Source organism: Streptomyces sp. NPDC001070 (assembly GCF_053598835.1).
This window is the reverse complement of sequence record NZ_JBSFLB010000013.1, coordinates 1-220,555: the sequence shown is the minus strand read 5'-3', so window position 1 is coordinate 220,555 and position 220,555 is coordinate 1. Positions and strand designations below refer to the sequence as shown.

Below are 220,555 nucleotides of genomic sequence, written 5' to 3'. Positions count from 1 at the left end.
TGGATGTCCGCGATCACCGGGATCTGCGACTTCCTCGCGATGGTGGCGAGGGCGTCGGCGTCGTCCTGCGAGGGGCAGGCCACCCGGACGATCTGACAACCCGCCGCCGTCAGTTCCGCGATCTGCTGGAGGGTCGCGTTGACGTCGGCGGTGAGCGTGGTCGTCATGGACTGGACGGAGACCGGGGCGTCGCCGCCCACCGCCACCGACCCGACCTGGATGCGCCGCGAGCGGCGGCGCTCCGCGAGTGGCCGGGCCGGTACGGGGGGCAGGCCGAGCGACACAGGCTCGACAGCTGTCATCGCGACGTCACTTCCCGCGGTTGCCCGTGACGGTCTCGCGGGTGGCCCTGATGGACTCCTTGAGGGAGGTCATCGTGGCCAGGACGGCGGTCGGCTCGTAGCCGCAGTGCGCCATGCAGTTGGCGCAGCGCGGGTCCTTGCCGCGGCCGTACTTGCTCCAGTCGGTCTCCTCGATCAGCTCCTTGTACGTGGTCACGTAGCCGTCGCTCATCAGGTAGCAGGGCCGCTGCCAGCCGAAGAGGGAGTAGTTGGGGATGGCCCAGGCCGTGCAGGGGAAATCGACCTTGCCCTCCAGGAAGTCCAGGAAGAGCGGGCTGTGGTTGAGCCGCCACTTCTGCCGGTTGCCGCCGGAGAACGCCTTCTTGAACAGCTCGCGGGTCTGCTCCACGCCCAGGAAGTGCTCCTGGTCGGGGGCCTTCTCGTAGGCGTAGGCGGGCGAGATCATCATCTCGTCGACCTGCAGGTCGTCATTGAGGAAATTGAGCACCTCGATGATGGTCTGCGGGGTGTCGGTGTTGAAGAAGGTCGAATTGGTGGTGACCCGGAAACCGCGCCGCTTGGCCTCCTTGATCGCCTCGACCGCCTCGTCGAAGACGCCTTCCTTGGCGACCGACTCGTCGTGCCGCTCGCGCAGTCCGTCGATGTGCACGGCGAAGGCGAAGTAGGGCGAGGGGGTGAACTTCTCCATCTTCTTGCGCATCAGCAGGGCGTTGGTGCAGAGGAAGACGTACTTCTTCCTTGCCACCAACTGCCGTACGATCTCGTCGATCTGCGGGTGCATCAGCGGTTCGCCACCGGCGATCGACACCATCGGCGCACCCGATTCCAGGACGGCGCCGACTGCCTGCGCCACGGGCATGCGCTGCTTGAGCACGCCCGCCGGATGCTGGATCTTTCCGCAGCCCTCGCATTTCAGGTTGCAGGCGAAAAGCGGCTCCAGTTCGACGATGAGCGGGAACTTCTCTCGCCTGCGGAGCATTTTCTGTTCGAAGAGGTAGGTGCCGACCCTGATGGACTGTCGGAGCGGCATGGCCATCTAGCTCACCTCCAGGGGAGCGCGGTAGAGCGGTGCCAATCGAGAAAAGCAGGAAGAAGATCCCTCAGCACGCGGAACGCGGTGATTCCGGTGCGGAGTGTGCCGACCCGCACAAGCTCGTACTCGGGCGTGTCGACGACCACGCGGGCCGCGGCGACCGGGCGTGGACCCCGGGCGAGCGCGGCCCGCATCATCGCCGCCGACTCCATGTCGACGGCGACCGCACCGGTGGTCCGGAGCGCGGCCCGCTCCGGACCCCGTACGACATGGTCCGACTCGGCGAGCCGGCCGATGTGCACGGTATGCCCCGCCGCCTTGAGCACGGCGGCGAGTGATTCCCCGTCAGGCGGCTCGTCGGCGACGACCACGTCGCCGGGCCGCATGCCGGTGGCCAGTCCGGCGCAGAAGCCGGTGGTGAGGACCGCGGCCCCGTCAAGGGCGGGGTCGCGCAGCGCCTGGGTGACGGCGCGCTCCGCTGCCTGCGGCCCCATGCCCGTGCGCACGAAGCTGACGGGGCCGGCGGCGTGCGTGCGGTCGCCGCCGCGCAGTGCGAACCGCTCCACCCGTAGGGCGCAGACGATGAGCAGCGGTGGGCCGGACGGCCCCATCAGGCCCCCTTCCGTAGCTCGCCGAACGGCTCGCCGCGCACATAGCGCCCGAGGGCGGTGAGCGGGAAGACCATCCGGTAGAGGTGGTAGTTGATGGAGAAGTCCCGGGGGAAACCGGTGCCGGTGAAGTACGGCTCGTCCCAGGAGCCGTCCTCCTGCTGGGTCTCCGCCAGCCAGCGCACGCCGCGCGCCACGGCCTCGCCGTCGCGTTCGCCCGCCGCCAGCAGGGCCAGCAGGGCCCAGGCGGTCTGGGAGGCGGTGGACTCGCCGCGGCCGATCCACTCGGCGGAGGAGTACGAGCGCAGGTCCTCGCCCCAGCCGCCGTCCTCGTTCTGCACGGACTCCAGCCAGGTGACCGCCCGCCGGATCGCCGGATGGCTCGCCGGCAGGCCCGCCACCACCAGGGCGGGGACCACGGACCCGGTGCCGTAGATGTAGTTGACGCCCCAGCGGCCGAACCAGGCCCCGTTCTCCTCCTGTTCGGCCAGCAGCCAGTCGATCCCGCGCCGGGTGTGGGGATCGTGCTCCAGACCGAGCGCGGCCAGCATCTCGACGACGTGGGCGGTGACGTCGGCCGACGGCGGGTCGATGACCTCCCCGAAGTCGCAGAAGGGCAGCCGGTTGGGGAAGGCGCTGGTGTTGTCAGCGTCGAAGGCGCCCCAGGCCCCGTTCTTCGACTGCATCCCGATGTTCCAGCGCACCCCGCGTTCCACCGAGGTCTTCACCCGGACCGGGTCCGGGTGGTCGACCCTGAGCAGGGCGAGGACGACCTCCGCGGTGTCGTCGATGTCGGGGTAGGTGTCGTTGTGGAACTCGAAGGCCCAGCCGCCGGAGGGCAGGTCGGGCCGCTGGACAGCCCAGTCGCCGCGCTTGGTGATCTGTTCCCCGAGCATCCAGTCCACCGCCTTCACCAGCGCCGGGTGGTCGGCGGGGACGCCGGCGTCGGCCAGCGCGATGGTCGCCAGGCAGGTGTCCCAGACCGGGGACTGGCACGCCTCGATCATCCGCGTGTCCTTGTCCGGCCAGACCGCGAAGTCGTCCAGTGCCTTCAGTCCCGCGCGCAGCACGGGGTGGTCGAGATCGTAGCCGAGCAGGTGCAGCGCGATGACGGAGTAGACGGCGGGCGGCTGGATTCCGCCGAAGCAGCCGTCGTTCTCCTGGCGTTCGATGATCCAGCGCGCCGCCGAGCGCATCGCGGCCCGGCGCAGCGGGCGCACGCTGACCTTGCGGTAGGCGTGCAGCGCCCGGTCGAGTCGCTGGAAGAAGCCCTCCCAGCTGGACAGCGGGGCGCGCGCGGCGGGCGGGTTGGGCCGGGCGGGATCGGTGTGCAGCTCGTCGAGAGTGAAGGGAGCGGGCCGTACGGGCCGGTGGGCGCCGACGACGGTCAGCGGCACGATGGTCTGCCGGGCCCAGCTGGCGAAGGAGTAGATGTTGAGCGGGACCCACTTGGGCAGGTAGATGAGCTCGGGGGGCAGCTCGGGGAGGTCCTCCCAGCGCCACCAGCCGAACAGCGCGAGCCAGATCCGGGTGAACACCCGGGCCCGGGCGATGCCGCCCTGCTCGCGGACGAAGGCCGAGGCCGCGGCCATCCAGGGCGCGTCCGGGGCGTCACCGGCCAGCCGCAGGGCGACGTAGGCCTCGACGGTGGCGGAGATGTCGCCGGGCCCCCCGTGGAAGGTGGGCCAGGCGCCGTCGTCGCGCTGCTGGGACCTGATCCAGCGGGCGGCGGCCGCGGTGACGCGATCGTCCTGGATGCCGAGGAACTGACGGAGCAGCAGGTCCTCGGCGTCCATCGTCACATTGGTCTCGAGGTCGCCCTTCCACCAGCCGTCTGGATGCTGACGCTCCAGCAGGTGGCCGATGGCTCGGCGCGCGGCGCGCGCCGCGAGTTCCTCGGTCGTGCGTGCCGCGCCGTCGAGGACGGACCCGGGCGTCGGCTCCGGGATCGTGCCCGAGGCCTTCGGTCTGGCCGAGGGTGTCCCGCGGGCCGCCTCGCCCCCGGGACCGCCGTCGGTCGTCGCTGTCATGGCTTCCCCTTTGCACAGTCGTTCTGTCTGCGGTGTTGGGGCTGCCGTCGGCCGTCACGCGCGCCCGGCCGGCGACGTACTGCGCTCCAGTTGTGTCGTCTACTTCTCGCGAACCACCACGAAATCCGCCAGGCCCACGAGCTTACGGCGAACTTCTCCCGGCATGTCCATTTTGTCGAGTGCGGCGATCGCGGTGGCGTACTGCCGGCGGGCTTCCCGGGAGGTCCACTCCCGGCCACCGGCCTCCTCGATCAACGCCGCCCTCGTCGCGAACTCTTCCTCATCGAATGACTCAATATCATTACGGTCCGACGAATCCGCGGCCTTCGCATCCGCTGCGAGCAGCTCGGCAAGCCGCTCCGAGGCCGGTCCGCCCGCGGCGAGCGCCGCCACCACCGGCAGGGACTTCTTGCGCTGGCGCAGGTCGCTCCAGGTCTGCTTGCCGGTGGCCGCCGGGTCGCCCCAGATGCCGAGCAGGTCGTCGACGGCCTGGAAGGCCAGGCCCAGGTGGTAGCCGTACTCCTCCAGGGCGTCGGCGTCGGCCTCGGAGGCGCCGCCGAGCACCGCGCCGATGGAGCAGGCGCAGGCGAGCAGGGCACCGGTCTTGTTGCCCTCCATCTCCAGGCACTCCTCGACGGTGACCCGCTCGCGGTGCTCGAAGGAGATGTCCTGGGCCTGACCGTCGATCAGCTTGCGGGTGGCGGTGGTGAGCCGGCGGGTGGCCCGGCCGGCCTCGACGGTGCCCTGCTCCAGCAGGATCTCGTTGGCGAGGGCGAAGAGCGCGTCGCCGACCAGGATGGCCTGGGCGGGTCCGTGGACCTTCCACACGGTGTCGCGGTGGCGGCGCTGCTCGTCACCGTCCATCAGGTCGTCGTGCAGCAGGGAGAAGTTGTGGACCAGCTCCACGGCGACCGCGCCGGGGACGCCGACCTCGGGGGCGGCGCCCGCCGCCTCGGCGGACAGCACTGCGAGTGCGGGGCGTACGGCCTTGCCGCTGTCGCCGTGGGACGGGTTGCCCGCGGCGTCGATCCAGCCGAAGTGGTAAGCGGCGACGGTGTCCATCGGGGGTGCGAGGCGGTCCACGGCGGCGCGCAGCACCGGCGTGGACAGCTCGCGGCCGCGCTCCAGCATCGCGGTCACGGTCGCTCTGTCGACGCCCGCGGTCATCTGCTCGTTGCCAGCGGTCACATTCTCTCCTCTGATTGCACTGGTGATGCTCATACCGGCTCCAAGCCTTCGATTGCGAAGGGTCGTGGGTCGAAGGGATGGCGGAGTGCGGTCAAAGCTGCTCGGGAGGCTTGCAAACCGCTGCGGACCGCGCTTTCCATCGTCGCGGGCCAGCCGGTGGCGGTCCACGCACCGGCGAGCCAGACGCCCGGTGCCCGGGTGCGGGAACCCGGGCGCAGGGCGCCGACACCGGGGGCAGGCGCGAAGGTCGCGGTCCGTTCCCTGGTGACGAAGAAGTCCAGGACGGCGGCGTCGCGCGCTGCCGGGAGCAGCCGCTCCAGCTCCGGGAGGTAGCGCTCGCGCAGCTCGGCCACGGGGAGGTCGATCTCCTCCTGGGCCGCCGACTGGGAGAGGGCGACGTACTGGCCGCCGCCGGTGAGCCCGGAGTGCTCCGTACGGTCGAAGACCCACTGCACGGGGCTGCCGAGGGCGGCGAGGAACGGCTGCCGGAGGACCTTGCGGTCGTAGACGACGTGCACGTTGAGGATGGGCGCGGTGCCGATGCGCAGCAGCGCCTCCGGGTCCTCCAGGGCGCCGGCGGGGAGCAGCCCGTGGGCCTCGTGCTGCGGCACGGCCAGGACGACGGTGTCGGCCGTGAACCGTTCGCCGCGGCCTGGGCCGGTCTCGGCCTCGACCTCCCAGACCGGGCCGGCGTCCTCGGACCCGGCCGCCGCGGACCGTACCGGCTCGGGCGCGTCCGTGCGGGTGAGAGAGGTGGCGCGGGCGCGCAGCAGGGTGCGGACGCCCGCCTTGTCGAGGGCGGTGCGGGCGCGGTCGTCGTGCAGTTCGCCGAGCGGACGGGCGGCCCAGCCGATGTCGGCCGCGCCGGGGGCGGAGAGCAGCCCGGTCTTGAAGACCATGGCGGCCAGGCCCAGTGACGCCTCGTCGGCGGTGGCGTTGAGCGTCGCGACGCCGACCAGGTCCCACAACGCCTCGACGGTGCGGGCCGACTGACCGTGCTTCCGCAGCCAGTCGCCGAAGTCGGCCGCGTCCAGCGCGGGGTCGGCGGGGTCGAGCGAGCGCAGCGCGAGGGCGGCCCGGCCGACGGAGGCCCGCTCGGCCAGGGACAGGTGCGGATAGGTGGCCAGGCTGGCGGCCAGGTGCAGCGGTACGGGCAGCGCGGTGCGGCGCAGCCGGCCGAGCCGCGGCCGGGAGGCACCCACGTCGAGCACCGGGACGTCGAGCCGGTCCTGGAGCGTGACGAGGTCGGCCGCGTCGATGCGGTCCAGGAACCGCAGGTAGGCGACGCAGCAGCGCAGGAAGACGTGCTGGCCGTTGTCGACGGTCAGGTCGCCGCGCCGGAAGGAGAAGGCGAGCCCGCCGAGCCGGGGCCGGGCCTCGAGCAGGGTGACGCGCAGCCCGGCGTCGGCCAGTGCCAGTGCCGCCGTCGTACCCGCGAGGCCGCCGCCGATCACGACGGCCGTGCGCTCAGTCATGCGTCCTCCCCCGGGTGCCGCCGCGCGAGGCACGGCGCACCGTTGCCGACAGTGACGCCTTCGGCACGGCGGCGGTTGCCTCAGGGCGGCGGAAAACAGCGGTTTCCCGCGACGCCGCCGCTCCCGTGCCGATTGCGGCGCTTTTGCCGATGCGGGGGAAGGGGCCCGCGGGCGGTGGGGCGGGGGTCACGCGCGCCTCCTGGCGGCGCGGCGGGCGTCGAGACCGGCGAGGCCGCGTGCCGCGACGTACGCCTTCTGGTGGCCGGGCAGCGAGACGCGGCCGCGGAGCACGGCCTCGGGGTCGGCGGCGATGCGCTCCAGGAGCCGGCGGTAGATGCCGGCCATGGCGGAGACGCAGGCGCCGCTGCGTCGGTCGAGCATGGGCAGCAGCCGGTATCCCTCGGTGAACAGGGCGCGGGCCCGCTTCACCTCGAACTCGATCAGGCCGGCGAAGTCGGAACCGGGCGGCGGCGTGTCGGTGTGGAACCCGGCCGAACAGCCGAACTTCGCGAGGTCGTCGGCCGGCAGGTAGGTACGGCCGTTGGAGGCGTCCTCGCGCAGGTCACGCAGGATGTTGGTGAGTTGCAGGGCGAGACCGAGGGTGTCCGCGTACTCCGCGGCGCGCTCCCGGCCGGGCGCGCCCGGCAGCGTGCCGAAGACGCCCAGCGAGAGCCGGCCGATGGCGCCGGCGACGCAACGGCAGTAGGACGCGAGGTCGTCCCAGGTCTCGTAGGTGTCGCCGCGCAGGTCCATCTGGACGCCGTCGATGAGCTCGTCGAGCCCGCCGAGCGGGATCGGGAAGCGGCGCGCGGCGTCGGCGAGCGCGACGGCCACCGGGTCGGTGTCGTCCTCGGCGACGGCGCCCTCCGTGATCCGGGTGAGCAGGGCGCGGGTGTCGTCCAGCCGGATCTGCTTGTCGGCGAGGTCGAGGTCGCCGTCGCCGATGTCGTCCACCCGCCGCGAGAGGGCGTAGAGGGCGGACATGGCCTGCCGCTTGGGGGTGGGCAGCAGGCGGATGCCGTAGGCGAAGTTGCGGGCTTCGTGGCCGGTGACGACCTCGCAGTAGCGATACGCCGCGAGCACCGGTCCGGACATGCGATCGGAGCCGTTCACAGTCCGGCTCACCCCTCTCTTCGCAATGTCGACCCCACCTCGCGCAGCAGGCTGAACGTGCCCGCCTTCGGCGGCCCCGGCAGCACGTCGTACCCCGCGTCCGCGATCGCCCGCAGGGCGGCGCGGCCTCCTCCGGCGAACCCGGCGAGCAACAGCCTGAGCCTGCCGTGGACGCTACCCACCAAGGGGGTGCCTTCATTCAGGAGGTCTCGGGCGCGTTCCGCTTCGTACGCAACCAGTGCGCGCACCTGTGCGCCCGCGGTCGCGGCGGTGAGATCGGTTTCGGTGACGCCGAAGCGCTTCATGTCCTCGGCGGGCAGGTAGATGCGGTCGCGGCCGAGGTCCTCGGCCACGTCCTGGAGGTGCTCGATGATCTGCAATGCGGTGCAGATCGCGTCCGAACGGCGGATCCGCTCGGGCGTGGCGGTGCCGGTGATGCCGAGGACGAGCCTGCCGACCGGGTTCGCCGACAGCTCGCAGTAGGCGAGGAGGTCGTCGTACGTGACGTAGCGGCGGACGACCTGGTCCTGCCGGTTGGCCTCGATCAGGCCGAGGAAGGGCGCGGGGGTGAGCCCGTGCCGGCGGACGGTGGGGTGCAGGGCGCGGAGCAGGGGATGCCGGATGTCGTCCGGGCCGGCGTCGAAGACCCGGCGCAGGTCGGCCTCGAAGGCGTCCAGCATCGCGAGGCGGTCGCCGGCCGCCTCGGCGGGCAGGCCCAGCCGTACGGCGTCGGTGCGGCCTCCGTCGGTCAGGTCCCCGTCGCCGATGTCGTCGACGAGCCGGGCGAAGCCGTAGACCGCCATGAGGTCGGCACGCCAGGAGCGGGGGACGAAGAAGGGCGCGACGGGGAAGTTCTCGCGGGCCGCCTTGTCGAGGACGGCACGTGAATGGGGGTCCGGCGCCGTGCTCGCCCGCGCCTCGGGCTTGAGACCGGTCACCGTGGACGTCCCGGCGTGCGGGCGGTGGGCGCTTTCTCCCCAGGGGTCCACAGAGCCATTGCCGTCACATCCCCCGTTCTACACCGATAGCCCATTACACCCAATTTCGGACACGCCGCTCCTATAATTCCTGCTCCGGGCCGTCCGAGCACCCGAACCGACTCTCCGGACGTATCGCCTGAGATCCGGCGATTGAGCACCGCTACAGCTTACGGCGCGGACCCGCTCCGGCGTGCGCCGGGGGGCGGACCGATGTCGATCCGAAAGCAGGAACGCACAAACGGAGGGTCCTCATCCCCGGTGTCTCGCAAAATCCCGGGAAAATCATCAGCCCCATCCGCCCCGGAATCGGCGCGCCGCGGATGCGCCGGGTCGCCGCTCACCCACTCGGCGTAGCCGTGCCCGGGCGCGGCGGACGTAGCGGTCTGCGGGAGTCACACGAGAAAGGGCGACGGCCGTGGCGGCACGGGCGGGAACGGGGGTCAACACCGCCTGGGGCAAGGAAGTTCCGCGGGCAACTCGGCCTGCCCGCGCTCGGGGCGCCGGGACGTCCCGGACGGCGCCCGCGGGCCGGGCCGCATCGCGATCAGGGGCGCGGACCGCGCGGCGTCACTTCGCCGTGAACTCCTCGTACGCCTTCAGCACGACGTCGGTGGGACCGTCCATGCGCAGCTCGCCCTTCTCCAGCCACAGCACACGGTCGCAGGTGTCGCGGATCGACTTGTTGTTGTGGCTGACCAGGAAGACCGTGCCGGCCTCCTTGCGCAGCTCGCGGATCCGCGCCTCCGAGCGCTTCTGGAACGAGCGGTCACCGGTGGCGAGCGCCTCGTCGATCATCAGCACGTCGTGGCTCTTGGCCGCCGCGATCGAGAAGCGCAGGCGGGCGGCCATGCCGGAGGAGTACGTGCGCATCGGCAGGGAGATGAAGTCGCCCTTCTCGTTGATGCCCGAGAAGTCGACGATCTCCTGGTATCGCTCCCGGACCTCGTCCTGGGACATGCCCATGGCGAGGCCGCCGAGGATGACGTTGCGCTCGCCGGTCAGGTCGTTCATCAGGGCGGCGTTCACGCCCAGCAGCGAGGGCTGGCCCTCGGTGAAGACCTTGCCGCTCTCCGCGGGCAGCAGCCCGGCGATCGCGCGCAGCATCGTGGACTTGCCCGAGCCGTTGGAGCCGATCAGGCCGATCGCCTCGCCGCGGTAGGCCGTGAAGCTCACACCGCGCACGGCGTGCACCTTGCGTACGTTCGGATTGCCCTTGCGGGTGACCAGGCGGGACAGGGCACCGACGGCGCTGCCCTTGCCGGTGCCGGCGCCGTGCACCCGGTACACGATGTGCAGGTCGTCCACGATCACCGTGGGGACGCGCTCACCGCCCGTCGCGGCGTCGTAGTGCTCAGCCACGGCCGTACTGCTCCTCAGCCTTCCAGAAGTACACAAAGCCCCCGACGCCCATCACCAGGGCCCACCCCAGCGCCGTCGCCCACACGTGCGGCGGCAGTTGCGCGGAGGTGAAGCTGTCGATCAGCGCGAAGCGCATCAGGTCGATGTAGACGGCCGCCGGGTTGAGGTCGAGGGCGATCTTCACCACGGCCGGCGCGCCCGCCGCGAAATGGCTGATGCTGTACATGACACCCGAGGTGTACATCCAGGTGCGCAGGATGAACGGCATCAGCTGGGCGAGGTCGGTCATCTTGCTGCCCAGCCGCGCCATCACCAGCGCCAGGCCCGCGTTGAAGACCGACTGCAGCACCAGCGCCGGGATCGCCAGCAGCCACGACAGACCCGGCACCTCGCCGGTCATCAGCACGATCGCCAGCAGCACGAACATCGACATCAGCAACTGCTGCAGCTGGACGAGGGTGAACGCGATCGGCAGGCTGGCGCGCGGGAAGTGCAGCGCGCGGATCAGGCCGAGGTTGCTCGAGACCGCGCGCACCCCGGCGAGCGCCGAGGACTGGGTGAAGGTGAAGATGAAGACACCCGTGACCAGGAACGCGATGAAGTTGTCCACACCGCGGTCGGTGCCCAGCAGCAGGCCGAAGATGAAGTAGTAGACGGCCGCGTTGAGCAGCGGTGTCAGCACCTGCCACAGCTGGCCCAGCCGCGCCTGGGTGTACTGCGCCGACACACGGGCCCGGGCGAACGCCGAGATGAAGTGACGGCGGCTCCACAGCTGCCGCACGTACTCGGCGAGGCCCGGCCGGGCACCACTGACGGACAGGCCGTACTTCGCCGCCATCTGGGACGGCGTGAGACCGCCGTCCCCCGAGTGCGCCGAGCCCACGGCGACCGCACCGTCGTGCGTTGTCTCGCTCACAGTTGACACTTTCGTCCTCTAGTTGCGCCACGGGACCGGGTCCCGGTGCGCAGAGTGCACTCTCGTCCGAGCTTGTCAGATGATCGGGGGCCGGCCCAGTCGGGCGAGTCGCCACACAGTCCGCCACCGCATGGGCCGGCGCGGGCCGCTCGGGGTCGTCCAGCCCTCCTTGAAACCGCCGAACCACGCTCTCAGCGCGGGCCCCGAGGGCCGGCGCAGCAGGGTCAGCAGCATCCACACGCCCAGGTACACGGGCACCAGGGACCAGGGCAGGTTGCGGCGGGCCAGCCACACGCGGTTGCGGGCCACCATGCGGTGGTAGACCGCGTGCCGGCTGGGGGCGGTCAGCGGGTGGAAGAGCACCATGTCCGCGCGGTAGTCGATCATCCAGCCCGCGTCGAGGGCCCGCCAGGCGAGATCGGTCTCCTCATGGGCGTAGAAGAACTCGTCGGGCAGGCCGCCGACCTCCTGGAAGACCGCCGTGCGCACGGCGTTGGCGCCGCCCAGGAAGGTGGTGACGCGCGAGGAGCGCATCGGGTCGGAGGCACGCAGCCGGGGGACGTGGCGGCGCTGGGTGGTCCCGGACTCCGGGTCGGCGATGCGGAAGCTGACGATGCCGAGCCGGGGGTCCGCCGCGAAGGCCTCGCGGACCAGCTCGGCGGTGTCCTCGTTCGGCAGCAGTCCGTCGTCGTCCAGGAAGAGGAGGACGTCGACCTCCCGGCCGCCGGGGCCGAAGGCCTCGATGCCGACGTTGCGGCCGCCGGGAATGCCCAGGTTCTCGGGCAGCTCGACGGCACGCACGCCGGGAGGCAGCTCGGGCAGCGGCGAGCCGTTGCCGACCACGGCGATCTCGATCGCCGGGCCGCGCTGCTTGGCGACCGAGTCCAGCAGGTCGCGCAGCTCCTCGGGGCGGTTGCCCATGGTGATGATCACCGCTCCGAGGCGGAGCGTTCCGGCCGACGTCCCCACGGCGGTCACCTCAGCCTGCTCGACGCGAGGATCGACACCAGGTGCAGCAGCGTCTGCAGCACGGCGATGGCGGCCAGGACGCAGACGGCGATGCGCGTGAAGAGCAGGTCGCCGTGGACGAAGTCCGCGACACCGGCGACGAGGATCAGCAACGACGCCTCGACGCCACCCACCAGCCGGTGGAACTTCAGCGCGGAGGCGGCCTTGCGGGCCAGCGCCAGGCCTGAGGAACGGGGCGCGGAGGCCTCGTCCTGGACGGCGGGCAGGCCGCTGCGGGAGCGGGCCACGTCCACCAGGTCGGTCTCGGCCTTGATCAGGATCGCGCCGAGCGCGGCCAGCGTGCCGAGGAAGGCCCAGCCCCACTGGGTGGTGGCACCGTCGCGGTGGAAGAGGTCGGCGGCGCGCAGCCCGAAGCCGACCAGCAGCGCCGCCTCGGACAGGTAGTGCCCCACCCGGTCGAGGTAGACGCCGGTGATCGAGGTCTGCTTGCGCCAGCGGGCGACCTCCCCGTCCACGCAGTCCAGCAGCAGGTACAGCTGGATGAGCAGCGCGCCCGCCACCGCACCGGCGAGGCCGGGCACGAGCAGCGCCGCACCGGCCGCGATGCCCGCGACAATCATGAGATAGGTGAGCTGGTTGGGGGTCACCCGGCTGTTGACGAGGTGCCGGGTCCAGCGCAGCGAGATTTCCCGCATGTAGATGCGTCCGGCCCAATGTTCACCGCTGCGCCGGTCCTTCAGCCCCGCGGGGTGAACGACCGGTCGCAGCTCAGCTACCGATGGTTTTGGCATAGTCGGCGTATGCGTCCCTGATCTGGTCGGTGGAGAGCTCCAGGTGCTCCAGGATCGTGTAGCGCCCGGGGCGGGTCTGCGGAGCGTATTCGATGGCCTTGACGAACTCGGCCTCGGTGAAGCCGATTTCGCCCGGTGTGGTGGGCAGTCCGTGGCGGTGCAGGACCTCGGCGAACAGGCCTGCCTCCTCCGTGGCACCGCGCAGGAACATCGCGAAGGCGGCGCCGATGCCGACCTGCTCTCCGTGGGCGGCGGCCCGCTTGGGGTACAGCAGGTCGATCGCGTGACTGATCTCGTGGCACGCACCGGAGGCGGGGCGGCTGTCGCCGCTGATCGACATAGCGATCCCGGTGAGGACGAGGGCCTCGGACAGGACGGTCAGGAACTCGTCATCGCCCGTGCCCCCGGGGTGCCGGAGCACCGACTCGCCGGCGGTGCGCGCCATGGCGGCTGCCAGCCCGTCGATCGGCTCGCCGGTCTCCCGGTGGGACAGCTCCCAGTCCGCGATCGCCGAGATGTTGGACAGGGCGTCCCCGATGCCGGAACGGACGTAGCGGACCGGGGCCTCGCGGATCACGTCGAGGTCGATGACCAGCCCGATCGGGGTCGGAACGCCGTACGAGCCACGGCCGTTGTCGTTGTCGAGGGTGGACACCGGGGAGCAGATGCCGTCGTGCGAGAGGTTGGTCGCCACCGCCACCAGCGGCAGGCCGACCCGCGCGGCGGCGTACTTCGCGGCGTCGATGATCTTGCCGCCGCCGAGGCCGACCACCGCGTCGTAGCGGTTGCCGCGCATGGCGTCGGCGAGCTTCACGGCACCGTCGATGGAGCCGCCGGCCACCTCGTACCAGTCGGCCCCCGGCAGCGCCGGGGCGAGCCGCTCGCGCAGCACGGCCCCGGAGCCGCCGCTTACCGCGATGGCCAGCCTGCCGGAACTGGAGATGCGCTGGTCGGCCAGGACAGCCGCCAGGTCGTCCAGCGCTCCGGCACGGATGTCGACCACGAGCGGCGAGGGGACGAGCCTCGTCAGTACTGGCACGCGATCTCCCGGGCCCGGTTGAGGTCGTCGTGGTTGTCGATCTCGACCCAGGAGACCTCGCCGATGGGGGCGACGTCGACCTGGAAGCCGCGGTTGACCAGCTCCTGGTAGCCGTCCTCGTAGTACAGCTGCGGGTCGCGCTCGTACGTGGCCTTCAGCGCGTCGGCGAGGTCGGCGGCGGCCGCGCCCTCGATGAGGGTGACGCCGATGTACTCGCCGGTGGCGGAGGCCGGGTCCATGAGCTTGGTGATCCGCTGGACGCCCTTGCCGTCGGCGGTGATCACCTTCATCTCCTCGTCGGCGAGCTGCTTCACCGTGTCGAGGGCGAGGATGATCCGCTGCCCGTCGCCGCGGGCGGCGAGCAGGGTCTTCTCGACGGAGACCGGGTGCACGGTGTCGCCGTTGGCGAGGATGACGCCTTCCTTGATGACGTCACGGGCGCACCACAGGGAGTAGGCGTTGTTCCACTCCTCCGCCTTGTCGTTCTCGACGAGGTGGATCTTCAGTCCGTACTTGGCCTCCAGCGCGGCCTGCCGCTCGTACACGGCCTCCTTGCGGTAGCCCACGACGACGGCGGCCTCGGTCAGGCCGACCTCGGCGAAGTTGCCCAGCGTGAGGTCCAGGACCGTCGTGGTCCCCTCACCCGCCGGGTCCACCGGAACCAGGGCCTTCGGCAGAGTGTCGGTGTAGGGGCGCAGTCGCCGTCCGGCGCCGGCAGCCAGCACGAGGCCGATCATGCAGGTCCTCCAGTTTCGTCGTGTACAGCGGGTGCTTTCGGGGACACCCAGAAGCCGATGCTCTCGGTGAGCTCCACCACCGCCAGCGCGACGGCGAGGACCGTCAGCGCGACCGTGAAACCCGTGTTGTGCGCCAGGGCCGCGGCTGCCGCGGTGACCAGCAGTACCCGGCCCTCGTGACCACCGGTCGCACGTACCAGGGCCCGAGGGGGCGCCCCGGTCCCGCCGCGGATGCGGTACACCGTGTCGTAGTGATGGTAGGCGACCGCGGCCACCAGGCCGAAAGCCGCAGGCAATGCTCCGTTGACATCGGAAACCGCCGCGAGTACCAGGATGGTTCCGTATTCCGCCGCCCGGAAGACCGGCGGCACGAGCCAGTCCAGGGCCCCCTTGAGCGGGCCGGCGACGGCGAGGGCCGACGTCACGGCGTAGCAGCCGGCGGCGACGAGCGGCCAGGGACTGCCCACCGGGGCGAACAGCGACGTGGCGATCATCACGGCCGCGCCGGCCAGTGCGGCGGCCGGGAGGCCGCGGCCCCGGAAGAGGCGGGCGAGGCCCTCGGCGACCGGGCCGGTGTCGGCGAGGTCGGCCAGCGCCCGGGCGGCGCGGTCGCTGCCGGCGGCCTTGCGGGTCACCGAGCGCAGCACGCGGCCCGCCGTGGTGTAGCAGGCGGCCAGCCCGCAGCCGATGAGGAGCACCGTGAAGGTGATGCGCGGCGTGGTCGCCGCTGTGAGCACTGCGATCAGCGCCCAGCGTTCGCCGATGGGCAGCACGATCATGCGGCGCAGCCAGACCGTCCAGCCGACGCGGTCGAGCCGCTGGGACAGGACCGTGGCCCCGGCCCGGGCCTCGCCCTCCGCGCCCTGGACGGTCTCCGCGAAGGCGAAGTCCACGACGTGGCGGCAGGTCTGCAGCACCATGGCGCCGAGGGCCAGCGCCCACACGTCGTCGCCGCCGCGCGACGCACCGATCGCGAGGCCCGCGTAGTACGCGTACTCCTTGGCCCGGTCGAAGGTGGCGTCGAGCCAGGCCCCGAGTGTGGAGTACTGCAGCGAGTAGCGGGCCAGCTGGCCGTCGGTGCAGTCCAGCACGAAGGACGCCAGCAGGAGCACGCCCGCGGCGACGAACCCGGGGCGGGTGCCGGTGGCCGCGCAGCCGGCCGCGATCAGCGCGACCAGCAGGGAGGCGGTCGTGACCTGGTTCGGGGTGAGCCCGCGGCGGGCGCACCAGCGCGCGATGTAGCGGGAGTACGGGCTGATGAAGAAGGTGGTGAAGAAGCCGTCGCGGGACTTCACGGCGCTGCGCAGCCGCACCGCCTCGTCGTCGACGGCGGCGACGGCGGCCGCGGCGCGCTCGCGACCGGCCGCGTCGGCGGGGGCGGCCGCGACCAGGACGCCGAGATCCGGCCGGTGCACGGGGACGCCGTCCTTGTCCAGGCGCCCGGCGAGCCGGTCGACGAGGGTCTCCTCGTCGTTCCGCTCCTCCCCGGTCTCCCCGAGGGCCCGCAGCAGGGCGGTGCGGGCGGGGGGCCGTACCGAGACGGCGCCGGGGACGGCGGAGGCGTCGAAGCGGGGGTCGGTCAGCCCGAGCCGGAGGGCGTGGACGTGCCCGACGAAGCGCGGGTCGACCACGGCGACGCGTTCGGCGGCCGGAACGGCGTCGAGGAGTACGGCGAGCGAACCGGCGTCCTCCGCGGTGACGACGTCGAAGCCCAGGTCACGGAGGTCGCCCTCGATCGGCGACATCGCGACCGGCGTGCCGGTGAGAATGGCGGTCGGCAGAAGGACTCATCTCCCTGGACGTGCGTATGTGCTCGGGGACGCCACGGCCTCGTGGGCGCGGCGCCGCGCCGGGGGGCCGTGTCGGCAGAGGCTATCGGATTCCCGGAAGGCCCCGTTCACCGGCCGTTTCCCCTGCTGTGGGCCGCGGGGCGTGATCATCATGATGGATCGCGGGCTCGCCGACAACCGCCGGGTACGCGCCGCCCGGCAGGCCTCACGGAGAGTGCCCGGAGGCGTCTCGGGGGACTGGCACGGGGAGCGCCCGGTCCCACCGGGTGCGGCTTCCGGCGGGGTGGGCACACGGACCGCCCGGGGGCCCCGGGCCTTCGCCGAACAAATAGGGTGACGCCATGACATGGTTGATCACCGGCGGAGCGGGCTTCATCGGATCTCATGTGGTGCGGGCGATGATCCGCGCCGGCGAGCGCGTGGTCGTGCTCGACGACGGCTCGGCCGGTGTGCCGGCCCGGGTCCCCGCGGAGGTTCCCGTGGTGACGGGGTCCGTCCTGGACCGCGCGCTGCTGGACCGCGCGATCGCGGAGCACGGCGTCACGGGTGTGGTGCACCTGGCCGCCAGGAAGCAGGTCGGGGAGTCGGTCGAGCAGCCGCTGCGCTACTACCGGGAGAACCTCGGCGGCCTCGGCGCGCTGCTGGAGGCGGTGGCGGAGGCGGGGATCGGCCGCTTCGTCTTCTCCTCCTCGGCGGCCGTCTACGGTCTGCCCGAGGTTCCCCTGGTGACCGAGTCGACCCCGTGCCTGCCGCTGAGCCCGTACGGCGAGACGAAACTGGCCGGTGAGTGGCTGGTCCGCGCCGCCGGGCGGGCGCACGGGATCTCCACCGCCTGTCTGCGCTACTTCAACGTCGCGGGGGCGGCCGAGCCCCGGCTCGCCGACACCGGGGTGTTCAACATCGTCCCGATGGTCTTCGAGAAGCTGACCCGCGGTGAGGCCCCGCTGATCTTCGGCGACGACTACCCGACCCCGGACGGCACCTGCGTCCGCGACTACATCCACGTCGAGGACCTCGCCGACGCCCATCTCGCCGCGGCCCGCTGGGTCGGCGAGCGGGACGGCGCCGCCGACCTGACCGTGAACATCGGGCGGGGCGAGGGCGTCTCCGTGCGGGAGCTGATCGCGATCATCCTCGAGGTCACCGGCCGCAAGGACGTCGAGCCGGTGGTCGTACCCCGGCGCGCCGGCGACCCGGCGAGCGTGGTCGCCTCGGCCGAGCTGATCCGCCAGGAGCTGGGCTGGACCGCGGCACGCGGGGTCCGGGAGATGGTGGAGTCCGCCTGGGAGGGCTGGTGCCTGAACCACCCCGAGGCGCGCCCGGCCTGACCACGGGCGGCCCGCTACGCCCTGTGCGCGCGCCATCGCCGCAGGTCACCGCAGATGGCAACGGTCTTCGGCGGCGAGTTGCCCACGGACGGTGACCGTTGTTCACTGGGCTCGCCGGTCTCCGCGCACGGACACGCCGCGGCGCGGAGGGCGACGGACGGGAGTATCGGGCGATGGGGGCAGGGCACGGGCACGCGCACGGGCACGGCCACTCGCACGGGCCGGGCTCCGCACCCACCGGCACGGCGGCCGCGGCGTACCGCGGGCGGCTGCGCATCGCGCTCGGCATCACGCTGCTGATCCTGGTGGCGGAGGTCCTCGGCAGCGCCCTCACCGGTTCGCTCGCCCTGCTCGCCGACGCCGGGCACATGGCGACGGACGCGGCGGGCCTCGCGATGTCGCTGGTGGCCATCCACTTCGCGAACCGCCCGCCGAGCGAGCGCCGCACCTTCGGGCTGGCCCGGGCCGAGATCCTCTCGGCGGTGGCCAACGCGGTGCTGCTGTTCGGCGTGGGCGCGTACATCTTCTACGAGGCGATCCGCCGGCTGGTCACGCCCACCGAGGTCGAGGGCGGGCTGACCATCGTCTTCGGCGTGATCGGCCTGCTGGCCAACACGGTGTCCCTGCTGCTGCTGATGCGCGGGCAGCGCGAGAGCCTGAACGTCCGGGGCGCCTTCCTGGAGGTCATGGCGGACGCGCTGGGCTCGCTCGCCGTGGTCGTGGCGGCGGTGGTGATCCTGGCGACCGGCTGGCAGCAGGCGGACCCGGTGGCGTCGATCCTGATCGGCCTGATGATCGTGCCGCGGACGTGGCGGCTGCTGCGGGAGGCGATCGACGTCCTGCTGGAGGCCGCGCCCAAGGACGTGGACATGGCCGACGTGCGCGCGCACATCCTGGCGCTGCCCGGGGTGGACGGGCTGCACGACCTGCATGTGTGGACGATCACGTCGGGGATGCCGGTGCTCTCGGCCCACGTCGTGGTGAGCCGGGACGTCCTGGACGCGGTCGGCCACGAGAAGATGCTGCACGACCTGCAGGGCTGTCTCGGCACCCACTTCGACGTGGAGCACTGCACGTTCCAGCTGGAACCGGTGGGGCACGCGGAGCACGAGGCACGGTTGTGCCACTGACGGCGTGGCGCCCGGTTCGACGCAGTGTCACGGAACCGGAGCGCGCTGCAACCACGCCCCGTGTCCCCGCGTGAGGCAGACTGAGGTCTTGTCGTCGATGCAAAGGATGGCCATGCCCACAAGCCCCCCCGCCGACCGGCCCCGCACCCCCGCCGCGGACCCCTCATCCAACGGCGCCACGGCGCCGATCCTCCTCGAGCTGGTCGACGAGGACGGCCTGACGATCGGCACCGCGGAGAAGCTGTCGGCCCACCTGCCGCCGGGGCAGCTCCATCGGGCGTTCTCGGTCTTCCTCTTCGACGGCGAGGGCAGGCTGCTGCTGCAGCGCCGGGCGGCCGGGAAGTACCACTCCCCCGGCGTGTGGTCGAACACCTGCTGCGGCCACCCCTACCCGGGCGAGCCGCCCTTCGTCGCCGCCGCGCGCCGCACCGCCGAGGAGCTCGGCGTGGCGCCCGCGCTGATGCGGGAGGCCGGCACGGTCCGCTACAACCATCCGGACCCGGCGTCGGGCCTGGTGGAGCAGGAGTACAACCACCTCTTCGTCGGCCTGGTGACCGCGCCCCTGGACCCGGATCCGCTGGAGATCGGCGAGACCGCGTTCGTGACGCCCGCCGAGCTCGCCGCGCTCCGCGCCACCGGGCCGTTCTCGGCCTGGTTCCCGACCGTGCTCGATGCCGCCCTTCCCGCGGTGCGCGAGCTGACCGGCGACGCGGGCTGGTAGCCGCCGGTCGCCCCGTTCAGTGCACCAGGCCGGGCGGCAGCGGGAGCGCGGCCCAGATGACCTTGCCGCCGGTGGTGGTCTGCTGGACGTCGCACATCCCGCCCGCCTCGGCGGTGACCGTCTTGACCAGCAGAAGACCGCGTCCGCCGGTGTCGGCGTCGTCGACCTGGAGGGCCTTGGGGCGGTACGGGTGGTTGTCCTCCACGGCCACCCGTACCCAGTCCACGCCGACGGCGAACTCGACCGCGATCTCCGGCGACAGCAGCGCGGCGTGCCGGACCGCGTTGGTGACCAGCTCGGAGACGATGAGGAGCAGGCCGTGCAGCAGCTCCTCGCTGACCGGTACGCCCTGCCGGACGATCAGATCGCGCACCGCGTGCCGGGCCTGGGGCACGGAGGAGTCCAGCGCGGGAGCGGTGAAGCGCCACACACCTTCGTAGGGGCGCGGGACAGCCGGCGCCATCGGGGGCACCGGGTCGGGGGGCGGGACGCTCCCGCGTACGTCCATGGCGGTCTTCACCCTCGCATTCACGCGATGCTCCCCGCAGTCCCCGGGGCCGTCCACGACGGGCGGCGGGGTCCGCCTCACGGATCGAGTGTCGGCAGCCGACGGGCCCGGCCCGAGCCGCTGACCGTAAATCCGCATCTTTCGACCGTCTCCGACTCAAGGCGATCGGACATGCCAGGCAGGTGAGCCCAACTGATCCGGTGGTTCCAATTTCACTGACGGGTCAGGGGGGCGTCCCGGGCATCGGCGACCATTCCGACGATGCGCCGGCCGCCGAGCCCGGCGCCGAGCAGTCCCAGCCCGTCGAAGAGCAGCGCCAGTGAGAAGAAGGCACCGATGACGTAGAGGCTGCTCTCCGGCCAGTTCGCCAGGACCAGGACGGCGAGCAGGATGCCGATCGCGCCCTGGATGATCGTCCACACCATCTGCGGTCCGCGCACGACCAGCCCGCCGAACAGCCGGAAGATCCCGCCGGTCAGGAAGAGCAGCGCCGCGAACATGGTGAGCGCGGCCGCGGTCTGTTCGGGGTTGCGGATGACGACGACCCCGGCGGCGATGTAGAGGGCCGCGACGACCAGGGCGAGCCAGAAGAAGTTGGTATTGCGGTTCTGCACCGCCTGGACCAGGCCGACCACGCCGCCGATCAGCAGCAGCCAGCCGAACAGCAGCATCGAGGTGATGGTCGCGAATCCCACGTAGAACAGCCCGACCAGGCCGCCCACGACGAGGATCGCGCCCAGGGCGGCGACCCAGCCGAAGCTGCGCTTGATCCCGGCCTCCGGGGGCTCCGGATGCTTCTTGCGTCCCTTGAACGGGGCCATGGCCGCCGCCTCCTTGCGCTCGTCGGGAGCCAGTCGGGAGCTACTGGTTCATATACCCGATTTGGCGGCGGACGGACCGGGATAGGATCCCGCTCCGGCGGCCTCCGGCAGCCGCGAGGACGACGAGATGAGGGATGCGGGCATGTCCGAGCCGTCCGGGCCCGGCCTGCTGGTCGACACGACGGGCGCCACCGCCACCGTGACCATCAGCAATCCGGCCAAGCGGAACGCGATGACCGTGGCGATGTGGCGGGAACTGCCCGGCCTGCTCGACGGGCTCGCCGCCGACCCGGCCGTACGCGTCCTGGTGCTCACCGGCGCGGGCGGGACCTTCTGCGCCGGCGCGGACATCTCCGACCTGCGTGACCCGGCGAGCGGTTCCGGCGCCGCGCAGAGCGCGGCCGTGGAGGCGGAGGAGGCGCTCGCCGCCTTCCCCAAGCCGACGCTCGCCGCGATCCGCGGCTACTGCGTGGGCGGCGGCTGCCAGCTGGCGGCGGCGTGCGATCTGCGCTTCGCCGCGGAGGGCTCGCGCTTCGGGGTCACTCCCGCGCGGCTGGGCATCGTCTACCCGGCGTCCTCGACGCGGCGGCTGACCGGCCTGGTCGGCCCGTCTGCCGCCAAGTACCTGCTGTTCTCGGCGGAGCTGATCGGCCACGAGCGGGCGCTGCGGACCGGGCTGGTCGACGAGGTGCTGGCGGAGGACGGGCTGGACAAGCGGGTCGAGGAGTTCGGCGGTGTGCTGGCCTCCCGTTCACTGCTGACCCAGGCGGCGGCCAAGGAGTTCGCCGCGCCCGATCCGGATCCGGGGCGGATCGAGCACTGGGCCCGGCAGGCGGAGGGCAGCGACGACACCGCGGAGGGCGTCGCCGCGTTCCTGGAGCGCCGCGAGCCGCGCTTCACATGGACGGTGGCGCGGTAGCGCGGCCCGCCAGGTGCGGCGGCAGCGGCACGCCGTCGCGCAGCGCCGGGTCGGGAACGGGCGCGCCCCACGCGGTCGTGAGCGGCAGGACACCGGCCCAGACGGGCAGTGCGGCGTCGGGGCCGTCGCCGTCCTCGGGCGGACCGGTGCGGATCTTCACCGATGCCTCGTCGGTGGCCAGGGCGAGCAGCGTCGTCGCGGCGAGCTCCCGGCGGTCCGGGCGGCGGGCGTGATCCCACTGCCCGGGGGCGCACTGCTCGGTGAGCACGCGCAGGCCGTGCAGCTTCTCCTCGGGGTCGGTGACGGTGCGGGGGGTGCCGAGGACCATCGCGCTGCGGTAGTTGACGCCGTGCTCGAAGACCGACCGGGCCAGGACCAGGCCGTCGACATGGGTCACCGTGACGCACACAGGGGCCTGCGGGGCGGGGCGCAGGCTGCGGCTCGCCACGGAGCCGTGGAGGTACACGGTGCCCGCGGCGTCGTCGTATCCGTACACGGTGGGCACGGCCAGGGGCGTGCCGTCGACGACGACGGCGAGGTGGCACACGAACCCCGCGCCCAGCACGGCGTCCAGGTCGTCGCGGGAGACGCTGCCCTGCTCACGGAGGCGGCGGTGGCGGGTGCGCTCGGTGACGGGGAGGGTGCGTCCTGGGGCTGGCATGGGCGGGGCCTCCGAGGGGGTTGCGTGGCTTCTGGGCGCCGAGGCTAGTCATATGAGCGGCACGACGCCATGTCCTCCACGGAATCGGTGGCGACCGCCGCCCGGACGACGGAATCGGTGTTTCGGCGATCCGGGTCTCGGCGACATGCCGACCGGTCGGTAACCTGCTGGTATGACCGCCACCGTCCCCGCCCCCGCACTCGAACCGCGCGCCGGCCGGCGCTGCCACAACGCGCTCAACCCGCTGCACTCGGTCGTGTACTTCTCCCCCGAGTACGACGACGGCCTCGCGGCGCTCGGCCTGGAGCGCGGCGCCATGGCCTACTTCGCCGGACGGGCCGCGCCGCTGGGCGCCGTGTCGGCCGGGACGGTCACCGCCACGTTCTACAACTTCAACCACGCGATCATCACTCCGGTCATCCCGCGCGCCTGGGAGCTGGCCGCCCCGGGAGCGGTCGTCGAGGCCCGGCTGCGCGTCGCCGACACCGTCCTGAACAGGCTGCTCGGACCCGAGGTCCTCGCTTCCGCCGATCTCGCCGACGCCGCCCGCCTCGCAGTGCGCGCCGCCGAGGCGTGCACCCGCGAGGCCCGGCCCCTCTACGCCGCCAACGCGGAGCTCCCCACGCCGGAGCGGCCGCACCTCGCGCTGTGGCACGCCGCCACCTTGCTGCGCGAACACCGCGGCGACGGGCACCTCGCGGCGCTCGCCGCCGCCGGACTCGACGGGCTGGAGGCGCTGGTCACCCACACCGCCACCGGCAAGGGATTCACCCCGCGCTTCGTGCGGCGCAGCCGCGGCTGGTCCGCGGAGCAGTGGGACGCCGCGCAGGACCGGCTCCGCGAGCGCGGCCTCCTCGACACGGCGGGCGACCTCACGGACCGCGGCGTCGAACTGCGCCGCGAGATCGAGGGCGTGACCGACCGCCTCGACCGCGCCCCGTACGAACACCTCGGCGCCGCCGGCGTCGACCGCCTCACCTCGCTCGCGGGCGCGCTCGCCCATCGCCTTCTGAGCAACGGCGGCTTCCCCCTGGAGCACTTCGGCAAGGGGTGAGGCGGCGGCGCGTGCCCGGTACGGCAAGGCACGCGCGGGAGTTGACGCGACCGTCGGCAGCGCCGCCTCCCGCTGCGGCAGGATGGGGCGGGTGGGGACGAGGCTCAGCGCTGACGAAGTGAGGGCGTGGCGGGCCCGGTCGCAGGGGCTCGCGGCGGGGCCGCGCGACGGGGCCGTGGCCGACGCGGTGCGCGGCGCCGCGGCGCTGCAGGCGCAGGACGTGAAGGCGTTCCGGCTGCAGGTGCGGGCCCGGGGCGCCGGGCCGCTGGCCGGGGACGTGGACGGCGCGTGCGGCGGCGAGCGGCGGGAAGTCGTGCGGACCTGGCTGATGCGAGGCACGCTGCACGCGGTGCCCGCGGAGGACGTGCGCTGGATGAACGCGCTGCTCGGCCCGCGGTACACCGCCGCCGCCCGCGGCCGCCGCGCGCAACTCGGCCTGGACGGAGCCACGTTGGCCCGCGCCCTGCCCGCGCTGGAGACCGTGCTGGCCGGGCGTCCGCCCATGCCGCGGGACGAACTCGTCGCGCGTCTGGGCGAGCACGGGGTACGCCTCGACCCGCGCAGCCAGGCACCCGCGCATCTGCTGCTGTACGCGGCCGGAGCGGGCCTGGTCTGCCGGGGCCCGGAGGCGGCGGGCGACACATCGACATATGTACTGCGCGAGGAATGGCTGGCGGGCGTCGAGGGTCCGGACCTCGACGGGGACGACGCCCTGGCCGAACTCGCCGTGCGCCACGCCCGCGCGTACGGCCCGGTGACCGAGGCCGACCTCGCCCGCTGGTCGGGGCTGCCGCTCGGGCAGGCCCGGCGCGGGGTAACCGCCGCGGGCAGCCGGCTGACCACCGTGGCCGGGCCCGGCGGCCCGATGCTGGTGGCCGCCGGGACGGCTCCTCCCCCGCCCGCCGGACCATTCGTACGCCTCACCGGGCACTTCGACCCGTACCTCCTGGGCTATCGCGACCGGGATCTGCTCCTGCCGCCCGCCGCGGCCCCGCGCATCGCCACGGGGGGCGGCCTGCTGATGCCCTGCGTGCTGGCCGACGGCCTGGTCGTGGGGACGTGGCGGCACGCGTGGCACGGAGGGTGCCTGGAGTTGCGGGTGGAGGCGTTCGGCGACGCGCCGGACGACGCCGTGCGGGAGGGCATCGCCGCGGAGGTGGCCGACATCGGCCGGTTCCTGGGCGCGCAGACCCGGTGGCGGCTCGTGGACCGGATCTGAGCGCCACCCGGCGACGGGGGCAGGGCGCCGGAGCTTTTCCGCGTTCGTGATCCTGCCCCTCGCACCGGGCGACATGATGTGGGCATGGCTTTGTCGACGGCGTTCACGGAGATGTTCGGCGTGCGGTACCCGATCGCACTGGCGCCGATGGGCGGGTCGGCCGGCGGCGCGCTGGCCGCGGCCGTCTCGCGCGGCGGCGGGTTCGGGATCCTGGGCGGCGCGTACGGCGACCCGGAGTGGCTGGCACGTGAGGCGCCGATCGTCGCGGGCACCGAACGGCCGTGGGGCGTCGGTTTCCTCACCTGGGGGATCGAACTCGCCGCGGTGGAGCTGGCGCTGAGCTACGGCCCCAGCGCCGTGATGCTGTCCTTCGGTGATCCGAGCCGGTACGCGGAGCATGTCCGCCGGGCGGGGGCTCTGCTGATCCTCCAGGTCACGGATCTGGAGGAGGCGGAGCGGGCCGTGGACCTGGGCGCCGACGTGATCGTGGCCCAGGGCACCGAGAGCGGTGGGCACGGGGCCTTGCGCGGGCGGTCCACCTTGCCGTTCGTGCCCGCCGTGGTGGATCTCGTGGCCCCGGTGCCGGTGCTGGCAGCGGGCGGGATCGCCGATGGACGCGGTGTGGCGGCGGCCCTCGTGCTCGGCGCCGCCGGAGCGCTCATCGGCACCCGCTTCCAGGCCACCACCGAGGCCCTGGCCGATCCCTCGATCACCAAGGCGATCCTCGAGGGGCGGGCGCAGGACACCGAGCGCAGCACCGTGCTGGACATCGCGCGCGGCTCGGCTTGGCCGTCGAAGTACTCCGCCCGCACTCTCGGCCACCCCTACCTCGACCGCTGGCGTGGCCGGGAGGCCGAGCTCACCGCCGACGCCGAGGCCCTTCAGGGGTACCAGGACGACGTGGCACGAGGCGCCGTGCCCCCGCTGCCGGTCTGGGCGGGCGAGGGGGTCGACCTCGTCAACGACCTGCCCTCGGCGGAGCACCTGGTCACCGCCATGGCCACCCAGGCCCAGGACGCCCTGGTCCGGGCCGGAGGCCGCTGACCCGGGCCCGAGGCCGCCGACCCGGCAGCCGTGCAGGCTCCGGACCCGGGCGCCGGATCAGGGCGTCGGCGCGGCCGGGGAGCGCGTGCTCGGCCGGTTGCGGGTGACCTCGCGGCTGTCGCTGCCCGCCGAGCGCTTCTCACCTCGGGCGGCGCCGATGCCGGCGACCACCACCAGCGCGGTCCCCGCCGCCTGCAGGACGGTCGGGATCTGGGAGACCAGCACCATCGCGGCGAGCAGGCTGACCGCGGGCTCCATGCCCGCGAGCGTGCCGTAGGCGGTCTTGCCGATGCGCTGCAGGGCCTTCATCTCCAGCAGGAAGGGCACCAGGGGCATCAGGACGGCGATGCCCGCCACCGCCGCGACGACCGTCCAGCTGCCGCCCGAGACGACACCCGGGGCGCCGAAGGGCGCCGTGAAGACGGTGGCGACGCCGAGGGAGACGGCGAGGCCGTGCTGCGCGGAGAAGCGGCTGCCCACGTGCTGGGTGCCGATCACGTACAGCGCCCAGCACGCGCCGGACGCGACCCCGAACAGCACCCCGGTGAGGTCCGCGCCGCCCTGCCACGGCGAGGTGAGGCACAGGACGCCCGCCGCCGCGAGCAGCAGCCAGGCCAGCTCGCGGCGCTGCCGCAGGGAGGCGACGGCGACGGCGAGCGGGCCGAGGAACTCCAGCGCGGTCGCGGTGCCCAGCGGGATGCGGTAGGCGGCCTCGGAGAAGAGCAGCATCATGCCGCCGCTGACCGCCCCGAGCAGCACCACGGCCACCAGGTCCCGGCGCGGGGCGGCGCGCAGAGCGGGCCACAGTGAGCGGCCGGTGAAGGCGAGCAGCAGCAGCGCCGCGAAGCCGACGCGCAGCCAGGTCGTGCCGGCCGGACCGATGTCGTCGAAGAGCTCCGTCGTCAGCGCGCTGCCGGTGTGCAGCACCGTCATGGCGGCAAGGATCAGCACGGCGCCAGGTATGCGGCGGGACGTAAAAGTATGCGGCTCGGACACGGGACCCATTGGACACGGCGCCCGTTGTTTCTGTCCACGAGTCATTGGCGGACGCATTGTTTACGATCAGTGGATGATCGATGGGTCCGACCAGCTTCCCGACCTCGGCCGGCTGCGCCTGCTGGTCGAGCTGAGCCGCCTGGGCACGATGGCCGCCGTCGCCGAGCGCACGGGCTACGGCACCTCGGCGGTCTCCAAGCACCTCGCCGTTCTGGAGCAGGAGGTCGGCACCCGGCTGCTCACCCCCGTCGGCCGCAGGGTGCGGCTCACCCCGGCGGGCGAGCGCCTGGTCGGGCACGCCGTGGGCATCCTCGCGGCGGTCGAGGAGGCCCGCGCCGAACTGCGCGGTGAGTCCGCCCCGGCCGGCCGGGTGCGGCTGGCCAGCTTCGTCAGCGCCGTCGAGCCGACCGTCGTGCCCGCGCTCGGCCGGCTGCGGGACGAGCACCCGGGCATCGAGGTGCAGCTGTACGAGCACGAGCCCGAGCAGACCCTCGCGCTGCTGCTGTCCGGGGACATCGACCTCGGCGTCGTCTACGACTACAGCCTCGTGCCGCGCACCGTCCCGGACGGCCTCAGCGCCCGGTGGTTCGCCACCCAGCCCATGCTGCTCCTGCTGCCCGCGGACCACCCCCACGACCCCGGCCCGGACGGGCCGGTGCCGCTGTCCGGGCTGAGCCGGCTGTCCGGGGCCGGGTGGATCACCAACTCGCGCGGCAGCGACGACGACGAGCTGGTGCAGCGCGTGTGCGCGCTGGCCGGGTTCACCCCGCGCATCGTCCACCGCGTCGACAGCCTCCACCTGGTGAACCTGCTCACCGGGGCCGGGCTCGGTGTCGCGCTGCTCGCCGAGTCGGGGGTGGAGCGGCAGCGCGCGGACGTACTGGCCCGCCCGCTGGACCCGCTGGTGGGCACGCGACGGCACTTCCTGGTGGCGCGCGCCGGGCAGTGGTCCTGGCCGCCGATCGCGACGGTCGCCCGGCTGCTCACGGGGTGAGCGCGTGCCGGGCGACCGCGGATCTCGGGGAAAAGAGCGTCCCGGGGATCAGCGGACGATTCTGACGGGTTCCTCGCCGGATCCGCCGGCCCCGGCGACGCCGGCCGCGTCCTGCCGGGACACGCCGTACGCGCACGGCATCGCCGGATGCCGGCCCAGCAGCACGACGCCCGCGGCGATCGCGGCGAGCCCGGCCGCCTCCCAGGCCAGAGCGCCCGGTGTGACCCGTACCCGGTCGCCGAGGAAGCCGACGCCGCAGGCGATCCCGGCCAGCGGCTGGGCGGCGGTCAGCGCGGGCAGCGACAGGCGCAGCGGGGCCGTCTCGAAGGCGCTCTGCACGAGCATCAGCCCGGTCAGCCCTATCGCGGCGACGGCGTACGGCTGCCAGTGCACCAGGAGCGCCGCGACACCCTCGACCTCGGCCACCTGACCGGAGATGCGGGTAAGAGCGTCCTGGAGGCCGTAGAGCAGCCCTGCGGCCAGCGCGAGCACGGTGGCCTCGGGCGACGGGCGCAGCCGTCGTGCGCAGGCGACCAGCAGCAGCGCCAGGCCGACGACGACGCCCACGACCAGCCAGTGCCGCAGCGCCCCCGCGGGCGGCCCGCCGCCCGAGGGCCGTCCGGCCACGATGAACGCCGTGACGCCGAGCGCCAGCAGCGCCACGCCCGACCAGCCGTGCCATCCGAGTCTCTGGCCGGTGACGCGGCGCGAGAGCGCCATCGCGAAGATCAGATTCGTCGCGGTCAGCGGCTCGACGAGGGACACCTCGCCCTGGGTGAGCGCGAGGGCGCTCAGCACCATGCCGCAGATCATCAGGAAGACGCCGAGCAGCCACTGCGGCATGCGCATGAGATCCAGCAGGAGCCGGAAGGAGAGGAAGTCGGACAGCGGAGCGCGTTGGGCCGCGAGCTGCTGGAGGACGAAACCGAGCCCCAGGCAGCACGCAGCCCCCACCCCGAGCAGGAATACGGCCACCTCGTCAACCTCCCGGTGTCGCCGACTGGCCCGACCTTAGCCCCTCACCCGTCTTGATCGCGACGATTGTCCGCCCGCGACAGCCGGCCTCCCGACGGGAGCGACGCGACGGGGTGCCGCGTGGTACGCCTGCCCCGTACCCGCACGGGCAGGCCCGCCACGATGCCGCGGATGAAGTGCAGCTCGGCGACGACGTCCGCGAGCGTCCCGCACTCCGGGGCGGTGGGGAGCTCCGGCGGGCCGGCCGCCGGGGGCCGCCCGTCCAGGGTGTCGGCGACCGCCGTGAGCGCCGCGACCACCTGGGCGCCCTCGGGGTCCGAGGGACGTGGCGCCCCTTGCTCCATTCGGACGACGCAGGCGGTGGTCGCGTCCACGATCCGCTCGGAGGCGGCCACCACGCGGAACCAGTCGCCGTTGCCGCCGCGGCGCGAGGGCAGTTCCGCGGCGAGGGTCTCGGCGGCGACGCGGGCCTCGCCCAGGGCGCTGTAGGCGGCCCGGCGCAGCACCCTGCGGTCCTCGGGGCGCTCGTCGGCGGGCGCGCTCAGGACGTGGTCCAGGTAGACCCCGGTGCGCCGCTGCGCCAGGGCCAGCAGATGGCCGACCCTTGCGGTGGGGTCGGTCAGCGGTGGCAGGTGGCCGACGACGAGGACGATCGCGCAGGCGATCGAGGTGTCCAGCAGCCTGGACAGGGCCGCCTGGGTGTCGCCGCCGGCCCAGACGAACGCCAGCACCATGATCGTGACGGCCACGGTCTGCAGCGCGAAGTGCCGCGCCGCGAAGGGGAGGAGCGCGCCCGCCACGGAGGCGCAGACCGCGGTCCACCAGATCCCGCCGCCCAGGACGGAGGCCACCGCGGCGAAGATCAGCACCCCGAGCGCCGTGCCGAAGAAGCGGTTGACGACACGGGAGAACAGCGGTCCGATGTCCGGCTTCACCAGGAACGCGGCCGTCAGCGGCAGCCAGTACCAGTGGTCGGCGCGCAGGGCCAGGGCCACGGCGGCACTGGCCGTGACGCAGACGGCGACCTTCAGCCCGTACTCCCGGCCCACGGGCCCGAGGACGCGGCGGCGCAGCATCGGCGCCGCCCGGCGGGCAGGGAGCGGCGCGGCGTCCTCGGGGCGGTCCGTCTCCGGAGCCGTGCGGGCGAAGACGAGGGCCGCGCGCAGCATCATGGCGTCGAAGGCGGTGCGGGCCGCAGTGGTCGCCCCGGGCGCCGGAAGGGGACCGGGCGGCGTTCCCGTCCGCAGGGCCTTGGCGAGCCGCCGCGGGCCGTCTCCCGTCCCGGGCGGCAGGGGACGGGCCTCCCAGAGCAGGGCCGTGGCGGCGTCGGTCAGCTCGGTGGCCACGCCGAAGCGCTCGGCGAGCAGCAGTTCCTCGTCGCGCACGGGGATACGCAGCAGACGGCGGCTGAGCCGGCGCAGCCTCACCGCCTCGTCGCCGCGGTCGAGGGCGGCGCTGAGCCGCCGCCGCGCCGCCTCCGCGCCGGGCCCGCCGACGGCGTCGAGGGCGTCGGCGAGGGCGTCGAAGACCCGGGCCAGCGAGGCGCGCTCGCCCTCCAGCGCGCCGCCGGCCGGGCGCAGTGGGCGCAGCACGAGCCGCAGCAGGAGCAGCCAGCCCGCTCCGGCGAGGAAGCACAGCGCCCTGTACCAGGGCCCGCCGGGCAGCGGCAGGCCCATCCCGATCACCGTGGCGGCCAGCCCCTGCATACCGGCCCGCGAGCAGACCGGGCCGACCACGCTGGCCGCGCCTGACAGCGCGCCCGTCGCGAACAGCACCGGCAGCGCCCACCAGCCGCTCACCGCGTCCTGCGTCACGGCGCCCGCCAGCAGGCCGAGCGAGGCGATGAGCGCGGGCAGCCCGATGTTGACGACGCCCGTCCGGCGCGTCCCCGGCAGGTCGTTGAATCCGGCGAACAGCGCCCCGAGCCCGGCCAGCACCCCGATCTCGACCCGCCCGAGCGCGATCCCCAGCGCGAGCAGCGGCCCCGCCGCCAGCGCGCCGCGCAGCACCGCCGGCCAGGGCACGGGACCCCGCTGCCAGCGCAGCGGATGGGCCAGCCAGGACGGCAGGGCGAGGGAACGGCGGCCGGGGCCACGGAGCAGCACGGGCATCCTCACGGGACAAAGACGATCTCGGCGTCGGGAAAGACGCAGGCCAGGGCGCGTCAGGCCGCGGCCTCCCGCTTGTCAGCCTATCGGCCGCCGGTGTCCCCGCCGCTGCGCGGCCGTTGCGGCGCGATGTCGCGGCCGCCCGCGCCGCTGCGGGAACGCCGCCCGCACCGGCCGCCGCGCGGGCCCTGAGCCCCTCGTGCGGACGACATCCCCCTCCGCCCCGCGACGCGGACGACGTCAGTAGCGCGTGATCGCCGTCTCGCCCGACTCGGTTCCGATCGCGATGTGGGGGTGGCGGTCGGGGTCGGCCCAGGCCAGGACGCGGCGCATGGCGCGGGCGGGGACCGAGACGCAACCTGCCGTGGCGCCGCGGCCGTTCACGTGGAGGAAGATCCCGGCGCCGCGCTCCCGCACCGGGTGGCGGTAGTTGAAGCCGATGACGAGGGCGTGCGCGTACCGCTCGGCGTAGTCGGCCAGGTGCTCGGACCCGCCGGGGGCGCAGTCCTCGGGCAGGGGCTCGACCCAGCGGTTGCAGGAGGCGGAGGCGTTGTCCTGGCACCACCAGGACTCGTCGGTGACCGGCAGGTACTGCTTCGTCGTGCCGGGCGGCGCCGGCTCGGTGCCGAAGGCGAACGGCAGGTCGTACAGCCCGGTCGGGGTGGTCGAGGTGTCCTGTAAGCGGGTCCCGCCGTCGGTCAGGCCCCCCGCGCCGAAGCGGGCACCTGTGGAGCCCGCCAGGACCCAGCGGCCATCGCGCCGGTCCCACCAGCTCAGCGTCCCCGTCGTGGCGTCCGGGGCCGCGGCGACCGCGGTGATCAGCTGGGTGCCGACCCCGGTGTCCGCCATGCGGTCCGGGAGGGACGGCGGCGGCCACGGGCCGGCCGCCGCCGTGCCGGCCACGACGGCCGGCACGGCGAGGCGGGTCAGGGCCGCGCGGAGGCTCAACCCGGGAGCTGCGCCTCGATCGCGGCGACGATCTCGTCGGCCTCCGGCTCGGTGCGCGGACGGAAGCGGCCCACGACCTGGCCGTCGGTGCCGATGAGGAACTTCTCGAAGTTCCACTGGACGTCGCCGGCCTGGCCCTCGTCGTCGGCGGTCTCGGTCAGCACGGCGTACAGCGGGTGCCGGTCCTCACCGTTGACGTCGGACTTCTCGAAGAGCGGGAAGCTGACCCCGTAGGTGGCGGAGCAGAAGGTCGCGATCTCCTCGGCCGTGCCCGGCTCCTGGCCCGCGAACTGGTTGCTGGGGAAGCCCAGCACGCTGAACCCGCGGTCGGCATACCGCTTCTGCAGCCGCTCCAGGCCCTCGTACTGCGGGGTCAGACCGCACTTGGAGGCCACGTTGACGATCAGCAGGGCCTTGCCCCGGTGGTCGGCGAGGGAGGCGGGCTCACCGGTGAGGGTGCGCAGCGGGATGTCGTAGATGCTCACGTTTGAACTCCTCGTTACAGGGCGCGGACGGACCACAGGTCGTCCATTCAACCCCGGTCACGGTGCCGATCTTCCCATGGGAGGGGGTCGGGGGCGCGGCCCCGGCGCGGCGTCAGTGCTCGGTGACCCGCCCGGAGTCCACGCCGATGCGGCGGGTGGTGTGGACGGCCTCGAGCATGCGGCGGTCGTGGGTGACCAGCAGCAGGGTGCCGTTGTAGGAGGCGAGGGCCGACTCGAGCTGCTCGATGGCGGGCAGGTCGAGGTGGTTGGTGGGCTCGTCGAGGACGAGGAGGTTCACACCGCGGCCCTGGAGGAGGGCCAGGGCCGCGCGGGTGCGTTCGCCCGGGGAGAGGGTGGCGGCGGGGCGCAGGACATGCGCGGCCTTGAGGCCGAACTTGGCGAGCAGGGTACGGACGTCGGCGGGGCTCACGTCGGGGACCTCGGCGCCGAAGGCGTCCAGCAGCGACTCTCCGCCGAGGAAGAGCTTGCGGGCCTGGTCCACCTCGCCGACGACGACACCGGGACCGAGGTGGGACACGCCCGCGTCCAGGGCGACGCGGCCGAGGAGGGCGGCCAGGAGGGTCGACTTCCCGGAGCCGTTGGCGCCGGTGATGGCCACCCGGTCGGCCCAGTCGATCTGCAGGTCGACCGGCCCCAGGGTGAAGCCGGAACCGCGTCGCACCTCCGCGCCGCGCAGGGTGGCGACGACCGCGCCGGAACGGGGCGCGGCGGCGATCTCCATGCGCAGCTCCCACTCCTTGCGGGGCTCCTCGACGACGTCCAGGCGTTCGATCATGCGCTGCGTCTGGCGGGCCTTGGCCGCCTGCTTCTCGGTGGACTCGGCGCGCAGCTTGCGGCCGATCTTGTCGTTGTCGCTCGCCTTGCGGCGGGCGTTGCGGACGCCGTGCTCCATCCAGTTGCGCTGCGTGCGGGCACGGGCCTCGAGGCCGGCCTTGGTGTCGGCGTACTCCTCGTACTCCTCGCGGGCGTGGCGGCGGGCGGTCTCGCGCTCCTCCAGGTAGGAGGTGTAGCCGCCGCCGTAGGTGTTGACCTGCTGCTGGGCGAGGTCGAGTTCGACGACCCGGTTGACGGTGCGGGTGAGGAACTCGCGGTCGTGGCTGACCACGACGGTGCCCGCCTTCAGGCCCTTGACGAAGGCCTCCAGGCGCTCCAGGCCGTCCAGGTCGAGGTCGTTGGTGGGCTCGTCCAGGAGGAAGACGTCGTAACGGCTCAGCAGCAGGGAGGCGAGGCCGGCGCGGGCGGCCTGCCCGCCGGACAGCGCGGTCATCGGGAGGTCGAGACCGACGGTGAGCCCGAGCGAGTCGGTGATCTCCTCGGACCGCTCGTCGAGATCCGCGCCTCCGAGGGCGAGCCAGCGCTCCAGCCCGTCGTTGTACGCGTCGTCCGCGCCCGGAGCCCCGTCGACCAGTGCCTGCGTCGCGGCGTCGAGCGCGGCCTGGGCGGCGGCGACCCCGGTGCGCCGGGCCAGGAAGGCCCGTACGGTCTCGTCCGCGCGGCGTTCGGGCTCCTGCGGCAGATGGCCGACGGTCGCGGTGGGCGGGCTGAGCCGCAGCTGCCCCTGTTCGGGCGCGCTCAGGCCGGCGAGCATGCGCAGCAGCGTCGACTTGCCGGCGCCGTTGGCGCCGACGAGGCCGATGACGTCGCCCGGGGCGACGACGAGGTCGAGGCCGGAGAAGAGGACGCGGTCCCCGTGGCCGGCGGCGAGATCCTTGACGACAAGAGTGGCACTCATCAGGGTGCCGATGCTATCGCCCCGCCAGGCCGGTCCCCGCGGCCCGGCAGGGCGCCCCGGAACGGCCGCCGGCCGTCCGCGATCCAGGGAGGGAACGTCCCATGCCCAGCAAGAAGGCCCTCGTCCGCCGTCCGGGTCCCCGCCTCGCCGAGGGGCTGGTGACCCACATCGAGCGTTCGCCCGTCGACGCCGCGCTCGCCTCACGGCAGTGGGAGGGATACGTGGCGGCCCTGCGTGCGCACGGCTGGGAGACGGTGGAGGTGCCGCCGGCCGACGACTGCCCGGACGGCGTCTTCGTGGAGGACACCATGGCCGTCTTCCGCAACGTCGCGCTGCTCTCCCGGCCCGGTGCCGCCTCCCGGCGCCCGGAGACGGCCGGGGCCGAGGAGGCGGTCACCGCGCTGGGACTGTCGGTCAACCGGGTCCGCGAGCCGGGCACGCTGGAGGGCGGCGACGTCCTGAAGGTCGGGGACACCGTCTACGTGGGCCGGGGCGGGCGCACCGACGCCGACGGCATCAGGCAGTTGCGGGCCGCGTTCGAGCCGCTCGGGGCACGTGTGGTCGCGGTACCCGTCACCAAGGTGCTCCATCTGAAGTCCGCGGTGACGGCGCTGCCCGACGGCACGGTCATCGGGTATCCGCCGCTGGTTGACGACCCGTCGGCCTTCCCCCGCTTCCTTCCGGTACCGGAGGAGCCGGGGGCACACGTGGTGCTGCTCGGCGGCGGCCGGCTGCTGATGGCGGCGAGCGCGCCACGGAGTGCGGCGGTCCTGGACGACTTGGGATATGAGCCTGTATTGGTGGACATCAGCGAGTTCGAGAAACTCGAGGGCTGTGTGACCTGTCTGTCCGTCCGCTTGCGGGAGCTGTACATCTGACGGCGGGTTGCCTTTTGCCTGGCACCTAACCTACGGTTTCGTAACTTACGATTCCGTAGGCACTCTCAGCGAGCCCTCAGGAGCCCAGCGTGACCATTGCCCCGTCCCAGAGCACCGGATCGGAAGCATGGAACGACACCAGGCTGCTGTACGCCCTGGAGGAGGTCGTCGAGACCGAGATCAACCGTCACCTGAAGGCGGCCAAGGAGTGGATGCCCCACGAGTACGTCCCGTGGAGCCAAGGCCGTGACTTCGACGGGGTGATGGGCGGGGAGGCCTGGGCGCCCGAGCAGTCCAAGGTCACCGAGATCGGCCGGATATCGCTGGTGGTCAACCTGCTCACGGAGGACAACCTCCCCAGCTACCACCACGAGATCGCCACCCTCTTCGGCCGGGACGGCGCCTGGGGCACCTGGGTACACCGCTGGACCGCGGAGGAGGGCCGGCACGCCATAGTCATGCGCGACTACCTGCTCACCACGCGGGCCGTGGACCCGGTGGAGCTGGAGCGGCTGCGCATGCACCACATGTCGGAGGGCTTCGAGTCCGACAACGCGCACAGCATGCTGCACTCGGTGGCGTACGTGGCGTTCCAGGAACTGGCCACCCGCATCTCGCACCGCAACACGGGCCGCGAGTCGGGCGACCCGCTGTGCGAGCGCATGCTGGCGCGCATCGCGACCGACGAGAACCTGCACATGGTCTTCTACCGCAACCTGCTGGGGGCCTCCCTCCAGCTCGCTCCGGACCAGACCATGCGGGCGATCCGGGACGTGGTGGTCGGCTTCCGCATGCCGGGGCACGGCATGCCCGGCTTCGAGCGTTCCGCGGCGCGGATCGCCATCGGCGGCATCTACAACCTCCGCATCCACCACGACGACGTCCTGCAGCCCGTACTGCGGCACCTGAAGGTGCTGGAGGTGTCCGGGCTGGGGCCGGAGGGCCTCAAGGCCCAGGAGGAACTGGGCTTCTTCATGGGCGAGCTGGACTGCCAGGCCCGCAAGTTCGAGGAGCGCAGGGACGCCCTGCTGGCGCGGCGCGCCGCCCGCGCCTGACGGAGCCGCACGCGGCGGGGCGCCTCTCCGGGGGCGCCCCGCCGCGACGGCCGGGCGCCGCCCGGAAACGCCCGGAGATGCCCGGAGACGCCCGGAGACGGCAATCAGGCGTGCGCGGGCCCCAGGGCCCATGCCGCGGCGGAGAGCGTGGCCATCGACAGCAGCGTGGAGAGCATGACCGCGTCGCGGGCGAGCGCGGTGCTCAGCTGGTACTGGCGCGCGTAGATGAAGACGTTCTGCGCGCTGGGCAGTGCGGAGAGGATCACCACCGCGAAGAGCTGGTGGGCCGGCAGATGCAGGACGAGACTGCCGACGGCGAACGCGGCCAGGGGCTGGACAAGGGTCTTGATGACGACGGCGGCCCCGACCTCCGCCCGGATCGCGACGCCGGTGGCGGGCGGGCGGCCGTGCAGCGACATGCCCAGGGTGATCAGCGCGGTCGGCACGCCCGCGTTGCCCAGCAACCCGACCGAGTGGCCGAGGGCGACGGGAAGCCGCCAGCCGGCCGCGGAGACCGCGCACCCGAGCGCCGTCCCCAGGATGACGGGGGTGCGCAGCGGCAACAGCAGCATGCGGGCGGCGCCGTTGTCCCCCCGCCACCCGCGGGCACCGGCGGTGCCCGCGTCGAGGACGGCCAGGATCACCGGGGTGACCAGCAGCACCTGGAACAGCAGCACGGGGGCGACGAACGACGCGTCGCCGAGGATCTGCACCGCCACCGGGATGCCCAGGTTGGCGGAGTTGACGTATCCGGCGGCCATGCCGCCGATCGCCTGGTCGGGCAGGCGCCGGCCGAAGATCCACCGGCTGGCGGCGAACCCGAGCAGGCAGGCCAGGGCCGTTCCCGCCGCGAACGCGATCATGGACGCGTTCGCGAAGGTGCCCAGGGGTGTCCTGGCGACCATGGTGAACAGGGCGGCCGGCATGGCGACGTTGAACACGAAGCCGCCGAGCACGGACTCCGCCTGCGGGCCCAGCAACCCGGCGCGGCCGACCGCGTAACCCGCCGCACTGAGCACCCATATGGGGGCGAAGCCGGACATCAGCGGTGACAGGGCGTGCATGGAACCTCGGGTTGTCCGGTGGGCCGTCGGGCCGGGCCCGGGATCGCCGGGCGGCCCGGTGCAGTCAATCAGGCGGTCCCCGGGCCGCCGCGCGGGGGCCGGTGCGAAAAATCATGCAAGCACGCTTGATTGTTTCCGGCCGCGGTGCCAGCCTGTGACGCGCACGGCTTCGCTGACGCTGCGTCATTCAGGGGGACCTTTGTCCGACCCCACACCCGTACTGGACGATCTGCGGGACGAGAGCGAGGGCCTGGACGCCCTGGTCGCCCCGCTCCCGGAGAGCACGTGGGCGACGCCGACGCCCGCCCCGGGCTGGACGATCGCCCACCAGATCGCCCATCTGGCCTGGACCGACCGGCAGTCCGTGCTGGCGGTGACCGACCCGGAGGGCTTCGGCTCCGTGGTGGAGAAGGCCGCCGCCGCGATCGACACCTTCGTCGACGAGGGGGCCGAGGAGGGCGCGGCCCTGCCGCCCGCCGCACTGCTGGCACGCTGGCGCTCGGGGCGGGCGGAGCTGCAGGCCGCGCTGCGGGCGCAGCCGCCCGGGACGCGCTTCCCCTGGTTCGGGCCGCCGATGAGCGCCGCGTCCATGGCCTCGGCGCGGCTGATGGAGAGCTGGGCGCACGGCGAGGACGTCGCGGACGCCCTCGGCGTGCGGCGCGCGCCCACCGCACGGCTGCGGCACGTGGCGCGGATCGCCGTGCGCGCCCGGGACTACGCCTACTTCGTGAACGGGCTGACCCCGCCCGGCGAGGAGTTCCGGGTCGAGCTGACCGCCCCCGACGGCTCGCTGTGGACGTACGGGCCGCAGGACGCCGCGCAGCGCGTCACCGGCCCCGCGCTCGACCTCTGCCTGCTGGCGACCCGCCGCCGGCACCGCGCCGACCTGGCCGTGCGCGCCGAGGGCGAGGACGCCGAGCGCTGGCTGGACATCGCGCAGGCCTTCGCGGGACCGCCCGGACCGGGGCGCGAACCGGGTGAGGGAGGTACGGCATGAACGCCGAGAACCGTACGAGCATGCTGGAACGCCTCGCGGAGCTGGAGGCCGAGCACGAGAAGGCGCTCGCGGGCGGCGGCCCCAAGTACGTGGAGCGGCACCGGTCGCGGGGCAAGCTGACCGCCCGGGAACGGGTGGAGCTGCTGCTGGACCCGGACACCCCGTTCCTGGAGCTGTCGCCGCTGGCCGCCTGGGGCAGCGAGTACCCGGTCGGCGCCTCGCTGGTGACGGGCATCGGCGTCATCGAGGGCACCGAGTGCGTGATCACCGCCAACGACCCGACCGTGCGCGGCGGGGCGAGCAACCCCTGGACGCTGAAGAAGGCGCTGCGGGCCAACGAGATCGCCCTCGCCAACCGCCTCCCGCTGGTCAACCTCGTGGAGTCGGGCGGAGCGGACCTGCCCAGCCAGAAGGAGATCTTCATCCCGGGCGGCGCGCTCTTCCGGGACCTGACCCGGCTGTCGGCGGCCGGGATCCCCACCGTCGCCGTCGTGTTCGGCAACTCGACGGCCGGAGGCGCGTACATCCCCGGGATGTCCGACCACGTGATCATGGTCAAGGAGCGCTCCAAGGTGTTCCTCGGCGGCCCGCCGCTGGTGAAGATGGCCACCGGCGAGGAGAGCGACGACGAGTCGCTGGGCGGGGCGGACATGCACGCCCGTACCTCCGGCCTCGCGGACTACTTCGCGCTGGACGAGCCCGACGCGCTGCGCACGGCCCGCCGGGTGGTGGCGCGGCTCAACTGGCGCAAGCAGGGCCCCGCCCCGGCCGCCGCGTACGACCCGCCGCTGTACGACGAGGACGAGCTGCTGGACCTCGTCCCCGCCGACCTGAAGACCCCCTTCGACCCGCGCGAGGTCGTCGCGCGGGTCGTGGACGGCTCGGAGTTCGACGAGTTCAAGCCGCTGTACGGGCCGAGCCTGGCGACGGGGTGGGCACGCGTGCACGGCTATCCCGTCGGCGTCCTCGCCAACGCGCAGGGGGTGCTGTTCAGCGCCGAGTCGCAGAAGGCCGCGCAGTTCATCCAGCTCGCCAACCAGCGCGACATCCCGCTGCTGTTCCTGCACAACACCACCGGCTACATGGTGGGGCGCGAGTACGAGCAGGGCGGCATCATCAAGCACGGCGCGATGATGATCAACGCCGTGTCCAACTCGCGCGTCCCGCACATCTCCGTCCTCATGGGCGCCAGTTACGGCGCGGGGCACTACGGCATGTGCGGCCGCGCCTACGACCCGCGCTTCCTGTTCGCCTGGCCCAGCGCCAAGTCGGCCGTCATGGGGCCCGCGCAGCTCGCGGGCGTGCTGTCCATCGTCGCGCGGCAGTCGGCCGCCGCCCGGGGGCTGCCCTTCGACGAGGAGGCCGACGCCGGGCTGCGCGCGATGGTGGAGCAGCAGATCGAGTCCGAATCCCTGCCGATGTTCCTGTCGGGCCGGCTGTACGACGACGGGGTGATCGACCCGCGCGACACCCGCACGGTGCTCGGCGTGTGCCTGTCGGCGATCCACAGCGCACCCGTCGAGGGCGCCCGCGGCGGCTTCGGCGTCTTCCGGATGTGAGGAGCACGTGACCGTGATCGCATCAGTGCTGGTGGCCAACCGCGGCGAGATCGCCCGCCGGGTCTTCCGCACCTGCCGCGACCTGGGCATCGCCACGGTCGCCGTCCACTCGGACGCGGACGCGACCGCACCGCACGTACGGGAGGCGGACGCCGCCGTGCGGCTGCCGGGCAACGCGCCCGCCGACACCTATCTGCGCGGCGACCTGATCGTGAAGGCCGCCCTCGCGGCGGGTGCCGACGCCGTCCACCCGGGCTACGGGTTCCTCTCGGAGAACGCCGAGTTCGCCCGGACCGTCATCGCGGCGGGCCTGACCTGGATCGGGCCCGCGCCGGAGGCCATCGAGGCGATGGGTTCCAAGACCCGCGCCAAGCGCCTGATGGCCGAGGCGGGCGTGCCGGTGCTGGAGGCCGGGCCGGGCGACCTGCCCGTACTGGTCAAGGCGGCGGCGGGGGGCGGCGGGCGCGGTATGCGCGTCGTCCGTGAGGCGGCCGTCCTGGAGCAGGAGCTGGCCGCAGCCCGCGCCGAGGCGCTGTCCGCCTTCGGCGACGGCGAGGTCTTCCTGGAGCCGTACATCGAGGACGGCCGCCACATCGAGGTGCAGGTGCTGGCGGACACCCACGGAACGGTGTGGACGCTGGGCGAGCGCGACTGCTCGGTGCAGCGCCGCCACCAGAAGGTGATCGAGGAGACCCCGGCGCCCGGTGTCACCGACGAGCTGCGCCGGACGCTGCACGAGGCGGCCGAGGCGGCTGCCCGCGCCATCGGCTACGTCGGCGCGGGGACGGTGGAGTTCCTGGTGTCGGCGGACGGCAGCCCGTACTTCCTGGAGATGAACACCCGCCTCCAGGTCGAGCACCCGGTGACCGAGTGCGTCTTCGGCGTGGACCTCGTCGCCCTGCAACTGGACGTCGCCGAGGGCCGTGAACTGCCCGCCGCGCCCCCGGCGCCCTCCGGGCACGCCGTGGAGGCCCGGCTGTACGCGGAGGACCCCGGCCGCGACTGGCAGCCGCAGGCCGGCACCCTGCACCGCTTCCGCCTGCCGGAGGCGCCAGGGCTGCGGGTCGACGCGGGCTTCGGCGACGGCGACCGGATCGGCGTGCACTACGACGCGATGCTCGCCAAGGTCGTCGCCCACGCCCCCACCCGCCCCCAGGCGCTGCGGCTGCTCGCCGGCGCCCTCGAACGGGCCCGCGTGCACGGTCTGGTGACCAACCGCGACCTGCTCGTACGGGTGCTGCGCGACCCTGACTTCGCCGGGGGACGGCTGTCCACGGCCTTCCTGGACCGCCTCGGCCCGGCACCCGCCGAGGACGAGGGCGCGGCGCGGCTGGCGGCCCTGGCCGCCGCGCTCGCCGACGCCTCGGGCCGCCATCGGCTCGGCGGCTGGCGCAACGTACCGTCGGCGCCGCAGAGCAAGACCTACCGCGCCGAGCCCTCCGGCACGGAGTACGAGGTCCGCTACCGCCTCGGCCGCGGCGGCCTCGCGGCCGAGGGCCACCCGGACGTACGCCTGCTGGAGCACGGGCCGGCACACGTGGTGCTGGAGGTCGCGGGGGTGCGCCGCGCCTTCGGCGTGGCCGTCTACGGGGACGAGGTGTGCGTCGACGGCCCGTCGGGCGCCCACCGCTTCACCGCGCTGCCGCGCTTCCCGGACCCGGTCGCGCAGCTCGCGCCCGGCTCGCTGCTGGCCCCGATGCCGGGCACGGTCGTCCGGGTCGCGGACGTCGCCGTCGGCGACAAGGTGGCGGCCGGACAGCCGCTGCTGTGGCTCGAGGCCATGAAGATGGAGCACCGCGTCGCCGCCCCGGCGGACGGTGTGCTCACCGCACTGCACGCCGAGGCCGGCCGCCAGGTCGACGTCGGAGCCGTACTCGCCGTCGTTCAGGAAGAGGATTCCCCATGAGCGGTACGCCCGCTGCGAACGGACCGACCGGCACCTTCGACAACGTCCTGCTGGAGAACGAGGAGCGGCGCGCGCTGCGCAAGGCCGTCTCCGACCTGGGCCGCCGCTACGGGCGCGCCTACTTCCTCGACGCCGTGCGCGAGGGCAGGCACACCGACAAGCTGTGGCAGGAGGCCGGTGCCCTCGGCTACCTCGGCGTCAACCTGCCCGAGGAGTACGGCGGCGGGGGCGGCGGCCTGGCCGAACTCTCCATCGTGCTGGAGGAACTGGGCGCGGCGGGCTGCCCGTTGCTGCTGCTCATCGTCTCCCCCGCGATCTGCGGGACGGTCATCGCGCGCTTCGGCACGGAGGAGCAGAAGCGCCGGTGGCTGCCGGGTCTCTCGGACGGCTCGACGCGGATGGCGTTCGGCATCACCGAGCCCGACGCCGGGTCCAACTCCCACCGGCTGACCACCACGGCCCGCCGCGACGGCTCTGACTGGCTGCTCACGGGGCGCAAGGTCTTCGTCTCCGGCGTCGACATCGCCGACGCGACCCTCATCGTGGGGCGGACCGAGGACGCGCGGACGGGCAAGCTGAAACCGTGCCTGTTCGTCGTCCCGCGTAGGACGCCGGGCTTCGAGTTCCGGGCCATCGACATGGAACTGTCCGCGCCGGAGAAGCAGTTCCACATCTACATGGACGACGTGCGGCTGCCCGCCGACGCCCTGGTGGGCGACGAGGACGCGGGGCTGCTGCAGCTGTTCGCCGGTCTCAACCCCGAACGCGTCATGACGGCCGCCTTCTCGATCGGCATGGGCCGCTTCGCGATCGCGGCGGCCGTGGACTACGCCCGCACCCGGCAGGTGTGGAAGGCACCCATCGGCTCGCACCAGGCCATCGCCCACCCGCTGGCGCAGGCCCACATCGAGCTGGAACTGGCCCGGCTGATGATGCAGAAGGCCGCGTTCCTGTACGACAGCGGCGACGACATGGCGGCCGGCGAGGCCGCCAACATGGCGAAGTACGCGGCGGCCGAGGCGGGCGCGAAGGCCGTCGACCAGGCGGTGCACACCCTCGGCGGCAACGGCCTGACGGCCGAGTACGGCCTGGCCTCCCTCCTCACGGCCTCGCGCGTGGGTCGCATCGCACCGGTCAGCCGGGAGATGATTCTCAACTACGTCTCGCACCACACGCTGGGTCTGCCCAAGTCCTACTGAGCACGTCCTACCGAGGAGGGGGAACGGTCATGGCACAGCCGGCCGTGTTCCACAGCGAGTACCCCGCGGTTCCCGCCATCGACCTGCCGATCCACGAGGCGGTCCTGGGCCACGCCGCCGAGTTCGGCGACCGGCCCGCGCTGATCGACGGCGTGGAGGGGACGACCCTCACCTACGCGCAGCTCGACTCCTTCACCCGCCGTATCGCGGCGGCGCTGGCGGAGTCGGGCCTGCGCAAGGGCGACGTCCTCGCCCTGCACAGCCCCAACACCATCGCCTATCCCGCGGTCTTCTACGGCGCCACGCGCGCCGGTGCGGCCGTCACCACGGTGCACCCGCTCGCCACGGCGGAGGAGTTCGCGCGGCAGCTTCGCGACAGCGGCGCGTCGTGGATCGTCACCGTCTCGCCCCTGCTGGAGACCGCCCGCAAGGCCGCCGAACAGGCGGGCGGTGTACGGGAGATCCTGGTCTGCGACAGTGCCGAGGGCCACCGCTCGGTCCTCGATCTGCTCGGCTCCACCGCGCCGGAGCCGGAGATCGCCTTCGACCCGGCGGAGGACCTGGCCGCGCTGCCGTACTCCTCGGGCACCACCGGTGTGCCCAAGGGCGTGATGCTGACCCACCGCAACATCGCCACCAACCTGGCCCAGCTGGACCCGACGCTTTCCATGGGTCCCGGTCACCGCATCCTGGCCGTGCTCCCGTTCTTCCACATCTACGGGCTCACGGCGCTCATGAACGCCCCGTTGCGCAAGGGCGCGACGGTCGTGGTGCTGCCTCGCTTCGACCTGGAGCAGTTCCTCAAGGCGGTGGAGACTCACCGGGTGCAGGGCCTGTTCGTGGCCCCCCCGATCGTGCTGGCGCTCGCCAAGCACCCGGCGGTCGCCACGCACGACCTGAGCTCCCTGGAGTACGTGCTGTGCTCGGCGGCACCGCTCGACGCGGAGCTGGCCCAGGCCTGCTCGAAGCGGCTCGGCCTGCCGCCCATCCTGCAGGCGTACGGGATGACGGAGCTGTCGCCGGGCACCCATGTGGTGCCGCTGGACGCGCGCGACGCGCCGCCCGGCGCGGTCGGCAAGCTACTGCCCAGCACGGAGATGCGCATCGTCCCGCTCGACGAGGACACGGCCAGCGACGGCACCGGGGAGATCCACATCCGCGGCCCGCAGGTCATGAAGGGCTATCTGGGGCGGCCCGAGGAGACCTCCGCCATGATCGACGACGAGGGCTGGCTGCACACCGGCGACGTCGGACGGGTGGACGCCGACGGCTGGCTCCACGTCGTCGACCGGGTCAAGGAGCTGATCAAGTACAAGGGCTACCAGGTGCCGCCCGCCGAGCTGGAGGCCGTGCTGCTCACCGATCCGCGCGTGGCGGACGCCGCCGTGATCGGCGTCGTGGACGACGACGGCAACGAGATCCCCAAGGCGTACGTCGTGCCGCAGCAGGGCTCCGCCCTCACCCCGGACGAAGTGATCGCGCACGTGGCCGGGCAGGTCGCCCCGTACAAGAAGGTGCGGCGGGTCGAGTTCACCGACGCGATACCGAGGGCCGCGAGCGGCAAGATCCTGCGGCGTGAACTGCGCGCCCGCGAAAGGGGAACCACCTGATGACCGACGACGCCGCGGCACCCTTCGTGCGGAGCGCGCACGACCGGGGGATCACCACGCTGACGCTGGACTCCCCGCACAATCGCAACGCGCTCTCCGCACGCATGGTCGACGAGCTCTCCGACGCGCTGGCCCGGGCCGGCAAGGACCCGGCCACGCGGGCGGTGCTGCTCACGCACACCGGCGGCACCTTCTGCGCGGGCGCGGACCTGAAGGAGGCGGCCTCGCCGGAGGGGCCCCGGCGGCTCGTGGCGCTGCTGCGGGCGATCGTCGAACTGCCCAAGCCGGTCGTGGCGCACGTGACGGGGCACGTGCGCGCGGGCGGGCTCGGGCTGCTGGCTGCCTGCGACGTCCCGGTGGCGGGGCCGGGCGCGAGCTTCGCCTTCACCGAGGCGCGGCTCGGCCTCGCCCCGGCCGTGATCTCGCTGACGGTGCTGCCGCGCATGGACCCCCGGACCGCCGGACGTTACTACCTGACGGGGGAGGTGTTCGGCGCCGCGGAGGCCGTCCGTGCCGGGCTGGTCACCGCCGGGGAGGAGGCCCTGGACGGCATCCTCGCGGGGCTGCGCGCGGCGTCGCCGCAGGGGCTCGCCGAGTCCAAGGCGCTGACCACGGCGGCGGTGCTGCGCGTCTTCGACCGGGACGCGGCCGCCCTGACCGAGCAGTCGGCACGGCTGTTCGGCTCGCCCGAGGCGGCGGAGGGGATGCGGTCGTTCCTCGAACGCCGGGCGGCGCCGTGGGCCTTGTGAGCACCACCCGTACGCCCAAGCAGGACCGCAGCCGCGCCACGCGGCAGCGGCTGCTGGAGGCCGCCGTCGCCTGCCTGGCCGAACGCGGCTGGGCGGGCAGCACGGTGGCGGTGGTCGCCGAGCGCGCCGGGGTGTCGCGGGGGGCGGCGCAGCACCATTTCCCCACCCGGGAGGACCTGTTCACCGGAGCGATCGGGTTCGTCGCCGAGCAGTGGCTGGTCGCCCTGCGGGAGCACGCGCACGCCCTCCCCCGCGAGGGCGTGCCGCGCACGCACGCCGTCGTCGGCATGGTCGTCGACCTCTACACGGGGCCGATCTTCCGTGCGGCCCTGCATCTGTGGGTCGCCGCCGCGAACGAGGAGCAGCTGCGGCCCCGCGTCACGGCGCTGGAGGCCCGCATCGGGCGGGAGGCGCACCGGCTGGCCGTCGAGATGCTCGGCGCGGACGAGTCGGTGCCCGGGGTCCGGGAGACCGTACAGGCCACCCTCGACATGGCGCGGGGGCTGGGGCTGGCGAACCTGCTGAGCGACGACGGCGCGCGGCGCGCGGGCATCGTGCGCGAGTGGGCGGCCGTCCTGGACGGGGTGTTGCGCCGCGGTTTCTGAGTCGCCCGCTGTCGGCGACGGGTGAGAGGATCACCGTATGCGGAACGAGGCGGTATCCGCCGGTGAACTGGGCTTCCTGCTCGGGCTGGTGGACCCGGAGCAGGCCGTGCGGGCGCGGCGTCGTACGGGCGTCCCGGAGGAGGATCCGGCGAGGGTCGCGCAGCCGCCGGAGCGCATTCCGTGGAGCCCGCGGTGGCACGATCTGCCGGCCTCGGTGATCCTGTGGATGCTGCAGGAGGACGATCCCCGCGTCAACGCGCTGGTGTACTACCACGCGAACATCGACGACCGCGTGCGGTACGACATCCTCAACGGCCTTCCGTACGGCCCGGATCCGTCGCGCAGCGTGGAGGTGGCCGCGGAACTCTCCCGTTTTCACCCGCCGGAGCTGCGGCGGGCCTCCGGCCCGGAGGAGCTGACGGCCGCGTTGCGCGCCGTGACGACCATGAGTACGGGGCGTGCCACCGCGCTGATGGTGGGTCGCGCGGAGTGGTCGGTCGTGGCGGCGGCGGACCGCGAGGAGCCGCTGCCCGGCTACGCCCGCTGGGCGCCGGCGGTCCGGCCCGACTGCCCACCGGCGCTGCGGGCGCAGTTCGGCACGCACCGGAAGTTCTCGCACCGGCTCCGCATGGCGGGGGTCGTGGACGGCCCCGCGACGTACGCGACGGCGACGCGTCCGGCGCGTGACGCGCTGCGCGTCCTGGCCATGGGGCGCTGGGCGCCCGACCCGTGTGGCGGAGGCGCAGGCGGCGTTGCGGCCCCTCGTCCGCTCGGAGCTGGGCGGCGACACGGAGGCGTGGGCGGTGCTGGCGCAGCTGCTGCCGACGTTCGTCGGCACGTTGCCGGATCTGGTCACGACGGCGGGGGCGATCGCGGGCGGTGCCGGGGAGGAGCCGGTCGGGGACGAACCGGCCCGGGACGAGCCGACCGGGGAGGCGCCGGTCGCCGCGGAACCCGATGGCCCGTTGTCAGTGGCCTCTGGTAACACAGAGTCACAGGGGGATCGGGAGGATCCGGGGCGGGTACACGGGGGGCGGTCATGGGATTCGACGAGCGGCGAGGGCGGCGGCCCGTCGTCGGCCTCGCCGACCGGCGGGCGCTGGAGCGCCGGCGTCCGGCGGATCCGGCGGTCGTGGCGGAGGCACGGCGGCTGAAGGAGGCCGCGCTGCCCGACTTCGGGCTGACCGAGTCGGCGGTGGCGTCCTGGCTCTGTGCCGAGTGCCCGCATCAGATCGCCACGCGCCGTCGGCACAGCGGCCGTCGTCGCCAGCCACACCCCGTTGACGGCCTGCGGAGAGGCCCGCAGGTTCCAACCGGCGTATCCGCCTTGCCAAGGCGGCGGCGCCTGCCTCTGCGCTACGGACCCGTGTGCCCCCGGCTGCCCGGACGGCCGGCTTCGAACCGGCGTGATGCGTCCGGGCAAGACGGTGCGCCTGCCTCTGCGCTTCGTCCGGTCATTGAGCCGATGTGACCCCGGCCTGACGGGCCTGATCCGTCCCCGGCCCCGCGGCGCCCCGCGCGCCGCGGGGCCGGCCTGTCCGGGATCGGCGCCGTTCCCGGCCTACGATCGGGGCGCGCGTGTGCGTGTGCCCGCCGCTCGCCGTCCGCGTCCGACCCCGGGAGGTCCCGTGACCGTCGCCCACGATCCGCTCGCCCTCCGCGCGAAGGTGCGCGCCTTCGCGCTCACGCTGCCCGGCGCGGCAGAGGAGTTCCCCTGGGGCGAGAGCGTCGTCAAGGTCAACAAGAAGGTCTTCGTCTTCCTCGGCGTCGGCGACGGCAGTCACCCGCCCGGCATCAACGTCAAGCTCAAGGACCCCGAGGTCCATGAGCACGCCCTGTCCGTCCCCGGCGCCGAGCCCTCCGGCTACGGCCTCGGCAGGGCCGGCTGGGTCACCGTCCCCCTGACCGAGGAGACGCCCACCGCCGAGGTGCTGTGCGACTGGGTGGAGGAGAGCTACCGTGTGGTCGCCCCCAAGCGGCTCATCGCGGAGCTGGACGGACGCTGAGCTCCGTCGTCGCGCCGATGACGGCGGCGGTCTCCGCGTCGAGCGGGTAGGGCCGCTCCTGCGGCAGCAGCGCCGCGGCGGCCTCGCGGTCGCCGGAGCGCACGAGGTCGTGGACGCGGTGCGCGAGGCCGGTGACGTCCCGGACCTGGACGATCCAGTGGTCGGCGTAGTCGCGCGTCGCCCGGCCGGTGAGCCCGAGCTGCAGCGAGCGGTACGCCAGCGGGCGCAGGTCCAGGTCGCGCTCGGGGTCCCACTGGACGCGGACCTGCGTGGCGCGCACGCGCTCGGCCCAGGTCTCGCGGTCGGGGTACACGGAGCGGTCGAAGTGCGACAGACAGGCCTGCCGCAGCGCCGACTCGAAGCCCTCACGGCGGATGTCGAGGGCCAGCACGCGCTCCTGTCCCTCCTTCCGGCCCCAGCCGCTGCGGTACATCATCCACAGGAACGAGGGCTTGATCCACGTCATCCGCGACCGGCTCCAGCTCGCGGGGAAGCGGCCGTGCAGCGCGGCGTGATCACCGATCTCGGGGCGGTACGCCTGATAGACCGTCACGGTGTCGGGGGTGTGGGCGGCTCTGATCCGGCGGTAGGGGATCTCGGTGTTCTCCATGATGCGGGCATCCTGCCCACCGCGGGCCGCCCGCCGCCAGGCATTTTCCGGGGCGGCTCCCGTGCGGTCCGCGGCGCGCTCCCTCCGCGGCCCGCTCTCCGTACCGCGAGCTGTGCCATGCGGCACCCGGGCACCTCGCCTAGCCTGGAATCCCGACGCGACATCGGCTAGCAGGGCCCGGTGAACCGCACCGCACCCGGGTGGGAGGTCCGCGGTGGGTACCGTCTCGTTTCTCCTCGTGATCGTCATCGTCACGGCTCTCGCCTTCGACTTCACCAACGGCTTCCACGACACGGCCAACTCCATGGCGACCTCGATCGCCACGGGCGCGCTCGCGCCGCGGGTGGCCGTCGCGGTGGCCGGGGTGCTGAACCTGCTGGGGGCCTTCCTGTCCACGGAGGTCGCCAAGACCATTTCCAACGGCATCGTCAACGAGGCCAAGGTGTCCGCGGTGATGATCTTCGCCGGGCTGGTGGGGGCCATCCTGTGGAACCTCGTCACCTGGCTGCTCGGCCTGCCGTCCAGTTCCTCGCACGCGCTGTTCGGCGGTCTGATCGGCGCGGTGTGGGTGGGCGCGGGCGCGTCCGCCGTCAACACCGCCGAAGTCCTGGAGAAGATCGTGATCCCGGCGGTCGCCTCACCGGTCGTGGCCTGCGTGGTGGCGATGCTGGCGACCTACCTGGCCTACGTGATCACCAGACGTACCGCGGGCAACGAGGCGAAGCGGGGCTTCCGCGCCGGTCAGATCGGCTCCGCCTCGCTCGTGGCGCTGGCCCACGGCACCAACGACGCGCAGAAGACGATGGGGGTCATCACGCTGACGCTCATCTCCGGCGGGCTGCTCGCGCCCGGTTCGGCTCCGCCGTGGTGGGTCGTGCTGAGCGCCGGACTGGCGATCGCGCTCGGCACGTACGTGGGCGGCTGGCGGATCATCCGCACCATGGGGAAGGGGCTGACCGACATCGAGGCGCCGCAGGGCTTCGCCGCCGAGACGAGCGCGGCGGCGGTGATACTCGCCTCCTCGCACCTGGGCTTCGCGCTGTCCACCACCCAGGTCTGCACCGGCAGCATCCTGGGCGCCGGGCTGGGCCGCAAACTGGCCGAGGTGCGGTGGGGGGTCGCGGGGCGGATCGCGGTGTCCTGGGTGCTGACCCTGCCCGCGGCGGCGGCGGTGGGCGGGGTGGCGGCCTGGATCGCGGGCCACGGCGACCTGGGGGTGGCGCTCGTCGCGGGTGTCGCGCTCGCCGCCGCCGCGGGCTTCTACGTCCTGTCCCGCCGTCGCCCGGTGAACGCGCACAACGTCAACGACACGCGCCCCGGGGTGCCGGAGCCGGCAGGCCAGTCGGCCGGGTGAGCGGTGAGGAGCGGATCCGGATGGACATCAAGTGGAGCAACCTCGGCGGTGTGTTCGCGGCGAGCCTCGGCATCACGATCGCGGTCGTCGTGATGTTCTCGCTGGGCGTCGCCGCCTGGGGACGCGCCGGTGGCGGAGGGTTGCGCGCCCAGCAGCCGCGCGGCGGCCAGGAGAAGGCCGCCCTGGCCACGGCGGGCCTGTGCTTCGCGGCCTGCCTGGCGGTGGCGGCCTACGGGATCGACCTGATCGTCCCCGGCTGACATGGACGCCCCGTCGAGGCCGCGCTCGGCGGCCCCGGCCGCGCCCCCGCCGGCGGCGAACGGCTGCGGCGACCGCCGCCCGGTCCTGATGGTCCCGTACGGTCGGCCCGCCACCGGCGCCCGGCCTGCGGACGGATCAACGGCGCGGTCAGGGCGCCCGCGTAGTGCCCGCCCGCGTAGGCCGGCCCGCCGGCGCCGAAGCGGTGACGGCCCTCAGCGCGGATACAGCTGGAACGAGACCGCCGGGCGGTCCCCGAAGCGCCGCGCCGCGATCTCCATCGCCCGGCCGAGGAAGTCCCGCGCGTACTCGGCCGGTTCCCGGTCGCTGAGAGCACGGATGTACGCCCGGTGCTCGGCGAGGGAGGCGATGGCCCGCTCGACGTCGGACTCGCCGACCTCGACCGCGTGCGTCGGGTACGGCGATCCCGCGACCGCCGCCCAGCGGACCCCGCCCCAGGGCTCCAGGCGCTCGTCCCTGGCGAGTTCGGGGAAGATCCACCGGTTGCCCGCGTCACCCGCGGCGTCGAGCGCGGCACGGCCGACGACCCGGTGGTCCGGGCTGTTCCAGACCGTACCGCCCCAGGTGTCGTGGTGGTTGAGAGTGATCAGCAGCTCGGGGCGGTGCCGGCGGATCGCTGTGGCGAGGTCGCGGCGCAGCGCGGGTCCCTCCTCGATGACACCGTCCCGGTGCTCGAGGAACTCCACGGTCCGCACGCCGACCACCGCCGCGCTCGCGCGCTGCTCCGCCTCGCGTATCCGCGCCGCGTCCTTCGGGCGTATGTCGTCGATGCCCGCCTCGCCGCGCGTCACCAGCAGGTAGGCGATCTCGCGGCCGGCGTCCGTCCAGCGGGCGATGGCCGCCGCGGCACCGTACTCCAGATCGTCGGGGTGGGCGACGACGGCGAGCGCCCGCCGCCAGTCCTCGGGCATGGGGTCGAGGTGCTGCTCGGACACGGGCCGCCTCCTGAGGGCCGGGATGGACGCCGACGGCCCGAGCATGGCACGGAGGGCACCGGCGGCGAGGGCCGCCGGCTCGAAGAGAGGTTCCCGGCAGGGCGCGGCGGACTCACCAGAGCCGGTCGGTCGTCCCAGGGTGCAGCGCGACGCGGGTGCCGCTGAAGCCGGCGCGGTGGCGGCGGGCGCGGGGGGGGTGAAGAAGTCCCCCATGCTGCTCCAGCCGCCGAAGGACTCTGGGCAGAAGCCCAAGGCAGTCGGAGCCGGCTCAATGGCCTCACCGAAAGAGCTTATTCGGTGATTTCCACCCAGATCAGGTCACAAACCCTGATCTGCCGCTCATCCGGGTAGATGCTGTAATTGAAGAAGATGGGATCGTCGGCCACTGAGAGGCTGTACCACGTGACGCCGCGAATAGCCATGGGCAGGCCTGGGGGCGGATGACCGGATTCGACGGCGCTTCCGACCTCCAACGCCAGGGCGCGAAGAAACCGGACCAATTTGTCGTGCAGTTCCTTGTTACCGGTGGAGCGCATATCGCTCAGCACCTTTGCGGCCGTGACCTGAGTGACGGCCGTCCAACCGCTCGAAAACGGCGCCATCACTCCGTCACCTCGGGCTCGAGTTCGACAAGTCCTATACCAGCGACGGTGTCATCGAGACGTTGATCTCGGCCGGGTACGGCCTCGAACATCGCTTCCATCCACCAGACGGTCATCACCTCGTTCAGCTCCTCGCCCTGCCGGGCAGCAGTGACAGCAGCCCGAAAGTCATCACGGCGGGCGGCAGGAAGAGCGTCGTCGATGGCACCGATGGTGGGTGGTAATGCCCGGATGCGTGGATCACCGGATGATGGTGAAGATTTGCTCTCTTCGCGCATCTCTCCTCTTTCGCAACGCCTGTGGGTCAACCAATCTAACGCAGCCCAGTACCTCAGCGCGGTGTATCAGGCGGGTTGCCCATGGGTGATCTCTTGACATCCTCCCCGTCCTAAAGGGCGGGGATTCCTGGCTCACGTGGGCTGAGGACCAGCGGTCCACCAGCGCTTACACGATCGGCACCAGCCGGGTTGAGACCAGCCCGGACCAGCATCACGCGGGCGGAGTTCTTGTCCCTGGGAGAGACGACTGCGCACGCGGTGCAGGTGTAGGTACGTTCCGAAAGAGGAAGTGCGTGCTTGGTTCTCGCTCCGCACGACGCGCAGTCCATGGTGGTGTGCGCGGGATGCACCAGGCGGACGTCCCGCCCGTGCTTGCGGCCCATCTCGATCAGAGCCGTCTTCGTGGCGCCGATCGCGGCGTCCGCCGCCTTGCGCGCCATGGTGGTCTTCGCGAGGAACTTCGGCCGGAAGTCCTCGACCGCGATCGCGTCGTGGTCGGTCACCACGCGCTTGGCCCACTTGCGGGCGGACCCATTCCTCCGCGGCCTGAAGGCCCGGGCATCCTGGGGGGCGCCGGCCTCCGGGAAGGTCAGGATCTGCACCCGGCGATTGTGCTGGTCAGGCCGGGCTGCCGTCCACCGGCACCGCGGGCGCGGGCAGCTGCGTGACGGTGCCCCCGTCGTCCTTGACGGGCTCCGGCGGCGGAGCGGCGGCCGAGGTCTGCCCGGCGGCGTGCTTCTTCTCGACGACCTTCTCCGCGGTCTTGCCGCCGAAGTAGAAGCCCACCATCACGATCATGAAGGTGTTGAAGCTGCCGTAGACGTCGTCGAGGAAGCCCGACTTGTCGGCCATCGCCCGCGCGACCTCGCTGTTGAACGAGGCCGCGACGAAGCCGAAGTAGAGGACCGTGAAGGCGGACATCACGGCGGTGCGCACGTCGCGGGAGTCGGTGAAGAGCACCAGGAAGGTGCACAGGCTCATCGCCGGCAGCGCCACGGACAGCCCGGCGATTCCGATGTCCTGCCCGAAGAACCAGAACGTGGAGCCCACGCCCAGCGCGAGCAGCACCACGTTAACGACGACAAGCAGTAAGCCCACTTGCCAGTTGATCTGGCCGTCGCCGATGCGGCCGGAGAACTTGTCCGGCGGCCTCTCCCCGTTCACGGCGCTCAGGTTACACCGGGGTCGCGGGAAGTGGGCTCCTCCGCAAGGCGCTTGATGGCCGACAGTCGCGCGTCCCAGCGGGCGGCGACGCGGTCCATCCACCGCGCCGCCGCGACCAGCCGCTCCGGGCGCACCGCGTACCGCATCTCCCGGCCCGAGCGCCGCCCGGCGACCAGCCCGGCGCGGTCCAGCACGGTCAGGTGCTTGACGATCGCCTGGCGGGAGACCGGGAGTTCGGCCGCGAGCACGGTGGCGGTGGCGTCACCGTGCTCGGCGATGGCGTCCAGGATCCGGCGGCGCATCGGATCGGCCAGCGCGGCGAAGACGTCCTCCTCGCCGGGGGTGCGGGCTTCCGTCATGCGGGCAGCTTCTCCACGTACGTCGCGAGTCCGGCCGTGACGTCCTTCCACCCCTGCGAGTGGCTCTCGTACCCGGCGTACGGGATCCGGTCCTCGGGGATGTCGAGCGCCGCGAAGCCGCTCTCGACCACCCGCAGCAAAGTGCCCTCCCCCTCGGCGCTGAGGGTGAACTCGACCAGGGTGGAGTTGTCCTCCGTCGCCTCCGCGCCGGGGAAGGCGGTGGCCCAGCGGTACGCGAAGTAGCGCGGCGGCTCGACGCCCACGATCCGGCTCGGGTAGATGCCGAAGCCGTGGTCGATCTCGAAGGCGCCGCCCGGTCGCAGGTCCACCTGCGCGGGCGCGCCACCGCCGCCCAGGTCCTCGCCGAACCAGCGGCCGATGTGCTCGGGCCGGGTCAGCACGTCCCACACGCGCTCGACCGGGGCGGCGATGCTGATCTCCCGCTCGATCCGGTCCGGGGTTTCGGTGCTCATGGTGTCTCCTCCGTCGATGGGCATCGGCGCACAGTCTTACGTGCAACTCCAGGGTTGCACGTAAGCCCCGCGACACGCAACCCATGAGTTGCACGTCGAGCGGATCAGTCGGTGAGCAGCACCTCCCGCAGCGCGGCGAGCAGGGCGTCGTCCGCACCGAGCCGCTCGCGGGCGTACCCCTGCACGGACCCGTGCTCCGCGGCCAGGCCGGCGAGGAAGATCCGCATCGCGTCGGCGGGCGCCCTTCCCCAGCCCGGCCACCGCACGGTCCGCTCCGGGTTGGCCGCGGTCCAGTCCGCGAGCAGGCGGGCGGTCGCCAGATCGCTCAGCGCGTAGTCGGCGACGATGTCCTCCTCGGCCACCCCCAGGAGCCCGAGCACCAGCGCCGCCAGCAGCCCGGTGCGGTCCTTGCCCGCCGCGCAGTGGAACACCAGCGGGCCGCTGCCGTCCGCCGCGATCACCTCCAGCGCCCGGCGCAGCTCCTTGACGCCGTCGGCCGCGACCTCCGCGTGCAGCCGGGCGTAGAAGGCGGTCGTCTCGACCTCCGGCCCGAACGCGGTCTGGTCGTGGGGCCGGTGCTCGATACTGAGGTTGTGGTACGCGACCCCGGTGGCCTCCGGGACGCGGCCCTTGGCCTCGATCTCGAACGGGTGGCGCAGGTCGATGACCGTACGTACGCCGAGGGCGGCGAACCGCTCCAGATCCGTGCCCCCGAGCTTCGAGAGCGCGTCGGAACGGTACAGCCGCCCCCAGCGCACGGCACGGCCTTCGGCCGCTCTGTAGCCGCCCAGATCACGGAAGTTGTGCAGTCGCTCGAACGCGATGTGTCTCCCCATGCGGGGACCCTACGGTGCGACCGCCCCGCTTCAGAAGATCCCCTGGCCCGGAACCAGGATGCGGCGCGGGTCGTACCGCCGCTTCGCGGCCTCCAGGGCGGGCCACGCGGAGCCGAAGTGGACGCGCCAGTCGGCGCGGCTGAACGGGACGGAGCCGACCGGGTACTGGGTGCCGCCGGCCGCCCGGGTGGCCTCGAAGGCTGCCCGGTTGGCGGCCAGGAGGCGGTTGACCGTGGCGGTGTCCTGCGGCGGCGTGGTGCGCAGCACCGCGAGCAGATACGGCACCGGGTCCTTGGGGGCGCGCAGCAGGGGACGGTGCAGGCGATCGCGCAGCAGCGGGTAGAGCAGGACGACGCCGGGGCCGAGGTCGGCGGGCGTGAGCGCGTCGAGGATGCCGCCGGCCACGGCGGCCGCCTTGCCGCCGGGGATGAGCAGGTTGAGCCAGGGGTGGGCGAAGTCCCACAGGCCGGCGGCCTTGAGCGCCTCCACCGCGGCGGCGAGCCGGTTGAGGAAGTCGAAGTAGGCCATGTTCTCGATCTGCACGCCCGTGGTGTCGTGGTGCAGCCCCGCCAGCAGCGCGGCGTCGTCCGGCGCGGCGTCGTAGGAGACGGCCTCCAGGACGTAGCTGTGGAACGCGCCGCCCGCGTCGGGGACGACCTGGCCCTCGACGTAGGCGAACCGCCCGTCGGTGACCAGGAGTCGCTGGTCGGCGAGGAAGGTGCCGAGGTCGTGGTAGGGCAGCAGGTAGTGCCGGACCGTCGTGGGCGCCTTCACCAGGCGGAGGGTGGCCGAGACGATGACGGCACACTGGCCGAGGCCCGCCAGCACCGCCTCGAAGAGGTCGCGGTGCCGGTCCGGCGAGCAGCGCAGCAGTTCGCCCGCGCCGGTGACGACGCGCAGCTCGGTGACGTTGTCGACCTGGGCGCCGAAGTGATGGCTCTGGCCGCCGAGCCCGCCCACGGACAGGGTGCCGCCGACGGAGAGTTCGAGGTAGTCGGTGAAGACGGGCGGCGTGAGGCCGTGCGCCAGGGTGGCCCTGGTGACATCACTCCACTTGGCGCCGGCGCCGACGGTGACGGTGCGGCTGCGCGGTCCGACCGGGCCGATCTGCGCCAGGGGCGAGGTCTCGACGACCAGCCCGCCGGCGACCTGGGCCTGGCCGAAGGTGGCGTGGCCCTGGCCGCGCGGCGCGACCTGGATCCCGTGCCGGTTGCAGAAGCGCACCATGGCGACGATGTCGTCGACCGACCCCGGGCGCAGGACGGCCACCGGCCGCCGGTGGACGATGTGGCCGAAGTCGTCCGCGGCGGCGCCGAGCGAGGCGTCGTCGGTCAGCAGCGTCCCGTCCAGGTGGGGCAGACCGACCAGCGTGCCGTTCGCCCGGTCCGCGGCGGTCGCCGCCACGGCCCAGCTCCTGCCGATCGGGTCGAATCCGACGACCACGGCGCCCACGGCCGTCGCCGCGGTACGCAATATCGCACGCCTGGACGGGAGTTGGGACATGAGCGCTCCCCCTGAACTGGTCGGTGGACAGTGCAACAGTTCGGGATTCTAGGCCTGCTGCTCCCCCGTCAACAGCGACTCGTGGAATCCCGTGCGGCCACCGGCGACGCTAACCGACCCACTGCCGGGCGGCCCGCCGGGCGGGCCGCCCGAGTGATCATCCGATCTTGACCCAGCGGGGATCGGTGGCAGCCGCGACGAGTTCGTCCATGCTGACGGCGGGCTCCTTGCGGGTGATGGGACGGTGGTAGCCGTCGGAGTTGAACGCCGTCACCACGACCCGCAGCCCGTCGGGGCGGATGGTGTCCGCGATCCACCGCACGATGCCGACGCCGCCCTTGTCGCCCGCGTCGCTGCGCTTGACCAGCTTCGTCCCGTCGGGGAGGACGGTCGCGCCGTCGTAGATCTGGTTGTCGACCTCGTCGGGCGCCCACCGCTGGAAGTCGACCTCGACGAAGGTGGCCCCGTTGCCGTCGTCCACGGTGAGGTGGACGTACCCGCCGCTCTGTCCCGGCGGCACGGTCGCCTTGAGCCCCTTGGGCAGGACCTCCTGGAGCAGGTTCAGGATCCTCTTCGCGCGCTGCGGCCCGGCGTCGGAGCCGGGCTCCTCGGTCGCTACCGGGAGCTTGGGGACGGCGGCCAGGAAGGGCTCCCACTCCGGGGACCGCACGAGGGTGCCGAGCTGGGAGGCGGTCAGAGGCGGGTCCTGCCGGCTCTGCTTCTTCGCCTTCTCCTGCGCCGCGTTCGATTCGGTGACCATGACCTGCCGGCCGTCGGCGTCCGTGACGGTGGCGCGCCAGGTCTTGGGCCCCTTGCGGCTGTCCTGGTACTCCCAGCCCTTGACGACCAGCAGGGTCGCCTTGCCGGGGAGTCGGGTGCGCTCGCACGTCGTGCCCGGCTTCATCAACGCGAGGTCGGGACAGGTCACGCCCTCACCGGGCTGGACGCGGCTCAGGCCGACGGAGATCGTCGAGGCGCCGTGACCGTCGTCCCAGACGACCTCGGCGTAGGGAGAGCTCTCCACGTCCGAGGCCCGCCTGCTGAGGATCCGGCCCTTGGGGAGCAGGTGCTCGAGGGCGCCGAGCAAGGTGCCGTCGTCGCCGCTCGTGTCCTGGTTCTCGGCCGGACGCGTCGGGTCGGGGCTGCTCGTCGTCGCCGGGCCCACTTCCTGGGGGCTGCCGCCGGGTACGGCCAGGGCGGCGGTCACGCCCGCGGCCGCCACCGCGGCGACGGTGCCCACCACGGCGGCCGTACGGCGGCGGCGGACGCTGCGGCCCTGCGCGAGGCCGGCCGCCACGAGGGCGCGGTTGTCGGTGCTGAAGCTGTCGCCGGTGCTCCGCAGTGCGGCGCCGAGGTCGTCTTCGAAGGGCATGGTGAACCACCGTCCGGAGGAGAGGTCGAAAGGGAAAGGGGAAGCCGGTGGGGGGTGAGGTCAGTGGGAGGACGCGAGTTCCGCCAGGCTGTCGCCGAGCAGTTCGCGGAGCCTGGCGAGGGCACGGACCGACCGGGTGCGCACGGCGCTGGAGCTGACCCGCATCGCGTCGGCGGTCTCCTCGATGCTCCGGTCCTCCCAGTAGCGCAGGACCACGACCGCGCGGTCCTTCGGCGCCAGCCGGGCGAGCGCGTCGAGGAGGGTCAGCCGCAGCAGTGCCGTGTCGCTGTCGGAGTCGCGGGAGCCCGTGGGGACGTCGGGCAGCTCACCGATGGGGGACTCGCCGCTGCTGCGCCGCCGCTTGTGGGTGAGGAAGGTGCGGACGAGCACGGTCTGGGCGTAGCCGGCGGGGTTGCCGACACGGGACACCCGCCGCCAGGTGACGTACATCTTGCCGAGGGTCTCCTGCACCAGGTCCTCGGCGAGATGGGTGTCGCCTCCGGTGAGCAGGCAGGCCGACCGGAAGAGGTGCGCCGCGCGGGTCGCCGCGAAGTCCAGGTAGTCCTTCGTACGGTCCTCGTGCATGCCCCACCCCATCGTCGATCAGCGCTGCCTTCACCTCACTGACGTCGTGGGCGCACGGAAATGTTGCACCGCCACAGCAAGAGCGCGGCGCCCAGGAACGGCAGACCCGCCAGGGCGAACAGCGGCCCCGGCCCGGACCACCGCGACCCCAGCGCCCAGCAGCCGAACAGCAGCAGCGCCGCGGCCTCGGAGCCCAGGCCCGCCAGGGAGGTGACCGTCGCGCGGGTGCGGTCGGTCAGCCGCTCCTGCAGGCCCGCGTCGGCGGCCGCCGTCGCCCAGTCGAAGACGCCGAAGGCCACGGCCACCGGCACCAGCCCCGCCGGGTGCGTGCCAACGGCGCCCGCGGCCAGGCACACCGCGGCGACCGCCGGTGCCAGTGGTGCCCAGCGCGCGCCGCGCCCGGCGAGCCAGCCGCCCGCCGTGGAGCCCGCGGTCACCAGCAGGACGAGCAGCGGGACGAGGGACGGCCCGACACCGGTGGCCCGGGCGAGCAGCGGTACGTACTCGTCCAGCGCGGTCGCCCCGGCCAGCAGGGAGACGACGGCCACCGTGCGACCCACTCCGGGCGTGTGCCGGGCCTCGGCGAGGGCCTCGCGCAGCAAGCCGGTGTACGTGATGGTGTCGCCGCCCGCCGCGGCCCGGTCCCGAGGGCCCCGGGGCTCCGGCAGCGCGAGGGCCGCCAGCGCGGTCAGCACGGTCACCCCGACGCTGACCAGCCCGACGGCGCGGCCGCCTCCGGCCGCGAGGAGCGGCCCCGCCAGCGCGGTGGCCGCCAGTGCCGCCGTGGTGCCGAGCGCCTGGGCCCGGCCGGTCAGGCGCGCGTACGCCCGGGGCGCGCCGACCCGGGTCAGTTCCTCGTGGACCAGGGCCTGCAGCGCCCCCGACCGCAGCGCGGAACCGGCACCCCACAGGACGAATCCGGCGGCGAAGGATGCGTAGCAGGGCCACAGCGTCCACAGCGTGAAACCCGCCCCGGCCAGCAGTGGCGCGAGGATGAGCAGGGCACGCCGGGAGAAGCGGTCGGCCCACACGCCCGAGGGCAGCTCGAGCAGGAACGCCGTGAGCGACCACACGGCGAACAGCGAGGAGATCCCCGCCTCGGACAGCCCGGCGTCGGCGAAGAGCACCGCGTACACCGGATAGAGCGGGATCAGGTCCTCGAGGAAGGCGTAGGCGTAGAGCCTGCGCGCCAGACCGGACTCGGGTGAGGATCAATGTCGCCATGTCATGGGACGAGCGTAGCCGGGTACGAACCGGTTGAGGAGGCGTTTTCCATGCACATGGGACGTACCGGGAACGAGCCCCTGCGGGCTCGCAGCGCATTGCGGATGCGGCTCGGACTGGCCGCCTTCGGGCTGGTCTGGGCGATCGCGGGAACGGTGGTCTTCGCCGACCTGGGGCGGACCGGCTGGGCGGTCTTCTTCGGCCTCCTGGCACTCGTCGCGGGCGGCGACCTCGTCATGATCGTCCGGCACATCCGCCAGGGCCCGCACTGGCAGCCCGGACGCGATGTCCCGCCGTACGAACCGCTCCGCAAACGCTGAGCGCACGGACCGGCAGGGAAGCGGCAGGGAAGCGGCAGGGAAGCGGCGCGGGAGAGACCCGAAAACGCCGAGGGCCCGGTGCTGATGCACCGGGCCCTCGGCTTCAGTAGCGGGGACAGGATTTGAACCTGCGACCTCTGGGTTATGAGCCCAGCGAGCTACCGAGCTGCTCCACCCCGCGTCGGTGAACACAACCCTACGGGGTGTCGGCGCCAGAACCAAATCCATTTCCGGTGAGCCACCGCCAGCGCGGGACCTCGGTCACGACCGTGGCGGCCGCGAGGGTGCTGACCAGGGCGGCGAACGGGGCCGGCCAGACGGCCCAGGAGGAGACGACGGCCGCGGCCAGCTGCAGCAGCACCAGCGCGACGGTCACCGCGCCGGGCACGGGGACGATCACCTGCGCCTTGTCGCCGGGCGTGGAGAAGACCGTCGGCAGGCCGATCAGGACGATCACCGAGAGGACGGCGAGCAGCCAGGAGTGCCCGGCCAGGGCCCACGGGGTCGCGATCCAGGCCACGAGCTCGGTGGTGAAGCGGAGCACGGACGCGGCGCGGCTGTCGGGCGCGGTGGTCTGGGTCGGCACGGCCGTCACACTCTCACGCGCCCGGCGCCGCGTAAATGCGTTGCCGGGCATGCGGCCCCGGCGTAGTTTCTGCCCCGGCCCTGCCACCACCCCGATCGGAGAAGGCCGTTGTCCGTCTGAGGTCCGGGACACCGTGTCCGCGACGCCCCTCCTGGGCGATCGCGCGGGCCGTGTGCGACCTCGGCCGTGAGCAGCCGCCCCTGCGCAGCGCCCGCCTTCCGGTGTCCCCGTGTGCCGTCCTGCCGTCATCACGAGCACCCCGGAGGCCCTCATGGGACATCCCCGTCCGATTTCCATCACCTGCACCGACCTCTCCTTCGCCTGGCCGGACGGCACTGCCGTCCTCGACGGGTTCCAGCTCTCCGCCGGCCCCGGCCGTACGGGCCTGATCGGGCCCAACGGGTCCGGCAAGTCGACCCTGTTGAGACTCCTCGCCGGCCGGCTCACGCCCGGCGGCGGCACGGTGCGCGTCGCGGGCGAGATCGGGTACCTGCCGCAGGACGCCGTACTCGACACCGCGCTGCGGGTGGACGAGGCCCTGGGCATCGCACAGGCCCGGGCCGCGCTGCACGCCATCGAGGCCGGCCACGCGACGGAGGAGAACTACGCCGCGGTCGGCGACGACTGGGACGTGGAGGAGCGGGCCCGGGCCGGACTCGACGGCCTCGGGCTGGGCCACGTCGGTCTCGACCGTGTCGTCGGCGAGCTCTCCGGCGGAGAGTGCGTGCTGCTGCGGCTGGCGTCCCTGCTGCTGCGCCGCCCGGACGTGCTGCTGCTCGACGAACCGACCAACAACCTGGACCTGGCGGCCAGGCGGCGGCTCCACGAGGCGGTCGCGGCCTGGAACGGCGTCCTGGTGGTCGTCTCCCACGACCGCGAACTGCTGCGCCACGTCGACCGGATCGCCGAGCTGCGCGACGGCGGGGTCCGCTGGTACGGGGGCGACATCGCCGCCTACGAGGAGGCCCTGGCCGTCGAACAGGACGCGGCCGAGCGCCTGCTGCGCGTCGCCGAGTCCGATGTGCGGCGGCAGAAGAGGGAGTTGGCGGACGCCCACGTCAAGCTGGCCCGGCGGGTCCGGTACGGGCAGAAGATGTACGACGCCAAGCGTGAGCCGCGCGCAGTCATGAAGCAGCGCAAGCGCCAGGCCCAGGTGTCCGCGGGCAAGCACCGCATCCTGCACGCGGAGCGGCTTGCGGAGGCGAAGGAGCGGCTGGACGAGGCCGTCGAGGCGGTGCGGGACGACGACGTGATCCGCGTCGACCTGCCCCACACGGCGGTCCCCGCGGGCCGTACCGTGCTCACGCTGCGCACCCTGCGCACGGCGTACGGGGCGCCGGCCGGGGACCTGGAACTGCGGGGACCGGAGCGGATCGCCCTGGTCGGCCGCAACGGCGCCGGGAAGACGACACTGCTGCGTACGGTCACCGGGGAACTGCCCCCGGCGGCGGGCGAGGCGCTGGCGCATGTGCCGTTGCGCTTCCTGCCGCAGCGGCTCGACATCCTGGACGACGAACTGTCGGTCGCGGCCAACGTGGCCCGGTTCGCGCCGCAGGCGACGGTCAACCGGATCCGGGCGTCGCTGGCCCGCTTCCTGTTCCGGGGCGCCCGGGCCGACCAGCCGGCCGGTTCGCTGTCAGGCGGGGAGCGGTTCCGGGCCTCGCTCGCGGCGCTGATGCTCGCGGAACCGGCGCCGCAGCTGCTCCTGCTGGACGAGCCGACGAACAACCTGGACATGGCGAGCGTGCGGCAGTTGACGACGGCGCTCGCCTCCTACGAGGGTGCGCTGATCGTGGCGAGCCATGACCTGCCGTTCCTGCGCGGCATCGGCGTCACGTGCTGGCTGCGGCTCGACGCCGACGGGCTCACCCGCGTCGAGCCGCTGTGACGGGTGCGGTGCCGCTCCGGCGGCGGGGCTCCCCCCGGGGCCCCGCCGCCGGTGTCCGCGGGCCGCGTGGCGGCGTCAGCGGTACAGCTTGTTCACGGCGGTCCGCGTGGTCCTCCTGAAGGCCTTCAGCGGGATCTGTTCGAGGGTTCCCATCTGGCCCCACTCGACGACGGTGACGGTGCGGCCGTCGCGGCCGATGCCGTAGAGCCGGACGCTGTGCTCGGACTCCGGCGGCGCGACGTGCACGCCGTAGACGTGCGCGCCCTCCTCCACGTCGAGGGAGCCGAAGTCCTTCCAGTCGGCCTCCGCTCCCGGGTTCTGGTCCAGGAAACGGCCCGCGCAGCCCCGTACGGACTTGTGGAGCTTCGCGGCGAGGTCACGCGCCGCCTTGGTGTTCTCGGCCGTGAAGGTGACCTGCTGGGCGTTGGTGTCCAGTTCGGTCCAGAACGAGCGGTGGGAGACGCCCTTGCGGGGCAGGCCGCTCAGGGCGCAGGCGGTGCCGCCCTCGGGCAGACCGCTCCTGACCCGGTCGGCGTACCAGGGCGAGTAGGGGTACGGCGGCAGTTCCTTCGGCGCGAGGAACCTCGGCGCGGCGGGCGGCGCGGCGGCCCCGGCGTCGGCGGTGCCGACGGCGATCAGCGTGGTGGCGGCGACCGCGGACAGCGCGGTCGCGGCGGCGCGGCGGGCGAGTGTGCGGTTCAAGGCGGTTCCCCCGTGGTCGGACGTGAACGACGGCCGCCGCGGAGGCGGCGGTGATGTCGTCAGCGTGCGCGGCGCCGTCACGGCCCCGCAACAGTCGCCGCCGCTTCCGGGACGCCGGAACGGTGGCGCGTACCCTGGCCTGGGGAGACGTGAGCGCCCTGGAACGGGTGGCCGGGACACGGGAGACGTCGGGGGCGCGGGACATGGCTGGGACGGCGGCGGGCAGCGAGCACTTCGCCCGGCATTTACGCGAGCTGAAGGATCGTTCGGGGCTGAGCTACGGGCAGCTCGCGACCCGGCTGCACGTCGGTACGTCGACGCTGCACCGCTATTGCAACGGCGACGCCGTCCCGGCGGACTACGCGGTGGTGGAACGCCTGGCCCGGCTGTGCGGCGCGGGGCCGGAGGAACTGGTCGAGCTGCACCGCCGGTGGGTGCTCGCGGACGCCGTACGGCGCGTGGGCAACCGGGGCGGTGGCGCGGTGCCGGAGCGGGACGGCGGGGGAAACGGGAACGGGAGCGGGAGCGATGACGCCGCCCCGGCAGGGAGCGCCGCATCCGGGCCTGTTCCGGAACCCGAGCCTGCGTCCGTGCCTGCGACGGCCGCCGTGGACCCGGCACCCGAACTCGCGCCGATCGGACCCGCCCCCGGCGGGCCGCGTCCGTCGCGTCCCTGGCGGCGCCGGCTGTCCCGGCCCGCCGTCGCCGGGTCGGTGGCCGCCCTGGTGCTCACCGGCGCGGTACTGGCCATGACCGACGGCGCCACCGGCGAGCGTCCTCCGGCGCACGCGGCGTCCCCGCGGTCCGCGCAGCCGGGCGACGCCGGGGGTCCGCCGACCCCGGCGGACGGAACGGGCCCGCGCTCGCCCACCGCGTCCGCGTCCGGTCCACCCTCCGGGAAGCCGTCGGCGACCGGCACGGACGGCACACCGCGTTCACCCGGTGGCGGTGCCACGGCCTCCGGGGCCCCGGTCCCGGCCCGGCCACTGGTCTGGAGCGTCCGCTCCCACGTGTGGCAGAGCGGCTGCGACCACCGCTATCTGATCGCCCGGCCCCCCTCCGACGTCCCTCCCCCGCCGGTCGCGCAGGACGCGCCCGCCTGGGCCGGCGCCCTCGGTGCCGTGCACGGCGGCACCACGATCGTCGAGGCCACCGTCCAGGGACGCGGTTCCACCCCGGTGGTCGTGCAGGCCCTGCACATCCGGGTCGTGGAGCGCCGCAGCCCGCTGCGCTGGTCGTCCTACGCCATGTCGAACGGCTGCGGCGGTGCGCTGACCCCCGCGGAGTACGCGGTGGACCTCGACGCCGCCCGTCCGGAGCCCCATTCGCAGGACGGGTTCGACGGCGAGAACGTCCTGCCGGCGGTCCGCCTCCCGTATCAGGTCTCCGAACGGGATCCTCTGGTGCTGCGGGTCACCGCCCGCACGGTGCGGTGCGACTGCGACTGGTACCTGGAGCTGGAGTGGACGGCGGGCAACCGGACGAAGACGGTCCGCATCGGCGACGACGGGCGGCCGTTCCGCACCAGCGGCGTCAAGGGCCGCCCGGAGTACGGCTACTTGCCGGAAACCGGCTGGACCCGCGACTGAGTCCCCGGATCCCCCGGTCCCGGAAGTACGGGACGGCCCCCACCCCCCCGTGCAGGGTGGGGACCGTCTCCCCCCGTTTCCCTTCGGCCGCGTTCCTCGCGGTCAGAGGCCGAACGGCCAGATGAAGCCCTTGTTCATGGTGATGAGCACGACCAGCACCATCAGGTCGGCCGCGCCCAGGACCAGCCCGAGCATCGCCCGGACCGGGCGCCGGGTGCCCCGTACGAGCGCGACGCCACCGAGGATCAGGGCGAAGGGGCCGAGCACGATGTTGAAGGCCAGCAGGCCCACCAGGCCCAGCACGAACGAGGCGACGGCCATGCCGTCGGAGCCGTCCGAGCCCGACCGGGCTTCCCGGGCGCGCAGTTCGCGCTCGCGGGCAGGTACGTAGGAGTCCATGGGTGGTTTCCCCCGGGAGACGTGGGTCAGCGGTTGCGGTGTTGCCCGATGCGCTCGCGTACGTAGAACGTGAGCAGCCAGGCACCGATCACGCCCGCGGCGACGAGGAAGACGGGGAACGAGGTGTACGAGACGGTGCCCAGGAGGATCCCCATGGCGACCAGGACGACGAGGAGGGTCACGGATCTGTGCCTTTCTCGGTTGCCGGATGGCACTGCGGGCTGCGGACGTTACAGCTCAGTGAACAGTTGGAATAACAACTGTTCACTGAATCGGTAGTCTACTGTCGCGAAACTCGGCGAACAGCTGTTTACTGGATGACATGAGTCACACCCTCGGGGTCCGTGAGGCCCAGAAGCAGCAGACCCGGCGGGCCCTCCTCGACGCCGGCCTGCGCCTGCTGGAGAACCAGAGCCTGAGCAGCCTGGGGCTGCGCGAGGTCACGCGCGAGGTGGGCGTCGCACCCGCCGGCTTCTACCGGCACTTCCGCGACATGAGCGACCTCGGGGTGGCCCTGGTCGCCGAGTCACTGGGCAGCCTGCACGCCATGATCCGGGCGATCCTGGCCGAACAGGACGACGCGGAGGAGGTCATCGCCCGCTCCATCCGGGTCATCGTCCTGCATGTGCGCGACCACCGCCCGCACATCCGCTTCATCGCCCGGGAACGCCACGGCGGGGTCCAGGCCGTCCGCGAGGCCATCGCCGCCGAACTCTCGCTCTTCGCCGACGAGGTGGCCGCGGCGCTCGGCGCGCAGCCCGTCTCCCGCGGCTGGGATCCCGAGGACGTGCGCATGCTGGCCGAACTGTACGTGGACCGCATGCTGATGACGGCGATCGCGTTCATGGAGGCGCCGGCCGGGGATGCCGGGGCCGAGGAACGGATCGAGCAGCGGGCCCGCAAGGAGCTCTACCTCATCCACCTGGGACGGCGGCACTGGCTCGGCGCCTGAGGGGCGATTCGCACTTGCGTGGATCCACCATCTAAGGTGATCACATGGCTTTCGCACTCTTTCGGCGTAATCGGACGGCCAACGGCAGCGCGGATCCGGGGCTGTTGCCCCCGGTCGCCAAAGGCGCGGGGCTGATGAGCTGTCAGGTGCTCGACCCCATGGGCCAGCCGATGGGCGGAGCCGAGATCACCGTGTCCGACGCGCTCACCCATGACACGCGCGTGAAGGCGATCAGCGATCCTTACGGGACGTTCCTCGCGACCCTGCCGCCCGGGCACTACACGGTGGTGATCACCTCGGACGGCCTGCAGCCCTACCGCGGGACCGTGGAGATCGCGGAGGGGCTGCAGTCCCCGATGGGGAAGGTGCAGTTGGCGCCGTCACCGGGCGCCGAACTGCCGCCCCCGGGGACCTGGCTCTTCGACCCGCCGCACACGGCCATCCGCTTCATCGCCAAGCACGTCGGCATGGCCCATGTGCACGGCCGCTTCGACCGCTTCGAGGGCGGCATACGCGTCGCGGAGCGCATGGAGGACTCCCACGTCGAGATCTCCATCGACGCCGCGAGCATCAACACCGGGAACAGGACCCGCGACAACCACCTGCGCTCGGCGGACTTCCTGGACGTGGCGGGCTACCCCTGGCTCCACTTCGCGAGCGACCGCTTCGTGCACCACGGCGGCTCCCGCTGGGGCGTCCAGGGACACCTCACCATGCACGGCATCAGCCGCTCGGTGACCCTGGACACCCACTACCTGGGGATGGCGACCGGCGGCTACGGCGAGGAGTTGCGGTGCGCCGCTCTCGCCACCGCCGAACTGCACCGCGACGACTACACCCTCAACTGGCAGAACATGCTGGCGCGGGGCATCGCGGTGGTGGGCCCGACCATCAAGCTGGAGCTCGATGTGCAGGCCATGTTCTCCAGCCACGACACCCCGACGCCGCCGGAGTAGCCGCCGGGAGCGCCCTCAGGCCGCGGGGCCCGCGGGAGTGATCACCGCGAAGGCCGCGCCGTGCGGATCGACGACCTGGCCGAAGCGGCCGACCTGCGGCATGTCCATCGCGGGCAGCCGGACCGTGCCGCCGGCCTGCTCGGCCCCGGCCAGCGTGGCGTCGCAGTCGGACACCGCGAAGTACGGCAGCCAGTGCGAGCCGGCGCCCGCGGCCAGCATCTCCTCGTCGAGCTGCATGACGCCGCCGTGGGCGTCGCTCTCCCCGCCGCCGGCCGGCGAGACCATGGTGTAGACGCCGCCGGGGATCTGCGCGTCCTCGGTCTTCCAGCCGAAGACCGAGCGGTAGAAGGCCAGCGCCGCGGGCGCGTCGGTGGTGTAGAGCTCGGTCCAGTACAGGGAACCCGGCTCGTCGACGACGTCCAGGCCCTTGTTGGCGCCCGGCTGCCACACGCAGAAGTTCGCGCCGCTCGGGTCGGTGTAGGCCGCCATGCGGCCGAGGTCGAAGACGTCCATGGGGGCGAAGCGCACGCGGCCGCCCGCCTGCTCGACGGCCTTGGTGGTGGCGTCGGCGTCGGCCGTCTGGAAGTACGGCTCCCAGGCACCGGTCGTGACACCCGGCTGGTTCTGCGGGCCGATACCGGCGACGGTCCGGTCGCCGATCCGGAACATGCCGTATCCGCCCGCCTCCGGTCCGGCCGACTGGAAGTCCCAGCCGAACACCCGGCGGTAGTAGGCAACCGAGGCGTCGATGTCCGGACTTCCCAGGTCGAGCCAGTTGGGGGCGCCGGCGACGTAGTTGGTGCTGAGCATGGCGTGCTCCTTCGACGGGGTGCTGTGCCCTGGTCGCGCCCAGTCTTGCACCGGGCACTGACAGTGCCCCTGTGCCGCTCCGTCAGCCCTGCTGCGGCTGGCTGGCGATGACCGCGAACAGCGCGCCGAAGGGATCCGCCAGGTGCGCGAAGCGGCCGACACCCTCGGCGTGCCGGGGTGCCGTGACGACGGTGCCGCCGAACTGCCCGGCCTTGGCGACCACCGCGTCGGCGTCCTCGACCTCGAAGTAGGGCAGCCACCGCGGGGACGCCCCCGCGTCCCTCATCGCGCCGGTGATCTCCACGATTCCGCCGAGGGACGCCTCGCGTCCGCCGCCCGAGGTCGACAGCACGGTGTAGCTGGTGATGCCGAGGGGCACCTCCTGTGCCTGCCAGTCGAAGACCGCACCGTAGAAGGCGCGGGCCGCGGCGGCGTCGGGCGCGTACAGCTCCGCCCAGCCGAGGCTGCCCGGCTCGGTGACCACGTCGAGGCCCTTGGTGTCGCGGGGCTGCCACACGGCGAACTCCGCTCCCCCTGGGTCGGTGAAGCCGGCCATGCGGCCGTTGGTGAACACGTCGAAGGGCGCGAGGCGGACCGTGCCGCCGGCCTGCTCCACCGCCTTGGCGGTGGCGTCGGCGTCGGCTGTCTGGAAGTACAGCGTCCAGGACGGCCGCATGCCCTCCTCGGTGAGCGGTCCGAAGGCGGCGACGGTCTTCCCGCCGAGGCGGAAGAAGCCGTAGCCGCCGGCCTCGGGTCCGAGGGACTGGGCGTCCCAGCCGAAGAGCCCGCTGTAGAAGGAGACCGCCGCCGCGGGGTCGGTGCTGCCGAGGTCGATCCAGTTCGGGGCGCCGTTGACGTACTGGGTGGTGAGCATGGCGGTCTCCTTCGCCTGGCGTGCTTCCCTGGGTCCGTCGTCACATGCCCTCCCCCAGCTGCCGCCGGGTGGCACTGCCACCGGCCGTGGGCCGGGGAGCGCCACCCCACACCGATGTGACGGCAGACCCTTGTCCCGTGAGCCCGGTGTCCGTCCTCAGTCTGGCACCGGTGCCGGGCTCCCGCCGGGCGGTGTCACTTCCCCTGGGTGAACTCGTCGTACGCCTTGAGCACCTCGTCGGTCGAGCCGTCCATGCGCAGCGTGCCGTGCTCCAGCCAGATGGCGCGGTCGCAGGTGTCGCGGATCGACTTGTTGTTGTGGCTGACCAGGAAGACCGTGCCGGCCTCCTGGCGCAGCTCGCGGATCCGCGCCTCGGAGCGCTTGCGGAACCGGTTGTCGCCCGTCGCCAGCGCCTCGTCGATCATGAGGACGTCGTGGCTCCTGGACGCCGCGATCGAGAACCGCAGGCGGGCGGCCATGCCGGAGGAGTACGTGCGCATCGGAAGGGAGATGAAGTCGCCCTTCTCGTTGATGCCCGAGAACTCGACGATGTCGTCGTAGCGTGCCCGGACCTCGTCCTGGGACATGCCCATCGCGAGCCCGCCGAGCATCACGTTGCGCTCACCGGTCAGGTCGTTCATCAGGGCGGCGTTCACGCCCAGCAGTGACGGCTGACCCTTGGTGTAGACCCTGCCGCTCTCCGCGGGCAGCAGCCCGGCGACGGCCTTGAGCAGGGTCGACTTGCCCGAGCCGTTGGAGCCGATCAGGCCGATGGACTCGCCCCGGTAGGCGGTGAAGCTCACACCGCGCACGGCGTGGACCGTACGGACGTTCGGGTTGCCCTTGCGGCGCGCCAGTCGCGACAGGGCGTTGACGGCGGTGCCGCGGCCGGTGCCGGCGCCGTGCACCCGGTACATGATGTGCAGGTCGTCCACGATCACGGTGGGAATGCGCTCAGCCACGGCCGTACTGCTCCTCAGCCTTCCAGAAGTACACAAAGCCCCCGACACCCATGACCAGGGCCCAGCCCAGGGCCACCGCCCACACGTGCGGCGGCAGCTGCGCGGAGGTGAAGCTGTCGATCAGCGCGAAGCGCATCAGGTCGATGTAGACCGCGGCCGGGTTCAGGCCCAGCAGGATCCGCACCGGCTCCGGCACGTGCGCCGCCACGCGACTGATGCTGTACATGACACCCGAGGTGTACATCCAGGTGCGCAGGATGAACGGCATCAACTGGGCGAGGTCGGTCATCTTGCTGCCCAGCCGCGCCATCACCAGCGCCAGGCCCGCGTTGAAGACCGACTGCAGCACCAGCGCCGGGATCGCCAGCAGCCACGACGGACCCGGCACCTCGCCGGTCATCAGCACGATCGCCAGCAGCACCAGCATCGACATCAGCAACTGCTGCAGCTGCATCAGCGTCTGCGCGATCGGCAGGCTGGCGCGCGGGAAGTGCAGGGCCCGCACCAGGCCGAGGCTGCCCGAGATGGCGCGCACGCCCGCCATCACCGAGGACTGGGTGAAGGTGAAGATGAAGATGCCGGTGACCAGGAACCCGATGTAGTTGTCCACACCACGGTCGGTGCCCAGCAGCAGGCCGAAGATCAGATAGTAGACGGCCGCGTTGAGCAGCGGTGTCAGCACCTGCCACAGCTGACCCAGCCGGGCCTGGGTGTACTGCGCCGACACGCGGGCGGTCGCGTACGAGGTGATGAAGTGCCGGCGTCCCCACAGCTGCCGCACGTAGGCGCCCAGGCCGGGCCGGGCGCCGCTGACCGTGAGGCCGTGCTCGGCTGCCAGCTCTGCGGGGGTCGGCGCCGGCGCGCCGGGCGGCGCGGGCGCCGCGGAAGAGGACTCGATGTCAAGGCTCACGAGGGAGGCGCTTCCGTTCGGGGGGTGATGCGCGAGGGGGGTGGTTGTGCGCCGACGGAACGAGACCGTGTCGTCGTTACCGAGACGTTAGACCACACGAGCGTTGGAACGCAACCGTTCCGTCCCATCGTCGCGTAGGCTGCCGGGCATGGCACCGGACACCGCACCCCCTCGACGCGCCCCCGCCGGGGCGGCAGTGCTCCGTGACGATGTTACGGAGGCGATCCGTGCGGCCGTGTTCGAGGAGCTCGCCGCGGTCGGCTACGGCCGGATGTCCATCGAGGGCATCGCGCGCCGGGCGGGCGTCGGCAAGGCCGCGGTCTACCGGCGCTGGCGCTCCAAGCTGCCGCTCGTCCTGGACGTCGTCTCCGCGGTAGCTGCGCTCGGTGTGCCCGCGCCCGCCACGGGGAGCCTGCTGGGCGACATCCGGATGCTGCTGGAGGTGACGGCGCGGGCCCTGCGGCACCCCGTCGCCTCGCAGATCATCCCCGACCTGCTGGCGGAGGCCTCCCGCAACCCGGACATCGCCGAGACCCTGCAGATCGCGCTGCGCGACACCCAGCGCGGCATCGCCACCGCCATCGTCGACGCGGCGGTCGAACGCGGGGAGCTGCCCGCCGGCACGGACTGCGACCTCGCCCTCGACCTCATCGCCGGGCCCCTCTACTGGCGCCTCGCGGTGCTCCGCTCCCCCCTCTCGCCGCGCTACCTCGACCACCTCGCCGCCGCCACGACGGCGGCGCTCGCCGCGTCGGCCGGGTAGCGGCTGCCGCCGCGGGGCTCGTCGACGGCAGCGGCCCCGACACCGGAGCCGCGCGCGAGCGCGTCGCGGCGGTCCCGGCCGCCGCACCCCCGTGAGATCCGTCACCCGGTGCCGGGCGGCGCGGCGCCGCAGAGGTCCGGAAGGCGGGCGCCCCCCGCCGCGTACCGGAGCCTTCCGCCACATCGGCTCCCCCAGCGGAGCCGGGGGAGCCCCGGGGCGCTGGGGGTGCCCCCGGGTACGGTGCGTCGCAAGGCGGCGGGTCGTCCTCGCAGTGGGCCACTCGGGCGACTGGACCGGTCGTGCAGGCCCGCCCGTCCCTCGCTGTGGAACCGACCGGCCCAGCGGTGAGCGCACTGCCGCGAGACACCCGGCCTCCTTGGCCACATGAGCCACCGGACCGCCGTCGAAGACGACACGGCGCACCAGCAGGCGTCTGCCGTCAAAGGTCAGCCGGGCATCGACGTGGGCCACCAAGCCCTCCGAGGTCAGTGAAGACGGCAGTCTCCACCACGCCCGGAGGCCCTCCATGATCAACAACCGACACGGACGTGTCACCGACGTGTCGGCCGAGTACGTCTAGCCGCGCGGGACCGCGAAGTCGTCCAGGCGGGCGCGCTCCGGGGCGAGTGACGACCAGGGCCCCGGCCAGGTGAGGACAGCGACGGCGGAGGTCGGGAACTTGTCCGACGCGCGGAACAGGGCGTCGGCGCGGGCCTCGCCCGTCAGCCGGAGCACGAGGTCCTGCACCCCGGGGTTGTGGCCGACCAGCAGGACCACCGCCGCGTCGCCGGGGGTCTCGCGCACGACGTCGAGCAGGGCGCGCGCGGTGGCCGCGTACACCCGCTCGTCGAAGCGCACCGGCGGAGGCGGCGCGGCGCCCAGCGCCTCGGCGGCCAGCTCCCAGGTCTCCCGGGTGCGGCGGGCGGTCGAGCAGATCACCAGGTCCGGGGTGTGCTTGCCCTCGCGCAGCCAGCGGCCGACGGCGGGGGCGTCGCGCCGGCCGCGGGTGCCGAGCGGGCGGTCGTGGTCGGGGACGTCCGGCGGCCAGGCGGACTTGGCGTGCCGCAGCACGATGAGCCGTCGCGGCCCCTCCGCGTGGTCCCTCACGGCCGCACCCCGCCGACCTCGCGCGTCAGCTCCAGGGCGAGCACGCGGTCCGCGTGGGCGAACGTCTCGAAGCGGGAGCCCGCCGGGAGCACCGTCTCCGCCTCCAGCCGGTCCAGGGTGGCCAGGTAGGCCGCGGTGTCCAGATCCGCCGTCAGCGACGCCTGGAGGTGCTCGACGTACTCGGCGCACATCGGCTTGGACGGCGAGTCGGCCCAGCCGGCGACGGCACGGCGCCAGTGCCGGAGCCGCGCCTCCGCCGCATCCAGCGCCGGCGGGGTCAGCTCGGCCGGGGCCCGGCGGTCGAGGCCGAGCAGCGCGAGCCGTACGGCGGGCCCGGCGGGTACCTCGTACGGGTGAACCTGTCCGACGTCCATGCGGGGGGCGCCGGTCTCGCCGCCCGCCGCCGTGACGTGGACCCGGGCGCGGCCGGCCAGCGCCTCCTCGGCCTCGGGCGTGCTGTCGCCCCGCGCCGCGGCGGGCAGGATGCCGAGCGCCGAGGCGGCCGCGGCCAGGGCGGGGTCGGCCGGGCCCACCACCGCGACCAGCACCTGTCCGCCGTAGGTCTCCGCCGTACGCGCCAGCACGTCCGCCACCAGAAGCACCCTCAGCGCCGTCGTCCCGCCCGCGGGACCGGTGTGAGCGAGCACCCGAAGGGGGACCCGGCGTCCCGGGTCCAGATCCACGGGCTCGCCGCTCCTGCCGTCCACGATGCGCAGCACGCCTCCGAATCTACGCCGTACGGCCCACCACCGCAGACCCCCTTCCGGGGTGACGGGGCCTCGCGTGGTGTCCGGAACGCCGCGGAACCGGGCGCCCCGGCCGGGGCCCCGGCTCGCCGGCGTCCGCGAAGTGCCCTGCGGGCCCGAGGACTTCCCGCCGGCCGGCGCCCTGCCCCCCGACGCCGCCCCGGCGCGGGAGCGCCTGCGCGCGGCCGCTCGCCCCGGACCGGCCGGAAGTGCCTGCCGCGCCGGGCGACAGGTGCTCCGGTTGCCGCCGGGGGCCGGGCGGACCGCGGCCGCGCGCGACCTCGTCACCCCCAGCGGACGCTCTCGCGGCTCGCGTGGAGCCGCGGGGCCGGAAGAGGTACCTCCCCCGATCCGGGGGATCCGCTCGTCGCGGGCCGTCTCACCGCCACCGCCCTGATCGGGACGATGCCGCCGCACCTGCCGCCGCACCCCGCCAGTGGGAACCGATGCACACCTGCCCGGAGTTGTTCCCGGACACGGCCGAGGAGGCGGTCCACCACGCGTCCGCTGCCCCGTCCGGCGCCGAACTGGACGCCGGTGCGCCGCTCTTCGCCGTATGCATTCCCGCCGGCCGGGGCGAGCCGCCTTCGTACGGGCCGGCGACGCCGGCCAGGTGGCGATGCCCTCGCGCCCGCCCCCGTCCACCGATCGCCGCGAGCGCTGCACCGTGGCCCGGGCCCCGCACCGGCGGCCTGAGGGAACGGATTCGGCGTGCTCCGGGGCCCGTCCGCTGCCGGCGCGTTCCCCTGCCCGGGGCGAGGTGCTCGGCACGGGGCACCGGCGGCCCGCGCCCTGGCACATGTGAGACGTGGCGCTTTGCCGCCAGTCACCGATCGTTCCCCCGGTCGCGGAGGGGCCGGTAGGACCGGGCCATGACCTCCCTCATACCCCGCCGCCCACGAGGCAGACGGTTCCTCTCCACGGCCGCCGCGGTCGTCGTCGTCCTCACGACCCTCACCGGGCGGGCAGGACCGGCGACCGCGGACAGCACGCCGCCGGCATCGGCCGCACCCCGTCACGCCGGCGCCACCCGCACGGTCACGCTGATCACCGGCGACGTCGTCCGGGTGACGGACGTCGGCGGCGGCAAGAAGTCCGTCGACGTACGGCGCCCGCACGGCGCCACAGGAGGCATACGGACCGAGACCGCCGGCGGCGACCTCTACGTCTACCCGGACGAGGCCCTGCCCTACCTCGCCGCGAACCGCCTGGACCGGAGGCTGTTCGATGTCACCGCCCTGATCGAGCAGGGCTACGACGACCAGCACAGCACCGGCATCCCGCTGATCCTCGGCTACCGCGACAAGGCCGCCGCCGCGACGCCGGCAGGCACGACCAGGGTGCGGTCGCTCAAGAGCGTCAACGGAGCCTCCGTCAGGGCGGCCAAGAAGCAGGCCAGGAAGGTATGGACCTCGGTGGCCGATGTCGCCCCCGCGGACCGGCCCGCCCTGCGCGGCGGTCTGTCCAGGATCTGGCTGGACGGCCGGGTCCGCGCCGCACTCCACGACAGCACCGCGCAGATCGGCGCGCCGGCCGCCTGGAGCTCCGGCCTCGACGGTACGGGCGTCAAGGTCGCCGTGCTGGACACCGGGGCCGACACCCACCACCCCGACCTGGCCGGCCGGGTGAGCAGCGCGGTCAGCTTCGTGCCCGGCGAGTCCGCCGAGGACGGGAACGGCCACGGCACCCACACCGCCTCCACCGTGGGCGGCAGCGGCGCCGCCTCCGACGGCGCCGAGAAGGGCGTGGCGCCCGGCGCCGACCTGCTGATCGGCAAGGTGCTCGGCGACGAGGGGTACGGCGAGGACTCCTGGGTCATCGCCGGCATGGAGTGGGCGGTGAACCAGGGCGCCAAGGTGGTCAGCATGAGCCTCGGTGGCTCCGAGCCCACCGACGGCACCGACCCGATGAGCCAGGCCCTGGACCGGCTCAGCGAGAGCAGCGGCGCGCTGTTCGTCGTCGCCGCCGGCAACACCGGCTACGAGGCGTCCATGAGCGCCCCGGGCACCGCCGACGCGGCGCTGACCGTGGCCGCGGTGGACTCCGGGGACAGGCTCGCGTACTTCTCGACCACGGGCCCGCGGTACGGCGACTACGCGCTCAAGCCGGACATCGCCGCCCCGGGCGTGGACATCCTGGCCGCGAAGGCCGGGGGCAGCGCCGACGGCGGCTGGTACCAGACGATGAGCGGCACCTCGATGGCCACGCCGCACGTCGCGGGCGCCGCCGCGATCCTCGCCCAGGAGCACCCGGGCTGGAGCGGTCCGCAGCTCAAGGACGCGCTGATGAGCACGTCCAAGCCGCTTCCAGACCTGACGGCCTATCAGGTCGGTGCGGGCCGGGTCGACCTGGCCGCCTCCACCACCGCCCCCCTCAGCGCCACCGGTTCGGCCTACTTCGGCTTCGACGCCTGGCCCCACAACGGCCCGGCCGCGGTCGAGCGCACGGTGACCTACCGCAACAGCGGCGACTCCCCCGTCGCCCTCTCCCTCGGCCTGACCGCCTCGGTGGCCGGCGGCCCGTACGACGTCGACCCGGGCGCCGACGCCGGAACCCCCGCGCCCGGCGGGATGTTCGCCCTGTCCGCGGACTCCGTGACCGTCCCGGCGCACGGCACGGCCTCCGTCACGGCCACCGCGCGGCCGGGACTCGGCGCCGACGGCCGCCGCTACCTCGGGCAGATCGCCGCGAGCGACGCCTCCGGAGCCGTGCGGGCGCGCACCCAGGTCGGCCTGTACCGGGAGGAGGAGCGCCACGCGCTGGGCGTCACCCTCAAGGACCGCTCCGGCAAGCCCGCCTCGGGCTTCGTCCAGCTGCAGCGCTTCGGGACCGACGCGGACCCGCAGATCGTCCCCGTAGACGACAGCGGCCGTGCGACGGTGCGGTTGAGGGCCGGCACCTACAGCGCGCTGAGCTACCTCGACGTCGCCGGCAGCCACGGCCCGGACTCGCTCGGCATGGCCCTGATGGGCGACCCGGAACTCGTCATGGACCGGGACCGCACGCTCGTCCTGGACGCGAGCAGGACCCGCGAGGTCACCGCCGAGGTGCCGCGCAGGACCGAGGACCGGATGCTCGGCATGCACTGGTACCGCTCGGACGGCGGCATCAGCACCGTGGACTCGCAGTACCTCCTGCCGTCGACGTACGACAGCATGTTCGTGCTGCCCACCCGGAAGGTCACCCAGGGCGCCTTCGAGTACGAGACCCGCTGGCGCAAGGCCTACCCGCTGTTGTCCCTGTCCCGTGACGGCAAGCCCGTCACGGTCCTCGGCCAGGCCGGAACCGCGCTCTACAAGGGCAGGAAGCGCGTGGACGCGGTGTACGCCGGTTCCGGCGCGCCCGCCGACTACGCCGGGCTGCGCGCCAAGGGCAAGGCCGTGCTGGTGACCCGTTCGGACGCGCTCACCGGCTCGCAGCGGGCCGAGGCGGCGGCCGGCGCCGGCGCCGCGCTGCTGATCGTGGTCAACGACGCCCCCGGCAAGCTCCTGGAGTACGTCGGCACCGACGAGGGCGGCTACAGCACCGTCCCGGTGGCCTCGGTGACCGCCCGCGAGGGCGCGCCACTGATCGAGCGGGCCCGGCGCGGCTCGCTGCGCCTGGACACCGAGGGTGTGCCGAACTCGCCGTACGTCTACGACCTGGTCGACCCGCATCCCGGCCGGATCCCGGCGACGGGCCTGACCTACCGGCCGCGGGCCTCCGAACTGGCCGTCGTGGACATGCGCTTCCACGGCACCACCGGGTACCCCAGCGGCGAGTACCGCTGGGACTACCGGCCGTACCGCAGCTACACGGTCGGGTTCCCCCTGCGGATGGACATGCCCGGGACGCGCACCGACTACCTCTCGGCACAGCCCGGCACCTCGTGGGCCGAGGACGCGATCACCGGACCCGGTCTGGCCCTGGAGTCGAACGGCGCCGTCACCACGTACCGGGCGGGCACCCGGGTGACCAGCGACTGGTTCGGCCCCGTGGTCCATCCGCGCAACGGCGGCGGCTACTGGTGGTCCGAACGGCAGCAGGGCTTCCTGTCCTTCAACATCCAGCCCTGGACGGACGGCGGCCGCGGCCACGGCGGCACCATGCAGGACGGCACCGCCGGCCTGGACTTCAAGGTGTACCAGGACGGTGAGCTGGTGAAGACCTCGGCCTACGCGTCGGCGACGCTCTGGCCGATCCCGACCGTGCCCTCCACCTACACCCTCGACCTGCGCGCGAAGCGCGACGCGGCCGCCTATCGGCTCTCGCCCCGGACGCACAGCGTGTGGCAGGTGAGGTCCGAGCCGGTGACCGATCCGCTGGGGATCGACCGGATGGCGCTGATGCAGCTCGACTACGACGTCGCCACCGACCTCGCGGGCGACGCCCGCGGCGGCCGGCAGACCCTGCGCCTGACCGGCAGCCATCTGCCGGACGCGGCGGGGGCCGGCCGGGTCGCGGGCGCGACGCTTGCGGTGTCGTACGACGACGGGCGCCACTGGCGTCGGGTCCGTCTGGACCGCACGGCATCAGGTCACTGGACCGCCCGCTTCGACGCCCCGCACCGCGGATTCGTGTCACTGAAGGCCCGGACCTGGGACGACGCGGGCAACAGCGTCACACAGGAGGTGACGCGGGCCTACGGACTGAAGTAGTTTTCCGCATCCGTGTCACGAGCGGGCCCCGGGCATCCACGCCCGGGGCCCCGGCACCCCCACCCGCTCCGAGGAGTACCCATGCTCGCCGCGCTCGGTCTCGGCCCGGCGGAGGAGGAGATCTACCGACTCCTCGTGGCCCGCGGCCGTGCCGCCGTCCACGAACTGGCCGCCGACAGCGGCCGCGCCGCAACCGAGGTGCGGGAACTGCTCACCGGCCTGACCGGACGCGGCCTCGCGGTGCACGAGGCCGTGACCGGTACGGCCTCCCGCTTCACGGCGGCGCCCCCGGCGGTCGCGCTCGGCGGCGAACTGCGGCGCCGGCGCGACGAGCTGGGCGCGGCCGAGCACGCGCTGCTCGCGCTGGCCGAACAGCACAGGACGTCCGCCGCGAGCGGCGTCGTCGAGGTGATCAGCGAGGTGGAGGCGGTACGGCACCGGTTCCGGCAGCTCCAGGAGTCCGCCCGGCACGAGGTGCGGTCGATGATGGTGCCCGAGCTCTCCGTGGTGCGACCCGGCGACAACGCGGCCGAGAGCGCGGGCGTCCGCCGTGGCGTGCTGTACCGCACGATCGTGCAGCGGGACGCGCTCAACGAACCCGGCATGGTCACGCGGGCCCTCGCGGACCTCGCGGCCGGGCAGCGGATCGGGGTCGCCGACGTCGTACCGGTGAAGTTCATGATCGCCGACCGGGAGCTGGCGATGCTGCCTCTGCTCAGCGGCCGCAACACCGCCGCGGCCTCGGTGCTGGTGCACGCGGGCGGGCTGCTGGACGCGCTGATCGCCTACTTCGAACTGGCCTGGGAGCATGCCTACCCGCTGTCGCCGGGCGCGGCGGGCGACAGCGTCACAGAGGAGCGCCCGGACGGCATCGAGGAGTTCGACGCCCGCCTGCTGGCACTGATCCTCGCCGGGCTCACGGACGAGGCGGCCGCGAGCCGCCTCGGGGTGTCGCGGCGTACCGTGCAGCGCCGCATCGCCGAACTCATGGCGAAGGCCGGCGTGGACAGCCGCATCCAGCTCGGCTGGCACGCCGCCCGCCGGGGCTGGGCCTGACCCAGGGCCTGCCACCGGAGCGCCCCTTCTCCCCGGCGTTCCCGACCGCCGGCTGCTCCCCGAGCGGGGAGCCGTGTGGCCGCCCCCTCCTCCGAGACGGCCGCACGGACACACCGCACGAGCCACCAGGGCCACCGGACCGCGGCGGAGGGACCGTTGTCAGGCGTCCCCGGAAGGGGCGGCGTCGCGGTCGGGGCCCTTCGCGCGGACGCGCTGGACGTGTTCCAGCGAATCGCGCAGGTCGCCCAGCCAGGTGTCGGTGTTGCGCTGGACGAGGCGGACGCACCAGGCGAGGGCGTCGCTGCGGCTGCGCGCGACGCCGCCGGCGACGAGGGTGTCGAGGACCTGGCGCTCGGGCTGGCGGAGACGGGTCATGACGGGGGCGGAGACGGTCGTGTACATGGCCCTGCGGCCGCCGCACTCCACGCCCCAGGAGACCTTGCGCCCGAAGCGGCGTTCCGCCTCGCGGGCGACGGCGACGCGATCCTCGCGGGTGCGTTCCCGGAACTCGGCGATCCGCCCGTCCAGCGCGGCATCGCGTTCGACCCGGGACGCGTCCGCGCCGATGTCGGGCTCGGGGATGCGGCCGACCACCGTGATCTCCTCGCGGTCGACCGTGACGTCCACGAGCGCGTCGAACAGTCCTTCGGGGAGCCGCCCGGCCAGCCAGCCGCGCAGCGCCTCCTTCTGCTCGCTTGTAATCATGTAATCAACATTACGCCTCGGATATCCGAGCGCAAGAGGCCCGTGGAACTCGCGTCCGAGCCATCGCGTTGTCCCCCGCCGCGCCTTAGAGTTGCGCGTATCAGAGCAGAACGGGGTATTCGCCACGCGCGCGCCTCTGGGAGGGCATATGACCCGCATCTCGGTGAAGGTGGACGGCACGGTCTACGAGGACGAGGTGGAGCCCCGCCTCCTGCTCGTCCATTACCTGCGGGACCGGCTCGGTCTGACCGGCACCCCCGTCGGCTGCGACACCACGAACTGCGGTGCCTGCACGGTGGACCTCGACGGACAGAGCGTGAAGAGCTGCTCGGTGCTCGCCGTGCAGGCCGACGGCGGCGAGGTGACGACGATCCAGGGGCTCGCCTCCGCCGACGGCACATGGCATCCGCTGCAGAAGGCGTTCCACGAGCAGCACGCCCTGCAGTGCGGCTTCTGCACCCCGGGCATGATCATGGCCGCCCGCGACCTGCTGCGGGAGAACCCCGACCCCACGCCTGAGGAGGTCCGCGAGGCCCTGGAGGGCAACCTCTGCCGCTGCACGGGTTACATGAACATCGTGCGCGCCGTGCTCGCGGCCGCCGCCGAGGAACGCCGGCACCGCGCGCCCGAACCCGGCGCCGTCGCGGAGCACGCCGCGCCGAGCACGGCCGGAAGGAGGGCGCCGGTATGACCGAGCAGCTCACCCGGCGCGAGCCCGAGGTCGGCCGCCCGCGGGTACGCAAGGAGGACGCCCGCCTGGTGACCGGGCGGACCAACTGGACCGACAACATCACCGTTCCGGGCCTGCTGCACATGGCGATCCTGCGCAGCCCCATGGCGCACGCCCGCATCGAGCGGATCGACGTCGCCCCGGCGCTGGAGCGGCCCGGTGTCGTCGCCGCGTTCAGCGGCCGCGACCTGGCCGAGGGGCTGGGCTCGCTGCCCTGCGCCTGGCCGGTCACCGAGGACATCGTGCTCCCCGAACACCCGCCGGTCGCCGTGGACGAGGTCCGCCACACCGGCGACCCGGTCGCCGTCGTCGTCGCCCGCGACCGCTACGCGGCCGCCGACGCGCTGGAGGCGATCGACGTCGACTACGAGCCGCTGCCGCCGGTGCTCGACATGGAGGCCGCGCTCGCCGGGGACGCCCCGCTGGTCCACGCCGACAAGGGCACCAACCGCTGCTACACCTGGCCGCTCGCCACGGGCGAGGACTACGCGACCGTGCGCGACCGCGCCGACGTGGTGGTGCGCCGGCGCTTCCGCCAGCAGCGGCTCATCCCCAACGCCATGGAACCGCGGGCCGTCGTGGCGGTCCCGCCCGGCACCTCGGACGAGTACACCCTCTACTCCGCGACGCAGATCCCGCACATCGTCCGCGTGATGATGGCGGTCGTCACCGGCATCCCCGAGCACCGGATCCGGGTGGTCGCGCCGGACGTGGGCGGCGGATTCGGCTCCAAGCTCCAGGTGTACGGCGAGGAGGCCATCGGACTGGCCGTCGCCCGGAAGCTGGGCCGCCCCGTGAAGTGGACGGAGTCGCGGTCCGAGGGCTATCTGGCCACCCATCACGGTCGCGACCAGATCCAGGACCTCGAGCTCGCCGCGACCCGCGAGGGAAAGCTGCTGGGCCTGAAGGTCGACCTCCTCGCGGACATGGGCGCGTACCTGATGATCGTGACGCCGGGCATCCCGCTGCTGGGCGCGTTCATGTTCCCCGGCATCTACAAGATGGACGCCTACGACTTCACCTGCACGGGCGTCTTCACCACCAAGACCCCCACCGACGCCTACCGCGGTGCGGGCCGTCCCGAGGCGACCTTCGCGATCGAGCGCATGATGGACGAACTCGCCGCCGAGCTGGGCATGGACCCGGTGGAGGTGCGCCGCCGCAACTGGATCGGCCACGACGAGTTCCCGTACACCACCATCGGCGGGCTGACCTACGACAGCGGGGACTACGAGTCCGCCACGGACAAGGCGCTCGCCCTCTTCGGCTACGACGACCTGCGCTCCGAGCAGCGCGGGCGGGAGGAGCGCGACGACCCGGTGCGGCTGGGCATCGGCGTGTCGACGTACACCGAGATGTGCGGGCTGGCGCCCAGCCGGATCCTGCGCGACCTGCGCTACGGGGCGGGCGGCTGGGAGGCCGCGTCCATCCGGATGCTGCCCACCGGCAAGGTCGAGGTGCTGACCGGCACCAGCCCGCACGGGCAGGGGCATGTGACGAGCTGGAGCCAGATCGCGGCCGACGTGCTCGGGGTGCCCTTCGAGGACGTCGAGGTGCTGCACGGCGACACGCGCACAGTGCCGCAGGGCATGGACACCTACGGCTCGCGCTCGCTGGTCGTCGGCGGCGTGGCGGTGCACCGGGCCGCGCGCAAGGTGGTGGACAAGGCCCGCAGGGTCGCCGCGCACCTGCTGGAGGCGAGCGAGGACGACCTGGACTTCGCGGACGGCGTCTTCTCGGTGAAGGGGTCCCCGGAGGCCCGGAAGACCATCCAGGAGATCGCCTTCGCGACGTTCACCTCCCACGACCTGCCCGACGGCCTGGAACCGACGATCAACGCCGAGCACGTGGAGGACCCGGAGGCCTTCTCCTATCCGCACGGCACGCACCTGTGCGCGGTGGAGGTGGACACCGAGACCGGCCGGGTCCGGATCCGCAGTTACGTGTGCGTGGACGACGTCGGAAAGGTCGTCAACCCGATGATCGTGGAGGGCCAGGTGCACGGCGGGCTCGCGCAGGGAATCGCCCAGGCCCTGTTCGAGGAGGCGGTGTACGACGAGGAGGGCAACCTGGTCTCCGGCACCATGGCCGACTACCTGGTGCCCTGCGCGGCCGACCTGCCCGACTTCCTCACCGACCGCACCGAGACGCCGGCGACCACCAATCCGCTGGGCGTCAAGGGCGTCGGCGAGGCCGGGACGATCGCCTCGACCCCCGCGGTGGTCAACGCCGTGGTCGACGCCCTGCGGCCGCTGGGCGTCGCGGACGTCCCGATGCCGTGCACGCCGGAGCGGGTCTGGCGGGCCCTGCGGAACGCGCGCTCCGCCCGGCCGGAGGAGGGCAGCTCATGATCCCCGCGTCGTTCGACTACGCCAGGCCCCGCACCGTGGAGGAGGCCGTGGGGCAGCTCGCCCTCGCCGGGGACGAGGCGAAGGTGCTCGCCGGCGGCCAGAGCCTGCTGCCGATTCTGCGGTTGCGGCTCGCCTTCCCCGAACTCGTCGTGGACGTGGGCCGCATCCCCGGTCTGCGCGGGGTGCGGGTCGACGGGGACGCCCTCGTCATCGGCGCCCTGACCTCGCACCACGACGTCGTGCACGACCCGCTGGTGCGCCGGCACGCCGGGCTGCTGGCCGCCGCCACGGCCACGGTCGCCGATCCGGCGGTGCGTCACCGCGGCACGATCGGCGGCGCCCTCGCCCACGCCGACCCGGCCGGGGACGTGCCCGCGGCGGTCCTCGCCCTGGACGCCGGACTGGTCGCCCAGGGCCCGGACGGGCGGCGCGTGATCCCGGCCCGGGAGTTCTTCACCGACTACCTGGAGACGGCGCTGCGGCCCGACGAACTGCTGGTGGAGGTACGGGTGCCCAAGTCGGACGCCTGGGGCTTCCACTACGAGAAGTTCCAGCTCAGCGCCCAGGCCTGGGCCGTGGTGGGAGTGGCCGCGCTCGTCCGGCGCGACGACGGCCGCATCGTCGAGTCCCGCGTCGGCCTGTCGAACATGGGACCCACCCCGCTGCGCGCCGCCGCCTGCGAGGCGGCCCTGGCGGGTGCGGACGCGGCACCGGAGGCGGTGACCGCGGCCGCCGACGGCGCGGCGGAGGGCACCCGTCCCGCGTCCGACCTGTCGGCGTCCGCCGAGTACCGGGAGCATCTGGCCAGGGTCCTGACCCGCAGGGCCGTCCTCGCCGCGGCGGACCTGACATGAGGAGCGGGCGCAGCACATGACCGGGCCGGCGCGCGGGATCCCGCCGGGGTGGGCCGCCCCGGCGGGCCCCTCCCACGGGCCCCTTCCGGTGACGACGGCACGCGCCGGGGCGGTGGGACCGTACGGCCCCGGCGCCCCGGCATCCGCCGCCGCGCCCCACGGCACCGCGCCGCCGCACACCACGCCGGCCGTCGCACCGGCCGCCTCCGTGGACGGCGCCGCCGCCGCGCTCGCGAGCCCGCCCCGCACCACCGGGGCGGCGCCGGACGTCGCCGGCCCGGAGCAGATGCGGACGCGCCTGGAGGAGACCGGATACCTGGTCGACGACGGCCTCGCCGTCGCCTGCTACCTCGCGCTGACGCTGCACCGCCCGATCTTCTGCGAGGGCGACGCGGGCGTGGGCAAGACCGCGCTGGCGCACGCGCTCGCGAAGGCGCTGGGCGCGCCGCTGATCCGGCTCCAGTGCTACGAGGGCATCGACGCGTCGCAGGCGCTGTACGACTGGGACTTCCCGCGGCAGCTGCTGCATCTGCGGGCGGCCGAGGCGGCGGGCGTCAGCGACGCGGAGGCACTGGAGGGCGAGCTCTACAGCCGGCGGTTCCTGCTCGCGCGGCCGCTGCTGCAGGCCCTGGAGACCTCTCCCTCGGTGCTGCTCGTCGACGAGATCGACCGCGCGGACGACGAGTTCGAGGCCTTCCTGCTGGAGCTGCTGTCGGAGTACACGGTCACCGTCCCCGAACTGGGCACGCTGCGGGCGCAGTCGCCACCCGTGGTGGTGCTGACGTCCAACCGGACGCGCGAGGTGCACGACGCGCTCAAGCGGCGCTGCCTGTACCACTGGTTCGAGCATCCCTCCTTCGAGCGGGAGCTGGCGATCGTACGGCGCAGGCAGCCGCGGGTGGCGGCACGGCTCGCGGAGCAGGTGACCGCCGTGGTGCAGAGTCTGCGGGACCAGGACCTGGTGCGGCCGCCGGGGGTGGCGGAGACCATCGACTGGGCGGAGGCGCTGGCCGCGCTGGGGGCGACGGAACTCGACGCGGAGCTGGCGATGGCCACCCTCGGGTCGGTGCTGAAGTACCGCGAGGACGCGGAGCGCGCGCGCTCGCTCGACCTGTCGGAGATCCTCGCCGCGCGAGCCGGTGGGTCGCGGTGAGCGCGATACGCACGCAGGACACGGTGGGCGCGGTGGCGGCGGACGGCACAGCGGGGGTGGTGGGTTTCGCCCGCGCGCTGCGGGCCGCCGGCGTGCCGGCCGGACCCGACCGGGTGGCGGCGTTCCTGGCGGCGCTCGGGCGGCTCGATCCGGCGCGGCGCCGTGACGTGTACTGGGCCGGGCGGCTGACGCTGTGCGGCGACCCGGAGGACCTGGAGCGCTACGACCGGGTCTTCGCGGCGTTCTTCGAGGGTGACCGGCCGCCGCCCCGCCGGGTGCGCCCTGCGGTCCGCCCGGTGCGCCCGCTCGCGGTCCCGCGGGCCGTCCCCGGGGAGCGGGCGGGGGACCACGAGGAGGGCGCCGGACCGGCGGTGACCGCGCTCGCCAGCGCGACGGAGGTGCTGCGGCACCGCGACGTGGCCGCCCTGACCGCCGCGGAGCGGGCCCAACTGCACAAGCTGCTGGCCGTGTTCGCGCTCGACGGCGAACCGCGCCGCACGTCCCGGAGGCGGCCCGCGCGTCGGGGCGGCGTGGATCCGCGGCGTACCGTAAGGGAGTTGCTGCGACGGGGCGGCGAGCCCGCCGCGCTGCTGCGGCGGGCACCGGCCCGCAAGCCGCGCCGGGTGGTGCTGCTGCTGGACGTCAGCGGGTCGATGGCCCCGTACGCGGACGCGCTGCTGCGCTTCGCGCACGCCGCCGCGCACGGCTCCCGGGGCCGTACCCCCACCGAGGTGTTCACCCTGGGCACCCGGCTGACCCGGGTCACCCGCGAGATGGCGCGCCGTGACCCCGACGCGGCACTGGCCGCGGTCGGGGCCGCGGTGCCCGACTGGAGCGGCGGGACCCGGCTCGGGGAGACGCTGCGGGCGTACCTGGACCGGTGGGGGGCGCGGGGGATGGCGCGCGGCGCGGTGGTCGTGCTGCTGTCGGACGGCTGGGAGCGCGGTGACCCCGCCCTGCTGGCCGCGCAGATGCGGCGGTTGTCCCGGCTGGCGTACCGCGTGGTGTGGGCCAATCCGCGCAAGGCCAGGCAGGGTTACGCCCCGCTGGCGGCGGGGATGGCGGCGGCGCTGCCGAGCGTGGACGCCTTCGTGGAGGGGCACAGTCTGGGCGCGCTGGAACGTCTGGCCGCCGTGGTGAGAGGAGCCGACGGTGCGTGAGATCCTTCCGGCGCTGAGTCGCTGGTACGCCTCGGGGACCCCCTTCGGGCTGGCCACGGTCGTGGCGGTCAGCCGCAGCGCGCCGCGCGGGCCGGGCGCGGCGATGGCGGTCGGGCCGGACGACGAGGTCGTCGGCAGTGTCTCCGGTGGCTGCGTGGAGGGCGCGGTCTTCGAACTGGCCAAGGAGGTCGTCGAGTCGGGCGAGGCCCGGCTGCACACCTTCGGCTACAGCGACGCCGACGCCTTCGAGGTCGGCCTGACCTGCGGCGGTGAGATCACCCTGCTGGTCCGGCCGGTGTCCCCCGCCACCGACGCCGGATTCGGCGGGATCGCGGCCTCCGTCGCGGAGCACCGCCCGGTGGTCTCCGCGACGGTACTCGACGGTCCCGCGCCGCGCGGGGCCTCGCTCACCGTGTGGCCGGACCGCGTCGCGGGCACGCTCGGCTCCGAGGGCCTGGACGCGGCGGTCACCGACGACGCGCGCGGTGAGCTGGCCCAGGGCGCCACCGGGCAGAGGCACTACGGCCGGCACGGCGAACGGCGCGAGGACGACGTGACGGTGTTCCTGCAGTCGTTCGCCCCGCCGCCGCGGATGCTGGTGTTCGGCGCGATCGACTTCGCGGCGGCCGTGGCGCGGATCGGGCTGTTCCTGGGCTACCAGGTGACGGTCTGCGACGCGCGTCCGGTCTTCGCGACGCCCAAGCGCTTCCCGGAGGGCGTGGAGGTCGTCGTCGACTGGCCGCACCGCTATCTGAGCGGCACGGAGACCGACGACCGCACGGTGGTGTGCGTCCTCACCCACGACCCCAAGTTCGACGTGCCGCTGCTGGAGGTCGCGCTGCGCCGCCCCGCCGCGTACATCGGCGTCATGGGCAGCCGGCGCACTCACGAGGACCGGCTGAAGAGGCTGCGCGACACGATGGTGGGACCTGCCGAACTGGCCCGTCTGCGCTCGCCGATCGGGCTGGACCTCGGCGCGCGCACGCCCGAGGAGGTCGCGGTGTCGATCGCCGCCGAGATCATCGCGCTGCGCTGGGGCGGCAGCGGCACCCCGCTGTCGGGCACGGCCGGCGCGATCCACCCTCCGGTGCTCAGGCCGGTGTGAGGAGGAGATCATGGAGCTGCACCACGAGTTCGGCGTCCCCGTCCCGGTGGAGGACGCCTGGCGGGCGCTGCTGGACATCGAGCGCGTCGCGCCGTGCATGCCGGGCGCGACCGTGGAGGAGTACGACGGCGAGACCGTGACCGGCGCGGTGAAGGTGAAGGTCGGCCCGGTGACGGTGACGTACCGCGGCACGGCGGTGTTCGAGGAGCGGGACGGCACCGCGCACCGCGTCGTGCTGGCCGCCCGCGGCAAGGAGGTCCGGGGCCAGGGCACGGCGCGCGCGACGGTGACCGGCACCCTGTCGGAGAAGGACGGCGCCACGGTGGTGTCGGTGACGACCGACCTGGCGGTGACCGGGCGGCCCGCGCAGTTCGGGCGCGGCGTGATGGGCGAGGTCGGCGACCGCATCATCGGGCAGTTCGCCGACTGCCTGGCCGGCCGGCTGGCCGCGCCCCGGGAGACGGCGAAGTCCCCCTCGGCGGGCGCCGGCGAGGGCCTCGCCCCGGTCGCGCAGAGCGCGCCTCCCGCGCCCACGGGTCACGAGGACGAGCCGATCGACCTGCTCCGCGTGGCCGGCGCCCCGGTCGCCAAGCGCGCGGCGGTGGCGGCGGCGGTTTCGGCCGCGGTCGCCGCGGTGGTGGTGTTCGTGCTGCGGCGCCGCCGCTGAGCGGCGGTGCGCCGCCCTGCGCCACCGTTGCCCGGGGCACGGCACCGCGAGGGGAAGGCCCCGTCGCCCTCGCCCGTCGACCGTCCCGGGCGACGACCGGTGCGCGGCGCTCTCAGAAGTTGATCATGTGGCCCGCGAGGCCGTGGACCGCCTCCTGGACGGCCTCGCCCAGCGTGGGGTGGCCGTGGACGTTGCGGGCCAGTTCGGTGGCCGTCAGATCCCACTTCTGGGCCAGCGTCAGCTCCGGCAGCAGTTCGGTGGCCTCGGGGCCGATGAGGTGGCCGCCCAGGAGTTCGCCGTGCCTGGCGTCGCTGATGAGCTTCACGAAGCCGACCGCGTCGCCGAGGCCGTGCGCCTTCCCGTTCGCGGTGAAGGGGAACTTGGCCACGCGTACGTCGAAGCCGAGCTCGCGCGCCTGCACCTCGGTCCAGCCGAAGCTGGCGATCTGCGGCTGGCAGAAGGTGACCCGCGGGATCATCACGTACTCCAGCGACATGGTCTCGGCGCCGGCGATGCTCTCGGCGGCGACCACTCCCATCGCCTCGGCGGCGTGCGCGAGCATCAGCTTCGCGGTGACGTCGCCGATGGCGAAGATGTGCGGCACGCTGGTGCGGCAGTGGTCGTCGATGTCGATGGCGCCGCGCTCGGTGAGCCGGACCCCGGTCTGCTCCAGGCCGTAGCCGGAGATCCGCGGCTGGAAGCCGATCGCCTGGAGCACCTTGTCGGCCTGCAGCGTCTGCCGCTGGCCGCCGGTGGTCACCATGACCTTGACCGAGTCGCCGGAGTCGTTGATCGCCTCCACCCGGGTCGAGGTGAGCACGTCGATGCCCAGCTTTCGGTACTGGCGGGCGAGTTCGGCCGAGACCTCCTCGTCCTCCAGCGGCACGACCCGGTCGAGGAACTCCACGAGGGTCACCTTCACCCCGTAGTTGCGCAGGACGTACGCGAACTCGACGCCGATCGCGCCCGCACCGGCGATGAGGATGCTCTCGGGGAGGGTGTCCGACATGATCTGCTCCTCGTACGTCACGACCCGCTCGCTGAGCGAGGTGCCGGGGAGGAGCCTGGTGGTGGCGCCGGTGGCGATGATGCAGTGACCGAAGGTGACGGTCTCGCTGCCGCCGGAGCCCAGCGCGACGTGCAGGGTGTGGTCGTCGGTGAAGGTGCCGTGGCCCTCGAACTTCGTGATGTCGTTCTTCTTCATCAGGAAGTGGACGCCCTTGACCCGGCCGTCCGCGACCTTCCGGCTGCGGGCGAAGGCCTCGCGGTAGTCGAAGCTGACCTCGCCGTTCACCCGGATGCCGAAGGTCCTGGCCTCCTGGGTGAAGATGTGGGCGAGTTCGGCGTTGCGCAGCAGGGCCTTGGAGGGGATGCAGCCGACGTTGAGGCACACCCCGCCCCAGTAGCGCTCCTCGACGATCGCCGTGCGCAGGCCCAGCTGGGCGGCCCTGATGGCGGCCACGTACCCCCCGGGCCCCGCGCCCAGGACGACGACGTCAAAGTGTGTGCTCATGCGGCGACCCCTGTGTGGACCACGGTGCGGAAGCTCGTGCAGGCGGACTGCCTCGCCAGCCACGATCACGCCCCACGGGCGGCCGCGCAACACGGACGCGGCGTCTGCCGTGTCACATCGGCCGCCCGGCGTACGCCGCGCCCGGGCCGGTCAGTTGTTCGCGACGAACTGGCGGGCGAGTCCGTCGCCGACGGAGACGGCCGTGGTGTGGCTCTCGATCGGCGAGACGGAGGAGTTCTTGAAGAGGATGTACGTCACGCCGGAGTCGGTCCCGCCGGTCTCGGGATCGGGGTCGATGCCGAGGGCCTGGGCGGTGGCGTAGGACGCCTCCCCGATGATCGCCGTGGGGCCGGTGTCGCCGACGACCGCGTACTCGACCTTGCTGCCGTAGATCACGGCCACCACGCCGCCGCCCTGGATTCCGGCGCCGCGGTGGTCCCAGGTGCCGCTGGGACTGGGGACGACGACGTACGGGAGCTTCTCGGCGTTGAGCGGCCGGCCGTCGGACTGGTGGAAGGCCGTGTCGTCCTGGAACCAGGGGTCGGTGTCCCAGCTGCACCGGGCGGTGACCTGGCCGTCGCAGTCGACGTCCATGTCGGCCTTCCAGAACACCGCGCCGTTGGCGCCGCAGACCGGGACGGTCGCCGGGGTCTCCTCGTCGGTCCGGTACCTGCCGCTGGAGATCTGCGTGCAGCCGCTGACCTTGGCCAGCAGCTGTGCGGCGGTGACCGAGCCCTCCTGCGGACTGCGCGGGGCGGCGCCGGCGGCGTCCGCGGCGGGGGTGAGGAGGGCCGCGAGGAGCGTGGCGCCGGCTCCGGCGGCGGCTAACGCGAGGCGCTTGCGCATGGACGTCCTTCCATTAGGAAACTTTCCTAACTCACATTGCAGCTTGTCGCGTGCATGCCAATAGGACGAAGGTCCCGCAGGCAAAGGACCTGAAGATGACCGAAAGACCGAGGGCGCGCCCCCGCGCGCCGCCTACGGTGGGGGGCTGTTCCGCATGTCCGCATGGAGCGACCGGCCCCTGGAGGTAACACCGTGGCACTGACGACCCGCGCGACCCGAGCCCTCGGAGCAGTCGCGGCGGCGACCCTCGCCGGAGCCACGCTCGCCGCCTGCGGCGCGCAGCACACCATGCAGAGCGCCGCCGCCAACGCCTCGGTCCCGTCCGCCACCGCGTCCTCCGCGCCCGCGTCCGCCCACCCCTCGGCCCCCGCGGCGGCGTCCTCCCCGGCGGCCGCCGCCCCGGCCGGCACGCCGAGCACGGCTCCCACCGCCCCGGCCCCCGCGCACACCGCGGCCGCGCACCGCGGCGCCCATACGACGGCCACGCACACCCCGGCCCCCGCGCGCACCGCGGCCGCGCCCCACGGCACCGCCGCCTACGCCCCCGCCCACCGCGCGGCCGTGACCGACCGGTCGATCCAGCACGGTGTGGAGGCCCCGGGCAGGTCCGTGGCCCTCACCTTCGACGACGGCCCGGACCCGGTGTGGACCCCGAAGGTCCTCGACGTGCTCGCCCGGCACCACGCCAAGGCCACGTTCTGCGAGATAGGCCCCAACGCGCAGGCCCACCCCGACCTGGTACGGAAGATCACCGCCGCCGGTCACCGGCTGTGCGACCACTCCGTCCACCACGACGAGGCGCAGAGCCACAAGTCCGAGGAGTACAACCGGCACGAGATACTCGACGCCCGGAGCGAGATCTCCCGCGCCGCCGGCGCAGGCGACTCGCCGGTCTGGTACTACCGGGCGCCCGGCGGCGACTTCTCCCCCGCGATCCGCGCCATCGCCGCCGACCACGGCCTGCGCCCGCTCGGCTGGACCGTCGACTCCGACGACTGGCGCCGCCCCGGCGCGGACGCCATCCTCGCGACCGTGAACTCCGAGCTCAGGCCCGGGGCCATCGTGCTCATGCACGACGGCGGCGGTGACCGGGGCCAGACCGTGCAGGCCCTGGAGAAGCTCCTCGACCAGCTCGACGCGGATGGGTACGCGTACACCTTCCCCCAGCGCTGAGGACCGTCCTCGTCCTCGCGGCCGATCCGGGCCGAATCGCGCCGCCCGCGCGCCCGTCGCACCATGAGCACATGGCAACCGGCACCGCCATCGACGCCGGGACCGTGGTGAACCTCCGGGACCTGGGCGGCATCCCGCTGGCCGGGGCCGGGCCGGGCCGCGTGGTCCGGGCCGGGGCGGTACTGCGATCGGGGCAGCTCGACCGCTACGACCCCGCGACCGATCCCGGCGTGGCGGACCTGGGCGTCCGGACCGTGGTCGACCTGCGCACCGACGAGGAGCGCACCGCCGCACCGGACGTCCTGCCCGCCGGCGCCCGGCTCTTCGTCGCCGACGTCTTCGGCGACAACCCGCGCATGGCCCCGGCCCGGCTGAAGGCACTGCTCGCCGACCCCGCCCGGGCCGACCGGGAGCTGGGCGGGGGGCGCGCGGAGGGCTTGATGGCGGAGGCGTACCGCCGCATGGTCCGCTCCCCGCACGCCTGCTCGGCGTACTGCGCGCTGCTGGAGACCGCGGCGGACCCGGCGGCCCGGCCGGTGCTCTTCCACTGCACGGCGGGCAAGGACCGGACGGGCTGGGCGAGCACGCTGCTGCTGATGCTGCTGGGGGCCGACCCGGCCGTGGTCCGCGGGGAGTTCCTGTCGGTGAACGCCGCAGTGCAGGCCGCCTACAGCCCCCACCTGCGGCGCTTCGTCGAGTCGGGCGGCGATCCGGTCGTCGCCGCCGCGGTCGTCGAGGTGCGGCCGTGCTATCTGGAGGCGGCGCTGGAGGCGCTCGCGGAGGGTTGGGGCGACATCGACGGCTACGCGCGGCACGCGCTGCGCCTGCCCGATTCCGCGGTGGCCCGGCTGCGCGAGGGACTGGTCGAGGTCGCCTGAAGCGGAGGGCGCGACACGCGTTCTTCTCACACCGCGTGACGATTCCCCGCACACGGGCTGCGCTGGGGCCCCGGAGGCGGTGTAATGACCACGTGGTCAGCGACGGCGCGAAAGGACGCAGAGTTCGGGCGCTGTCCGCCGAGCTCGCGCTCAAGACGCTCCGATCCGACCTGGGCCACTCCGCGCGCCTGAGGTCCGTCATCGAGCAGGCGCTGGTCTTCACCGGTGCGACCCATGTCGCCGTGTACGCACCCGCGGAGGCCGGCGGGGCGTTGTGCCTGGTCGCCTCGGCCGGGGTGCCGCGCGCCCTGCACGGGCTGCGCCAGAGCTATCCGGCGGACGGCGACTCGCCCATGGCCGTCGCCGTGCGCCAGGACCGGCCGGTGTACGCCGGGCCCGCGGAGGTCGCCCGGCTGGCCGGGAACGGGATCTCGGTGCCGCTGGAGGTATCGCTGACCGCCCTGCCGCTGCGGGCTGACCACGTCTGCGTCGGCTGCCTGGTGGCGGTCACCGACCAGCCCGACGGCTTCGACGCCGAGGACCGGCAGAGCCTGGAGCTGTTCGCCACGACGATCGGCCATCCCGGCCCCACGCCCGGAGAGGAGTGCGGCGACACCGATCCGGTGGCCGGGGCGGATTCCCGGGGCACCGGCTTCACGCTCGACATGGACACCGGCTGGATCAACGTGGGCGACGAGGTGCTGGCGCTGTTCGGCCTGGAGCCCGCGCGGTTCGACGGCCGCGTGGAGACCCTGCTCGCGCTGACCGTCCCCGAGGACCTGCCCGCGCTGATGTCGGTGGTCGAGGCCGGGCACATGGCCACCGGCGACCGCGAACTGGAGTTCCGGATCCGCAAGCCCTCCGGGGAGCTGCGCTGGCTGCGGCTGCGCGGCCGGGTGCTGTTCGCCCCCGACGGCCGCCCGGTACGGCTGCTGGGCACGGTCGGGGACGCCTCGCGGATGCGGGCCGGGGTCAACGACGTGGGCCGGGTGCAGCAGCTGGCCGCCGACCTGGCGAACGCGTCGACCGTGCAGGACGTCAGCACGGTCGTGGTCCAGGCCCTGCGCGGTCCGCTGAACGCCGATCGGATCGCGCTGGCCGAATTGGAGAACGACCGGTTGGTGGTCACCGTTCTCGATCCGGCGGAGCCCTCGGCCTGGCCCGAGGTGTGGCGCACCGAGTGGCGTTCGGAGTGGCCGGACGCGTCGACCCGGTCCATGCCCACGCTGGCGACCGCGCTGCGCGAGGGCCGGATCGGGTTCTGGCCGGCCGGGGCGCCGCTGGAATCCGCGCTGGCCGGGGTGGGTCCCGGCGGACTCGCGGTGCTGCCGCTGCCCGCGGCCGGACGGGTCGTCGGATGCTGCCTGATCGGCTGGGACAGGCCCCACGAGTTCGGCTCGGACGAGCGGGCCGTGCTGACCGCCGCCGCCGGCCTGGTCGGCCAGGCGATGGTCCGCGTACGGGCCTTCGACGCCGAGCACGAGCTGGTCGGCACCCTCCAGCGCACGCTGCTGCCGCGCCGGCTCCCGGTGCTGCCGGGCGGGGTGGCGGTGGCCCGGTACCTGCCGACGACCGGCGGCCTGGAGGTCGGAGGCGACTGGTACGACGTCATACCCCTGCACAACCACCACGTCGCCCTGGTCATCGGTGACGTCCAGGGGCACAACGCAGGGGCCGCCACGCTCATGGGGCAGATGCGCACCGCGATCCGCGCCTACGCCGTGGAGGGCCACTCCCCCGACGTCGTCGTGTCGCACGCCAACCGCCTGCTCATGGGCATGGAGACCGATCTCTTCGCGACCTGCTGCTACGTCAGCGTCGACATGGAGGAGGGCAGCGGCTGGTGCGTGCGCGCCGGGCATCTGCCCCCGGTGCTCCGGCTGCCCGACGGCACCACGCAGACCGTGGAGGGCGACGGCGGGCCGCCGCTGGGGGTGGTCGACGACGCGGACTTCCCGCTGATCCCCCTGCGGTTGCAGAACGGCACCGTCCTGGCGCTGACCACGGACGGCCTGGTGGAGTCCTCCGAGCTGCACATGGACGACGGCATACGGCGGATGTCGCAGGAGCTGTCCGCGGCCGACCCCTCCCACCTGGGGCGGATGGCCGACGCCCTGCTGGACAGCGCGACCCGCAGCGACGACGTGGCGTTGCTGCTCATGCGCTACGACGGCATGGCCGTCAAGCCCGTGCGCGAGAGCTGGACGGTGTGGCGGCTGCCGGACGCCGCCTCGCACGCCCGCCGGTTCACCGCGCGCACGCTGCGTGCGTGGGGGCTGAGCGAGGAGGCCGACACCGTGCTGCTGGTCGTCTCGGAACTGGTCACCAACGCCCTGGTGCACACCGACGGCCAGGTGCGGCTGGACATCACGCTCACCGGCGACCGGCTGCGGATCGCGGTCGGCGACGGCTCGCCGAGGACGCCGGTCAAGCCGGCCATCATCAACTGGCACGACACCGGCGGCCGCGGGATCCTGCTCGTCGAGGCGATGTCGGCGGCCTGGGGGACGATGCCGCTCAGCGGCGGCAAGCAGGTGTGGTGCGAGATCCCGGTGCACCCGCCGCACGCGGAGTCGCCTTCCTGACGGAACCCCGTGGGGCTGCCGGTCACGGCGGGTGCCGTGCGCCGGTGGCGCGCGGGGCCCGGTCCGCCGGACGCGCGCAGGGGACCGGGCCATGGCCTCCGGCGCGGCCAACGCGGCCGCGCCGCACGGCAACCAGACCCCGTCCCGCCGGGGGCCGAGGAGCCCCCGGCGGCTTCCGCCCGGTCGGGGCCGCCGGCCCGGACGTAACCGTCGCCCGCCGAGCAGGTACCGGTCCGGCCGGATGAGCCGGCCGTGGGCGATCCGCCCGTCGCCGCGGCCGCCGCGGAGCACGCGCCGGGCTGACGGCCGCCATCGCCGCGGTCCCCGGCGAGGCCCCGTCCCGGCAGGACACCGGCCGGCGGCAGCTCGTGGCGCCGTGCGTCCTTGCGGTCCGGCTGCGGCGCTCGGCGGTCGTCGCCGCCGGCCGGGCGGCCGTGTCCGGACTCGCGGGCCCGGGACCCGACAACTCCGTTGCGCAGTCGGCCGGTCAGGCACGACTGCCGGCCGCCCGTGCGGACTTCCTGCGCCCACCTCGGCCGCATCGGGGCCGGAACCGCCCACGAGGAGGCCCCTTTGCCCCTTTGCCGCACGGCGGCGCCGTCGAGCGCGAGTTCCCGGCGGCGGGCGCACTACGGCTGCCCGGCTGACGGCGGGCCCGTGCCACCGGTGCTCCAACCGTGACCTGCAGCACCTCTTCCCGACATGCCGACCAGTCGGTATCGTGCGGCCACTCCCGGGGCGCACGGCGCCCCGGCGCGTACCGGTCGAACCCGCCCGTCCCCCCACCGCGCCCGCACATCCTTCGCAACGCAATCCGCCTGGAGACCGCGCGATGACGTACTACGGCGACACCTGGCACCACCGGCAACCACCGCCACCGGCACCACCACCGCGACCACCCGCGCCGTCCGCCGGGCCGCCCGCCCGCAGCGCCGAACTCAGGAGGCTGCGTTCGGCCTACCGGCTGCTGCGGCGGGTCTCCGCGCTCACCGCGCTCGGCTACTTCGTGGTCTTCCTCCTGCTCTCGGTCCTCGCACGGGACACGATGGGCACGCGGGTCGCCGGACAGCTCACGCTGGGAACACTGATGGGGCTGTCGCAGCTCGTGGTCACCTTCGCGGCGATCCGCCGGTACGAGCGCAGCGCCCGGCGGTCGGTGGACCCGCTCGCACGGCGCGTCCGGCAGTGGGCGGCGACCAACGGGGCCGCCCGGTGAACGAGTTCGCCGCCGGCTACGACTCCGGGACGCAGACCGTCGTCCTGCTCTTCTTCACGTTCCTGGTGACCTGCACACTGCTGCTGAGCGTCTTCGCCGGGCCGGAACGGGACGACCTCGTCGAGTTCTACACCGGGTACCGCACCCTGACCCCGTTCAAGAACGGCCTGGCCATCGCGGGCGACTACATCTCCGCGGCCACCGTGCTCAGCACGACCGGCATCGTCGCGCTCTTCGGCTACGACGGCTTCGTCCTGGCCACCAGCACCGGCATGTCGCTGGTGGTGCTGATGTTCCTGCTCGCCGAACCCCTGCGCAACGCGGGGCGGTTCACCATGGGCGACGTCCTGGCGCGCACCATGGGCGGCCGCTCCGTGCGGATCGCCTCCGCGGTGGTCACCCTGGCCGCGTGCCTGCCGTTCCTCATCGTCCAGCTGTCGGGGGCGGGTTCACTGATCACCGCCATCCTGGACATCCATCTCGACGGCGCGCGGACGGTGTCCATCGCCATGATCGGCACCCTGATGGTCGTCTACGCGGCGATGGGCGGCATGCGGGGCACGGCGCTCATCCAGATCATCAAGATCGTGATGCTGCTGGGCAGCAGCGCCGTGGTCGCCGCGCTCGTCATGAACCGCTTCGGCTGGAGCGCGGACGCCCTGCTGCGGGCCGCGCAGGCGGGCAGCGGGGCCGGCGAGGCGTATCTGCGGCAGGGGCTGGAGCTGGGGCGGACCACCACGGGGAAGCTGGACTTCATCGGGCTGCAGCTCACGGTCGTCCTCGGGGTGGCGTGCCTGCCGCATGTGACGATGCGTCTGTACTCGGCGCCCGACGCGCCCGCGGTGCGCCGCTCGATGTCCTGGGCGGTCGGCGCGGTCACCACCTTCTGCCTGCTGGGAACGGTCATGGGAGCGGGCGCGGCGGCCATGGTCGGCTCGCGGCTGATCACGGCCGCGGACCCCGAGGGCCGCACCTCGGTGCTGATGCTGGCCCGGGCGTTCGGGGACGCGGCGCCGTCGATCGGCGAGACGCTGCTGTACGCCGCCGTGTGCGGGACGGTGTTCGTGACGCTGCTGTCGTCGGTCTCGGGTCTGACACTGGCCGCGGCGTCGTCGCTGGCGCACGACCTGTTCGGGCACGCGATGCGCGGCGGACGGGCCGCCCCCCGCACCGAGATGGCGGTGTCGCGGTGGGCGGCGGCGGCCGTCGGCGCGGGGGCGGTGACCCTGGCCGCGCTGGTGCAGGACTGGAACGTCGCCGTCATGACGACGACCGCGCTGGCGATCGGGGCCTCGGCGGTGGCGCCCGCCCTCACGTACTCGCTGTTCTGGCGGGGCTTCGGCCGCACCGGGCTGCTGGCCGCGCTGTACGGCGGGACGGCCTGCGTGCTGCTGCTGACGGTCTTCTCCACCGCGGTCTCCGGAGGCCCCACGGCGCTCTTCCCCGGCCGTGACTTCCACTGGTTCCCGCTGCAGACCGCCGGCCTGGTCTCCATCCCCTTCGGCTTCCTCGCCGGCTGGCTCGGCAGCCGCTACGACCGCCGGCGCCGGGACGGGACGGCCGCGGAGAGCAGACGGCGCTACGAGGCGGACGAGGCCCGGCTGCTCGCGGGCGCCGGTTAGGGCCCGAACTCCTCCTCACCCAGGGCTTGTCAGGGATTCGGGCACGGGTCACCCTCAGTCGGAACCGAATCCGATTCGGATTCGGTCCGGCTGAGACAGCCCCTCCGACCGGCAGGCCACCACGCGCGAACGGTCCGGTACCCCGTCCCGCACCACGCGGCAGCCGGGCCGCCGCGGACCCGATCCCCGCCCATCGTCCCGTACCACCCCGCCGAACTCCCCAAGGAAGGGTGACTGGTGGAAAGCCTCCTGCGCATCGACGGACTCGGGGTCTCCTTCGGAGGCCTGTCCGCACTCGATGCCGTGTCCCTGTCGGTCCGGCCGGGCGAAGTGCTCGGCGTCATCGGGCCCAACGGGGCCGGAAAGACGACCCTGTTCAACGCGGTGTGCGGGTTCGTGCGCCCGGCCGCCGGGACGCTGCGCTGGCAGGACCGGGCGCTGCCCTGGCCCCGCCCGCACCAGCTGGCCCGGCTCGGCATCGCCAGGACCACCCAGGGCCTTGGGCTGTTCCCGCGGCTGACCGTGCTGGAGAACGTCATGGTGGGGGCGACCCGGCACGCACGGGCGGGCTTCACCTCCGCGCTGCTCGGCCTGCCCCGCTCGGACCGCGACGAGCGGCTGCTGCGCCACCGCTCGCTGGCGCTCCTCCGGGAACTCGGCGCGGCGGAGACCGCGGGCAGGCTCCCCGGCGAACTCCCCTACGGAGTCCAGAAGCAGGTGGCGCTCGCCCGGGCGCTGGCCGGCGAGCCGCGGCTGCTGCTGCTCGACGAGCCGGCCTCGGGCCTGTCCGAGGACGGGATGCGCGAGCTGGGCGAGGTCATCTCCGGGCTGCGCGAGCGGATGGCGGTGATCCTCGTGGAGCACCACATGGACCTCGTCATGCGGGTCTGCGACCGGGTCCTCGTCCTCGACTTCGGCAAGGTCATCGCCTACGGGACCCCGGACGAGGTGCGCGACGACCCGCTGGTGACGGAGGCGTACCTCGGTGACGAGGTCACCGGCGCGGCTCCGGCCGACGCCGGGGCGCCCGGGGCCCGAGAGGAGTCCTCCCGTGCTTGAGGTCCGCGAACTCACCGTCTCCTACGGCATGGTGAGGGCCCTGGACGAGGTGTCCCTGACGGTGGACGAGGGCGGCATCACCGCCGTGCTCGGTGCCAACGGCGCCGGCAAGACGACCCTGCTGCGCGCCGTCAACGGACTCGTCAGGCCCCGATCCGGGAGCGTCCTCCTCGACGGCACCGACATCACCCGCCTGCCGGTCGAGGAGGTCGTACGGCTGGGCCTGGCCCATGTGCCGGAGGGGCGCGGGGTCATCACCGAGCTGACCGTCCACGACAACCTGCGGCTCGGCGGGCTGTGGCGGGACCGCCGCGAGCGGCGGGCGGGGCAGTCCGCCGGCCTGGAGGAGGTGTACGCCCTCTTCCCCGCCCTGGCCGAACGGCGCGGCCGGCCCGCGGAGACGCTCTCCGGCGGCGAACGGCAGATGCTCGCCATCGGCCGGGCCCTGATGACCAGGCCGCGGCTGCTGCTGCTCGACGAGCCGTCGCTGGGGCTCGCGCCCCGGGTCACCGCCCAGATCCTCGCCGTGCTGCGGGAGTTGCGCGACCGGCAGGGACTCACCGTGCTCCTGGTGGAGCAGAACGCGCGCAGCGCCCTGTCCCTCGCGGACCACGGCGTCGTGCTGAACCTGGGGCGGGTGGTCGCGGCCGACGCGGCCGCGCGCCTCGCCACCGCGGACGACCTCCGCCACGCCTATCTGGGGTTCTGAATGTATTTCATCAATCTGACACTGGGCGGGGTGAGCAGCGGCATCGTCTACGCGGCGGTCGCGCTGGCCCTGGTGCTCATCTGGCGGGCGACCCGGATCGTGAACTTCGCCCAGGGCGGCATGCTGATGGTCACCACCTTCGTCGCCCTCGGGGTGATCCACGCGACCGGCTCGTACTGGCTCGGGCTGCTGGCCGCGCTCGTCTCGGGCTTCGTACTGGGGGCGGTGGTGGAACGGCTGCTGGTCCGCCCCGTGGAGAACGGGCCGCCGATGAACGCGGTCATCGTCACCCTCGGGCTGCTGCTGTTCCTGCAGGCCGCGGCCGGGATGGTCTGGGGCGGCTCGCCGCGCTCCTTCCCGCCGCTGCTGGGCATCAAGGGCTTCACGGTGGGCGGGGCCCGGCTGCTGCTGTCACCCTCGGACCTGTTCGTCATCGGCGCGGTGCTCGTGGTGATGGCACTGCTGGTGGTGCTCTTCCGGGTCACCCCGGTGGGGCTGCGCATGCGGGCCGCGGCGTTCTCCCCGGAGGTGGCACGGATGTTCGGCGTGCGCGTCGGGCGGGTGCTCACCCTCGGCTGGGCGCTGGCCGGGGCGGTGGGGGCGCTCGCCGGGGTCCTGGTGGCGCCGGCGACCTTCGTCGGGCCCAACCAGTTCGACGCGGTGCTGGTGTTCGGCTTCGCGGCCGCCGTCGTCGGGGGGCTCGACAGCCCGCCGGGGGCGGTGGTCGGCGGGCTCGTGGTCGGGCTCACCCTCTCGTACGTCTCGGGGTACCTGGGGTCCGAGGTCGCCCTGCTGGGCGCGCTGGCGGTGCTGATGACGGTGCTCATGATCAGGCCCAACGGCCTGTTCTCGCGCACCTCCGTGCGACGGGTGTGAGGGGCTGTCCATGACCGACACGACCGACTCGACCGACAGGACGACCCCGCTCGCCGCCTCCGCCCGGGCAGGCCTCGCGGCACGGCTGCGCGGGCCCATGGACCGCACCGCCGTACGGCACCTGGCGCCCGGGCTGCTCGGGCTGCTCGTGGTCTGCGCCGTCAGCGCCCTGCTGTCGCCGTACCAGAACCTGGAGGTCGCCACCGTCGCCACCTATGTGTGCGCGGTCGCCGGGCTCACCGTCCTGACCGGGATCAACGGGCAGATCTCGCTGGGCCATGGCGCGCTGATGGCGGTCGGTGCCTACGGAACCGGGCTCTTCCTCACCGAACCGGGCTGGTCCCTGACCGTCTCGCTGGCGGCCGGCACGGCGGTCACGGCCGCCGTCGGGGCGCTGGTGGGGGCCGCTGCGGCACGGCTGCAGGGCCCGTATCTGGCGGGCGCGACGCTGACCCTGGCCGTGGGGCTGCCCGCGCTGGCGAACTACCGCCATCTGACCGACCTGCTCGGCGGCGAGAACGGGCTCGTGGTGGCCGCTCCCCCGCCCCCGGAGGCGCTCGGCCCGTACTTCCCGCCGGAGCGCTGGCAGGCGTGGGTCTGCGTGCTGTGCGCCGTGGTCGTGCTGGTGTTCCTCGCCGACCTGGGGCGCAGCCGTGTGGGCCGGTCCTGGCGGGCGATCCGGGACGACGAGGTGTCCGCGGCGCTGGCCGGCATCCACGTGGCGCGGCTGCGCGTGCTCGCCTTCGTGGTCAGCGCGGCGTGCGCGGGCCTGGGCGGCGGGCTGCTCGCGGTGGTCAGCTCGCTGGCCGCGCCCGGGGCGTTCCCGCTGGCGCTGTCGCTGTCCCTGCTGACCGCGGCGGTGCTCGGCGGGCTCGGCAGCCTGGCGGGTGCCGTCTACGGCTCGGTGCTCCTCGTCCTGCTGCCGAACTGGACCGGCGACGTGGCGGACGCCCTGCACCTGTCCCGGGGCTTCTACGCGAACCTGCCGCTCGCCCTGTACGGCCTCGCGCTCGTCCTGTCGATGCTCCTGTTCCCCCAGGGGATCCAGGGGGCCCTCACCCGTCTGGTCCGGCGGCTCGGCAACCGGGGCTCCGGTACCTGACCGTCCGTATCCCGCTCCCCCGACCATCCACCGGCATCACACCGGAAATCCGTCCATCACCCACCGAATCCGATTCGGTTCCAGGAGGGGTCATGAGAAGAAGTCACCGATACGGCCTGCGCGTGCGCGGCGGTGCCGCGCTGGCCGTGCTGGCGCTGGCCCTCAGCGCCTGCTCGGGCGCGTCAGGCAGCGGTTCCGCCATGCCGGGCGTCACCAAGGACAGCATCGTCATCGGCAGCCACCAGCCGCTCACCGGTCCCGCGGCGCCCGGCTACAGCAACGTCTCGGCGGGCGCGAAGGCGTACTTCGACCACGTCAACGCCAACGGCGGGGTCAACGGCCGGAAGATCGACTTCCGGTACAAGGACGACGGGTACAACCCGACCCAGACGGTGAAGGTCACCAAGGAACTCGTCCTGGAGGACAAGATCTTCGCCATGCTGGGCGGCCTCGGCACGCCGACCCACACCAAGGTGGTCGACTTCCTCAACAGCCGACGCGTGCCCGACCTGTTCGTCTCCTCCGGCTGCCGCTGCTGGGACGAGCCCGACAAGCACCCGCAGACCTTCGGCTGGCAGCCGGACTACGTCGTCGAGGGCAAGATCCTCGGCCAGTACGTCAAGGAGAACTTCGCGGGCAAGAAGGTCGCCTACTTCTACCAGGGCGACGACTTCGGCAAGGACGGCGTCGAGGGCCTGGACCAGTACATCCCCAAGGAGTCGGTCGTCAGCCGGCAGAGCTACCAGCCGGGCGGCACCGACATCTCCCCGCAGGTCTCGGCGATCGCCCAGTCCAAGGCCGACGTCGTGGTGCTGTTCACGATCCCGGCGTACACCGCGCTGTTCAAGCTCACCTCGCTCAAGCTCCAGTACAGCCCGGCGATGGCGGTGACCAACGTCGGCTCCGACCCGACCACCCTGGCGGCCCTGCTGGAGTCGTACGCGAAGCAGGCCGGCGGCAAGGCGGACGCCGCCGCCCTCATGAACGGCATCGTCACCGACACCTACATGCCGCCGACCACCGACACCTCCAACAGCTGGATCAAGCTCTTCCGCCAGATCCACGACAAGTACATCCCGAAGGTGCCCTTCGACGGCAACGTCGAGTTCGGGATGTCCATGGCCTACACCTTCGTCCAGGCGCTGAAGGCCGCCGGAAAGGACCCGACGCGGGAGTCGCTGGTGAAGGCCGTGGAGAAGGGCGGCTTCTCCGGGCCCGGGCTCGTGCCGTTCCGCTACGGCGAGGGCTCGCACGCGGGCTACACCGGCGTCCAGATCGGCATCCTGAAGGGCACCGAGGTGGCCCTGCAGGGCACGCCGCTGGTCACCGACGACGAGAAGGGCGCCATCACCCCGTACACCGAGGCACAGCCCGAGGCCCCGGCCGGCGGCATCCCGGCGTCGTAACGGACGAGGGGTAGTGTGCTGCCACTCCAGGCAGTGGGTTCACGGCGCGACGCGGCCGTGACGGACGGAAGGTCCCGGGATGGGCGACACACGCGGTGACGAGCTGCTCATCGGCGATCCCGCGGGCCTCCCCACGACCGGGCGGGCGTCCGGGCCGGCACCGGACCGGACGCCCAGCCGGGCGGAGACCACCCGGCAGGCGCTGCTCAAGGCTGCCCGGGAGGTCTTCGGGGAGTCGGGGTACGCGGCGGCGGGCGTCGCCGAGGTGGTCCGCCGCGCGGACGCCAGCGTCGGCGGGCTCTACCACCACTTCGACGGCAAGGTCGACCTCTTCCTGGCCCTGTGGGAGGAGTTCCGCACCGCGCAGGCGCAGACCACGGCCCGCGCGGTGGCGCGGCTCCGCGAAAGCGGGGAGAGCCGCCCCCGCGCCCTCTTCCTCACCGGCACCCGCGCCTACCTGGGGCACACCTGGGCGCGGCGGGAGATGGCCCGGCTCTTCTACACCGGGGACACCCCGCCGGGTTTCGACCTGCTGGGCCGCCAGAACCTCAGGACCTGGATCCAGCACAACGCGACACTGCTCGGCATCACCCAGGAGCGGCCTGGCGACCGCGCCCTGCTCATCGCCCTGACCACGACGATCGCCGAGATCGGACGGGAGCTCGTCGCCTGCGACGACGCGTGCGAGGCGGCCGGCCTCACGGACACCGCCCTCGAACTGATCGGCAGGCTGTGCGACTTCGGCCTGTCCGCACCGGAGGCCGGCGCCGCCGGCTGAGACCGGGGACGGGGGCGGCGCGCGACGCGCCGCCTTCTCCCCGCACCGGGACGCGTACGCGGCCTGGCCGGAGCATCCGGGCCTGTCCGGGTCCCTGTCCCGGGTGGGCGACTGGCTGACGGCACCGGTGGCGCTGAATCCGTACGCCATGGGGGGCGGTGCTCGTCCCGGCCATGCAGGCCCCGATGGTCGCCTGGCTCCACTCGGGTCCGCGGGCCGGCGGCGGCGCGGCGGTGCCGGGCCGGTCGCGGCTCCTCGGGGCCGTGCCGGGCGCGGTGTTCGGGGCGGCGCCGGGCACGGCGGTGGCGGCGGGCGTGCTGGTCCACCTGCTGGACCGGTGGCTCGGCGTCCCGGTGGCGGTCGCGGCCGCGGACTGCTGGACGTACGACGCGGAACCGGCGCGGCGCACCGCCTCTTCCGGCTGCTCGCGCTCGAGCAGCCCGCACCGGGCGCAGGGCTGAACATTACCTCCGGTAAATCTGCACACCGCACACCTGGGCGACATACGTCCGCACGTGCGCAGCGCACCACCCCCGCCGGTGCGCGCGGTTTGATCCGGAGTGCCCGGTTCCGCCGGGCCCGCGCGCCCCGCGCATGTGAAGGAATTGCCACCGGGGCGTGGGAATTACGGCACACCGGTGAAGCCATGAATCCGAACCATATTCGAACGCACGGTTCGTCAATTGGCCGTCCCAGCTGCTCCCATGCTTGTATCCCGTCCCGTGGCGAAGAGGTTGCCCCCTGATGATTCGCCACTTGTTATGTGTTCACACCCGAAGGGAAGCCCCCCATGAACTTCACCTCCCAGGTTGAGACCCGCGAGATTTCCGACGCCGACCTGGACAACGTCTCCGGCGGCCTCGTGGGCGGCCTCGTGGCCAACGCCACGGGCACCCTCGAGTCGATCGCCCCGGTCGCCGGCACCGTGTCCGGCGTCGTCGGCACCGTCGAGGGCATCTCCGGCGTCAACACCGGCGCTGTGACCGGCCTGGCCACCGGCCTGGCCGCGGGTCTCTGAGACCAACGGATCCGCGGGTCCCGGAGGCCTCCCCTCCGGGACCCGCGGGCGCCATTGCGGCATTGCGTCCCAATGGCGAGGGATGCGGCTGAGGGAAGAGTTCCGTGCAGTTTCGCAAAAAGGCCCTTGCCAAGCTCCAATCACCGGAAGAACTCGATCTCCCGGTGCGTTTCGCGCGCCCGCAGGGCCGCCTCGTGCTGTCCGTCACCATTCTCGTGATGGCCGCCGCGAGTTTCTGGGCGGTCACCGGTTCCGTGTCCTCGAAATTGAGCGCCCCCGGAATTATCGGCTATGGGCAGGGCAGTTACGTCCTGCAGAGCCCGGTCGCCGGACAGGTCAGCCGGGTCCTCGCCGAGGAAGGGGAACGCTTGCCCGCCGACGCGCCCTTGCTCAGCGTCCGCACGGAGCGCGGCGACACCGTCGTGCGCACCGTCGCCGCCGGCCGGGTGAGCGCTCTGGTGGCCACCATCGGCACCGTCGTCACCGTCGGCGCGGACGTGGCGACCGTCGAACGCGTCGCCCACGCCGGCGACCCGCTCATGGCGACCCTCTACGTCCCGGCCGCGAGCGCCTCCTCGGTGCCGGTGGGCGCCGCGGTGGACCTCTCGGTCGAATCCGCGCCCCAGGCGCGGTACGGCGTGCTGCGCGGGCATGTGCAGGCCGTCGGCCGCACCTCGCGCACCGCCCGGCAGATCGCCGCCTACCTCGGCGACCCGCAGCTCGCCGCGCAACTCACCCGCGCGGGACGCCCCGTGGCCGTCGTCGTACGGCTCGACGCGTCGTCCCGCACTCCCACCGGGTACCGCTGGTCCAAGGGCGACGGCCCCTCGTACGACCTGGACTCCATGACCCTGGCCGCCGGCGCCGTCCACCTGAGGGCACAGCGCCCCGTCGATTGGCTGCTCCCGTGACCGCGCCCGCCCGGCCCGAGCAGCGGCCGCTGCCGCCCGCAGGCCGCCGCAGACACCGCCCCGAGCCCGCCCGGCGCCCCTGCGGGCAACGGCAGGGCCGCAGGCCGCGCACCGTCCGCACGCCGACCGTGCTCCAGATGGAGGCCGTCGAGTGCGGCGCGGCCTCGCTGGCGATGGTGCTCGCCCACTACGGCCGGCACGTGCCGCTGGAGGAACTGCGCATCGCCTGCGGCGTCTCCCGCGACGGCTCCCGCGCCAGCAACCTGCTGAAGGCGGCCCGCGGCTACGGGCTGCAGGCCAAGGGCATGCAGATGGAGACCGCGGCCCTGGCCGAGGTGCGCGCACCGGCCATCCTGTTCTGGGAGTTCAACCACTACGTCGTCCACGACGGCATGGGCCGTCGCCTCGGCCGCCGCGGCGTCCACATCAACGACCCCGACAAGGGGCGCCGCTTCGTGCCCCTGGAGGACTTCGACACCAGCTTCACCGGCGTCGTGCTGACCTTCGAGCCGGGACCGGACTTCCACCGCGGCGGCCGCAGGCCCGGCATCCTCGGCGCGCTGCCCGCCCGGCTGCGCGGCACCAGCGGCACCATGCTCGCCGCGCTCGTGGCCAGCCTCCTGCTGGTCGCGGTCGGGGCGGCACTGCCCGCGCTCAGCCGGACGTACATCGACCTGTTCCTGATCGGCGACCAGACCTCCCTGCTGGGCGTGCTGTTCGCGTCGATGGCCACCCTGGTGGCGCTCACCGCCGCGCTCACCGCCGTCCAGCAGACCAACCTGCTGCGCGGGCGCATCATCTCCTCCACCCTCGGCAGCGCCCGCTTCCTGCGCCACCTGCTGCGGCTGCCGGTCACCTTCTTCACCCAGCGCAACCCGGCCGACCTCGTGCAGCGCCTGCAGTCCAACGACGCGGTCGCCGAGACCCTCGCCCGCGACCTGGCCGCCGCGGCCGTCGACGGCGTCGTCGTCGTGCTCTACGCGCTGCTGATGTGGACGTACGACCCGCAACTGACCGTTCTCGGGGTCGGGATCGCCCTGCTCAACGCGGTCGCCATGCGCGTGGTGACCCGGCTGCGGGCCACCCGGACGCAGAAGCTGCGCGCCGACAGCGCCCGGCTCACCAACACCTCGTACACCGGCCTGCAGCTGATCGAGACGATGAAGGCCACCGGCGGTGAGAACGGCTACTTCCGCCGCTGGGCCGGACAGCACGCCGCCACCCTGGAGGAGCAGCAGCGGCTCGGCGTGCCCAGCGCCTGGCTGTCGGTGGTCGCGCCGGCCCTCGCGACGCTCAACAGCGCGCTGATCCTGTGGATCGGCGGGCTGCGGGCGGTGGAGGGGCACATCTCGATCGGTCTGCTCGTCGCCTTCCAGGCCCTGGTCACCCGGTTCACCGCGCCCATCACCCGGCTCAACGGGGTCGCCGGGCGCATCCAGGACTTCGCGGCCGACGTGGTCCGTCTCAAGGACGTCGAGAACTTCCCCGTCGACTCGCTCTACGCGCGCCCCGAGCCCGAGGCGAGCACCCGGCGGCTGAAGGGCCACGTCACGCTGGAGGACGTCACCTTCGGCTACAGCCCCCTCGACAAGCCGCTGCTGTCCGGCTTCTCGCTGTCCGTCGCGCCCGGCCGCCAGGTCGCGCTCGTCGGCGGATCCGGCAGCGGCAAGTCCACCGTCTCCCGGCTCATCGCGGGGCTCTACAGCCCCTGGGAGGGCACGATCCGCATCGACGGGCAGCGCCTGGAGGACATCCCGCGCAGCGCCCTGGCCGCCTCCGTCTCCTTCGTCGACCAGGACGTCTTCCTCTTCGAGGGCACCGTGCGCGACAACGTGGCGCTGTGGGACCCCTCCATCCCCGACGAGGACGTGGCGACCGCGCTGCGCGACGCCTGCCTGTACGAGGTCGTCGCCCGCCGCCCCGGCGGCATCCACAGCCGCGTCGAGCAGGACGGCCGCAACTTCTCCGGCGGGCAGCGTCAGCGGCTGGAGATCGCCCGGGCGCTGGTCAGGCGGCCCAGCGTGCTGGTGCTCGACGAGGTGACCAGCGCCCTGGACGCGGAGACCGAGCAGGTCATCATCGACAACCTGCGGCGCCGCGGCTGCGCCTGCGTGGTGATCGCCCACCGGCTCAGCACGGTCCGCGACAGCGACGAGATCCTGGTCCTCGACCACGGCACGGTCGTCGAGCGCGGGCGGCACGAGGAGCTGATCGCGGCGGGCGGCGCGTACGCCGCCCTGGTCAAGGAGCACTGACGTGATCCCCGTACAGCCCGGCACCGCCACCGACGACCCGGTCCTGACCGCGCTCGGCGGGCTCGGCACCCCCGTCGACTGCGCCGGCCTGCGCAGCCTCTCGCTGGAGGGGCCGCACGTGCTGTGGCTCGTGGTGGCCGGCGCGCTCGACCTGTTCGCGGTCGACGCTGCGCAGCAGGGGCACTGGCACTACCTCGGCCGCCTGGAGCCGGGCACCCTCCTCCTCGGCCCGGTCGAGGGGCCGCGGCACACCCTCGTCGGCCGTCCGCTGCAGGGCTGCTTCCTGCGCCGCGTCCCGCTGCGCGAGCTGTACCGGCCGCCCAACCCGCAGCAGGCGGCGTACGGCGACGGCTGGGCGCAGCAGGGCCCGTACGGCGCCGGGTACGACACCCAGGAGCTGGCCCTCAGCCTGCTCGAGCACGCCTTCGCTCTCGGCGTCGGGCGCGGCCAGCGCGTGCTGTTCGAGGCCCCGCTGGACGGCCGCACGACGGCGGAGGAGCACGTCGCCGACGACGACATCCTGTGGCTGCCGGTCTCCCCGGGCAGCGTGCAGTACGGCGCCGCGTACTCCGCCGAGGCGGCGGGCGATCTGCTCGTCGACGGCGCGATGTGGCAGGGCATGGTCAACCAGCAGTACCGGCTGCTGTCCACCCTGGACCGCTGGATCGAGGGGCTCGAACGCGCCCACGAGGACCGTACGGCCGCGGGCATCAAGGCGGGAGAGGCCGTCCGCGAGCAGGCCGACCGCGATCTGCTGGCCTCCATCACCACAACCCGCAGGACGGCCTCCCGTACCGCCCAGGCCTCCGACGACACCACGTACGCGGTGTGCCGGCAGGTCGCCGAGGCCGCCGGGATCAACCTGACCCCGCCGTCGCGCAGCGGCGCCGTCAGCGACCGGATGGACCCGGTCGAGCGCGTGGCCGTCACCTCCGGCATCCGCACCCGGGCGGTGCGGCTCGACGGCCCCTGGTGGCGGGAGAACATCGGGCCCCTCGTCGGCCGGCGCGCCGCCTCCGGCACCCCGGTCGCCCTGCTGTGGCGGCGCGGCGGCTACGAGGCGGTCGGGCCCGGCGGCAGCAGCCGCGGCCGCGTCTCCGAGTACAACGCGGAGGACTTCGAGCAGCGCGCCGTCATGCTCTACCGACCGCTCCCCGAACGGCACGCCGGGCTGCTGCGGCTGCTCCGTTTCAGCCTCCGGGGCTCCGGGAGCGATCTGCGCAACCTGGTGCTCAGCAGCCTCGTCACGGTCGGGCTCGGCGCCCTGGTGCCCATCGCCACCGGCCAGGTCCTGGGCACGTACGTGCCCGGCGCGGAGACCGGGCTCATCGTGCAGGCCGCCCTGGCCGTCGTCGTCACGGGCATCGTGTGCGCCGCCTTCATGCTGATGCAGAACCTCACCGTGCTGCGCATCGAGGGCCGTATCGAGGCCACCTTGCAACCCGCCGTGTGGGACCGGCTGCTGCGCCTGCCGACCGGGTTCTTCGCCGGCCGCTCCACCGGCGAACTCGCCAGTGCCGCCATGGGCATCAGCGCCATCCGCCGGGTGCTCGCCGGGGTCGGCCCGGTCGCCGTCCAGGCGACGACGGTCGGCGGCATGAACCTGGTGCTGCTGCTCCTCTACAGCGTCCCGCTGGCGCTGGCCGCCCTCGGCATGCTCGTCGTCATCGGCGCCGTGCTCCTGAGCCTCGGCCTGTGGGAACTGCGCTGGCAGCGACGGCTGGTCGAACTCGGCAACAAGCTCAACAACGAGGCCTTCCAGACACTGCGCGGTCTTCCCAAGCTGCGCGTCGCCGCCGCCGAGAGCTTCGCGTACGCCGCCTGGGCGCGCCGGTTCGCCCGCAGCCGGGAGCTCCAGCGGCGCGCCGGCCGCATCAAGAACATCACCACCGTCCTCAACGCGGTCTACCTGCCGCTCTGCTCGCTCATCATGTTCATGCTGCTGGCGGGCCCGGCCCGGGGCTCCCTGTCCGCCTCCGGCTTCCTCACCTTCAGCACCGCGATGACCATGCTGCTGACCTCGGTCACCCAGCTCACCGGCGGGCTGCTGTCGGCCGCGGCGGTACTGCCGATGTACGAGCAGGTCAAGCCGATCCTGGAGGAGTCCCCCGAAGTGCGGGGCGGCAGCACGCAGCCCGGCACCCTCTCCGGCGCGATCGAGGCCCGCAACCTCTCCTTCCGCTACTCCGACGACGGCCCCCTCGTCCTCGACGACGTCTCCCTGCGGGTCGGCCCCGGCGAGTTCGTGGCGATCGTCGGTCCCAGCGGCTGCGGCAAGTCCACCCTGCTGCGGCTCCTCATCGGCTTCGACCGGCCCGACTCGGGCAGCGTCCTGTACGACGGCCAGGACCTGGCCGCCCTCGACCAGGGCGCGGTCCGCCGCCAGTGCGGCGTCGTCCTGCAGAACGCCCAGCCGTTCACCGGCTCGATCCTCGACTGCATCTGCGGTGCCGAGGTCTACACGCAGGAGGAGGCGATGGAGGCCGCGGCCATGGCCGGTCTCGCCGAGGACATCAAGCGCATGCCCATGGGCCTGCACACGATGATCGCCGGCGGCAGCACCGTCTCCGGCGGGCAGCGCCAGCGACTGATGATCGCCCAGGCCCTCATCCGGCGGCCGCGCATCCTCTTCCTCGACGAGGCCACCAGCGCCCTGGACAACGACACCCAGCGCATCGTCATCGACAGCACCCGGGGCCTGCGGGCAAGCCGGATCGTCATCGCCCACCGGCTCTCCACCGTCATGGACGCCGACCGCGTCATCGTCATGTCGGACGGCCGCGTCGTCGAGGAGGGCCGCCCCGCCGATCTGCTGGCGAACCCCGGCGGCCGGCTGCACGAACTGGTGCGCCGCCAGATGAGCTAGTCCTCCAGCCTTCGGCGGGGGGTGCCCCCACGCCGCGTTGACGATCCTCCGCCTTGCGACGCACCGCACCTGGGGGCGACTCCGGGCACGGTCAGGGGACGACGATGACCGGCCGCTGGGCGCTGCGCGCCAGCCGGTCGGAGATCGAGCGGAAGAGCCGGATGCCTGCCCCGCGCCTGCGCCCGACGATGATGGCGTTCGCCCGGTACTTGCGGCCGGCCTTCTCCAGTTCCTCCGCGACGGCGCCCCTGCGGTGGATGAGGGTCCAGTGCAGCCCCGACAGATGGTCCTCGCAGGCGAGCTGCCGTAGCAGCCTGTGCGTGCCGCCGCCGTGCGGCCCGCACCCGCCGCCCGGGTCCTCGTAGCCGAGCAGCGACGCGACGGGGTTCTCCTTCGCGACGTGGACGATGAGGAGCGCCGCGCCGGTGCGCCGCGCCATTCCGGCCGCGTACGACAGCGCCCGCCTGCTGGGGGCGGAGCCGCTGTACCCGACGAGCACCCCGTACTTGTCGACGCTCGTGCGACCGGCGCCCGTCGCGGGAGCCGGTTCCCCGGCGGTGGACGACCGCGCCAGGGGATCGTCGCCGACAGGTTCGGGAACGCCATGGCCTGCCATGAGAAACCTTTCGGGGGTGAACGGGAGACGGCCTCGGGAACCGGAGGCGGTCACACGAGGACGACCGGGCATGCACCGCTACCGACCGGCGCCGCCCGCGAAGTGTGACAACCCCGGCACCGCGGGACGGGGCGGCGCGCCCGGCGGCGCCCCGTTCCACGGGGTGTGTCACACGCGCGCGGGACGTCCGGTCTCAGTGGAGGAAGCAGAGTTCTGTCCCCGGGAACGTGAGGAGGCGTGCCGTGAGCGAGGAAGCGGCTCCCGGACGGCGCGGCGCGGCGTGCGCCGCGGGGACGGGAGCGGCGTGAGCACACCGCAGACCGCCACCCCGGCATGGCGGCGGCGGATGGTCGCCCGCGTCTCCGACGAGAAGCACCGCACCGCCACCGCGCTGGAACTCTTCTTCGACCTCTGCTTCGTCGTGGCCGTCGCCCAGACGTCCGCCGCGTTCGAGGAGGAACTGGCCGGAGGGCACGTCGGGCGCGGTGTCCTCGGCTACGCGCTGGTGTTCTTCGCGATCTGGTGGGCGTGGATGAACTTCACCTGGTTCGCCTCCGCCTACGACACGGACGACATCCCGTACCGCCTGCTCACCGTCGTCCAGATCAGCGGCGCCCTCGTCATGTCCGCGGGCACGGCGGCCGCCCTGCAGCACGGCGACTACACCGTCATCACCTGGGGCTACGTCGTCATGCGGCTCGCCATGGTCAGCCAGTGGCTGCGGGCCGCCGGCTCCGACCCCGAGCGGCGCCGGTGCTGTCTGCGGTACGCCGCCGGGATCCTGGTGGTGCAGACCGGCTGGCTGGCGCACCTCGTGGTGCCGGGCGGCGTCCGCCTCCCGGCGCACATCGTCCTCGCCCTGGCCGAGCTCGCGGTCCCCGTGTGGGCCGAGCGGGTGGCCCACACCACCTGGCATCCGCGCCACATCGCCGAGCGCTTCGGCCTGTTCACCCTCATCGTGCTGGGCGAGTCCATCACGGCCGCCGCCGGGGCGGTGCGTACCGCTCTCGACACCGACGCCACCTTCGGCGACATCGCCACGCTGGTGCTGGGCGGCACCCTCACCGTCTGCGCCCTGTGGTGGCTGTACTTCGCCCAGAACGCGTCCCGCCGCCTCAACAGCTTCACCACGGCCACGCTGTGGGGCTACGGCCACTACGCGGTCTTCGGCTGCGCCGCGGCGGTGGGTGCCGGACTCGCCGTCAACGTCGCGCAGGCGACCGGGCACGGCCACCTCACCGCCCACGGCGCGGCGGCCGCCTACACGGTGCCCGTCGCCGGGTTCGTCCTGTCCGTGTGGCTCCTGCACCGCCGGGCCGCCGGGCACCCCACCGCGCCCGACGTGGTGCACGCGCTCGCCGCGGTGGCGATCCTCGCCGCGACGTTCGCCCCTGCCCCGGTCCTCGTGACGGGCGTCGCCGCCGCGCTCCTGGTCGCCGCGACCTGCGTCCCGGGCGGGCGCGGCGGCGCGCGGGCAGCCGCCCCCTGAACGGACGGCGCCGGTCGAAGCCGCCCCGCGGCGGCCGCGTCCAGCCGCCATGACCAGCAGGCACTTCGTCCCCGCCGCCGGCCTCGGGGCCTACCGCGACTGCCGGTACACCTGTGAGTGCTATCCCTACGACAGCCTGCCGCCCCTGGACTCGACCCGGTACACGGGCGCCTTCGAATGGCTCGGCGGCACCGGGGAGCCCGTTCCCGAGCAGGTCGCGCACATCGAGGGTTTGGCCGCGCGACCGGCCGCCGAAGGCATCGCGCTGCCCGCGGACTTCGCGGCCTTCCACACGAGCGGGAAAGTGCGATACGCGCCCGACGAGGTCTCGGTGACCTGCTGCTGGACAGACATCTCGGATCCGCTGCCGAGCCCGGTCGAGCCCGGCGCCTTCCTCGTCCGCTTCCTGCGGGATCAGCAGGACTGCGTCATCTGGTACCTCTACCTCCGGCCCTCGGGCGAAGCGTTCGTCGTGCACTCCTACGTGGACTACGAGTTCGCCGTACGAGGCACGGCGCGACGGCGAGGTATCCGACTGCGACCTCGACGACTTGGCGGAACAGCGGGCCGATCCTGTGGTGCGCGCCGTCGTTCGAGGAGTTCGCGCATCGCTTCTGGATGGAGAACCGCGTCTGGTTCGCGATCCGCGATGACGAACTGCCGGGCCTCGATGCCGAGCTGAGCCGCTGCGTGGACCACTACGCCCGTATATGACGGGCCCTGGGGCGTCGATCCCGCAGCCGGGGTGCTCCGGGGTGGGTCCCCAGCCCCTCACCGGCTGCGATCAGCAGTACCGGTTCCAGCCGGCCCGGTAGCCGTCGCGGTAACCGCGCCGGTATTCGGAGTTCCAGCTCGAGGGACGGTACGAGTCCCATTGGTTCCGGCAGCGGGGGCGCGAGCGGGCGTCGTAGCGCCCGTCGTCCCTGCCGTCCCTGTAACCGCGCCAGTACCGATCGCTCGACTGCGGGGTGAGGGTGCCCGCGGCCTGCGCCTGGACCGTGCCCGCCGTCACGTGGTCGGCAGTCGTGGCCTGCGCGGGCGCCGCCGGCAGGAACGCCAGCGCTCCCACGGCGACCGGGCCTGCGAGCAGTGCGAGAAATCGCTGTGCGCGCATGGCTGTTTCCTCTCTCGGAAGCATGCGGGGTGGCGGTGCCTGGTCCCACGCCCCTGGTCAGGCCCAATTCCATGCTTTACGTGCCCGATTGGGGAGCGGCAGGGCACCGGCTCGAAGGGCGGATAGCGCCCTCCATCGACCGTATCGAGCCATGTTCACCATGTCCAGTTATGAACCATTACACCCGCTTTTTTCCGACCTCGAACACCACCTGTGCCCTGCCGGTCACGCTCAGCCTCGCCGATGGGGTCGGATCCCCCGCCACCTGCCGGAACCCGAGCGAAGGGTACGCCGCCTTGACCGAAGCGAACGAGCTCCAGGAGAAGACCGATCGCGCGCGCACCACATCCCGGGTGCGCGGGACGCTGATCGGGCTGGCACTGGGCGAGACGATGGGAGCGGCGTCCGCACCCAGCTGGTCCGGGCGCTGCGGTTCGCGGCTGCCGCACCGGACGGCGCGTCCGTCGCGGCGGTCACCGGAGCCTTCCACGGCGCCGCCCACGGCTTCGAGGCCTTCCCCGTCGATGTGGTGAGCCGCCACGAACCGCTCTGGGTCATCGACACCCTGGCCCGCGACTGGATCACCGAGATCTCCCCGAGCCGCGGCGAGTACGTCCCGGGCTGGGCCCCCCTGGCGGGACCGCTACCCCGGCTGGTGATCAGCGGGTGTCGCCGTCCGGGCACCGGCCCTGGGGCGCACACCGGCCGTCCTTCGCCCCGGCCGGGTCAGGGGAACGCGAACCGTGGTTCGCGTTCCCCTGGACGGACGGGTCCGCCGTCAGCTGCTGCGGGTTCGGTCGGGCGCCTGGGCCGAGCGCTGGTGGGGCAGCGTTATCGCGTCGGACTGCTCCTGACGCAGCACCACGTTCCGGGTCGGGAAGGCGATCTCGATGCCCTCCTCCTGGTAGCGGCGGTGCAGGCGCTTGATGAACTCGTGCTTGATCCGGTACTGCTCGCCGTACTCCGAGGTCCGCAGAATGACGGAGAAGTCGATCCGCGACTCGCCGAAGGTGTGGAAGCGGACAACCGAATCGTGCTCGGGGACGCCGCCCTCGACGTGGGCCATGACCTCGCCGGCGACCTCGATGGTCACCCGCTCCACGTGCTCGAGGTCGTTGTCGTAGCCCACGCCCGCCTGGACGATGAGGGACATCTGCTGCCCGGGCTGGTGGAAGTTGGTGGCGATCGCGCTCGCGAGCTTTGCGTTGGGGACGATCACCAGGTTGTCCGACAGCTGGCGCACCACGGTGTTGCGCCAGTTGATGTCGACGACGTAGCCCTCCTCGCCGCTGCTGAGGCGTATGTAGTCACCGGGCTGCACGGTCTTGGACGCGAGGATGTGGACACCCGCGAAGAGGTTGGCGAGCGTGTCCTGCAGGGCCAGCGCCACGGCGAGACCGCCGACGCCGAGGGCGGTGATCAGGGGCGTGACGGAGATGCCCAGGGTCTGCAGCAGGACCAGGAAGCCCACCGCCAGCACGGCGACACGGGTGATGTTGACGAAGATGGTCGCGGAGCCCGCCACCCCGGAGCGGGACAGCGCCAGGGAGCGCACGGTCTCGGCGACCATACGACCCGCCGCGATCGTGGCCGCCAGGATCATCACGGCGACGAGCGCCTTGTTGACCGTCCGGTCGACGCCGTGCGTCAGCGGCAGCACCGCGGCCGCCGCCCAGGCGCCCGCGGCCAGCGCCGCCCACGGCACGACCGTGCGCAGGGCGTCGACCACGATGTCGTCGCCGCCCCACTTTGTGCGACCGGCCCGCTCCCGCAGCCACTTCAGGGCCAGCCGCAGCAGCAGACCCGCCACGGCGCCGGCGGCGATCGCGGCACCCGCGACGATCAGATCGTGCAGCGTGAGGGCGCGGTTCACCGGTCGCCTCCCCGCGTGCGTACGGATTCACCCACGGGGAGCGGGGGGTGCTGTGTCGTCACTTGTCGCCTTATCGTTCTGGGGACTTTCGAGGGGGCGCGCCGAACACGCGGTGTCCAGGCGTGATCTGACACATCCTGCCGCAGCCCGCGTGCGGCGCGCATACGGCCCCCGGTGCAAGGGTGGGGTTCCCGCCAAGGTCCGGTGCGGCGTGCATCCCCTCCTGGTCGACGCGCTGATCGACGACGAGGACCTCGGCACCGCGTGCGAGGCCTCCCGCCGGGCCCGGCTCCCCCGACGGCTCCGGCTCGCCGACCGCTCGGACGGTGCCCGGCCCGCCGACGGCCCTGTCCGTTTGCCTGCGAGCGCTGAAGGCGCGTACCGCCCACACCGGGGACGCCGTCCTGCCACGAGACGCTGGTGCCCTGCAGGGAGAACCCCTCCTCTTTCAGCAGCGCTGCCACCGTGTCCGGCCCCACCGGGTGCCCCTGCCGGGTCAGCTCGGGGGCCAGGTTCCGTGTGGACTTCACTGTCCACCGCAGCGGCGACTCAGGATCCCCGCGCTGATCCGGGTCGACCGGGCCAGTAACGTTGCCACCAGGCCCGGATCACGCTCCCGCAGCCGCTTGCGACCCGCCCCCGTCGCCCGGACGCGAACCGACGGATCCGCTCCCGCCCGCACCTCTCGCTTGCCACGCGACACCGCGGATTCGATCGCGTCCCTTCTCGTGGTGCAAGCGATCAGACGGCGGTTGTGTTCGTGGTGTTGAGGTCGGTGCAGATCCGCGAGACCTCGCTTTCGAAGGTCCCGGCCCACCACGATCGCCCCTTTCTTCTCATTGTGGGCACCCATGGCGTGGGTACCCACAGCACGGTGAGCCACCCGACGGGTGAAATATGGCGATTAAAGCAAGAACGAGATGACAGGAGTGCTCCGCCTACCGTCGTTGTGCTGCATACGATTCTCAGCGCACCGACTCTCTGGAGACCTGTCAGAAGTCCGTCACCGCCCTGTTGCACGCTCGACGCAAAACCCGCTTCGAGCTCACGTACGGCTCGTCGCCCTCTCTCGCGAAACGTTCCTGCGGAACGTCGAGATTGCGTGCGGCTCATGAAGTCTTCGAAGGGAAGGGAAAATGTCAGACGAAGAGGTCGCTGCGGTCTTTGGTGCGACCGGCCAGCAAGGCGGTGGCCGGGCACGGGCGATCCCGTTCTCGCTGCGCGCGCTGACCTGGGTTGCCAACTCACCAAACACGCTGCACGGTTGGGGTGCTGCTGAACGGGGAAAGCAACGCGACGGCCGCTCCTCCCGGGCGGGAAGTCGCTGCGCGCGCCGAGAGGTTGCACTCCGCGATGGCGCCTTCCACCAGAGCCTCGCCCGCATGGCGGACAGCGGGCTCAGCCAGAACACCTTTTGAGCCGTCAGGCGTGCTGGCCACTGCATGATTCCGGCGCGCCCTCCTTCTGCTGAAGTCTCTTTCCCTTTCCCCACAACGTCCCCGATTGCCTCCGGTCGGACGTTTTCATGGGTTACTGATTACACGAGAAAGTACAGGCTGATGACAAAGAAGTATGACGTAGAAGTTCCCGTCCTGATCGTCGGTGGCGGCGGCGCGGGCTTGACTTCATCGATTCTCCTGTCCCGCCTCGGCGTCGAGTCCCTGCTGGTGACTCGGTACCCGAGCACCACGCATGTGCCGCGGGCGCACATCCTCAACCAGCGCAGTATGGAGATCTTCGCCGACATGGGCGTTGATTCTCAGATCCGGGCGAAGAGCACCCCTCAGGAGAACATGAGCCATATCGGGTACTTCTCCGGGCTCGGGGGAGGGGGGCCGGAGAACGGCCACGGGCGCCGTATCGGGTCCATCGAGGCATGGGGCGCGGGCTACACCGACCCCGATTACGTGGCTGCCAGTCCGCAGGCCGCAGCGAACGTGTCCCTGCTGCGCGCTGAGCCCATCCTGAAGCAGCACGCGGAGCAGCATTCCCACGGGCACGTCAGGTTCCACCACGAGTTGGTGGATCTGGAACAGGATGCCGACGGAGTGACCTCCACGATCCTCGACCGCGGTACCGGTGAGACCTACACCGTCCGGTCCAGCTATCTCCTGGGGGCCGATGGCGGACGGACCGTGGGCGACCTGGTCGGGATCAAGATCACCGGCACAGAGAAGATCGTGACACTGACCAGTTTGTACCTGTCCATGGACCTCTCGCCGTATCTCGGGGAGGCAGAGGATTCGGTCCTCCTCTTCGTCTTCAACCCCGAGTTCCCGCAGCACCTGGGCTTTGGTGCCACGCTAGTACCGGAGGGCCCCGAGTGGGGCCGGAACTCCAAGGAGTGGGTCCTGCACGTCAGCGGGGAGGGCATGGACGCCTCGCAGCCGGAGAAGATGGTGCAGTGGGGGCGCGAGGCGCTTGGGCTCCCCGATGTCGATATCGAGGTCCTCAACATCGCAAAGTGGGACATGGCAGGCTACCTCGCCGACGACTTCCGGGCCGGACGGGTGTTCATGCTCGGCGACGCCGCACACAAGGTTCCGCCCGCCGGCGGTCTTGGCCTGAACGCGGCCGTCCAGGACGCCTACAACCTGTGCTGGAAGCTCGCCGCCGTCCTCGAGGGTCGCGCCGGCGACGCCCTGCTTGACACCTACACCGCCGAACGCCGCCCGGTCAACCAAAGCAACTTGGACACCGCGATGCGGGCCGTCGCCAGCCATTTCGGCGCAACCGAGGCGATGGGACTCTCCCCCGACAAGAGCCCCGAGGAGAACTGGGCCGCGCTGCGGCTGTTCTGGGAGGACGTCCCCGGCACGGTAGAGCGGCGGCACACGTTCACCCAGTGGCTGGGCAACATGACCCTGGAGTTCCGCCAGCACAACACCGACTTCGGATACACCTACGATTCCCCCGCGATCGTCAGCGACGGCACCCCCGCACCGGCCCCCCTGGACGACATCCGCCTCTACCAGCCCAGCACACGGCCCGGACACCCCTTGCCCCACGCCTGGATCGAACGTGCCGGTGAACGCACGGCCCTGCGCGAGTTCGTCCACGGCGGGCACTTCGCCCTCATCGCCGGCGAAGACGGCCATGACTGGGTGGAGGCCGCCACCAAGATCGCCGCGGAGCGGAACCTCCCGCTGCGCGCGGCCCGGGTCGGCCTCGGCGAGGTGGACTTCGTCGATACACGACTTGCGTGGGTGAAGCAGCGGGAGATATCCGCCACGGGTATGGTGCTGGTCCGTCCGGACGGACACATCGCATTCCGCTCCGTCGCGTCGGTCGACGACCCGTTGACCGTGCTCTCCGCCGCCTTCGACCAGATCCTGCACACCGCCGGCGGATGACGGCGGTCGGAGTACGACTCGCGCCGACCACCTGAGTCCCGCAGCCTCGACCGCCTTGCCGGGCGGTACGCACGCGACGGCCGCACCGCCAGGCCCTCGCCGTCCGCCGCGAGCACTTCCGCACGGATCTGTCGCTCGCCGCGTACCGGGCGCTGCGCGCCGCCGCCCGCGCGCACGAGACCTGGGACGCCGAGCGCCCGCCCGCGCTGGACCTGCTGCGCGCCGACGCGGAGGCCGGGCGGCGGGGCCGCCACGGTGCGGGGCCCGTTCCGATCGACGCGCTGACCGACGACGAGGGCTTCGACGCCGCCTGGGTGGCCTCCGACCGGGGCCTGCTTCCCCAACTCCCGCGGCTCGCCGACCGGTCGGCGGAGGTACGGCCCGCCGACGCCCTGGCCGTCTATCTGCGTGCCGTGGCGGCACGCACCGCCCGCACCGGCGGCGCCGTCGACATGGAGGTCGCCGACCTGCTGGTCAAGGCGCGGGCCTGCCACGAAGTCCGCGGCACACTCGCAGACTTCGCCGCCTGCGTCGCGGAGCTCAGGACGGAGCAGAAGCGCAAGCGGAACCTGCTGCACATCCTGGACGGCAGAGGCATCTGACGCACTCGGCTCCGCCCCCACGCACATGTGGGGGGCGGAGCCGGGCGCGCCGTCTAGCGGGTCGCCGTCCCGGCCGGGGCCGGGGCGTAGCCGCCCGGCCGGGTGGTGAAGGTGCCGCGGCCCTGGGTGCGGCTGCGCAGGCGGGTCGCGTAGCCGAACAGCTCGGCCAGCGGCACCGTCGCCGTGAGGACCGCCGTGCCGGAGCGCGTCGTGGAGCCCGTGACACGGCCGCGGCGGGCGGCGAGGTCGCCGAGGACGGCACCCACGGCGTCGTCGGGGACGGTGACCGTGACCTCGACGACCGGCTCCAGCAGCGTCATGACGCCGCTGCGCAGGGCCTCCCGCAGGGCGAGTCGGCCCGCGGTGCGGAACGCCGTCTCGGAGGAGTCCCGGGAGTGCGTGGCCCCGTCGGTGAGCGTGACGCGCACGCCGGTCACGGGGTGGCCGCCGAGGGGGCCCTCGGCGAGGGCGTCCCGGCAGCCGGCCTCGACCGCCCGCACGAACTCCTTCGGCACCCGTCCGCCGACGACCGTCGAGGCGAACGCGAAACCGGATTCCCCGTTCGGCTCGACGTCGAGGACGACGTGCGCGAACTGCCCCGCGCCGCCCTCCTGTTTGACGTGCCGGTAGAGCAGCCCCGACACGCCGCCGGCGAGCGTCTCCCGGTAGGCGACCTGCGGCCGGCCGACGCGGACGTCCACCCCCTGAGCGCGGCGGATCTTCTCCACCGCGACCTCCAGGTGCAGTTCGCCCATGCCGGACAGCACCGTCTGACCGGTCTCGGGGTCCGTCCGCACGGCCAGCGAGGGGTCCTCCTCGGCCAGCCGGGCCAGGGCCGTGGCGAGACGGTCGGTGTCGGCGTTGCGGGCGGCCTCGACGGCGACGAAGACCACCGGCGCGGCCACCGACGGCGGTTCGAGCACCAGGGGCGCCCCGGGGGCGCACAGGGTCGCTCCGGCGGAGGCGGACTTGAGCCCGATCACCGCGACGATGTCCCCGGCGACCGCCTCGTCGACATCGATGTGGCGGTCGGCCTGGACCCGCAGGATCCGGCCGATCCGTTCGGTGCGCCCGGCCCGCGCGTCCAGCACGACGTCCCCCTTCCCGATCGTCCCCTCGTACACCCGCAGGTAGGTCAGCCGCCCGGTGGCGGTCGCGTTCACCTTGAACACCAGGCCGGCGAACGGCGCCGCCGGATCGGCCGCCTCCCGTACCGCCGGCACGTCCAGCGGCGACGGCAGGTAGGCCACGACGGCCTCCAGCAGCGGCTCGATGCCGCGGTTGCGGTACGCGGAGCCGCAGAGCACCACCACGGCCTCGCCGGACAGGGTCAGCTCGCGCAGCGCGGAGCGCAGCGTCGCCTCCGACAGCGCCGACCGCTCGCAGAACTCCTCCAGCGCGGCCGGATGCAGTTCCGCCACCGTCTCCTCCAGTGCCCGGCGGCGCCGGAGCGCCTCGTCCCGCAGACCGTCCGGGACCTCGCCCTCGGTGTACGTGCCGTGGCCGTCGGCCCATAGCAGGGCGCGCAGGCGCAGCAGGTCCACGACGCCGGTGAAGCCGTCCTCCCGTCCGACGGGCAGTTGGACGACGAGCGGGACGGTACGCAGACGTTCGCGGATCGATCGGGCCGCGGCGTCGAGGTCGGCGCCGGCGCGGTCCAGCTTGTTGACGAACGCGATCCGCGGCACGCCGTGCCGGTCGGCCTGCCGCCACACCGACTCGCTCTGCGGCTCGACGCCCGCGACGGCGTCGAAGACCGCGATCGCGCCGTCCAGGACGCGCAGGGAGCGCTCGACCTCGTCGGCGAAGTCGACGTGGCCCGGGGTGTCGATCAGGTTGAGCCGGTGGCCGTCCCAGTCGCAGCTCACGGCGGCGGCGAAGATGGTGATGCCGCGGTCGCGCTCCTGGGGGTCGAAGTCGGTGACGGTCGTGCCGTCGTGGACCTCGCCGCGCTTGTGGGTGGCGCCGGTGAGGTAGAGGATCCGTTCGGTGACGGTGGTCTTGCCGGCGTCGACGTGGGCGAGGACGCCGAGATTGCGGACGGCGGTCAGCGGATTGACGGTGCGCATGGCCCGTGGCCTTTCGGGTGATCCGGAAAAGGGCGCGCGATTCCCGGACGGGACGGCCCGCGGAGGGCCGTGGGAACCCCCTGGACACGGCGCGGGCGGCACGGCAGGGCGTACCCGGCCGGCGGCCTCGGCTCCGGCCGTGTGCGGGGGTCAGACGTTCGTCGCGGGCGTCCGGTGCCGGCCGCGCAGCCGGCACCGGGCCGGCGAGGACACCAGGATCACCTCGTAGCTTGACATCCTCCCCTCCCGGAAGGGGAGGGGATTCCTGGCTCAGGCTGCCTCCGGGAGCAGCGCTCCCGGGGGTCTTGCGCCTTCGGCACCAGCCGGGTTGAGACCAGCCCGGACCAGCATCACGCGGGCGGAGTTCTTGTCCCTGGGGGATACGACTGCGCACGCGGTGCAGGTGTAGGTACGTTCCGAAAGAGGAAGTGCGTGCTTGGTTCTCGCTCCGCACGACGCGCAGTCCATGGTGGTGTGCGCGGGATGCACCAGGCGGACGTCCCGCCCGTGCTTGCGGCCCATCTCAATCAGAGCCTGCTTGGTCGTGCCGATCGCGGCGTCCGCCGCCTTGCGCGCCATGGTGGTCTTCGCGAGGAACTTCGGCCGGAAGTCCTCGACCGCGATCACGTCGTGATCCCGCACCACGCGCTTGGCCCACTTACGGGCGGTGTCCTGCCGCCGGCGCGCCACCTTCTTGTGCAGCTTCGCGGTCTGCTGCTTCGCCTCGCGGTAGCCCTTGGATGCGGCCTGCCTCTTGGCAGGGCGGCGGCGAGCCATCATCCGCTGATACCGCGCGAGACGCTGCGCCGCGATTTTCCCATGCTGGGCGTGAGGGAGGTCGTGGGCGTCGGATGTAGTGGTCGCGGTCTCCTTCACGCCCCAGTCGATTCCGATCACCCGACCAGTCTGTGGCAGAGGCTGCGTCTGGGTTGCGACGACGAACGAGGCGTACCAGTGGCCAACGCTGTCCCGGTACACCCGCACCGACGACGGCGCGGACGGCAGGTCCCGCGACCACACCACCGTCAGGTCGATGCCGCCCGCGAGGTGCAGGCGGCCGTCCTTCAGCCGGAAGCCCCGGGTGGTGTAGTTCAGCGTCGGCAGCGCCTCGCGCTTCTTCTTGTGGCGCGGCATGCCCGCGCGCTGCCGCATGGGCAGCCGCTTGTCGATGTCCTTCAGCGCTTTGGAGCGGGACTTGGCGAAGTCTCGGATGATCTGCTGCTGCGGGACGCTCGCCCCGTCGCGGAGCCACGGCGTGCGGGCGCGAGCCTCGGTCAGCATCTTGTCGAGCTGAGCCGGGCCGCACGTCAGCTTGCCGTCCGGGTGCGCCCGATTGTGGGCGTGTACCTGCCGGGACTTGGCGACGCACTCGTTCCACACCCACCGGCAGCGGTCCCACTCGGCGAGCAGCGCCGTGCGCACGGTCGACGACACGCGCAGCCGGTAGGTATACCGGGCGTGCCCGGATTCCCCCGCCGCCTTCCATGATGTCGCCATTGCGTCAATTTAGCATGGGCGATGAGAAGCGGATCTCTTTTCCCCCGCCAACAGACCTACCTGGCTGCCCTGTTGAACGGGTCCGCACCGACCGGCGGCCCCTCGGCTCCGAGATCGTCCACCTGCTTGAGGTCACCATCGGCCCGGTGGGTGGAGACGATGAATCGCCCTGACGGCGATTCCTCTTCCCTTGCCCTGCTCCGCAGGGGTCCGATTCCTCCCCGGCCTGAAGGCCGGAGCATCGTCGAAGGTTTCAGATGATCGGGGCGGGGACGGAGCACCGGGTTTTTCCCGGCCCTGCCGTGCCCGCAGCCGGCCGGCGCGGCTGAGCATCCGTCAACCGGGCCTTCTGCGTCGCGCCGCCCGTGCCGTGCCGATCCGCGCGATCCCCTCCTCGGGGGCCTTCCCGCGGAACCGGGGGCGGCCGCCACGGCATCCCAGAGGGCAGGACCCGGGGACAGCGGTACGGGAGGGGGCGGGTGCCATGCGCGACTGGTGGACGCGAGGGCGGCGCCGGGGGCACGGCGGGCGTCCTCCGGCCGGGGAGGCCGCGCCGCCCCCGGCCCCCAAGCCCTGGGCCCGGGCCGAGGAGCCCGGCCGGTGTCCGGTGCCGCCCGGGGACCAGGAGTGGATCGAGCGGCGGATGCGGTGGTGCTCCCGCAGCTTCGGGCCCGAGGGGCTGTCGGCCGAAACGGCGGTGCCCGGCCCGGACTTGCTCCCCCCGGGGTTCACCGGTACGGACGCCGAGATCGACGTACTGTTCCGTCGGGTCTGCGCGGTCATGGGTGTCGACCCGGACACCGTCACCGTCCTGCTCTTCGAGAGCCCGGCGGAGGACGAGATCCCCCCGGGGCGCGGTCGCGACGGGAGCAGGACGGTCGGCTGCTACCGCGAGGTGGACGGGCGCGCGGTGATCGAGCTGGACCGTCGCGAGGCCGCCGAGCCCGCCGTCCTCGCCGCCGTCATCGCCCATGAGCTCGGCCATGTGCGGCTGCTGGGCGAGGGCCGCATCGAGGGCCACGAGGCCGACCACGAGAAGCTCACCGACCTGGTGACGGTCTTCCTCGGCATGGGCGTCTTCACCGCGAACGCCGCCTACCGGTTCGGCAAGTCCGTCCAGGGGTGGTCCGCCCTCCCGCTCGGCGACCTGACGGAACGGATGCTCACCGGCACCGCGCTCGGCCCCAGCCATCACCTCGGCTATCTCACCGAGCGGCAGTTCGGCTACGCCCTGGCGTACTACTGCCTGCTGCGCGAGGAGACCGATCCGCCCTGGGCCCGCCATCTGGACCCCGGTGTCCGGGCGGTGCTCCGGGACGGCCTGCGGTACTTCGCGCACCGGGCCACGCAGGCTCAGGTCCCGCACGCTCCCGGCCAGTCGTAGCCGGGCAGGAGCCGCCGCCGGCGCTGCCGGTCGGAGGCGCGCCGATCTCACCGCGGTGGTCAGCCGGCTGTTCGTCGCCCCGGAGGCGCGGGGGCACGGGGGCACGGGATCGGCGCGCTGCTGGTGGCGACGGCTGTCGGGGAGGCCCGGCGCCGGGGGCTGCGTCCGGTGCTCGACGTCGTGGCGTCCGACGCGACGGCGGCAGCCCTCTACAAGTGGCTGGGACGGGCACTGCTCGCCACCGTCGGGCAGCGCTGGGCTCCGGACCGGACGGTGACCGTCCGGTCCTGCGCCGCACCGCGCTGGTCCCGGCGCCCGCGCTCATCACGGCGGTGAGGGCGGGGGCGCCGTCGGTGCCCCGGCGCGTCAGCGCCCGGCGCGGACCCCGTCCAGGGCCACGGACAGGACGCGGTCGCGCTGGGCGTCGTCGAGGAAGTTCGTGGCGGTGATGCCGGAGACCATGCGGAGCAGGTCGTCGAAGGACATGTCCGGACGGGCGTCGCCCGCCTTCTGGGCGCGTTCGAAGAGCGGGCCGCCGGCCTGGAACATGGACTCGCGGCAGGCGAGGATCACGTCCGACTCGTTGTTGAGGGCCTCGCGGATGGCGCGCTTGGTGACCGTGTAGTCGGCGAAGCGGCGCAGCCAGGAGGTGAGGGCCTCCCAGGGGGCGAGGGGGGCCACTTCCCCGGCGACCCGGCACAGGTCGTTGACCTCGTCCGCGTAGACGGACTCGAAGAGGTGCCGGCGGGTGGGGAAGTTCCGGTACAGCGTGGCGATGCCCACACCCGCGCGGCGGGCGATGTCCTCCAGGGAGGCGTCGGCGCCGTTCTCGGCGAAGGCCTCGCGGGCGGCGGCCAGCAGGGCGTCGTAGTTGCGCGCCGCGTCCCTGCGGTGCGGGCGCTGGGACGCGACGATCTCGCTGACGCGGAACGACTGGGCCGCCACTGCTGCCTCCCTGGCCGGAACGATTTGAAGTGGAGGGTAGCCTCCGCTACAGTGGAGGCATACCTCCACTTTACCAGTCGGGGTGTGCTTCCCGTCGGCGCGTGCCCCGCACGCGGCGGCGAGGCGTCCACGCCCCGGTGTGACCCCTGCCGCGGGCCCGGCGACGACGCTTCGCCCGTCCCCCCTGACTTTCCCGGCGGCCGCGCCGAGCGGCCCCCGGTACCCGTGCTGCCCCGCGCGGCCCCCGTAAGCCACGGCCGGGGATCCCGGCCATGCCCTGTTCCGAATCGGAGAGGCTTTTCATGCCACGGAAGTCCACCCGCCTCACCTTCGCGGTCCTCGCGACCGGTGCGGGCGTGTTCTCCATGCTCCAGTCGCTGATCGCGCCGGCCCTGCCGACCGTCCAGCACGCCCTGCACGCCTCGCAGTCCACCGCGACCTGGGTGATGACGGCCTACCTGCTGTCCGCCTCGGTCTTCACACCGATCCTCGGCAGGGTCGGCGACCTGATCGGCAAGAAGCGCACCCTCGTCGCCGTCCTGGTGATCCTGACGTTCGGCTGCCTGCTCGCCGCGCTCGCCCCGTCCATCGGCGTGCTGATCGTCGCCCGCGTCATCCAGGGCATCGGCGGCGCGCTGTTCCCGCTCTCCTTCGGGATCATCCGGGACGAGTTCACCGCGGCCGAGGTGGGCCCCAGCATCAGCAACCTGTCCGCCGTCATCGCCGCCGGCGGCGGCGTCGGCATCGTGGCGGCCGGCCCCATCGTCTCGGCGCTCGACTACCGCTGGCTGTTCTGGCTGCCGGTCGGCGTCGTCGCGATCACCGCGCTGATCGCCTTCCGCTACGTGCCCGAGTCCCCGAGCCGGGCCGAGGGGCGGGTCAACTGGCTCGGCGCCGTCCTCCTGTCCGGCTGGCTCGTGGCCCTGCTGCTGCCGCTCAGCCAGGCCACCCGGTGGGGCTGGACCTCGGGCCGCGCGCTCGGCCTGTTCGCCGCCGCCGTCGTCCTCTTCGCCCTGTGGCTGCTCGCCGAGTCCCGCTCCCGCCACCCCCTGATCGACCTGCGCATCATGCGGCTGCGCGCGGTGTGGACCACCAACACCGCCGGCCTGCTCTTCGGCGCGGGCATGTACTCGATCTGGTCCTTCCTCCCCGGCTTCGCCCAGACCCCGGGCGCCGCGGGCTACGGCTTCGGCGCCAGCGTCACGGGGGCCGGCCTGCTGATGCTGCCGATGCTGATCGCGATGTTCCTCTCCGGCATCCTCAGCGGCCGCCTGGAGCCCGTCGTCGGAGCGAAGCACCTGCTCACGACCGGTGCCGCCCTCGGCGCCGTGGCATGCGGCTCCCTCGCGGCCTGGCACGACCAGCAGTGGCAGGTGGCCTTGGCGGCCGGCATCTTCGGCCTCGGCATCGGGCTGGCCTTCGCCTCGATGGCCAACCTGATCGTGCGCAGCGTCCCGGCCGAGCAGACCGGCGCCGCGAGCGGCATGAACGCCAACATCCGCACCATCGGCGGCTCCATCGGCGCGGCGGTCACCAGCGTCCTGGTCACCAGCCGGCTCCAGCCCTCCGGCCTCCCCTACGCCTCCGGCTACACCCACGCCTTCAGCCTGCTGGCCGTCCTGTGCCTGGCGGCGGCCCTGGCGGCACTCCTCGTCCCGGTCCACCGCGCCGCCGTCCGCCACGCGGCGGGCGGGACGGTGCCGGCCTCCGATGAGATCGCTTCGGCGAGCCCGCAGACCGTTTCGACGGGCGCCCGAGGCTGACGGGTGGCTGCGGCGGGGTCTCATAGACCCCGCCGCAGCGTTGTGTGGTTTAACCAGTCGCGAGCCGTTGGATGTATGGAGATAGCCGGGCGCGCTCCATGAGCGCCCGATATGGTTCTGACCGGCTGTCGAGGACGACGGTGGGGGCGGCACGTGACGCGGCGTTTCTTCATAGCACTGGGCAGCGGTCGTTACAGCAACCTTCCCCCTGAAGAGCAACTGCACCACGTCCCTGGCGACGTCCGTGCCATGACCCAGCTGTTTCAGGAGTTCGGCTACGAACCGGTACTCCCCGGGTTGGGCGAGTACGACGGAGCGGAGCAGATACGGCAGAAACTGCGTCACTGGTCTGCGGACATTGCACTCAGTGCGGACGACGTCGTTGTGGTGTACTTTGCGGGCCACGGCTTCGTCCATGAGCAGGACCGGCACTATCTCATGTGCTGGGACTCGTACGACGAAGATCCGGCAACGACCGCCCTGGCAACCGAGGACCTGGTCCGGATCCTGTGTCGAGGAAATCTCCGTCATCTGCTGCTGGTGCTGGACACGTGTGCGGGTGGCGCCGGTAGCGCCGAGGCAACGGCTGTAGCCCTCCAGTCGATCACCTATCGGCACGGTGCCGGCGCCTCCACTGGACTCTGGTTCCTGGCCTCCGCCCGACGGAAGGACTTCGCCGAGGACGGCGCATTCGTCTCCGCCCTGCGCACTGCCATCGAAATCACAACGGGACGGACGGGTCAGCGGCAGCAGTACCTGGATCTCACCGAACTGCTGAAGGCGGTCAACGAACTCTTCGAGGCAGACGCGCGGGGCCAACGGGCCGAGCTCGCGAGCGGGCTCGTGACCGGTCTTGCCCCCTTCCTGCCCAACTCTGGCTACCGGGAGGAACTACCGCCCCTCGGGACCGATCTGGAAGTCCAGCGCCGGGTTACCGAACGTGATTTGAGCGAGCACTTCGGACCCAGATCGCGCGGCGTCGAGTTTGAATCCGAGCAAGGGCTCTACTTCAGCGGCCGCGAACGCGTGTTGAAGGAACTGGTGAGCTGGCTGACGGCTGAGGACGACGACGGCAAGGGCCGCGTCGTCACCGGCAGTCCCGGATGCGGCAAGTCGGCCGTGCTCGGCAGGATCGTCTCCCTGTCGGACGCCGCCTACCGCGAGAGGTTCGACCTCACGGGCGTCGACCAGCAAACCGTAGTACCTGTGGACTGCGTGACGGCTGCCGTCCATGCGCGGCACAAGCGCCTGGAGGAGGTCGTCGAGCGTATCGCGGTTGCCATCGGCGTCACCGTTGACGGCACGGCTGCCCTCCTCCAGGAGTTGACCAGGCGTGGCCGTCAAGGACCGCCGATTGTTCTGGTCGTGGATGCCGTTGACGAGGCAGGATCCGACACGGCGGCGGACGCGGGTGGTCACGGGGAACCGCGGCGAATCACACGCGAACTGCTCCGTCCCATGGCCGAAATCCAAGGTGTTCGGCTTCTGGTGGGCACCCGCCACGAGCTGGTCACCCCCTTGGGGCCGACCTTCACCTGTCTGGACCTTGACGCACCCGCTTACCGGGCGGGCCATGACGACGTTCAGGGATACGTGACCAAGGTGCTCCTGGCCTCCGAGGAAGCGGACGTGCACACGCCGTACCGGGGGCGTCCAGCACTTGCCAAGACGGTCGCCGAAGCGGTCGCCACCCGGGCCGCTGGTGTTTTCCTCTATGCCAGGACGACCGCCCGCACCTTGCGGTCGGACGGTATCGCCGTCGACGTGAGCCGGGATGGCTGGGCGAATGACCTTCCCAGTGAGGTAGGCGAAGCATTCGACGACTACCTCGCTCGCTTCGGACCCGACGAACCCCGGGTGCGCCGGATGTTGCTTGCCCTGGCATTTTCGGAGGGCAAGGGGCTACCTCGCGGTCAGATCTGGACGACACTGACCTCCGAACTCTCCGGCACCAGTTGCACAGAAGAGGATGTCACGTGGGTTCTGGACGTGGCCGAGGCGTACGTCGCCGAGGTCATCGACGACGACCGGCGCTCTGTGTACCGCCTGTATCACAAGGCTCTCGCCGAACATCTTCGCAAGACCGCTGACCGACCACAGGCCGACATCCAACGATCGGTCGTGCAGGCCTTGATCAGCGTGGTACCCACCTCGGCGGAGGGCACTCAGGACTGGTTCGCAGCGCATTCATACGTCCGCCACCACCTGGCCACCCATGCCGACGCGGCTGGCCTACTCACGGGACTCGTGACTGATCCGGGCTTTCTGCTTGCCGCTGAACCTCTGGCGCTGCTGCGGGCTTTCACCTCAGTGGAGGGTGATGCATCGCGTCGTATCCGCACGGCGTTCGAACAGGTCGCACACCGGCTCACGGCCGAACGACCGTTGGGCAGCCGTGCCGCAGACTTGCAATTGTCTGCACGGCGCTGTGAGGCCAACGTTCTGGCGGACCGGATCGACGGGCTCGGCATCGTCCTCCCGTGGAGCGCACGGTGGGCGTGGTGGTCGGCCAGTGGCGCCCATCGGCTGCTCAGCGGCCACACCAAGTCAGTCAGGTGCGTCGCCATCGGCGACCTGGACGGACGGCCTATCGCCGTTACCGGGGGCGAGGACGACACTGCCCGAGTTTGGGACCTGACCACTCAACGGCAGATCGGCGACCCGCTGACGGTGGACATCGCGGTGAGCTCAGTGGCCGTCGGAGAACTGGAGGACTACACCGTCGCGCTGACAGGAAGCGTCGACGGCACGGTCAGGATCTGGGATCTGTCTGCCGGCCAGGAGTACGGCCCGCCGCTTACCGGACACACAAACAGGATCGAAGCCATCGTGATCGGCGCCCTGGGCGAACGCCCTGTCGTACTGACGGCCAGTGGTGACGGAACAGCCAGGATATGGGACCTCGGCACCCGGCGGCAGCTCGGCGGGGCCCTGGCCGCCCACAAGCGTACGGTCCGGGACGCGGCCCTTGGAACACTCGACGGCCGTCCCGTGGCAGTCACCGGTGGGGACGACAAGGCCGTCTACATCTGGGACCTCAGCGACCTGGGCACCGATGGCGATGCCCGGATCCATGGGACGCCGCTCATTGGGCCGGCCGAAGAGGTAACTGCGGTGTCGACCGGGGTGCTGGACGGCCGCACAGTGGCCCTGGTCGGCGACAGGTCCGGCATGCTCAGCCTATGGGACCTGGCAGACCGCCGGCAGTTGGGTGAGCCCGTCATGGCCCACCGATATTTTGAGCGCAGCGGAGTCGCCTCTGTTGTCATCGGGGAATTCAATGGTCGCGTCGTCGCCCTGAGCGCCGGCAGGCTGGAAGCCCGGCTGTGGGATCTGCGCACCCTCCGGCAGCTCGGTCAGCCGCTTCGTGGACATGTCGAGGACATCAGTGCGGCCGCGCTCGCCAACCGCGGCGACACTCCACTGGCGGTCACAGTGAGCGACGATCGAACGGCTCGGATCTGGGATCTCTCTTCCGACCAGCCGACTGAGGGCCATACGCACCCCGTGTATGCCGTGACCTGTGCAGAGGTTCACGGGCGGCCAATGGCTGTAACCGCCGGAGAGGACGGCACCGCCCGGGTCTGGGATCTACGGTCGCGTACACAGCTCGGCCGCGCATTGGAGGGTCACTCGGGCCCGGTGCATGCGGTGGCCTTCGGGAAGTCCAACGGTCGTTTTCTGGCAGTGACAGGCGGCGCCGACACCAAAGTCCAGCTCTGGGATCCGTTTCGGGGAACTCCCGTGAGCGCCCCCTTCCTGGGTCACACCAACGTAGTGCGCTGTGTCGCTCTGGGAACACTGCGTGGCAAGCCAATAGTGGTGAGCGGAGGCGAGGACGGGACGATCCGAATCTGGGATGTCGCCACCGGGAACCTGGCGATGCCACCGCTCGCAGGACACATCGGTGGTGTCCGGCACCTCGCGCTGCGCAGCAACGGCCATGCGCTGCAAATCTCGATTGCCACGGCACTGGATCATGCGTATCTCTGGGAAGTAGGCGCCCACGAAACGGCGCTGCCGACGGCCCCGCGCGCCCACTTCAATGTCGAAGACCTCACACTGACGGCTCGCGCGGTCGGCGTCGCCTTCCAAGACGAGCGCGCGGTAGTGGTGTCCACACGCGAAGGCAACAGCCTCCACGTGCACGACATCGAGACACACACAGCCGTCGGCAAGCCACTGCTTGGTCACACCGGCTACGTCATAGCTGCCAGCCTCGCCCGCCTGGGCAGATCGACCCTGGTGGCTTCCATCTCTTACGACGACACTACGCGCGTGTGGGACCTGGCGAGCGGCGAATCCCTGGGGCCGCCCCTCGAGGGCTTTGCCAGAATGGCCAACTCACGGGACTGTCCGGCACCGGTGTTCACACAGGTGGACGGGTGCCCCATGGCTGTCACCGCATTCTCCCGGGAGGTCCGGGTCTGGGACCTGACCGCAATGCGGCCTGTCGGAGAGCCGTTGTGCGGCGGAGGCTACCGTTTGGTCTCCGCGGACATCCTCCCGGATATCGAGGGAGGGGCCGCCGTCGTCACAGGCAGCGATGACGGAATCATCCGCACGCATGCGCTTGGGAACGGGCGGCAAATCGCCCCACACATCGCTTCGGCTGCACAGACGGTTTTTGACGTCGCGACCGCCAGACTGAACGGCAAAAACGTCCTGGTACGCAGCAGCTGGTTCGATGCCGACGTCTGGAATCTAGACTCTCATCAACGGCTGGGTAAGCGTTCCGGCACGTCATGGGGAGCGTGTCTCTGCGTCCTCCATGACAGGCCAGCCGTGATCACGGTGGGCGACGACTTCGTTCTGCACGCCTGGGACCTATATACGCAGGCACCCATATGCAAGCCGATGGCGGGGCACACCTCGCAGGTCGTGGGCCTTCGAGCAGCGGTAATTGGTACCCGCTATCTGGTGGCCAGTGCCTCGCTCGACGGCACAGTCCGCCTGTGGGACCCAGTGGCCGGCACTCCATTCGCCGATCCGATTGATGGGCACGAGATGGGCGCATCTTGTGTGGAGCTGCTCTACCTGGATCGGGACATCCTCGTCTCCGGCGCTGGTGATGGGCGATTGCGTTTGTGGGACGTGGCACGGAACTGCGATTCGGGCATCGACCTGGAGCCTTTCCCGTCAGGCGTGAGGGCACTGCGTGTCGCGGACGTCCGGGGCACCCAGGTGCTGGTAGCTGCGGACCGCTACGGACTCATGCGCGTGTGGGACACACGCTCAAGCACTTGGACTGCGGAAATTGACATAGGCAGCGGTATCAACGCCGTGGCCGTCGACGGGACGGGGGAGGTCTGCGTCGCGAGCGACATGGGGGCCGTCGCCCTGAGCATCAACATCAGCGGTCTCTCACAGGAACAGAGGGATGCATGAGTCGGATCGTGCTGGTTCACGGAATCGCCCAGCAGGTGAAGGGGCCGCAGACCCTGCTGTCCGATTGGTACCCGGCGCTCTGCGACGGACTCCACACCGCGGGCGCGGGAATCACCCTGGATGACGTTGCCATGGCCTTCTACGGTGACCTTTTCCGCCCGTCGGGACACCGCGGACTAGGGATGCCCGAACTGGACGCCTCCGACGTCGAGGACGGCCTCGAACGTGATCTGCTCATCGCCTGGTGGGAGAGGGCCGCCGCGTACGACTCGAACGTCACGGGTCCGGACGCCGCAGTGCGGACGCGTACACCGAACATCGTTCAACGGGCCCTGCACGCCCTGAGCCACTCTCGATTCTTCGCCGGTCTGAGCGAGCGCGCCCTCATCGCCGACGCCCGTCAAGTCCGCCGCTACTTCACGGAACCGGAACTCCGAGCCGAAATTCAAGGCCGTCTCGCCCAAGCAATGACCGACAGGACAGAGGTCATCGTCGCCCACTCACTCGGCACGGTGGTTGCCTACGAGACGCTGTGCGCCCACCCCGACGGCCGTGACGTCGCCCTCATTACCTTGGGCTCTCCCCTGGCCATCCCGAACTTGGTGTTCGACCGCCTCATACCTTCGCCCAGCGCCGGACGAGCCCGCTGGCCTCAACCCGTAAAGCGCTGGACAAATGTCGCCGATCAAGGTGACGTGGTCGCACTTACCAAGGCCCTGGCACCACGGTTCGGCAATCGAGTCAAAGACCTCCTGGTTCACAACGGCTCCAAGGCTCATGACGTCAGGCCCTACCTGACCTCGGCAGAAGCCGGGCGCGCCATCGCCGACGGGCTCGATGAGTCTGGATGACCCCGCCCGGGCGAGGTACACGACGCCCGCCCCGCCCGCTGTCACGATTCGCGCAGGTCCAGGTGCTCCTGCCGCCAGTGCGGGTGCCGGTCGTAGATCTCGACCCACCGGGACCAGGCCGGGTCCGCCAGCATGACGGCGAGCGCGTCCTCGGGGGTGCAGCGCCCGGGCCCGAGCACCTCCCGGGTGATGACGACGGCGACCGGCGGGCCCACCTGAGCGGCCAGCCGCCTCTGCATCCCCGCCATGCCCTCGCGCTCGTGGACGCCGCGGTACTCGGCGAGCCAGGGCGCCATCCACCACTCCCGCAGCGCGGTCCCCTGCGGCGAGCCCTCGAACGTCGAGGCCAGCGCGGCGACCAGGCGCCGGACGAGGTCGCCCGCGTCACCAGCGATCCCGGGGTACTCCCCGACGAAGTGCCGCCACTCGACGGTGTCCGTCAGCCCGGCGATCGTCTCCGCGGTGACGGGGCGCAGGGCGTGCCAGGCCTCGGCGTCCAGGAAGACGTCGCGCAGTACCTCGTGGCGCAGCCGGCAGGACTCGGCGAGCAGTACCGCGTCGTACAGGTCCTTGCCCTGCGGATGGCTGTCGCTGACCAGCCACATCAGCTTCCACGCGAGCGACAGTTCCGGGGAGACCGCGAGCACCGTGGCCTGCGGGCCGCCCTCGGAGAGGGCGGGCAGCAGAACCGGCTCCGGCGATGTGGGCAGCCGCTCGTTGAAGACGATGTCGAGCTGGACGAATCCGCCCGGCAGCCCGTCCGCCGTCCACGGCAGGACGAGGCGACGACCGGGCACGCGCTCGTACGTCCAGATGTCCTCGCCGACCGCGTCCGCGGCGGACAGCCGGACCGGACCGGAGGCGGACGCGTGCCCGGCCGCACGGGCGATGACGTCGAACATCGCCGTCGTCCGCGGCTCCTCGATCCGCCACTCCCTCGGCACGACGACGAAGTCCAGGTCGCCCGGCTCGCGCGCCGCGTCGCCGTACCACGCGCGCAGCAGCCTGCTCCCCCGCAGGACGAGATGGCCGGCCCACTCCGAATCCCCGACGGCAGCGAGGACGAGGTCCGTCGCACGGCGCCGCGCCGCCAACCAGGCCGCCTCCACCGCAGGGTCCGAGAACCGCGGATCGGCCGCCCGGTAGGCGTTGGGGAACTGCTTGAGCGCCGGGTCGAAGACCGGCCGCTGCACGGCCCGCGGATCCTGCACGGCCCGCAGCGTCAACGGCACCCCGTGCCGCAGGCGTTGCCCGTCGTCGAGCGGCGCCTGCGGCACCTCCGTGTCCTGCCACCCGAAGCCCGCCCACTCCCGGTCCACGGCGCCCTCCCCCTCTGCTCCCCGCCTGCCCCGTCTTCGTCCCAGCCTCACGACCACCGCGTCCACCCGCAACTGCGTTCCGCCGCGCTCGCCCCGTCGTCCCCGTTGTCGTACCCGCCTGCAAGAGTGCCGTCCATGACTCCTCGGACGGACCCCCTGGCGGAGCTGGACTCCGTCGCCTGGTCGGAACTGACCCACGCCTACGGCCCGGCGGACGACGTGCCCGGGCAGTTGCGCGCCTTGCGATCGCCGGAGCGGGACGAGCGGGCGAAGGCGCTCCACGAGCTGTACGGCAACGTCTTCCACCAGGGCAGCCGCTACGAGGCGTCCGCGTACGCCGTGCCGTTCCTCGTCGGGATGGCCGTGGACCCCGCGACGCCGGACCGGGCGGCGATCCTGGAGCTGGTGGGGGCCCTCGCCATCGGCTACGACGAGTCGCACCTGCCGGCCGGCGTGGACGCGGCGGCGTGGCGAAGCGAGCTGGAGGAGTTCCGGGCGCAGGATCCGGCGGAGGTGCTGGCCCGGTACGACACGTGGGTGGCGGAAGCGCCGACCGAGGGCGACCGCCGCGTCCGCGAGATGCGGCGCGCGCTCTTCGACTTCGACCGCGATGTGGCGTCCGCGGGTGCGGAACTGGCGGTCTACGACGCGGTACGCGGAGAACTCCCGCGCCTCGGCGCCCTGCTGGACGACACGGACCCGGAGGTACGGGCGATCACCGCGTACGTCCTCGCCTGGTTCCCCGAGGAGTCCGGGGGGACGGTGCCCCGGCTGGTCCGGCTGCTCGACGGGGAGGCGAACGCCTCCGTGGCGGCCTCGGCGATCGTGGCCCTGGGACTGCTCGGCGATCCGTCCCTGTCCGCACGCCTGGCCCGGTATCTCACCGACCGGGACCGGGTGCTGCGCTGGGCGGCGGCCACCGCGCTGGCCCGGCTGGGCGGTGCGGGGACCGGCCCGGACGCGGTCACCGAAGTGGTCACGGAACTCGCCCTCGCCGGGGCCGAGCCGCCCGAGCCCTGCCCGCCCGGCATCCCCTTCCACGAAGGGGACCTGCGCGGCTACGCGGCCGCGAGCCTCACGCAGCTGGCCGGCGGCGTCCCCGACACGTCCCTCGACGCCGTCGTGGACGGGATAGCCCGTACCTCGGGGCCCGCCGCCTTCGCGGTCACGCACGCCGCGCTGAGCCTGGCCTTCGGCCCCGAGCGTCCCGAGGCGCTCCCGGCCTTCGCCGATCTGCGGCCCGTGCAGCAGCGCCTCGTCCGAGTGCTCGCCGGACTGGACCAGGCCACCTGGCGCTGGGGGAACTTCCTGGGGATCGTACGGGCCTGGGGGCTGCCCGCGGAGCGTGCGGCGCTCCGCGCCTACGCCGGGCTGCCCTCCGATTGAGCCGGGCAACGATCGGTGACGCCGCGCCGAGAGGCGGGTAGCGTACGCGCAATGCGGATCCTGCATCTCTCCGACACCCATCTCGATCGCTTCGGCGCGCCACGGGCGGGCGGTGTCAACGCGAGGGAGTCGCTGCGCGGGCTGCTCAACGACCTGGAGTCCGTGCCGGACATCGACGTCATCGTCATCAGCGGCGACATCGCCGACGACGGGTCCCTGGACGCCTACATCTCGGTACGGGACATCGTGCGGGACTTCGCCCTGCGCCGCCGGGCCCCGGTGTTCTACAGCACCGGCAACCACGACGAGCGCGGCGCCTTCGCACGGGCGCTGGGCAGCGGGCACCTCCGCCCGGACGGGCGCAACCACGCCCGGGCCGTCCTCAGCTCGCCCGAGGGGGAACGGGCGGCCGTGAGCGTGGTCGACGGCTACCGCTTCGTCACCCTCGACTCGCTCGTGCCGGGCATGGGGTACGGCCTGATCGGCGCGACCCAGCTCGGCTGGCTGCGCGACGTCCTGGCCACCCCGGCCCCCAGGGGGACCGTCCTCGTCCTGCACCATCCGCCGATCGCGCTCGACGTCGAGGTGCAGCGGGCACTGGGGCTGCGCAACGCCGGGGACCTGGCGGACGCGATCCGCGGCACCGACGTGGGACTCATCCTGTGCGGCCACTTCCACCTGCAACTGTCCGGGTATCTGGAGACCGTGCCGGTGTGGGTGACCCCGGGGGTCGTCGGCCGCGTCGATCTGACCGCACCGCCCGGCACCGAGCGCGCCGTCCGCGGAGCCTCCGCCACTCTGATCCAGCTCGGCGCGCATCACGGGCCGTTGTTCCACACCCTGCACGCGCGCGACCCGAGGGTGGGCGAGACGGTGTACGAGCTCGACCAGGATCAGCTCCGTTCCGTCATCGCCGGACTGAGCCCCGACGCCTGGGCCGCGCCCGGCAGTTGATCTCCCGAGGCGCGCCGCCCTCACCACACGTCACCGGCTGGACACCCGCAGCGGCGGACGAAAGGGAGAATCCCGGGGAATTCATCCCTGTTCGAGGGCCGAGATCGCGCCATCTTTGTTCGCAACAGCAAACGGTAACTACCGTCCGCCCACGCGGCTCGCGGACGGATCCGGGGCGCCCCGGCCCACGGGCCGGGCGCGGCGTCGACCCGGAGGGCGCGCGACATCACCCGGCGGTGCGGGCGTTGACCTCGGGACACGTTCCGAGCACCTGACCGCCACGCCTCCTCCGCATCCCCGCCCGCGCGCTCGCCGTCGCGCGCCGGGGCGGCCCGCCGCGACCGGACCGCGGGTAACGCCGGGCCGGGGTGTGGCCGGAATCCGTCCGGCGCGAGCCGCCCGCCGATAGTTATTACCGGCGGGTAGTAACGTCGACTCCAGCGCGCAACACAGAGCTGGTCTGATCGACGGAACCTGCCCACGCAACGTGCACAGCCCGGCCGACCAACGGAGTTGTTGTCCGATGCCAGTCTTGGAAGCGCCGACGGACAAGCGTGTCGCCCACCGCGGCTCAGACGCCACGGTGACCTGGACCGCCAGCCTGCGGGCGGCCGAAGACGACCCCTTCTTCTTCGACCACCCCCTCGACCACCTGCCCGCGGCGCTGCTGATCGACGGCGCCGCCGAACTGGTCGAGCACGCGGCCGATCCCCGCGGCGGCGAGGCCGCCGGCCCGCGCCCCGCCGGCTGGCGGGTCCTGGCGCTGGAACTGGAGTTCGGCCGCTTCGCCGAGAAGCACCTGCCGGTGGAGCTCAGCGCCCGCCCCCTGCCCGGAGCCCCCGGCGGGTGGCGGGTCCGCGGGCTGCAGCAGGACCGTACGGTGTGCGACGGTCGGATCCACGCCGTGGCCGTACCGCCCCCGGCGTCCCGAATGCTCCCCGGGCCGCGGGCGGCGGAGGACCACGGACCGCTGCGGGCCGCCATGGTCGCCCCCGAACTGGTGCACCGGCACCGCCCCGAGAACGTCCTGCTCGCCGGCTACCGCAACCACGGCCCCGGCGGCTACAGCGCCGAACTGCTCTCCCCGCCCCGCGGCCACCATCTGCGCGCCCTCTCCGGAGGCCACGGCACGGAGCTGCGCTCGCTCACCGAACTCACCGAATCGGCACGGCAGTTCGTGACCCTGTTGGGCCACGAGTCACGCCGGGTGACCTTCGACCGCCGCTACGTCGTCGCCTCGATGCGCGCCGCCACCGCCCGCCCCGTACGGCGGGCCGAGCGCGTCCGGCTGTGGACCGACTCGCTTCCCCCGGTCTGCGGCGGCGACGTCCGCATCCGGTTCAGCGCGAGCGGCGGGCCGGTCGGGGAGGCCCGGTTCAGCGGGTACGCGCTCTCCCCGGCCGCGTACCGCAGGCTGCGCGGCACCGCCGCGGGAGGCGCACGATGAACCGGGACGCCGACGGTGCGCGGACCCGCCCCGGACCGGGCGACCGCCCCCGGCCCCGCCCGAGCTTGGAAAGCCTCTTCCCGCCCGCCCTGTTCACCGCGGGGCTGATCGCCCTCGGCTGGGCCCTGGTCCGCGAGGGCGGCCACTGGGCCGATCCCCGGCACCGCGCCCAGGCCGTCCTGATCGGCCTCTACCTCCTGTGGACCCTGCTGGAACTGCGGATCACCTTCCGCGCCGCCCCGCAGTCCAGCGGCGGTGACGACCGGGGCACCATGCAGTGGTACGGCGCCGCCCGAGGCGCCGTCGTGGCCGCCGCGCTCTTCGTGGCTCCGTGGTGGCAGGGGTGGGGCCCCGGTCAGTGGCTCGCGGCCGCCGTGTTCGTCGCCGGGGCCGCGCTGCGACTGGCGGCGGTCCACCGGCTCGGCCGCTTCTACTCGCACAAGGTGCGCACCCTCGACGACCACCAGGTCGTGCGCAGCGGCCCGTACCGGGCGGTGCGTCACCCCGCGTACAGCGGCATGGTGCTGGCGCACGCCGGCTTCGTCGGCGTCTTCGCCAGTCCGCTGAGCGTGGCCGCGCTCCTGGCGCTGCTGCTGCCGGCCGTCGTGCTGCGCATCCGCGCCGAGGAGCGGACCCTGATGGACCTGCGCGGGTACCCCGAGTACGCCCGGCACCGCAAGCGCCTGATCCCGGCGGTGTGGTGACCGTGGCCAGGAACCCCGACCGCGAGGGCGTCCTCGTCCCGCTGCTGGACGAGGCGCGGATGACCCCGGCGAACTGCGGGCACAAGTTCGCGCGGCTGGCCCGGATGCGGGCGGCCGGCCTGACCGTGCCCGCCTTCTTCGTCCTGCCCGTGGACTGGCACCGCCTCGTCACCCGGCCGCTGCGCCCGCGGATCGACGCCCTGCTGCGGGCAACGGACTTCACCGACCCCGACTCCGTACGGGCCGCGGCCGCGCGGATCCGCGAGCTGTACACCGCCGCGCCCCTGCCGCCGGACGCGGAGCGGCGCGTGCTCGCCGCTTTCGACCAGGTGATCGGCCCCGGCGCGCCGGCCGCGGTGCGCGCCTGCACGGCGGGCGTCCACGGCGAGGACTCCGCCGAGGACCCCTTCGCCGGACTCAGCGACAGCTTCCTGCAGGTCCAGCGCGGTTCGGTGGCGGACCGAGTCCGGGCCTGCTGGGCCTCCGGGTACAACGCGGAGGCCCTGATGTACCGGCACGCCCGCGGCCTGCCCGTGCACACCGGCGACACGGACGGCACGGACAACGCCGACGGCGCGGACGACGCCGACGGCATCGCGGTCGCCGTCGGCGTCCAGCGCATGGTGCCCGCGGAACGTTCCTTCGTGATGTTCACCTGCGACCCCAGGACCGGGGCCGCCGACACCCTCATCGCCGCCGGCCTGGGCCTCGGCGAGGGCGTGGTGCAGGAGCGGGTCGGCGTCGACCACTATTTCCTGCGCGGCCCGGAGCAGCGGGTGGAGCGGGTCGTGGCCGCCAAGCCCGAACGCCTCGTCCCGGACCCGGAACGCCCGGACGCCGGGCCGGTGCCGCGGCCCGTGCCGCCGGAACTGCGCGACGCCCCCGTCCTCGACGACGCGCGCGTACGGGAACTGGCCGGCCTGGGCCGTACCGTCCAGCGGCTCTTCGGCGGGCAGCCGCAGGACATCGAGGGCGCCATCAGCGCCGACGGGCGGGTCCACCTCGTCCAGTCCCGCCCGGTGGCGGTGGATCTGAGGCTGCGCCGGCTGTGGAGCAGCGCGAACATCACCGAGAGCTTCCCCGGCCCCACCACCGCGCTGACCTACTCCTTCGCGCAGAAGTTCTACCGGTCGATCTTCCACGACCTGTACCGCAGGCTGGGTGTGCCCGCCCGCACCCTCCACGACAACGAGCCGTACCTGGAGCGCATGATCGGGCTGCACCGCAACCGGATCCACTACGACCTGGACTCCTGGTACCGGCTGCACGGACAGCTGCCCGTCTTCCCGTACTTCCGGGCCTCCTGGGAGTCGATGATGGGCCTGGCCGAGGGCAGCGGCCCCGCCGCGGCGCCGGCGCCCTCCCCCGTACGGCTCGCCCGGCCGATGGCCCGGGTCGTACGGCTGATCGCCGGGCACAGCCGGGCCATGACCGCCTTCGAGGGCTGGTGGGAGGCGCTGATCGCGGGCCGCCGGGGCGCCGACTGGTCCGCCGTCGACCCGCTGGCCCGCATCCAGGACCACCGTGAGGTGTGGCGGCAGGCCGGCAACCACTGGGGCGTCACCCTCGTCAACGACTCCGTGCTCGGCACCACCACCGGGATCACGGCCAGGCTGCTGGCCCGCTGGGTGCCCCACGAGGGCCCGGGTCTCCTCAGCGATCTGCTCTGCGGCGAGGAGTCGCACCGCAGCAGCGAGGCGGTGATGTCGCTGCTGCGGCTGGCCGACGCCGTACGCCGCGACCCGCGGTTGTCCGCCGCCCTCCGCGCGGACCCGGACCCGGGCCCGGAGCTCTGGGCGGCGGTACGGGACGGCGCGTACGGCCAGGACCTCCGGGCGGCGGCGCTGGACCACCTCGACCGGTACGGCGACCGCGGCCTGCAGGAACTCAAGATGGAGCAGCCCAATCTGCGCCGCACGCCGTGGGCGGTGCTGAAGATGGCCGGAGAGTACGCGGCGACCGATCTCGACGGCCCGGCCCTGCGCGCCGCCGAACTGCGGGTGCGCGCCGCCGCCGAGGAACGCCTGGCCGCCGCGCTCGGCGACCGCTCACCCCGGCTGCGGCTGCTGCGCACGCTGCTGTCGACGGTGCGGCGCAGCATCGTCCACCGGGAGAACTCCCGTTACTTCCGCAGCGAGTTGTTCGGCTACAGCAAGGCGGTCTTCGCCTCGCTCGGCGAGGACCTGCACGCGCGTGGGGTGCTGCGCGCCCCCGGCGACGTCGTCCACCTCACCCAGGACGAGCTGTTCGGCTGGTACGACGGCAGCGGGGTCAGCGGGAACCTCCAGGCCCTGGCCGACGCGCGCCGGGCCGAGTACGAGGCCCCTGGGCCCGACCTCCCGCTGGGCTTCACCACCCTGGGTCCGGTCCGCGACCGGCTCCCCGGCGACCCGGACGCGGCCGCGGCGTCCCCGCCCGACCGGCGGGGTGACGGGGAGCTGTCCGGCCTGGGCTCCAGCAGCGGGGTGGTGCGCGGCACCGCCCGTGTCGTGCTGGACCCGCACCGGCCCGTCGAACCCTGCGAGGACATGATCCTGGTGGCCCGGGAGACCGACCCCGGCTGGCTCTTCCTGATGCTGGGGGCGAGCGGGCTGGTCGTGGAACGCGGCACCCTGCTCTCGCACACCGCGATCACCGGCCGCAAGTTCGGCATCCCGACGGTCGTCGCCGTCGCCGGCGCCACCACCGCCATCCCGGACGGCGCCCTGATCGAGTTGGACGGCTCCACCGGCCGCGTCAAAGTCCTCGCGCCGCACGCCCCGGTGGCCGCCCGTGACCACGGCAGGGGGGTGGAACGATGAGGACAGCGGCCGCACTCGCCCGGTTCACCGTCCAGGTGTTCACCCCGTACGTGTATCTCACCTACGCCGCCTTGTGGGTGCTGTCCCTGGAGGCCGCCGCCGCGGCCGCCGCCCACACCCCCTGGCACCCCGGCGCGGGCACGGCCGTGCGCTGCGCCTCGGCCGTCCTGGTGCTGTTCTACCTGCGGGTCGTGGACGAGCAGAAGGACCTCGACTACGACCGTGAGCACAACCCGGACCGCCCCCTGGTGCGGGGCACGGTCACCGTCGCCCAGCTGCGCGGCGCGATGGCAGGGGTGGCGGTGCTGCTGGTCGCGCTCAACGCGGCGCTGTCCGCGCTGTCCCTCCTCCCGCTCGCCGTCGACCTGGCGTACGCCTGGCTGCTGGTGGTGCTGGAAAGACGGTCCGCGCGGGTCCGGGACGGCCTCCTGCTCAACCTCGCCGTCACCCACCCCGTGCAGCTGCTGCTCAGCGTGTACGTGTACGTCTCCCTCACCGACTCCACCGCCGTACCGGCCCGCTGGACGGCGCTGCCGCTCCTGCTGGTCTTCGCGTGCGTCTTCCTGCACTTCGAGTTCGCCCGCAAGACCCGCTGGCGGCACGAACCCGGCTCGCGCATGTACTCCGGCGTGATCGGCCCGGTGCCGAGCGCCCTGGTGGCCCTGGGCTGGGCGGTCCTCGCCGCCGTGCTGGCCGCGGCCGTGCTGCGCGACCCCCGGGCGCTGCTGCCCTGCGCCCTGCTGGCCTTCCCCGGCGCAGCGGCGCTGCGCTTCCTGCGCCGCCGCACGGCCGCGTGGCCGGTGCCCGCGGCGATGGTCTTCGTGGTCGGCTTCCTGTCCGCCCTGCTCACCTCGGCGCTGCTGATCCAGTCCGCCGGGCCCGGAGGGATGCGATGACGACCGTCCTGCTCACCGGCGCCGCCGGTTTCGTCGGCGGCGCCGTCCACCGCCGGCTGCGGACCGAACAGCTGGAGTTGCGGCTGCTGGTCCACCGCCGGCCGCCCGGGGCGGACCGCGGCGCGCGGCTCGTCCACGGCGACCTCACCCGCCCGGACTCCCTGCGCGGCATCTGCGACGGCGTCGACACCCTGCTCCATCTCGCCGCCGCCGTCGACGAGGACGACCCCCGTGCCTGCGAACTGGTCAACGACCGGGGCACCGCGGCCCTGGTCGCCGAGGCCCGCCGCGCCGGGGTGCAGCGGATCGTCCACCTCAGCACGGCGGCCGTCTACGGCCGCGGCCCGCACCGCGGCGCGGCCGAGGACGACCTCGTGCCGGCGCCGGTCTCCGCCGTCAGCCGCTCCCGTCTGGCGGGCGAACACGCGGTCCGCGCGGCCGGAGGCGTCGTGCTGCGGCCGATGTTCGTGTACGGGCCGGGCGACCGCTGGCTGATCCCGCGGCTCGCCCGCACCCTCACCGCGCTGCCGGTCTCAGTCGACGGCGGGCGGGCCCGGCTCTCCCTGGTCGCGGTCGAGGACCTGGCGGCGGCCGTCGCCGCGCTGGCCGGGGCCGGCCGGGGGCCGGTGCCCGGCGGGGAGGTCCACCACGTCAACCACCCCGAGCCAGTCGCCGTACGGGATCTGGCCGCGGCCCTCACCGAGCACCTCGGCGTACCCGCCCCCCAGGCCGACATCGCGTACGCCGAGGCCCGCGAACTCCTCGCCGGCCGGCCCCGCGAACTGCGCCACCTCGCCCTGTTCGGCCAGGACCACCACTACGACAGCGCCCGGATCTGGCGGCGCACCGGCCATCGCCCCGGCGGCTTCGCCGCCCGCTTCGCCGCCGCCGCGCCCTGGTACCGCGCCCATCTCGCCCCGTCGGCGGCAGCGACCGCCGGCCTGTCGGAAAACGAGACGCCGTGACCCCCGCCCAGACCTCCGCCCCCGTCGCCACCGCCCGCCGCGCGCCCGCGGCCGCCGGCGCTCTGCCCCTGGTCGGGCACGGCCCGGCACTGCTGCGCCGTCCCCTGGAGTTCCTGGGCTCACTGCCCGCCGCCGGCCCGGTGGTGCGGATCCGCCTCGGCGGCCTGCCCGCGTACGTCGTCAACGACGCGGAGCTGATCCGCAGCGTGCTGGTCGGCGAGGCCGGGCGCTTCGACCAGGGCGTCCTCATCGAGAAGGTGCGCCCCCTGCTCGGCTCCGGCGTCGGCACCGCCGACGGCGCCGAGCACCGCAGGCTGCGCCGGCTGATGCAGCCCGCCTTCCACAAGGCCCGGATCGCCCGCTACGCGGCCACCATGACCGCCGTGGCCGCGGAGCGCACCGAACTGTGGGAGCCGTACGAGGTCCTGAGGGTGGACGAGGAGATGAACGAACTCGCCCTCACCACCGTGGCCAGGGCCCTGTTCTCCTCCCATCTGGGCGCGGACGCCGTCACCGAGGTGCAGCGCTCGCTGCCGCTCGTCCTCGACGAGATCCCCCGCCGCTCCATGCTCCCCGACGTCCTCCTGCGGCTGCCCACCCCCGCGAACCGGCGTTTCGACCAGGCGGTGCGCCGGCTGCGCTCCGCCACCCGGCACGTGGTGGAGGCCGCCCGCGCCGACGGCACCGACCGCGGCGACCTGCTCTCCGTCCTGTCGCTCGCGGCGGACGGGACGACCGGGGAACGGCTGACCGACGCCCAGGTCCACGACCAGCTGGTCAACATGCTCGTCGCGGGCACCGAGACCACCGGCGCCACCCTGGCCTGGATCTTCCACGAACTCGCCCGCGAGCCCGACATCGAGCGGCGCCTCCACCAGGAGACCGACCAGGTCCTCGCCGGACGCCCGGCCGTCTTCGAGGACATCCCCCGCCTCCCCTTCACCCTCCGGGTGGTCCAGGAGGCGCTGCGCCGGTACGCGCCGTGGATCATCCTTCGGCTCTCGCCGGACGAGGTGCTCCTGGGCGGGGTCCGCGTCCCGGCCGGCGCCACGGTGCTCTTCAGCCCGTACGTCCTGCACCACCAGCCGCACCTCCACGCCGACCCGCTCGCCTTCGACCCCGACCGCTGGCTCCCCGAACAGGCCGCACGGCTGCCCAAGGCCGCGTCCATCCCCTTCGGCGCGGGCAGCCGCCAGTGTCCCGGGAACGTCTTCGCCCTCACCCAGGCCGTCCTCCAGGTCGCCACCGTCGCCGCCCGCTGGCGTTTCCGCCCGGCCGACGGCACCCGTGTCCGCGAACTCGCCCGCGGCGCCGTCGTCCACCCCACCGCCATGCCGATGCGCGCCCTGCCGCGGGAGGGCACCGGGGCCCGGTGAACCGCCGGGCGCAATAATCGCCTGACCGCACGGCCCCGCGCCTGATAGCGTCGCCGTGCACGTGACCGACCGAGGAGGTGAGACCCATCAACGCTGCATCAGGCTGGGTGCTCTCCTCCCGCACGGCTGCGCGGTCCATCTGACACAGGTGGTCCCGGGAGCGCCCTCAGGCATCCCGAAAGGCACGAACCCTATGCGCTTCGTCTCGGAGACGACCTCGAACGGCGTCTCGGAACGTCTCTTCACCCTCGGCGACATCACCGGCGTGCTCTGGTCCCCCGCCGACGCCGCCGGTACCTCCGGTGACCGCCCGCTGGTGCTGCTGGCCCATGGCGGCGGGCAGCACAAGAAGGCCCCGGGCGTCGTCGCCCGCGCCCACCGTTACGTCACCGCCCTCGGCTTCTCCGCGGCCGCCATCGACGCGCCCGGACACGGCGACCGCCCGCGCACCGCGCAGGACCGCGCTGTCGCGGCACGCGTCAGGGAGGCGATCGCGGCGGGCGAGCCGGTGGCCCCACTGGTCACCGGGCACAACGCGGCACTCGCCGCGCGGGCCGTGCCCGAATGGCGGGCCGCCCTGGACGCCCTCCAGGAAGGTGACCACGTCGGCGCGGGCGGACCGGTGGGATTCTGGGGCGTGTCCCTGGGCAGCGGCATCGGCATACCGCTCGTAGCGGCCGAACCGCGAATCCGTGCCGCTGTGTTCGGACTGGTGGGCCACGAATCCCTGGCCGAAGCGGCGGCTCGGGTCACCGTCCCCGTCGAGTTCCTCCTGCAGTGGGACGACGAACTGCTGCCGCGCCCTTCGGGCCTCGCGCTCTTCGACGCCTTCGCCTCCACCGAGAAGACCCTGCACGCCAACCCGGGCGGCCACATCGGCGTGCCCGCGTTCGAGCTGGAGAGTGCGGAACGGTTCTTCGCCCGTCACCTCGTCCACGACCCCGACGCATCGCGGGCAGCCCGCTGACGCGCACGGATCGCACCGCCGCACCGAGCACGCACTCCCGACTGAGCCCCGCCGAAAGGAATCTCGCCATGCCCTTTTTCCCCGCGTACGACGGAACCAAGCTCGCCTACCACGTCCTCGGCGAGGGCCCCCCGGTGATCTGCCTGCCCGGGGGCCCGCAGGACTCCGCCTACCTCGGCGACCTCGGCGGCCTGTCCGCGCACCGGCAGCTGATCAAGCTCGATCTCCGGGGCACCGGTCTGTCCCCGATGCCGCAGGACACCGCCGCCTGCCGCTGCGACCGGCTCGTCGACGACGTGGAGGCCCTGCGCGAGCACCTCGGCCTCGAACGCGTGGACCTGCTCGCGCACTGCGCCGGGGCGAATCTGGCCGCGTTGTACGTGGGCCGCCATCCGGAACGCGTCGGCAGGCTCGCACTGATCACACCGAGCGTCAGGGCCGTCGGCCTGACGATCACCGGGGACCTCCGGCGCGAGACCGCGGTGCTCCGCCGGGACGAGTCGTGGTTCCCCGAGGCGTTCGCCGCCCTGGAGGGCATCCTCGCCGGCAGGGCCACCGCCGACAGCTGGCAGGCCGTCGCGCCGTTCTCCCACGGCCGCTGGGACGCGACGGCGCAGGCCCACCAGGCCGCCGAGGAGGCGCAGACGAACAGCGAGGTCATGGCCGCCTTCGGCGCCGACGGCGCCTTCGACCCGGACGCCACCCGCGCCGCGCTCGCCCGGTTCGCTCCGCCGGTGCTGCTGCTGGCCGGGCAGGTCGATCCCGGGGCGCCGCCCGCGACGACGGCCGAGTTCGCCGGGCTGTTCCCGGACGCCGAGCTCGTCGTCCAGCCGGGCGCCGGACACTTCCCGTGGCTCGACGACGCCGACCGGTTCGTGACAGCCGTCGCGGGTTTCCTGGGGTAGGCGGCCCTACCCTCGCCGTCGTCTCACCGGCAGGGGCAGGGGCGTCGTCTCCCTGCCCCTGCCCGGGAGGGCCGTGCCGGCCGGACACCCACTGCGGGCGCGGATATCGGTGCGCGCACGTCCCGCCGGCCGTTGCGGAACCGCCCCAGCCCCATACGTCACAGCCGTTCCGCCGGGTGGCGGGGGCGCACCAGCCATTCGATGGGGGCAGCCCGGCCACACGCCGGATGGGTTGCGGGGCCGGTCCCCGCCATGCTGGATCATGTGAGCAACGTTCCACCGGTCACAGCACCGGCGCGGCAGCCCGAGTCCCCCGCGGGGGGGGGCTCGCTCACTCGTACGTCTCCAGAACGGCTGATCGCCGTCGATGCGGCACACGCCCGCCTCATCACCTGAGCGGCGGCAGACGACTCATCACCTTTTATGACAGAACTGCTGTCGGGGGTCTCCTACCATCCGGCATCCCGCCGGGACAGGAAGTGGGTCATCCGTATGACAGTCCAATTGACGCTGCTGAGTGCCCCCGCCCGCGACGCCACCAGGGACACCGCGTTCGGTGACGGTCTCCTGAGCGCGCGCGACCGGCACGACGCAGGCGCCACGCCCGCGCGGTTCATTTCGTACTCGGTGATCTGGCGGGCCCCGTCGATCCGCTGCGCGCAGACCGCCGACGCCCTCGGGGTGAAGGCGACGCTCGAGCCCGCACTGCGCGACTTCGACTACGGGACGTGGCGCGAACGCACGGTCGGTGAGATCGCCGAAACCGACCCCGACGGACTGTCCGCCTGGCTCACGGATCCGGATGCCGCGCCGCACGGAGGCGAGTCCGTACGCCGGCTCTGCCGCCGGGCCGCGAACTGGCTGAACAGCCTGCCTCCCGGCACGGGCCCCGCGCTGGCCATCGCCGAGCCCACCTTTATCCGCGCCCTGCTCGTCCATGCCATGTCCACACCCGCGAGGGCCTTCTGGCATTTCGACGTGCCTCCCCTGTCCACCGTCTCCTTCACGTCGCGAGGTGACGGCTGGCAGGTCCGGCGCTCCCCCGCGGTGCGAGGTGCGGAAGTGGGCCGGTTCCTGCCGCCCCGGGAGCCGTCTCTCGTCCTGGACGACGCGCCGGACCTCAAGGCCGGTCGGAGTGTTCACACCCCGCCGCGCGAGGAAAGTCGCCGCTCGGCGTCGTCCCTGCACACGGCGTAGGGAAGGGCGACCGGGTCGCGGCGCTCCGCGAGGCCCTCACGGTGTCCGGCGATGGCGGGACGATCGCAGAGCACGGATCAGGATCGGCGGGCAGAGGTCCCTGGCCAGGCGGCGCGCGACGGAGGCGCGGGGTGAGAGCGCGGACGTGAGCCCCGGCGGCGGCTGGTGGCGGGAGAGCGGCGGCGCGGGGGGCTCGATGCCCGTGCCCTTGACACGGACCAGGGGCAGTCCCGCCACCTGGTCCACGGCGTGCCACAGGTCCTTGCGCGTCCTCAGCCACCGCAACAGCTCCTCACGGACCCGGTCCGGATCACCCCAGGTCCCGTAGAGCTTGGTGCCCGTGATCACGACGGGCCTGAGGCCGTCCGTCGCCACCGCCGCCCACACGGCGGCGGCGACGCCGGGGCAGTGCTCGCTGCGGAAGTCGTCGAACGCCGCGATGCCGTCCGGGAGCAGCAGCTCCCGCGTCGAGGCGATGTCGCCGGAGACGTGCTCGTACAGATGCGACGCGTCGACGTGCACGAAGCGGCAAGTGCGGGCGCCGACGTGGGAGGTGATCACCGAGGTCGGCCCCTGCACCATCGCGGGGAGCTCGTCGTGGAACGACAGATAATTGGCCTCGAATGCACGCCGCGTGAGTGTCGAATAGGCGAAGCCCATCTCGGCACTGTTGGGACCGTCCATGGCCGGGGAATCCCACAGGTCGCAGACCGTGAATCGCTCGCCTTCCAGGAGGTAGTTCCCCATGAAGATGGCGCTCTTTCCCATATAGGCGCCGAGCTCCAGCAGGTCACCCCGCTGTTCCCCATCGGTCCGCCGCCTCAGGAACCAGTCGAACAGCAACTGGTCCACCGGCCAGAACCATCCCTTGACGTCCGCGAACCGCTGCGGCCTTGGAATTCCGTCCGCGACTTCTCCCGAATGCGGCATGAACTGCTCCCCTGGAGAGATGGTCCACCGGCCTGCACGTGAGGATATCGATCGCCGGCCGGCATCGCGGGACGCCGCTTCGCGACGCCGGCTCGCCATCCGGGCGAAACATCCGCGGCGCTTTTCCGCATTTCTCGATTCCTGGCCGCCTTGGCCTCCGGGGCGGCCCGTCGTCATGAGTGCCGGGCGTCCGGCCGCGATCAGGGGACCCGCCTTGACCTCAAGGACGGTCGAGGTTCTACGGTCGTCGCATGAGCATGGAGACCACGGCCTGGACCCAGCTGCACAGCGTCATGAACGCCACGCAGGACCGCCGCCCCCTGTCCCGCCACACCCTGCGCCGCGTCGCGGCCTTCGCCCGGCCGCACCGCCGCCGCATGACCGAGTTCGTACTGCTCAGCGTGGTGACCGCGCTGCTCGCCGTGGCGACCCCGGTCCTCGCGGGCCGGGTCGTCGACGCCATCGTCTCCGGCCGCGACTCCGGACGGGTCACCACGCTGGCCGTGCTCATCGCCGTGATCGCCCTCGCCGAGGCCGGTCTCGGGCTCGTGAACCGCTGGCTGTCGGCGAACCTCGGCGAGGGCCTCATCCTCGACCTGCGCACCGCCGTGTTCGACCACGTCCAGCGCATGCCCGTCGCCTTCTTCACCCGCACCCGCACCGGGGCCCTGGTCAGCCGCCTCAACAACGACGTGATCGGCGCCCAGCGCGCCTTCAGCAACACGCTGTCCGGAGTCGTCGGCAACCTCGTCACCCTGCTGCTGACCCTCGGCGTCATGCTCACCCTGTCCTGGCAGATCACCCTGCTCGCCCTCGTCCTCCTGCCGGTCTTCGTCGTACCGGCACGCCGCACCGGCACCCGCATGGCCCGCCTCCAGCGGGAGGCCGCGGCCCACAACGCCGCCATGGGCACGCAGATGACCGAGCGGTTCTCCGCACCCGGCGCCACCCTGGTCAAGCTCTTCGGCCGGCCCGACGACGAGTCCGCCCAGTTCGCCGAGCGCGCCCGCCGGGTGCGGGACATCGGCGTACGGACCGCCATGGCGCAGTCGGCGTTCATCACGGCCCTCACCCTCGTCTCCGCCCTCGCCCTGGCGCTCGTCTACGGAGTGGGCGGCCACTTCGCCCTCACCGGCACCCTGGAGGCCGGCTCGGTCGTCACGCTCGCCCTGCTCCTCACCCGCCTCTACGCGCCCCTGACCGCGCTGGCGGGCGCCCGCGTCGACATCATGAGCGCCCTGGTCAGCTTCGAGCGGGTCTTCGAGGTCCTCGACCTGAAGCCGCTCATCGCCGACAAGCCGGACGCCGCCCAGGTGCCGGACGGCCCGGTCGCCGTCGAGTTCGACGGCGTCCGCTTCGGCTACCCGGCCGCCGACAAGGTGTCGCTCGCCTCGCTGGAGGAGGTCGCGAGCCTCGACACCCGCGCGGGCGGCGAGGTCCTCCACGGGATCTCGTTCCGGGCCGAGGCCGGCCACACGGTGGCGCTGGTGGGCTCGTCGGGCGCGGGCAAGTCGACCATCGCCCAGCTCCTGCCGCGCCTGTACGACGTCGACGAGGGCGCCGTCCGCCTCGGCGGCACGGACGTCCGCGACCTGTCGGCGGCCTCCGTCCGCGCGACCGTCGGCATGGTCACCCAGGACGGCCACCTCTTCCACGACTCGATCCGCGCCAACCTCCTGCTCGCCCGGCCGGACGCCGCGGACGACGAGCTGTGGGAGGTCCTGCGCCGCGCCCGCCTCGACGGCCTGGTCGCCGAGCTCCCCGACGGCCTCGACACCGTCGTGGGCGAACGCGGCTACCGGCTCTCCGGCGGCGAGCGCCAGCGCATGACCATCGCCCGCCTGCTCCTGGCCGGGCAGCGCGTCGTCATCCTCGACGAGGCCACCGCCCACCTGGACAGCACCTCCGAAGCCGCCGTCCAGGAAGCCCTCGCCGAGGCCCTGGAGAACCGCACCGCGGTGGTCATCGCCCACCGCCTCTCGACGGTGCGCGCCGCCGACCTGATCCTCGTCGTCGAGGACGGCCGGATCGTGGAACGCGGCACGCACACCGAACTGCTGGCCGCGGACGGCCGGTACACCGAGCTCTACCGCACCCAGTTCCGCGCGGACGACGACGCGGAGCCCGCCGGGGTCGCCTGAAACCCCTGAAGCGCCCGACCAACGCGCCGTCGTCCGCACCCGATGTCACGTCAAGGCCACAGATCTCGACGTCCCGGCCCGCCACATACATCCCGGTGGTAACTTCCAGCGGCCAGTTGACCTTGCCTTTGCGGCATCCAGGGGGATTCACGATGAGCACTCCGCCGCTGCCCGGCAACAACCCGTACTCCCAGCCGCCCGGGGCTCCCCACGGTCCGCCCCAGGGCGGCAACCCGTACAGCCACCGCACGGCCCCGGTCCCGGACCGCCGTGTGAGCGTCAGGGGCATCCTCCGCGGAATCGTCACCGTCGCCGTGATCGCGGTGGTCGCGTACGGGGGCTACGAAGTCTGGTTCGCGGGCGCGGCGACCGCCGAGGCGGGCGACTGCCTGCACGCCGGCAACCCGACGGCAACCGGCCTCGTCGCCGCCGGCGACCCGGAGTTCGAGATCGTGGACTGCGGCGCCCCCGAGGCCCAGTTCAAGGTCGTCAGCAGGGTCTCCGGCACTGACGGAACCTGCGACGACCCGTACAGGCGCTACGCCCAGGGCGGCGCCGGCCGGGACTTCACGCTCTGCCTCGATTCCCTGAATTGACGGCTCCCGCCTGCGGCCGGTCACCCGACCGGCCGCAGGCGGTGACGTCGCGTCAGAGAGCGCGTACCGTTGCCGGGATGCGGATCCTTCACATATCCGACATCCACATCGGCCCCCACGACGCGCCCGACTCCCGCGGGATCAACGCCAGGGAGTCCCTGCGCCGCATGCTCACCGACCTGGCCGCCGTCCCCGGAGTCGACGCCGTCGTCGTCAGCGGGGACGTCGCCGACGACGGCTCGCCGGAGGCGTACACCGCGGCACGCGAGATGGTGCGGGAGTTCGCCCGGCGCAAACGGGCCCCGGTGATCTTCTGCACCGGCAACCACGACGAGCGCGGCGCCTTCGCCAAGGTGCTGGGCAGCGGGCATCTCGACGCGGACGGAGACGACCTGGCCGCGGCGGTCGCCCACTCCCCGCAGGGCGAGCGGGCGGCCGCCAGCATCATCGGCGGCCACCGCTTCATCACGCTCGACTCACTCGTCCCCGGCCAGGTGTACGGCCGGGTCGGCGCCCGCCAGCTCGACTGGCTCCGCGCGGTGCTGGCCGTACCCGCGCCCCGCGGCTCCGTCGTGGTCCTCCACCACCCGCCGATCACCCTCGACGTCGAGATCCAGCAGGCCCTGGGGCTGCAGAACAGCGCGGAGCTGGCGGACGCGGTACGCGGCACGGATGTGCGGCTCATCCTGTGCGGCCACTTCCACCTCCAGCTCTTCGGCCACCTCGCGTCGATCCCGGTCTGGGTCACCGCTGGGGTGCTCAGCCGCATCGACCTCACCGCGCCACCGGGGACCGAGCGGGCCGTCCGCGGGGCCTCGGCGACCCTCGTCGACCTCGACGGTCCCCACGCCCCGCTGTTCCACGTCCTCCACGCACGCGACCCGCGGGCGGGCGAGACCGTGTACGAGCTCGACCACGAACAGCTCCGCTCGGTCATCGACCGGCTGGGACCCGGCGCCTGATCACTCGCACCGCCCTCGCACCGCGCCGACGACTCCGTACGAAGGCCGGCAAGTCGCAGGGGCTGGGTGCCATCATCTGTAGGCGGTTCGTAGCAGCAGTCGAGGGGGATCTCTGTGACACGCCTCATCAGCTTTCGTACGGCGGACGGCGGCGAAGCCGTGGTGGAGATAGACGATGACGAGCCGGGAGTGGTCGCGGTCTCACGGGCCGGGGACGCCATCGCGCAGGCAACCGGTTCGCTGGAGGCCGGGCTGGACCGGATCCGGGCAGTGGCCGAAACCACACTCAACCGGCTGATCGCGCTGCCCCAGCCACCGCAGGAGGTCAGCGTCGAATTCGGTGTGCGTTTCAATGCCAAAGCGGGGGCCGTCATCGCCCACACCGAAGGGGAAGGGCATCTCAAGGTCGCCATGGTGTGGCGGCGCGGGGCACCCTGATCGCCCTGCCCCCGCCTACACTTGGCCCAACGGGTGCAAGGGACAACGGTGACGCTCGGGGGAGACGATCGCTGTGGGGCCTGAACGAGGTCAGGTTCGCGTGCTGTCCACGGACGGCGCGTCGTGGGGGGCCGGTGTCTTGGTGGCGCCCAAGGAATCCGCGGCGGCCGGGGTCCACGTGCTGACGTGTGCCCACGTGGTCGATGCAGCCGTCGGCGGCCCTTCCGGAGGCACACTTGTCGTCGACCTGCCGGGACGCGACTGGGCCGCGTCCGCTCATCCGCTGCCCGCTGCCTGGTCTCCCGCCCCGCCGTACGGCGACATCGATCCGGGCGCCTCCCTCACAGACAGCGCGGACTTCGCGGTGCTCGCCCTGGAGGACGGCCACCCCCCACTCCCGCGCGGTTGCGGCCCCCTGCCCCTGGCCCCAGGCGCAGCCCTCCGCGGTCGACGTGTCGCAATCATCGGCTACCCGCGCGACGCCCCCGCCGGCCTCATTGCCACGGCCCGGATCACCGGGACGGGCGGGCCGTGTCCGGAGTGGGTCCAGCTCGACGGAGTGCGGACCACCGGCGCCGTGGTGCAACGCGGGTTCAGCGGGGCCGCCGTCTGGGACCCGGACGGAGCCCGTGTGATCGGGATCGTCACGGCCGCCCACACCGACCGTGGCGCGAAGGTCGCGTGGATGCTCCCCGTCGACACCGCCATCCGTCTGTGGCCACCGCTCTCGGGCGCCGCCCGGCTCCCGACATCCCGTACCTGCACGCCGCCATCGCTGACCCAGCAGTACGAACTCGCCGACGCACTTCTCGACGTACCGCAAATCGGTTACGACTCCGGTCGAACCCTGCGTGACGCCCTCCCCGCGTCGGTTCGCCGCGGCATCCGTGACCATCCATGGCCCCGCCAGCAACTCCAGGCGGTGGTCCAGGCATGCACCGACCACTCCGACGGATGTCCGGCACTGCGCGCGGCGCTGCGCACTCTGGGGGGCGATTCGGTGTCAGCGCTCGCGGCTGCGGGAATCCTTGAGCGGATCTGCTGCGCGGACAGGTCGGAAGCGGGGGGTGGTCGATGACGGTCGCGGAACGGGTGCCGCCGAGGTATCTGGTCGATGCGGTGGTGGAAGTCGGCTGCCTGCGCGACACCGAGATACTGCGTCAGATCGTCCACCGTCTGTGTCCGCAACTGGGCCCGTCCTTGGACAGCACGGCGGGAACGTCCCAACGCGGTCTCGTTTTCAGAATCATGGAAGAGCTCTCGGTCGAACCCGCGGGAATCGCCAGGCTGGTGGAATCCCTGGAGATACGCGAGGGGAACTCGCTCTCGATACGGAAGCTCAAGGTGGCCACCGCGGCCTGGGAGGTCGAGCTTCTGGACGACGAGAGCTGGGAACAGCTCTTCGAGCTGCTCGATGGCATCCGGATACCCGATCTGGACCGGCGGTATGCGACGTTCCTTCACACTCTGGGACGGTTCGCGGCACCGGTCCCCTGTACCGAACCATGGACGGTCTTCCTGCACGCGGCAACGCTCAACGCCAGGCCAGGGGATCAACTGCCCTGTTTCCAGGTGCTGCAGCAGCTGCTCGCACTGGGCGCGGACGGTGAACGGCAGCAGCGCATCATGGACTGGGCCGAGGAGCACGACCCGTACCGGCCGACCGGAGGACGGCAGGCCGAGCAGGCTTCCGTACCGGCTGAGAGTCCTCCGGTGTCCCGAGGTACCGATGCCTGGGACCCCTCCGACTATCTGATCATCCAGCTTCGCCCGCTGCTCGACCTGGACCCCGTGTCCGGACGCGATACCCTCCTGAGCCACTGGTTGCGCGTGCACCCGGGGGATCGGATCAAGGGGGAGGACTCGCGGATCAGCCTGCGCGACGCCGAGCGGGAGGTGGCCACCTTGGTCTTCGAGGCGGAGAGCGACATCGCCTACCGCAGGACCGAGTTGGCGTTGGAGTTCGTGCTCCCCAGGGATCTTCTGGACCTGAGTGTGGAACGATGGCGCAAGACTTCATTCCAAGGGGTGGGCGGGGTGCTGGGGGAGGATCACCACGTCGTCGTTCGCAGTCTCGACCGACTGGGCCGACGCGATCTCCACGGCCGCTGGGGCCGGAGGTGGGATGCCTTTGCGCACGGCCGTGCGGGCCGTGTCCACTGGTTCCCCGAGGACGGCAGGTCGCATCTCCTGTCGGAGCCTCCGCCCGCTGTGGTGGTCCTCAGCAAACCCCCCACCGGCGCACGAGACGAACCGGGGGCGCGCGGAAGCCAGGACGAGCTGGTGGAAGCGCTGAGAGCCGGGGTCCCCGTCGTCCTCTGGGACCGGAGAGGCCACGGCGACGAGGCGTTCCTGGCCGCATTGCGGTCCCTGCTGGACCGGCACGACCCCCGCGGGTTACCCGGTGTGGTGAAGGCGTTGCGCATCGCAGCCGTCGACAGCGATCCTGAGAACGATGTGTTGGTCGGCCGCCATGTCGCTCTGCTCTGGGATGATCCGAACCGGATGCCCATCGCGCCAGTGGGCACGTCGACGGTTCCTCCCACAGATGGGGAGGAGAGTTCGTGACTCGCCCGGACGATGACGCTGTGCCCGTTCACGGTCCCAATAACGGGCAACCGCCACGCTGGTGGATCTACCGCGGGACGGGCCAGCCGCTGCAGGACACCAGCCTGGCCGCGCTCCTGCCCCCTCCTCCTTCCTGGAGGACCTTCGGCGGCGGTCCGGTCCTTCCGCCACCGCCGGCCGACAACGCCGAGATCACTCGCCGGCTGGGCACGCACCATGCCCCGGTGCGGAGATTCCCAGGTTTCGCCGATCACGAAGCGGACATGGTGAACACCGCTCTCCTTCTGCGCCGCCCACTGCTGGTGTCGGGGCGCCCCGGAACGGGCAAGTCCAGCCTCGCGTATCGCATAAGCCGGGAATTGCGCCTCGGACGGGTCCTGCGCTGGCACATCACCAGCCGCACGACCCTCCAGCAGGGCCTCTACGAATACGACGCGATCGGTCGCATCCAGGACACGGCGGCGCTCAGGGCCGCCGCAGGCGACGACCCGTCCGCCGCCGAGCGCTCCGCACCGCTCGGTGTGGGCGACTACATCCAGTTGGGCCCTGTGGGCACGGCGCTGCTTCCGTACGCCGCGCCCCGGGTGCTGCTGATCGACGAGCTGGACAAAAGCGACCTGGACCTGGCGAACGACCTACTCAGCATTTTCGAAGAGGGTTCCTACGCGATTCCGGAACTGCTCCGGGCCCGCCGCAGGCATCCGTCGGTGAAGGTCCTGACCGACGACCCCGACGGCGAGGCCGAGATCACCGGGGGAACGGTCACGTGCAACGCCTTCCCCATGGTGATCATGACATCGAACAGCGAGAGGGAGTTCCCGCCCGCGTTCCTGCGCAGGTGCCTCCTGCTGGACATGCCGGAACCCGACGAGGGCGATCTCGCGGACATGCTCACCGCGCACTTCGGCGAGGTCGCCGCACAGTGGGGTGATGAACTGATCCCGCGGTTCCTCGAAAGGAGCCGTCAACGCGGCGGACTTTCCAACGATCAACTGCTGAACTCACTCCACCTGGCCATGTCGGCTCGTGCTGCGGACCCGGCGGCCCCGCTCCCTGAATTCGGCAAGACGGTATGGCACGGGCTCCACGGGCCGGACCCGGGAACGGGCACCACGTGACCGGCCGTGAGGATGGGCCGTCGCCCCGCCCGTCCCGGCAGGAGCTGCTGGACGCGCTGTATCTGGCCGCGTGGAGGGACGCTGCGGCTCCCTACCCGTACCTGGACTGGAACGCGGGGCGCTCCCCCGAGGGCCACTCTTCGCAACCGGACCAGCACACTCCCCCACAAGATCGGCCTCCCGGGGCCCCTCGGCACGCGGAAGTGCCCGATGACGCCGGAGCGTCTCCCGTCCCCGCCGATTCCCGCGACGCCGCCGTGCACGCCGTGAACGGCAGTCACCGCACTCCCCCGACCACACGGCTCGAACCGGGAGCTCATACGGCAGCCGAATGGCGCTGGGAAGCGACGGGTCCCGAGGCTCCCGTCCAGGCCGCCTCCTTCTGGGCCGCCGCACCCCGGCAGGGTCCGAAACCGGGCAGCCGGCCCACCACTCCGGCGCTGTTCGGGGATCTCGCCCTCGCGCGGTCCTTGCGTCCGCTGCGATTGTGGCGCCCCTCTGCCACTGCCTGGGCGGTGGACGAGGCCGCCACAGCGGAACGCGCCGCGGCCGACGGGCTGTGGCTGCCGGTCTGTCATCCTTCCAAGGAACGCAGGCTCGAGTTACGCCTGTTGGTGGACGACCATCCGTCGCTCGCCCTGTGGCAGGACACCGTCCGCCGGCTCCGCCAGTTGTTCGAGCAGACGGCGGCCTTCCGCACCATCACCGTGTCCCGCGTCGGCATCGCGGAACAGGGCGCACGCATACGCGGGCTGGGAGCGACCGCACGTCGCAGCGCGTCCGGCCCGGACTGCGTGGTGCTCGTCGTCACAGACGCCGTGTCCCCGTGCTGGCGCAACGGCGACGCCGCGGCGTTCCTCTACTCGGTGGCCCGCTCCTCACCGACCGCCGTCCTCAGCGTGATGCCGCAGGAAGTGTGGGATTCGACCCTCCCCACAGCCGTGCGGGTGGAGCTCTCCGTCCCGGCGGCAGTCGCCCCCAACCGGCAGATCGGGATGCGCCGCGTCGGGGCGAGTTCGTCGGCACTGGGCGATCCACCTCACCCGAATGCCACGCGCCCCGTGGCCGTGCCACTTTTGGAACTGACCCCGGGTTCCCTCGGGCGCTGGGCACGGCTGATCGCCTCGCCGGGCGGCCGTCACACCGTGGCCGCGCTACTCACCGGCATCAACGGCGACCTCGAGGCCCGGACCGATCAGCAGGTCTCGCTGCCGGAACCCCTGCCCGGCAGAGCCCGCGAGACCGTCAGCCGATTCATGGCCAAGGCATCCCCCACCGCTTTCACGCTGGCCCGCCGACTGGCCGCCGCTCCGCTCAACCTCCCCGTCATGCGAATGGTGCAGCGGATGCTGCCTGAGGCGAAGACCTGGAACCTCGCGGAAATCATGATGTTCGGCCTGCTCCGGCGCGTGCGCGAGGATTACGACGCGGAAGACGCCCAGAGGGTTTCCTTCGATTTCGCAGCGGGGGTCAGACAGGAGCTTCTCGCTCTGGGCACGCGTGCGGAGACACTCGGCGTCCTTCGGCATGTCTCCGCGCATCTGGGACCACGGCTCGCGTCGGCCATCGCCGGAGGGGAGGCCTTGGTGGCTTGGCAGAGCGACGCGCCTGACCCCCCACCACTGACGGACCAGACAAGGCCGTTCGTCAGACATCTACGCACCGCGCTCTCCGCCGTCTCCGGCCCGTATCAAGTTCGCGCAGACCGGTTGGAACATCTGCTCGGCGAGGAACGCGGTTCACCCAAACATCCCCTACCAGCAAATATGACGCCGAGTGATCCCTCGGATACGCTTGAGCAGCGCGTGCCGCGGCCCGCCGCTGTGACGCCTCCGCAGGAGTCGCCCTCGCCAGCAGTCCCAGGAGGTTCCGTGTCGTCCCCCGTGAAGCAGTCCGCAGGCCCGCTGAGCGCTCAGCCGCAGACTGCCCCGCCCAACCCGAGGCGGATCGGCGCGAATCTGCCGCTGCGCAACAGGAACTTCACGGGCCGCGAGGAACAACTCACCAAGCTCCGCCAACGGCTGGCCACCGGAATAACCACTGCGGTACTGCCCGAGGCACTGCACGGCATGGGAGGCGTCGGAAAGTCCCAGATCGCCATCGAATACGTGTACCGCTACGGCAGGGATTACGAGCTCATCTGGTGGATTCCCTCCGAGCAGACCAACCTGATTGTGCAATCCCTCATCGAACTCGGGGAACACATGGGGTTGCGGGCTGGCGCCGACCGAAGCGCCGTACCTGCCGTCCTGGAAGCACTTCGCGTGGGCCAACCCTACTCGAACTGGCTCCTGGTCTTCGACAACGCGGAAAACCCGCACGAGGTTCGGCAATTCTTCCCCCATGACGGTCCGGGGCGCGTCATGGTAACTTCCCGTAACTCCCAATGGTCGACTTTGGCCAGCTCACTAGAGGTCGATGTGTTCACACGTTCGGAAAGCGTCGCGCTGATCAAGCGACGCAGTCCGCAGATTCCCGACGAGGCCGCCGACCGGCTGGCCGATGCCCTCGGCGACCTGCCGCTCGCCGTGGAACAGGCGGCCGTGTGGCTCGCCGAGACGGGAATGCCCGCCCACCAGTACCTGGACCTCTTCGAGACCAAGTGCTCGGAGCTGCTGGAGCTGGCGCCCCCCGCCGACTACGACCTCCCCGTGGCGGCGGCGTGGAACGTGTCTCTCGACCGTCTGAGTGAAGACCATCCGGCCGCGCTGCAATTGCTCCAGATCTGCGCCTTCTTCGCCCCCGAACCGATTTCCCGAGGCTTCTTCGAGGCGGTGCGCGGCGTGGCGGCTCCCCCCGAACTGAGCAGCGCCCTGGACGACCCCATCAAGCTCTCGCACGCGGTACGGGAGATCGGCCGGTACGCCCTGGCGCGAATCGATCACCGTAATTCCACCATTCAGGTTCACCGTCTTGTGCAGCGGGTTCTCGTCGAGCAGATGAATCCCCAAGAGCGCATCCGGATGCGCCACTGCGCCCACGAGATCCTCGCCAACGCCGACCCCAGAAATCCGGGACTCCCCGAGGCCTGGCCCCGCTACTCGGCCCTGTTGCCACACGTACGGGCAACCGGGATGGTGGAATGCGAGGACGACGGCTGGGCCCGTCATCTCGTCCTCAACGAGGCACGTTTCCTCCAGGAACGCAGCGACTACGTGGAGGCGCTGAACGTCGCCGACGAGGCCGCGGCCATCTGGCGCCGCATGCTGGGAGACGACAACGAGCAAGTGATCGCGGTGGACCAGGTCCGGGCGCTTGCGCTGCGCTGGCAGAACCGCTACACCGAGGCGTACGACCTCCAGGCCGAACTGGTGGATCGATGCCGGCGTGTGCTGGGTGAGCGGAACGAGACGACACAGCGGGCGTTGAGCGTGCTGGCGATCCTGCTCCGCCTGCGGGGCGACTTCTACCGTGCCCGGGAGCTGGACCAGCAGGCGTTCGAAACGACGCACCGCGAACTCGGCGCCGACGACCCGGGCACCCTGCAGTCCGCCCACAACTACGCGGTCAGCCTCCGCCTCGCGGGAGACTTCGCGGAGGCGTACCGACTGGACGAGGACACCTACGAGCGACGGGTCGAAGTGCTCGGGGACGATCACCTCGCGACCCTCAGCAGCCGCTACCAGATGGCCCTCGACCTCCAGGAACTCGGCCGCGGTGACGAAGCGCGGACGCTGCTGGCCAACCTGAGGGAGCTGGCGCTGGCACGTCTTGGCCCGGAACACGACATGACCATCCGGGCCACTCGTGAACTCGCGGTCACCCTGCGCAAACTGGGCGACCACCAGGCAGCCCTGGACCTCTCCGGCATGGCGCTGAAAGTGCTCCGCGAAAAGGCGGGGGAAGATTCGCTGGAAACGGTGCGGGCCTCACTGAACCACGCGACCGACCTACGTCAGACCGGCAGCCTCGACAAAGCCGCGGAACTCGGCCGGGCCGCCATGGAGAGGTGCCAGGCGCTCCTCGGCGCGGAGCACCCGCACACGTACGCCACCGCCACCAACCTCGCGGTCACCCTGCGACTGCTGGGCCACGTCTCCGAAGCCCATGATCTGGACCACGCGGCGGTGGACGGCCTCAGCAGGGTTCTCAGCCCGGACCACCCGCGCACGCTCCTGGCCCGGACCAATCTGGCCAGTGACCACTTCGCTGTCGGGGAATTCGAAGAAGCGCGCGCAATGGATACCGGGCTCCTGGACCTCAGCACCGAATCACGCGGCGGGAGCCACCCCGCGACCCTGGCCATCATGGTGAACCTGTCGTACGACCTCGAGAGCCTTGGCGAGTCCCAGAAGGCGGAGGAGTTGCACGACCGGGCCCTGGCCCTCTTCCGCACCGTCCACGGGCCGGAGCACCAGGCCACCATCGACGCGGAGAACTCCAAGCGGGCCAACTGCGACATCGACCTGCTCGGCGTCTGATTCCCTAGCCCCCGAGACGGATACCGAGCCATTCCGCGAGTTCCTCCGGTCCCGGAAGCATCACTTCGCGGCGCAGCAGGGCGGCGTGGAGCGCCAGGACGAGTTCCGGGCGCTCCACCAGAAGGGTTTCGGGGACTTCCGCCGCCAGCCCGATGCCGATCCACGCGGCGGCAGTGGGAACCGCCGTGCGATAGCCGGCCGCCGCCTCTTTGTGCTCCTCCGCCACCAGGGCCGCGTCGGCGGCTGAGGCCCGTGGGATGCCCTGCGGATGCACGGCGCCCGCCTCGATGTCGGCACGGATCTTCGAGAACGCGTTGGGGTCCGCGAGCCGCAGACGCGCGAGCCAGGTTGTGGCGTTGCCGCGGGCTACGGACGGCCGAGCGGCGGCCATGCGAGCCGCCGGCAGGACGGCGGGCGGGGGCCGGCCGCTCAACCAGCGTTGCGCCAGTGCGTCGGCACTGGGCTCGTCCACGGCCAGGTTCGCCACGCGCCACGTGGCCCGCGTGTCACGGCAGCATAATTCCGCCAGCCGCGCGGGCAGTCCCCGTACGGGTTCCTCCCACCATTCGGCGACCGACTCCGTCAGAGCGGTGACGATCCGGCCACCGGCCTCCGTCAGGCCGGCCGCGTTGTGCAGAGCCACCAGGGCCGTGTGCAACTGCCACCGGTGAACGGCGAATTCGAAGTCCGCCCGCTGGTCGCCCGCTCGTCGCCGCTGACGCCAGAACGCCGTCACGCCGGCGAACGCGTGCGCCCCGTAGAGCAGTCCGCGCAACGGACGCGGGTCCTCCCGCCAGGGAGCGAAGTACAGGGGTTCAGGGCCCTCACGTGCCGGAACGAAGAGCGGCGTCAGATCCCCGAGGGCCGTCAAGAGCTGGTGCCGCGCCTCGTGGACGAGTGTGACCGCCATGGAGGGCACGTCGGAACTGAAAGACATGGTGATGGCCCCGTAGGCGTCCGGGACGGACGCGCTGATGACCTGCAGCTCGCGGGCACCTTCGACAGGGACCACGGAGCGCACCGTCGCGGCCACCGTCCGGTACACCCTCGTGTCGGTGTGCTGCAGCAGCTCGTAGGCCCGGCGGAACTGAGAGCGCCACCCCTCGACCGAAGAGGTGGAGAGGCCCGTCGCGTCGCGCAACGTTCGGAAGTCCCGAAAGGGCGAGAGATGGTCCAGAACGGCCGGTCGAGCCGATCCTGTGGCCGCGACGCCGATCTCGGGCAGGGGCGACCACCCCTCGGCGGGCGTCATGACGTCCTCGGGCATGCGTACGGAACCGCTGTCCCCGTAGACCACCGTCCCTTCCCGCCCGCACTCCACACCCACGACCGCCCAGTCCCCGCGCCCCACGGTCCCGGTCAGCCCGAGGGACGGCAGCCACAGCCGCCCGCCGCGGGCGGGCACGCGCAGCGAGCACCGCACGTCGGCCCGGATGGCGGCGGCCGCGGCAAGGGAACCCAGCATCGTCGCCCCTGCCCATGACGGCGCGTCCGAAGGGGCGGAGACCACACCGTGTGCGAGTTGCCTCAGCAGCTGGAAGGCCCAGGCGCCCACGGCCGGATCCTCGAGGACGGCCTCCACCGCGGCCGGATCGCGTCGTTGTACGGCACCGAGCACCGCCCACGCGGCGGCGGGACGAGTCGGAGGCGTCCCGTGCGGCCATCCGCCCTCAGGGTGTCCCGCGAGCTCGAGGATCGCCTTGAGCGCCAGGAGCAGCCGGCTTCGCTGAGCCGACCGCAGCAGGGCGAGGTCCGCCTCACCCAGGTCGCCGACGGCAACTCCGACGAGCGTACGCTGGTTGATCCGATAGGCCTCAGGCGTGATCAAAAGTCATGGACGGACGCGCAAGGCCCTTCATCGGGCACCGCCGCACATGGCCGCCATGCTGCCCTCGCACAGCGGGGCAGCAGTATGGGCCAACTGACCCTGCAGTACCGCGAGTGCGCGGGAAAGGCCACGCACCTCATCGAACTCGTCCAAGGATATGCCCGACAGGTCGATGAGTGCCGACTGCAGGCCCTCGACGCTTCCCTCCGTGTACGTCATGCCCCCATGGTGACCGAAGTGTGTCCTCTGGGGAAGACCCACTCCCGCGGGTGCCGGTACCATGCTCCCCGCTCTCGATCGGAAACCCCACGTTCCCCATCGCAGCGCGGCGCATCGTGGCTCTGATCGACCGACCGGTCGCCGCCGGCCCGTGGCCGGGTGTCAGGCTCGACGATTCGTCCCACCGTCGGCGTCCTCAGCCGTATCGGCCTCTCCGTCCCGCCCGGGACCGAGCCGTGGGCGGGCAAGACGTGTGCGAACTCGCCCGCCACCGGCTCAGATCAGGGGGCGGCGACGACCCTGCCGACCAGGGGGAGGTCGTCCGAGGCCGCCGGCTGGGCGTGCACCACCCGGGTGAGGAGCGGCTGGGACTCCGGCGCGGCCGGCAGGGCGTTGAGGTCCCCGACCAGGATGGCCGGCTCGGTGTCGCCCATCAGGCCGACGGTCTGCGGCGTCTGCCGGAGCCGGTCGGTCTGCGAACTGGCGGCCAGGTGGGTGCAGTCCCCTGTGAAGCGGCCATGCCGAGTGACCGACGGATGCCTGGGGGGCGCTGCCTGTCCCCGATCAGAACGGTGGGTCTTCGGAGTAGCCGCCTGTCCCGTCGGCCGCCCACCAGGAATCACGTTCCGCCTTGAGACGGGCGTAACGCTCGCGGGCTGCCCGCGCGGCCGGTCAGGCCGGGGCCCGCGCCAGTCCGGACATCGTCCGGGCGTCCCCCCGGCATTCTTGTACTCGCCGTCAAATTGTCTGCCGGCACCTGCAACCCCCCGGGCGTCCCACCGCACTGGAGTGGTGGGACGGTCCGCGCCGGGCGGGCCGGGAAAGGGGCGGGATGGTGACCGGCGATGATGCGCTGCGCGCCTTCGTCGAGGGCCGGCGCACGGCGCTCTTCCGCAGTGCCTATCTGCTCTGCGGGAACCGCGACGAGGCCGATGATCTGGTCCAGACAACCCTGGTGAAGGTGGTGCTCGGCAGCAGGCGTCTCGGCCGCCTCGACAACCTCGAGGCGTATGCGCGCAAAACCCTGGTCAACACCTTCATCGCTGCCCGGCGCCGCTTCTGGCGGCGCGAACACGCCTACGGCGAACTACCCGACCGGGCCTCACCGCCGGCCGATTCGGACACCGGCCTGGTGGTCCGTGCGGCCCTCGCCCGCCTCACCCCCAAGCAGCGCGCCGTGCTGGTGCTGCGCTACTGGGAGGACCTGAGCGTGGAGGCCACGGCGGAGGTGCTCGGCATGCGGGTGAGCACGGTCAAGAGCCATACGGCTCGGGGGTTGGCGGCGCTGCGCGCCGAGATGCAGGAGGAGTTGGTATGAACATGAACACGGCAGAGGCGCGGGCGTTGCTGGTGCGCGCCGCGGAGGAGGCGGGGCAGCCCGCCGTCACCACCGACGCGGTCTACGCGCAGGCATCCCGGATCCGGTGGCGCCGCCGGGCGGCACTGAGCGGCGCGGCACTCGCCGTCGTCGCGGCGGGAGCGGTGGTCGTTCCAGGTATGGCGGGGCAGGAGTCCGGCAAGACGTCGGTGACTGCGCCGACCGAGCTGACGGGCGGCAGCGGGCAGGCCAGGAAGCTGGGGAAGCTGCTGCCCCCGGGAGTGGGGAAGATCGAGCAGGTCTCCTGGGCGGTGATGGTCAAGGAGGCGGACATCAGGCACGCCGAGGAGAGGCACGTGGGACCGCTCGACGGCGAGTACGCGGTGCGCCGGGACGGAGGCGTCGGCTACCTGCGCATCGGGGTCATGACCCCCGAGTACATCGACGCCAAGACCGGCGGCAAGGGGATGCCGGACGACCTCTGCCAGCCGGACAACGGCCGCATGGACTGCGTACGCGAGCAGCTGCCGGACGGGCGCGTGCTCACCGTCTGGCGGGAAGGCCCCACGGCAGGCCCCGACCGCGTCTCCCCGAGTATGAGCCCCGTCGGGGCCTACCCGACCTGGGGTCCGGAGCTCGTGGGCCGGCTGACGCTCCCGGACGGCCGGGTCCTGGCGGTGCGGGACACCACCGGATTCCGGGGGAAGCACGAGCTGGGACCGCTTCTGAAGACGCCGCCGCTGGGGCGTGAGCAGCTGCGTGAGCTGATGCTGAGGCCGGAGCTGCTGCCGAAGAAGTAGCGCGGGGGACGCGAAGAAGCCGGTTCGGAACCGGGGTCCGTGTCGCCCTTTCCGCTGCTGCTACCAGTCGCTTCCGGACGTATGCCGGCAGCAGCGGACGCGAGGAGTCACCAGGGGCTTCCAGCCCCCGCAGAGTCAGGCTCGCCTTTGCCCGGGCACCGCTTGAAAGCGGGTCGCCGGCTCGACCCCGGCCCTGGCCGCCGGCCCCTGAGAAGGGAAAACGCCCACTCCGCGGGTTCTTGGAGTGGGCGTTTCGCTGTCCGAACCCCGACCCATACCCCGAGGGTTTCACTCCTCTGCCGAGAAACCCCCAGTTGGCTTGGGTGCGATCGGAAGACGACGCCGAACAGGGCACGAATGCTGAAGGCCGCCCTGGCCGGCGGCGCCCAGACCGTCAGCACCGGCCTTCCCGTCCCGGGTCTCGCCGCCCGCTGAGGCAGCGACTACCTCGCCCAGCTCCCGGGCGGCGGACCCGCCCGGTGCAACCCGGTCCACGCGCCGAAGTCCTGCCACTCCGTCAAGGGCTGACCGCGGGCGTTGGCGGAGGGGCCGGACGCCATGCGTCCGGCCCCACCAGTCGTCGTCGCCGAGTTCCCCCTGGCGGTGCGGCTCAGACCGTGCCGCTCTCCCACCACCACGAACCGGAGCCGTAGGAGGGGTACTGGACGCGGCTGTCCACGTGCTGCCAGGAGTGGGTGTAGGCCTCGAGGCCGGAGAAACCGCAGGTCTCGGCGATCCGGTACACCTGGAGGGTGGTGTGGCCGGAGACCACGATGTCCGCGGCCACGCCGTAGACGTGCATGCTGTTGGAGGCGCCGCCCACCGAGGAGTTGTGGGCGACGCTGCGGAAGCCGGAGTTGACGGTGATCGCGCTGTTGCCGGCCTTCTTGCGCAGCGCCTCGAGCTTGTACATCAGCCGGCGCACGTTCTCCTTCACCTGGGTGGCGCCGACCTTGCCGCCGCTGAATCCCGTGCCGTCGCTGGAGTAGAACTCGCTCCATTCGAAGTGCGCGGTCGAACCGTCGCCGCTCTCCAGGCTGTTGAGCACGCTCTGGGTCTGCGGACCGACGACGCCGTCCGCGGAGAGGCCGTAGGCGGACTGGAAACGCTTGACCGCGGCGGCCGTGCCCGGTCCGAAGTCGCCGTCCCAGGCCACGTAGGTCTGGCTGGCGCCGGCGGCGGCCCAGCCGCCGACGCGGATCTGCAGCTCGGTCACGTCGGCGCCGGCCGCGCCCTGCTGAAGGGTACGCGTCCACCCGTACGCCGAGGCGCGGGACGCCGATCCCAGGTTGACGGCCGCCGCCATGCCGGCCGCGGCCGTCAGTCCTGCCGCCCCGCGGAGCAGGGTGCGCCGGTCCAGGCTTCGGCCTGCGTGTTCTCCGGTGTTCATGGGCGTTCTCTCCTCGATTCTCGGACGCTGACGGTCGGAGGGTGTTCGGAGGGGGTTGGGGCGTCAGGCGACCAGCGCCTGCCAGGTGTTGGATCCGACGATGCCGTCCACGGCCAGGCCGTGCGCGGACTGGAAGGAACGCACCGCGCTGTCCGTGCCCGGCCCGAAGTCGCCGTCCACGGTGAGCGAGGCGCCGTGCGCCTTGAGCTGGCTCTGCACCGCCGAGACCGCGGGCCCGGTGGAGCCCTGCCGGACGGTGAGGATCAGCGCCTGCCAGGTGCCGGGCCCGACGATGCCGTCCACGGTCAGACCGTGCGCGGACTGGAAGGAACGCACCGCGCTGTCCGTGCCCGGCCCGAAGTCGCCGTCCACGGTGAGCGAGGCGCCGTGCGCGTTCAGCAGGTACTGCACGGTCTTGACGCGTTCGCCGGTGGCGCCCTGCCGCACGGTCGGCCAGCCGGTGGTCGGCGGCGGGGTGTATCCGCTGCCCCGGGCGAAGGCCTGCAACTCGGTGAGGCTGCCGTTGAAGGTGTCCTGGTCGCCGGGGAAGACGCCGGAGTCGGCGTACTGCCAGATCGTCTGGGCGGACCAGCCGGCGGGCAGCGTGCCCGGGCTGCTGGAGTAGCGGGCGATCCACAGCGGGTTGGTGGCGCCGAAGCCGCTGTTGTCGCCGGTGCAGGTGGTCCACCAGTCGGTGGTGGTGTAGATCGTGGGGTAGCGCCCGGTCTTGGCGTGGACCTCGTTGCTGAAGGCCCGGATCCAGGAGACCATCGCGCTCTGGCTCAGTCCGTAGCAGCTGCTCCCGTACGGGTTGTACTCGATGTCCAGCGCGGGCGGCAGGGTCTTGCCGTCGGCGGTCCAGCCGCCGCCGTGGCTGATGAACCAGTCGGCCTGTGCGACGCCGCTGGAGTTGTCCGGGAGCGCGAAGTGGTAGGCGCCGCGGATCAGCCCGGCGTTGTACGCGCCGTTGTACTGCTGGGAGTAGTCGGGGCTGGTGTACGTGGTCCCCTCGGTGGCCTTGACGTAGGCGAAGGCGGCGCCCTTGCTCTTGACGGACGCCCAGTCCACTGCTCCCTGGTGGGAGCTCACGTCGAGCCCGGCGGGCCCGGTGCTCGGGGCGGCGGCGAGCGTCGCGGAGTTCCGGCCGCCGAGGCCGAGGCGCTGCAGCCCGGATCCGGCGTGGTCGTCGTCCGGATGCGTCATGGACGTGGGGGCCGAGTGGTCCGGGGCGGTCCGCGCGGCGGCACATGGCGCGGAGAGCAGTGGGAACGTCAGGGCGGCGAGCAGGGCCGCCGCCGCGGCGAGTGTGCGGCGGAGACCGGTACCGGGTCGGAGCCCGGAGGTGGTGGCTCGGGGCATGCGTCCTCCGAAAGGTCGGGTCCGACGGGCGATGGGGCGGTGGTTGCCGTGGCGCGGGATGACGGAATGACGTGGGGATGGAGGCGAGGCGGCGAGGGAGCTCGATTCGTCGCGTACATGACACCACATTCGTCGCTACGCGAGTAGACGCTGCCGGTGAATTTTGCCGTGAACGGCCCCACCCCGACGCGCCGCCGGCCGGGCCGTCATGACGCCGGCGGTCAGCACCTGGGAGCCCCGCTGCCCGCCGATGTCGTAGTGGACGATCGCCTCCGTGCCGTGGACGAAGCTCTCGGCGTCGGGGAACAGGGCGCTGGAGATCGCGTACGGGCCGTCGGCGCCACCCGGGCAGTCGTAGGCCAGGGTGACGACGGCGAACGGCCGGGTGCCGCGGGTGTGGACGTCCGCGTCGCCGGCGGGGCGGGGCGAGCAGCGCGCGTCCCCGTGGGCGACGGCGAAGCGTCCGGTCACGTACTCGGTCACGGCCCCGGCGTTGATCTTCAGCTGGCGCAGTTGCTCGGCGCGGCCCTTCGTCTCGTACGCCTCCGCCTAGAGCCGGGCCGACTTCATGAGCAGGTCGTATTCGAGGTCGAGGGCGGCCTCGACGTGGGCCCCGGCACCCTTCACCTCGACGTAGGCCGTCGATGTCGCGTCGTGCGCGGCGGCCGGGGCCGGGTGGGCGGTGCCGGGCGGTGTGGCGGGTTGGATTACTTCGATGGGGCAAACCGCCAGCCGGGGAGATCCACGAAGTGGACGTCGTAGCGGTCCTGTTCGGGCAGAAGCGACGCGAATTCCGCCTCGCCGCGGCGGATGGCGGCCAACTGTTCGAAGTAGCCGAATCGTTCGATGCCAGGGCTGAGTAGGGCGACCACGTCGGCCACTTCGCCTTCTGCCGCTCCGAAGGCGTGCACCAGGCCCGGCGGTATGACGACGAGCCCGCCCTTTGCCACTGATGTCAGAGTGCTGCCGAGGCGGAAGAGCATCGTCCCGTCCAGCACGTAGAAAACCTCGTGGGAGAGCTTGTGGTAGTGCCCGGGTGCCCCATCGGCGCCGGTTTCAAGGCTGAGTCGGCTGGCGCTGACCGCGCCTCCGTCGGCGAGCAGTTCGAACGCGCCGTTCGGGAGCGACGCCCCGGCCGCCTCGCCGGGTTGCACGACCAGCGCGGTGGTCACGGCTTCCATGGTGTCTCCTTCGAAGGGTCTGTCACATTGACGGCTGATCTTGTTTGTTGAGTGGTCAGTTGCTGCTCGGGTCAGGCGGCCCTCGAATGCGTCCCCGAACGCGTTCAGGGGTGCCTTCCAGCGCATGGTCCACCTTGTGCGGCCCTTCCCGGTCGGGTCCAGGCTCATCAGCGCCGTGCAGATGCACTTGAGAGCGGCGGCCTCGTTGGGGAATGTCCGCGGGCGCGGACGGCCTTGCGAATGGGGGCGTTGACGCCCTCGATCACGTTCGTGCTGCAGATGCCCCGGCGTATCTCGACGTCGAACAGCAGGACGGACACGAACTCGGCCCAGGAGTACAACCGCAGCTTCACGATCGCCCGTGAAAATCGGAAATCCAGACGAGTGAGTCGAAATGCCTGCGGCTGCGCGGCGAGGGTGTTCAAGATCAGTTGTGACGACCGGCCTGAACACCCTCGTGACCGCCCTGTTCGGGGAGATCGACGACGAAGGGACCGACTTGGCCAGGCTGCCCGGTCGTCCGCCGAAGCCCAGTCAATCCGAGTTGCTGTGTCTGGCCGTCATGCAGGCACTGCCCGGCTTCCACAGCGCCCGCCGGCTGCGCTACGCACGCGCGCACCTGCGCCCGCCGTTCCCCTGCCTACCCGAGCAGTCCGGATACAGCAGGCGATCCTGCCCAACTCCCGCACCGGCCAGGCGGTCAGCCGCTCGCTGACCGCCTATGACCAATGACCGTGTTCGGACTGACTCGTCTGGCTCTCGGGAGGTCTTGCCTTTCGCCTGGAACGTGATCCGCGTGGATCGATGGTTGCGCGCCGTCGGACCGCGGTCGGTGGAGCGCGGGCGCACCGTGGTGTGCTCGCTCCCGCGCGTAGCGGAGGGCGGCTGAAGACCGGGGGAGGATCTTCAGACCTGGCGGTCGGTCATCACCGGGTAGCCCCCTCGGGCACCTTCTGGGGCTCGTCCGCGCTCGTCGCGGCCGCCGTGGCGGCCGTGCGGCGTCCGAGCATTCCGGACAGGGCGATGAGCACGCCGATGGCCGCGAATACGGTGACGGTGATCAGGGCGGGGGTGAAGCCTGCAAGCAGGGCGTCGGACCCGCTCTTGCCCTCGTTTCCGGCGGTGAGAACCGCCGTGACGACGGCGAGGCCGATCGCGCCGCCGACCTGGGTGGAGGTGTTCAGCAGGCCGCCGGCCAGGCCCTGCTCGTGGTCCGGGATTCCGGCAGTGCCCTCGATCTGGAAGGGAACGTACACCAGAGTGACGCCGATACCGATCAGGATCATGCTGGGCAGCACACCCACGGCGTAGGAGTGGTCCCGGGCGATGCTCAGGAAGAGCGCGTAGGCGATCGCATGCAGGCTCAGGCCGGCGACGATGCTGCGCGCGGTGCCGATGCGCGGGATCAGGCGCGCGACGCGCGAAGAGGCCAAGGTGACGATTCCAGCGGCGGGCAGGAAGCCGAACCCGGTCTCCAGCGCCGACCAGTGCAGCGCCTGCTGGAGGTACAGCGTCACCACGAACTGGAAGCCGACGTAGGCGCCGAAGAACACCGCCATGCCCAGGTTGGCCCGCGTGAGGGAGCCGGAGCGCAGGATGCCCAGACGGATCAGCGGGTGCGTGCCGCGGCGTTCGACCACGATGAAGGCGGCCAGCAGCACGGCGGTGATCGCGAACTGGATCAGCGTGCTCGCCGTGGCCCAGCCCTTCTGCGGTGCTTCGACCACGGTGTAGACGAGCAGCAGCATTCCGGCGACCAGGGTGGCCGCACCGGGCAGATCGTAGCGGCCGACGGTGCGCGTGCTGTCCTTGGGCAGTACGCGGATGGCCGCCACGATGGCGGCCAGCGCCACGGGCACCGGCACGAGGAACGTCCAGCGCCAGCCGATCTCGGTCAGTACACCGGAGAGCACCAGGCCGCCCGAGAAGCCGGCGGAACCGAAGGCCGCGTAGATCGAGATCGCCTTGTTGCGGGCGGGCCCCTCGGCGAACGTGGTCGTGACGATGGACAGTGCCGCAGGGGCGGTGAACGCCGCTGACATGCCCTTCACGAGCCGGGTGGCGATCAGCAGGCTCCCGTCGTCGACCAGGCCGCCGACCAGCGAGGCCAGACCGAAGACGGCGACGGCCGCCAGGAGTACGCGGCGGCGTCCGAGGAGGTCGGCGGCGCGTCCGCCCAGCAGCAGGAAGCCGCCGTAGCCGAGGATGTAACCGCTGACGATCCATTGCAGCGAGCTCGTCGACAGGCCGAGGTCGGCCTGGATCGAGGGCAGGGCGACACCCACCATCGACACGTCAAGCGCGTCGAGGAAAAGGACGGTGGAGGCAGTGAGCAGGATTGCCCACAGTCGCGCATCCCACTTCGAGGAGGCTGTGGACACCGATGATGGTGCGGAAGAACTCATGACCCCACACTTGCATGCACCTGCATTGAATGCAAATGCATTTAAGGTTCCAGCATCAAATGCGGGTGCATACTGAACCGCTCGCCCGGCATACCGGCGTGCACCCGGCGCTCGAGCGTGAGCTGCAGGCGCATCGGCGTTCGCGGATACGGGGCCCCCTGTCCGGGGCAGGACCAGTCGCCGGTTGACCGCCGCGGAAGCGTGGTGGGAGGCGAGGTGAAGCGAGACGCCGACCAGGCAATTGGTGACCTCGCCGGCGGTGCCGGTGTACTGCCGCGACACACACGCCGAGGCGTCCCGTCCTTCAGGAACCCGGCGTCCGGTCGAAGACCAGAGCCTCCGGCCCGATCACCCCCTCCATCCGCAAGGCCCGTTTCGACCGGATGCGGGCCGGATCCCATGGACTGGTGATGACGAAATGGGCCGGCGTCTGGCGGTTCCCGTCGTCACCGAGTCGCACGACCATCGGCTCGACCGACTTTGCGCTGTCCGTCGATAAGGAGCCCTCGCAGACGGGCCTTCCCCCAACGGTGCTGGCGATTACGGGCAAACGGCTCTAAAACCTCCGCCGCGGACGCCTCCAACTCACCACGCACCACAGCAATCTCACCCGGAGTCACACACACTCAACACCACGCCAGGAAGACACACACCACCCCGGCCGACCTGACCAAGCCCCACTGACACCTGGACAGCGGTCAGCCTGTTCCTCGAAGTGTTCTGGCGAGCACGGAGCGGTGTGTGGGTTGGGCCTCCAGATGACGCTCGCGGCCCTCGTCGGTGAGGACGACGATGATGCCGCGGCGGTCGGCTTCGCATATGGTGCGCGCGAGGTAGCCGTCGCGTTCCATGCGGGCGATCAGCCGGCTTGCGGCGCTCTGGCTCAGGTGCACGACGTCGGTGAGGTCCTGGGCGCGGCACTGGGTGTTCTCGGCGCAGGCGAGGGCTTCGAGCGCCTCGAACTCGCTGACGCCGATGCCGTGCCGTGCCTGCAACTCACGCTCGAGGGTCTGGAACACGACAGCATGCCGAACCAGGAGATCGCGCCACTCCTCGACCAGTCGCCGCTCGTCACCAGCATCCATGCGGCAAGCATAGCATGCTCCAACATTTAATGCTCACACATTAGATGCACTTGCATTTTATTTACGAGCATGTAAGCGTATCGGCATGAGCCCTTCCGCACCATCACCCTCGTCCAGGTCCTCGGCCGCATGGAACGCACGGCTGTGGGCAATCCTGCTCACCGTCTCGATCGTCGGGTTCCTCGACGCGCTGGACGTGAACATGGTGGGTGTCGCCCTGCCCTCGATCCAGGCCGACCTGGGCCTGTCCACCAGCGCACTGCAGTGGATCGTCAGCGGTTACGTCCTCGGCTACGGCGGCTTCCTGCTGCTGGGCGGACGCGCCGCCGACATGCTCGGCCGCCGCCGCGTCTTCCTGGCCGCGGTCGCCGTCTTCGCCGTGACCTCGCTGATCGGCGGCCTGGTCGACGACGGCACCCTTCTGATCGTCGCCCGTGTTCTCAAGGGCATCTCGGCGGCGTTCACCGCACCCGCGGCGTTCTCCATCATCACCACCACGTTCGCCGAGGGGCCGGCTCGCAACAAGGCGATCGGGATCTACACGCTCTTCGGTTCCAGCGGCTTCTCGGGGGGCCTGGTGCTGTCCGGTGCACTGACCGAGGTCGGCTGGCGCTGGACATTCCTCCTGCCCGTGCCCGTGGCGCTGATCGCCGTGGCAGCGGCGATCCGTGTCCTGCCCAAGGACGGCCCGCGCACCGTCGGCAACTACGACCTGCCCGGCGCACTCACCCTGGTCTCCGGAATGCTGCTGCTCGTCTACGTCGTGGTCGAAGCGCCGCAGAAGGGCTGGACCACGGCGAGCACGCTGGTGGAGTTCGCGCTCGCTGCCGCACTGCTTGCCACCTTCGTGGTGATCGAGCTGCGAGGCGCGCAGCCGCTGGTCCGTCTGGGCATCCTGCGCTCGAGCTCCCTGGTGCGTGCCAACATGGGTCTGTCGGTGTTCTTCGGCGCCTATGTCGGCTTCCAGTTCGTGGTGACGCTGTACTTCCAGCAGGTGCTCCAGTGGTCGGCACTGCAGACCGCGTTCGGCTTCCTTCCCGCCGCCGCCATCGTCACCATCGCCTCGCCGCGCATCCCGCACCTGGTCGCGCGGTTCGGCACCGCGCGCAGCATCATCGCCGGCGTCATCGCGCACGTGGCCGCCTATGCGCTCTTCCTGACCATCGCCCGGGACCACTCCTACGCCGTGGGTGTGCTGCCCAGCATGCTCCTGCTCAGCATCGGCTTCACGCTGGCGTTCGCGCCCTTCCAGATCGAGGGCACCTCGGGAATCCCTGACCACGAGCAGGGCCTGGCCGGCGGCCTGCTGAACACCTCCATGCAGATCGGCGGCGCGATCGGCCTCGCCATCGTCACCGCGGTCCTCACCGCAGGAAACGAAGGCAAGAGCGGGCCCGGCGCCCTGCTCGCCGGCTTCACCCCCGCCATGATCACCGTCACCGTGCTCGCGGGCATCGGCCTGCTCGTCGCCCTGTCCGGAGCGCTGGGACGCCGCGGGGCGACCGCGCAGACGGACAAGAGCACCGACCAGCCGGAGCTCGACAAGGTCACCTGACGTCACCGGGGTACGGCCGACCGCCGGACCCGAACCGCCACTTCCTTCCACAGACTTGAAAGGCAAGGCCACTCACATGAGCAAGATCGTCCGATTTCACGCCACCGGCGGCCCCGAGGTCCTGACCCTGGACGACGTCGAGGTCCGCGAACCCCGGCAGGGCGAGATCCGCGTCCGCACCCGGGCTCTCGGGGTGAACCGAGCCGATGAGGTGTTCCGCAACAACCACCTCGTCGAGCTCCCCTCCGGCATCGGATGGGAGGCCTCCGGTGAGGTCGACGCCATCGGCCCGGACGTCGAAGGTTTCACCGTCGGCGATGCCGTCAGCCTGATCCCCACGCCGATCAACACGCCGATCAACTACCCCATCCACGGCGAGCTGGCCATCGCGCCCGCCACCGCGGTGGTCAAGCACCCCGACACCCTGTCCTGGGAGCAGGCCGCGGCCCTGTGGGGGCAGTACCTGACCGCCTATGGCGCCCTCATCGAGACCGCGGAACTGAAGGCCGGTGACACGGTGCTCATCCCGGCCGCCTCCAGCAGCGTCGGGCTCGCCGCGATCCAGGTGGCCCGCAGCGTGGGGGCCCGGCCCGTGGCACTGACCCGCACCAGCGCCAAGCGCCAGCGGCTCCTGGACGAAGGCGCCGAGGCAGTCATCGTCACGGACGAGGAAGACGTCGTCACCCGCGTGAACGAGCTCACCGACGGCCACGGCGCCCGCGTCATCTTCGACCCCGTGGCAGGACCTGCCCTGGCGGGCTTGATCGGCGCCGCCGCACCCGGCGGGACCGTGATCATCTACGGTGCGCTGAGCAGCGAGCCCACAACAGTGCCGGTATGGGGCTTGATCTTCAAGACCCTCACCATCCGGGGATTCAAGGTCCACGAACTCACCACCGACGTCGAACGCCGCAAGGCCGCCGTCGACTGGATCCTCGACGGCCTCGCCCGCAAGACCCTGCGACCGGTCATCGACACCGTCTTCCCGCTGGAGGACATCGTCGAGGCCCACCGTCGCCTCGAGTCCGGGTCCCAGGTCGGCAAGATCATCGTGACCGTCCCCCGCTGACCCGACACACCTTAGAGGCGCCAAGAACCGCGCCCTTGCCCTCACAAACGCAAGTTGTCACTCGTCTCAGGGAGAAGTCCACCCATGCGATACACCACCTTCGGGCGCAACAACGGCCTGCGCGTGTCCGAGTACGGCCTCGGCACCGCCAATTTCGGTACCGGCTGGCGCGCCGGTGGCGGCTGGGGCCCCGGTGCCGAGCCCGCCGAGGCGCGCAAGGTCTTCGACCGGTTCGCCGAAGCCGGCGGCACGCTCATCGATACCGCCGAGAGCTACCAGGCCGGCGAATCCGAGCAGCTGCTCGGCGAGTTCCTGGGCTCCGACCGGGACCACTTCGTGCTGGCGGGCAAGTACAGCATGAACGGCGTCGGACCGCTGACCGTCTCCAACACCGGTAACAGCCGCCGGTACATGGTCCAGGCCCTCGAGGCCAGTCTGCGCCGCCTGAACACCGATCACCTGGACATGTACTGGGTGCACGCCCCTGACGGCCTGACCCCGATGGAGGAGATCCTGCGCGGCCTGGACGACCTGGTCAGCGCCGGAAAGATCCGCTATTTCGGGCTGTCGAACTTCCCGGCCTGGAGGGTGTCGCGCGCCGCCGCCATCGCCGAGCTGCGCGGCTGGTCCCCGGTCGCCGGTATCCAGGTCGAGTACAGCCTGGTCGACCGCACCGCCGAGCGGGAGCTGCTGCCCATGGCGCAGGCGCTCGGCCTGGGCGCGGCGCTGTGGAGCCCGCTCGGCGGCGGTCTGCTGACCGGCAAGTACCGCCAGGGCGCCTCCGGCCGGATCAGCGACCTCAAGGCCGTCGGGTTCTTCGAGGAGACCGAGCAGAAGACCGCGATCGTCGACGCCGTCCTCGAGGTCGCGGCCGAGCTCGGAGTGCCGGCCTCCCATGTCGCCATCGCCTGGATGCGGCAGCAGGGCGCGCAGGCGGCCACGGCGTACGTGCCGATCATCGGCCCGCGCAGCGTCGCGCAGCTCGACGACTACCTGGAGGCGCTGGACGTGACGCTGACCCCGGCGCAGTTCGCCCGGCTCGACGAGGTGAGCGCGATCAGGCTCGGCACCCCGCACGAGCTGAACGCGTGGATCGCCGGCCCCATCCGCGGCGGTGACGCAAGCGCGATCGACGAGCCCACGCCCCCGGTGGCGTGATCTCAGGCGGCGGACCAGTTGAGGGGCGTGACCCATCACGCGCAGCCTGGGGTACGTCGGCCACTGGTGGAGCATGCCGATCACGCCTGACGCCTTCGACGGCTTCACCCGCTTCAACGCGTTCGAGCGCCCCGGCATCGCCCCGAACAAGCCGACCGCCGCCTGAAGGCCCTGGCGGACGGACTCCGGCCCGCTGGAGCGCCGGCGCCACCGAAACCGGCCGGCGCGCTACGAGTACGTCCCCATGATGACCGGGCGCATCCCGCGCCCGGTCGTCATGGATCGGAGGGCCGCCTGCCGCGAATGCGCGTGCCGTGCGGGGAGCACGCTGCTCACGCGGGTTGATCGCACCTGCAATTTCCGCGGCGGCCTTGCGTGTTGCGCTGGAAAAGACATCTCGACAGCATGGAGATGGGCACAATGCCACTCAAAGGCGAGTACGAGCCGAGCACGATACAGCCGGTACGTGATCACGTGGAGCTGTACGAAAGCTCCGGCGGTACGGAAGGTACGACGCTGGGCGGCATCCGTCCGGATGCCGCGACGCTGCGGGACTTTCGCGTCGTCATCCTGACCACTCTGGGCGCGAAGAGCGGCAAGATCCGCAAGTCCCCGGTCATGCGGGTGGAGCACGACGGCGTCTACGCCGTGGTCGGCTCCTTGGGAGGAGCTCCCAAGCACCCGCTCTGGTATCACAACGTGGTGGCTGACCCTCGGGTGGAGCTTCAGGATGGCCCCGTGCGCCAGGACATGCTGGCACGCGAGGTGATGGGGGACGAGAAGGCCGTGTGGTGGGCTCGAGCTGTTGAGGCGTTCCCGGAGTTCGCCGAGCTCCAGGAGAACATGGACCGTGAGATCCCGGTGCTCGTTCTGGAGCCGGCGGCCGAGGAGCACTGACGGCACAGCCGGTCCCGTGGCGGTGGCGCCTCCGGGCCCACCGGGGCGCCGTCGCGGACCGGCCGACACACGAGGTGAACCCGGTGCCCCCGCGCGCGGCCGGGCGGAACAACCGGCAGGATCCCCACACCGGGGATCCACCCACCACACCCCACGCCGAGCCCCCCGACCGGCCATCGCGCCGCACCGCGCGTACGTCACCGGGACGGCGCAGTGCGGCAGAGGTGCTCCTCACGAGGCGGGGCCCCGGCACGCACAGGGATCGCAGGTCAACGCCGACCGTACCGGCGCGCCCCGACCAGTGGGCACCATGCCCCTCTTCGCGTTAAATATCGCGAATAGGTAGATTTCCGTGGAGTCGCCCTGGGCGTGGACGCTCGTAAGGCCTCCGAGGCCGCTGAGGAACGGGGAAACCGACCATGGCCACTGACTCACCCGTGCAGCTCGGCATGATCGGGCTCGGCCGGATGGGCGCCAATCTCGTACGTCGGCTGATGCGCGACGGCCACCCATGCGTCGTCCACGACCTCAACCGCGACGCCGTGCTGGAGCTGGAGAAGGAGGGGGCGACGGCCGCGGCCTCCCTCCGGGACTTCGTGGAGAAGCTGGCTCCGCCCCGGAACGTGTGGATGATGCTGCCCGCGGGCGTGGTGCAGACGACGCTCGACGAGCTCACCGCTCTGCTGGAACCCGATGACACCGTCATCGACGGCGGCAACTCGTACTACCGCGACGACATGGCCCGCGCCCGGCAGCTCGCCGCACAGCGGATCCACTACGTCGACTGCGGGACCTCCGGTGGCGTCTGGGGCCTCGAACGCGGCTACTGCCTGATGATCGGCGGCGAGGACGAGCCCGTGGCGCGGCTGGACCCGGTCTTCCGCACCATCGCGCCCGGCCGCGGGAACGCCGAGCCCACGCCCGGCAGGACCAGGACCGACGGGACCGCGCCGGAGGGCTACCTGCACTGCGGGCCGAGCGGCGCCGGCCACTTCGTGAAGATGGTTCACAACGGTGTGGAGTACGGGATGATGGCCGCCATCGCCGAAGGCCTCAGCATCATCCGGCACGCGGACGCGGGTCTGGGCCGCAGGGCCGTCGACGCCGAGACCGCGCCACTGCGCGAGCCCGAGGCGTACCAGTACGAGATCGACGTGGCCGAGGTCGCCGAGGTGTGGCGGCGCGGCTCGGTGGTCGGCTCCTGGCTGGTCGACCTCGTCGCCGACGCGCTGGCCCGCTCACCGCGACTGGACCAGTTCACCGGCCGGGTCTCGGACTCCGGTGAGGGCCGCTGGACGGTCCAGGCGGCGATCGACGAGAGCGTGCCCGCCCCCGTCATCAGCGCCTCGCTGGCCGAGCGGTACGCGTCGCGCGGACTGGGCGAGTTCGGCGACAAGGTGCTGTCCGCGATGCGCGGCGAGTTCGGCGGCCACGCCGAGAAGACCGGGTGAGGGCGCCATGCCCCACCGTTCCCCCTCCCCCAGCCACGGCCCGGTCCCCGACGACCACGTGGTGGTGCTGTTCGGCGCGACCGGCGACCTCGCCCGCCGCAAGCTGCTGCCCGGGCTGTTCCACCTCGCCAAGGCGGGGCTGCTGCCGTCCCGCTACCGGATCGTCGGCTCGGCGCCGGTCAAGGACGCCCTCAGCGACGAGGACTTCCGCAAGCACGCGCGGGAGGCGGTCGCCGAATTCGGCCGGTCGAAGCCCGAGGGCCGCGCGTGGCAGGAGTTCGAGGCCGCACTGTCCTTCGGCGCGTGCGATCCGGGCGCCGCCGAGCCGCTGCTCGCGGCCGTACGGGAGGCCGAGCAGGCCACCGGGGGCAGCCCACGGCGCCTGTTCCACCTCGCGGTGCCGCCGGTCGCCTTCGCCTCCGTGGTGGAGACGCTCGGGGCGACCGGCCTCGCCGACAACGCGCGAGTGATCGTGGAGAAGCCCTTCGGCACCGATCTCGCCTCGGCCCGGGCGCTCAACGCGTCGATCCACGCGGTCTTCGACGAGTCCCGGGTCTTCCGCATCGACCACTTCCTCGGCAAGGAGTCCGTCGACAACATCCTCGCCCTCCGTTTCGCCAACGGACTGTTCGAGCCGGTCTGGAACCGCGACCACATCAGCCATGTGCAGATCGACGTGCCGGAGAGCATCGGCATCGAGGGGCGCGCACAGTTCTTCGAAGGCACCGGCACCTTCCGCGACATGATCGTCACCCACCTGTTCCAGCTCCTGGGATTCGTGGCCATGGAGCCGCCCACGGCGCTCCAGGCGCGCTCCCTGCGGGACGAGAAGGAGAAGGTCTTCGAGTCGCTGCAGCCGATCGACCCGGCCCACGTCGTCCGCGGGCAGTACGAGGGATACCGAGCCGAGCCCGGCGTGGACCCCGAGTCGGACACCGAGACCTTCGTCGCACTGCGCGTCGGGATCGACAACTGGCGCTGGGCCGGGGTGCCCTTCTACCTGCGCTCGGGCAAGTCGCTCGGCCAGGCCGGGCACGTGGTGACGCTCGGTTTCCGGGAACCTGCGCTGCGCATGTTCCCGCTGGCCTCGCGGGGCCAAGCCGGGGCCCGGAGCAACGAGCTGATGATCGACTTCGACGATCCCGGCCGGATCACCGCCCGCTTCCTGGTGAAGGAACCCGGCCCCGCCATGCGCCTGAGCAGGGCGGAAATGGTCTTCGGCTACGCAGCCTCCTTCAACACGATGCACGCGCTCGAGGGCTACGAGCGCCTCATCCTGGACGCGATGCTGGGCGACCAGTCGCTGTTCACCCGCTCCGACGGCATCGAGCGCCTGTGGGAGGCGTCGGCCCCGCTGCTGGACAACCCGCCGCCGGTCCAGCCGTACGCCCCCGGCTCGTGGGGCCCGGAGAGCGTCCACCGGCTGATCGCGCCGTACCACTGGAGCCTCTCCCGGCGCACCTGACCGGCGGGCGGACCTGCCAGGCCCTACGGCCGGCCTTTCGGCAGATCCTCAGCGGGATCGCGGAGGTGTCGGCGTCCGTCCGCGACGCCTGCGGCACGCTCACGCTCTGCACCATGGGGCCGCAGGGCTGATGATCCACGGCATCGTCGAACGGTTCCAGACCCGCCGCCCGGCCGTCCGGCTCGACCACCGCGACCTGAGTCCCGTCAACCCGCTCACGCCGCTGCGGTCGGGCGAGATCGACGCGGCGCACCTGTGGCTGCCCGTGCACGAGCCCGACATCACCGTCGGCCCGATCACCCACACCTCCCAGATCGTGCCGGCCACGGCCGCCACGCACCCGTGCGCCGACCGCGGGTCGGTCTGTCTGGAGGGCTACCGCGACATGACCTTCCTGGCGCATCGGTCACCGATCCCGCCCTCCATGCAGGAGGTCTTCCAGCCCTTCCGCACCCCCTCCGGACGCCCCATTGCCCGTGGCCCGACACCGCTGTGCTGACGCAACACGCCGTGCCGCGGTGACGCGACCTCCGCCCCGGACCTCATCGCGCGACTGCTGTGGACGCCTCACGGACCGAACAATCGGCCATTCAGTATCAATTCGTATATAGCGCGATTTCGCGGCGTGAGATGGATCACGTGTCCTTGTCGGCGACTGAAGCCTGTGCGTAACGTCCTCGCAATCCGCTTGAGCGGACCACCTCGGCCGGACTCCGAGTCCTGTTCCTGCCAGGTGGGTCGTCAAGCAACGACGTGAACATCTGCGGGGAAACCCTGCCTGCCGCCACCGGCCTGTCCGCGTGGACTTGCAGGCGCACCCGGCAGGATCCGGTCGGATCACCGTGCCTCGCGCCCCATCCCCGGTCCTAACCCCGCAGCTCATCACGCCGGCGTAGCAAGGAGTTGCCCCATGCCTCTTGTCGGACGCCGCGAGACGCGAGCGAGACGGATCGTGCGGAACGTCACCGCCCCCGGTGCCGGAGATTCCAAGTCCCCGCCGGTCTGCGCCTCGGCACCATGAGCCCGTTCCCACTCCGCCCGCTCATCGGAACCGTGTGCGCGGCCGCCGTGGAGGCGGCTGCGGTCATCGCGACCCTGGCCCTGTACCCGTCCGGCATCGGCGGGAAGGGCGAAATCGACGACGTCCACACCGGCCCGCCGTGGGACGGCAGCCCGCCGGTTCGTCCGCTCCACGGGTCGGCCGTCATCGATGACACCCCCGTTCTGCTGGTGCACGGGCTGAGCAGCAACCGGGGAATCTTCCGCGTCCTGCAACGGGAGCTGCGCAGAGCGGGATTCCCCCACGTGACCACGCTGAACTACGGCTGGCTCACCACCGACGTACGCAGCGCCGCACGGACGCTGGCCGGGGAGGTGGAGCGGCTGTGCGACCGCGGTGGGTACGAGCGCGTCCACGTGATCGGCCACAGTCTCGGGGGCCTGGTCGCCCGTTACCACGTGCAACGCATGGGCGGTGACGCCCGCGTGCACACGCTCGTCACTCTGGGCACCCCACATCACGGCACACTGACGGCCATGCTGCCGCTGCCGGTGATGCGGCAACTCAGACCGGGCAGCGACGTATTGACCGAACTGGCGGAGCCCGCGCCCGGATGCGCGACCCGCTTCATCGCGTTCCACAGCGATCTCGACGAGCTGATCATCCCCACCGCCAACGCCAGGCTCACCCATCCGGACCTCCGGACCAGCAATGTCCCGGTACATGCCGTCGGCCACGCGTCGCTTCCTTTGCACCGCAGAGTCGTGCGGGAAATCTGCCGAGTGCTCCCCGAGGACACGCGATTCTCCGAGGCCCCGGCTGTGGCCTGACCGAGCGGACCAGGCGCTGCTGATCGGCCCGGTGCGCCCCTGAGGGCCTTCTCAGGGGCGCGGGCGTGGCGGCTTCCCAGCGCAGGTTGCAAGATCGCGTCCATGAGGCGCCGGAGCGGTCCGTGTTCGCGCAGCGGCCCCGGCGTAGTCGCGTGGTCAGTGTCTTCCCGTCGTAGGTATGCCGACGGCCGCGCATGGGCTGCCCTTCCCGGAACGTGGGGGTGAGCTGGACGACCTGCCGCATGGTGGTGCGGGCCGGGGGCTGCCCGGGCTGGTCGGACACGAGCAGGACCGGCGGGTGCGGGGCCTCGAAGCGCCGGCCGGCCCGCGCGGCCCGCCCGCGTCCGTCGACCGCCCTTCTCCGTCATGTGGGTCCGGGGCTTGGCGGAGCCGCCCGCCGGCCGCCATGGGCTCCGCAGGCGCCCCTTTTGGAATCGATCCCCGGCAGCAGGACACGGGCGAACCCGGGTCCGCCCCACCCTGACGGCAGTGGCCGCGAGGTGCACCATGGGGCCATGAGCGACAGCGGTCCCGTAGATCGGGCCCGGGACCGGGACACGGCCGGGCGGGCCCGCAGTGCCCGGCCGCGCGACGCCCTGGGGCGGCCGCTGCCGTATGAGGCGGAAGGTGTCGCCCGGCAGCCGGAAGGCATCCGGCGTACCCCCGATGAGTCGCTGGCCGAGGCCCAGCGGCTGCTCGACGCGGGCTTGCCCTTCCACGCGCACGAGGTCTTCGAGGACGCGTGGAAGTCCGCGTCCGATCCAGGCGAGCGGGCACTGTGGAAGGGGCTGGCGCAGTTCGCCGTGGCGCTGACCCATGCGGCTCGCGGCAACGCGCGCGGCGCCGTGGTGCTGCTGCGCAGGGCTGCGGACGCGATCGCGCCCTACCAGCGGACCCCGCCGTACGCCATCAACGTCGGTGCTCTCACCGAATGGGCCCAGTGGGCGGCTGACGACCTCGCGAGCAGGGCGTTCGCAGCCCCGGCCCGGCTCACGCCGCCCCCGCTGCGAAAACGTCACCCCTGAGGCCCGGATGTGTGCGGCAACGCTGCTGCCCCTGCGGTAGGGGCCGCCTCTCGTTTCCGCCTGGTGCCGCACAGGAGTACACCGGACAGGAGACATCCAGCCGCGAGCAAGGGAGGAGGGAACGACAATGTCTGCCGAACTGCCGGACGACATTGGGGCGTGGGCACGCGAGATCGTCAAGGCCTTCCCCCACATGTCGGATGAATCACTTCAGAAGGCCGCGGACATTTTCGACGAGGTCGATGCCCGGCTCACCGAGGAAGTCGGCCGACGCCAGACCCCCGCCTCCGCGGAGGGCCCGACTCCCGACCCGCCCAGCCCCGTCCCTCGGTAACCGCGGGCGACCACCTGGGAAGTCTGATGCGTGCCCCTCCCGGCACGCCTCCGTACGGTAGCCGGACCGGGACGCAAGGCCGGGCGCGACGCGATCGCCACGCACGTCGCCTCTCACGACCCCGCCGCCCGCCGGCTCAGGTGTCCGCAGGGGCCCATCAAGGAGTGGACGATCCTGGCCGGGCACTGTCCGTGGCCCGACCGGTACGACCGGCGTGGTGCGGGCCGTCCCCCTCCCGCCCGCGTCACGCTGCCCCAGCCGGCCGGGCGCCCCCTGGGCCCGATCCGCAACCCCTGATCCTCAGTGCGGCGGGTCGGCTCCCTCCGCCACCTCGCGAGAGCGCCGGAACGGTCTTTTCTCCCCTTCTGTCCAGGGGTGCCGTTCCGCACATGCGCGTGACACGCCACTGAACAAGCGCTTAGATAGTGCGTCCGAACGTGCGCCCACGAGCTGGAGACCCCGATGCTGTTCACATCCGTCGACGACGTCTCCGCGCGCCTCGCCGAGACCGGCTACCTGGCCTCGCCCGCAGTCGCCACGACCGTCTTCCTCGCAGACCGCCTCCGCAAGCCGCTCCTCGTGGAGGGCCCCGCCGGGGTCGGCAAGACGGAACTCGCGAAGGCCGTCGCCCAGGTTGCCGGAGCACGGCTCGTCCGGCTGCAGTGCTACGAAGGTGTCGATGAGGCACGGGCCCTGTACGAGTGGAACCACGCCAAGCAACTCCTGCGCATCAGCGCCGGCCGTCACGAGACCTGGGACGAGACGCGCACGGACATCTTCAGCGAGGAGTTCCTGCTGGCTCGTCCGCTGCTGACCGCCATCCGTGGCGACGACCCGAGGGTGCTCCTCATCGACGAGACCGACAAGGCCGACGTCGAAGTGGAGGGACTGCTGCTGGAAGTGCTCAGCGACTTCCAGATCACCATCCCGGAGCTGGGCACGATCAGCGCGGTACGCCGCCCGTTCGTCGTCCTCACCTCGAACGCCAGCCGCGAGCTGTCCGAGGCGCTGCGCCGCCGTTGCCTCTTCCTGCACATCGGCTTTCCGGACGAGGAGTTGGAGCGGCGCATCGTACGGCTGAAGGTTCCTGGGATCGGCGAGGCACTGACGGAATCCGTGGTGCGGGTGGTCGGTGCGCTTCGCGAGATGGATCTGCGGAAGTTGCCGTCGGTCGCCGAGACCATCGACTGGGCGCGCACGCTCCTCGCGCTCGGTGCGGACACCCTCGACGAGACCGTCGTGCGCGACAGTCTCGGCGTCATCCTCAAGCATCAGGAGGACATCGCGAAGGCGGCCGCCAAGCTCGATCTGGATGCTCTGTGAGTGCGCCGACGGGTGTCGAGGAGCGGTTGACGGGTCTTGTCGCGGCACTGCGCGCGCACGGCATCCGCGTCGGCACCGGGGAGACCGTGGACGCGGCGCAGGCGGTGGCGGCGCTCGGCCTGGCCGATCGCGAGCGGCTGCGCGAGGGGCTGGCCGCGACGCTGCTGCACGGCACGGGACAGCGGGCGATGTTCGACGGGGTCTTCGACCTGTACTTTCCGCGCGGCGTCGGGGCGCCGAGTACGGACACGCCCGCGAACCTGGGTGATCTGCGCGACCGTATCGCCGCCGCCCTTGCCGCGGGCGACGAGGCGATGCTCGGCCGATTGGCCGTCGAGGCGGTCGACGGATTCGGTGGATACGGCGCCTCGCCGGCGTCGGGGGGATGGTCGTCGTACCAGACGCTCGAGCGGGTCCAGCCTCAGACACTCCTGGCCCGCGTCCGCGACGGCATCCGGGCACAGACCGGCCCGGCAGGCTTCGCCGACCGGTTGCTCGAGGACGAGATCCGCCGGCGCATCGAGGTGTTCCGCGGACAGGTCGCCACAGAGGCACGACGCCGGGTCGCCGAGCGGCGCGGCATCGACGAGATCGCCCGGCGGGCGTTGGCGCCGACCGCGGACCGGGTCGACTTCCTGATCGCCGGACAGGCCCAGCTGGCGGAGCTGCGCAGGGCGGTTCGACCGCTCGCCCGCAAACTGGCCACCCGGCTGGCCGCCCGCCGCCGCCGCGCCGCGCGTGGGTCCGTCGACCTGCGGCGGACCGTGCGGGGTTCGCTGTCGACGGGCGGCGTGCCGATACGGCTCGTGCTGCGCAAGCGGCGTCCTGTCCGCCCCGAACTGGTGCTGCTGTGCGATGTGTCGGGCTCGGTGTCGGGCTTCTCGAACTTCACGCTGCTGCTGGTACAGGCGCTGCACGACCAGTTCAGCAAGGTACGGGCATTCGCCTTCGTCAACCGGATCGACGAGGTGACCCGCCTGCTGGAGCACGGCGCGGCCGCCCCCGAGGGCCTGAGCGCTCGCATCAAGTCCGAGGCGGTACTCACGGGCTGGCACGGGAGCAGCGACTACGGCACGGCGCTGGGCGAGTTCGACGAGCGGTACGGTGAAGCGGTCGGCTCGCGCACGACGGTCTTCGTACTCGGTGACGCCCGGACGAACATGAGCGACCCGAACCTTCCAGCCGTACGGCACATCGTCAGGCGGGCCCGCCGTGTCTACTGGCTGAACCCCGAGAACCGCGCCCAGTGGGGCACGGGCGATTCGGCCGCACTCGCCTACGCCGAGCTGGTCGAGATGCACGAGTGCCGCAACGCCCACCAGCTCAGCACTCTGATCGCCCGCCTGCTGCCGGTCTGATCAAGGTGCCTCGCCGCTGAGGGCATGCTTGCAGCGCTCTGCACGGCGGATGCGTATGCCGAATCGCAACCAACGGTAGGGGCGTTCTCCGCAACCATCCGCGGTGCCGCGTTGTCGTGGAAGGCGAGGGGTTTACCGGCAGAGCTGCAGGGCGGTGGAAGCCGCACGCCTCCGTCACCCCGGGCTGTGAGCACGAAGTTCGTCGACCAAGGAGGACAGTCGAGTTGTCCGGAACCAGAGGTGCCTCCATAGCGGCTGTACTGCTGGGCGGAATCCTGCTGCTTACGGGGTGCACTGCCTCCGGGTCCGACTCCGCTTCCCGTACGACCGCTTCGCCATCCTCGGCTGCCTCTTCTGCCACAGCAGACGGGTCTGGGGACGTCTCTGCGTCACCGCTGCCCTCCGGGTCCGCCACTTCGCCCTCCGCCACCGCGCCGGCGACCTCCCCCAGCACCCGACAGGCACCCACGCCCATCCCCGGGTGCCGCAATCTGCCCGTCAGCGGCGAGGTCAAGGCCGCGGTGACGCGGGCCTACCGGCGCAGTTTCCCCCGCTTCGCGCACATCGAGCCGGTGCCGCTCCGGTTCTTCTACGGTCAGTGCGGCGCCGTCCGTTACGCCGCCACCCCGTTCCAGCCCACCCGGGGCGCAACCGAAGCGGAACTCGTGAACATGCAGGACGAGGGCAGCGCCATGAAGTACTTCCACACCACCTCCGGAGGCAACTGGGTCTACATCGCCAGCGACGGCTTCCCCGCGGGCCCGCACGGCTGCGGCGACATCCCGCAGATCCCGCGGGCCCTGGCCACCGCCTGGAGGAACTGCGCCATCGACTACTGACGTACGCCGCTGTGCAGGGCGGGACGCGAACGCCGACACGGCGGTTGGGCCGCTGCTGCTCTGCGACGACTGGCCGAGGAAGACCGAGGGCCTATCGAAAGGTGTGCGGCCGCAGCCACGGGCGCGTCAAGGAGCCCGGGGCTCCCCTGGCCCGACAGCGCCTGAGCCGCGGCACGGAGGCCGTAGGGGGCGGCAGAGCGGGCACGGCCGGGCAGCGGGGTCCGTCGTTGTCCCGACGCCTGCGCTTCATGAAGATCACGCCCAACGACCACGTGATGATCACCCGCCAGCGCGACGTTACCTGGCATGTCCCCCACTTCCTTCGCTCGTCGTTCACTGACCGCTTCCGTGATCACCCTCGCGGCGCCCCTCACCGCCTCCTTCGCCGTTCTCGCCCCCGCGACGCCGGCGTTCGCCGACGCCAACGCCGTGCCGACGTACGAGGTGAAGATCAACCTCACCACCGCGGCACTCGACACGTCGCACAACCCGACCTCGGCCGTGAAGGCGGCCTTCGGGATCACCGGCTCTGCCAAGGCACGCTCCTACGAGTACTTCGACACCGATGCTCAGGCCCTCGACGCCCAGGGCTGGGACGTTCGCCTCCGGCACAAGTCCGGTGCGTCCTTCGAAGAGACCTACAAGATGCGCTTCCCGGTGGTCGGCGGCGACATCGACGCCGCGCTGGACGAGGCCAACGCGGAGGGCTTTGACAGCGGCGACACCAACTACGACGCAGAGGTGGACTGGGGCTACGCCAAGCAGACCCTGAGCTTCAGCAACGAGAAGAGCCACAGCGCCGACGGCTACTCCGGCACCTCGATGCCGTCGGGCAGCACCGGCCGCAACTGGCTGGTCAACGAGATCCCCGGCAAGCTCGACGACTGGCTCTACAACAACTGGGGCTCGGACACCCTCAACGCCTCCCGCGCCCACGGCCCGGTGGCCTCGCAGGTCTGGTCCGGTGCGTGGGAGTCGTCCGACGACGCCGGCATCGAGGTGCTGCCCGTCAAGAACGCCGCCGGGACCGGCACCGAGTACATCGTCGAGCTGTCGTTCAAGACGGACGACTACGCCGACGCGGCACGGCTGCACAGCGACGCCATCGCGGTCGCCGAGGGGCACGGCTGGCTGTACCACGGCGACATTCTCAAGACCCAGCTGATCCTCGACCGCTACTGAGCGACCGACCCCGCTCCCGGCTCGCGGAAGAGCCGGGAGCAACGCGGATTCCCCTCATGACGACGGAGTCCGGGTGCCGGTTCGCGGGCGGGCTTGCGTGCGGTCTCGCACAATGATCTTGCCGGTGTTCTCGCCGCGCAGCATTCCCAGGAACGCGTCCACGATGCGCTCGAAACCGTCGACCACCGTCTCGTCCAGGGCGAGCCGGCCGCTCTGCAGATGCGGCACCGCGAACTCGTACAACTCGTCCTGCATATCGCGGTAGTTGCTGACCAAGAAGCCCTCCATGCGGAGGCTCTTCTCCACGATGTCCGCATAGTTGAAGCGCGGCGACGGCGCGTCGGGGGCGTTGTACTGGCTGATCGTGCCGATGCGGACGATGCGCCCGAACTCGCGCAGCGCTCCCACCGCCGCGGCCAGCTGCTCGCCGCCGACGTTGTCGACGAACACGTCGATGCCGTCCGGCGCGGCCTTGCCGAGCAGCTCGGCGGCGGGCCCGTCGTGGTAGTCGAAGACGGCGTCATAGCCCACCTCCCGCGTGAGGTGGTCGGCCTTCGCCGCCGAGCCCGCGCTGCCCACGAGCCGTCCGGCGCCGAGCAGTCTGGCGAACCGCCCGGTCGCCGTGCCGACGCCGCCCGCCGCGGCCGACACGAACAGGTCCTCGCCCTCCCGGAGCCGGGCGATCCGGGTCAGGCCCACATAGGCGGTCAGGCCGGTGCCGCCGAGGGTGCTCAGGTATGCGGTCAGGGACACCCCGTCGAAGCGGGGCAGCCGCCGGATCTCGTCGGGCGTGACCACCGCGTGCGTGCGCCAGCCCTGCCGGTGGAACACGATCTCGCCCTCGGCCAGCCGAGGCGTGCGCGAGGCGATCACCCGACCGATGGTGCGGCCCTCCAGCGGTGCGTCGAGCGCGAAGCCGCCGGGCACGTCGTCCATCATCTCGCGGTGGTAGGGGTCGACGGACCAGTAGAGGTTTTCCACGAGCGCGCTGCCGGCCGCGGGCTCGGGAGGCGTGGACTCGACGATGGCGAAGTGCCCGGCGGTGGGAAAGCCGTGCGGGCGGGCGGTCTGGTGCACGGTGAGCGCGGTCTCGTTCATGACCGGACCGTAGGGCGGGAATGCGCCCCCTGGGCAGCCGGTTGGGCTCATGCGACGCACCGTTCCATGAGCAGTTCTCATACGTTGAGGTGAACGCCCCGTGGCCCGTACGAGCGACTCCGATCTCGCCCCGCACGAACTGCGCGTCCTGGTGGCGGTCGCGGACACCGGCGGCTTCTCGGCCGCGGCCGGCACGCTCGGGCTGACCCAGTCCGCGGTCTCCCACTCGGTGCGCGGCAGTGAGCGCAAGATCGGGGCGGTCCTCTTCGAACGCGGCCGCGCCGGCGCCCGCCCCACTCCTGCCGGAGAGAAGGCCGTCGCGCACGCGCGCCGCATCCTCCGCCTGCTGGACGTCCTGACCGCCGAGGCGCGCGGCGCGGGCCGGCCCGGTGCCGCGGAGGGGCCGCTGCGGATCGCGGCCTTCCGCAGCGCGGCCCTCCACCTGCTGCCGCCCGTCCTGCGGCGGCTACGCGCCCGACACCGGGATCGAGCCGCGGGTGCGGATCGTACGCGAGGTGGGGCGCGGCACTGCGGGCGAAGTGGCCGACGGGAAGGCCGACATGGCCATTGCCGCACTGGGCGGCTCGGTGCCGCTTCCCCCGGGTCTGGTCGCGAGCGGTCTCCTTGAAGAGCCGTATGCCCTGGTGCACCCGGCGGGTCACGCCGCCCCGCGCTCGCTGCCGCTGGTCGACTGGGCCGAGAACTGCGGCTCGTACACCCGCGAGTGGTGGGCCGCGCAGGACTGGATCCCGAAGGCGACCGTCGAGGCCGAGGACGACGGTGCGGTGCTCTCCCTGGTGAGCGGAGGCCATGGAATGGCGATCATGCCGGCGCTCTCCTTGGTCGGAGCCCCGGGCTCCGTCGAGATCTCCGACCTCGGCCCCGCCCGCCCGGCACGTCGGGTCGGCTACGTCACCACCTCCGAACTGGCCGGATCCGCTGTCGTGCGCGCCTTGGTGCGGGAACTGCGGGCGGCGGTCCCGCGGGGTGAGGGCCTTCTCAGCGCGGTCGCGAGCCCGGCGGTGCGCGCTGACTGAACGGGGACACCGGCGCTCCTGCCACCCGACGCAGGGGAGCGTCCGGGGCAGGAGCGTCCGGCGGGGAGTCCCGGGGTGATCAGGTGGTCCAGATCTGGAACTCCGAGACCTGTCCGGCCGGCCAGCCGGTGTTGGTGTTGGCGCCGATGTTCAGGCGGAAGTAGCGCTGGGTGGTGGCGGGGAAGGTGATGGTGACGGTGTTCTGGGTCGCCGGGTCGAAGGTGTAGGCCGTGGAGGGTTTGATGGGGGTGAGGTTCTTGCACCCAGTACCTTCAGCCGGCTGCCGATGCGGCGGGCCGGGACGGACACGGACGCCGTCGCGGCGAGCGCGGGCGCCCTGCTCCGCACGCGCCGGGGGTGCTCCGGCATCCCGCTGGAGGGGCAGCGGGCCGTCACCGGCCGGCCGGCGTGAGGGATGCCGGCGGCACAGGCCACCGGCACCCCTGTCAGTCCGCCAAGGGAGCCGTCAGGTTCCCGATCCGCGTGACCGCCCAGCGCACCATGATCACCGTCACCATGGCGCTTGCCGCGACAGCGGTGACGATCGAGGCGGCCGAGCCGGAATGCAGCGCGGTCAGGAACGGGAGGACCAGCGCGACCACCGCCGCCAGCGCCCCGGCTCCGTACCAGACCAGGAACAGCACCGGGCCCAGGCTGCCGGTAGGAGACTGAGCCGGCGACATCAGCAGATGGTGCTTGGTCGCCCCCCGGCAGGCGTTGACCAGCGAAGCGCCCACCAGCGGCGGCACCAGGGCCGGTGCCAGCAACGCGCGAGCCCCCGCACCTTCCCCGGCCAGCACCCCCGCCGCCACCAGCGCGCCCACCAGCCCCAGCACGACGGGCACCGCCGTGTGCCGCAGCATGAGGTCCCGGTAGGGATACGGCGACCACGACCCGCGCCGCGTGTCGTCGGTCTCCACCCGGGCCGGCTCCAGCAGCTGGGTCAGCGACCAGTAGCCGAAAACCAGTGAGGCCAGCGCCGCCGCCACGCCCGTCCCGCCGTGCGCCGAGGCCGCCAGCACCGCGCCCAGCACCGCGAGCACCCCCAGCACCACCGCCCGGCCCAGCCGGCCCGGAGTCCGCAGCAGCGCGAGCGTGTCCCGCCACGGCACCGCCAGTTCCGCCCGACGGGGCGCCGGCAACCTCCATCGCGCCGACCGGCCCCCGCCGGTGACCCCGGCCACCGCCTGCCGCGCGGTACGGAACTCCACCGTGCGCAGCGCGGCCATCACCCCGGTCGCGGTCCGCGAACGCCGCCGTACCGCGGACAACGCCAGCGACCCGGTGAAGCGGTGTGCGGCGGCCAACGCGCCGGCCACCACCACCGCCAGCAGGACGCCCGCGGCCCAGCCTCCCGGCAGCGCGGCCGGCGTGGGGGCCAGCGCGGCCAGCCCGGCCCAGCCCCAGGGCCCGGACCACAGCTCCACCCGTTCCAGCCCCGGCAGCCGGTCGCCGCCGGCCGCCAGCACGGTCTGCGCCACCAGCGCCAGCACCGCCATACCGACGTACGGCGTGGCCAGCCGGGCCCAGCGGGCCACCCGCTCGCTGCCTTCCACCGCGGCGCCCAGCGCGGTCGCCAGCAGCGGCAGACCGCAGCCGCCCAGCAGACACCAGCCGAACGCGGCCGGCAGCCCCACACCGACCGTCAGGCCCAGCGCGACCATGCCGATCGCCGAGACCAGCAGCCCGGCTCCGCCGGAGATCGCGGCCGACCCCCAGAACCACGGCCGCAGCACCCGGGCGACGTCCACCGGCTGGGCCAGCAGCCAGTCCACGGTCTCCCGCGGCGGCACCACCGGCCCGCGCCACTGGGCGTCCCAGGCCGCGACCAGCAGCCATCCCAGCCCCAGCGCGCAGGACCCGGCCGGCAGCGCGGCCAGGATCGCCGGTCCGTGACCGGAGTAGTCGGCGCCCATCGACTTCTCGAGGAAGAGCCCCATGCTCGGCAGCGCTCCCCACACCACAAGGAGCAGCGCCACGCAGTACAGGGTGTAGGCGATCTGGCCGGTCTTCTTGCGGCGGTGCGGGGTGCGCAGGTCACGGACCAGCCGCAGCGTCTCCCGCGTCCAGTCGTCCTCGTCGGACCAGGCCGCGGCGTGCTCCCCGGTCTCCTCGGTGAGGGTGGTCACCGGGCACCGTCCCCGTTCTCGGCCAGCCAGGTCAGTCCGTCGGTCCCGGTGGCGAGCACCTTGTCCGGGTGGCCGTCGGCCACCACCTTGCCGTCGCTGAGGACCAGCACCCTGTCGGCGACCGCCCGGGCCAGTTCTCCGTGGTGTGTCACCAGCAGCACCCCGACGCCTTCCGCGGTCTCCTTCTTGATCAGGTCCGCCAGCTGCCGCCGCGCGCCCGGGTCCAGTCGCTGTTCCGGCTCGTCCAGCAGCAGCAGGTCGCGCGGCCGGACCATCGCGGAGGCCAGCAGCAGGGACTGGAGCTGCCCGGAGGACAGTGCCCCGGGCAGCGCGTCGGCGTGGTCGGTCAGCTTCCGCTCGGCCATCACGTGGCCGATCCAGTCGCCGGCGTCCTCCACCCCGTGGGCCACCGCCACCAGCTGCAGATGCTCGCGCACGGTCAGGTCGGGGTAACAGGCCGCGGTGTCGCCGACCACCGCCACCCGGGCCCGGACCGCCGGGTCGTTCTCGTTCATCGGCTTGCCGTCGAACGTCACCGTGCCGGTGCTCGGCCTGTCCCGGCCGGCCGCTATGCGCAGCAGTGTCGACTTGCCCGAGCCGTTGTGGCCGAGCAGCGCCACACACTTCCCGGACCGGAGTCGCAGGTTCATCGTGGCCAGCGCTGTGCGCTTGCCGTAGACCCGGCTGACGCCGCTGAGTTCGAGCAATGGTGGTGCACCCATGTCGCCGGGCCTCTCGTCAACCGCGAACGCTGTCCCCGCTTCGACCTCGGGATGACGGCCCGGAGCGGCCCGGCCATTCTCCACGCTCCGCCCAACCGGGGGCCACCGGCCCTGGGTGTCCTTGGTCCACTCCGCGTGCGGGGCGCCGGCGAGTCCGTTTGTGAGGGGTCGCGGTCCATGAAGACCCGGTGGTCGGCTTGCCACAGCGCGGTCTGCCGGTCGACGGTGGCCGACGGCAGTCCGGCGGCGGAGCCGGGGTCCGCTCCGGCGCGGGCACGAAGTTCCGGGTGGACAGTCCGTGCGGGTGGAGCGGCGGCAGGGCCTCGGCGGCCTTCGGGGACTCGCGGCACCACGGCGGCAGGATCGCCGAGGGGAACCCCCGCCTGCGCTCGCCCGTGGCCTCGTCGGTGCGCTTGTCGTCGACCCTCGGCGCCTTGACCTCCACCACCCGGCCGACGTGGTGGCCTTCCGCGGCTGGGGTCACCGTTGCGCACCACCAGGCGTCGGTGCACCGCACGAGCGTCCGGCCGTCTCCGCTGACCGCGACGGCACCGGTCAGGTCCGTTCCCCACGTCGCCGCGTCCCACCGGCCGTCGGCGAGGTTCCAGCGCACCAGGCGGCCCTGGGCGCCTTCGGCCCCGCCTTCCCGGGTGATCCGGCCGATCACGGTCCTCTCCGGGCCGAACCACGCCTGGGCCGTCTCCCATCCCTTCGGTGCGCGCAGCGCTTTGCCCACGAGCCGACTCCCGCCCTTCGACAGAGCGCGGACCGGACCGGTGGGCTCCGCAATGATCTACGGAAGCGAGTCCCACCGCGGCGATTCTCGGATCTCGCGGCGCTCGGGCAGCGTGAAGGGCCCCGGCCTGTTCGGACAGCGCCAGGCCGCCGAGCACGCCGAGGTCCCACAGGCCCGGCCGGGTCGCCGGGCGCGTCTCAGCTCACGGCCTGCTTCACCAGCGCACCAATCCGCGCCTCCACCTCGGCCGTCACCTCGGTCAGGGCGAAACCGGCCGCCCACATCGTGCCGTCGTCCAGCTTCGCCTGGTCGCTGAACCCGAGCGTCGCGTAGCGCGCCTTGAACTTCTCCGCGCTCTGGAAGAAGCACACGACTTTGCCGTCCAGCGCGTAGGCGGGCATCCCGTACCAGAGCTTCGGCGCGAGGGCCGGGGCGACGGCTGTGATCACGGCATGGACTCGCTCGGCCATGATCCGGTCCGAGTCCTGCATCTCGGCGATCTTCGCGAGGACGTCCTGCTCCGCCTCCGCCGCCTTGTCCGCACGCGAACTGCGGCGGGCTGCCCGCTTCAGTTCTTGGGCGCGGTCCTTCATCGCGGCCCGCTCCTCGGCCGTGAATCCCTCGTGCGTGCTGCTTTCGGTGCTGCTCATGGCAGATCATCTCCCCTTGAGGATCGGCGATGTTGTGCAACCTGGACGCGTCGGTGGCGGCGTGCCGCCACACCCTGCATCGGCACGCGGCGTGCCGATCGAGTCGAATACTGCGCGCAACCCGCGAAATTGTCAACGGCACGATGCGTGCCGATAGGATGGCGTCATGCCCGCCACACCGAGGCGCCGAGGCGCCGCGCGCACCGAAGAACTGCTGCAGGCGACGCTCGATCTGGCTGCGGAGGTGGGTTACGCGGGCCTGAGCATCGAGGCGGTCGCCCGAAGCGCCGGGGTCGGAAAGCACACGATCTACCGGCGCTGGCCGTCCATGCCGGCACTGCTGCTCGACGCGCTCAGCCGCGTGTGGACCAGCGACCTGGACTACCGCGACACCGGGGACGTCCGCGCGGATCTGCGCGAACAGTTCCTGCGCTCAGGCCTCACCCTCTCCAGCCCGCCGATCGGCCCCGTCTACCGCGCAGTCATCGCCGAGGCGCAGGCCGACGCCACGCTGCGGGCGACCCTGCACGAACGATTCCTGGTCACCGTCGAGCAGCGCACCCTCGACCGGATCACCCGCGCCCAGCGCACCGGTGAACTGACCGCGGAAGCGAATCTGGAATTCGCCGCCGAGGTGCTGTGCGGCACGCTGTACTACCGCAGCCTGCTCTCGACCCGCCCCATCGACGAGGACGCGGTCGACGGCCTGCTGGACATGTTCATGGCCGCCTACGGAACCAGCGGATCACGGGCTGGGCTGGAGGCCGCGGAGCCGGGTGACACCGCCGCGTAAGAGGTCGTTTTCTCCCGTTGTTTTATCCTGTGATGCGGACTTGGTTGGATGCCGATGCTGGCACTGACCGGCGATGTCCGTCGGTGGGAACCCCGCCGGCTGCGACTGTTCTCCGCCGCCGCCCAACTCGTCACCACCGGCCGCCGCCGCATCCTCCACCTCGCGGGGCACTGGCCATGGACCCACGTGATCACCGAAGCCCTGCAACGACTCACGGCCCTACCGAACCCCGGCTGACCAGCAACTTCCCGTCCCCACGATCAGCACCACCCGACCGGAGCCGTGGAACCCGGCGCCCACCCGACGCGACAACCCGGCCACAACCCTGCCCACCCCACCCGCAGAAAGAGCCGCCCCCGAACGAGCCGAAAGGGCCCGCCAACAAGCTGACGGACCCTCACGCAAAATCGAGGCTGGAGCTGGTCTGGTCAGGAGCGGCCTCGACGGTTCATGATCGCGATTTCGGTGACCCTCCGTTGCCCCAGCACGGAAGTGATCCAGAACCAGTGTCCAGAGACCGCCGACATCGAGGACCCTGCCGCCGGGCCGGTCATGGGCGGCAGGCTGGCAAGATGCTGGGAGTGGACGTCAGCGTGCGGTTGCGCTCGGCTCGTTCCGCAGCGAGGACGCTTTCCAGTACAGCGGGAAATCGTCGCAGAGCCTCTTTTCTCAGAGTCACGTAGCAGCGTGTGCCCTCCATCCGTTGCCAAGTGAGTCCCGCCTCACGAAGGGTCTTCATGTGGTGACTGAACGTGGACTGAGCGATTCGAACGGTGAAGTCTGTGCGCACATGCTCGTTGCCGTCCGCGAGGACGCCCATGATGTGCAGGCGGACAGGATCACCCAGAGCCGAGAGCACCGCGGCGAGGGTGACCTCTTCGAGGTCGGGGTGGCTTACTTCCTTGGGCACAGTCGGGAAGCATACATCGATTATCGACGATTTTCGATGTAGTGTCCCTCTCGTGGACACCCGACTGTGCCGATGTTTGCCGGGCGGTCGTGTCCTGACGCAAGTCGTACGGCAAGAGGAAGACGCATGATGGAACACCAGCACGCCCGACCCCTTCATAACCGCGTCGTCATCGTCACCGGAGCCGGTACGGGGATCGGCCGGGCAACGGCGGTCGCGATGGCCGAAGCGGGGGCGCACGTCCTCGGTGTCGGACGACGCCAGGTGGCCCTGGAGGAGACTGCCGCCATGCACCCCGGCATCGCGACTCTCGCCACGGACCTGCGCTTGGAGCATGCCCCTGAGCTGATCATCGGTACGGCGATCGACCGATGGAACCAGCTTGACGTGGTGGTGAACAACGCTGGCGCCACCGCACGTGTCTCGTTCGACGAGGTGACACGCTCGCGCATCACCGACCTGTTCGACCTCAACGTCATCGCACCCACCATGCTCGCCCAGGCAGCGTTGCCTCACCTGCGCCGCAGCAACGGCTCGATCATCAACATCTCCAGCACCTACGGTCATCGCCCCCACCCGGGCGGTGCCCACTACGGGGCGACCAAGGCCGCCCTGGAACAGCTGACGCGGACCTGGGCGGTCGAGCTGGCCGAGGACGGAATCAGAGTGAATGCCATTGCCCCCGGTCCGACCGAGAGCGAGGCTCTGTCCGTCAGCGGGCTCACGGAGGAGGAGGTGATGAAGGTCAAGAAGGAGCAGGCATCCCGGATCCCTCTGGGAAGGAGGGGAGAACCGGAGGAAGTCGCGTCTTGGATCGTCCGCTTCGCAGATCCCACCGCAACGTGGCTGACGGGCCAGGTTCTAACGATCGACGGAGGCCTCGAACTGATCTGAATACGCTTTTCCGGTGATCCACCGGGCATCAGGCCCCAGCAGAAATGCGACGGCTGCGGCGACGATCTCGTCGTCCTCGCCCATCCCTCCCAGCGAGACACCCATGCTTTCGGCATGCCCTCCGCGAGTACCTGCTCGCTCCCGTGTGACGCGGAACGCGGCGACCACGCCGTCTGCCAGTCGGCCGTCGTCTGTCCAGCCCGGCGTGCGGACCGGTCCGGGCGACACCGCTTTGACCCGGACTCCACAGGGCGCGAACTCCTCCGGCAACTGGTCGACGACCATACGAACGGCGGTCGCGGTTAAAGAGTTGGTCAGCTCGGCCGTGTGGTGCTCCGCGCCGGGTCCGTACATGTCCCAGATCGCCGCCGTCACCGCCGCCTCGAGCGCAGGGTCACCGGCTGTGGGGAAGGAGCCGAAGTCCAAGACCGCCGCCGGGTCTGCGGCGTCGTCGACGTGGATGTTGGGCGGGACCAGACCACCGTGGATGGCGGTTACGGGGGTCGTCGGCAGGCCTCGCAGCGATTCAGTGGTCCACTCGACCGCCCAGGACAACCGGGGCACCGCCGCGGCGAGCACGTTCCGGTGCGGGCGAGCGGCACGCTCGGCCAGAGCGGCCAGCGCCTCGGGGAAGCGGGTGTGACCGTCCCGCAGCGGGCGGTCGTTGCCCTGGACGGTCAGCCGCCGCATCCCGGGCGATCCCGGCACAGACGCCACAGGCCAGGCAGCACAATGAGTGCTCAGTCGGTCCCACACTACGATCAGGGCCTTCAGCAGATGGTGGGCGTCGTCCAGCAGGCGGGATGGAGTCGCTCTCGGCGAGAGAGCGGCGCCCGCCCTTGCAGCCCGCGTGCCGGCGCAGCCGGCAGCACAGGCTGGCGGGCAGGCCCGGTTTGAAGCAGAGCAGCCCGGCCGCCGACAGGCGGCCGGGCTGCGGCCGGACACCTTCACGGTCGGGGCGATGCAGCGCCTGGCCCGGGTGCGGCCCTTGAGCGGACGGCCGGTCATAACAGTTTCGTCTTGAAGCGGATGAAGGCGCCGGTCGCCGGCCGGGAGGTTTTACCTCCTGCCAGGTCACCTCCCCATGCGGTGATTGCGTCCTCATCGCGTTCAACTGCGGGCCGGGCGGGCATCTGCACGCTGTAGCCCGCGCAGTGCAGCAGCCGCGTGACGCCGGAGACGCTGTACGAGAAGTGGAACTTCCGGCCGATCAGCGGCGCACCAGGAGCAAGCCGGAAACGTCGATGCCGTCCCTGCACCTGCGCCAGGCCGGCCACGTGCACGTCAAACCGCTGCTGTTCCAGCAGGTTCTGGCCGAGACAGAGTGGCGAAGAAGCTGGCGGACGAGGACCGGCGCGGTCTGACCGCCCTGTTCGGGTCCAACGTCACCCGTACGACACCTTCCGCCCGAACAAGCGGGGGCGCGACCCGCCTCCCTGGCTGTTCCCCGTGCACGGACGTACGCCGTCGGATACCTCCGCGCTTGTGTGAGCCGGGGCGGCTCGCACAAGCCGCCCGGCTGATTCCACCAGCAATTGCACGGCGGTGGAGGCTTCGGCGGCCTCCATCACCCCGGTAGCGCCGTCGAGGTCAGCTGCCCACGGGGTACCGGCTGGTGATCGCGACGCGGTTGAAGGCGTTCATCACGGTTGCCAGCCAGGCGACTGCCGAGATCTGGTCGGCGGTGAGTATGGCCGCGGCGGCGTTGAAGTCCTCGTCACTGACGTGTCCGTCCGGCACGCGTGTGATCGCCTCGGTGAGGCGGAGGGCGGCGCGGTCGGTGTCGGAGAAGTACCCGGTCTCTGCCCAGGCGGGCAGCACGGCGATCCGGTCGGGGTTCTCGCCCTTCTTGAGGGCGTCGTGGGTGTGCATGCGCAGGCAGAACGCGCAGCCGTTGATCTGGGAGGTGCGGATCCTCAGCAGCTCGACCAGAAGCGGGTCGAGGCCCGCTGCGGCGGCGGCCTTCTCCACCTGTGACGACAGGGCGATGAGGGTCTTGTAGGCGGCCGGGTGCTGCTCGCCGATGTTGACGCGCTGGGGGTCGGTCATGGTTCCTGTGCTTCCTTCGTGTGGTCCGCGCCGCGCTTGTCGGGCACGTCTTGGTGGTGGATGGGGCGTGCTCCGGCAGGGGCGGAGCACGTGAAGAGTGTTGCCGCCCCGCTGCATGCCCCGGGGTTACGACTTCGGGTCTTCGACCTTGAGCTTGGCCCCGGTGTCGGAGACGAAGACGACCAGGAGCTTTGCCGGCTTGGTCCGGCTGGCGTTCTCGGTGAGGACATGGTGGGCGCCCGGCTGCTCGACCCAGTTCTCGCCCTGGTGGTAGGTGGTCACGGGCTTGTCGTCGAGCTTGCTGCGCACGGTGCCTTCGAGGACGTAGGCGTAGACGAACGCCTGGCCGTGCCGGTGCGGAAGCGCGCTTGCGCCGGGCGGGAAGGCGACGATCGCTGAGGTGAACGTCTTGCCCTTCACATTCGTAAGCGCCTGCTGGAGCAGCGGTGTGAAGGTTTCGACGGGGCGCGTCGATGCCGCGACCGTCGCCTGCGCCTTGGCGTGTGCGGGCTGGTCGGAGGTCGAGCAGGCCGTGGCCCCAGTCAGCGTGGCGGCAGCCAGCAGGCCGCCGGCGATTCGTATTCCGATCACAATGGGTCTCTCGATTCAGTCTTCCGTGACGCGGATGATCGTCTTGCCCCGGGTGCGCTTGCCGTGGCCATCATCGCCACAGACCAGCACCCCGAAGGCAGCACCTCGCCCGAGACGACGCCCGTCGCGAGAACGACTCACACGTTTCATCACGTTGCCTTTTATGGCGTCCTGATCAGCTCGGCCAGGGAGCGCCCAGCATGCGCTCGACCGTAGTGGTGCGGCGGAAGCCGGGAATGAAGTGCTCCAGCACATCGGAATTCACGGTTCCGTTCGTGGTCTCGGGGCGGTGCTTGAGTCCGTCGACGTAGGCCTGCAGGAACTCGTTCTTGAAGTCGCCCCGCGGATGGGTGGCGGTGATCTCGTCCACCTGGCTGCGGTCCAGCTCGTCCAGACCGAAGCCGAGCACGTCGGTCAGAACCCCGAAGTACGTGATGGCGATCTCCGGGCCCATCCGGCCGGGAATTCCCGGCGTCGTGTGCAGCGCGATCGCCGTCCACACCACGTCGGCGGCCGTGGCCGGGAAACCACGGTCGAGCATGAACTTGCGTGCGTGGTCGGCTCCATCGACCTCGAAGCGCTGCTCTACGTCGGAAAACGGCGTCAAGAGGCCGGTGTCGTGGAACATGGCGGACAGGTAGAGAAGCTCCGGGTCGGGATCCAGGCCAAGCCTGCGAGCATGAATGGCGCCGAAGACGAAAACGCGCCGGGAGTGGTGGTAGATGAGGGGGCTAGTCATCTCCTGCATGAGGCGGGTGGCCTCGGCGACCACCGCCGTTTCAGGAATCTCTACCCCCGCGATGGTCTCGCTCACGACCTCTGCTCCTTCGGATATCGGTGTGTTACGAATGGACGGTGCGTCCGTCTTCCACACTGCCAGCCACCCGGCGTCCGGCGCTCCCTCGGTCCGGCCATGAGTCACCCGAATCCGGACAGGCAGGCGGCGGCATTGGAGGCTCCGCCACGCATCGGGTCGCGATCCTCGTCTACGACGGGGGCAAACTTCTGGACGTCGTCGGCCCCGCGGAGGTATTCGGGGAAGCGAACCGGCTCGGTGCCGACTACACGATCGTGCTGGTGTCACCGACCGGTGCCGATGTCACCTCGTCCATCGGGATCCGGATCGCGGTCGACGCCGCCGCCACGGAGCCTGCTCCTGACACGTTCCTGGTGGCTGGCGCAGACCTCTACCCGCGCACACCTGTGCCCCGTGATCTGATCGAGGCCACGCGAACACTGGCGGTCGGGGCCGGCCGTGTCGCTTCCGTCTGCACCGGAGCCTTCATCCTCGGCGCCGCCGGCCTCCTGGACGGCAAGCGCGCGACCACGCACTGGAAGGTCGCGCACGAGCTCGCCGCCCGCTGCCGGGCCAGCCGCGTCGAACCGACGCGATCTACGTCCGTGACGGCACCACCTACACCTCGGCAGGCGTGACCGCCGGAATCGACCTGGCACTGGCACTCGTCGAGGAGGATCACGGCCCTGATCTCACCCGCGACGTCGCCCGCGCCCTGGTGGTCTATCTGCAGCGTTCGGGCGGCCGGTCGCAGTTCTCTGCCCCACTGCAAGTACCGCCGCCCCGGGGAGTGCCCGGCCATGGCTGCGAGTGCTTGTGGGGTGATGGCCTTGATGGCGCCGGGTGGGATGGCGTGTCCGAGAGCGTCGATCGGTGCCTGTCTCCTTGACCGGGAGATGCGGCCGGTGCCGACGCCGCACAGGGTGGCCAGGGTGGTACGGGGAGTCTTCCAGCGGCGGGTCAGCAGCCAGCCGGTGCTGGTCCCGTCGGCATACCGCACAGCCGAAGACAGCAGTGCGCGAATCCCGAGCCGATCAGCCAGCCCCAGCGTGCGGGCCGCCAGGCGCAGAGAACCCGCCCCCGTCCCCAGACGACCCGAGCCACGCCACCTCCAGGCGCAGCCCAGCCCCGGCCAACTCCCGCCACGGCGCCAGCAACACCTCGGCGACATCCTCCCGGCCGGCCGACAGAGCGCGCACCGGCTCCGACGCCGGCCCCAGCAGCACCACCAGGTTTTCACCGGCGTGGGCGCGCAGCATCGGCCAGGACACGACCCGAGGCCTGCCCTCAGCAGCAGCGTGAGCAGCCGACACCAGACGGCACAGCCGCCCCCATCCCGCCAGCGACTGTGCCAGCAGCGTCACCCGGAACCGCGGCTCGACGACATGGGCGCCACCCCGCACCGGGGTGCGACGACGCGGCACCACGCCCGGGGCCCGGCACGCCCCCCGATGCCAGACTGGACGGGGCGACAGCAACATCAACGCGGAACACCGGCCGCACCCCTGCCGCCGCGCAGGCCTTCGCGAAGCGGACAGCCCAGCACCAGGGCGACGGCCGGGCGTCCGGGCCGCCCGCGGTACTCGCCGGCGGCCCGCTCCTGCACCTGCTGCGCGCTGACGCCCGTGCGCATCCACACCTGGGCGGTGAAGCCGTTGAGCAGCAGGGTGTCCCAGCCGGTGGCGGGGAAGACGTCGACCCAGGTACGCCCGTCCCCCTCGTGCACGGCTCCCGCGTCGACCGGATCCTTGCCCGCGGCGATCCGGCACAGCACGTGCAGATAGGCGCTGGCGTTCTGGGCGAGCGCCCAGGGAGCGCCCATCCAGTCCTCGGCCGCCCACGGGGAGTCGGGGCCGTAGCCCTTGGCGCAGGCTCCGGCTGCGGCCATGTCCTCGGCGCCGTCGACGATGCGCGGCAGCAACCGCTCCAGGAGCGCTATCCGCTCGGAGATCGGGGTGGCGGCCCACGATTCGGCGCCTTCGCGCAGTTCGGCAATGGCACGGTCCAGCAGTTCGGTGTCGATGGCAGGGGCGGTCGCGAGTTTTGGCTCCAGAGGTGGTCGGGGCGGGTGCGGCGGGTCAGGCGTTCTGGCGGGCGGCGTCGCGAGCCGGGTCGATCAGGGTGAAGGCCGCGACCGCTCCCAGCAGGAGGAGGGCACCTGAGACCAGGACGGCGGTCTGGTAGCCCGTCACGCCCTGGCTGTCGACCAGGCGTCCGACGACGGCCGGGGCGATCAGGCCCGCGGTGGTGACCACGGCGTTCATCGTGCCCAGGGCACCGCCGCGCCTGGCGGGCGGGGCCAGCTCGGCGATCGTGGTGACCGCGACGGTCGCGAAGGATCCGCCCAGCCCGAAGCCGACGACCAGCAGCGCGGTCTTCGCCCCGGCACCGGGCACCAGGGGAAGGGCCAAGCAGGCCGCGGCCCCGAGCAGCAGCAGACCGCCCCCGACCCTGCCACGCGCCCACCGGCTGCCGACCCCGCGACGCATCAGCCGGCCGGTGAGGGCCGCCTGGCCGAGCAGCACGACGGCTCCCAGCGCCCACGGCAGAGCGACCAGCTTTCCGGAGACGGCGGCGGAGTGGCCGAGACCGTTGCGCAGATAGGAGGGCATCCACACGAGCATCAGCGCCACGCACCAGTAGGTGGTGAAGTACGCGACGGTGGTGCCGATCCAGGTACGGCTCCCGAAGATCTGACGGTAGGGGAGCGTCGCCGCGGACTCGCCGGACTCGGCTGAAGGTATCTCCGGGGTATCGGAGTCGTACGTCCCTTCGCCCCCGAGCACCGCCCACAACAAGGCCCACACCGCTCCGGCCGCCACGACCACCCAGAGCGCGGCGCGCCAGCCGTGGTGTCCGATGACCCAGGTCAGGCTGGGGGCCGCGGTGATCACGCCCAGCGTGATGCCCAGGGTCACCAAGGCCCCGGGCAGGTTCCGGCGGTGGTTCGGGAAGAAGGACAGCGCCGTCTGCTGGGCGACCGGGAAGGCAGGGCCCTCGGCGGCCCCGAGAACGATTCGCGAGCCGATCAGCACAGCCAGACCGCCGCCCAGAGCCGCGGGCGTCTGCGCGGCCGACCAGAGCATGGCCATGATCAGCAGCAGCCACTTCGGCCGCACTCGGTCCGACAGCAGACCCACAGCTGCGGCCGCCACGGAGAACAGCAGGAAGAAGGCGCTGTTGGCGAGCCCGAACTGAGTGGCGGTGAGCCCCATGTCCGCGCGGATCTCGTCTGCCGCAAGGCCGAACACGGATTTGTCCGCGAAGTTGACCATCATGAAGACCACGAGCATGCCGGTGACGATCCAGGGACGAGCGCTGGACCTCCGATCCGCTGACGGAGCTGTGTTGAGTGGTCTGGCCGGGGTGTCGGCAGCGGTCACAGGAGTCCTCCGTAAGGAAGGTGGGCGTGGACAACGCAGGGAGGAGCGCATGCGCCGCGTCCCGGCTCCCGGTACGGCAGCCGGGATGCGGTGCTCGTTCCGTTGCCGACGGCCATGGCGTCCTGGGCCGGCAGGGAGACACCCGCGATCTCGGCCTTGGGGAAGAACGGGTTCGCCTCCAGTTCGCCCCAGACCCCGGCAAGCGCCAGGTGGTGCTCCGGTCTGAAGTCGTGCCGGTCACTGGAGAAGCCGGCGATCTCGGCACCGATGTGCGGGGTGAGCGGCGAGACACCCCGGAGCCGGCACTCGGCTTCCGGTGTGCCTGGAGCAGTGCGGTCCACGACGCGGCGCCCGAAGTGCGTCAGGGGGTTGTCCAGGATGGACTTGGGCGCGGCGGCAGACGTGGCCATGGGGTTCCTCCAGAGGGCGACCCGCTGATTCGTTACTGACAGTATCGATATCTTCGGTCGCCCCGGCAAGAGCCTGCGGACCGGCTGCTCGCCGAGTTGATCGGTGCGGCCGCGGCGGACAGCGGCGTGCGCGGGGAGTACGCCGCATACGTCGATCGGATGATGAGCGAAACCCGGAGCATCCTCGAGCGCGGGACGGCCCGCGGTGAGGTGAGGTCGGACATCGACATCCGGTCCGCAGCCACGCTCGTGGCGGCGCCACTGGTCTATCGCCTACTGGCGGAACGCGAGCCGCCGGAAACGCGCTTCGTGGACGACCTGGTCGAGCTCGTCGTCCAGGCAGTCGCCCGCCCGGCCTGAGTTGGAACGCCCGCGACCGCGCGGTGGTTTCGCGCTCGAAGTCGCCGCCCGGACCGCGTACATCAGGAACCTGGCTCTGTCGCGGATTCCGGAGGTATTGGTGATCTTCGTTCGTTGAGTGAAGTCCCGCCTGAGCCTGCCCGGCCGGTCGTTGATGGCGCTGCCCTGGGACGCCAGGGCGGCACTCGCCATCTCAACGAATTAGTATGCACGTTCGACTTCAGACCCGGTGGCCCGGTCGGCGATTCCGTCGCGCAGGCTGGACGAACCAACAGCGGCCGCGCTCACGCCCGGTGTGGGGGTCGCCGCCCTCCGCGGTGCGGGTGGTCAGGCCATGGCGGCGATGTACTCCTCGACCGCCGGGACCTTGAAGGGCCCCTTCACGCCGGTGAGGCCGCCGGGCGCGCCCTTGTCCGGCTTGAGGACGTAGCTCTCGGTGGCGCTGGGCCGCCACGAGTCGGAGAAGTCCAGTGCCGGACCGATACCGGGGTCGAATCCGGTCTGCCTGCGGTGCGCGGCGCTGATCCCCTCCCGGCTGAGGTCTTTGGCGGCACAGGCCTCCCGCAGGTCCTGGACCGTGACCGCCATGGCGTTGTGGCCGGTCTCCACGGCCTGGTCCAGCGGCTGGCCGGGGTACTTCGCCCGGTAGTCAGCGACCAGCCTCTCCACCTCGGCGTCGCCACCGTCCAGGGCGGGCAGGGGCGAGACCACCTGGAGCATGTTCAGCAGCGCCGGGGCGGCCGGGGTCTCCAGCAGCTGCGGGTGGTAGCTGGCGGCGCCGGCCAGGAACGGCACGGTCAGGCCCTGCGCGGCGGCGACGCCGACCGCCGACGCGGTCTGCCCGGGGCTGGTACTGACGACGACGGCCTTGACGCCGGCCTCGCCGAGCGCGCGCACCTGGGGGCTCATGTCCCGGTCGGTGAACTTGACCTCCTGCCCGACGAGGGTCAGCTCGTGCTCTCGGGCGGCGAACTTCGCCCCCAGGAGCGCGTTACTCCCGTAGTCGCCCTTGACGTAGATGTAACCGACCTTGTCCCCGGGCTTCAGCCCGTAGGTGCTGACCAGATGGCCGAAGCCGTTGACCATGTCGATGTCGAAGGTGCTGTCGACCAACTGCAGGGTCGGCTGGCCGAGCAGGGCCGAGGAATAGCCCAGGCCGGTGGTCATGAGGCCGTCGTCCGCGATGTCGACGATCAGGGCGTTGTTGATGATGGACGAGCCCAGGAGTCCCGGCATCGCCGCGATCGAGGGCTGGATCTCCCTGTACTGGCTGAAGGCCTTGCCCGCGTCGTAGCCGTGGTCGCGGATGACCAGCTTGAGCTTGCGGCCGCAGATTCCGCCGTCGGCGTTCACCTTCTCCATGTACAGCCGCTCCGCGCGCAGCATGGACCGGCCGGGCGGGCCGTACGGACCGGAGAGGTCGATGAGGACGCCGAGCTTGATGGTGGTGTCGGTGACCCCGGGTCCGGTCCGCACGGAGTGGGGGCCGCCCGTCGTGCCACAGCCGGCCAGCACGGTCAGGAGGGTGGCGGCCAGTGCGACGGGCGATCGGAAAGGCGGTGTCCGGGTCACGGCGGTGCTCCCTTGTTGAGGCTGGGCGTCGGCGCCATGGGACGGGATCGCCCGAGGTTCGGCGAGAGGACGGACGGCTTCTGGTGTTCGGTCCCAACGGAACACGCGCCGGACTGTGGTGCGGCACCGCCGTGATATGCCCGGGTCGACCGTGGGTACGGCGACGAGCGGGACCCCTTCCCGTTTCGGTCACGTTTGCGTCACCAGCCTTCCGGGCCCGGCGAACTGCAGGTAGAAACGCCGGTGCAGAGCGTGACGGCCTCGGACTGGCGCTCCCGGACACCTGAGAGGAACCTCGGATGGCCATCCCCGTGCCGGCGCAGCAGACACCTTCCGCGGACGCCGCCGGGAGCGAGCATGCCGAGTTGCTCAGAGCGGCAGCGCGGCAGGTCCGTCAGCGGGTCGGACCGCTCGCGGCGCACATGGTCGAGCGGATCCGCGACCGGCATCCGGACTACCGGAACCCGGCACTGGTGCCGCCCGGGCTCCTGGGGGAAGCGCAGGGGGCCGTCGCCGCCTCGCTCGAATCACTCGCCGACCCCGGGCGTTCCACCGTGTCAGCCGAGTACCAGTCGTGGATGGCGGAACGCAAGGCGTGGCAGGGAATCCCGCTGGAGTCGATGAGGGGCGCCTACCGCACGGGCGCGAATATGCTGTGGCTGTCCCTGGTCCGTGCCGGGGAGAGCCGGTCGCCCGGGGGGACGCAGTTGATGGCCCGCGCCGCCGCCGAGGTCTGGGACCTGTTCGAGCGGGACGACCGGCTCATGGTGGGCGCCTACCGGCGTGCCCGCGGCGAGGTGACGTTCCACCAGCAGCGCGGCAGGAGGGCACTGGAGGCGCTCCTCGGCGGACGGGTGGAACCGGCAGGGGTCGCAGAGGCGGCAGCGGCGCTGGGCCTTCCCTGCACTGGCCGCTACGCGGTCGTTGTCGTCCGGGACAGCTCCGGATTCCACCGCCGGCCCCCCGCGCGGACCGGGGTGCCCGACGGGCCCAAGGTGCACAGGGCCTTTCCCCTGGGCGTCGAGGTGCTCCTCGCCGAGCTGGGCGACCTTCCGCCCGGCGACTTCGCGGCGGCGCTGGTGCTGCCGACCGGGGCGCAGGCGGGGCTGAGTCCGGTGGTGGAGCAGCTTTCGTCGGTCGGCCGCGCCCGGGAGCTCGCCGAACTCGCGCTGCGCACCTGCACGCGGGGCGGCGAAGTGGCGCTCCTCGACCGACGCTACCCGGCCGGACTGCTGGCCCGTCGCCCGGAGGTGGCGGGGGAGGTCGCCTCCGGACTGCTGGGTGGGTTGCCGGCCGTGGACCCCGTCGAGCGGACGCTTCTCCTGGAGACCCTGGAGGCCTGGCTGGACGCGGACGGCTCCGTCGAGCGGGCGGCAGCCACGCTGTTCTGCCACGCCAACACCGTGTGGAGGCGGCTGCGGCGGCTGGAGGAGGTCACCGGCCGCTCGCCGTCCCGGCCCCGCGACATGGTGCACCTGGCGCTCGCGCTGGACGCCCAGCGGATCGCCGCGCTCCACGGTCGCCCGGGGGCACAGTGACAGAGCATCACGAGGACGCGGGCCCGCAGCAGGACGCCACCAGTGCACTCCTGCGGGAGGCGGCGCGGCACATGCTGGAGCGGTCGGACGAGCTGGCCGACCGGGTCACAGCCCGTCTGCACACCGAAGCGCCCGGGTTCGTCGACCACGGCGGCGACCCGGACCGCTCCCCCGGGGAAATCGCGACGATCATCAGACTGCACCTGGACCGGCTCGTGGAGCCGGAGTGCGACGCGGTCACCATCCGGCACATGCGGGCGGTCGGACGCCGGCAGGCCGAGCAGGGGATGCCGCTCGAGCTGCTGATGCACGCCCTCGCCGTGGGCGGCGCCGTGATGTGGCAGGAGCTCGTCGACACCGTCGCCGCCCATCACCCCGACCGGATCCACCTCATGGTGCACATCGCACCCCGTATGTGGGGATTCCGCGAGCGCAGCGCCGCGATCCTGACCGACGCCTACCGCGAAGCGCTGGGCGCCTGCGCGGCCGACGACAGCGAACTGGCCGCAACGCTCCTCGGCGTACTCCTCGACGGCCGTACGAACAGCCTGGACGTCCGCGCCGCCGCCCAGGTGCTGGGCGTGCCCGCACAAGGCCGCTTCGTGGTCGCCGTGACCAGTGTCCGGACCTCTGCCTCCGGGACGCCGGGCGACGACGCCTTCCCGGTGGGCTCGGGCAACCGGATACTGCGGGCGCCCCGGGGCGCGGGTGAAGTCCTGGTCGTCCTGCTGGGCGACCGGCCGCCGGCCGTACTCGCCCGGCTCCTGAGGGCGGTTCCCAGGCTGCGGGCCGGCGTCAGTCCCGTCGTGGAGGGGCTGTCCGAGCTTCACCAGGCCCTGACCCTGGCAGGGCTGGCGCTGTCCACCTGCTCCGCCGACGACGAGGTGGCCCTGTGGGAGGACCGGGTGCCGGCCGCTCTGATCGCCTTGGACCGGCCGCTCGCCGGTGAACTGGCCGACCGGGTCCTCGGCCCGCTGCGGGAGCTGCCGGACGGCGAACGGGATTCCCTGCTGGGGACGTTCGCAGCCTGGATGGACTGTGACGGGTGTCTCCGGACGGCCGCCGAACGGCTGGACTGCCACCGCAACACCGTACTCAACCGCCTGCGCCGCCTGGAACTGCTCACCGGGCGGCGGCTCGGCCGCCCCCGGGACCTGGTGGACCTGACGCTGGCCGTGGACGTGTTCCGTATTGGGAATCAGTAGCCAGCGCAACGACGGGGTACCAGTGATCACTCAGTGGGATAGCGCACCCCGGAAAGGTGTAAACGCCGCGTCTGGCCCGGGTCGTTGACCGGCAACACCACTGCGCATACGACTGCTTCGGATGTGGGGTGGCGGCGGGCCGCGGCATGGACGCGGTCGCCCTCCTTGAGGTGTTGGCGAGCGGGAACCACACCGCACATGCCCTTGCCCGCACTGACGCCGACCCGAAGCCGGGCGCCGCCCCGGCCTACGACGACGCGGGACGCCTCGACAGCGACCTCCATCAGTGGCGGCCCGCGTCCTGATCTGTGCGGATGTCAGCTTGCGCAAGGGCAGGACGGCTCGCGCACCTTCGGGATCTCGCCGAAGAAGCGCGGAGGTACTTTCTTCACGACTTTATTCATGTCTTGACAGAACATCGACAGGCTGTTTCGATCTGCTCGCGCCCTGAGGAAGGAGGAGGGGGAGAAGTCCCCCGTACGCCGCCCAGCCCCAACAGCACGCGCGAAGGCGGACAGCTGTCACTCGCGATGCGCGCCAGGTCGGGCGCCCTTCCACCGCCCGGTGCGTCGCACTCCTGCATCGCCGAAGGAGTTCCCCGATCTTTCACACCGACGCACCGCGCGGCAGTGCCGCTTGCACCGTTCACACCGCGGCACCCGCACCCGATCAGGTCGGGCACCGCCCGACCTGATGGTCCTCATGCCCATCGACGTGAACACGCCCTTGAGCCGGACCGGGAACTCGGGACATCTCCGAGCAGGCAGTGGCATCACGACAACGTCCAAGGCACAGCGCTCAATTGCGAGGAGCGGAGCCGTCCCGGGCGAACCCTCATCAGCAGCCGGGCTGCGCGGAATCCCAAGTGGCAAGCATCCCTGAGCTGCCATCAGCGCCCAGGCGACAGCAACCCACGGGATCGGTACCGCGCATGACCCGGGTATCCCATCAGAAAGGAAGGACATCGTGAGACGTTCCCTCATCGGGGCAGCCGCAGCTCTCACCTTGGTCGTTCTCGCCGGCACCGAGTCAGCGGCCCCGGCCGCCGTACCGCACCACGGCCGCTCGGTTACGGGCACTTACTCCACGGGGGCCGGCCACGCGTGGCAGCCGTTGCCGAGCGTGAGCTCGGACAGCAACGGCACGGGCGCCCCCACAGATGCGACCGTCGTCGTCGACCCGAGCACCACCCGTCAGAAGTACTCGGGCATCGGGTTCTCCCTGGACGAGACGAGCGTCTCCAATCTGTGGAAGCTCACCCCCGCCAAGCGCGAGCAAGCCGTCCGGCTGCTCGTCGACCCGAAGACCGGTGCGGGCCTGAACCGTTTCCGCCTCACGATCGGCAGCCCCGACCTCATCGAGCACCTGCCCTTCTGGTCGGAGGACGACCTGCCCGCCGGAGTCACCGACGACTTCCAGCTGAAGCACTTCTCCATCCAGCGCGACATCGACCTGCACATCGTCGACACCATCAAGCTGATCCAGCGCTACAACCCGAAGGCCACGTTCTTCGCGTCCGCGTGGAGCGCTCCGGCGTGGATGAAGACCAACAACCAGTTCACGGGCGAGGTCGCGCTCAAGCCCGGAAGCACGACGGACTACTACCAGGTCGGCAAGCTCCGGGACGACTGCATCGACGTCTTCGCCCGCTACTACGTCAAGTTCGTCCAGGCATACGCCCGCCACGGCATCAGCGTCGACGCCCTGACGCTGCTGAACGAGCCCGGCATGGACGTGGTCTACCCGGCCATGGACATCAGCGTCGCCCAGCAGCAGAAGCTCGCCCTCGCGATCAAGAAGGCCCTCCACAAGTCCGGACTGAACACGGGACTCTACGTCCACGACTTCAACTTCTGGGACTGGCGCGACCCGAACAGCACCGCGACGAAGAACTACTACCGCATCTTCAACGACGCCCCGGACGGGTCCGTGACCGGTCGGCAGGTCCTGAACGCGACCGACGCCGTCGCCTTCCACCCCTACTGGGGCGACCCGAAGGTCATGCGCGACGCGTTCGAGCAGACCGGCAAGCCGGTCCACATGACCGAGACCAGCGACCTGTCCGCGGCCACCATCCTGAACGACTTCCGCCTCGACGCGAGCTCCTACATCCTGTGGGCGCAGACCACCGACCAGGACGGTGGCACGCTCCACTGGACGCCCGCACGGGACAACAACGTCGACTGGCAGAAGGTCGCCGAGACCACCAAGTGGCCCGACCGCCTGGTCAAGGTGAACACCACGACCAGGGACTTCACCGTCCGCGACGAGCTCTACACCATGGGGCAGTTCGCCAAGTACCTCACGCCCGGCGACGTACGCATGGAGTCGAGCACGACGGAGGGCGGCGTGAGCAACGTCGTCTACCGGCACGGCGCCGACGGGTTCGTCGCGGTCCTCGGCAACGGCAACAGCACCGACACCACGGTGCGGGTCGTGCTCGCCGGCAGGTCGTTCGTGGTGAAGGTCCCGGCGAACTCCTACGCCACCTACCGGTGGAAGCAGCACATACCCCGGCACAGGCACAACACGGCGCCCGTGGTGGACCCCGTGCCCGACGTGGTGGCGGACCAGTACGGCACGGTGCAGGTGCCGCTCAAGGCCACCGACCGCGACGGCGACCGGCTCGCCTTCTACGCGACCGACCTCCCGGACGGCGTCACCGTCGACTCCGCCACAGGAGTCGTGACGCTCAAGCCGACCGTCGCCGGCGAGAACGACGTGACGGTCGTCGTCACCGACGGCGCCGCACACGCACAGGTGACCCTGCACGTGACGGTACGGCCGCACAGCGCGCCGGTCGGGGTGAGGGTCGAAGCGGAGTCGTACGCCGACCAGCACGGCTGGACGGCGGGCGGGGCCAACTACATCGAGAGCAATCCCGCCGCCAGCGGCGGTGCGAACGTGGGATGGACCGCCGGCGGCAACTGGCTGGACTACGCCGTCGACGTGCCGAAGGACGGCACGTACGACCTGGAGCTGCGCGTCGCCACCGGCACCGGCGCGGCCGTCCCGGGCGCACTGTCCTTCCGTGACGCCGGCGGCACCACGCTGGCCACGGTGTCCGTGCCGGACACGGGCGGCTGGGGCTCCTACCAGTCGGTGCACGTGCCGGTCAGCCTCACCGCGGGAGACCAGACGGTCAGGCTCTTCTGCGAGACCGGCGGCTTCAACATCGACTACTTCCGCTTGTCGTAGCGCTCCCGGCGGCCCGCCGTCACTCCCCCGGCGACCGGCGGGGAATGACGGCGGGCCGCCACCGGACCAAGCGGCGCCGGGACCGCCGCGCCGGGGCGGTTCACTGTCCGTGGTGGCCTTTCCCTGGCTTCACCGTTGCTGCTGGTCAGCGGGGTGCATTCATCCGGCCCTGTTTGATCGTTCCCCGTCTTTACATGGCCTCCGTTCCCATGACGTTCCCATGAGGGGCCCTCGAAGGTCCCTGGGAACGGGGGCGGAGGGTCGGCTGAGGCTGGCTCGGGTGGTCCAAACCGTAAGCACCGCAGACCCCTTGGGGGCGACGAAGACCCGGCGCCCGTCAGGGGGTCGGGGCCCTCGGCAGTCCGCGCGCGCCCTGTCCGGGCCGCTGAGGACAGGCCGGCGGCTCGGACAGGTCCGCGGGGCCGGTCCGCCTCACCTCATCCACCGTCTGGCCCGCCGCCACGCCGTCTGAAGAGGCGCCCGCCCGATTCCCGGGTTCCGTGCGACGGACCTGCCCTCCGGCCGCGTAGAGCAGACGACGGATTCACCCACGGAGGGGAGTGCACGATGACAGCGCGCGCGCTCAAGGGGTCGCTGAGGGGTGCCAGGGGTACGGCGATCGCCGCGGCGGCGATGGCCGTGCTGACCGCGTCGCAAGCGCCGAGGGCGGCCTCGGCCGAAGCCGCGGAACCCGCACGGAAGGCGGCACCCGCCGAGCACGGCCTCAGCGTGTCCGGCGACACCCCGTACCGCACCGGGCTTCCCCCGCTGCGGACGCGGAAGAAGGGCACGGCACAGGAAGTGACGGGCGGCGGCGTCGTGCCTGCGAGTGTGTTCGCCGCGTACCGGCGTGCCGAGGAGGAGCTGGCGCGCAGCGCGCCGCGCTGCCGGCTGCGTTGGCAGCTGTTGGCCGCGATCGGCCAGGTGGAGTCCGGGCAGGCACGGGGCGGCTGGGTGACTCGGGACGGAACCACCGTGACGCCCATCTTCGGCCCGCGGCTGACCGGCGGCGCCTTCGCTGTCGTGGCGGATACCGACGGCGGGGCGTACGACGGGGACGCGGTGTACGACCGCGCGGTCGGTCCGATGCAGTTCATCCCGTCCACCTGGGCCCGCTGGGGAGCGGACGGCAACGGCGACGGACGGACGGATCCGAACAATGTCTACGACGCGGCGCTCGCCGCCGGCCGCTACCTGTGCGCGGGCGGTCGGGACCTGTCGAACCCGGCCGACCTGGACCGGGCGATACTGGGCTACAACCACTCGGACGCCTATCTGCGTGCCGTCAAGGCGTGGTATGCGTACTACCTGACCGGACACCGCGTGGTACCGGACGCGTCCGACGGATCCCGGTCGGTCCAGCCGAAGCCGTCCCGCCCGAAGAGGCAGAAGCCTTCGCCGCCGGAGCCGTCGGACGATCGGAAGCCGGGCACTGGTCCTTCGCGCATGCCGTCGACGTCGCCCACCTCACCCTCCCCCCGCCCGTCCCTCGGGGCCGGGGTCCCGGAGGAGTCCGCGACGCCGCTGCTTCCCCTCCCCGTACCGACCCTCACGCTGCCCGGAGGCGGTGTGCTGCCCGGGGCCGGCCGCTGACCACCGGCTACGGCCGGAACGCGATGGAACCGGATGGGTGTCGAGATCTGTGTGGAAGGGCTGACCAAGTCCTTCGGCACCGTGTCGTCTGGCAGGACGTCTCGCTGACGCTGCCCGCCGGGGAGGTCTCGGTGATGCTCGGCCCCCCAGGGGCGCATGACGCTCACCCGCACCACCGACGGCTGGAAGGTGAGCGGCGTCGACGCCCCCTGACCAGGCCCGCGTAGGTGCCCTCGCGCAGTCGCGCGGGGGGCACCTTTTCGTGGGGAACGGGGCGCGGCCGGGCTGGGATGGCGGGCTTCACTGCGGTCGAGCTGTGGTGGCCCGGGGGCGGCACCCTCGCCCCCGGGCGATCTGCCTCACCCATTCCTGCTGACCCCCCTCAGCACCCGTCCGGCCCGTTTCGAAAAGAGTTCGGCTTATCGCGACGGACGCCTCCTGCCTCCCCGTAGAGCAGACGAAGGCTTCACCCGTACCGCCACACACCACCACCCTTCGTCCGACTCGCGAACCCACGAGGTACCTGTGGCTCTCCTCTCCGCACGTCGTCCTCACCACCACCTGCGGTCGCGGGGGCGTCTCGCCGTCGGGTTGCTGGCGCTCGTCGCCGGAACCCTGCCGAGTACGTCGGCCGACGCCGCCACCCCGTCCTCCGGATCGGTCAGCGACACCGCGCCCATGACCACGTGGAGCGGCGGGCCCTTCGCCCTCCCGAATGTCTCCGGCACTTCCGGGACCGTGAGCTGCGGGAATGGGCAACCCTGCGACGACTACGCCCTGCAGGTGTCGGCGCCCGCGGGCTACGACGCCGGTCACAGCCTGCGCATCGACGTCAGATGGCCTGACTCCGCCGCCGACTTCGACCTGTACGTCCTCGATGCGGACGGCCGGGAGGTGGCCACCTCGGCCTCTTCCAGCGACCCCGAGACCGTGCTGCTTCCGGCGGTGTCGGCGTCGTACGCCGTGCGCGTGGTGCCGTACGCGCCGCTCGGCGACAGCTTCACCGGCACCGCGAGCCTGATCGCCGCTCCGGCCGATCCGCCGCCGAGTACGGCCACGCCGCCGACGTACGCGAACTCCTGGGCACCCGACGCCATCGCGGATGCGCACAACGCCGGTGAACCCTCGATCGGCGTCGACCGTGCGAGTGGCGCCGCGATGTACCAGGCGTACACGTCAACGCTCAAGGTCAGCTACGACAGTGCCGGTGCCGCCACATGGCAGGACAAAAGCGCGAGCGCGGCCAACGGCTGCCCTCAGGGCAGCACCACCAGCCTCGACCCGATCCTGTTCACCGACCCGGTCACCCACCGCACCTTCGAGTCGCAGCTCGCCGGCAAGACCGCCCTGACCTGCTACACCGACGACGACGGTGACATGTGGACGCCGACGGGCGGCTCGGGCATCAACTCCGGTGTGGACCACCAGACCATCGGTGGCGGCCCCTTCGCCACGGGCGGTCCGGGCACCGTCACGTCGTACCCGAACGCCGTCTACTACTGTTCCCAGGACATCGCCGACGCCTCTTGCGCGGTCAGTCGGGACGGCGGTCTGACGTACGGGCCCGCCGTTCCGATGTACTCGCTGCTGGACTGCGGTGGCCTGCACGGGCATGTGAAGGTCGCCCCGGACGGCACGGTGTACGTGCCCAACAAGGGCTGCGGTGGCAATCAGGCCGTGGCCGTCTCCGAGGACGACGGGCTGACGTGGACCGTCCGCAAGAACCCGTCCAGCACCCCCGGTGACTCGGACCCGAGCGTGGGAGTCGGCGCCGGCGGGACCGTCTACATGGGCTACCAGAACAGCGACGGCACGCCGCGTATCGCCGTCAGCCACGACAAGGGCAGGACGTGGCTGTACGACCAGAACGTCGGCGCGGCCCTCGGCATCAAGAACGTCGTCTTTCCGGCCGTGACCGCGGGCGACGACAACCGCGCCGCCTTCGCCTTCCTGGGCACCACCACTGGCGGCAACTACCAGGACGCGGCCAACTTCACGGGCGTCTGGCATCTGTACGTGGCCACCACCTACGACGGCGGCCAGTCCTGGGTGACCGTCGACGCCACCCCCACCGACCCGGTTCAGAAGGGGTCGATCTGCACGGGCGGCACCACGTGCGGCAACGACCGCAATCTCCTGGACTTCATCGACGTCACCACCGACGCCCAGGGTCGCGTGCTCGCCGCCTACGCCGACGGCTGCACCGGCACCTGCGCGACCGGAGGTGCCCAGAACTACGACGCGCTGGCGTCCATCGCCCGCCAGTCCTCCGGCAACACGCTGTACGGCGCGTACGACGCCTTGATCCTCGGCCGCACAAGAAGCCCTAAGGAAGCCACCAGATGAAGCCGTTGCTCCCGGCTGCCGTACTGGCAGGAGCCGTCCTCAGCCTGGCCGCGGTCACCGGATGCTCAGCGGCGAACAAGCACGCCGAGCCCCCGGGGGCGACACCGTACGCGGCGGAGGCCGCAACCGATCCGCCGGCCGGGAATGCGGTCGGCGTCGCGCCCGGCGGCTGTCCCACTGCCGCGTCACTGCCGCTCCCCAACGACTTCCCGGAGAACCTGCCGGTGCCCGACGGCGCGGTCGTGACCTCGGTGGAGCACCGCACCGGCGGCCGGCTCGTCGTCGCCACCGTCGTACGGGGCGGCTTCGACACCACCCTGGCGTTCCTGCACAAGCGGCTCCCAAAGGCCGGCTACATCCCCAAGGAAGGCGAAGTGGAGGAGGACGACGCCGAGTCGAACTTCTCCTCCACGAGCGTCCGGGGCCGCTGGACCCTGCGGAAGATGTCCGACTGCGAGGGAGGGGTGTACCTGACGTACCTGACGTCTGCTGTCTCCTGAAGCCGGCCCCGGCCGAGCCCTCTTCCTGGCCGGTGAAACTGCAAGGGGCCACCTTTCGCGGCGAGCGGTACCACGTGCGCCGTAGACCGAAGGGTGGCCGCCCGCGCCTGCCGATAGCCCGTGGACGCGGCCTGCCCACGAAATCGCCGAGATGTGCACGATCAAGGCCGCAGAAGGCAGGATGGGACAAGGCCGCACGGGTGGTCATTCGCGTCACAACGAACCCAACCCGTGCGGCCGTAGTCACGTCACGGCGTCGTTGTCACTGCCTTTGGATCATTCACGCTCGCCCGGTTTCGGGTGAGGCTGGGCGGGCGCTGCGGTCAACCTGCCTCTCCGGCGGGTGGAGCGAATGCCAGCGGGAAGTATGCGCGCAGGTAGGCGCCGTACCACTGGGGTGACATCGGGCCGCCCCAGCGCGGAGGATCCAAGAGCGCGCCGGGGCGCTCGATCGCCGCCAGTGAGTCCACTGCGGTGCGAAGCCGATCGGCCCACGACGCGTCATCCGGCTGAGGGCTGGTAAGGAGGCCCTCGATCGTGGTGATGTGCAGCGCCTTTTCGGCGATCGACTCCGGTGTGGCCTGCTTGAGGCAGACCCCGTAGCCACCGGAGAGGTACTGGGTCCACTGCTCGTCCGCCTCGGCGGGCCCGTCAGCCAGCCCGAGCTGGTGCGCGGCGCTGAGATAGCGGCTGCGGAACCACTCCGGCAGTGCCTCGGTGTCGCCCGCGGCATCCAGCAGGGCGAAGAAGTCGCGGGCGACCATGTCGGTGCCGTCGTCGAGCCGGTAAGCGGGCTGGGGCAGTCGGCCCTCGGCCATCAGCTTCTGCGCGGCTTGAGCCCCGCCGTCCCGGGATACGGCCAGGTCATTGAGCGCGACGAACTGGGAACGGATGTAGTGCTCGTCCAACTCGGCCAATCGGCGAGCGAGTTCGCGCGGACCGGTCAGCCGTGGGCAGGGCCGTCCGGCGAGGTCGACAGCATCCTGATCGGCAGCAGCAGCCGGATACGTCGGGGGATAGGGCATGCCGACCAGGTTCCCATACAGCACTGACAGCGGCGATCTACAGTCCAACCTCGCTATCGCGCACCAAGTCGTTAGATCAGGCTGAGCACCTTTCACTGTCTGCTGCCCGCGGCCGGGATGCTTGCCTCCAGCGCCTCCATCAGGTCCACGGCCGGCACCGGACCTTCAGCCCGCCCTCGGTCGTGCTTACCAGGAGGACGCCGGGGAGGCGGTGAGCGCACGACGCAGATCCCTTCCGGGTGCCACCGGTACGCGCGCCAGTACACGACGTGGAAGCCGTCGCCCTCGAGGAACGTCCCCTTCGCCTGGACGGCGTCTCGCTCCTTGGCCTGCAAGACACGCGCATGATGTGCCGGTGGAGGGCGGGGGTGGGGGTGGTGAGGTGCGCGAAGGGGCCGTATACGGGGGCGGGTTGTCGCTGGTGCGGTGGCGAATGGGTCTTCGCAGGTCATCGTGTCCGATGCAGGCCGGGGAGCGGAAGCAGTGACCAGGAACTCGGGACCCTGTCCCGCCTTGCCCATCCCGGTGTCCACCTCGCGTGTCCGCCCCCATGGCCCTGGGACGGGGGGCGTTCCCAGCCGAGGAGATCGGGAGCGCTTCCCCTCGTCCATCGGTCCCGAGGGGTGGCGACGGATCGCGGGTGCGGTGGATCCCGGGGGTAGCCGGATCAGGACCGGGGGATGCCCAGGGCGTCGAAGCGGCGCATGAGGGCGGGCTTGGCCAGGTGGGCGGCCCGCAGTTCACCGGCCCGCCGGTCGAAGTCCGAGGTGCCGCCGGTGCGGGCCTCCAGGGCGCGCAGGTCGGCCAGGAGTGCGACGGCGGCATCGTACGCACCGGCGTTCTTCCGGGCGATCAGGTCGTCGACCTCACGCCACGCCTGTTCGGTTCTCTGGGCAAGCGTGTCCAAGCGTGCTTCCCGTGCCTCGGCGGCGGCGCGTGCCCGATCCCGCTCGGCCGCGGCCTGCGCGTTTCGCTCTCGCTGCCTGCGGTCGGTACGGCGGCGGTAGGCCGTGTCGAGGAGTTCGGCCGCGGTGCGCCTGCCGGTTGCGTCACGAGGGCCGGGGACGGTGGTGGCCGCCCGATACCGGGCCAGGAGTCGGGGCCCTGGGGACGCGGTGCTCAGCGCGGCCTCGACCAGCAGGGCGTCCTTGTCGGCGGCGGGGAGACCGGCAATGAAGGCCGCCAGGGCCGTGCGGTCCACGACGTCCGCGGTGTCGGGCCGGCTGCCCTCGGCGGCGGCCGCCAGCAGGTCTGCGTCGACGCGCAGGAAGTCCGCGAGGGCCTGCTGTGGGCCGGTGAGCGAGGCCAGTCCCGCGGGGACGGGCGGCTCGACCTCGCGGGCGTAGTTCTCCTCGTCGTCCTCCGCGAGCTCCCAGGCGGTGAGCCCGGCAAGCCATGCCAGGTACAGCGGCCGCAGGTCTCCCGCCGCGAGTTCGGCACGCAGGCCCACGAACGCCGAGAGCGTGTAGGACGTCTCGAATTCCCACTCGTCGCCGTCCTCCGAGGACACGGAGAAGTCCAGCAGCGTGTGTCCGGACCGGTCCCAGACGGTGAGCGCGTCCTCCATGGCATACGCGTCGGCATGCTCGGCCGGGAGCGACCCGGCGGGCAGGCGCAGGAGGAGGCGACGGCTGCCCCAGTTCGCGTAGTACAGATGGGCGTCGTAGAGCTGCTCGACCAGCTTCGTCGTATCGCCGCGGAAGTCGCCCCAGTGGTACTCGTTGACGAAGCGGGTCGGGGTGATGTCGGCGCGAGTGGACAGCGCGCGCACCTGCCTGACCTGGTCCTCGTCCAGCGGGCGGTCAAGCGCGAGGAACTCGTAGTACTGGTACTCGCTCACGTCCCGGCAGCCTACCCATCCTGGTCCTGCCCTGTTCCCGCGCGCAGAGCGTGGAGCCAGCCGAACGGCCCATTGCTGCGGCGCTCGCGCTCCCACTCGGCCTGCGCTTCGGCTCGTTCGGCCGCGACGCGCTCGCGCTGCGTGCGACAGTGCGGGCATTCATCGCCGCGGGCCAGGCCCGGGGCATCGTCGGGGTCGACGTCGCCGCCGCAGGTCGGGCAGGGCCATAGTGAGGCCTGCCATTGCAGGTACTCGTCCTCATGCCGATGCTCTTCCTCCTCATCAGCTGCCCGCTGGGCGACGCGACGTTGTTCGTCTCGACGGCCGTAGGCATGCAGGTCGTCGGGGTTGCGCAGGGCATCGGTGAGGGTCTGGGCTGAGTCATGTCCGAAGCGCCACCAGATCGCCCCGCAAGGGCCGTGCTGCTGCAGCCGGTCCAGCGCGGTCGCCAGCACAGGCACTGTGCCCTCGTAGTCGCGGTAGCCGTCCCACTCTCCGGTGTTCCCTGCCGGGCGGCCAGGACGCCACATGCCCTGCCAGTGCTCCTCGGATAAGCGTGCGACCTCATGTATCCGTGCTTGCAGTGCCTTGGGACCGACCTGCTTGGTGAACACGAACGCCACTGGTGGGAACCCGTCGCGACCGGGGGCCTGCCAGAGGGTCGACCACAGGGGGACCTGCTGCCCACCCTGGTCCTTCTCGGTGCGCTGGAAGAACCGGCGGTAGCGAACGATCTTGTCTGCCACCTTGGCCGGTGGTTCGGTGCCGTTGTCCACCTCCACGAACAGCACCGGCAGCCCGGCCTCCGGCGCGGTCAGAACCGCGTCGGCGCGCAGGCTGCCCTTGCCCGGAGCGGTGAACGTGCCGGTGACGGGGAGAGCGACCTCGGTGTGCCAGCCGTGCAGTGTGCCAAGCCCTGGGGGCCTGGCAGGCAGCGGCTTCGTCTGCCCGGCGGCGGGCGGTGTGCCTCGACCCACCCCAGGGCGCTGCGGGACGAAGGCGACAGCCGCCGCCGGCCCCCCCCCCCCCGCCCGCGGGCGGGCGCCCCCCCCCGACGGTGGGGCGCGCCCCGGGCGCCCCCCG

At 72.1% G+C, this 220,555-nt stretch carries 186 protein-coding genes, 2 tRNA genes and 17 pseudogenes; 111 read left to right on the top strand and 94 right to left on the bottom strand.

The window, feature by feature from the left end; all coding sequences use genetic code 11:
* The 15 genes from ACWDAS_RS18380 to ACWDAS_RS18310 form a co-directional block, all read right to left on the bottom strand.
* The coding region (locus tag ACWDAS_RS18380; protein ID WP_450391632.1) for a flavodoxin-dependent (E)-4-hydroxy-3-methylbut-2-enyl-diphosphate synthase at positions 1 to 302 on the bottom strand (302 nt) is incomplete at its 3' end.
* Between the two features lie 7 nt (positions 303 to 309).
* On the bottom strand, positions 310 to 1,338 hold the full coding sequence (gene hpnH / locus ACWDAS_RS18375; RefSeq protein WP_450391629.1) for an adenosyl-hopene transferase HpnH: 1,029 nt from the start codon (positions 1,336 to 1,338) through the stop codon (positions 310 to 312).
* Between the two features lie 5 nt (positions 1,339 to 1,343).
* Positions 1,344 to 1,946 carry a phosphorylase family protein gene (locus ACWDAS_RS18370; RefSeq protein WP_450391626.1) on the bottom strand — a complete coding sequence of 201 codons (603 nt, stop codon included), beginning with the start codon at positions 1,944 to 1,946 and terminating at the stop codon, positions 1,344 to 1,346.
* Positions 1,946 to 3,973: a squalene--hopene cyclase gene (gene shc / locus ACWDAS_RS18365; RefSeq protein ID WP_450391623.1), complete on the bottom strand. Its 2,028-nt coding sequence runs from the start codon at positions 3,971 to 3,973 to the stop codon at positions 1,946 to 1,948. Before shc ends, ACWDAS_RS18370 begins: the two co-directional genes overlap by 1 nt.
* A 99-nt stretch (positions 3,974 to 4,072) precedes the next feature.
* A complete protein-coding gene (locus tag ACWDAS_RS18360; RefSeq protein ID WP_450391620.1) occupies positions 4,073 to 5,194 on the bottom strand; it encodes a polyprenyl synthetase family protein in 1,122 nt (373 codons plus the stop codon).
* Positions 5,191 to 6,636, bottom strand: a complete 1,446-nt coding sequence (hpnE, locus tag ACWDAS_RS18355; RefSeq protein ID WP_450391617.1) for a hydroxysqualene dehydroxylase HpnE — start codon at positions 6,634 to 6,636, stop codon at positions 5,191 to 5,193. The genes ACWDAS_RS18360 and hpnE overlap by 4 nt, the downstream gene beginning before the upstream one ends.
* 186 nt (positions 6,637 to 6,822) lie before the next feature.
* On the bottom strand, positions 6,823 to 7,731 hold the full coding sequence (gene hpnD, locus ACWDAS_RS18350; protein ID WP_450391665.1) for a presqualene diphosphate synthase HpnD: 909 nt from the start codon (positions 7,729 to 7,731) through the stop codon (positions 6,823 to 6,825).
* 26 nt (positions 7,732 to 7,757) lie between these two features.
* Positions 7,758 to 8,687, bottom strand: a complete 930-nt coding sequence (hpnC, locus tag ACWDAS_RS18345; RefSeq protein WP_450391614.1) for a squalene synthase HpnC — start codon at positions 8,685 to 8,687, stop codon at positions 7,758 to 7,760.
* 609 nt (positions 8,688 to 9,296) lie between these two features.
* Positions 9,297 to 10,088 (bottom strand): ABC transporter ATP-binding protein, encoded by a 792-nt coding sequence (locus tag ACWDAS_RS18340; protein ID WP_450391611.1) that lies wholly within the window; start codon positions 10,086 to 10,088, stop codon positions 9,297 to 9,299.
* Positions 10,081 to 11,004, bottom strand: coding sequence for an ABC transporter permease (locus ACWDAS_RS18335; RefSeq protein WP_450391608.1), 924 nt, complete (start codon positions 11,002 to 11,004; stop codon positions 10,081 to 10,083). Before ACWDAS_RS18335 ends, ACWDAS_RS18340 begins: the two co-directional genes overlap by 8 nt.
* Positions 11,005 to 11,079: 75 nt before the next feature.
* Entirely contained in the window at positions 11,080 to 11,925 is an 846-nt protein-coding gene (locus ACWDAS_RS18330) for a glycosyltransferase family 2 protein (RefSeq protein ID WP_450391663.1), read from the bottom strand.
* A gap of 53 nt (positions 11,926 to 11,978) precedes the next feature.
* Positions 11,979 to 12,764 carry a CDP-alcohol phosphatidyltransferase family protein gene (locus ACWDAS_RS18325; RefSeq protein WP_450391605.1) on the bottom strand — a complete coding sequence of 262 codons (786 nt, stop codon included), beginning with the start codon at positions 12,762 to 12,764 and terminating at the stop codon, positions 11,979 to 11,981.
* Positions 12,742 to 13,803 carry an iron-containing alcohol dehydrogenase family protein gene (locus ACWDAS_RS18320; protein WP_450391602.1) on the bottom strand — a complete coding sequence of 354 codons (1,062 nt, stop codon included), beginning with the start codon at positions 13,801 to 13,803 and terminating at the stop codon, positions 12,742 to 12,744. The genes ACWDAS_RS18325 and ACWDAS_RS18320 overlap by 23 nt, the downstream gene beginning before the upstream one ends.
* Complete coding sequence (locus tag ACWDAS_RS18315; RefSeq protein ID WP_450391600.1) at positions 13,791 to 14,540, bottom strand: phosphocholine cytidylyltransferase family protein; 750 nt, start codon at positions 14,538 to 14,540, stop codon at positions 13,791 to 13,793. The genes ACWDAS_RS18320 and ACWDAS_RS18315 overlap by 13 nt, the downstream gene beginning before the upstream one ends.
* A complete protein-coding gene (locus tag ACWDAS_RS18310) occupies positions 14,537 to 16,321 on the bottom strand; it encodes a DUF5941 domain-containing protein (protein ID WP_450391660.1) in 1,785 nt (594 codons plus the stop codon). The genes ACWDAS_RS18315 and ACWDAS_RS18310 overlap by 4 nt, the downstream gene beginning before the upstream one ends.
* Before the next feature lie 350 nt (positions 16,322 to 16,671).
* Here ACWDAS_RS18310 and galE point away from each other — a divergent pair, with 350 nt between their 5' ends.
* The 3 genes from galE to idi all read left to right on the top strand — a co-directional run bounded on the left by galE (position 16,672) and on the right by idi (position 19,509).
* Positions 16,672 to 17,658 (top strand): UDP-glucose 4-epimerase GalE, encoded by a 987-nt coding sequence (gene galE / locus ACWDAS_RS18305; protein WP_450391597.1) that lies wholly within the window; start codon positions 16,672 to 16,674, stop codon positions 17,656 to 17,658.
* A gap of 173 nt (positions 17,659 to 17,831) precedes the next feature.
* On the top strand, positions 17,832 to 18,788 hold the full coding sequence (locus tag ACWDAS_RS18300) for a cation diffusion facilitator family transporter (RefSeq protein WP_450391594.1): 957 nt from the start codon (positions 17,832 to 17,834) through the stop codon (positions 18,786 to 18,788).
* Between the two features lie 112 nt (positions 18,789 to 18,900).
* The gene (gene idi, locus ACWDAS_RS18295) at positions 18,901 to 19,509 is read left to right on the top strand and encodes an isopentenyl-diphosphate Delta-isomerase (RefSeq protein ID WP_450391591.1); all 609 of its coding nucleotides are present in this window, start codon (positions 18,901 to 18,903) and stop codon (positions 19,507 to 19,509) included.
* Positions 19,510 to 19,525: 16 nt separating this feature from the next.
* Here the strand turns inward: idi and ACWDAS_RS18290 are convergent, their stop codons facing one another.
* Positions 19,526 to 20,017: an ATP-binding protein gene (locus ACWDAS_RS18290; protein ID WP_450391658.1), complete on the bottom strand. Its 492-nt coding sequence runs from the start codon at positions 20,015 to 20,017 to the stop codon at positions 19,526 to 19,528.
* Between the two features lie 212 nt (positions 20,018 to 20,229).
* On the bottom strand, positions 20,230 to 20,838 hold the full coding sequence (locus tag ACWDAS_RS18285) for an HdeD family acid-resistance protein (protein WP_450391588.1): 609 nt from the start codon (positions 20,836 to 20,838) through the stop codon (positions 20,230 to 20,232).
* Between the two features lie 142 nt (positions 20,839 to 20,980).
* On the opposite strand from ACWDAS_RS18285, the gene ACWDAS_RS18280 reads away from it, so the two are divergent.
* Positions 20,981 to 21,757, top strand: a complete 777-nt coding sequence (locus tag ACWDAS_RS18280; protein WP_450391585.1) for an enoyl-CoA hydratase/isomerase family protein — start codon at positions 20,981 to 20,983, stop codon at positions 21,755 to 21,757.
* On the opposite strand, the gene ACWDAS_RS18275 is transcribed toward ACWDAS_RS18280, so the two are convergent.
* Positions 21,735 to 22,418 (bottom strand): pyridoxamine 5'-phosphate oxidase family protein, encoded by a 684-nt coding sequence (locus tag ACWDAS_RS18275; protein WP_450391581.1) that lies wholly within the window; start codon positions 22,416 to 22,418, stop codon positions 21,735 to 21,737. The genes ACWDAS_RS18280 and ACWDAS_RS18275 overlap by 23 nt on opposite strands.
* A 172-nt stretch (positions 22,419 to 22,590) precedes the next feature.
* Here ACWDAS_RS18275 and ACWDAS_RS18270 point away from each other — a divergent pair, with 172 nt between their 5' ends.
* The 3 genes from ACWDAS_RS18270 (at position 22,591) to ACWDAS_RS18260 (ending at position 25,735) form a co-directional block, all read left to right on the top strand.
* The gene (locus ACWDAS_RS18270) at positions 22,591 to 23,472 is read left to right on the top strand and encodes an SCO6745 family protein (RefSeq protein ID WP_450391578.1); all 882 of its coding nucleotides are present in this window, start codon (positions 22,591 to 22,593) and stop codon (positions 23,470 to 23,472) included.
* A gap of 91 nt (positions 23,473 to 23,563) precedes the next feature.
* Positions 23,564 to 24,691: a winged helix DNA-binding domain-containing protein gene (locus ACWDAS_RS18265; RefSeq protein WP_450391576.1), complete on the top strand. Its 1,128-nt coding sequence runs from the start codon at positions 23,564 to 23,566 to the stop codon at positions 24,689 to 24,691.
* 84 nt (positions 24,692 to 24,775) lie between these two features.
* Positions 24,776 to 25,735 (top strand): NAD(P)H-dependent flavin oxidoreductase, encoded by a 960-nt coding sequence (locus ACWDAS_RS18260; protein WP_450391574.1) that lies wholly within the window; start codon positions 24,776 to 24,778, stop codon positions 25,733 to 25,735.
* Between the two features lie 57 nt (positions 25,736 to 25,792).
* Here ACWDAS_RS18260 and ACWDAS_RS18255 read toward each other — a convergent pair whose 3' ends face one another.
* Positions 25,793 to 26,686, bottom strand: a complete 894-nt coding sequence (locus ACWDAS_RS18255) for an EamA family transporter (protein ID WP_450391571.1) — start codon at positions 26,684 to 26,686, stop codon at positions 25,793 to 25,795.
* Positions 26,687 to 26,804: 118 nt separating this feature from the next.
* Between ACWDAS_RS18255 and ACWDAS_RS18250 the strand changes: the two genes are divergently transcribed.
* Positions 26,805 to 27,725: a LysR family transcriptional regulator gene (locus tag ACWDAS_RS18250; protein WP_450391568.1), complete on the top strand. Its 921-nt coding sequence runs from the start codon at positions 26,805 to 26,807 to the stop codon at positions 27,723 to 27,725.
* Positions 27,726 to 27,773: 48 nt separating this feature from the next.
* Here the strand turns inward: ACWDAS_RS18250 and ACWDAS_RS18245 are convergent, their stop codons facing one another.
* The 5 genes from ACWDAS_RS18245 to ACWDAS_RS18225 form a co-directional block, all read right to left on the bottom strand.
* A complete protein-coding gene (locus tag ACWDAS_RS18245) occupies positions 27,774 to 28,700 on the bottom strand; it encodes a DMT family transporter (RefSeq protein WP_450391565.1) in 927 nt (308 codons plus the stop codon).
* A gap of 44 nt (positions 28,701 to 28,744) precedes the next feature.
* Positions 28,745 to 30,811 carry an FUSC family protein gene (locus ACWDAS_RS18240; RefSeq protein ID WP_450391655.1) on the bottom strand — a complete coding sequence of 689 codons (2,067 nt, stop codon included), beginning with the start codon at positions 30,809 to 30,811 and terminating at the stop codon, positions 28,745 to 28,747.
* Between the two features lie 237 nt (positions 30,812 to 31,048).
* A complete protein-coding gene (locus ACWDAS_RS18235; RefSeq protein ID WP_450391562.1) occupies positions 31,049 to 31,756 on the bottom strand; it encodes a L,D-transpeptidase family protein in 708 nt (235 codons plus the stop codon).
* Entirely contained in the window at positions 31,753 to 32,241 is a 489-nt protein-coding gene (locus ACWDAS_RS18230) for a glutathione peroxidase (RefSeq protein WP_450391559.1), read from the bottom strand. The genes ACWDAS_RS18235 and ACWDAS_RS18230 overlap by 4 nt, the downstream gene beginning before the upstream one ends.
* Positions 32,242 to 32,353: 112 nt before the next feature.
* Positions 32,354 to 33,994, bottom strand: coding sequence for an ABC-F family ATP-binding cassette domain-containing protein (locus ACWDAS_RS18225; RefSeq protein ID WP_450391557.1), 1,641 nt, complete (start codon positions 33,992 to 33,994; stop codon positions 32,354 to 32,356).
* 101 nt (positions 33,995 to 34,095) lie between these two features.
* Between ACWDAS_RS18225 and ddaH the strand changes: the two genes are divergently transcribed.
* Both ddaH and ACWDAS_RS18215 read left to right on the top strand, forming a co-directional pair.
* Positions 34,096 to 34,872, top strand: coding sequence for a dimethylargininase (gene ddaH / locus ACWDAS_RS18220; RefSeq protein WP_450391554.1), 777 nt, complete (start codon positions 34,096 to 34,098; stop codon positions 34,870 to 34,872).
* A gap of 89 nt (positions 34,873 to 34,961) precedes the next feature.
* Positions 34,962 to 35,927, top strand: coding sequence for an acyl-ACP desaturase (locus tag ACWDAS_RS18215; RefSeq protein WP_450391552.1), 966 nt, complete (start codon positions 34,962 to 34,964; stop codon positions 35,925 to 35,927).
* Positions 35,928 to 36,031: 104 nt separating this feature from the next.
* Here the strand turns inward: ACWDAS_RS18215 and ACWDAS_RS18210 are convergent, their stop codons facing one another.
* Positions 36,032 to 36,991 (bottom strand): AEC family transporter, encoded by a 960-nt coding sequence (locus tag ACWDAS_RS18210; protein ID WP_450391549.1) that lies wholly within the window; start codon positions 36,989 to 36,991, stop codon positions 36,032 to 36,034.
* Between the two features lie 199 nt (positions 36,992 to 37,190).
* On the opposite strand from ACWDAS_RS18210, the gene ACWDAS_RS18205 reads away from it, so the two are divergent.
* Genes ACWDAS_RS18205 through ACWDAS_RS18170 form a run of 8 tightly spaced genes read left to right on the top strand, consistent with a single transcriptional unit; the run spans position 37,191 to position 46,601 of the window.
* A complete protein-coding gene (locus tag ACWDAS_RS18205; RefSeq protein WP_450391547.1) occupies positions 37,191 to 37,988 on the top strand; it encodes a TIGR03084 family metal-binding protein in 798 nt (265 codons plus the stop codon).
* The gene (locus ACWDAS_RS18200; protein ID WP_450391545.1) at positions 37,985 to 39,547 is read left to right on the top strand and encodes an acyl-CoA carboxylase subunit beta; all 1,563 of its coding nucleotides are present in this window, start codon (positions 37,985 to 37,987) and stop codon (positions 39,545 to 39,547) included. Before ACWDAS_RS18205 ends, ACWDAS_RS18200 begins: the two co-directional genes overlap by 4 nt.
* A gap of 13 nt (positions 39,548 to 39,560) precedes the next feature.
* Positions 39,561 to 41,453: an acetyl/propionyl/methylcrotonyl-CoA carboxylase subunit alpha gene (locus ACWDAS_RS18195; RefSeq protein ID WP_450391540.1), complete on the top strand. Its 1,893-nt coding sequence runs from the start codon at positions 39,561 to 39,563 to the stop codon at positions 41,451 to 41,453.
* The gene (locus ACWDAS_RS18190) at positions 41,450 to 42,652 is read left to right on the top strand and encodes an acyl-CoA dehydrogenase family protein (protein WP_450391539.1); all 1,203 of its coding nucleotides are present in this window, start codon (positions 41,450 to 41,452) and stop codon (positions 42,650 to 42,652) included. Before ACWDAS_RS18195 ends, ACWDAS_RS18190 begins: the two co-directional genes overlap by 4 nt.
* A 29-nt stretch (positions 42,653 to 42,681) precedes the next feature.
* On the top strand, positions 42,682 to 44,262 hold the full coding sequence (locus ACWDAS_RS18185; RefSeq protein ID WP_450391536.1) for a 4-coumarate--CoA ligase family protein: 1,581 nt from the start codon (positions 42,682 to 42,684) through the stop codon (positions 44,260 to 44,262).
* Positions 44,262 to 45,011 (top strand): enoyl-CoA hydratase family protein, encoded by a 750-nt coding sequence (locus ACWDAS_RS18180; RefSeq protein WP_450391533.1) that lies wholly within the window; start codon positions 44,262 to 44,264, stop codon positions 45,009 to 45,011. The genes ACWDAS_RS18185 and ACWDAS_RS18180 overlap by 1 nt, the downstream gene beginning before the upstream one ends.
* The gene (locus tag ACWDAS_RS18175; RefSeq protein WP_450391531.1) at positions 44,999 to 45,616 is read left to right on the top strand and encodes a TetR/AcrR family transcriptional regulator; all 618 of its coding nucleotides are present in this window, start codon (positions 44,999 to 45,001) and stop codon (positions 45,614 to 45,616) included. The genes ACWDAS_RS18180 and ACWDAS_RS18175 overlap by 13 nt, the downstream gene beginning before the upstream one ends.
* A gap of 37 nt (positions 45,617 to 45,653) precedes the next feature.
* On the top strand, positions 45,654 to 46,601 hold the full coding sequence (locus ACWDAS_RS18170; protein WP_450391528.1) for a hypothetical protein: 948 nt from the start codon (positions 45,654 to 45,656) through the stop codon (positions 46,599 to 46,601).
* A 396-nt stretch (positions 46,602 to 46,997) separates the two neighbouring features.
* On the opposite strand, the gene ACWDAS_RS18165 is transcribed toward ACWDAS_RS18170, so the two are convergent.
* Positions 46,998 to 47,070 (bottom strand) — tRNA-Gly (locus tag ACWDAS_RS18165).
* 174 nt (positions 47,071 to 47,244) lie between these two features.
* Here ACWDAS_RS18165 and ACWDAS_RS18160 point away from each other — a divergent pair.
* The gene (locus ACWDAS_RS18160; protein WP_450391526.1) at positions 47,245 to 47,622 is read left to right on the top strand and encodes an MmcQ/YjbR family DNA-binding protein; all 378 of its coding nucleotides are present in this window, start codon (positions 47,245 to 47,247) and stop codon (positions 47,620 to 47,622) included.
* On the opposite strand, the gene ACWDAS_RS18155 is transcribed toward ACWDAS_RS18160, so the two are convergent.
* Entirely contained in the window at positions 47,597 to 48,232 is a 636-nt protein-coding gene (locus ACWDAS_RS18155) for a DUF4291 domain-containing protein (protein WP_450391525.1), read from the bottom strand. The genes ACWDAS_RS18160 and ACWDAS_RS18155 overlap by 26 nt on opposite strands.
* A gap of 214 nt (positions 48,233 to 48,446) precedes the next feature.
* Here ACWDAS_RS18155 and ACWDAS_RS18150 point away from each other — a divergent pair, with 214 nt between their 5' ends.
* Positions 48,447 to 49,586, top strand: coding sequence for an anion permease (locus tag ACWDAS_RS18150; protein WP_450391523.1), 1,140 nt, complete (start codon positions 48,447 to 48,449; stop codon positions 49,584 to 49,586).
* A 20-nt stretch (positions 49,587 to 49,606) separates the two neighbouring features.
* On the top strand, positions 49,607 to 49,846 hold the full coding sequence (locus ACWDAS_RS18145) for a hypothetical protein (RefSeq protein ID WP_450391521.1): 240 nt from the start codon (positions 49,607 to 49,609) through the stop codon (positions 49,844 to 49,846).
* A 213-nt stretch (positions 49,847 to 50,059) separates the two neighbouring features.
* Here the strand turns inward: ACWDAS_RS18145 and ACWDAS_RS18140 are convergent, their stop codons facing one another.
* The 12 genes and pseudogenes from ACWDAS_RS18140 to ACWDAS_RS18085 form a co-directional block, all read right to left on the bottom strand.
* Positions 50,060 to 50,845, bottom strand: coding sequence for a PIG-L deacetylase family protein (locus ACWDAS_RS18140; RefSeq protein ID WP_450391519.1), 786 nt, complete (start codon positions 50,843 to 50,845; stop codon positions 50,060 to 50,062).
* A gap of 245 nt (positions 50,846 to 51,090) precedes the next feature.
* Positions 51,091 to 51,402: a hypothetical protein gene (locus ACWDAS_RS18135; RefSeq protein WP_450391517.1), complete on the bottom strand. Its 312-nt coding sequence runs from the start codon at positions 51,400 to 51,402 to the stop codon at positions 51,091 to 51,093.
* A complete protein-coding gene (locus ACWDAS_RS18130; protein WP_450391514.1) occupies positions 51,402 to 51,680 on the bottom strand; it encodes a hypothetical protein in 279 nt (92 codons plus the stop codon). Before ACWDAS_RS18130 ends, ACWDAS_RS18135 begins: the two co-directional genes overlap by 1 nt.
* A gap of 110 nt (positions 51,681 to 51,790) precedes the next feature.
* A pseudogene (locus tag ACWDAS_RS18125) lies at positions 51,791 to 52,222 on the bottom strand (zinc ribbon domain-containing protein); the annotation flags it as partial.
* Between the two features lie 76 nt (positions 52,223 to 52,298).
* Entirely contained in the window at positions 52,299 to 52,844 is a 546-nt protein-coding gene (locus ACWDAS_RS18120) for a hypothetical protein (protein ID WP_450391511.1), read from the bottom strand.
* Positions 52,845 to 52,849: 5 nt separating this feature from the next.
* Positions 52,850 to 53,203, bottom strand: a complete 354-nt coding sequence (locus tag ACWDAS_RS18115) for an ArsR/SmtB family transcription factor (RefSeq protein WP_450391508.1) — start codon at positions 53,201 to 53,203, stop codon at positions 52,850 to 52,852.
* On the bottom strand, positions 53,200 to 53,676 hold the full coding sequence (locus tag ACWDAS_RS18110; protein ID WP_450391506.1) for an SRPBCC family protein: 477 nt from the start codon (positions 53,674 to 53,676) through the stop codon (positions 53,200 to 53,202). The genes ACWDAS_RS18115 and ACWDAS_RS18110 overlap by 4 nt, the downstream gene beginning before the upstream one ends.
* A gap of 104 nt (positions 53,677 to 53,780) precedes the next feature.
* Positions 53,781 to 54,512 carry a tyrosine-protein phosphatase gene (locus ACWDAS_RS18105; RefSeq protein WP_450391505.1) on the bottom strand — a complete coding sequence of 244 codons (732 nt, stop codon included), beginning with the start codon at positions 54,510 to 54,512 and terminating at the stop codon, positions 53,781 to 53,783.
* A 30-nt stretch (positions 54,513 to 54,542) separates the two neighbouring features.
* Positions 54,543 to 56,015 carry an FAD-binding protein gene (locus tag ACWDAS_RS18100; protein ID WP_450391502.1) on the bottom strand — a complete coding sequence of 491 codons (1,473 nt, stop codon included), beginning with the start codon at positions 56,013 to 56,015 and terminating at the stop codon, positions 54,543 to 54,545.
* Positions 56,016 to 56,172: 157 nt separating this feature from the next.
* The gene (locus tag ACWDAS_RS18095) at positions 56,173 to 57,387 is read right to left on the bottom strand and encodes a hypothetical protein (protein WP_450391499.1); all 1,215 of its coding nucleotides are present in this window, start codon (positions 57,385 to 57,387) and stop codon (positions 56,173 to 56,175) included.
* Between the two features lie 60 nt (positions 57,388 to 57,447).
* The gene (locus tag ACWDAS_RS18090; RefSeq protein ID WP_450391496.1) at positions 57,448 to 57,972 is read right to left on the bottom strand and encodes a SigE family RNA polymerase sigma factor; all 525 of its coding nucleotides are present in this window, start codon (positions 57,970 to 57,972) and stop codon (positions 57,448 to 57,450) included.
* A gap of 35 nt (positions 57,973 to 58,007) precedes the next feature.
* Positions 58,008 to 59,108: an MFS transporter gene (locus ACWDAS_RS18085; RefSeq protein ID WP_450391493.1), complete on the bottom strand. Its 1,101-nt coding sequence runs from the start codon at positions 59,106 to 59,108 to the stop codon at positions 58,008 to 58,010.
* A gap of 138 nt (positions 59,109 to 59,246) precedes the next feature.
* On the opposite strand from ACWDAS_RS18085, the gene ACWDAS_RS18080 reads away from it, so the two are divergent.
* A complete protein-coding gene (locus ACWDAS_RS18080) occupies positions 59,247 to 59,516 on the top strand; it encodes a DUF6343 family protein (protein ID WP_450391490.1) in 270 nt (89 codons plus the stop codon).
* A gap of 107 nt (positions 59,517 to 59,623) precedes the next feature.
* Here the strand turns inward: ACWDAS_RS18080 and ACWDAS_RS18075 are convergent.
* Positions 59,624 to 59,697: transfer RNA gene (locus ACWDAS_RS18075), tRNA-Met, on the bottom strand.
* Positions 59,698 to 59,712: 15 nt separating this feature from the next.
* The gene (locus ACWDAS_RS18070; protein ID WP_450391487.1) at positions 59,713 to 60,102 is read right to left on the bottom strand and encodes a hypothetical protein; all 390 of its coding nucleotides are present in this window, start codon (positions 60,100 to 60,102) and stop codon (positions 59,713 to 59,715) included.
* A gap of 271 nt (positions 60,103 to 60,373) precedes the next feature.
* Between ACWDAS_RS18070 and ACWDAS_RS18065 the strand changes: the two genes are divergently transcribed.
* Positions 60,374 to 61,990, top strand: a complete 1,617-nt coding sequence (locus ACWDAS_RS18065; protein WP_450391484.1) for an ABC-F family ATP-binding cassette domain-containing protein — start codon at positions 60,374 to 60,376, stop codon at positions 61,988 to 61,990.
* A gap of 75 nt (positions 61,991 to 62,065) precedes the next feature.
* On the opposite strand, the gene ACWDAS_RS18060 is transcribed toward ACWDAS_RS18065, so the two are convergent.
* Positions 62,066 to 62,692 carry a hypothetical protein gene (locus ACWDAS_RS18060; protein ID WP_450391481.1) on the bottom strand — a complete coding sequence of 209 codons (627 nt, stop codon included), beginning with the start codon at positions 62,690 to 62,692 and terminating at the stop codon, positions 62,066 to 62,068.
* Between the two features lie 149 nt (positions 62,693 to 62,841).
* Between ACWDAS_RS18060 and ACWDAS_RS18055 the strand changes: the two genes are divergently transcribed.
* The gene (locus ACWDAS_RS18055; RefSeq protein WP_450391478.1) at positions 62,842 to 64,281 is read left to right on the top strand and encodes a helix-turn-helix domain-containing protein; all 1,440 of its coding nucleotides are present in this window, start codon (positions 62,842 to 62,844) and stop codon (positions 64,279 to 64,281) included.
* Between the two features lie 102 nt (positions 64,282 to 64,383).
* Here ACWDAS_RS18055 and ACWDAS_RS18050 read toward each other — a convergent pair whose 3' ends face one another.
* Both ACWDAS_RS18050 and ACWDAS_RS18045 read right to left on the bottom strand, forming a co-directional pair.
* Positions 64,384 to 64,680 carry a DUF4190 domain-containing protein gene (locus tag ACWDAS_RS18050; protein ID WP_450391476.1) on the bottom strand — a complete coding sequence of 99 codons (297 nt, stop codon included), beginning with the start codon at positions 64,678 to 64,680 and terminating at the stop codon, positions 64,384 to 64,386.
* Positions 64,681 to 64,706: 26 nt separating this feature from the next.
* Entirely contained in the window at positions 64,707 to 64,862 is a 156-nt protein-coding gene (locus ACWDAS_RS18045) for a hypothetical protein (protein WP_450391473.1), read from the bottom strand.
* Between the two features lie 140 nt (positions 64,863 to 65,002).
* On the opposite strand from ACWDAS_RS18045, the gene ACWDAS_RS18040 reads away from it, so the two are divergent.
* Positions 65,003 to 65,632 (top strand): TetR family transcriptional regulator, encoded by a 630-nt coding sequence (locus ACWDAS_RS18040; protein WP_450391471.1) that lies wholly within the window; start codon positions 65,003 to 65,005, stop codon positions 65,630 to 65,632.
* Positions 65,633 to 65,676: 44 nt separating this feature from the next.
* On the top strand, positions 65,677 to 66,588 hold the full coding sequence (locus ACWDAS_RS18035) for a YceI family protein (protein WP_450391468.1): 912 nt from the start codon (positions 65,677 to 65,679) through the stop codon (positions 66,586 to 66,588).
* Positions 66,589 to 66,603: 15 nt separating this feature from the next.
* On the opposite strand, the gene ACWDAS_RS18030 is transcribed toward ACWDAS_RS18035, so the two are convergent.
* The 4 genes from ACWDAS_RS18030 to ACWDAS_RS18015 all read right to left on the bottom strand — a co-directional run bounded on the left by ACWDAS_RS18030 (position 66,604) and on the right by ACWDAS_RS18015 (position 70,144).
* Positions 66,604 to 67,398 (bottom strand): VOC family protein, encoded by a 795-nt coding sequence (locus tag ACWDAS_RS18030; RefSeq protein ID WP_450391466.1) that lies wholly within the window; start codon positions 67,396 to 67,398, stop codon positions 66,604 to 66,606.
* Between the two features lie 82 nt (positions 67,399 to 67,480).
* A complete protein-coding gene (locus ACWDAS_RS18025) occupies positions 67,481 to 68,272 on the bottom strand; it encodes a VOC family protein (RefSeq protein ID WP_450391463.1) in 792 nt (263 codons plus the stop codon).
* 194 nt (positions 68,273 to 68,466) lie between these two features.
* The gene (locus ACWDAS_RS18020; RefSeq protein WP_450391653.1) at positions 68,467 to 69,189 is read right to left on the bottom strand and encodes an ABC transporter ATP-binding protein; all 723 of its coding nucleotides are present in this window, start codon (positions 69,187 to 69,189) and stop codon (positions 68,467 to 68,469) included.
* 37 nt (positions 69,190 to 69,226) lie between these two features.
* The gene (locus ACWDAS_RS18015; RefSeq protein WP_450391461.1) at positions 69,227 to 70,144 is read right to left on the bottom strand and encodes an ABC transporter permease; all 918 of its coding nucleotides are present in this window, start codon (positions 70,142 to 70,144) and stop codon (positions 69,227 to 69,229) included.
* Positions 70,145 to 70,292: 148 nt separating this feature from the next.
* On the opposite strand from ACWDAS_RS18015, the gene ACWDAS_RS18010 reads away from it, so the two are divergent.
* Entirely contained in the window at positions 70,293 to 70,907 is a 615-nt protein-coding gene (locus ACWDAS_RS18010) for a TetR/AcrR family transcriptional regulator (protein ID WP_450391458.1), read from the top strand.
* 281 nt (positions 70,908 to 71,188) lie between these two features.
* Here the strand turns inward: ACWDAS_RS18010 and ACWDAS_RS18005 are convergent.
* From ACWDAS_RS18005 to ACWDAS_RS17995, 3 genes and pseudogenes are all read right to left on the bottom strand, one after another.
* Positions 71,189 to 71,378, bottom strand: a pseudogene (locus ACWDAS_RS18005) (leucine zipper domain-containing protein); the annotation flags it as partial.
* A gap of 105 nt (positions 71,379 to 71,483) precedes the next feature.
* Complete coding sequence (locus ACWDAS_RS18000) at positions 71,484 to 72,014, bottom strand: SixA phosphatase family protein (RefSeq protein WP_450391456.1); 531 nt, start codon at positions 72,012 to 72,014, stop codon at positions 71,484 to 71,486.
* Positions 72,011 to 72,733 carry a hypothetical protein gene (locus ACWDAS_RS17995; RefSeq protein WP_450391453.1) on the bottom strand — a complete coding sequence of 241 codons (723 nt, stop codon included), beginning with the start codon at positions 72,731 to 72,733 and terminating at the stop codon, positions 72,011 to 72,013. Before ACWDAS_RS17995 ends, ACWDAS_RS18000 begins: the two co-directional genes overlap by 4 nt.
* Positions 72,734 to 73,632: 899 nt before the next feature.
* On the opposite strand from ACWDAS_RS17995, the gene ACWDAS_RS17990 reads away from it, so the two are divergent.
* Complete coding sequence (locus tag ACWDAS_RS17990) at positions 73,633 to 77,397, top strand: S8 family serine peptidase (protein WP_450391451.1); 3,765 nt, start codon at positions 73,633 to 73,635, stop codon at positions 77,395 to 77,397.
* An 81-nt stretch (positions 77,398 to 77,478) separates the two neighbouring features.
* Entirely contained in the window at positions 77,479 to 78,453 is a 975-nt protein-coding gene (locus ACWDAS_RS17985; RefSeq protein ID WP_450391448.1) for a helix-turn-helix domain-containing protein, read from the top strand.
* A gap of 159 nt (positions 78,454 to 78,612) precedes the next feature.
* Here the strand turns inward: ACWDAS_RS17985 and ACWDAS_RS17980 are convergent, their stop codons facing one another.
* The gene (locus ACWDAS_RS17980; protein WP_450391446.1) at positions 78,613 to 79,158 is read right to left on the bottom strand and encodes a hypothetical protein; all 546 of its coding nucleotides are present in this window, start codon (positions 79,156 to 79,158) and stop codon (positions 78,613 to 78,615) included.
* A gap of 148 nt (positions 79,159 to 79,306) precedes the next feature.
* Here ACWDAS_RS17980 and ACWDAS_RS17975 point away from each other — a divergent pair, with 148 nt between their 5' ends.
* The 7 genes from ACWDAS_RS17975 (at position 79,307) to ACWDAS_RS17945 (ending at position 87,178) form a co-directional block, all read left to right on the top strand.
* Entirely contained in the window at positions 79,307 to 79,849 is a 543-nt protein-coding gene (locus ACWDAS_RS17975; protein ID WP_450391443.1) for a (2Fe-2S)-binding protein, read from the top strand.
* Positions 79,846 to 82,239 carry a xanthine dehydrogenase family protein molybdopterin-binding subunit gene (locus tag ACWDAS_RS17970; protein ID WP_450391441.1) on the top strand — a complete coding sequence of 798 codons (2,394 nt, stop codon included), beginning with the start codon at positions 79,846 to 79,848 and terminating at the stop codon, positions 82,237 to 82,239. Before ACWDAS_RS17975 ends, ACWDAS_RS17970 begins: the two co-directional genes overlap by 4 nt.
* Positions 82,236 to 83,093: an FAD binding domain-containing protein gene (locus tag ACWDAS_RS17965; protein WP_450391438.1), complete on the top strand. Its 858-nt coding sequence runs from the start codon at positions 82,236 to 82,238 to the stop codon at positions 83,091 to 83,093. Before ACWDAS_RS17970 ends, ACWDAS_RS17965 begins: the two co-directional genes overlap by 4 nt.
* Before the next feature lie 286 nt (positions 83,094 to 83,379).
* Positions 83,380 to 84,246 (top strand): AAA family ATPase, encoded by an 867-nt coding sequence (locus ACWDAS_RS17960; protein ID WP_450391650.1) that lies wholly within the window; start codon positions 83,380 to 83,382, stop codon positions 84,244 to 84,246.
* Positions 84,243 to 85,406 (top strand): vWA domain-containing protein, encoded by a 1,164-nt coding sequence (locus ACWDAS_RS17955; protein ID WP_450391436.1) that lies wholly within the window; start codon positions 84,243 to 84,245, stop codon positions 85,404 to 85,406. The genes ACWDAS_RS17960 and ACWDAS_RS17955 overlap by 4 nt, the downstream gene beginning before the upstream one ends.
* A complete protein-coding gene (locus tag ACWDAS_RS17950; RefSeq protein WP_450391433.1) occupies positions 85,399 to 86,511 on the top strand; it encodes an XdhC family protein in 1,113 nt (370 codons plus the stop codon). The genes ACWDAS_RS17955 and ACWDAS_RS17950 overlap by 8 nt, the downstream gene beginning before the upstream one ends.
* Before the next feature lie 10 nt (positions 86,512 to 86,521).
* On the top strand, positions 86,522 to 87,178 hold the full coding sequence (locus ACWDAS_RS17945) for an SRPBCC family protein (protein ID WP_450391432.1): 657 nt from the start codon (positions 86,522 to 86,524) through the stop codon (positions 87,176 to 87,178).
* Positions 87,179 to 87,290: 112 nt separating this feature from the next.
* Here the strand turns inward: ACWDAS_RS17945 and lpdA are convergent, their stop codons facing one another.
* Together lpdA and ACWDAS_RS17935 are read right to left on the bottom strand one after the other, a co-directional pair.
* Positions 87,291 to 88,691 (bottom strand): dihydrolipoyl dehydrogenase, encoded by a 1,401-nt coding sequence (gene lpdA, locus ACWDAS_RS17940; protein ID WP_450391429.1) that lies wholly within the window; start codon positions 88,689 to 88,691, stop codon positions 87,291 to 87,293.
* Between the two features lie 150 nt (positions 88,692 to 88,841).
* Positions 88,842 to 89,537: a glycoside hydrolase family 75 protein gene (locus ACWDAS_RS17935; RefSeq protein WP_450391426.1), complete on the bottom strand. Its 696-nt coding sequence runs from the start codon at positions 89,535 to 89,537 to the stop codon at positions 88,842 to 88,844.
* 192 nt (positions 89,538 to 89,729) lie between these two features.
* On the opposite strand from ACWDAS_RS17935, the gene ACWDAS_RS17930 reads away from it, so the two are divergent.
* From ACWDAS_RS17930 to ACWDAS_RS17855, 16 genes are all read left to right on the top strand, one after another.
* Positions 89,730 to 90,710 (top strand): polysaccharide deacetylase family protein, encoded by a 981-nt coding sequence (locus ACWDAS_RS17930; RefSeq protein WP_450391425.1) that lies wholly within the window; start codon positions 89,730 to 89,732, stop codon positions 90,708 to 90,710.
* 71 nt (positions 90,711 to 90,781) lie between these two features.
* Positions 90,782 to 91,588 carry a tyrosine-protein phosphatase gene (locus tag ACWDAS_RS17925; RefSeq protein ID WP_450391423.1) on the top strand — a complete coding sequence of 269 codons (807 nt, stop codon included), beginning with the start codon at positions 90,782 to 90,784 and terminating at the stop codon, positions 91,586 to 91,588.
* A gap of 92 nt (positions 91,589 to 91,680) precedes the next feature.
* Positions 91,681 to 94,173 carry a SpoIIE family protein phosphatase gene (locus ACWDAS_RS17920; RefSeq protein ID WP_450391421.1) on the top strand — a complete coding sequence of 831 codons (2,493 nt, stop codon included), beginning with the start codon at positions 91,681 to 91,683 and terminating at the stop codon, positions 94,171 to 94,173.
* An 832-nt stretch (positions 94,174 to 95,005) separates the two neighbouring features.
* Positions 95,006 to 95,389: a DUF485 domain-containing protein gene (locus tag ACWDAS_RS17915; RefSeq protein ID WP_450391418.1), complete on the top strand. Its 384-nt coding sequence runs from the start codon at positions 95,006 to 95,008 to the stop codon at positions 95,387 to 95,389.
* On the top strand, positions 95,386 to 97,011 hold the full coding sequence (locus ACWDAS_RS17910; RefSeq protein WP_450391416.1) for a sodium/solute symporter: 1,626 nt from the start codon (positions 95,386 to 95,388) through the stop codon (positions 97,009 to 97,011). The genes ACWDAS_RS17915 and ACWDAS_RS17910 overlap by 4 nt, the downstream gene beginning before the upstream one ends.
* A 237-nt stretch (positions 97,012 to 97,248) precedes the next feature.
* Complete coding sequence (locus ACWDAS_RS17905) at positions 97,249 to 98,070, top strand: ABC transporter ATP-binding protein (protein ID WP_450391414.1); 822 nt, start codon at positions 97,249 to 97,251, stop codon at positions 98,068 to 98,070.
* Positions 98,063 to 98,779 (top strand): ABC transporter ATP-binding protein, encoded by a 717-nt coding sequence (locus ACWDAS_RS17900; protein ID WP_450391412.1) that lies wholly within the window; start codon positions 98,063 to 98,065, stop codon positions 98,777 to 98,779. The genes ACWDAS_RS17905 and ACWDAS_RS17900 overlap by 8 nt, the downstream gene beginning before the upstream one ends.
* Positions 98,780 to 98,809: 30 nt before the next feature.
* The gene (locus tag ACWDAS_RS17895) at positions 98,810 to 99,655 is read left to right on the top strand and encodes a branched-chain amino acid ABC transporter permease (protein WP_450391410.1); all 846 of its coding nucleotides are present in this window, start codon (positions 98,810 to 98,812) and stop codon (positions 99,653 to 99,655) included.
* Positions 99,656 to 99,665: 10 nt separating this feature from the next.
* Entirely contained in the window at positions 99,666 to 100,757 is a 1,092-nt protein-coding gene (locus tag ACWDAS_RS17890; protein ID WP_450391407.1) for a branched-chain amino acid ABC transporter permease, read from the top strand.
* Positions 100,758 to 100,849: 92 nt separating this feature from the next.
* On the top strand, positions 100,850 to 102,163 hold the full coding sequence (locus ACWDAS_RS17885; RefSeq protein WP_450391405.1) for an ABC transporter substrate-binding protein: 1,314 nt from the start codon (positions 100,850 to 100,852) through the stop codon (positions 102,161 to 102,163).
* A gap of 79 nt (positions 102,164 to 102,242) precedes the next feature.
* Positions 102,243 to 102,941 (top strand): TetR family transcriptional regulator, encoded by a 699-nt coding sequence (locus ACWDAS_RS17880; RefSeq protein WP_450391402.1) that lies wholly within the window; start codon positions 102,243 to 102,245, stop codon positions 102,939 to 102,941.
* Between the two features lie 185 nt (positions 102,942 to 103,126).
* A complete protein-coding gene (locus ACWDAS_RS17875; protein WP_450391399.1) occupies positions 103,127 to 103,402 on the top strand; it encodes a hypothetical protein in 276 nt (91 codons plus the stop codon).
* 329 nt (positions 103,403 to 103,731) lie between these two features.
* Positions 103,732 to 103,959: a type A2 lantipeptide gene (locus ACWDAS_RS17870; protein ID WP_450391397.1), complete on the top strand. Its 228-nt coding sequence runs from the start codon at positions 103,732 to 103,734 to the stop codon at positions 103,957 to 103,959.
* 104 nt (positions 103,960 to 104,063) lie between these two features.
* Positions 104,064 to 104,870: an HlyD family efflux transporter periplasmic adaptor subunit gene (locus ACWDAS_RS17865; protein WP_450391394.1), complete on the top strand. Its 807-nt coding sequence runs from the start codon at positions 104,064 to 104,066 to the stop codon at positions 104,868 to 104,870.
* On the top strand, positions 104,867 to 107,125 hold the full coding sequence (locus ACWDAS_RS17860) for an NHLP family bacteriocin export ABC transporter peptidase/permease/ATPase subunit (protein ID WP_450391391.1): 2,259 nt from the start codon (positions 104,867 to 104,869) through the stop codon (positions 107,123 to 107,125). The genes ACWDAS_RS17865 and ACWDAS_RS17860 overlap by 4 nt, the downstream gene beginning before the upstream one ends.
* Before the next feature lies 1 nt (position 107,126).
* The gene (locus tag ACWDAS_RS17855) at positions 107,127 to 109,991 is read left to right on the top strand and encodes an NHLP bacteriocin export ABC transporter permease/ATPase subunit (protein ID WP_450391388.1); all 2,865 of its coding nucleotides are present in this window, start codon (positions 107,127 to 107,129) and stop codon (positions 109,989 to 109,991) included.
* Between the two features lie 91 nt (positions 109,992 to 110,082).
* Here ACWDAS_RS17855 and ACWDAS_RS17850 read toward each other — a convergent pair whose 3' ends face one another.
* Entirely contained in the window at positions 110,083 to 110,607 is a 525-nt protein-coding gene (locus tag ACWDAS_RS17850; protein ID WP_450391387.1) for a universal stress protein, read from the bottom strand.
* 304 nt (positions 110,608 to 110,911) lie between these two features.
* On the opposite strand from ACWDAS_RS17850, the gene ACWDAS_RS17845 reads away from it, so the two are divergent.
* Both ACWDAS_RS17845 and ACWDAS_RS17840 read left to right on the top strand, forming a co-directional pair.
* On the top strand, positions 110,912 to 112,096 hold the full coding sequence (locus tag ACWDAS_RS17845) for a low temperature requirement protein A (protein WP_450391384.1): 1,185 nt from the start codon (positions 110,912 to 110,914) through the stop codon (positions 112,094 to 112,096).
* 49 nt (positions 112,097 to 112,145) lie between these two features.
* On the top strand, positions 112,146 to 112,778 hold the full coding sequence (locus ACWDAS_RS17840; protein ID WP_450391382.1) for a hypothetical protein: 633 nt from the start codon (positions 112,146 to 112,148) through the stop codon (positions 112,776 to 112,778).
* A 102-nt stretch (positions 112,779 to 112,880) separates the two neighbouring features.
* Here the strand turns inward: ACWDAS_RS17840 and ACWDAS_RS17835 are convergent, their stop codons facing one another.
* The 4 genes and pseudogenes from ACWDAS_RS17835 to ACWDAS_RS17820 form a co-directional block, all read right to left on the bottom strand.
* Complete coding sequence (locus ACWDAS_RS17835) at positions 112,881 to 113,210, bottom strand: hypothetical protein (protein ID WP_450391380.1); 330 nt, start codon at positions 113,208 to 113,210, stop codon at positions 112,881 to 112,883.
* 178 nt (positions 113,211 to 113,388) lie between these two features.
* Positions 113,389 to 113,751 carry a hypothetical protein gene (locus ACWDAS_RS17830; RefSeq protein ID WP_450391378.1) on the bottom strand — a complete coding sequence of 121 codons (363 nt, stop codon included), beginning with the start codon at positions 113,749 to 113,751 and terminating at the stop codon, positions 113,389 to 113,391.
* A gap of 237 nt (positions 113,752 to 113,988) precedes the next feature.
* The gene (locus ACWDAS_RS17825; protein ID WP_450391375.1) at positions 113,989 to 115,083 is read right to left on the bottom strand and encodes a mechanosensitive ion channel family protein; all 1,095 of its coding nucleotides are present in this window, start codon (positions 115,081 to 115,083) and stop codon (positions 113,989 to 113,991) included.
* A gap of 416 nt (positions 115,084 to 115,499) precedes the next feature.
* Positions 115,500 to 115,795 (bottom strand): annotated as a pseudogene (locus ACWDAS_RS17820) (ISAzo13-like element transposase-related protein); the annotation flags it as partial.
* A gap of 424 nt (positions 115,796 to 116,219) precedes the next feature.
* On the opposite strand from ACWDAS_RS17820, the gene ACWDAS_RS17815 reads away from it, so the two are divergent.
* The 3 genes from ACWDAS_RS17815 to ACWDAS_RS17805 all read left to right on the top strand — a co-directional run bounded on the left by ACWDAS_RS17815 (position 116,220) and on the right by ACWDAS_RS17805 (position 119,038).
* Positions 116,220 to 116,501, top strand: coding sequence for a hypothetical protein (locus ACWDAS_RS17815; RefSeq protein WP_450391374.1), 282 nt, complete (start codon positions 116,220 to 116,222; stop codon positions 116,499 to 116,501).
* 141 nt (positions 116,502 to 116,642) lie between these two features.
* Positions 116,643 to 118,436, top strand: coding sequence for an FAD-dependent monooxygenase (locus tag ACWDAS_RS17810; RefSeq protein WP_450391373.1), 1,794 nt, complete (start codon positions 116,643 to 116,645; stop codon positions 118,434 to 118,436).
* Between the two features lie 314 nt (positions 118,437 to 118,750).
* Positions 118,751 to 119,038 carry a hypothetical protein gene (locus ACWDAS_RS17805; protein WP_450391371.1) on the top strand — a complete coding sequence of 96 codons (288 nt, stop codon included), beginning with the start codon at positions 118,751 to 118,753 and terminating at the stop codon, positions 119,036 to 119,038.
* Between the two features lie 53 nt (positions 119,039 to 119,091).
* On the opposite strand, the gene fusA is transcribed toward ACWDAS_RS17805, so the two are convergent.
* Both fusA and ACWDAS_RS17795 read right to left on the bottom strand, forming a co-directional pair.
* Entirely contained in the window at positions 119,092 to 121,107 is a 2,016-nt protein-coding gene (gene fusA, locus ACWDAS_RS17800) for an elongation factor G (protein ID WP_450391368.1), read from the bottom strand.
* A gap of 270 nt (positions 121,108 to 121,377) precedes the next feature.
* Positions 121,378 to 122,604 (bottom strand): RNA-guided endonuclease InsQ/TnpB family protein, encoded by a 1,227-nt coding sequence (locus ACWDAS_RS17795; RefSeq protein ID WP_450391365.1) that lies wholly within the window; start codon positions 122,602 to 122,604, stop codon positions 121,378 to 121,380.
* Between the two features lie 484 nt (positions 122,605 to 123,088).
* Between ACWDAS_RS17795 and ACWDAS_RS17790 the strand changes: the two genes are divergently transcribed.
* Together ACWDAS_RS17790 and ACWDAS_RS17785 are read left to right on the top strand one after the other, a co-directional pair.
* A complete protein-coding gene (locus tag ACWDAS_RS17790; protein WP_450391363.1) occupies positions 123,089 to 123,988 on the top strand; it encodes a hypothetical protein in 900 nt (299 codons plus the stop codon).
* 43 nt (positions 123,989 to 124,031) lie between these two features.
* Positions 124,032 to 124,324 (top strand): annotated as a pseudogene (locus tag ACWDAS_RS17785) (GNAT family N-acetyltransferase); the annotation flags it as partial.
* Between the two features lie 30 nt (positions 124,325 to 124,354).
* Here ACWDAS_RS17785 and ACWDAS_RS17780 read toward each other — a convergent pair.
* Positions 124,355 to 124,933: a TetR/AcrR family transcriptional regulator gene (locus ACWDAS_RS17780; protein ID WP_450391360.1), complete on the bottom strand. Its 579-nt coding sequence runs from the start codon at positions 124,931 to 124,933 to the stop codon at positions 124,355 to 124,357.
* 302 nt (positions 124,934 to 125,235) lie between these two features.
* Here ACWDAS_RS17780 and ACWDAS_RS17775 point away from each other — a divergent pair, with 302 nt between their 5' ends.
* The 3 genes from ACWDAS_RS17775 (at position 125,236) to ACWDAS_RS17765 (ending at position 132,935) form a co-directional block, all read left to right on the top strand.
* Positions 125,236 to 126,696 carry an MFS transporter gene (locus ACWDAS_RS17775; protein ID WP_450391358.1) on the top strand — a complete coding sequence of 487 codons (1,461 nt, stop codon included), beginning with the start codon at positions 125,236 to 125,238 and terminating at the stop codon, positions 126,694 to 126,696.
* Positions 126,697 to 126,849: 153 nt separating this feature from the next.
* On the top strand, positions 126,850 to 132,084 hold the full coding sequence (locus ACWDAS_RS17770) for a caspase family protein (protein WP_450391356.1): 5,235 nt from the start codon (positions 126,850 to 126,852) through the stop codon (positions 132,082 to 132,084).
* On the top strand, positions 132,081 to 132,935 hold the full coding sequence (locus ACWDAS_RS17765; protein WP_450391354.1) for a hypothetical protein: 855 nt from the start codon (positions 132,081 to 132,083) through the stop codon (positions 132,933 to 132,935). The genes ACWDAS_RS17770 and ACWDAS_RS17765 overlap by 4 nt, the downstream gene beginning before the upstream one ends.
* A gap of 41 nt (positions 132,936 to 132,976) precedes the next feature.
* Here the strand turns inward: ACWDAS_RS17765 and ACWDAS_RS17760 are convergent, their stop codons facing one another.
* Positions 132,977 to 134,254, bottom strand: a complete 1,278-nt coding sequence (locus ACWDAS_RS17760) for a nucleotidyl transferase AbiEii/AbiGii toxin family protein (protein ID WP_450391351.1) — start codon at positions 134,252 to 134,254, stop codon at positions 132,977 to 132,979.
* A gap of 135 nt (positions 134,255 to 134,389) precedes the next feature.
* Here ACWDAS_RS17760 and ACWDAS_RS17755 point away from each other — a divergent pair, with 135 nt between their 5' ends.
* From ACWDAS_RS17755 to ACWDAS_RS17705, 11 genes are all read left to right on the top strand, one after another.
* Positions 134,390 to 135,640 carry a HEAT repeat domain-containing protein gene (locus ACWDAS_RS17755; protein WP_450391349.1) on the top strand — a complete coding sequence of 417 codons (1,251 nt, stop codon included), beginning with the start codon at positions 134,390 to 134,392 and terminating at the stop codon, positions 135,638 to 135,640.
* Between the two features lie 51 nt (positions 135,641 to 135,691).
* On the top strand, positions 135,692 to 136,594 hold the full coding sequence (locus ACWDAS_RS17750) for a metallophosphoesterase family protein (protein ID WP_450391346.1): 903 nt from the start codon (positions 135,692 to 135,694) through the stop codon (positions 136,592 to 136,594).
* A gap of 523 nt (positions 136,595 to 137,117) precedes the next feature.
* A complete protein-coding gene (locus tag ACWDAS_RS17745) occupies positions 137,118 to 138,041 on the top strand; it encodes an AfsA-related hotdog domain-containing protein (protein ID WP_450391344.1) in 924 nt (307 codons plus the stop codon).
* Positions 138,038 to 138,745, top strand: coding sequence for a methyltransferase family protein (locus tag ACWDAS_RS17740; RefSeq protein WP_450391342.1), 708 nt, complete (start codon positions 138,038 to 138,040; stop codon positions 138,743 to 138,745). The genes ACWDAS_RS17745 and ACWDAS_RS17740 overlap by 4 nt, the downstream gene beginning before the upstream one ends.
* Before the next feature lie 2 nt (positions 138,746 to 138,747).
* Positions 138,748 to 141,546 carry a PEP/pyruvate-binding domain-containing protein gene (locus tag ACWDAS_RS17735; RefSeq protein ID WP_450391339.1) on the top strand — a complete coding sequence of 933 codons (2,799 nt, stop codon included), beginning with the start codon at positions 138,748 to 138,750 and terminating at the stop codon, positions 141,544 to 141,546.
* Positions 141,543 to 142,442 (top strand): hypothetical protein, encoded by a 900-nt coding sequence (locus tag ACWDAS_RS17730; RefSeq protein ID WP_450391336.1) that lies wholly within the window; start codon positions 141,543 to 141,545, stop codon positions 142,440 to 142,442. The genes ACWDAS_RS17735 and ACWDAS_RS17730 overlap by 4 nt, the downstream gene beginning before the upstream one ends.
* Positions 142,439 to 143,407, top strand: coding sequence for an NAD-dependent epimerase/dehydratase family protein (locus ACWDAS_RS17725; protein WP_450391334.1), 969 nt, complete (start codon positions 142,439 to 142,441; stop codon positions 143,405 to 143,407). Before ACWDAS_RS17730 ends, ACWDAS_RS17725 begins: the two co-directional genes overlap by 4 nt.
* The gene (locus ACWDAS_RS17720; protein ID WP_450391332.1) at positions 143,404 to 144,783 is read left to right on the top strand and encodes a cytochrome P450; all 1,380 of its coding nucleotides are present in this window, start codon (positions 143,404 to 143,406) and stop codon (positions 144,781 to 144,783) included. Before ACWDAS_RS17725 ends, ACWDAS_RS17720 begins: the two co-directional genes overlap by 4 nt.
* 193 nt (positions 144,784 to 144,976) lie before the next feature.
* On the top strand, positions 144,977 to 145,750 hold the full coding sequence (locus tag ACWDAS_RS17715) for an alpha/beta hydrolase (protein WP_450391329.1): 774 nt from the start codon (positions 144,977 to 144,979) through the stop codon (positions 145,748 to 145,750).
* Between the two features lie 68 nt (positions 145,751 to 145,818).
* A complete protein-coding gene (locus ACWDAS_RS17710; RefSeq protein ID WP_450391326.1) occupies positions 145,819 to 146,655 on the top strand; it encodes an alpha/beta fold hydrolase in 837 nt (278 codons plus the stop codon).
* Positions 146,656 to 147,147: 492 nt separating this feature from the next.
* Entirely contained in the window at positions 147,148 to 147,852 is a 705-nt protein-coding gene (locus ACWDAS_RS17705; RefSeq protein ID WP_450391323.1) for a histidine phosphatase family protein, read from the top strand.
* A gap of 36 nt (positions 147,853 to 147,888) precedes the next feature.
* Here the strand turns inward: ACWDAS_RS17705 and ACWDAS_RS17700 are convergent, their stop codons facing one another.
* On the bottom strand, positions 147,889 to 148,782 hold the full coding sequence (locus ACWDAS_RS17700) for a class I SAM-dependent methyltransferase (RefSeq protein WP_450391321.1): 894 nt from the start codon (positions 148,780 to 148,782) through the stop codon (positions 147,889 to 147,891).
* 251 nt (positions 148,783 to 149,033) lie between these two features.
* Here ACWDAS_RS17700 and ACWDAS_RS17695 point away from each other — a divergent pair, with 251 nt between their 5' ends.
* From ACWDAS_RS17695 to fxsT, 9 genes and pseudogenes are all read left to right on the top strand, one after another.
* Positions 149,034 to 150,923, top strand: coding sequence for an ABC transporter ATP-binding protein (locus ACWDAS_RS17695; protein WP_450391318.1), 1,890 nt, complete (start codon positions 149,034 to 149,036; stop codon positions 150,921 to 150,923).
* A gap of 152 nt (positions 150,924 to 151,075) precedes the next feature.
* Positions 151,076 to 151,519: an LppU/SCO3897 family protein gene (locus ACWDAS_RS17690; RefSeq protein ID WP_450391315.1), complete on the top strand. Its 444-nt coding sequence runs from the start codon at positions 151,076 to 151,078 to the stop codon at positions 151,517 to 151,519.
* A 77-nt stretch (positions 151,520 to 151,596) separates the two neighbouring features.
* Positions 151,597 to 152,481 carry a metallophosphoesterase family protein gene (locus tag ACWDAS_RS17685; protein WP_450391312.1) on the top strand — a complete coding sequence of 295 codons (885 nt, stop codon included), beginning with the start codon at positions 151,597 to 151,599 and terminating at the stop codon, positions 152,479 to 152,481.
* Positions 152,482 to 152,595: 114 nt separating this feature from the next.
* On the top strand, positions 152,596 to 152,919 hold the full coding sequence (locus tag ACWDAS_RS17680) for a CU044_2847 family protein (protein ID WP_450391310.1): 324 nt from the start codon (positions 152,596 to 152,598) through the stop codon (positions 152,917 to 152,919).
* A 73-nt stretch (positions 152,920 to 152,992) separates the two neighbouring features.
* Positions 152,993 to 153,550, top strand: a pseudogene (locus ACWDAS_RS17675) (S1 family peptidase); the annotation flags it as partial.
* Complete coding sequence (locus ACWDAS_RS17670) at positions 153,551 to 153,997, top strand: effector-associated domain 2-containing protein (protein ID WP_450391648.1); 447 nt, start codon at positions 153,551 to 153,553, stop codon at positions 153,995 to 153,997.
* Positions 153,994 to 155,487: a VMAP-C domain-containing protein gene (locus tag ACWDAS_RS17665; RefSeq protein WP_450391307.1), complete on the top strand. Its 1,494-nt coding sequence runs from the start codon at positions 153,994 to 153,996 to the stop codon at positions 155,485 to 155,487. The genes ACWDAS_RS17670 and ACWDAS_RS17665 overlap by 4 nt, the downstream gene beginning before the upstream one ends.
* A 263-nt stretch (positions 155,488 to 155,750) precedes the next feature.
* Positions 155,751 to 156,605 carry an AAA family ATPase gene (locus ACWDAS_RS17660; RefSeq protein WP_450391304.1) on the top strand — a complete coding sequence of 285 codons (855 nt, stop codon included), beginning with the start codon at positions 155,751 to 155,753 and terminating at the stop codon, positions 156,603 to 156,605.
* Positions 156,560 to 161,026: an FxSxx-COOH system tetratricopeptide repeat protein gene (fxsT, locus tag ACWDAS_RS17655; RefSeq protein WP_450391301.1), complete on the top strand. Its 4,467-nt coding sequence runs from the start codon at positions 156,560 to 156,562 to the stop codon at positions 161,024 to 161,026. The genes ACWDAS_RS17660 and fxsT overlap by 46 nt, the downstream gene beginning before the upstream one ends.
* Positions 161,027 to 161,030: 4 nt before the next feature.
* On the opposite strand, the gene ACWDAS_RS17650 is transcribed toward fxsT, so the two are convergent.
* The 3 genes from ACWDAS_RS17650 to ACWDAS_RS17640 form a co-directional block, all read right to left on the bottom strand.
* Complete coding sequence (locus ACWDAS_RS17650) at positions 161,031 to 162,854, bottom strand: HEXXH motif domain-containing protein (protein ID WP_450391298.1); 1,824 nt, start codon at positions 162,852 to 162,854, stop codon at positions 161,031 to 161,033.
* Positions 162,855 to 162,881: 27 nt separating this feature from the next.
* Positions 162,882 to 163,073 (bottom strand): hypothetical protein, encoded by a 192-nt coding sequence (locus ACWDAS_RS17645; protein WP_450391295.1) that lies wholly within the window; start codon positions 163,071 to 163,073, stop codon positions 162,882 to 162,884.
* Between the two features lie 281 nt (positions 163,074 to 163,354).
* Positions 163,355 to 163,507 carry a hypothetical protein gene (locus ACWDAS_RS17640; RefSeq protein ID WP_450391292.1) on the bottom strand — a complete coding sequence of 51 codons (153 nt, stop codon included), beginning with the start codon at positions 163,505 to 163,507 and terminating at the stop codon, positions 163,355 to 163,357.
* Positions 163,508 to 163,905: 398 nt separating this feature from the next.
* On the opposite strand from ACWDAS_RS17640, the gene ACWDAS_RS17635 reads away from it, so the two are divergent.
* Both ACWDAS_RS17635 and ACWDAS_RS17630 read left to right on the top strand, forming a co-directional pair.
* The gene (locus tag ACWDAS_RS17635; protein WP_450391289.1) at positions 163,906 to 164,391 is read left to right on the top strand and encodes a SigE family RNA polymerase sigma factor; all 486 of its coding nucleotides are present in this window, start codon (positions 163,906 to 163,908) and stop codon (positions 164,389 to 164,391) included.
* A gap of 2 nt (positions 164,392 to 164,393) precedes the next feature.
* Positions 164,394 to 165,191: a hypothetical protein gene (locus tag ACWDAS_RS17630; protein ID WP_450391287.1), complete on the top strand. Its 798-nt coding sequence runs from the start codon at positions 164,394 to 164,396 to the stop codon at positions 165,189 to 165,191.
* A 610-nt stretch (positions 165,192 to 165,801) separates the two neighbouring features.
* On the opposite strand, the gene ACWDAS_RS17625 is transcribed toward ACWDAS_RS17630, so the two are convergent.
* The 6 genes and pseudogenes from ACWDAS_RS17625 to ACWDAS_RS17600 form a co-directional block, all read right to left on the bottom strand.
* The gene (locus ACWDAS_RS17625) at positions 165,802 to 166,581 is read right to left on the bottom strand and encodes a D-Ala-D-Ala carboxypeptidase family metallohydrolase (RefSeq protein WP_450391284.1); all 780 of its coding nucleotides are present in this window, start codon (positions 166,579 to 166,581) and stop codon (positions 165,802 to 165,804) included.
* Between the two features lie 63 nt (positions 166,582 to 166,644).
* Positions 166,645 to 167,028 carry a peptidoglycan-binding domain-containing protein gene (locus ACWDAS_RS17620; protein ID WP_450391645.1) on the bottom strand — a complete coding sequence of 128 codons (384 nt, stop codon included), beginning with the start codon at positions 167,026 to 167,028 and terminating at the stop codon, positions 166,645 to 166,647.
* A gap of 39 nt (positions 167,029 to 167,067) precedes the next feature.
* A pseudogene (locus ACWDAS_RS17615) lies at positions 167,068 to 167,940 on the bottom strand (lysozyme); the annotation flags it as partial.
* A 135-nt stretch (positions 167,941 to 168,075) separates the two neighbouring features.
* On the bottom strand, positions 168,076 to 168,423 hold the full coding sequence (locus tag ACWDAS_RS17610) for a hypothetical protein (RefSeq protein ID WP_450391281.1): 348 nt from the start codon (positions 168,421 to 168,423) through the stop codon (positions 168,076 to 168,078).
* 224 nt (positions 168,424 to 168,647) lie between these two features.
* Positions 168,648 to 169,121 (bottom strand): cupin domain-containing protein, encoded by a 474-nt coding sequence (locus ACWDAS_RS17605; RefSeq protein WP_450391642.1) that lies wholly within the window; start codon positions 169,119 to 169,121, stop codon positions 168,648 to 168,650.
* Between the two features lie 69 nt (positions 169,122 to 169,190).
* Positions 169,191 to 169,480 (bottom strand): annotated as a pseudogene (locus ACWDAS_RS17600) (transposase); the annotation flags it as partial.
* A gap of 74 nt (positions 169,481 to 169,554) precedes the next feature.
* Here ACWDAS_RS17600 and ACWDAS_RS17595 point away from each other — a divergent pair.
* A pseudogene (locus tag ACWDAS_RS17595) lies at positions 169,555 to 169,791 on the top strand (IS982 family transposase); the annotation flags it as partial.
* A gap of 256 nt (positions 169,792 to 170,047) precedes the next feature.
* Here the strand turns inward: ACWDAS_RS17595 and ACWDAS_RS17590 are convergent.
* From ACWDAS_RS17590 to ACWDAS_RS17580, 3 genes and pseudogenes are all read right to left on the bottom strand, one after another.
* A complete protein-coding gene (locus ACWDAS_RS17590) occupies positions 170,048 to 171,526 on the bottom strand; it encodes an MFS transporter (protein WP_450391639.1) in 1,479 nt (492 codons plus the stop codon).
* A 132-nt stretch (positions 171,527 to 171,658) separates the two neighbouring features.
* A pseudogene (locus tag ACWDAS_RS17585) lies at positions 171,659 to 172,146 on the bottom strand (transposase); the annotation flags it as partial.
* 78 nt (positions 172,147 to 172,224) lie between these two features.
* Positions 172,225 to 172,611 carry a MarR family winged helix-turn-helix transcriptional regulator gene (locus tag ACWDAS_RS17580; RefSeq protein ID WP_450391279.1) on the bottom strand — a complete coding sequence of 129 codons (387 nt, stop codon included), beginning with the start codon at positions 172,609 to 172,611 and terminating at the stop codon, positions 172,225 to 172,227.
* Between the two features lie 85 nt (positions 172,612 to 172,696).
* Between ACWDAS_RS17580 and ACWDAS_RS17575 the strand changes: the two genes are divergently transcribed.
* The 13 genes from ACWDAS_RS17575 to ACWDAS_RS17515 all read left to right on the top strand — a co-directional run bounded on the left by ACWDAS_RS17575 (position 172,697) and on the right by ACWDAS_RS17515 (position 188,097).
* The gene (locus ACWDAS_RS17575; protein WP_450391276.1) at positions 172,697 to 174,166 is read left to right on the top strand and encodes an MFS transporter; all 1,470 of its coding nucleotides are present in this window, start codon (positions 172,697 to 172,699) and stop codon (positions 174,164 to 174,166) included.
* Between the two features lie 76 nt (positions 174,167 to 174,242).
* Positions 174,243 to 175,235 carry a zinc-dependent alcohol dehydrogenase family protein gene (locus ACWDAS_RS17570; protein ID WP_450391274.1) on the top strand — a complete coding sequence of 331 codons (993 nt, stop codon included), beginning with the start codon at positions 174,243 to 174,245 and terminating at the stop codon, positions 175,233 to 175,235.
* Between the two features lie 84 nt (positions 175,236 to 175,319).
* On the top strand, positions 175,320 to 176,393 hold the full coding sequence (locus ACWDAS_RS17565; protein ID WP_450391271.1) for an aldo/keto reductase: 1,074 nt from the start codon (positions 175,320 to 175,322) through the stop codon (positions 176,391 to 176,393).
* 420 nt (positions 176,394 to 176,813) lie between these two features.
* A complete protein-coding gene (locus ACWDAS_RS17560; protein ID WP_450391637.1) occupies positions 176,814 to 177,290 on the top strand; it encodes a nitroreductase family deazaflavin-dependent oxidoreductase in 477 nt (158 codons plus the stop codon).
* 419 nt (positions 177,291 to 177,709) lie between these two features.
* Positions 177,710 to 178,741: a phosphogluconate dehydrogenase (NAD(+)-dependent, decarboxylating) gene (gene gnd / locus ACWDAS_RS17555; RefSeq protein ID WP_450391268.1), complete on the top strand. Its 1,032-nt coding sequence runs from the start codon at positions 177,710 to 177,712 to the stop codon at positions 178,739 to 178,741.
* A 7-nt stretch (positions 178,742 to 178,748) separates the two neighbouring features.
* A complete protein-coding gene (gene zwf, locus ACWDAS_RS17550) occupies positions 178,749 to 180,206 on the top strand; it encodes a glucose-6-phosphate dehydrogenase (RefSeq protein WP_450391266.1) in 1,458 nt (485 codons plus the stop codon).
* 130 nt (positions 180,207 to 180,336) lie between these two features.
* A complete protein-coding gene (locus tag ACWDAS_RS17545; RefSeq protein WP_450391263.1) occupies positions 180,337 to 180,705 on the top strand; it encodes a LysR substrate-binding domain-containing protein in 369 nt (122 codons plus the stop codon).
* A gap of 518 nt (positions 180,706 to 181,223) precedes the next feature.
* On the top strand, positions 181,224 to 182,036 hold the full coding sequence (locus ACWDAS_RS17540) for an esterase/lipase family protein (protein ID WP_450391260.1): 813 nt from the start codon (positions 181,224 to 181,226) through the stop codon (positions 182,034 to 182,036).
* A 515-nt stretch (positions 182,037 to 182,551) separates the two neighbouring features.
* Positions 182,552 to 183,061 carry a DUF309 domain-containing protein gene (locus tag ACWDAS_RS17535; protein ID WP_450391257.1) on the top strand — a complete coding sequence of 170 codons (510 nt, stop codon included), beginning with the start codon at positions 182,552 to 182,554 and terminating at the stop codon, positions 183,059 to 183,061.
* Between the two features lie 799 nt (positions 183,062 to 183,860).
* Entirely contained in the window at positions 183,861 to 184,718 is an 858-nt protein-coding gene (locus tag ACWDAS_RS17530) for an AAA family ATPase (RefSeq protein ID WP_450391634.1), read from the top strand.
* On the top strand, positions 184,715 to 186,076 hold the full coding sequence (locus ACWDAS_RS17525) for a vWA domain-containing protein (RefSeq protein WP_450391254.1): 1,362 nt from the start codon (positions 184,715 to 184,717) through the stop codon (positions 186,074 to 186,076). Before ACWDAS_RS17530 ends, ACWDAS_RS17525 begins: the two co-directional genes overlap by 4 nt.
* Before the next feature lie 521 nt (positions 186,077 to 186,597).
* Complete coding sequence (locus ACWDAS_RS17520; RefSeq protein WP_450391252.1) at positions 186,598 to 186,915, top strand: hypothetical protein; 318 nt, start codon at positions 186,598 to 186,600, stop codon at positions 186,913 to 186,915.
* A 306-nt stretch (positions 186,916 to 187,221) separates the two neighbouring features.
* Positions 187,222 to 188,097 carry a hypothetical protein gene (locus ACWDAS_RS17515; protein ID WP_450391249.1) on the top strand — a complete coding sequence of 292 codons (876 nt, stop codon included), beginning with the start codon at positions 187,222 to 187,224 and terminating at the stop codon, positions 188,095 to 188,097.
* Positions 188,098 to 188,151: 54 nt separating this feature from the next.
* Here ACWDAS_RS17515 and ACWDAS_RS17510 read toward each other — a convergent pair whose 3' ends face one another.
* Positions 188,152 to 189,195, bottom strand: coding sequence for an NADP-dependent oxidoreductase (locus ACWDAS_RS17510; RefSeq protein WP_450391246.1), 1,044 nt, complete (start codon positions 189,193 to 189,195; stop codon positions 188,152 to 188,154).
* A 100-nt stretch (positions 189,196 to 189,295) separates the two neighbouring features.
* Between ACWDAS_RS17510 and ACWDAS_RS17505 the strand changes: the two are divergent.
* Positions 189,296 to 190,232: pseudogene (locus ACWDAS_RS17505) on the top strand (LysR family transcriptional regulator).
* A gap of 446 nt (positions 190,233 to 190,678) precedes the next feature.
* Here ACWDAS_RS17505 and ACWDAS_RS17500 read toward each other — a convergent pair.
* The 4 genes and pseudogenes from ACWDAS_RS17500 to ACWDAS_RS17485 all read right to left on the bottom strand — a co-directional run bounded on the left by ACWDAS_RS17500 (position 190,679) and on the right by ACWDAS_RS17485 (position 194,469).
* Entirely contained in the window at positions 190,679 to 192,361 is a 1,683-nt protein-coding gene (locus ACWDAS_RS17500; RefSeq protein ID WP_450391244.1) for a hypothetical protein, read from the bottom strand.
* Positions 192,358 to 193,083 (bottom strand): ABC transporter ATP-binding protein, encoded by a 726-nt coding sequence (locus ACWDAS_RS17495; protein WP_450391241.1) that lies wholly within the window; start codon positions 193,081 to 193,083, stop codon positions 192,358 to 192,360. Before ACWDAS_RS17495 ends, ACWDAS_RS17500 begins: the two co-directional genes overlap by 4 nt.
* A 152-nt stretch (positions 193,084 to 193,235) precedes the next feature.
* Positions 193,236 to 193,589 (bottom strand): annotated as a pseudogene (locus ACWDAS_RS17490) (IS256 family transposase); the annotation flags it as partial.
* 427 nt (positions 193,590 to 194,016) lie between these two features.
* Positions 194,017 to 194,469 (bottom strand): iron chaperone, encoded by a 453-nt coding sequence (locus ACWDAS_RS17485; RefSeq protein ID WP_450391238.1) that lies wholly within the window; start codon positions 194,467 to 194,469, stop codon positions 194,017 to 194,019.
* Between the two features lie 166 nt (positions 194,470 to 194,635).
* On the opposite strand from ACWDAS_RS17485, the gene ACWDAS_RS17480 reads away from it, so the two are divergent.
* Both ACWDAS_RS17480 and ACWDAS_RS17475 read left to right on the top strand, forming a co-directional pair.
* On the top strand, positions 194,636 to 195,262 hold the full coding sequence (locus tag ACWDAS_RS17480) for a TetR/AcrR family transcriptional regulator (RefSeq protein ID WP_450391236.1): 627 nt from the start codon (positions 194,636 to 194,638) through the stop codon (positions 195,260 to 195,262).
* A gap of 39 nt (positions 195,263 to 195,301) precedes the next feature.
* A pseudogene (locus tag ACWDAS_RS17475) lies at positions 195,302 to 195,499 on the top strand (transposase); the annotation flags it as partial.
* A 313-nt stretch (positions 195,500 to 195,812) separates the two neighbouring features.
* On the opposite strand, the gene ACWDAS_RS17470 reads toward ACWDAS_RS17475, so the two are convergent.
* Positions 195,813 to 196,172, bottom strand: a complete 360-nt coding sequence (locus tag ACWDAS_RS17470; protein WP_450391233.1) for an ArsR/SmtB family transcription factor — start codon at positions 196,170 to 196,172, stop codon at positions 195,813 to 195,815.
* Positions 196,173 to 196,298: 126 nt separating this feature from the next.
* Between ACWDAS_RS17470 and ACWDAS_RS17465 the strand changes: the two genes are divergently transcribed.
* Positions 196,299 to 197,066 (top strand): SDR family NAD(P)-dependent oxidoreductase, encoded by a 768-nt coding sequence (locus ACWDAS_RS17465; RefSeq protein WP_450391229.1) that lies wholly within the window; start codon positions 196,299 to 196,301, stop codon positions 197,064 to 197,066.
* Here ACWDAS_RS17465 and ACWDAS_RS17460 read toward each other — a convergent pair.
* From ACWDAS_RS17460 to ACWDAS_RS17445, 4 genes and pseudogenes are all read right to left on the bottom strand, one after another.
* Positions 197,034 to 198,280, bottom strand: a pseudogene (locus ACWDAS_RS17460) (winged helix-turn-helix domain-containing protein); the annotation flags it as partial. The gene ACWDAS_RS17465 and the pseudogene ACWDAS_RS17460 overlap by 33 nt on opposite strands.
* A gap of 376 nt (positions 198,281 to 198,656) precedes the next feature.
* Positions 198,657 to 199,115, bottom strand: a complete 459-nt coding sequence (locus tag ACWDAS_RS17455) for a carboxymuconolactone decarboxylase family protein (protein ID WP_450391226.1) — start codon at positions 199,113 to 199,115, stop codon at positions 198,657 to 198,659.
* Positions 199,116 to 199,241: 126 nt separating this feature from the next.
* Positions 199,242 to 199,706, bottom strand: coding sequence for a cupin domain-containing protein (locus tag ACWDAS_RS17450; protein WP_450391223.1), 465 nt, complete (start codon positions 199,704 to 199,706; stop codon positions 199,242 to 199,244).
* A 175-nt stretch (positions 199,707 to 199,881) separates the two neighbouring features.
* A complete protein-coding gene (locus tag ACWDAS_RS17445) occupies positions 199,882 to 200,520 on the bottom strand; it encodes an HD domain-containing protein (RefSeq protein ID WP_450391221.1) in 639 nt (212 codons plus the stop codon).
* Between the two features lie 134 nt (positions 200,521 to 200,654).
* Between ACWDAS_RS17445 and ACWDAS_RS17440 the strand changes: the two are divergent.
* Positions 200,655 to 201,289: pseudogene (locus ACWDAS_RS17440) on the top strand (GlxA family transcriptional regulator); the annotation flags it as partial.
* Positions 201,290 to 201,487: 198 nt separating this feature from the next.
* On the opposite strand, the pseudogene ACWDAS_RS17435 reads toward ACWDAS_RS17440, so the two are convergent.
* The 4 genes and pseudogenes from ACWDAS_RS17435 to ACWDAS_RS17420 form a co-directional block, all read right to left on the bottom strand.
* Positions 201,488 to 202,041 (bottom strand): annotated as a pseudogene (locus ACWDAS_RS17435) (PHP domain-containing protein); the annotation flags it as partial.
* A complete protein-coding gene (locus tag ACWDAS_RS17430; RefSeq protein WP_450391218.1) occupies positions 201,983 to 202,423 on the bottom strand; it encodes a hypothetical protein in 441 nt (146 codons plus the stop codon). The pseudogene ACWDAS_RS17435 and the gene ACWDAS_RS17430, both read right to left, overlap by 59 nt.
* A 157-nt stretch (positions 202,424 to 202,580) precedes the next feature.
* A complete protein-coding gene (locus tag ACWDAS_RS17425; RefSeq protein ID WP_450391215.1) occupies positions 202,581 to 203,795 on the bottom strand; it encodes an MFS transporter in 1,215 nt (404 codons plus the stop codon).
* Between the two features lie 86 nt (positions 203,796 to 203,881).
* The gene (locus tag ACWDAS_RS17420; RefSeq protein ID WP_450391212.1) at positions 203,882 to 204,295 is read right to left on the bottom strand and encodes a hypothetical protein; all 414 of its coding nucleotides are present in this window, start codon (positions 204,293 to 204,295) and stop codon (positions 203,882 to 203,884) included.
* Between the two features lie 75 nt (positions 204,296 to 204,370).
* Here ACWDAS_RS17420 and ACWDAS_RS17415 point away from each other — a divergent pair.
* Positions 204,371 to 204,655: pseudogene (locus ACWDAS_RS17415) on the top strand (TetR-like C-terminal domain-containing protein); the annotation flags it as partial.
* Positions 204,656 to 204,982: 327 nt separating this feature from the next.
* Here ACWDAS_RS17415 and ACWDAS_RS17410 read toward each other — a convergent pair.
* Positions 204,983 to 206,227, bottom strand: coding sequence for an ABC transporter substrate-binding protein (locus tag ACWDAS_RS17410; RefSeq protein ID WP_450391209.1), 1,245 nt, complete (start codon positions 206,225 to 206,227; stop codon positions 204,983 to 204,985).
* A gap of 299 nt (positions 206,228 to 206,526) precedes the next feature.
* Here ACWDAS_RS17410 and ACWDAS_RS17405 point away from each other — a divergent pair, with 299 nt between their 5' ends.
* The 7 genes and pseudogenes from ACWDAS_RS17405 (at position 206,527) to ACWDAS_RS17375 (ending at position 216,607) form a co-directional block, all read left to right on the top strand.
* Positions 206,527 to 207,765 carry a PucR family transcriptional regulator gene (locus ACWDAS_RS17405; protein WP_450391207.1) on the top strand — a complete coding sequence of 413 codons (1,239 nt, stop codon included), beginning with the start codon at positions 206,527 to 206,529 and terminating at the stop codon, positions 207,763 to 207,765.
* Complete coding sequence (locus tag ACWDAS_RS17400) at positions 207,762 to 208,970, top strand: PucR family transcriptional regulator (protein WP_450391204.1); 1,209 nt, start codon at positions 207,762 to 207,764, stop codon at positions 208,968 to 208,970. Before ACWDAS_RS17405 ends, ACWDAS_RS17400 begins: the two co-directional genes overlap by 4 nt.
* A 966-nt stretch (positions 208,971 to 209,936) precedes the next feature.
* Positions 209,937 to 212,168, top strand: coding sequence for a carbohydrate-binding protein (locus ACWDAS_RS17395; RefSeq protein WP_450391201.1), 2,232 nt, complete (start codon positions 209,937 to 209,939; stop codon positions 212,166 to 212,168).
* Between the two features lie 567 nt (positions 212,169 to 212,735).
* Positions 212,736 to 213,761 (top strand): lytic transglycosylase domain-containing protein, encoded by a 1,026-nt coding sequence (locus ACWDAS_RS17390; protein WP_450391198.1) that lies wholly within the window; start codon positions 212,736 to 212,738, stop codon positions 213,759 to 213,761.
* Positions 213,762 to 213,794: 33 nt separating this feature from the next.
* A pseudogene (locus tag ACWDAS_RS17385) lies at positions 213,795 to 213,913 on the top strand (ABC transporter ATP-binding protein); the annotation flags it as partial.
* Between the two features lie 373 nt (positions 213,914 to 214,286).
* A complete protein-coding gene (locus tag ACWDAS_RS17380; protein WP_450391195.1) occupies positions 214,287 to 216,107 on the top strand; it encodes a sialidase family protein in 1,821 nt (606 codons plus the stop codon).
* Positions 216,104 to 216,607: a hypothetical protein gene (locus ACWDAS_RS17375; protein WP_450391192.1), complete on the top strand. Its 504-nt coding sequence runs from the start codon at positions 216,104 to 216,106 to the stop codon at positions 216,605 to 216,607. Before ACWDAS_RS17380 ends, ACWDAS_RS17375 begins: the two co-directional genes overlap by 4 nt.
* Before the next feature lie 323 nt (positions 216,608 to 216,930).
* Here the strand turns inward: ACWDAS_RS17375 and ACWDAS_RS17370 are convergent, their stop codons facing one another.
* The 3 genes from ACWDAS_RS17370 to ACWDAS_RS17360 form a co-directional block, all read right to left on the bottom strand.
* Positions 216,931 to 217,632 (bottom strand): DUF6058 family natural product biosynthesis protein, encoded by a 702-nt coding sequence (locus ACWDAS_RS17370; protein ID WP_450391189.1) that lies wholly within the window; start codon positions 217,630 to 217,632, stop codon positions 216,931 to 216,933.
* Between the two features lie 667 nt (positions 217,633 to 218,299).
* Positions 218,300 to 219,472 (bottom strand): hypothetical protein, encoded by a 1,173-nt coding sequence (locus ACWDAS_RS17365; protein WP_450391187.1) that lies wholly within the window; start codon positions 219,470 to 219,472, stop codon positions 218,300 to 218,302.
* Between the two features lie 11 nt (positions 219,473 to 219,483).
* On the bottom strand, positions 219,484 to 220,449 hold the full coding sequence (locus ACWDAS_RS17360; RefSeq protein WP_450391184.1) for a replication-relaxation family protein: 966 nt from the start codon (positions 220,447 to 220,449) through the stop codon (positions 219,484 to 219,486).
* Positions 220,450 to 220,555 lie beyond the last annotated feature (106 nt).

Excerpts from the sequence above, each read along its gene's own strand:
- ACWDAS_RS17970 (WP_450391441.1), top strand. The coding sequence starts at position 79,846 with ATGACCGAGCAGCTCACCCGGCGCGAGCCCGAGGTCGGCCGCCCGCGG.
- ACWDAS_RS18260 (WP_450391574.1), top strand. The coding sequence starts at position 24,776 with ATGGCTTTGTCGACGGCGTTCACGGAGATGTTCGGCGTGCGGTACCCG.
- ACWDAS_RS17370 (WP_450391189.1), bottom strand. The coding sequence starts at position 217,632 with ATGCCCTATCCCCCGACGTATCCGGCTGCTGCTGCCGATCAGGATGCT.
- ACWDAS_RS18275 (WP_450391581.1), bottom strand. The coding sequence starts at position 22,418 with ATGCCAGCCCCAGGACGCACCCTCCCCGTCACCGAGCGCACCCGCCAC.
- ACWDAS_RS17880 (WP_450391402.1), top strand. The coding sequence starts at position 102,243 with ATGGGCGACACACGCGGTGACGAGCTGCTCATCGGCGATCCCGCGGGC.
- idi (WP_450391591.1), top strand. The coding sequence starts at position 18,901 with ATGCCCACAAGCCCCCCCGCCGACCGGCCCCGCACCCCCGCCGCGGAC.
- ACWDAS_RS18225 (WP_450391557.1), bottom strand. The coding sequence starts at position 33,994 with ATGAGTGCCACTCTTGTCGTCAAGGATCTCGCCGCCGGCCACGGGGAC.
- ACWDAS_RS17705 (WP_450391323.1), top strand. The coding sequence starts at position 147,148 with ATGACAGTCCAATTGACGCTGCTGAGTGCCCCCGCCCGCGACGCCACC.
- ACWDAS_RS17510 (WP_450391246.1), bottom strand. The coding sequence starts at position 189,195 with ATGAACGAGACCGCGCTCACCGTGCACCAGACCGCCCGCCCGCACGGC.
- ACWDAS_RS17725 (WP_450391334.1), top strand. The coding sequence starts at position 142,439 with ATGACGACCGTCCTGCTCACCGGCGCCGCCGGTTTCGTCGGCGGCGCC.
- ACWDAS_RS17375 (WP_450391192.1), top strand. The coding sequence starts at position 216,104 with ATGAAGCCGTTGCTCCCGGCTGCCGTACTGGCAGGAGCCGTCCTCAGC.
- ACWDAS_RS17755 (WP_450391349.1), top strand. The coding sequence starts at position 134,390 with ATGACTCCTCGGACGGACCCCCTGGCGGAGCTGGACTCCGTCGCCTGG.
- ACWDAS_RS17590 (WP_450391639.1), bottom strand. The coding sequence starts at position 171,526 with ATGAGTTCTTCCGCACCATCATCGGTGTCCACAGCCTCCTCGAAGTGG.
- galE (WP_450391597.1), top strand. The coding sequence starts at position 16,672 with ATGACATGGTTGATCACCGGCGGAGCGGGCTTCATCGGATCTCATGTG.
- ACWDAS_RS18030 (WP_450391466.1), bottom strand. The coding sequence starts at position 67,398 with ATGCTCAGCACCAACTACGTCGCCGGCGCCCCCAACTGGCTCGACCTG.
- ACWDAS_RS18110 (WP_450391506.1), bottom strand. The coding sequence starts at position 53,676 with ATGAGCACCGAAACCCCGGACCGGATCGAGCGGGAGATCAGCATCGCC.
- ACWDAS_RS17745 (WP_450391344.1), top strand. The coding sequence starts at position 137,118 with ATGCCAGTCTTGGAAGCGCCGACGGACAAGCGTGTCGCCCACCGCGGC.
- ACWDAS_RS18100 (WP_450391502.1), bottom strand. The coding sequence starts at position 56,015 with ATGTCCCAACTCCCGTCCAGGCGTGCGATATTGCGTACCGCGGCGACG.
- shc (WP_450391623.1), bottom strand. The coding sequence starts at position 3,973 with ATGACAGCGACGACCGACGGCGGTCCCGGGGGCGAGGCGGCCCGCGGG.
- ACWDAS_RS17915 (WP_450391418.1), top strand. The coding sequence starts at position 95,006 with ATGACGTACTACGGCGACACCTGGCACCACCGGCAACCACCGCCACCG.
- ACWDAS_RS17665 (WP_450391307.1), top strand. The coding sequence starts at position 153,994 with ATGACGGTCGCGGAACGGGTGCCGCCGAGGTATCTGGTCGATGCGGTG.
- ACWDAS_RS18210 (WP_450391549.1), bottom strand. The coding sequence starts at position 36,991 with ATGCACGCCCTGTCACCGCTGATGTCCGGCTTCGCCCCCATATGGGTG.
- ACWDAS_RS17890 (WP_450391407.1), top strand. The coding sequence starts at position 99,666 with ATGACCGACACGACCGACTCGACCGACAGGACGACCCCGCTCGCCGCC.
- ACWDAS_RS18315 (WP_450391600.1), bottom strand. The coding sequence starts at position 14,540 with ATGATCGGCCTCGTGCTGGCTGCCGGCGCCGGACGGCGACTGCGCCCC.
- ACWDAS_RS17640 (WP_450391292.1), bottom strand. The coding sequence starts at position 163,507 with ATGGGCGACACCGAGCCGGCCATCCTGGTCGGGGACCTCAACGCCCTG.
- ACWDAS_RS17420 (WP_450391212.1), bottom strand. The coding sequence starts at position 204,295 with ATGGCCACGTCTGCCGCCGCGCCCAAGTCCATCCTGGACAACCCCCTG.
- ACWDAS_RS17515 (WP_450391249.1), top strand. The coding sequence starts at position 187,222 with ATGTCCCCCACTTCCTTCGCTCGTCGTTCACTGACCGCTTCCGTGATC.
- ACWDAS_RS17625 (WP_450391284.1), bottom strand. The coding sequence starts at position 166,581 with ATGAACACCGGAGAACACGCAGGCCGAAGCCTGGACCGGCGCACCCTG.
- ACWDAS_RS18095 (WP_450391499.1), bottom strand. The coding sequence starts at position 57,387 with ATGCCCTTCGAAGACGACCTCGGCGCCGCACTGCGGAGCACCGGCGAC.
- ACWDAS_RS17635 (WP_450391289.1), top strand. The coding sequence starts at position 163,906 with ATGGTGACCGGCGATGATGCGCTGCGCGCCTTCGTCGAGGGCCGGCGC.
- ACWDAS_RS17540 (WP_450391260.1), top strand. The coding sequence starts at position 181,224 with ATGAGCCCGTTCCCACTCCGCCCGCTCATCGGAACCGTGTGCGCGGCC.
- ACWDAS_RS18020 (WP_450391653.1), bottom strand. The coding sequence starts at position 69,189 with ATGTACCGGGTGCACGGCGCCGGCACCGGCCGCGGCACCGCCGTCAAC.
- ACWDAS_RS17575 (WP_450391276.1), top strand. The coding sequence starts at position 172,697 with ATGAGCCCTTCCGCACCATCACCCTCGTCCAGGTCCTCGGCCGCATGG.
- zwf (WP_450391266.1), top strand. The coding sequence starts at position 178,749 with ATGCCCCACCGTTCCCCCTCCCCCAGCCACGGCCCGGTCCCCGACGAC.
- ACWDAS_RS18185 (WP_450391536.1), top strand. The coding sequence starts at position 42,682 with ATGGCACAGCCGGCCGTGTTCCACAGCGAGTACCCCGCGGTTCCCGCC.
- ACWDAS_RS17750 (WP_450391346.1), top strand. The coding sequence starts at position 135,692 with ATGCGGATCCTGCATCTCTCCGACACCCATCTCGATCGCTTCGGCGCG.
- ACWDAS_RS18105 (WP_450391505.1), bottom strand. The coding sequence starts at position 54,512 with ATGGGGAGACACATCGCGTTCGAGCGACTGCACAACTTCCGTGATCTG.
- ACWDAS_RS17765 (WP_450391354.1), top strand. The coding sequence starts at position 132,081 with ATGAGTCGGATCGTGCTGGTTCACGGAATCGCCCAGCAGGTGAAGGGG.
- ACWDAS_RS18285 (WP_450391588.1), bottom strand. The coding sequence starts at position 20,838 with ATGGCCCCGTTCAAGGGACGCAAGAAGCATCCGGAGCCCCCGGAGGCC.
- ACWDAS_RS18370 (WP_450391626.1), bottom strand. The coding sequence starts at position 1,946 with ATGGGGCCGTCCGGCCCACCGCTGCTCATCGTCTGCGCCCTACGGGTG.
- ACWDAS_RS17925 (WP_450391423.1), top strand. The coding sequence starts at position 90,782 with ATGGCAACCGGCACCGCCATCGACGCCGGGACCGTGGTGAACCTCCGG.
- ACWDAS_RS17730 (WP_450391336.1), top strand. The coding sequence starts at position 141,543 with ATGAGGACAGCGGCCGCACTCGCCCGGTTCACCGTCCAGGTGTTCACC.
- hpnD (WP_450391665.1), bottom strand. The coding sequence starts at position 7,731 with ATGTCCGGACCGGTGCTCGCGGCGTATCGCTACTGCGAGGTCGTCACC.
- ACWDAS_RS17565 (WP_450391271.1), top strand. The coding sequence starts at position 175,320 with ATGCGATACACCACCTTCGGGCGCAACAACGGCCTGCGCGTGTCCGAG.
- ACWDAS_RS17700 (WP_450391321.1), bottom strand. The coding sequence starts at position 148,782 with ATGCCGCATTCGGGAGAAGTCGCGGACGGAATTCCAAGGCCGCAGCGG.
- ACWDAS_RS18200 (WP_450391545.1), top strand. The coding sequence starts at position 37,985 with ATGAACGCCGAGAACCGTACGAGCATGCTGGAACGCCTCGCGGAGCTG.
- ACWDAS_RS17465 (WP_450391229.1), top strand. The coding sequence starts at position 196,299 with ATGATGGAACACCAGCACGCCCGACCCCTTCATAACCGCGTCGTCATC.
- fxsT (WP_450391301.1), top strand. The coding sequence starts at position 156,560 with ATGGCACGGGCTCCACGGGCCGGACCCGGGAACGGGCACCACGTGACC.
- ACWDAS_RS17710 (WP_450391326.1), top strand. The coding sequence starts at position 145,819 with ATGCCCTTTTTCCCCGCGTACGACGGAACCAAGCTCGCCTACCACGTC.
- ACWDAS_RS17685 (WP_450391312.1), top strand. The coding sequence starts at position 151,597 with ATGCGGATCCTTCACATATCCGACATCCACATCGGCCCCCACGACGCG.
- ACWDAS_RS18325 (WP_450391605.1), bottom strand. The coding sequence starts at position 12,764 with ATGCCAAAACCATCGGTAGCTGAGCTGCGACCGGTCGTTCACCCCGCG.
- ACWDAS_RS18300 (WP_450391594.1), top strand. The coding sequence starts at position 17,832 with ATGGGGGCAGGGCACGGGCACGCGCACGGGCACGGCCACTCGCACGGG.
- ACWDAS_RS17740 (WP_450391342.1), top strand. The coding sequence starts at position 138,038 with ATGAACCGGGACGCCGACGGTGCGCGGACCCGCCCCGGACCGGGCGAC.
- ACWDAS_RS18135 (WP_450391517.1), bottom strand. The coding sequence starts at position 51,402 with ATGGCGCCGTTTTCGAGCGGTTGGACGGCCGTCACTCAGGTCACGGCC.
- ACWDAS_RS17960 (WP_450391650.1), top strand. The coding sequence starts at position 83,380 with ATGCGGACGCGCCTGGAGGAGACCGGATACCTGGTCGACGACGGCCTC.
- ACWDAS_RS18250 (WP_450391568.1), top strand. The coding sequence starts at position 26,805 with ATGATCGATGGGTCCGACCAGCTTCCCGACCTCGGCCGGCTGCGCCTG.
- ACWDAS_RS17715 (WP_450391329.1), top strand. The coding sequence starts at position 144,977 with ATGCGCTTCGTCTCGGAGACGACCTCGAACGGCGTCTCGGAACGTCTC.
- ACWDAS_RS18025 (WP_450391463.1), bottom strand. The coding sequence starts at position 68,272 with ATGCTCACCACCCAGTACGTCAACGGCGCCCCGAACTGGATCGACCTC.
- lpdA (WP_450391429.1), bottom strand. The coding sequence starts at position 88,691 with ATGAGCACACACTTTGACGTCGTCGTCCTGGGCGCGGGGCCCGGGGGG.
- ACWDAS_RS18010 (WP_450391458.1), top strand. The coding sequence starts at position 70,293 with ATGGCACCGGACACCGCACCCCCTCGACGCGCCCCCGCCGGGGCGGCA.
- ACWDAS_RS17630 (WP_450391287.1), top strand. The coding sequence starts at position 164,394 with ATGAACACGGCAGAGGCGCGGGCGTTGCTGGTGCGCGCCGCGGAGGAG.
- ACWDAS_RS17965 (WP_450391438.1), top strand. The coding sequence starts at position 82,236 with ATGATCCCCGCGTCGTTCGACTACGCCAGGCCCCGCACCGTGGAGGAG.
- ACWDAS_RS17795 (WP_450391365.1), bottom strand. The coding sequence starts at position 122,604 with ATGGCGACATCATGGAAGGCGGCGGGGGAATCCGGGCACGCCCGGTAT.
- ACWDAS_RS17425 (WP_450391215.1), bottom strand. The coding sequence starts at position 203,795 with ATGCTCGTGGTCTTCATGATGGTCAACTTCGCGGACAAATCCGTGTTC.
- ACWDAS_RS17985 (WP_450391448.1), top strand. The coding sequence starts at position 77,479 with ATGCTCGCCGCGCTCGGTCTCGGCCCGGCGGAGGAGGAGATCTACCGA.
- ACWDAS_RS17485 (WP_450391238.1), bottom strand. The coding sequence starts at position 194,469 with ATGAGCAGCACCGAAAGCAGCACGCACGAGGGATTCACGGCCGAGGAG.
- ACWDAS_RS18090 (WP_450391496.1), bottom strand. The coding sequence starts at position 57,972 with ATGCACGAGGACCGTACGAAGGACTACCTGGACTTCGCGGCGACCCGC.
- ACWDAS_RS17870 (WP_450391397.1), top strand. The coding sequence starts at position 103,732 with ATGAACTTCACCTCCCAGGTTGAGACCCGCGAGATTTCCGACGCCGAC.
- ACWDAS_RS18050 (WP_450391476.1), bottom strand. The coding sequence starts at position 64,680 with ATGGACTCCTACGTACCTGCCCGCGAGCGCGAACTGCGCGCCCGGGAA.
- ACWDAS_RS17495 (WP_450391241.1), bottom strand. The coding sequence starts at position 193,083 with ATGGGTGCACCACCATTGCTCGAACTCAGCGGCGTCAGCCGGGTCTAC.
- ACWDAS_RS18240 (WP_450391655.1), bottom strand. The coding sequence starts at position 30,811 with ATGCCCGTGCTGCTCCGTGGCCCCGGCCGCCGTTCCCTCGCCCTGCCG.
- ACWDAS_RS18080 (WP_450391490.1), top strand. The coding sequence starts at position 59,247 with ATGCACATGGGACGTACCGGGAACGAGCCCCTGCGGGCTCGCAGCGCA.
- ACWDAS_RS17840 (WP_450391382.1), top strand. The coding sequence starts at position 112,146 with ATGACCAGCAGGCACTTCGTCCCCGCCGCCGGCCTCGGGGCCTACCGC.
- ACWDAS_RS18180 (WP_450391533.1), top strand. The coding sequence starts at position 44,262 with ATGACCGACGACGCCGCGGCACCCTTCGTGCGGAGCGCGCACGACCGG.
- ACWDAS_RS17790 (WP_450391363.1), top strand. The coding sequence starts at position 123,089 with ATGCGCGACTGGTGGACGCGAGGGCGGCGCCGGGGGCACGGCGGGCGT.
- fusA (WP_450391368.1), bottom strand. The coding sequence starts at position 121,107 with ATGCGCACCGTCAATCCGCTGACCGCCGTCCGCAATCTCGGCGTCCTC.
- ACWDAS_RS17545 (WP_450391263.1), top strand. The coding sequence starts at position 180,337 with ATGATCCACGGCATCGTCGAACGGTTCCAGACCCGCCGCCCGGCCGTC.
- hpnH (WP_450391629.1), bottom strand. The coding sequence starts at position 1,338 with ATGGCCATGCCGCTCCGACAGTCCATCAGGGTCGGCACCTACCTCTTC.
- ACWDAS_RS17875 (WP_450391399.1), top strand. The coding sequence starts at position 103,127 with ATGGTCGCCTGGCTCCACTCGGGTCCGCGGGCCGGCGGCGGCGCGGCG.
- ACWDAS_RS17980 (WP_450391446.1), bottom strand. The coding sequence starts at position 79,158 with ATGATTACAAGCGAGCAGAAGGAGGCGCTGCGCGGCTGGCTGGCCGGG.
- ACWDAS_RS18035 (WP_450391468.1), top strand. The coding sequence starts at position 65,677 with ATGGCTTTCGCACTCTTTCGGCGTAATCGGACGGCCAACGGCAGCGCG.
- ACWDAS_RS17455 (WP_450391226.1), bottom strand. The coding sequence starts at position 199,115 with ATGACCGACCCCCAGCGCGTCAACATCGGCGAGCAGCACCCGGCCGCC.
- ACWDAS_RS17390 (WP_450391198.1), top strand. The coding sequence starts at position 212,736 with ATGACAGCGCGCGCGCTCAAGGGGTCGCTGAGGGGTGCCAGGGGTACG.
- ACWDAS_RS17660 (WP_450391304.1), top strand. The coding sequence starts at position 155,751 with ATGGTGAACACCGCTCTCCTTCTGCGCCGCCCACTGCTGGTGTCGGGG.
- ACWDAS_RS17480 (WP_450391236.1), top strand. The coding sequence starts at position 194,636 with ATGCCCGCCACACCGAGGCGCCGAGGCGCCGCGCGCACCGAAGAACTG.
- ACWDAS_RS17570 (WP_450391274.1), top strand. The coding sequence starts at position 174,243 with ATGAGCAAGATCGTCCGATTTCACGCCACCGGCGGCCCCGAGGTCCTG.
- ACWDAS_RS17945 (WP_450391432.1), top strand. The coding sequence starts at position 86,522 with ATGGAGCTGCACCACGAGTTCGGCGTCCCCGTCCCGGTGGAGGACGCC.
- ACWDAS_RS18155 (WP_450391525.1), bottom strand. The coding sequence starts at position 48,232 with ATGGAGAACACCGAGATCCCCTACCGCCGGATCAGAGCCGCCCACACC.
- ACWDAS_RS17975 (WP_450391443.1), top strand. The coding sequence starts at position 79,307 with ATGACCCGCATCTCGGTGAAGGTGGACGGCACGGTCTACGAGGACGAG.
- ACWDAS_RS18130 (WP_450391514.1), bottom strand. The coding sequence starts at position 51,680 with ATGCGCGAAGAGAGCAAATCTTCACCATCATCCGGTGATCCACGCATC.
- ACWDAS_RS18330 (WP_450391663.1), bottom strand. The coding sequence starts at position 11,925 with ATGGGCAACCGCCCCGAGGAGCTGCGCGACCTGCTGGACTCGGTCGCC.
- ACWDAS_RS18290 (WP_450391658.1), bottom strand. The coding sequence starts at position 20,017 with ATGGACGTACGCGGGAGCGTCCCGCCCCCCGACCCGGTGCCCCCGATG.
- ACWDAS_RS17935 (WP_450391426.1), bottom strand. The coding sequence starts at position 89,537 with ATGCGCAAGCGCCTCGCGTTAGCCGCCGCCGGAGCCGGCGCCACGCTC.
- hpnE (WP_450391617.1), bottom strand. The coding sequence starts at position 6,636 with ATGACTGAGCGCACGGCCGTCGTGATCGGCGGCGGCCTCGCGGGTACG.
- ACWDAS_RS17645 (WP_450391295.1), bottom strand. The coding sequence starts at position 163,073 with ATGACGTACACGGAGGGAAGCGTCGAGGGCCTGCAGTCGGCACTCATC.
- ACWDAS_RS17690 (WP_450391315.1), top strand. The coding sequence starts at position 151,076 with ATGAGCACTCCGCCGCTGCCCGGCAACAACCCGTACTCCCAGCCGCCC.
- ACWDAS_RS17405 (WP_450391207.1), top strand. The coding sequence starts at position 206,527 with ATGGCCATCCCCGTGCCGGCGCAGCAGACACCTTCCGCGGACGCCGCC.
- ACWDAS_RS17850 (WP_450391387.1), bottom strand. The coding sequence starts at position 110,607 with ATGGCAGGCCATGGCGTTCCCGAACCTGTCGGCGACGATCCCCTGGCG.
- ACWDAS_RS18270 (WP_450391578.1), top strand. The coding sequence starts at position 22,591 with ATGACCGCCACCGTCCCCGCCCCCGCACTCGAACCGCGCGCCGGCCGG.
- gnd (WP_450391268.1), top strand. The coding sequence starts at position 177,710 with ATGGCCACTGACTCACCCGTGCAGCTCGGCATGATCGGGCTCGGCCGG.
- ACWDAS_RS17835 (WP_450391380.1), bottom strand. The coding sequence starts at position 113,210 with ATGCGCGCACAGCGATTTCTCGCACTGCTCGCAGGCCCGGTCGCCGTG.
- ACWDAS_RS17775 (WP_450391358.1), top strand. The coding sequence starts at position 125,236 with ATGCCACGGAAGTCCACCCGCCTCACCTTCGCGGTCCTCGCGACCGGT.
- ACWDAS_RS17580 (WP_450391279.1), bottom strand. The coding sequence starts at position 172,611 with ATGGATGCTGGTGACGAGCGGCGACTGGTCGAGGAGTGGCGCGATCTC.
- ACWDAS_RS18190 (WP_450391539.1), top strand. The coding sequence starts at position 41,450 with ATGAGCGGTACGCCCGCTGCGAACGGACCGACCGGCACCTTCGACAAC.
- ACWDAS_RS18115 (WP_450391508.1), bottom strand. The coding sequence starts at position 53,203 with ATGACGGAAGCCCGCACCCCCGGCGAGGAGGACGTCTTCGCCGCGCTG.
- ACWDAS_RS17535 (WP_450391257.1), top strand. The coding sequence starts at position 182,552 with ATGAGCGACAGCGGTCCCGTAGATCGGGCCCGGGACCGGGACACGGCC.
- ACWDAS_RS18280 (WP_450391585.1), top strand. The coding sequence starts at position 20,981 with ATGTCCGAGCCGTCCGGGCCCGGCCTGCTGGTCGACACGACGGGCGCC.
- ACWDAS_RS17990 (WP_450391451.1), top strand. The coding sequence starts at position 73,633 with ATGACCTCCCTCATACCCCGCCGCCCACGAGGCAGACGGTTCCTCTCC.
- ACWDAS_RS18040 (WP_450391471.1), top strand. The coding sequence starts at position 65,003 with ATGAGTCACACCCTCGGGGTCCGTGAGGCCCAGAAGCAGCAGACCCGG.
- ACWDAS_RS17605 (WP_450391642.1), bottom strand. The coding sequence starts at position 169,121 with ATGGAAGCCGTGACCACCGCGCTGGTCGTGCAACCCGGCGAGGCGGCC.
- ACWDAS_RS18065 (WP_450391484.1), top strand. The coding sequence starts at position 60,374 with ATGGGACATCCCCGTCCGATTTCCATCACCTGCACCGACCTCTCCTTC.
- ddaH (WP_450391554.1), top strand. The coding sequence starts at position 34,096 with ATGCCCAGCAAGAAGGCCCTCGTCCGCCGTCCGGGTCCCCGCCTCGCC.
- ACWDAS_RS18170 (WP_450391528.1), top strand. The coding sequence starts at position 45,654 with ATGCGGAACGAGGCGGTATCCGCCGGTGAACTGGGCTTCCTGCTCGGG.
- ACWDAS_RS17560 (WP_450391637.1), top strand. The coding sequence starts at position 176,814 with ATGCCACTCAAAGGCGAGTACGAGCCGAGCACGATACAGCCGGTACGT.
- ACWDAS_RS17810 (WP_450391373.1), top strand. The coding sequence starts at position 116,643 with ATGACAAAGAAGTATGACGTAGAAGTTCCCGTCCTGATCGTCGGTGGC.
- ACWDAS_RS17815 (WP_450391374.1), top strand. The coding sequence starts at position 116,220 with ATGTCAGACGAAGAGGTCGCTGCGGTCTTTGGTGCGACCGGCCAGCAA.
- ACWDAS_RS17695 (WP_450391318.1), top strand. The coding sequence starts at position 149,034 with ATGAGCATGGAGACCACGGCCTGGACCCAGCTGCACAGCGTCATGAAC.
- ACWDAS_RS18145 (WP_450391521.1), top strand. The coding sequence starts at position 49,607 with ATGGACATCAAGTGGAGCAACCTCGGCGGTGTGTTCGCGGCGAGCCTC.
- ACWDAS_RS18140 (WP_450391519.1), bottom strand. The coding sequence starts at position 50,845 with ATGCTCGGGCCGTCGGCGTCCATCCCGGCCCTCAGGAGGCGGCCCGTG.
- ACWDAS_RS17885 (WP_450391405.1), top strand. The coding sequence starts at position 100,850 with ATGAGAAGAAGTCACCGATACGGCCTGCGCGTGCGCGGCGGTGCCGCG.
- ACWDAS_RS18360 (WP_450391620.1), bottom strand. The coding sequence starts at position 5,194 with ATGAGCATCACCAGTGCAATCAGAGGAGAGAATGTGACCGCTGGCAAC.